The sequence below is a fragment of the Reichenbachiella sp. genome, from assembly GCF_965233835.1.
Lineage (GTDB): Bacteria > Bacteroidota > Bacteroidia > Cytophagales > Cyclobacteriaceae > Reichenbachiella.
Map to the genome: position 1 here is coordinate 834,558 of NZ_OZ247585.1, position 230,686 is coordinate 1,065,243.

The 230,686-nt window shown below is 39.8% G+C and carries 200 protein-coding genes and 2 tRNA genes (1 of these 202 running past the window's edge); 87 read left to right on the top strand and 115 right to left on the bottom strand.

What is annotated here, in order from left to right; genetic code table 11:
- From ACO6S2_RS03520 to ACO6S2_RS03545, 6 genes are all read right to left on the bottom strand, one after another.
- On the bottom strand, positions 1 to 448 hold the start of the coding sequence (locus ACO6S2_RS03520; RefSeq protein ID WP_422361141.1) for an NAD(P)/FAD-dependent oxidoreductase. The gene continues 797 nt to the left of window position 1, outside the view; 448 of the gene's 1,245 nt are visible here — the first part of the coding sequence; the start codon lies at positions 446 to 448; its stop codon lies beyond the left edge, outside the window.
- 18 nt (positions 449 to 466) lie between these two features.
- Positions 467 to 1,468 (bottom strand): 4-hydroxyproline epimerase, encoded by a 1,002-nt coding sequence (locus ACO6S2_RS03525; protein WP_422361142.1) that lies wholly within the window; start codon positions 1,466 to 1,468, stop codon positions 467 to 469.
- 12 nt (positions 1,469 to 1,480) lie between these two features.
- Positions 1,481 to 2,443, bottom strand: coding sequence for an ornithine cyclodeaminase family protein (locus tag ACO6S2_RS03530; protein ID WP_422361143.1), 963 nt, complete (start codon positions 2,441 to 2,443; stop codon positions 1,481 to 1,483).
- The gene (locus ACO6S2_RS03535) at positions 2,443 to 4,185 is read right to left on the bottom strand and encodes a DUF885 domain-containing protein (protein WP_422361144.1); all 1,743 of its coding nucleotides are present in this window, start codon (positions 4,183 to 4,185) and stop codon (positions 2,443 to 2,445) included. The genes ACO6S2_RS03530 and ACO6S2_RS03535 overlap by 1 nt, the downstream gene beginning before the upstream one ends.
- The gene (locus tag ACO6S2_RS03540; RefSeq protein WP_422361145.1) at positions 4,182 to 5,762 is read right to left on the bottom strand and encodes an aldehyde dehydrogenase (NADP(+)); all 1,581 of its coding nucleotides are present in this window, start codon (positions 5,760 to 5,762) and stop codon (positions 4,182 to 4,184) included. The genes ACO6S2_RS03535 and ACO6S2_RS03540 overlap by 4 nt, the downstream gene beginning before the upstream one ends.
- A 124-nt stretch (positions 5,763 to 5,886) precedes the next feature.
- Positions 5,887 to 6,807, bottom strand: coding sequence for a dihydrodipicolinate synthase family protein (locus ACO6S2_RS03545; protein ID WP_422361146.1), 921 nt, complete (start codon positions 6,805 to 6,807; stop codon positions 5,887 to 5,889).
- A gap of 278 nt (positions 6,808 to 7,085) precedes the next feature.
- Here ACO6S2_RS03545 and ACO6S2_RS03550 point away from each other — a divergent pair, with 278 nt between their 5' ends.
- On the top strand, positions 7,086 to 7,964 hold the full coding sequence (locus ACO6S2_RS03550) for an AraC family transcriptional regulator (RefSeq protein ID WP_422361147.1): 879 nt from the start codon (positions 7,086 to 7,088) through the stop codon (positions 7,962 to 7,964).
- A gap of 242 nt (positions 7,965 to 8,206) precedes the next feature.
- Complete coding sequence (locus ACO6S2_RS03555; RefSeq protein WP_422361148.1) at positions 8,207 to 9,484, top strand: S28 family serine protease; 1,278 nt, start codon at positions 8,207 to 8,209, stop codon at positions 9,482 to 9,484.
- On the opposite strand, the gene ACO6S2_RS03560 is transcribed toward ACO6S2_RS03555, so the two are convergent.
- The 5 genes from ACO6S2_RS03560 to ACO6S2_RS03580 all read right to left on the bottom strand — a co-directional run bounded on the left by ACO6S2_RS03560 (position 9,458) and on the right by ACO6S2_RS03580 (position 15,406).
- The gene (locus ACO6S2_RS03560; RefSeq protein ID WP_422361149.1) at positions 9,458 to 10,375 is read right to left on the bottom strand and encodes an MrcB family domain-containing protein; all 918 of its coding nucleotides are present in this window, start codon (positions 10,373 to 10,375) and stop codon (positions 9,458 to 9,460) included. The genes ACO6S2_RS03555 and ACO6S2_RS03560 overlap by 27 nt on opposite strands.
- Positions 10,376 to 10,527: 152 nt before the next feature.
- A complete protein-coding gene (locus ACO6S2_RS03565) occupies positions 10,528 to 13,806 on the bottom strand; it encodes a glycosyl hydrolase (protein ID WP_422361150.1) in 3,279 nt (1,092 codons plus the stop codon).
- A 249-nt stretch (positions 13,807 to 14,055) separates the two neighbouring features.
- A tRNA-Val gene (locus ACO6S2_RS03570) sits at positions 14,056 to 14,130 on the bottom strand.
- Positions 14,131 to 14,375: 245 nt separating this feature from the next.
- Positions 14,376 to 14,600 (bottom strand): hypothetical protein, encoded by a 225-nt coding sequence (locus ACO6S2_RS03575; protein ID WP_422361151.1) that lies wholly within the window; start codon positions 14,598 to 14,600, stop codon positions 14,376 to 14,378.
- A 32-nt stretch (positions 14,601 to 14,632) separates the two neighbouring features.
- Entirely contained in the window at positions 14,633 to 15,406 is a 774-nt protein-coding gene (locus tag ACO6S2_RS03580; protein WP_422361152.1) for a class I SAM-dependent methyltransferase, read from the bottom strand.
- Positions 15,407 to 15,465: 59 nt separating this feature from the next.
- On the opposite strand from ACO6S2_RS03580, the gene ACO6S2_RS03585 reads away from it, so the two are divergent.
- Positions 15,466 to 16,671, top strand: a complete 1,206-nt coding sequence (locus tag ACO6S2_RS03585; RefSeq protein ID WP_422361153.1) for a GWxTD domain-containing protein — start codon at positions 15,466 to 15,468, stop codon at positions 16,669 to 16,671.
- The gene (gene rlmB / locus ACO6S2_RS03590) at positions 16,650 to 17,423 is read left to right on the top strand and encodes a 23S rRNA (guanosine(2251)-2'-O)-methyltransferase RlmB (protein WP_422361154.1); all 774 of its coding nucleotides are present in this window, start codon (positions 16,650 to 16,652) and stop codon (positions 17,421 to 17,423) included. Before ACO6S2_RS03585 ends, rlmB begins: the two co-directional genes overlap by 22 nt.
- Here the strand turns inward: rlmB and ACO6S2_RS03595 are convergent.
- The gene (locus ACO6S2_RS03595; protein ID WP_422361155.1) at positions 17,420 to 18,493 is read right to left on the bottom strand and encodes a mannose-1-phosphate guanylyltransferase; all 1,074 of its coding nucleotides are present in this window, start codon (positions 18,491 to 18,493) and stop codon (positions 17,420 to 17,422) included. The two genes, rlmB and ACO6S2_RS03595, sit on opposite strands and share 4 nt — an antisense overlap.
- A 240-nt stretch (positions 18,494 to 18,733) precedes the next feature.
- Between ACO6S2_RS03595 and recQ the strand changes: the two genes are divergently transcribed.
- The 4 genes from recQ (at position 18,734) to ACO6S2_RS03615 (ending at position 24,061) form a co-directional block, all read left to right on the top strand.
- A complete protein-coding gene (recQ, locus tag ACO6S2_RS03600; RefSeq protein ID WP_422361156.1) occupies positions 18,734 to 20,923 on the top strand; it encodes a DNA helicase RecQ in 2,190 nt (729 codons plus the stop codon).
- Positions 20,924 to 21,034: 111 nt separating this feature from the next.
- A complete protein-coding gene (purD, locus tag ACO6S2_RS03605) occupies positions 21,035 to 22,312 on the top strand; it encodes a phosphoribosylamine--glycine ligase (protein ID WP_422361157.1) in 1,278 nt (425 codons plus the stop codon).
- A 92-nt stretch (positions 22,313 to 22,404) separates the two neighbouring features.
- Positions 22,405 to 23,571, top strand: a complete 1,167-nt coding sequence (locus tag ACO6S2_RS03610) for a PSP1 domain-containing protein (RefSeq protein WP_422361158.1) — start codon at positions 22,405 to 22,407, stop codon at positions 23,569 to 23,571.
- A 4-nt stretch (positions 23,572 to 23,575) separates the two neighbouring features.
- Positions 23,576 to 24,061 (top strand): gliding motility lipoprotein GldH, encoded by a 486-nt coding sequence (locus tag ACO6S2_RS03615; RefSeq protein WP_422361159.1) that lies wholly within the window; start codon positions 23,576 to 23,578, stop codon positions 24,059 to 24,061.
- A gap of 1 nt (position 24,062) precedes the next feature.
- Here the strand turns inward: ACO6S2_RS03615 and ACO6S2_RS03620 are convergent, their stop codons facing one another.
- Both ACO6S2_RS03620 and ACO6S2_RS03625 read right to left on the bottom strand, forming a co-directional pair.
- Positions 24,063 to 28,088, bottom strand: a complete 4,026-nt coding sequence (locus ACO6S2_RS03620) for an AAA domain-containing protein (protein ID WP_422361160.1) — start codon at positions 28,086 to 28,088, stop codon at positions 24,063 to 24,065.
- Positions 28,089 to 28,154: 66 nt separating this feature from the next.
- Positions 28,155 to 29,060 (bottom strand): ComEA family DNA-binding protein, encoded by a 906-nt coding sequence (locus ACO6S2_RS03625; protein WP_422361161.1) that lies wholly within the window; start codon positions 29,058 to 29,060, stop codon positions 28,155 to 28,157.
- Between the two features lie 110 nt (positions 29,061 to 29,170).
- On the opposite strand from ACO6S2_RS03625, the gene ACO6S2_RS03630 reads away from it, so the two are divergent.
- Complete coding sequence (locus ACO6S2_RS03630; RefSeq protein WP_422361162.1) at positions 29,171 to 29,776, top strand: carboxymuconolactone decarboxylase family protein; 606 nt, start codon at positions 29,171 to 29,173, stop codon at positions 29,774 to 29,776.
- On the opposite strand, the gene ACO6S2_RS03635 is transcribed toward ACO6S2_RS03630, so the two are convergent.
- Both ACO6S2_RS03635 and prfA read right to left on the bottom strand, forming a co-directional pair.
- The gene (locus ACO6S2_RS03635; protein WP_422361163.1) at positions 29,773 to 31,152 is read right to left on the bottom strand and encodes a hypothetical protein; all 1,380 of its coding nucleotides are present in this window, start codon (positions 31,150 to 31,152) and stop codon (positions 29,773 to 29,775) included. The two genes, ACO6S2_RS03630 and ACO6S2_RS03635, sit on opposite strands and share 4 nt — an antisense overlap.
- 26 nt (positions 31,153 to 31,178) lie before the next feature.
- A complete protein-coding gene (gene prfA / locus ACO6S2_RS03640) occupies positions 31,179 to 32,249 on the bottom strand; it encodes a peptide chain release factor 1 (RefSeq protein WP_422361164.1) in 1,071 nt (356 codons plus the stop codon).
- Between the two features lie 154 nt (positions 32,250 to 32,403).
- Here prfA and ACO6S2_RS03645 point away from each other — a divergent pair, with 154 nt between their 5' ends.
- Positions 32,404 to 32,949: a hypothetical protein gene (locus ACO6S2_RS03645; RefSeq protein ID WP_422361165.1), complete on the top strand. Its 546-nt coding sequence runs from the start codon at positions 32,404 to 32,406 to the stop codon at positions 32,947 to 32,949.
- Here ACO6S2_RS03645 and ACO6S2_RS03650 read toward each other — a convergent pair whose 3' ends face one another.
- The 5 genes from ACO6S2_RS03650 to ACO6S2_RS03670 form a co-directional block, all read right to left on the bottom strand.
- Positions 32,950 to 33,813 carry a universal stress protein gene (locus tag ACO6S2_RS03650; RefSeq protein WP_422361166.1) on the bottom strand — a complete coding sequence of 288 codons (864 nt, stop codon included), beginning with the start codon at positions 33,811 to 33,813 and terminating at the stop codon, positions 32,950 to 32,952.
- 93 nt (positions 33,814 to 33,906) lie between these two features.
- Positions 33,907 to 35,778, bottom strand: a complete 1,872-nt coding sequence (gene asnB, locus ACO6S2_RS03655; RefSeq protein WP_422361167.1) for an asparagine synthase (glutamine-hydrolyzing) — start codon at positions 35,776 to 35,778, stop codon at positions 33,907 to 33,909.
- A gap of 49 nt (positions 35,779 to 35,827) precedes the next feature.
- The gene (gene pheS / locus ACO6S2_RS03660; RefSeq protein ID WP_422361168.1) at positions 35,828 to 36,853 is read right to left on the bottom strand and encodes a phenylalanine--tRNA ligase subunit alpha; all 1,026 of its coding nucleotides are present in this window, start codon (positions 36,851 to 36,853) and stop codon (positions 35,828 to 35,830) included.
- Between the two features lie 63 nt (positions 36,854 to 36,916).
- A complete protein-coding gene (locus tag ACO6S2_RS03665; RefSeq protein WP_422361169.1) occupies positions 36,917 to 38,296 on the bottom strand; it encodes an undecaprenyl-phosphate glucose phosphotransferase in 1,380 nt (459 codons plus the stop codon).
- A 57-nt stretch (positions 38,297 to 38,353) separates the two neighbouring features.
- On the bottom strand, positions 38,354 to 39,091 hold the full coding sequence (locus tag ACO6S2_RS03670; protein ID WP_422361170.1) for a WecB/TagA/CpsF family glycosyltransferase: 738 nt from the start codon (positions 39,089 to 39,091) through the stop codon (positions 38,354 to 38,356).
- A gap of 306 nt (positions 39,092 to 39,397) precedes the next feature.
- Here ACO6S2_RS03670 and ACO6S2_RS03675 point away from each other — a divergent pair, with 306 nt between their 5' ends.
- The 3 genes from ACO6S2_RS03675 to ACO6S2_RS03685 are packed head-to-tail and all read left to right on the top strand — an operon-like array spanning position 39,398 to position 42,709.
- A complete protein-coding gene (locus tag ACO6S2_RS03675) occupies positions 39,398 to 40,324 on the top strand; it encodes a glycosyltransferase (RefSeq protein ID WP_422361171.1) in 927 nt (308 codons plus the stop codon).
- Positions 40,308 to 41,027 carry a class I SAM-dependent methyltransferase gene (locus ACO6S2_RS03680; RefSeq protein WP_422361172.1) on the top strand — a complete coding sequence of 240 codons (720 nt, stop codon included), beginning with the start codon at positions 40,308 to 40,310 and terminating at the stop codon, positions 41,025 to 41,027. The genes ACO6S2_RS03675 and ACO6S2_RS03680 overlap by 17 nt, the downstream gene beginning before the upstream one ends.
- Entirely contained in the window at positions 41,024 to 42,709 is a 1,686-nt protein-coding gene (locus ACO6S2_RS03685; protein ID WP_422361173.1) for a DUF6044 family protein, read from the top strand. Before ACO6S2_RS03680 ends, ACO6S2_RS03685 begins: the two co-directional genes overlap by 4 nt.
- Before the next feature lie 5 nt (positions 42,710 to 42,714).
- Here ACO6S2_RS03685 and ACO6S2_RS03690 read toward each other — a convergent pair whose 3' ends face one another.
- The 33 genes from ACO6S2_RS03690 to ACO6S2_RS03850 form a co-directional block, all read right to left on the bottom strand.
- Positions 42,715 to 43,413, bottom strand: a complete 699-nt coding sequence (locus tag ACO6S2_RS03690; protein ID WP_422361174.1) for a hypothetical protein — start codon at positions 43,411 to 43,413, stop codon at positions 42,715 to 42,717.
- Between the two features lie 400 nt (positions 43,414 to 43,813).
- Complete coding sequence (locus ACO6S2_RS03695; protein WP_422361175.1) at positions 43,814 to 45,121, bottom strand: O-antigen ligase family protein; 1,308 nt, start codon at positions 45,119 to 45,121, stop codon at positions 43,814 to 43,816.
- A complete protein-coding gene (locus ACO6S2_RS03700) occupies positions 45,118 to 46,200 on the bottom strand; it encodes a polysialyltransferase family glycosyltransferase (RefSeq protein ID WP_422361176.1) in 1,083 nt (360 codons plus the stop codon). Before ACO6S2_RS03700 ends, ACO6S2_RS03695 begins: the two co-directional genes overlap by 4 nt.
- 97 nt (positions 46,201 to 46,297) lie before the next feature.
- The gene (locus ACO6S2_RS03705; RefSeq protein WP_422361177.1) at positions 46,298 to 47,179 is read right to left on the bottom strand and encodes a glycosyltransferase family 2 protein; all 882 of its coding nucleotides are present in this window, start codon (positions 47,177 to 47,179) and stop codon (positions 46,298 to 46,300) included.
- Complete coding sequence (locus tag ACO6S2_RS03710; RefSeq protein ID WP_422361178.1) at positions 47,176 to 48,204, bottom strand: NAD-dependent epimerase/dehydratase family protein; 1,029 nt, start codon at positions 48,202 to 48,204, stop codon at positions 47,176 to 47,178. The genes ACO6S2_RS03705 and ACO6S2_RS03710 overlap by 4 nt, the downstream gene beginning before the upstream one ends.
- 52 nt (positions 48,205 to 48,256) lie before the next feature.
- Entirely contained in the window at positions 48,257 to 49,315 is a 1,059-nt protein-coding gene (locus tag ACO6S2_RS03715; RefSeq protein WP_422361179.1) for a hypothetical protein, read from the bottom strand.
- Positions 49,316 to 49,492: 177 nt separating this feature from the next.
- Entirely contained in the window at positions 49,493 to 50,998 is a 1,506-nt protein-coding gene (locus tag ACO6S2_RS03720) for an oligosaccharide flippase family protein (protein ID WP_422361180.1), read from the bottom strand.
- A gap of 105 nt (positions 50,999 to 51,103) precedes the next feature.
- The gene (locus ACO6S2_RS03725; protein WP_422361181.1) at positions 51,104 to 52,126 is read right to left on the bottom strand and encodes a hypothetical protein; all 1,023 of its coding nucleotides are present in this window, start codon (positions 52,124 to 52,126) and stop codon (positions 51,104 to 51,106) included.
- 14 nt (positions 52,127 to 52,140) lie between these two features.
- Complete coding sequence (pseI, locus tag ACO6S2_RS03730) at positions 52,141 to 53,160, bottom strand: pseudaminic acid synthase (RefSeq protein ID WP_422361182.1); 1,020 nt, start codon at positions 53,158 to 53,160, stop codon at positions 52,141 to 52,143.
- Positions 53,144 to 53,605: a GNAT family N-acetyltransferase gene (locus ACO6S2_RS03735; protein WP_422361183.1), complete on the bottom strand. Its 462-nt coding sequence runs from the start codon at positions 53,603 to 53,605 to the stop codon at positions 53,144 to 53,146. Before ACO6S2_RS03735 ends, pseI begins: the two co-directional genes overlap by 17 nt.
- Positions 53,606 to 53,607: 2 nt before the next feature.
- The gene (gene pseG / locus ACO6S2_RS03740) at positions 53,608 to 54,597 is read right to left on the bottom strand and encodes a UDP-2,4-diacetamido-2,4,6-trideoxy-beta-L-altropyranose hydrolase (protein WP_422361184.1); all 990 of its coding nucleotides are present in this window, start codon (positions 54,595 to 54,597) and stop codon (positions 53,608 to 53,610) included.
- Positions 54,598 to 54,608: 11 nt separating this feature from the next.
- Positions 54,609 to 55,301 (bottom strand): pseudaminic acid cytidylyltransferase, encoded by a 693-nt coding sequence (gene pseF, locus ACO6S2_RS03745; protein WP_422361185.1) that lies wholly within the window; start codon positions 55,299 to 55,301, stop codon positions 54,609 to 54,611.
- Positions 55,298 to 56,512 carry a UDP-4-amino-4,6-dideoxy-N-acetyl-beta-L-altrosamine transaminase gene (gene pseC, locus ACO6S2_RS03750; RefSeq protein WP_422361186.1) on the bottom strand — a complete coding sequence of 405 codons (1,215 nt, stop codon included), beginning with the start codon at positions 56,510 to 56,512 and terminating at the stop codon, positions 55,298 to 55,300. Before pseC ends, pseF begins: the two co-directional genes overlap by 4 nt.
- On the bottom strand, positions 56,490 to 57,506 hold the full coding sequence (gene pseB, locus ACO6S2_RS03755) for a UDP-N-acetylglucosamine 4,6-dehydratase (inverting) (RefSeq protein WP_422361187.1): 1,017 nt from the start codon (positions 57,504 to 57,506) through the stop codon (positions 56,490 to 56,492). Before pseB ends, pseC begins: the two co-directional genes overlap by 23 nt.
- Before the next feature lie 23 nt (positions 57,507 to 57,529).
- Positions 57,530 to 58,264 (bottom strand): SDR family NAD(P)-dependent oxidoreductase, encoded by a 735-nt coding sequence (locus ACO6S2_RS03760; protein ID WP_422361188.1) that lies wholly within the window; start codon positions 58,262 to 58,264, stop codon positions 57,530 to 57,532.
- On the bottom strand, positions 58,261 to 59,208 hold the full coding sequence (locus tag ACO6S2_RS03765) for a phosphoglycerate dehydrogenase (RefSeq protein WP_422361189.1): 948 nt from the start codon (positions 59,206 to 59,208) through the stop codon (positions 58,261 to 58,263). Before ACO6S2_RS03765 ends, ACO6S2_RS03760 begins: the two co-directional genes overlap by 4 nt.
- Positions 59,209 to 59,210: 2 nt before the next feature.
- Positions 59,211 to 59,894: a cytidylyltransferase domain-containing protein gene (locus ACO6S2_RS03770; RefSeq protein WP_422361190.1), complete on the bottom strand. Its 684-nt coding sequence runs from the start codon at positions 59,892 to 59,894 to the stop codon at positions 59,211 to 59,213.
- A gap of 5 nt (positions 59,895 to 59,899) precedes the next feature.
- The gene (locus ACO6S2_RS03775) at positions 59,900 to 60,655 is read right to left on the bottom strand and encodes an MBL fold metallo-hydrolase (protein WP_422361191.1); all 756 of its coding nucleotides are present in this window, start codon (positions 60,653 to 60,655) and stop codon (positions 59,900 to 59,902) included.
- The gene (locus ACO6S2_RS03780; RefSeq protein WP_422361192.1) at positions 60,652 to 61,533 is read right to left on the bottom strand and encodes a glycosyltransferase family 2 protein; all 882 of its coding nucleotides are present in this window, start codon (positions 61,531 to 61,533) and stop codon (positions 60,652 to 60,654) included. Before ACO6S2_RS03780 ends, ACO6S2_RS03775 begins: the two co-directional genes overlap by 4 nt.
- Positions 61,533 to 62,609: a Wzz/FepE/Etk N-terminal domain-containing protein gene (locus ACO6S2_RS03785; protein ID WP_422361193.1), complete on the bottom strand. Its 1,077-nt coding sequence runs from the start codon at positions 62,607 to 62,609 to the stop codon at positions 61,533 to 61,535. The genes ACO6S2_RS03780 and ACO6S2_RS03785 overlap by 1 nt, the downstream gene beginning before the upstream one ends.
- An 11-nt stretch (positions 62,610 to 62,620) precedes the next feature.
- Positions 62,621 to 65,152: an SLBB domain-containing protein gene (locus ACO6S2_RS03790; protein WP_422361194.1), complete on the bottom strand. Its 2,532-nt coding sequence runs from the start codon at positions 65,150 to 65,152 to the stop codon at positions 62,621 to 62,623.
- 34 nt (positions 65,153 to 65,186) lie between these two features.
- On the bottom strand, positions 65,187 to 65,960 hold the full coding sequence (gene cysQ / locus ACO6S2_RS03795; RefSeq protein WP_422361195.1) for a 3'(2'),5'-bisphosphate nucleotidase CysQ: 774 nt from the start codon (positions 65,958 to 65,960) through the stop codon (positions 65,187 to 65,189).
- 216 nt (positions 65,961 to 66,176) lie between these two features.
- The gene (locus ACO6S2_RS03800; protein ID WP_422361196.1) at positions 66,177 to 67,457 is read right to left on the bottom strand and encodes a sulfate adenylyltransferase subunit 1; all 1,281 of its coding nucleotides are present in this window, start codon (positions 67,455 to 67,457) and stop codon (positions 66,177 to 66,179) included.
- 26 nt (positions 67,458 to 67,483) lie between these two features.
- Positions 67,484 to 68,389 (bottom strand): sulfate adenylyltransferase subunit CysD, encoded by a 906-nt coding sequence (gene cysD / locus ACO6S2_RS03805; protein WP_422361197.1) that lies wholly within the window; start codon positions 68,387 to 68,389, stop codon positions 67,484 to 67,486.
- On the bottom strand, positions 68,382 to 68,978 hold the full coding sequence (cysC, locus tag ACO6S2_RS03810) for an adenylyl-sulfate kinase (protein ID WP_422361198.1): 597 nt from the start codon (positions 68,976 to 68,978) through the stop codon (positions 68,382 to 68,384). The genes cysD and cysC overlap by 8 nt, the downstream gene beginning before the upstream one ends.
- Positions 68,975 to 69,412, bottom strand: coding sequence for a DUF2061 domain-containing protein (locus ACO6S2_RS03815; protein ID WP_422361199.1), 438 nt, complete (start codon positions 69,410 to 69,412; stop codon positions 68,975 to 68,977). The genes cysC and ACO6S2_RS03815 overlap by 4 nt, the downstream gene beginning before the upstream one ends.
- A 196-nt stretch (positions 69,413 to 69,608) precedes the next feature.
- A complete protein-coding gene (locus ACO6S2_RS03820) occupies positions 69,609 to 70,859 on the bottom strand; it encodes a nucleotide sugar dehydrogenase (RefSeq protein WP_422361200.1) in 1,251 nt (416 codons plus the stop codon).
- A 5-nt stretch (positions 70,860 to 70,864) separates the two neighbouring features.
- Positions 70,865 to 71,809: a UDP-glucuronic acid decarboxylase family protein gene (locus ACO6S2_RS03825; RefSeq protein WP_422361201.1), complete on the bottom strand. Its 945-nt coding sequence runs from the start codon at positions 71,807 to 71,809 to the stop codon at positions 70,865 to 70,867.
- A gap of 7 nt (positions 71,810 to 71,816) precedes the next feature.
- Complete coding sequence (gene rfbC, locus ACO6S2_RS03830) at positions 71,817 to 72,368, bottom strand: dTDP-4-dehydrorhamnose 3,5-epimerase (RefSeq protein WP_422361202.1); 552 nt, start codon at positions 72,366 to 72,368, stop codon at positions 71,817 to 71,819.
- A complete protein-coding gene (gene rfbA / locus ACO6S2_RS03835; protein WP_422361203.1) occupies positions 72,365 to 73,234 on the bottom strand; it encodes a glucose-1-phosphate thymidylyltransferase RfbA in 870 nt (289 codons plus the stop codon). The genes rfbC and rfbA overlap by 4 nt, the downstream gene beginning before the upstream one ends.
- Before the next feature lie 35 nt (positions 73,235 to 73,269).
- The gene (locus ACO6S2_RS03840; protein ID WP_422361204.1) at positions 73,270 to 73,695 is read right to left on the bottom strand and encodes a lipocalin family protein; all 426 of its coding nucleotides are present in this window, start codon (positions 73,693 to 73,695) and stop codon (positions 73,270 to 73,272) included.
- Between the two features lie 66 nt (positions 73,696 to 73,761).
- Complete coding sequence (locus ACO6S2_RS03845; protein ID WP_422361205.1) at positions 73,762 to 74,238, bottom strand: DUF4920 domain-containing protein; 477 nt, start codon at positions 74,236 to 74,238, stop codon at positions 73,762 to 73,764.
- Complete coding sequence (locus tag ACO6S2_RS03850) at positions 74,235 to 75,341, bottom strand: glycoside hydrolase family 3 protein (protein ID WP_422361206.1); 1,107 nt, start codon at positions 75,339 to 75,341, stop codon at positions 74,235 to 74,237. The genes ACO6S2_RS03845 and ACO6S2_RS03850 overlap by 4 nt, the downstream gene beginning before the upstream one ends.
- A 126-nt stretch (positions 75,342 to 75,467) precedes the next feature.
- Between ACO6S2_RS03850 and dxs the strand changes: the two genes are divergently transcribed.
- The 3 genes from dxs (at position 75,468) to ACO6S2_RS03865 (ending at position 79,509) form a co-directional block, all read left to right on the top strand.
- Positions 75,468 to 77,381 (top strand): 1-deoxy-D-xylulose-5-phosphate synthase, encoded by a 1,914-nt coding sequence (gene dxs / locus ACO6S2_RS03855; protein ID WP_422361207.1) that lies wholly within the window; start codon positions 75,468 to 75,470, stop codon positions 77,379 to 77,381.
- A gap of 180 nt (positions 77,382 to 77,561) precedes the next feature.
- Positions 77,562 to 78,983: a transporter substrate-binding domain-containing protein gene (locus ACO6S2_RS03860; RefSeq protein WP_422361208.1), complete on the top strand. Its 1,422-nt coding sequence runs from the start codon at positions 77,562 to 77,564 to the stop codon at positions 78,981 to 78,983.
- Between the two features lie 79 nt (positions 78,984 to 79,062).
- A complete protein-coding gene (locus ACO6S2_RS03865) occupies positions 79,063 to 79,509 on the top strand; it encodes a hypothetical protein (protein ID WP_422361209.1) in 447 nt (148 codons plus the stop codon).
- Here the strand turns inward: ACO6S2_RS03865 and ACO6S2_RS03870 are convergent.
- Both ACO6S2_RS03870 and ACO6S2_RS03875 read right to left on the bottom strand, forming a co-directional pair.
- Entirely contained in the window at positions 79,500 to 79,727 is a 228-nt protein-coding gene (locus tag ACO6S2_RS03870) for a hypothetical protein (protein WP_422361210.1), read from the bottom strand. The two genes, ACO6S2_RS03865 and ACO6S2_RS03870, sit on opposite strands and share 10 nt — an antisense overlap.
- Positions 79,728 to 79,781: 54 nt before the next feature.
- Entirely contained in the window at positions 79,782 to 80,618 is an 837-nt protein-coding gene (locus tag ACO6S2_RS03875) for an alpha/beta hydrolase (protein ID WP_422361211.1), read from the bottom strand.
- A 98-nt stretch (positions 80,619 to 80,716) separates the two neighbouring features.
- Between ACO6S2_RS03875 and ACO6S2_RS03880 the strand changes: the two genes are divergently transcribed.
- The gene (locus tag ACO6S2_RS03880) at positions 80,717 to 81,139 is read left to right on the top strand and encodes a hypothetical protein (protein WP_422361212.1); all 423 of its coding nucleotides are present in this window, start codon (positions 80,717 to 80,719) and stop codon (positions 81,137 to 81,139) included.
- On the opposite strand, the gene ACO6S2_RS03885 is transcribed toward ACO6S2_RS03880, so the two are convergent.
- The 4 genes from ACO6S2_RS03885 to ACO6S2_RS03900 form a co-directional block, all read right to left on the bottom strand.
- Positions 81,136 to 82,071 carry a LysR substrate-binding domain-containing protein gene (locus ACO6S2_RS03885; protein ID WP_422361213.1) on the bottom strand — a complete coding sequence of 312 codons (936 nt, stop codon included), beginning with the start codon at positions 82,069 to 82,071 and terminating at the stop codon, positions 81,136 to 81,138. The two genes, ACO6S2_RS03880 and ACO6S2_RS03885, sit on opposite strands and share 4 nt — an antisense overlap.
- Positions 82,072 to 82,121: 50 nt before the next feature.
- Positions 82,122 to 84,158, bottom strand: coding sequence for an OmpA family protein (locus ACO6S2_RS03890; RefSeq protein ID WP_422361214.1), 2,037 nt, complete (start codon positions 84,156 to 84,158; stop codon positions 82,122 to 82,124).
- A gap of 45 nt (positions 84,159 to 84,203) precedes the next feature.
- Positions 84,204 to 84,923 carry an OmpA family protein gene (locus tag ACO6S2_RS03895; protein ID WP_422361215.1) on the bottom strand — a complete coding sequence of 240 codons (720 nt, stop codon included), beginning with the start codon at positions 84,921 to 84,923 and terminating at the stop codon, positions 84,204 to 84,206.
- A 62-nt stretch (positions 84,924 to 84,985) separates the two neighbouring features.
- Entirely contained in the window at positions 84,986 to 87,283 is a 2,298-nt protein-coding gene (locus ACO6S2_RS03900; RefSeq protein ID WP_422361216.1) for a patatin-like phospholipase family protein, read from the bottom strand.
- A gap of 123 nt (positions 87,284 to 87,406) precedes the next feature.
- Here ACO6S2_RS03900 and ACO6S2_RS03905 point away from each other — a divergent pair, with 123 nt between their 5' ends.
- The 7 genes from ACO6S2_RS03905 to ACO6S2_RS03935 all read left to right on the top strand — a co-directional run bounded on the left by ACO6S2_RS03905 (position 87,407) and on the right by ACO6S2_RS03935 (position 92,744).
- Positions 87,407 to 88,624 (top strand): sensor histidine kinase, encoded by a 1,218-nt coding sequence (locus tag ACO6S2_RS03905; RefSeq protein WP_422361217.1) that lies wholly within the window; start codon positions 87,407 to 87,409, stop codon positions 88,622 to 88,624.
- Positions 88,625 to 88,729: 105 nt separating this feature from the next.
- Positions 88,730 to 90,235, top strand: a complete 1,506-nt coding sequence (gene atpD, locus ACO6S2_RS03910) for a F0F1 ATP synthase subunit beta (RefSeq protein ID WP_422361218.1) — start codon at positions 88,730 to 88,732, stop codon at positions 90,233 to 90,235.
- Between the two features lie 8 nt (positions 90,236 to 90,243).
- Positions 90,244 to 90,501, top strand: coding sequence for an ATP synthase F1 subunit epsilon (gene atpC / locus ACO6S2_RS03915; protein WP_318173553.1), 258 nt, complete (start codon positions 90,244 to 90,246; stop codon positions 90,499 to 90,501).
- Positions 90,502 to 90,660: 159 nt separating this feature from the next.
- The gene (locus ACO6S2_RS03920) at positions 90,661 to 91,368 is read left to right on the top strand and encodes an NAD-dependent epimerase/dehydratase family protein (RefSeq protein ID WP_422361219.1); all 708 of its coding nucleotides are present in this window, start codon (positions 90,661 to 90,663) and stop codon (positions 91,366 to 91,368) included.
- Positions 91,340 to 91,792, top strand: a complete 453-nt coding sequence (gene dtd / locus ACO6S2_RS03925; RefSeq protein WP_422361220.1) for a D-aminoacyl-tRNA deacylase — start codon at positions 91,340 to 91,342, stop codon at positions 91,790 to 91,792. Before ACO6S2_RS03920 ends, dtd begins: the two co-directional genes overlap by 29 nt.
- Positions 91,792 to 92,136 carry a nucleotide pyrophosphohydrolase gene (locus ACO6S2_RS03930; protein ID WP_422361221.1) on the top strand — a complete coding sequence of 115 codons (345 nt, stop codon included), beginning with the start codon at positions 91,792 to 91,794 and terminating at the stop codon, positions 92,134 to 92,136. Before dtd ends, ACO6S2_RS03930 begins: the two co-directional genes overlap by 1 nt.
- Before the next feature lie 32 nt (positions 92,137 to 92,168).
- On the top strand, positions 92,169 to 92,744 hold the full coding sequence (locus ACO6S2_RS03935; protein ID WP_422361222.1) for a VanZ family protein: 576 nt from the start codon (positions 92,169 to 92,171) through the stop codon (positions 92,742 to 92,744).
- Positions 92,745 to 92,775: 31 nt separating this feature from the next.
- Here ACO6S2_RS03935 and ACO6S2_RS03940 read toward each other — a convergent pair whose 3' ends face one another.
- Genes ACO6S2_RS03940 through dusB form a run of 3 tightly spaced genes read right to left on the bottom strand, consistent with a single transcriptional unit; the run spans position 92,776 to position 95,491 of the window.
- Positions 92,776 to 93,600 (bottom strand): alpha/beta hydrolase, encoded by an 825-nt coding sequence (locus ACO6S2_RS03940; protein WP_422361223.1) that lies wholly within the window; start codon positions 93,598 to 93,600, stop codon positions 92,776 to 92,778.
- A gap of 11 nt (positions 93,601 to 93,611) precedes the next feature.
- Positions 93,612 to 94,496: a DMT family transporter gene (locus ACO6S2_RS03945; protein WP_422361224.1), complete on the bottom strand. Its 885-nt coding sequence runs from the start codon at positions 94,494 to 94,496 to the stop codon at positions 93,612 to 93,614.
- Positions 94,493 to 95,491: a tRNA dihydrouridine synthase DusB gene (gene dusB, locus ACO6S2_RS03950; protein WP_422362432.1), complete on the bottom strand. Its 999-nt coding sequence runs from the start codon at positions 95,489 to 95,491 to the stop codon at positions 94,493 to 94,495. The genes ACO6S2_RS03945 and dusB overlap by 4 nt, the downstream gene beginning before the upstream one ends.
- An 81-nt stretch (positions 95,492 to 95,572) precedes the next feature.
- On the opposite strand from dusB, the gene ACO6S2_RS03955 reads away from it, so the two are divergent.
- The 5 genes from ACO6S2_RS03955 to ACO6S2_RS03975 all read left to right on the top strand — a co-directional run bounded on the left by ACO6S2_RS03955 (position 95,573) and on the right by ACO6S2_RS03975 (position 99,555).
- Entirely contained in the window at positions 95,573 to 96,496 is a 924-nt protein-coding gene (locus tag ACO6S2_RS03955; protein WP_422361225.1) for a CPBP family intramembrane glutamic endopeptidase, read from the top strand.
- Positions 96,489 to 96,695, top strand: coding sequence for a DUF2007 domain-containing protein (locus ACO6S2_RS03960; RefSeq protein WP_318173545.1), 207 nt, complete (start codon positions 96,489 to 96,491; stop codon positions 96,693 to 96,695). The genes ACO6S2_RS03955 and ACO6S2_RS03960 overlap by 8 nt, the downstream gene beginning before the upstream one ends.
- Positions 96,676 to 97,515, top strand: coding sequence for a phosphatidate cytidylyltransferase (locus tag ACO6S2_RS03965; RefSeq protein ID WP_422361226.1), 840 nt, complete (start codon positions 96,676 to 96,678; stop codon positions 97,513 to 97,515). The genes ACO6S2_RS03960 and ACO6S2_RS03965 overlap by 20 nt, the downstream gene beginning before the upstream one ends.
- 83 nt (positions 97,516 to 97,598) lie before the next feature.
- A complete protein-coding gene (locus ACO6S2_RS03970) occupies positions 97,599 to 98,873 on the top strand; it encodes a Glu/Leu/Phe/Val family dehydrogenase (RefSeq protein WP_422361227.1) in 1,275 nt (424 codons plus the stop codon).
- A 22-nt stretch (positions 98,874 to 98,895) separates the two neighbouring features.
- Positions 98,896 to 99,555 (top strand): phosphatidylserine decarboxylase family protein, encoded by a 660-nt coding sequence (locus tag ACO6S2_RS03975; RefSeq protein ID WP_422361228.1) that lies wholly within the window; start codon positions 98,896 to 98,898, stop codon positions 99,553 to 99,555.
- Positions 99,556 to 99,697: 142 nt separating this feature from the next.
- Here ACO6S2_RS03975 and ACO6S2_RS03980 read toward each other — a convergent pair whose 3' ends face one another.
- Genes ACO6S2_RS03980 through ACO6S2_RS03990 form a run of 3 tightly spaced genes read right to left on the bottom strand, consistent with a single transcriptional unit; the run spans position 99,698 to position 101,472 of the window.
- The gene (locus ACO6S2_RS03980) at positions 99,698 to 100,471 is read right to left on the bottom strand and encodes a pseudouridine synthase (RefSeq protein ID WP_422361229.1); all 774 of its coding nucleotides are present in this window, start codon (positions 100,469 to 100,471) and stop codon (positions 99,698 to 99,700) included.
- Between the two features lie 53 nt (positions 100,472 to 100,524).
- On the bottom strand, positions 100,525 to 101,085 hold the full coding sequence (gene scpB / locus ACO6S2_RS03985) for an SMC-Scp complex subunit ScpB (protein ID WP_422361230.1): 561 nt from the start codon (positions 101,083 to 101,085) through the stop codon (positions 100,525 to 100,527).
- On the bottom strand, positions 101,086 to 101,472 hold the full coding sequence (locus ACO6S2_RS03990) for a TraR/DksA family transcriptional regulator (protein ID WP_084372596.1): 387 nt from the start codon (positions 101,470 to 101,472) through the stop codon (positions 101,086 to 101,088).
- 145 nt (positions 101,473 to 101,617) lie between these two features.
- Between ACO6S2_RS03990 and ACO6S2_RS03995 the strand changes: the two genes are divergently transcribed.
- Positions 101,618 to 102,643 (top strand): isoaspartyl peptidase/L-asparaginase family protein, encoded by a 1,026-nt coding sequence (locus ACO6S2_RS03995; RefSeq protein ID WP_422361231.1) that lies wholly within the window; start codon positions 101,618 to 101,620, stop codon positions 102,641 to 102,643.
- Here ACO6S2_RS03995 and ACO6S2_RS04000 read toward each other — a convergent pair.
- The gene (locus tag ACO6S2_RS04000; RefSeq protein WP_422361232.1) at positions 102,640 to 104,178 is read right to left on the bottom strand and encodes a YifB family Mg chelatase-like AAA ATPase; all 1,539 of its coding nucleotides are present in this window, start codon (positions 104,176 to 104,178) and stop codon (positions 102,640 to 102,642) included. The genes ACO6S2_RS03995 and ACO6S2_RS04000 overlap by 4 nt on opposite strands.
- A 34-nt stretch (positions 104,179 to 104,212) precedes the next feature.
- A complete protein-coding gene (locus ACO6S2_RS04005; RefSeq protein ID WP_422361233.1) occupies positions 104,213 to 104,578 on the bottom strand; it encodes a hypothetical protein in 366 nt (121 codons plus the stop codon).
- A 336-nt stretch (positions 104,579 to 104,914) separates the two neighbouring features.
- Here ACO6S2_RS04005 and ACO6S2_RS04010 point away from each other — a divergent pair, with 336 nt between their 5' ends.
- A complete protein-coding gene (locus tag ACO6S2_RS04010) occupies positions 104,915 to 106,420 on the top strand; it encodes a hypothetical protein (protein ID WP_422361234.1) in 1,506 nt (501 codons plus the stop codon).
- Here ACO6S2_RS04010 and nth read toward each other — a convergent pair.
- Genes nth through ACO6S2_RS04025 form a run of 3 tightly spaced genes read right to left on the bottom strand, consistent with a single transcriptional unit; the run spans position 106,410 to position 107,913 of the window.
- Complete coding sequence (nth, locus tag ACO6S2_RS04015) at positions 106,410 to 107,063, bottom strand: endonuclease III (RefSeq protein ID WP_422361235.1); 654 nt, start codon at positions 107,061 to 107,063, stop codon at positions 106,410 to 106,412. The genes ACO6S2_RS04010 and nth overlap by 11 nt on opposite strands.
- Before the next feature lie 45 nt (positions 107,064 to 107,108).
- Complete coding sequence (locus tag ACO6S2_RS04020; RefSeq protein WP_422361236.1) at positions 107,109 to 107,339, bottom strand: hypothetical protein; 231 nt, start codon at positions 107,337 to 107,339, stop codon at positions 107,109 to 107,111.
- Positions 107,314 to 107,913, bottom strand: a complete 600-nt coding sequence (locus tag ACO6S2_RS04025) for an RNA polymerase sigma factor (RefSeq protein ID WP_318173532.1) — start codon at positions 107,911 to 107,913, stop codon at positions 107,314 to 107,316. Before ACO6S2_RS04025 ends, ACO6S2_RS04020 begins: the two co-directional genes overlap by 26 nt.
- Before the next feature lie 259 nt (positions 107,914 to 108,172).
- On the opposite strand from ACO6S2_RS04025, the gene ACO6S2_RS04030 reads away from it, so the two are divergent.
- The 3 genes from ACO6S2_RS04030 to ACO6S2_RS04040 all read left to right on the top strand — a co-directional run bounded on the left by ACO6S2_RS04030 (position 108,173) and on the right by ACO6S2_RS04040 (position 110,131).
- Positions 108,173 to 108,454: a DUF427 domain-containing protein gene (locus ACO6S2_RS04030; RefSeq protein ID WP_422361237.1), complete on the top strand. Its 282-nt coding sequence runs from the start codon at positions 108,173 to 108,175 to the stop codon at positions 108,452 to 108,454.
- A 70-nt stretch (positions 108,455 to 108,524) separates the two neighbouring features.
- Positions 108,525 to 109,637, top strand: coding sequence for a DEAD/DEAH box helicase (locus ACO6S2_RS04035; protein WP_422361238.1), 1,113 nt, complete (start codon positions 108,525 to 108,527; stop codon positions 109,635 to 109,637).
- Positions 109,637 to 110,131, top strand: a complete 495-nt coding sequence (locus tag ACO6S2_RS04040) for a cupin domain-containing protein (RefSeq protein ID WP_422361239.1) — start codon at positions 109,637 to 109,639, stop codon at positions 110,129 to 110,131. Before ACO6S2_RS04035 ends, ACO6S2_RS04040 begins: the two co-directional genes overlap by 1 nt.
- Here ACO6S2_RS04040 and ACO6S2_RS04045 read toward each other — a convergent pair.
- From ACO6S2_RS04045 to ACO6S2_RS04060, 4 genes are all read right to left on the bottom strand, one after another.
- On the bottom strand, positions 110,118 to 110,696 hold the full coding sequence (locus tag ACO6S2_RS04045) for a hypothetical protein (RefSeq protein WP_422361240.1): 579 nt from the start codon (positions 110,694 to 110,696) through the stop codon (positions 110,118 to 110,120). The two genes, ACO6S2_RS04040 and ACO6S2_RS04045, sit on opposite strands and share 14 nt — an antisense overlap.
- 4 nt (positions 110,697 to 110,700) lie before the next feature.
- The gene (locus ACO6S2_RS04050) at positions 110,701 to 111,207 is read right to left on the bottom strand and encodes an RNA polymerase sigma factor (protein WP_422361241.1); all 507 of its coding nucleotides are present in this window, start codon (positions 111,205 to 111,207) and stop codon (positions 110,701 to 110,703) included.
- Positions 111,208 to 111,508: 301 nt separating this feature from the next.
- Complete coding sequence (locus ACO6S2_RS04055; RefSeq protein WP_422361242.1) at positions 111,509 to 112,198, bottom strand: DUF2461 domain-containing protein; 690 nt, start codon at positions 112,196 to 112,198, stop codon at positions 111,509 to 111,511.
- Between the two features lie 76 nt (positions 112,199 to 112,274).
- The gene (locus ACO6S2_RS04060) at positions 112,275 to 112,745 is read right to left on the bottom strand and encodes a YHS domain-containing (seleno)protein (protein WP_422361243.1); all 471 of its coding nucleotides are present in this window, start codon (positions 112,743 to 112,745) and stop codon (positions 112,275 to 112,277) included.
- 259 nt (positions 112,746 to 113,004) lie between these two features.
- Between ACO6S2_RS04060 and ACO6S2_RS04065 the strand changes: the two genes are divergently transcribed.
- The 3 genes from ACO6S2_RS04065 to ACO6S2_RS04075 all read left to right on the top strand — a co-directional run bounded on the left by ACO6S2_RS04065 (position 113,005) and on the right by ACO6S2_RS04075 (position 115,716).
- On the top strand, positions 113,005 to 113,280 hold the full coding sequence (locus ACO6S2_RS04065) for a UBP-type zinc finger domain-containing protein (RefSeq protein ID WP_422361244.1): 276 nt from the start codon (positions 113,005 to 113,007) through the stop codon (positions 113,278 to 113,280).
- Positions 113,281 to 113,443: 163 nt separating this feature from the next.
- A complete protein-coding gene (locus tag ACO6S2_RS04070) occupies positions 113,444 to 113,809 on the top strand; it encodes a hypothetical protein (protein ID WP_422361245.1) in 366 nt (121 codons plus the stop codon).
- On the top strand, positions 113,806 to 115,716 hold the full coding sequence (locus tag ACO6S2_RS04075; RefSeq protein ID WP_422361246.1) for an ATP-binding protein: 1,911 nt from the start codon (positions 113,806 to 113,808) through the stop codon (positions 115,714 to 115,716). The genes ACO6S2_RS04070 and ACO6S2_RS04075 overlap by 4 nt, the downstream gene beginning before the upstream one ends.
- Before the next feature lie 44 nt (positions 115,717 to 115,760).
- Here the strand turns inward: ACO6S2_RS04075 and ACO6S2_RS04080 are convergent.
- The 7 genes from ACO6S2_RS04080 to ACO6S2_RS04110 all read right to left on the bottom strand — a co-directional run bounded on the left by ACO6S2_RS04080 (position 115,761) and on the right by ACO6S2_RS04110 (position 123,716).
- Positions 115,761 to 115,834, bottom strand: a tRNA-Ala gene (locus ACO6S2_RS04080).
- 61 nt (positions 115,835 to 115,895) lie between these two features.
- On the bottom strand, positions 115,896 to 117,416 hold the full coding sequence (gene gpmI, locus ACO6S2_RS04085; protein ID WP_422361247.1) for a 2,3-bisphosphoglycerate-independent phosphoglycerate mutase: 1,521 nt from the start codon (positions 117,414 to 117,416) through the stop codon (positions 115,896 to 115,898).
- Positions 117,417 to 117,567: 151 nt separating this feature from the next.
- Positions 117,568 to 118,776 (bottom strand): murein hydrolase activator EnvC family protein, encoded by a 1,209-nt coding sequence (locus tag ACO6S2_RS04090; protein WP_422361248.1) that lies wholly within the window; start codon positions 118,774 to 118,776, stop codon positions 117,568 to 117,570.
- A complete protein-coding gene (locus ACO6S2_RS04095; protein WP_422361249.1) occupies positions 118,763 to 119,512 on the bottom strand; it encodes a DUF4292 domain-containing protein in 750 nt (249 codons plus the stop codon). The genes ACO6S2_RS04090 and ACO6S2_RS04095 overlap by 14 nt, the downstream gene beginning before the upstream one ends.
- The gene (locus ACO6S2_RS04100) at positions 119,505 to 121,250 is read right to left on the bottom strand and encodes a tetratricopeptide repeat protein (RefSeq protein ID WP_422361250.1); all 1,746 of its coding nucleotides are present in this window, start codon (positions 121,248 to 121,250) and stop codon (positions 119,505 to 119,507) included. Before ACO6S2_RS04100 ends, ACO6S2_RS04095 begins: the two co-directional genes overlap by 8 nt.
- Positions 121,251 to 121,371: 121 nt before the next feature.
- Positions 121,372 to 122,892: a lipopolysaccharide biosynthesis protein gene (locus ACO6S2_RS04105; RefSeq protein ID WP_422361251.1), complete on the bottom strand. Its 1,521-nt coding sequence runs from the start codon at positions 122,890 to 122,892 to the stop codon at positions 121,372 to 121,374.
- Between the two features lie 38 nt (positions 122,893 to 122,930).
- Positions 122,931 to 123,716: an enoyl-CoA hydratase/isomerase family protein gene (locus ACO6S2_RS04110; protein ID WP_422362433.1), complete on the bottom strand. Its 786-nt coding sequence runs from the start codon at positions 123,714 to 123,716 to the stop codon at positions 122,931 to 122,933.
- 166 nt (positions 123,717 to 123,882) lie between these two features.
- On the opposite strand from ACO6S2_RS04110, the gene ACO6S2_RS04115 reads away from it, so the two are divergent.
- Genes ACO6S2_RS04115 through ACO6S2_RS04135 form a run of 5 tightly spaced genes read left to right on the top strand, consistent with a single transcriptional unit; the run spans position 123,883 to position 128,379 of the window.
- Complete coding sequence (locus ACO6S2_RS04115; RefSeq protein ID WP_422361252.1) at positions 123,883 to 124,128, top strand: hypothetical protein; 246 nt, start codon at positions 123,883 to 123,885, stop codon at positions 124,126 to 124,128.
- A 5-nt stretch (positions 124,129 to 124,133) separates the two neighbouring features.
- Positions 124,134 to 125,321, top strand: coding sequence for a glycine C-acetyltransferase (kbl, locus tag ACO6S2_RS04120; RefSeq protein ID WP_422361253.1), 1,188 nt, complete (start codon positions 124,134 to 124,136; stop codon positions 125,319 to 125,321).
- A gap of 6 nt (positions 125,322 to 125,327) precedes the next feature.
- Positions 125,328 to 126,071: a tRNA pseudouridine(38-40) synthase TruA gene (gene truA, locus ACO6S2_RS04125; RefSeq protein ID WP_422361254.1), complete on the top strand. Its 744-nt coding sequence runs from the start codon at positions 125,328 to 125,330 to the stop codon at positions 126,069 to 126,071.
- A gap of 23 nt (positions 126,072 to 126,094) precedes the next feature.
- A complete protein-coding gene (locus ACO6S2_RS04130) occupies positions 126,095 to 127,867 on the top strand; it encodes an ABC transporter ATP-binding protein (protein WP_422361255.1) in 1,773 nt (590 codons plus the stop codon).
- Entirely contained in the window at positions 127,864 to 128,379 is a 516-nt protein-coding gene (locus tag ACO6S2_RS04135) for a shikimate kinase (RefSeq protein ID WP_422361256.1), read from the top strand. Before ACO6S2_RS04130 ends, ACO6S2_RS04135 begins: the two co-directional genes overlap by 4 nt.
- Here the strand turns inward: ACO6S2_RS04135 and ACO6S2_RS04140 are convergent.
- Together ACO6S2_RS04140 and ACO6S2_RS04145 are read right to left on the bottom strand one after the other, a co-directional pair.
- Positions 128,369 to 129,934, bottom strand: a complete 1,566-nt coding sequence (locus ACO6S2_RS04140; protein WP_422361257.1) for a hypothetical protein — start codon at positions 129,932 to 129,934, stop codon at positions 128,369 to 128,371. The two genes, ACO6S2_RS04135 and ACO6S2_RS04140, sit on opposite strands and share 11 nt — an antisense overlap.
- A gap of 26 nt (positions 129,935 to 129,960) precedes the next feature.
- Positions 129,961 to 131,337 carry a hypothetical protein gene (locus tag ACO6S2_RS04145; RefSeq protein ID WP_422361258.1) on the bottom strand — a complete coding sequence of 459 codons (1,377 nt, stop codon included), beginning with the start codon at positions 131,335 to 131,337 and terminating at the stop codon, positions 129,961 to 129,963.
- 89 nt (positions 131,338 to 131,426) lie between these two features.
- On the opposite strand from ACO6S2_RS04145, the gene proS reads away from it, so the two are divergent.
- The 4 genes from proS to ACO6S2_RS04165 all read left to right on the top strand — a co-directional run bounded on the left by proS (position 131,427) and on the right by ACO6S2_RS04165 (position 135,302).
- Positions 131,427 to 132,911: a proline--tRNA ligase gene (gene proS / locus ACO6S2_RS04150; protein WP_422361259.1), complete on the top strand. Its 1,485-nt coding sequence runs from the start codon at positions 131,427 to 131,429 to the stop codon at positions 132,909 to 132,911.
- A 69-nt stretch (positions 132,912 to 132,980) separates the two neighbouring features.
- On the top strand, positions 132,981 to 133,451 hold the full coding sequence (locus ACO6S2_RS04155) for an NfeD family protein (protein WP_422361260.1): 471 nt from the start codon (positions 132,981 to 132,983) through the stop codon (positions 133,449 to 133,451).
- A gap of 17 nt (positions 133,452 to 133,468) precedes the next feature.
- A complete protein-coding gene (floA, locus tag ACO6S2_RS04160) occupies positions 133,469 to 134,449 on the top strand; it encodes a flotillin-like protein FloA (protein WP_420582478.1) in 981 nt (326 codons plus the stop codon).
- A 67-nt stretch (positions 134,450 to 134,516) separates the two neighbouring features.
- Complete coding sequence (locus ACO6S2_RS04165; protein ID WP_422361261.1) at positions 134,517 to 135,302, top strand: carboxypeptidase-like regulatory domain-containing protein; 786 nt, start codon at positions 134,517 to 134,519, stop codon at positions 135,300 to 135,302.
- A 340-nt stretch (positions 135,303 to 135,642) separates the two neighbouring features.
- Here ACO6S2_RS04165 and ACO6S2_RS04170 read toward each other — a convergent pair whose 3' ends face one another.
- Together ACO6S2_RS04170 and ACO6S2_RS04175 are read right to left on the bottom strand one after the other, a co-directional pair.
- Complete coding sequence (locus ACO6S2_RS04170) at positions 135,643 to 140,985, bottom strand: lamin tail domain-containing protein (protein WP_422361262.1); 5,343 nt, start codon at positions 140,983 to 140,985, stop codon at positions 135,643 to 135,645.
- An 81-nt stretch (positions 140,986 to 141,066) separates the two neighbouring features.
- Positions 141,067 to 141,438 (bottom strand): DUF1801 domain-containing protein, encoded by a 372-nt coding sequence (locus ACO6S2_RS04175; RefSeq protein WP_422361263.1) that lies wholly within the window; start codon positions 141,436 to 141,438, stop codon positions 141,067 to 141,069.
- A 72-nt stretch (positions 141,439 to 141,510) separates the two neighbouring features.
- Between ACO6S2_RS04175 and ACO6S2_RS04180 the strand changes: the two genes are divergently transcribed.
- From ACO6S2_RS04180 to ACO6S2_RS04190, 3 genes are all read left to right on the top strand, one after another.
- Positions 141,511 to 143,916 (top strand): ABC transporter permease, encoded by a 2,406-nt coding sequence (locus tag ACO6S2_RS04180; RefSeq protein ID WP_422361264.1) that lies wholly within the window; start codon positions 141,511 to 141,513, stop codon positions 143,914 to 143,916.
- 237 nt (positions 143,917 to 144,153) lie between these two features.
- Positions 144,154 to 145,146 (top strand): aspartate-semialdehyde dehydrogenase, encoded by a 993-nt coding sequence (locus ACO6S2_RS04185; protein ID WP_422361265.1) that lies wholly within the window; start codon positions 144,154 to 144,156, stop codon positions 145,144 to 145,146.
- Positions 145,147 to 145,234: 88 nt separating this feature from the next.
- On the top strand, positions 145,235 to 146,422 hold the full coding sequence (locus ACO6S2_RS04190; RefSeq protein ID WP_422361266.1) for a class I SAM-dependent methyltransferase: 1,188 nt from the start codon (positions 145,235 to 145,237) through the stop codon (positions 146,420 to 146,422).
- A 42-nt stretch (positions 146,423 to 146,464) separates the two neighbouring features.
- Here ACO6S2_RS04190 and ACO6S2_RS04195 read toward each other — a convergent pair whose 3' ends face one another.
- On the bottom strand, positions 146,465 to 146,704 hold the full coding sequence (locus tag ACO6S2_RS04195; RefSeq protein WP_422361267.1) for a hypothetical protein: 240 nt from the start codon (positions 146,702 to 146,704) through the stop codon (positions 146,465 to 146,467).
- 207 nt (positions 146,705 to 146,911) lie between these two features.
- On the opposite strand from ACO6S2_RS04195, the gene ACO6S2_RS04200 reads away from it, so the two are divergent.
- The 6 genes from ACO6S2_RS04200 (at position 146,912) to ACO6S2_RS04225 (ending at position 164,361) form a co-directional block, all read left to right on the top strand.
- A complete protein-coding gene (locus ACO6S2_RS04200) occupies positions 146,912 to 147,211 on the top strand; it encodes a hypothetical protein (RefSeq protein ID WP_422361268.1) in 300 nt (99 codons plus the stop codon).
- Between the two features lie 2 nt (positions 147,212 to 147,213).
- Positions 147,214 to 150,144: a DUF6443 domain-containing protein gene (locus tag ACO6S2_RS04205; RefSeq protein ID WP_422361269.1), complete on the top strand. Its 2,931-nt coding sequence runs from the start codon at positions 147,214 to 147,216 to the stop codon at positions 150,142 to 150,144.
- Between the two features lie 8 nt (positions 150,145 to 150,152).
- A complete protein-coding gene (locus tag ACO6S2_RS04210; RefSeq protein ID WP_422361270.1) occupies positions 150,153 to 156,059 on the top strand; it encodes a hypothetical protein in 5,907 nt (1,968 codons plus the stop codon).
- Between the two features lie 591 nt (positions 156,060 to 156,650).
- Positions 156,651 to 159,965 (top strand): RHS repeat domain-containing protein, encoded by a 3,315-nt coding sequence (locus tag ACO6S2_RS04215; RefSeq protein WP_422361271.1) that lies wholly within the window; start codon positions 156,651 to 156,653, stop codon positions 159,963 to 159,965.
- Between the two features lie 170 nt (positions 159,966 to 160,135).
- On the top strand, positions 160,136 to 160,318 hold the full coding sequence (locus ACO6S2_RS04220; protein ID WP_422361272.1) for a hypothetical protein: 183 nt from the start codon (positions 160,136 to 160,138) through the stop codon (positions 160,316 to 160,318).
- Between the two features lie 320 nt (positions 160,319 to 160,638).
- The gene (locus tag ACO6S2_RS04225; RefSeq protein ID WP_422361273.1) at positions 160,639 to 164,361 is read left to right on the top strand and encodes a M4 family metallopeptidase; all 3,723 of its coding nucleotides are present in this window, start codon (positions 160,639 to 160,641) and stop codon (positions 164,359 to 164,361) included.
- Positions 164,362 to 164,445: 84 nt separating this feature from the next.
- Here the strand turns inward: ACO6S2_RS04225 and ACO6S2_RS04230 are convergent, their stop codons facing one another.
- The 3 genes from ACO6S2_RS04230 to ACO6S2_RS04240 form a co-directional block, all read right to left on the bottom strand.
- Positions 164,446 to 165,216: a hypothetical protein gene (locus ACO6S2_RS04230; protein WP_422361274.1), complete on the bottom strand. Its 771-nt coding sequence runs from the start codon at positions 165,214 to 165,216 to the stop codon at positions 164,446 to 164,448.
- 176 nt (positions 165,217 to 165,392) lie between these two features.
- On the bottom strand, positions 165,393 to 166,166 hold the full coding sequence (locus ACO6S2_RS04235; RefSeq protein WP_422361275.1) for a hypothetical protein: 774 nt from the start codon (positions 166,164 to 166,166) through the stop codon (positions 165,393 to 165,395).
- 60 nt (positions 166,167 to 166,226) lie between these two features.
- A complete protein-coding gene (locus ACO6S2_RS04240) occupies positions 166,227 to 168,449 on the bottom strand; it encodes a DUF5916 domain-containing protein (protein ID WP_422361276.1) in 2,223 nt (740 codons plus the stop codon).
- Between the two features lie 203 nt (positions 168,450 to 168,652).
- Between ACO6S2_RS04240 and ACO6S2_RS04245 the strand changes: the two genes are divergently transcribed.
- Together ACO6S2_RS04245 and ACO6S2_RS04250 are read left to right on the top strand one after the other, a co-directional pair.
- Positions 168,653 to 169,714, top strand: coding sequence for a sensor histidine kinase (locus ACO6S2_RS04245; RefSeq protein WP_422361277.1), 1,062 nt, complete (start codon positions 168,653 to 168,655; stop codon positions 169,712 to 169,714).
- Positions 169,711 to 170,412, top strand: a complete 702-nt coding sequence (locus ACO6S2_RS04250; protein ID WP_422361278.1) for a LytR/AlgR family response regulator transcription factor — start codon at positions 169,711 to 169,713, stop codon at positions 170,410 to 170,412. The genes ACO6S2_RS04245 and ACO6S2_RS04250 overlap by 4 nt, the downstream gene beginning before the upstream one ends.
- Here the strand turns inward: ACO6S2_RS04250 and lipB are convergent.
- Together lipB and ACO6S2_RS04260 are read right to left on the bottom strand one after the other, a co-directional pair.
- A complete protein-coding gene (gene lipB, locus ACO6S2_RS04255) occupies positions 170,409 to 171,131 on the bottom strand; it encodes a lipoyl(octanoyl) transferase LipB (protein ID WP_422361279.1) in 723 nt (240 codons plus the stop codon). The genes ACO6S2_RS04250 and lipB overlap by 4 nt on opposite strands.
- A 43-nt stretch (positions 171,132 to 171,174) precedes the next feature.
- Positions 171,175 to 172,854, bottom strand: coding sequence for an AMP-binding protein (locus ACO6S2_RS04260; RefSeq protein WP_422361280.1), 1,680 nt, complete (start codon positions 172,852 to 172,854; stop codon positions 171,175 to 171,177).
- Between the two features lie 262 nt (positions 172,855 to 173,116).
- Between ACO6S2_RS04260 and ACO6S2_RS04265 the strand changes: the two genes are divergently transcribed.
- Positions 173,117 to 173,443, top strand: a complete 327-nt coding sequence (locus tag ACO6S2_RS04265; protein WP_422361281.1) for a hypothetical protein — start codon at positions 173,117 to 173,119, stop codon at positions 173,441 to 173,443.
- Positions 173,444 to 173,499: 56 nt separating this feature from the next.
- Here the strand turns inward: ACO6S2_RS04265 and ACO6S2_RS04270 are convergent, their stop codons facing one another.
- Positions 173,500 to 174,132 carry a carboxypeptidase-like regulatory domain-containing protein gene (locus ACO6S2_RS04270; protein ID WP_422361282.1) on the bottom strand — a complete coding sequence of 211 codons (633 nt, stop codon included), beginning with the start codon at positions 174,130 to 174,132 and terminating at the stop codon, positions 173,500 to 173,502.
- A 125-nt stretch (positions 174,133 to 174,257) separates the two neighbouring features.
- Here ACO6S2_RS04270 and ACO6S2_RS04275 point away from each other — a divergent pair, with 125 nt between their 5' ends.
- From ACO6S2_RS04275 to ACO6S2_RS04295, 5 genes are all read left to right on the top strand, one after another.
- Complete coding sequence (locus ACO6S2_RS04275; protein ID WP_422361283.1) at positions 174,258 to 174,632, top strand: ArsR/SmtB family transcription factor; 375 nt, start codon at positions 174,258 to 174,260, stop codon at positions 174,630 to 174,632.
- Positions 174,629 to 175,342, top strand: coding sequence for a YjjG family noncanonical pyrimidine nucleotidase (locus ACO6S2_RS04280; RefSeq protein WP_422361284.1), 714 nt, complete (start codon positions 174,629 to 174,631; stop codon positions 175,340 to 175,342). The genes ACO6S2_RS04275 and ACO6S2_RS04280 overlap by 4 nt, the downstream gene beginning before the upstream one ends.
- Positions 175,343 to 175,412: 70 nt before the next feature.
- Complete coding sequence (locus ACO6S2_RS04285) at positions 175,413 to 177,020, top strand: sensor histidine kinase (RefSeq protein ID WP_422361285.1); 1,608 nt, start codon at positions 175,413 to 175,415, stop codon at positions 177,018 to 177,020.
- A 1-nt stretch (position 177,021) separates the two neighbouring features.
- Positions 177,022 to 177,717: a response regulator transcription factor gene (locus ACO6S2_RS04290; protein WP_422361286.1), complete on the top strand. Its 696-nt coding sequence runs from the start codon at positions 177,022 to 177,024 to the stop codon at positions 177,715 to 177,717.
- Between the two features lie 152 nt (positions 177,718 to 177,869).
- On the top strand, positions 177,870 to 178,598 hold the full coding sequence (locus tag ACO6S2_RS04295) for a HisA/HisF-related TIM barrel protein (protein ID WP_422361287.1): 729 nt from the start codon (positions 177,870 to 177,872) through the stop codon (positions 178,596 to 178,598).
- Here the strand turns inward: ACO6S2_RS04295 and ACO6S2_RS04300 are convergent.
- The 7 genes from ACO6S2_RS04300 to ACO6S2_RS04330 form a co-directional block, all read right to left on the bottom strand.
- Positions 178,595 to 180,079: a DUF5723 family protein gene (locus ACO6S2_RS04300; protein WP_422361288.1), complete on the bottom strand. Its 1,485-nt coding sequence runs from the start codon at positions 180,077 to 180,079 to the stop codon at positions 178,595 to 178,597. The genes ACO6S2_RS04295 and ACO6S2_RS04300 overlap by 4 nt on opposite strands.
- Complete coding sequence (locus ACO6S2_RS04305) at positions 180,069 to 181,631, bottom strand: hypothetical protein (protein WP_422361289.1); 1,563 nt, start codon at positions 181,629 to 181,631, stop codon at positions 180,069 to 180,071. The genes ACO6S2_RS04300 and ACO6S2_RS04305 overlap by 11 nt, the downstream gene beginning before the upstream one ends.
- A 214-nt stretch (positions 181,632 to 181,845) precedes the next feature.
- Positions 181,846 to 182,328: a 5-(carboxyamino)imidazole ribonucleotide mutase gene (gene purE / locus ACO6S2_RS04310; protein ID WP_422361290.1), complete on the bottom strand. Its 483-nt coding sequence runs from the start codon at positions 182,326 to 182,328 to the stop codon at positions 181,846 to 181,848.
- Entirely contained in the window at positions 182,329 to 183,465 is a 1,137-nt protein-coding gene (locus tag ACO6S2_RS04315) for a 5-(carboxyamino)imidazole ribonucleotide synthase (RefSeq protein ID WP_422361291.1), read from the bottom strand. It lies immediately after the preceding gene.
- 60 nt (positions 183,466 to 183,525) lie between these two features.
- The gene (locus ACO6S2_RS04320) at positions 183,526 to 185,334 is read right to left on the bottom strand and encodes a MutS-related protein (RefSeq protein ID WP_422361292.1); all 1,809 of its coding nucleotides are present in this window, start codon (positions 185,332 to 185,334) and stop codon (positions 183,526 to 183,528) included.
- A gap of 3 nt (positions 185,335 to 185,337) precedes the next feature.
- On the bottom strand, positions 185,338 to 187,449 hold the full coding sequence (gene feoB / locus ACO6S2_RS04325; RefSeq protein ID WP_422361293.1) for a ferrous iron transport protein B: 2,112 nt from the start codon (positions 187,447 to 187,449) through the stop codon (positions 185,338 to 185,340).
- Between the two features lie 6 nt (positions 187,450 to 187,455).
- Positions 187,456 to 187,674 carry a FeoA family protein gene (locus ACO6S2_RS04330; RefSeq protein WP_318173476.1) on the bottom strand — a complete coding sequence of 73 codons (219 nt, stop codon included), beginning with the start codon at positions 187,672 to 187,674 and terminating at the stop codon, positions 187,456 to 187,458.
- 153 nt (positions 187,675 to 187,827) lie between these two features.
- On the opposite strand from ACO6S2_RS04330, the gene radA reads away from it, so the two are divergent.
- Positions 187,828 to 189,201: a DNA repair protein RadA gene (gene radA / locus ACO6S2_RS04335; RefSeq protein ID WP_422361294.1), complete on the top strand. Its 1,374-nt coding sequence runs from the start codon at positions 187,828 to 187,830 to the stop codon at positions 189,199 to 189,201.
- A 459-nt stretch (positions 189,202 to 189,660) separates the two neighbouring features.
- Here radA and ACO6S2_RS04340 read toward each other — a convergent pair whose 3' ends face one another.
- The 5 genes from ACO6S2_RS04340 to ACO6S2_RS04360 form a co-directional block, all read right to left on the bottom strand.
- Entirely contained in the window at positions 189,661 to 190,086 is a 426-nt protein-coding gene (locus tag ACO6S2_RS04340; protein ID WP_422361295.1) for a DUF1987 domain-containing protein, read from the bottom strand.
- Positions 190,087 to 190,404: 318 nt separating this feature from the next.
- Positions 190,405 to 192,393, bottom strand: coding sequence for an OmpA family protein (locus ACO6S2_RS04345; protein WP_422361296.1), 1,989 nt, complete (start codon positions 192,391 to 192,393; stop codon positions 190,405 to 190,407).
- A gap of 53 nt (positions 192,394 to 192,446) precedes the next feature.
- Positions 192,447 to 192,932 carry a hypothetical protein gene (locus tag ACO6S2_RS04350; RefSeq protein WP_422361297.1) on the bottom strand — a complete coding sequence of 162 codons (486 nt, stop codon included), beginning with the start codon at positions 192,930 to 192,932 and terminating at the stop codon, positions 192,447 to 192,449.
- Between the two features lie 60 nt (positions 192,933 to 192,992).
- The gene (locus ACO6S2_RS04355; protein WP_422361298.1) at positions 192,993 to 194,009 is read right to left on the bottom strand and encodes a TerC family protein; all 1,017 of its coding nucleotides are present in this window, start codon (positions 194,007 to 194,009) and stop codon (positions 192,993 to 192,995) included.
- Positions 194,010 to 194,118: 109 nt separating this feature from the next.
- Positions 194,119 to 195,906: an ABC transporter ATP-binding protein gene (locus ACO6S2_RS04360; protein WP_422361299.1), complete on the bottom strand. Its 1,788-nt coding sequence runs from the start codon at positions 195,904 to 195,906 to the stop codon at positions 194,119 to 194,121.
- A gap of 119 nt (positions 195,907 to 196,025) precedes the next feature.
- Between ACO6S2_RS04360 and ACO6S2_RS04365 the strand changes: the two genes are divergently transcribed.
- The 14 genes from ACO6S2_RS04365 (at position 196,026) to ACO6S2_RS04430 (ending at position 211,731) form a co-directional block, all read left to right on the top strand.
- Positions 196,026 to 196,607 carry a TIGR00730 family Rossman fold protein gene (locus ACO6S2_RS04365; RefSeq protein ID WP_422361300.1) on the top strand — a complete coding sequence of 194 codons (582 nt, stop codon included), beginning with the start codon at positions 196,026 to 196,028 and terminating at the stop codon, positions 196,605 to 196,607.
- Positions 196,608 to 196,678: 71 nt separating this feature from the next.
- Positions 196,679 to 197,953, top strand: a complete 1,275-nt coding sequence (locus tag ACO6S2_RS04370; protein ID WP_422361301.1) for a DUF2851 family protein — start codon at positions 196,679 to 196,681, stop codon at positions 197,951 to 197,953.
- An 87-nt stretch (positions 197,954 to 198,040) separates the two neighbouring features.
- Positions 198,041 to 199,309, top strand: coding sequence for a hypothetical protein (locus ACO6S2_RS04375; RefSeq protein ID WP_422361302.1), 1,269 nt, complete (start codon positions 198,041 to 198,043; stop codon positions 199,307 to 199,309).
- A complete protein-coding gene (locus ACO6S2_RS04380; RefSeq protein ID WP_422361303.1) occupies positions 199,299 to 200,654 on the top strand; it encodes a N,N-dimethylformamidase beta subunit family domain-containing protein in 1,356 nt (451 codons plus the stop codon). The genes ACO6S2_RS04375 and ACO6S2_RS04380 overlap by 11 nt, the downstream gene beginning before the upstream one ends.
- 38 nt (positions 200,655 to 200,692) lie before the next feature.
- Positions 200,693 to 201,331 carry an acetyltransferase gene (locus ACO6S2_RS04385; RefSeq protein WP_422361304.1) on the top strand — a complete coding sequence of 213 codons (639 nt, stop codon included), beginning with the start codon at positions 200,693 to 200,695 and terminating at the stop codon, positions 201,329 to 201,331.
- A 69-nt stretch (positions 201,332 to 201,400) separates the two neighbouring features.
- Complete coding sequence (locus tag ACO6S2_RS04390; RefSeq protein WP_422361305.1) at positions 201,401 to 202,258, top strand: nucleoside phosphorylase; 858 nt, start codon at positions 201,401 to 201,403, stop codon at positions 202,256 to 202,258.
- Complete coding sequence (locus ACO6S2_RS04395; protein ID WP_422361306.1) at positions 202,255 to 202,599, top strand: tRNA-binding protein; 345 nt, start codon at positions 202,255 to 202,257, stop codon at positions 202,597 to 202,599. Before ACO6S2_RS04390 ends, ACO6S2_RS04395 begins: the two co-directional genes overlap by 4 nt.
- Complete coding sequence (locus ACO6S2_RS04400) at positions 202,599 to 203,465, top strand: GNAT family N-acetyltransferase (protein ID WP_422361307.1); 867 nt, start codon at positions 202,599 to 202,601, stop codon at positions 203,463 to 203,465. The genes ACO6S2_RS04395 and ACO6S2_RS04400 overlap by 1 nt, the downstream gene beginning before the upstream one ends.
- Positions 203,466 to 203,545: 80 nt before the next feature.
- Positions 203,546 to 205,891: an arylsulfatase gene (locus tag ACO6S2_RS04405; protein WP_422361308.1), complete on the top strand. Its 2,346-nt coding sequence runs from the start codon at positions 203,546 to 203,548 to the stop codon at positions 205,889 to 205,891.
- A gap of 64 nt (positions 205,892 to 205,955) precedes the next feature.
- Positions 205,956 to 206,726: an EcsC family protein gene (locus tag ACO6S2_RS04410; protein WP_422361309.1), complete on the top strand. Its 771-nt coding sequence runs from the start codon at positions 205,956 to 205,958 to the stop codon at positions 206,724 to 206,726.
- A 29-nt stretch (positions 206,727 to 206,755) separates the two neighbouring features.
- Entirely contained in the window at positions 206,756 to 208,525 is a 1,770-nt protein-coding gene (locus ACO6S2_RS04415) for an AMP-dependent synthetase/ligase (protein ID WP_422361310.1), read from the top strand.
- Between the two features lie 466 nt (positions 208,526 to 208,991).
- The gene (locus ACO6S2_RS04420; protein WP_422361311.1) at positions 208,992 to 209,129 is read left to right on the top strand and encodes a hypothetical protein; all 138 of its coding nucleotides are present in this window, start codon (positions 208,992 to 208,994) and stop codon (positions 209,127 to 209,129) included.
- Between the two features lie 340 nt (positions 209,130 to 209,469).
- Positions 209,470 to 210,561 carry a hypothetical protein gene (locus ACO6S2_RS04425; protein ID WP_422361312.1) on the top strand — a complete coding sequence of 364 codons (1,092 nt, stop codon included), beginning with the start codon at positions 209,470 to 209,472 and terminating at the stop codon, positions 210,559 to 210,561.
- A 45-nt stretch (positions 210,562 to 210,606) separates the two neighbouring features.
- Positions 210,607 to 211,731 carry a BamA/TamA family outer membrane protein gene (locus ACO6S2_RS04430; protein WP_422361313.1) on the top strand — a complete coding sequence of 375 codons (1,125 nt, stop codon included), beginning with the start codon at positions 210,607 to 210,609 and terminating at the stop codon, positions 211,729 to 211,731.
- 12 nt (positions 211,732 to 211,743) lie between these two features.
- Here ACO6S2_RS04430 and ACO6S2_RS04435 read toward each other — a convergent pair whose 3' ends face one another.
- Both ACO6S2_RS04435 and ACO6S2_RS04440 read right to left on the bottom strand, forming a co-directional pair.
- Entirely contained in the window at positions 211,744 to 212,202 is a 459-nt protein-coding gene (locus tag ACO6S2_RS04435; RefSeq protein WP_422361314.1) for a DUF3291 domain-containing protein, read from the bottom strand.
- 96 nt (positions 212,203 to 212,298) lie between these two features.
- Positions 212,299 to 212,652 (bottom strand): YraN family protein, encoded by a 354-nt coding sequence (locus tag ACO6S2_RS04440; protein WP_422361315.1) that lies wholly within the window; start codon positions 212,650 to 212,652, stop codon positions 212,299 to 212,301.
- A gap of 489 nt (positions 212,653 to 213,141) precedes the next feature.
- Here ACO6S2_RS04440 and ACO6S2_RS04445 point away from each other — a divergent pair, with 489 nt between their 5' ends.
- The 3 genes from ACO6S2_RS04445 to ACO6S2_RS04455 all read left to right on the top strand — a co-directional run bounded on the left by ACO6S2_RS04445 (position 213,142) and on the right by ACO6S2_RS04455 (position 216,785).
- The gene (locus ACO6S2_RS04445; RefSeq protein WP_422361316.1) at positions 213,142 to 214,461 is read left to right on the top strand and encodes an ammonium transporter; all 1,320 of its coding nucleotides are present in this window, start codon (positions 213,142 to 213,144) and stop codon (positions 214,459 to 214,461) included.
- 101 nt (positions 214,462 to 214,562) lie between these two features.
- The gene (locus ACO6S2_RS04450; RefSeq protein ID WP_422361317.1) at positions 214,563 to 215,612 is read left to right on the top strand and encodes an outer membrane beta-barrel protein; all 1,050 of its coding nucleotides are present in this window, start codon (positions 214,563 to 214,565) and stop codon (positions 215,610 to 215,612) included.
- Positions 215,613 to 215,756: 144 nt separating this feature from the next.
- On the top strand, positions 215,757 to 216,785 hold the full coding sequence (locus ACO6S2_RS04455; protein WP_422361318.1) for a glutamine synthetase beta-grasp domain-containing protein: 1,029 nt from the start codon (positions 215,757 to 215,759) through the stop codon (positions 216,783 to 216,785).
- A gap of 220 nt (positions 216,786 to 217,005) precedes the next feature.
- Here ACO6S2_RS04455 and ACO6S2_RS04460 read toward each other — a convergent pair whose 3' ends face one another.
- The 3 genes from ACO6S2_RS04460 to panD form a co-directional block, all read right to left on the bottom strand.
- Positions 217,006 to 219,567 (bottom strand): ABC transporter permease, encoded by a 2,562-nt coding sequence (locus ACO6S2_RS04460; RefSeq protein ID WP_422361319.1) that lies wholly within the window; start codon positions 219,565 to 219,567, stop codon positions 217,006 to 217,008.
- Position 219,568: 1 nt separating this feature from the next.
- On the bottom strand, positions 219,569 to 220,264 hold the full coding sequence (locus ACO6S2_RS04465) for an ABC transporter ATP-binding protein (protein ID WP_422361320.1): 696 nt from the start codon (positions 220,262 to 220,264) through the stop codon (positions 219,569 to 219,571).
- 96 nt (positions 220,265 to 220,360) lie between these two features.
- Entirely contained in the window at positions 220,361 to 220,729 is a 369-nt protein-coding gene (gene panD, locus ACO6S2_RS04470) for an aspartate 1-decarboxylase (protein ID WP_422361321.1), read from the bottom strand.
- Positions 220,730 to 220,924: 195 nt separating this feature from the next.
- Here panD and ACO6S2_RS04475 point away from each other — a divergent pair, with 195 nt between their 5' ends.
- From ACO6S2_RS04475 to ACO6S2_RS04485, 3 genes are read left to right on the top strand one after another with little or no spacing between them, the layout of a single operon-like run.
- Positions 220,925 to 221,332, top strand: coding sequence for a YciI family protein (locus tag ACO6S2_RS04475; RefSeq protein WP_422361322.1), 408 nt, complete (start codon positions 220,925 to 220,927; stop codon positions 221,330 to 221,332).
- A 38-nt stretch (positions 221,333 to 221,370) separates the two neighbouring features.
- A complete protein-coding gene (locus tag ACO6S2_RS04480) occupies positions 221,371 to 222,042 on the top strand; it encodes an arylesterase (protein ID WP_422361323.1) in 672 nt (223 codons plus the stop codon).
- Between the two features lie 15 nt (positions 222,043 to 222,057).
- Entirely contained in the window at positions 222,058 to 223,425 is a 1,368-nt protein-coding gene (locus ACO6S2_RS04485) for an alanine/glycine:cation symporter family protein (RefSeq protein ID WP_422361324.1), read from the top strand.
- On the opposite strand, the gene ACO6S2_RS04490 is transcribed toward ACO6S2_RS04485, so the two are convergent.
- From ACO6S2_RS04490 to ACO6S2_RS04505, 4 genes are all read right to left on the bottom strand, one after another.
- On the bottom strand, positions 223,412 to 224,536 hold the full coding sequence (locus ACO6S2_RS04490) for a DUF3179 domain-containing (seleno)protein (protein WP_422361325.1): 1,125 nt from the start codon (positions 224,534 to 224,536) through the stop codon (positions 223,412 to 223,414). The two genes, ACO6S2_RS04485 and ACO6S2_RS04490, sit on opposite strands and share 14 nt — an antisense overlap.
- The gene (locus tag ACO6S2_RS04495) at positions 224,533 to 225,363 is read right to left on the bottom strand and encodes a hypothetical protein (protein WP_422361326.1); all 831 of its coding nucleotides are present in this window, start codon (positions 225,361 to 225,363) and stop codon (positions 224,533 to 224,535) included. Before ACO6S2_RS04495 ends, ACO6S2_RS04490 begins: the two co-directional genes overlap by 4 nt.
- A gap of 499 nt (positions 225,364 to 225,862) precedes the next feature.
- The gene (locus ACO6S2_RS04500) at positions 225,863 to 226,828 is read right to left on the bottom strand and encodes a YpdA family putative bacillithiol disulfide reductase (protein ID WP_422361327.1); all 966 of its coding nucleotides are present in this window, start codon (positions 226,826 to 226,828) and stop codon (positions 225,863 to 225,865) included.
- A 9-nt stretch (positions 226,829 to 226,837) separates the two neighbouring features.
- Positions 226,838 to 227,431: a 5-formyltetrahydrofolate cyclo-ligase gene (locus tag ACO6S2_RS04505; protein WP_422361328.1), complete on the bottom strand. Its 594-nt coding sequence runs from the start codon at positions 227,429 to 227,431 to the stop codon at positions 226,838 to 226,840.
- A gap of 111 nt (positions 227,432 to 227,542) precedes the next feature.
- Here ACO6S2_RS04505 and ACO6S2_RS04510 point away from each other — a divergent pair, with 111 nt between their 5' ends.
- The 3 genes from ACO6S2_RS04510 (at position 227,543) to ACO6S2_RS04520 (ending at position 229,120) form a co-directional block, all read left to right on the top strand.
- Positions 227,543 to 228,115, top strand: a complete 573-nt coding sequence (locus ACO6S2_RS04510; RefSeq protein WP_422361329.1) for an RNA polymerase sigma factor — start codon at positions 227,543 to 227,545, stop codon at positions 228,113 to 228,115.
- Positions 228,108 to 228,365, top strand: a complete 258-nt coding sequence (locus ACO6S2_RS04515; protein ID WP_422361330.1) for a hypothetical protein — start codon at positions 228,108 to 228,110, stop codon at positions 228,363 to 228,365. Before ACO6S2_RS04510 ends, ACO6S2_RS04515 begins: the two co-directional genes overlap by 8 nt.
- Before the next feature lie 86 nt (positions 228,366 to 228,451).
- Complete coding sequence (locus ACO6S2_RS04520) at positions 228,452 to 229,120, top strand: energy transducer TonB (RefSeq protein WP_422361331.1); 669 nt, start codon at positions 228,452 to 228,454, stop codon at positions 229,118 to 229,120.
- 55 nt (positions 229,121 to 229,175) lie between these two features.
- Here ACO6S2_RS04520 and ACO6S2_RS04525 read toward each other — a convergent pair whose 3' ends face one another.
- Positions 229,176 to 230,369, bottom strand: a complete 1,194-nt coding sequence (locus ACO6S2_RS04525) for a sodium:calcium antiporter (RefSeq protein WP_422361332.1) — start codon at positions 230,367 to 230,369, stop codon at positions 229,176 to 229,178.
- Between the last annotated feature and the right edge of the window lie 317 nt (positions 230,370 to 230,686).

Genomic DNA, 230,686 nt, shown 5'->3' on the forward strand with positions numbered 1-230,686 from the left:
TTTCTTCGTCTAGTACGTGTTGAGACTTACAATACATGAGTAATCCCTTGTTATCAAATCCAGAATCAATTTTTGTGTCTGCAAGAATTTCTTCAATCAAACTTCTACTTTCCATGAGCATCTGATTAAGAATGGGAACTGCTTGATCCACTCTCTTCTTAGTAGAAGCCTGAAAAAACTGCCAACTCCATTTGGCCAAATTCACGTCTAAGCTGGGTTTGATGTAAAACGGACTTTCAGGGTTGGTCATCCATTTCAATCCCTGAGCAATGATTCCTGGAGAGGCCAATGGTACCATATGGCTAGGGCTGAAAAATCCGGCATTACCGAAAGAGCAATTGTCGGATCCATCACCTTCATCAATGACTGTGACTTCGTACCCTCGTTTGTCCAAATAATAGGCCGAGCAAAGCCCGATCATTCCATTGCCAACTACTGCTATTTTCATTTACTGCTTGTATTTTGATCAAATGACTTGGAATCCATGCGCATATGGGTCATCGTCATCAATAATGATATTGTTGTACCCTGTCACTTGCGCCCAGCCTTGTATGCTTGGTACTATCGCCGGTTTATCTCCAAGTGTGCTTTCCTCTACAACTCTTCCTATAAATTTAGATCCTATGTAGCTTTCATGCACAAATTCTTCCCCAATTTTTAGTTTGCCTTTGGCATACCACTGAGCTAGACGAGCGGAGGTACCGGTACCGCAGGGTGATCTGTCTATGGCTTTGTCTCCGTAGAAAACCGCATTGCGAGCGGTGGAGGTTGAGTCTATTGGCTCACCTGTCCAAAGCATATGCGAGAGCCCTCGGATGGTGTCGTTTTCAGGATGCACAAAATCGTATTTATCATTGATTTTGTTTCGGAGCTCTTGACTCCATCGAATCAAATCACCGGCTGTGTTTTTGTGCACTCCTTCGAAATTCTTCTGCGGATCGACAATGACATAGAAATTACCACCATAGGCCACATCGAAGGTCAACTCACCCAAATCTTTACTTTCTATAGTTAGATTTTCAGCTGCCAAATAGGATTTGACATTCGTCAATTTCACCCATTTCACTTTTTTGCCTTCTTGCAGATAGTCAACAAGCACTAAGCCCGCTGGTGTTTCTAGTCTTAATTTTCCTTCTTCTTTTGGTGTGATCAGTCCTTCTTCAATAGCAATGGTGACGGTACCGATCGTACCATGCCCGCACATCGGCAAGCAACCGCTAGTCTCGATAAATAGTACGCCTACGTCATTTTTTGGATCAGAAGGAGGGAATAGTATGCTACCCGACATCATATCATGCCCGCGAGGTTCGAACATTAAACCCGTACGAATCCATTCGTATTCTTTGAGGAAATGCTGGCGCTTCTCGCTCATGTTGGCACCTTGTAGGTTGGGGCCTCCACCTGCTACTACGCGCACGGGGTTACCACAGGTATGGGCGTCTACACAAAAAAACGTTTTTCTAGCCACAGGATTAACTATTTAAGGTGTTAATGAATTAATGGTTTCTAATTTTTCAAAAGCCAGGGTAGCAGCAGCCAGGTCTTCCAGTGCATGCCCAACGGACTTGAAACAGGTAATAGTTTCTGCGCTCCTTTCTACATTTTTTTTACCTTGAGCCAATTCAAATAAATCAGCTTTGATGTCTTCAATCTTAAAGGTTCCGTTCGCGATTGGAATAGCCAGGTCGCCTGTTTCTTTGGTTGCTCCTTCTATGTTATCTACATAAACATCTGACTTTGCTAACACCTCATCGTCCATCTCACGCATATCAGGTTTGTAAGCGCCAATCATGTCCAGATGCTGGCCTGGATGCAAATCTTTGCCGAAAACCAATGCTGTCGGACTGAGTGTAGCACAGCTGATGATGTCAGATTGTTTTATTCCTTCTTCAATTGACTGGACAGTGCTTATGGATACTCCTTCTAATGAAACCTCGTTCACTATGTGCTGGGATTTTTCTATAGATCTGCCCCAAACCAAAACTTTGCTAATTGGCCGCACAGCACAATGTGCCTGGATTAATTCTGCAGAAAGAGCTCCGGTGCCAATGACCAATAAAGTGCTGCTATCTTCTCTGGACAAATACTGCGAAGCCAGGGCAGAAGCTGCTGCCGTTCTTTTTGTTGTCAATTTTTTAGCATCCATCAGGGCTTTGGGTGTTCCTGTGTGTAGATCAAAATAGATATACAGCCCCTGGATGGAAGGCAGGTTGTACTTAGAGTTATTCGGAGAAACATTTACGATTTTTACACCCAAATTTTCGCCATTGTCCCAGGCGGGCATAAGAAGCAATGTGGATTCTATGCCTTCCTTCGGATTTGGGTATTGGTGATGGTGGCGCATGGGAATGTCATAATCCTGTGCGAAGGCTTCATTGATTTTGGGAATCAATTCTTCGTAGGATAATAGCTTCTCTAATTGGTCTGCTTCTATGTATTTCATTAGATCATTTTTTCATTAATGAACTGTGCTACCATCTCTTCCATGATCTCCAAAGTCACCGTTCCTTGGGACAGTATTAAATCATGAAATTCTCGAATGTCAAATTGATCTCCTAACGCTTCTTCGGCTCTTTGGCGCAAAGCTTTGATTTTCAACTCTCCAATTTTGTAGGACAAAGCTTGAGCAGGCCAGGAGATGTATCGATCCGTTTCGGTTTTGATTTCGTGCAAGGATAAGGCCGTATTGGCCGCCATGTATTGCATCACTTGATCTCTTGACCAACCCTTGGCGTGAATGCCCGTGTCTACGACTAGCCGACAAGCCCGCCACATTTCGTAAGTGAGCCTACCGAAGTTGCTGTAAGGATCTCTGTAGAAACCAGCTTCCAACCCTAAAAACTCTGAGTATAAGCCCCAGCCTTCGCCAAAAACTGATAGGTACAAAGATTGACGAAACTCAGGAAGATGAGTCAATTCTCTAGACAGCGCCTCCTGCAAATGATGTCCCGGTACGGCCTCATGAAAAGACAAGGCTTCCAAAACATAAAGTGGTCGACTTTCTAAAGCGTAGGTATTCACCCAATATTCACCCGATTGATACGCATCAAGCGAGCCTGGCGAATATCGTCCACCAGTGTATTTGGGTGCCAAATGATCGGGCACTGGTTTGACGGTGTAGGGTTGTCTGGGCAGCTTCCCAAATAGTTTAGGCATCTTGCCGTCCATAGACTTTGAAATCCATGCGGCTTCTTTAAGTAACTCTTCGGGAGTCTTGGCATAGAATTGTGGATCAGTTCTGAGGAAATTCAGGAATTCAGCAAAGCTTCCTTCAAACTCCACTTCTTCGATGATTTCTTCCATTTCACTCTTGATTCGAGCCACTTCCTGAAGTCCTAATTGATGAATGGAATCTGGACTCAATTCCAGCGTGGTGAAGTATTTGATTCGTTGACGATAGAACTCATCTCCATTGGGCAGTTCGCTGGCACCAATGGAGGTTCTCGTTTTTGGAACAAACTCATTGGTCATGAAATCTGAAAATTGCCGATAGCCAGCAATAGCGCCGTTTTTTACGGCTTGTTTCCCTTTTTCCAAAAGGTTTGACTTTTCGTCATCGGATAGCTGGTTTGGCAGATCTAAGAATGGCTGGTAAAACAGGCTTTCTTCTAGGTCATCGACGAGGTGATTGTCATAAGTAACTTCATAGCCGTCCAGAATAATTAGGGGCTGTACCATACCGATTTCCAAACCACTCCTCATCAGAGAGATATGCTGATCGACATATTGAGGAAATGACTCTAGTACCCCAATGTAGTTTAGATAGTCTTGTTTGCTGGTGAAGGAAAAATACTCAGGAGTGAATGCAAATGATATGTGAAAACCATCGTCTGCGAGAATCGGATTTAAATAACCTTTCAGATCATATTGAGCCACTTTATCCTCCTGAACGAATTGAAATAATGAGCAAGTGATTTGGTCTTCAAAGCTCAGTTGATTTTTATCAATAGCCTCCAGCTGCGAAATAATGTCGCGTGTAAAGTCGGCTCTTTTTTTGAGTGCTGATTCACTCATGTCCGGCAAACGGTTGTAGTTGTCTGTCAGGCTGGAAAACTCTTGCTTTTCGAAAGCTTCATTCGAAGCAATAATGTCGAAAAGTTTGTCTTTTTCTGAAACAGAAGGGCCTGTGCAACTTATCACCAGCAGCACAAGCCCTATCCAATAACCATTCACTAAGTCTTTCATATGGCGTTGTTTGTCCAAGTGCCATCCACACTACGCCAGATGCCATTTGGGTTTTTATTTTTCAATTCATCAGGTAATAAAAATTCAGGTGCATTTTGATAGGCGACCGGCCTTGCAAACCTTTTAATCGCATCCGAACCTACCGAAGTGAATCTACTGTCCGTAGAAGCTGGGAATGGTCCGCCGTGCTGCATCGAAGCACATACTTCTACACCTGTAGGTACACCATTGTAAATCAAGCGACCTGTCTTTTTCTCGGCAGATTGAATCTGATTTTCGAATGACTTGAAATCATTTTCACTTCCCATGAAGGTCACTGTTAGTTGACCGGTGAGCTTCGCAATAACTTGATCCAATTGCGCTTGATTCTGGCAAGTCACCACCAAGGAGTAAGGTCCGAAGACTTCGTGCTGTAAGTTAGGATTGCTCAAAAAGTCAGAAGCAGATACCCTCGCGACGGCAGCGTTAGCACCATTGCGAGGGGTTTCCACATTATTCGAACTAATTAACTTTACTCCGTTTTGGGTTAATGAAGTTTCTTTGTTTTTAGAATAGCTTTTCGCAATGCCTTCGTTGAGCATAGTGGCCGCTGCGCTGCTAGATATTTCGTTGGCTAATGTCTCGCAGAATTGATCCAATTCAGGGCTTTCCAATCCTATTAGTAATCCAGGGTTGGTGCAAAATTGACCTACACCCAGCGTGATGGAACCCGCATAGGTTTTGGCTAGTTGTTCGGTTTCTGCTTTTAATTTTTCTGGTAAGAAAATTACCGGGTTGATGCTACCCATCTCGGCGAAGACTGGTATAGGCTCATCTCTTTCAATAGCCATTTTGTATAGTGCCATGCCGCCTCCTAAGGAACCAGTGAAGGCGACTGCTTTTGTTTTTGGGTGTTTCACTAAAGTAGTTCCCAATTGGAACCCTTCGCCTGCCAAAGAAGAGTAAACGCCATCTGGCATACCTGTTTTCTCTGCAGCCTTAGCTATGGCATCTGAAACCAATTCGTTGGTTTGTAAATGAGAGTTGTGTGCCTTGACAACCACAGGGCAGCCTGCAGCCAATGCGGAAGCAGTGTCTCCTCCCGCGGTAGAAAATGCCAGAGGAAAATTACTTGCTGTAAACACAACCACCGGTCCAATGGGGCGGAGCATTTTGCGTATGTCAGGTTTTGGTAGTGGCTCACGATTGGGTTGAGCCGTATCAATCGTGGCTTCCACCCAGGTACCATCTCTCAACAAGGAAGCAAATAACTTCAATTGCCCCATGGTGCGCCCACGTTCACCTACGATTCGGCCTTCTGGTAAAGCAGATTCCTCCATCGCTGCACGAACGAGTTCATCTCCAAGATTCAGGATTTCATCAGCAATGGCGTCCAGAAATTGCGCTCTTTGTTCGGGCGAAGTTTGACTATAAGTATCAAAGGCAACTTCTGCCTTTGCCATAGCTGTTTCGATGTCACCACTTGTCGCTCCTCTGAATTGACCTGGCCGGGTTTCGGCCTTGGCTGGATTAAAAGATTGTAGTGTGGTTGTTCCTTTGTCTGATAATTCGAATCCTATCCTGTTGTTTCCGTGCATGGGGTAATGTTTTTAATATTTACAACGTCATTGCGAGGAGGAACGACGAAGCAATCTTGTTCTCTACTATGGTGATGAGATTGCTTCGCCTTCGCTCGCAATTACGGTTATTGTTTCAGTTATATTATACTGCCAAAGCTTTGTAATCCGGCAACTGCGGTCTTGACTTGATACCTGCATCAATGATTGCCAATACCTCTTCTCTCTCTTTGCCAATGATAGGCAAACGCGGTGCTCTTACGTGCTCGGTTCCGATTCCTTCAGCCACTTCAGCCAATTTAATATACTGAACTAATTTTGGATGCAAATCCAATTCGCAAAGAGGAATAAACCAACGATTGATGGCAGCTGCTTCCATGATTCTACCTGCTTTGAACAATTCGTAGATCGCGACTGTCTCTGCAGGGAAGGCACAAACTAATCCACCAACCCAGCCATCAGCACCATTGATCAAAGTTTCCATGGCCAAGGTATCTACGCCACAAAGAACGGCGTATCTGTCACCGAATTTAGATTTCAGTCTGGTTACATTAGTGACGTCTCTGGTCGATTCTTTGATCGCTTGAATATTGCTATATGGAAGCAGCTCTTCGAACATGTCGAGGGTGACTTCAATCTTATAATCCACAGGATTGTTATAAATCATAATAGGAAGGGAAGTAGACGTTGCTACTGCTTTGAAGTATTCTACCGTTTCCCTATCATCTGCTTTGTATCTCATAGGAGGCAAAAGCATCAAACCATTCGCACCGTGGCTTTCGGCTCTTTTGGCTGCAGCTATAGCTCCTTTTGTACTTTGCTCTGCAATGTTGATTACCACAGGAATGTCTCCTTTGGTCACTTCGATAGTTGATTTGATCAACACCTCTTTTTCTTCCTCGGTGAGGGTACTGGCTTCGCCCAATGTACCACCTAAAATGACACCGTGTATGCCTGATTCAAGCTGTACTTCAAGATTCTTTTTGAAGGCATCCAAATCAAGATTGTCATTCGCATCAAACTTGGTGGTAATTGCGGGGTATACGCCTTGCCAATTAATTTTCATGTCTTTACTATTTAATTATTTCTTAGGTCAATTGGAGTCAGTCAAATGGATATGATATCCCAACAGTTGTTTTATTCCAATTTAAAATTTTTGTAAAAGTAGAGCAAGCTAAAATGCGCGGCTTATCAATATTTGATTGATAGTAGTACTATATTGACATCATATAAGGGTTTATTTTGATTTTGATGTATAAATAATATCTTTTGTAGTGGATAGTGGTACTATTCAACGCATTTGATCGATGAAGCAGCTAATAGAAAATGAAAATTTGACAAGCTATGAAGGTTTTACCATTTAAGATTCCAAAGACAGACGATTCCTCATTTAGGGTACAGGTGGATATCATGCCTCAGTTCTATGATATTCTTCATCAACACCCCGAATCCCAAATTACGTTGATTGTAAAAGGGCATGGCACAGTGATTCAAGGGGACTATATCGGCAACTTCTCAGAAGGCGATGTGTTTATTTTTGGCGCCAATGTGCCGCATGTATTAAAAAGTGACCCCTCCTATTATGAAGAGGGGAGCACAGATATGTGTCATGCCATCTGTGTCTTTTTCGACTCTGAAAGTTTTGGTAAGGACTTTTTTGAACTGCCGGAGATGCGTAGTGTGAATGACTTCATGCGTAAGAGTGTAAGAGGTCTAAAACTAAATGGAGATGCAAAGCGCAGAGTTTCTAAAATCATCACAGAGATAGAAGCACAGGATGGCATTACCAAAATCATTTCTTTGCTGAACATTTTCAATTTACTGAGCCAAACGGACGAACATCAATGGCTGTCTAAAGAACCACACAATCTAAATGTGGATGAATCGGAGGGCAAACGTTTGAACGATATTTTCCAATTTACCATGAAAGAATACCATCGTCCGATCACGCTCGATGAGGTGGCCGAGGTGGCGAATATGACCCCGTCTGCATTTTGCAGGTATTTCAAACAAAGAACCAGAAAGACCTATGTGAGTTTCTTGAATGAGCTTCGTGTGGCGCATGCTTGTAAGCTATTGCTCAACAAGGAGATCAACGTAACAGAAGTTTGCTATCGCTCTGGCTTTGTGAATCTTTCTAATTTCAATAGGAAGTTTAAGTCGCTCACCAACCATACTCCATCGCAGTATCAAAAGGTGCATTATCAGGAGCAGTTGCTCTAGACTTCAGGCATTCGCGGATTTATTCCGCGATCTGTTGGCTAAAGACAGTAGAGTATCCGAAACGGGTGCCGGAATAAATCCGGCAGGTTTGTGTTGCAAGGAGCAGTTGTTCTTTTATAATTTTTTGTCATTTCGATCCTGATATGTATCGGGAGAGAATCTAAGTGTACCTACCACCTGCCGATGAGATTTCTCTCTGTTGTTCGAAATGACAACTAATATTAATTCTTTTATTAACCCATATGAAAACAAAAATATTAACACTCGCGCTGATCAGTTTAATCTTGGTGCAGTGTCATTCTACTCAGCAAGTTCAAGCGGATTTGAAGAATCGAATCATCGAATTGTTTCCAGGTGCAACGGTGGAAGCCATTGCTTTTGAAGAACCTTATACGGAAGCCTATCAAGTGATAATACCACAATATCTGGATCACAATAATCCGGAATTAGAGACTTTCGGTCAATACATCTATCTCTATCATGTAGATTATGAGGCACCGATTCATTTGGAGACTGGAGGGTATGACGCCTATTTGGCAGAGCGCGAGATTAGTAAAAATCTGGGTTTGAATTTGATTCTGGTGGAGTATCGATTTTATGGTGACTCTCGACCAGAGGAAATCCCTTGGGAGTATTTGACCAATGACCAGGCGATAGAAGATTATCACCGACTCAATCAGACCTTCAGAAAGGTTTATAAGGCCGGCAAGTGGCTGACTTCTGGCATTAGTAAAGGAGGAGAGACGGCCATGATCTACAAATCGAAATACCCCAAAGATGCAGATGTGGTCGTGCCTTATGTCGCTCCGATCATATTAGATACGGCAGATATGCGTCCGTGGGAACACGTGAATCGAGTGGGACCTCCCGAGTGCAGGCAAAAGATAAAAAACCTGCAAAAGCGATTGTTGCAAAACAAGGAAGAGGTGCTTGGTCAGATGATGAAAAAGACCAATGAAGATTCACTGACCTTTGAGATGGGGCATGAGGTGGCGCTGGAATATGCCATACTAGAATACCCGTTTTCGTTTTGGCAGTGGGATGGTGACTGTAGGCAGATACCAAATGAGGACGTTTCTTTGGATTCAGCTTTCAATTACCTGAATGGCGTGTCTGGTGTGAGCAATTTTTCTGATCAATCTTACGAAGGTGGTTTGCCCTCTTACTATCAGCATATGAGGGAACTGGGTTATTATGTGATGGATACAGTTGGATTGAGCTCGTGGCTGAGTCAAGGCAGATACAGTCATCGGATACTAGCGCCAAAGGGTGTAGACCTCACATACAATGGCCAATACATGTCGGCAGTGAAAGACTATGCAGAAAATCAGAGCGAACAAATGATCTGGATTTATGGAGGACTCGATCCTTGGGGTGCTTGTGCCGTAAACCCGAAGGGTAAAAGTACCATGAAGTTTGTGAAGCCTGACGGTACGCATCGTACCAGAATCAAGGACTTGGACTCACTTCAGCAACAGCAGATTTATGATTCGCTAAAAGTTTGGTTGGGACTTTATTAATTCTCTAAGTTTGGTCAAGTCACTTGGATCTTCCAATTTGTGAATCATGCTATGACAATTGCTACATAGAACCGCAAAATCTGTTTCAATATTGAGTGGAATATTACCGAGATCTAATTCTGAGATTGGTGTTAAATGGTGAGCCTCAATAAAATCTTTACCTATTTCCCCATAAATGGACATAAAATTTAAACCACAGGCTTCGCAATTATATCCTTTTGATTTTTTAACCTTTTTTGCAAGAGTTGAACTCCGTTCAACTCGCCAATGAAGTCTGAGTTTCTTAATTTCAAATCCAATATTAGAAATATCATCAGTTAATCCTGGGTCTAGGTAGGCAAGTTCATTGTAAAGGTCAAGAAATAGCCTCAGGTCAGTTCTAAGGGTTTCGTCATTTGGAATATTTTCAATTGGATAATATTTTGAAAGGATGTTTCCGTGCTCATATAGTTTTGCATTACTTGACTTTGAATTTAGTTGGATGTTATGTGTCAATTCATTTTCATTATACTCTAGCTTAGCTCTGTAATCCTCTGCTCTTAGTTTAAGTACTTTCTGGGCGTCTCTTTTATAATCTTCTTTCACTTGAGTAACGCCCTGATTTAGTGAGAGATAGACTCCCTTCATATCAGACCTAAATAGATATACCGGATAATATCCGGACTGTGGTGTTTTAGTAATTATTCCATCTAAAATGGCGATCCAAGGACAGTCAGCCCAATTTCCTTGTCCAGAAGAACCTACGATTTTATAACGCTCTTTATCATCTAATAATGATTGAATTAAATCGGGGTAATGATGTCGAAATTTATGTGCTAGCTTATTGTTTCTAAATTCTTTTCTTCTTTCTGATTTATAATTTTCAAGAGGTTCCTTGAGGATATTTTTCATGATAAGATTAGGAAATACAAATGAATAACAAAGAAAATGTATCACACAATTATACCCATTTCCAAGACAAAAAAGGTGACATCTATTGACATCACCTTTTTATAATAATTCTTTTGTCACCCTGAGCTTGTCGAAGGGTAGACAATGGACATTTAATCCAAATGTTTCAAATTACCAGGCGTATAAGGCGCACCAGCAGCTTTCAGCTTCTTTTTGAAGTTAACCATTTTAACTTCAAGGATTTCTTTGGTAGCCTTGTACACCGGTTCCAGCTCCTCGACAGTGATTTTGTACACGTCCCTATGTGTCTTTGTCGGTGCTGCGGTAGAGGCTGCTTGCTCCCAGGCCAGCGAACCAGATCGGCTACTTAGAGATGGCACTTGCCCGATATCGAGTTTCGATTTGATCGGATCGCCATTCACGATGATACTTAGCTCACTTACCTCTTTTTTGATGGCGTTGTACTCGGCCAGCAATTCGTTTTGAGCGACCGGGGTAGCTAGAATCGCCGCATTCATTTGTTTCAGTTCTCCATCGATTTCTGATAACGCTTGCGCTACACTTTTCACCTTGCCTCTGAGCGCTCCGACCTTAGCCATAAACTCAGCCAATTCTTTTCTGTCGGCTGCCGGAAGGGTGGCGTTGTTAATCGGCATCAAGTTGAAAGATTGTGTGCCTATCTCAGTTTCTTTGCCATCCACGATAGAGGACATGGTCACGCTGTATTGACCAGGTGCTACCATGGTACCTTCGTTGGTTTCTGCCCATGGGTTGTAGAAGCCTGGCTTACTCAAGTTCACCGGATTTTTCGGGTTGTTGCGCAAGTCCCACTTTAGTCTGCTGATCCCTTTCGATGGGTTGGCTGTCAATTTCCTTACGATCGTACCTTCGGCGTCTTTGATGGTGAAGAGCAACGAGGGTGCTGCCTCTTCTTTCTCTGCTTTCAGTGCTTCGTAGCTCGGGAAGTAGTTGTCTGCCTTCTTCTTCGAGTTTTCTGCTTCCTGTTCTTTGCGCTGATCAGCCCTAGATTTTATTCCATCTTTGAGGTAGTAAGTAAAGATCACCTCAGAGCCTAAGTTTTCCCCCATGAAATAATTGTCACCCTGAGTGGCCGCACCTTTCAATCCCAATGGATAAGAATACTCAAATAGCAATCCGTCTCGTACGGAGTATAGCTCGGCGTTTTTGCTCAACGTGCTGCTCACATTTCTCAAAGAGGAATAGTCATCCAGCAAGTAAAACCCTCTACCGAATGTACCCAACACCAAATCGTTCTCCTCTTTTTGAATGGCAATGTCTCGTACGGCAATGGTAGGCAAGCCGCCTTTCAGTTGCTTCCATTCTGCACCGCCATTGTCAGAAAACAATACACCAAACTCAGTACCGACAAACAGTAAGTTGCTATCCACATGATCTTCTTCAATGCTGTACGTAGAACCTCGACTTGGCAGATTCGAAGCGATGCTAGACCAGGTTGTTCCCTGATCAGATGACTTCAATACATAAGGTTTGAAGTTGCCTCTCTTGTGATCGTTGAAGATCGCATAGATCACATTTTTGTCATGCTTCGACGTGAAGACCATATTCACATAGGTATTTGCTGGAATGCCAGGGAAACTTGATGATCTATTCCATGTGGCACCTCTATCCTTAGAAATTTGAATCAACCCATCATCGGTTCCAACTACCAATAGGTTTTCATCTAACAGAGATTCTGAGAAGGCTACAATCGTTCCGTAAGGAGAAGTAGAGCCATTTTTCATCACTGCGTCCACACTCCAGATTCTATCCATCACCTCTAGTTTGTTTCTATCGATTTGCGCAGTCAGGTCATCACCCAGCACTTCCCAGCTGTCCCCGCGATCTTCACTACGGAATAGTTTGTTGGCTGCGAAATATAGGCGCTCAGGTTTATGATTACTTACTTGCAATGGCGCATCCCAGTTCCAACGATATTCATTTTCACCTTTTCTTTCTTTGGGTTGAATGCCTTTGAGCTCGCCACTTTTTTTGTCGAATCTGGCCAATCCACCGTATTGATATTGGGTATAAACAATGTCTGTATTTTCAGTGTCGATCTGAGTTTCGAAACCATCACCACCCTGGGTGATATACCAGTCTTCGTTGACAATACTGCTAGCGCTTACCGTTCTAGATGGTCCGCCCAAACTGTTGTTGTCCTGCGTACCACCGTAGATGTGGTAGAATGGTTTGGCATTGTCCACAGACACTTTATAGAACTGAGTGATCGACAAATTGGCTTTGTAAGACCAGTGCTTGCCGCTGTTCCAGGTTTCGTAGATTCCACCGTCACATCCAGCCAATAAATGGTTGGTGTTGTCCGGATTGATCCAAAGACAGTGGTTGTCGACATGCTTATTGTCTTCCCCTACATTTTTGAAAGTGCGACCGCCATCTACAGATACTTTCATCCAGGTATTCATACCATAAATTTTGTCAGGATCTATGGGGTCGGCTACGATTTCTTGGTAGTAATTTCCACTGGATACATAGCTGCTTCTTTTTTCCCAGGATTCGCCTCTGGTGGTTGAGACATAAAAGCCACCTTCACCTCTGGCTGCTTCCACAATCGCATAGATGTATTCCGGATTAGCAGGCGAGATAGCCAAACCAATTCGACCCAAGTCAACGCCTGGCAAGCCGCTATTAATTTCTTTCCACGTTTTGCCTCCGTCAGTTGATTTATGAATGCCGGAACCTGGACCTCCGCTAATGTAGGTGAACACGTGACGTCTTCGCTGGTGGGAGGTAGCATATAGCACCTCTGAGTTTCTTGGGTCCATGTGCACTTCGTTGATTCCGGTGTGCTTGTCGATGTGCAAGACACGATGCCAGCTTTCGCCGCCGTTGGTTGTTTTGTAAAGACCTCTATCTCCACCTTCACTCCAGAGTGGCCCGATGGCTGCCACATAAACCACATCTGAATTGTTAGGATCAATCACGATCGAACCTATGTGTTCAGATTTTTTCAAACCCATATGTTTCCAGGTTTTTCCTCCATCCAGCGATTTGTATACGCCATCCCCGTAGGCTACACTACGTTGGTTGTTGTTTTCACCAGTACCTACCCAAATCACATTTGAGTTATTCGGATCCATGGTCACCACCCCTATGGAATAGCTGCCTTGGCTATCGAAGATTGGCTCATAGGTATTGCCATTATTCACAGTTTTCCAAACTCCACCAGAGGCTACAGCCACATAATATTCGGAGGGATTGGTAGGGTTTACAGCAAAATCAGCAATACGACCAGACATGAGCGCCGGACCGACATGGCGGAACTTTAGTCCGCCAACGGAAGTCTGACTTAGGGCAGATTCCGGGGCTTTTTGTAAGGATATTTTTTTTCTTCGTTGGGCGGGAGCAACCAGTGTCCCGACAACTAAGAGGAGGGTTAATAGATGTTTCATTTTTAATGGTTTGATTCAATAGAATAAGAAAGGTACACTAAACCCATCCAATATGGCAAATCAAAAAATTGAGGGAGGTGATATAGTGGTTTGAGTGGAGGAGGAAAATTAAAGAGGTTGATCCAAGTAACCTCTTTAATCGATGTGGGTCGTACTGGATTCGAATCGGAGCGCCGAACCGCAGCGGCCTCCGCCCTGTCCAGGCTTTAAACAGAAAAAGAACGGTAGTGTTCCGTTCTTTCTTTTATGTGGGTCGTACTGGATTCGAACCAGCGACCTCCGCCCTGTCAAGGCGGCGCTCTAAACCAGCTGAGCTAACGACCCATACGTAGGCTGCAAATATATTTAATGTTACTAATAATTATCAAACATCTAGTCACTAGACGTATGTTTTAATCAGCCAATAAAGAACCACAAAAAACAGAACCATGAAGGAAAGTAAAATAAAACCTCCTTTGAAGTAATTTTTAAGTTCTCTTGTACTTTGATATGGACTTTTGAATCTGGAATACCATGATGACCTGGCGATCTTCCTAAGTGGTATAGAGTCTTTGTTTTCGATGTGATTTTTATTTTCCAAATACAACGGCTAATGATACCAAGAAAAGAATTCCGACTAATATAAGGCCAATCAGAACCAAGCCACCTTTTAATGTGCTATTAGCTTCCTTTTTACTTCTGTATTGACTTGTAAGGTTGAAAGCATCAAATTCGTATGTGCGCTCTTCTTCCCGAGAATAGCGATTTGATTTTTTTGCTGTGCTTCCCTGCCAAGGTTTTTTGCCCCAAGCCATGCATGACTAGATTAGTTATACTCTAATCTACACTATTTAGTAGCAATACAGAAGAGGTCTAAATTTTCTTCATTCTGTTCTCTCAAAAAATAATCTTTACGATCAATTTCTGTCACCAGTCCTTCGTCTTGCTTTTGCAGGTTATTTCTGTTGAGCCTATTGAGCAAATCATAAGGAATTCGTAGCAATGCATTTGGCAGTCGATATTGCAAATTGAAAATATCGAATCGAGTAATTCTAGCAACCGAGGCTCTGTTTTGCTCGTGGTACTCCATCACTTTTTCGTTGCCAGCGATCCCTTTCATTTCTACTTGCGAAAAAATGCTGCCGGCCAGGTCCTTCAGCTCCTGATTGGTGTACTCACGTTCATGCCAAGGATTTCTAGATAGTGACATTTTGATATTAGGAGTAGTAATGATCGCTTGTCCACCAGGCTTAAGTACACGGTGAATTTCTTCCAGAAATAGCTTGTCATTTTTGATATGCTCAATTACTTGAAAAGTAATTACCGTATCGATAGAATTGTCTTCTATATTGTCAAAAGGTGGAAAGACGGCTGCGCGAAACTCGACGTCAGAGTATTGAGGTTTTAGATTTTCTACGACTTCTTCTATTTTGTCAAGTGCTAAATATCTTTCTGCCAATGGAGAAAGTACAGCAATCCCTCGGCCTTCTCCACATCCTGGTTCAAGCACATTGCCTTTGATATATGGTTTAGCCTCATGGTAGGCCTGAAGCAATCTTTGGTGTATTGGGTTGTCGGATACTATTTTGTCCGATGCTATTTCTGTAGTGTATGTTGCCATAGGGCGCAAAAATAAGCCAATTTTATACGTTAATCTTCAAATTGATTTATATTAGTTTCATGTGCATTTCCAAAAAACTTCAAGTAACTTTTGTTCTATTGTTTATGTTGGCCTTGAGCCAAAATATCCATGCCCATGATCTGACCAAAGAGAACTTCAGTTATCTCTACAATCATGATCCAGTAAAGATTAATCATCAGATAGCAAAGCAGGATTCCATTTACAAACTGATCTTAACTTTTCACTTGGTAAAAGTGCTTCCTACCGATAGTTTGGTTGGCTTTGAACTTTATCAGCAGAGAAAATTTAATTCGGGACAGGAAAGTTTGATTGAGCCCATAGCCATCAATATAGATTCTGGATTTATTAAAAATGTCATTGAACTCGATTTCTATGCTCAGTCCGAGAATAACTATTTGGTAGTGAAGTTTTCTTTTCTTGAGCGATCTTATTTATATGGTATTCCAATCAATGAGGCGCTCGCCTTTCCATTATCGAATATTATTTATGGGGGAGATAATGAAGCCATGTTTTATGATGGCTATAAAAAAGGGGATTCTGTATGGTTTGAAGAAATCGATGAAGAAAGAGGCGATGATGTGCAGTACTTTGCTTATTTATATAAAGAGAATTTCCCTGCGGCAATCCCGCCTATGGTGGTGGAAAATGGAGCTGCTGGAGAAATGTTAAAAATTGACCGGGTAGTTGGCTTTAAGAGAGGTATGATGCTTAACAAGGCAGACTATCTTTATTTTGTTCAGAATGATACGGCTTCAGGTAAAGGAGTATCTATTTTGAGTCACAAAGAATATTATCCTCGAACAAAAAAGGTAGAAGAACTCATTGAAACCTTGAAATATATATGCACGGGGGATGAATTTGAGGAACTCAATGATGCGGAGGATAAAAAACTAGCATTCAACAACTTTTGGTTGAGCCATATAGACGATAAAGAAGCAGCCTCCGCAACGATTAAAAAGTACTTTAGATCGGTCAAGTTTGCCAATGCCCTTTTTACAGATTATAAAAATGGATGGAAAACGGACCGAGGTATGATTTACATTGTTTTTGGGCCGCCAGAAGTGGTTACAAAAAAAGAAGATATAGAAATATGGGAGTACAAGACATTTGATGGGGATTTAAAGTTTACTTTTGCCAAAACACGCAACTTATTTGTTCAACACCACTATTCCCTCATTCGCGAGAAGTCGCTCAATAAGGCGTGGTTTACGGCAGTACAACAATGGAGAACCGGAGATTTGTAAAGAGACCCCCAAGAAAAGAAGAGCCTGATAATATGATTTTCGGCACGCGCGCCGTAATCGAAACGATCAAATCAGGTAAAACCATTGAAAGAATATTCCTACAGAAAGACCTTAAAAATGATTTGACTAAAGAATTGGTCGAACTACTGAGAGGCTCTATGGTGACGGTATCAAAGGTTCCAGTGGAGAAACTAAATCGCCTAACCAGAAAAAATCACCAAGGTGTGGTAGCTTTTGTTTCCCCAGTGGATTTCGTGACGTTGCATAATATAGTGGCAAACAGTTATGAAAATGGGTTGGCTCCTTTGGTACTTATATTAGACCGGGTAACTGACGTTCGAAACTTTGGAGCTATCTGTCGTTCAGCCGAATGTGCCGGTGTAAATGGAGTAGTGATCCCTACCAAAGGTGGGGCGATGATCAATTCGGATGCGGTAAAAACTTCAGCGGGAGCATTGAGCTATCTCCCTATCTGCAAAGAAGACAGTTTGATGCATTCGGTAAAATATTTGAAGGACAGTGGTTTTCAAATCGTGGCCTGCACGGAGAAGACGGATAAATTGGTATTTGATGCCGATCTTTCTATTCCCACGGCTATTATTATGGGGTCTGAGGAAGACGGTATATCAGAAGAATTATTGGCGGCAGCAGATGAGAAACTAAAAATTCCAATTGTAGGGCAAATAGATTCTTTGAATGTTTCTGTAGCTGCTGGGGTTATCCTTTTCGAAAGTATGAGACAAAGAGGTTAGAGGTATTTATCTCCTTTTAACTTTTTGGCTTTAGCCACATATTCTCTGAATTGAGCATCTTGATCTTTCTTGCAAACAATTAGTACGTCATCAAAATCTCCAACCAGATACCCTTCGAGATTATCTAGAACAAGGAGCCTTTTTGTTTCAGATTTTACAATATTATCCTTGCAATCACCTAGGATGACCTGACCATCAACAACATTGTCATTTTCATCTTTTTCTCGAATTTCATGCAGGGAATTCCAAGACCCAAGATCAGACCAGTCGAAAGTGCCTTGAACAACAAAGACTTCTTTAGATTTTTCTAAGATGCCATAATCGATGGAGATGTTTTCACATTGCGGATATATTTTATCAATAAATGCCTTTTCATCGGTCTCATAGTATTTATCTTTTCCCGCTTCAAATGCTTCTGCTATATCTGGAAGTGAAGCTTCAAAAGATTTAACAATAGCAGAAATGGACCAAACAAAAATTCCGGCATTCCATACAAAGTCTCCACTTTCTAAAAATTTTTTTGCCAAGGAAAGCTCTGGCTTTTCCGTAAAGGTTTTTACCTTTTTCACTTCTGCAGTATCCTCTAAATATTGGATGTAGCCATAACCTGTCTCGGGACGATTGGGTGTGATTCCTACGGTCAGTAGTTTATCAGAGCCTGTTGCAGCATTAGTAGCCGTCTTAATGATATTGGTAAAGTTCTCTTCTTGAAAAATGGTATGATCTGCCGGTGTAACCACCATTACGGCATCAGGGTTTTTTTTCCTGATTTTATAAGCGGCATAGGCTATGCATGGCGCCGTATTTCTACGTGTTGGTTCCGTAAGGATGTGTTCCGGGTTGATGTCAGGTAATTGTTCTTGGACGAGGTCAGCGTATATATCGTTTGTTACGACCAATATGTTATCTTTGTTAGCCGTTGGTAAGAAACGTTGGTAGGTCATTTGTAGTAGTGATTTGCCGTTGCCCAAAACATCTATAAATTGTTTGGGGCGAGAGTTTCGGCTGTACGGCCAAAATCTACTTCCGACACCCCCAGCCATAATTACTACAAATACTTCTGATTTCATCCTTTTTAATCTTGAACGGATGGCAAATATAGAAGGAGAATAATAGTACACGTAACTAATTGATTAAAGAATTAGTAATAGGATTATGTTAGGATCATCTAGTTTCGATTGATTTTATCATGGTATTTGTATAATTTAAATAATAATTAACCAGCAACCGGAAACGAAATTTTGCAAGGCTAACTGAGGTTAGCTCATTTTTTGTTAAATTATGTATCCGGTATATAAATTGAGAAGAAGATGATTGCATGCCAGGAGGACGAACTGAGGGGAAAACTGAAAGAAATATTTGGCTTTAGTAATTTCCGAGGTAACCAAGAACAAATCATTACCAACCTACTTTCAGGCCGAAATACATTCGTATTGATGCCAACTGGAGCAGGAAAATCTCTATGCTACCAATTACCAGCCATTATTAGCGAAGGCACTGCCATTGTAATATCTCCGTTGATTGCCCTGATGAAAAATCAAGTGGATCAGCTCAATGCCTTTGGAGTTAATGCTCGTTTCATGAATTCAACGCTGAACAAAACAGAAATGAAGCGAGTGAAAGAGGACACCTTGTCTGGAAAAGTGAAACTTCTGTATGTAGCGCCTGAATCACTTACTAAAGAAGAAAACATTGAATTTTTAGGACAAGCAAAAATTTCTTTCGCCGCAATTGATGAAGCACACTGTATCTCAGAGTGGGGTCATGACTTCCGTCCGGAATATCGAAAAATCAAATCTATCATTGGTCAATTTGGAGATATTCCAATCATAGCACTTACAGCCACGGCCACGCCCAAAGTGCAGTTGGATATTCAAAAAAACCTTCAAATGGAGGAGGCTGATGTTTTTAAATCTTCTTTTAACAGAAAAAATCTGTATTACGAAATAAGACCTAAAGTTGATGTAAAAAAGCAGTTGATTCGATTCGTAAAAGAGCAAAAAGGTACTTCAGGCATCATTTATTGTTTGAGTAGAAAAAAGGTAGAAGAGATTGCCGAACTGCTGAAAGTCAACGATGTGAATGCCGCGCCCTATCATGCTGGGCTAGAGAGCGGTATAAGAATGAAACATCAGGATGGCTTTCTCAATGAAGATATAGATGTGATCGTAGCGACTATAGCCTTTGGGATGGGAATCGATAAGCCAGACGTAAGATTTGTAGTTCACTATGATGCACCCAAATCTCTAGAAGGTTATTATCAGGAGACAGGTCGAGCAGGACGCGATGGGTTGGAGGGCAAGTGTATCTTATTTTATACACTGGATGATATCATTAAGCTTGAGAAATTCAATAAAGACAAGCCTGTTACTGAAAGGGAAAATGCAAAGCTTCTTTTAGAAGAAGTGTCTTCTTATGCGGAATCCTCTGTATGTCGCCGTAAACAACTTCTTCATTATTTTGGCGAAGAATACATGGACCCGGATTGCTCCGATCAGGGGCTTTGCGACAACTGTGCTCACCCCAAAGAGCTTTTTGAAGGGCAGGAGTTTATAATCAAGGTGATAAATGCTGCTATTCAAACTGAGGAGCGTTTTGGGATCAGACATCTGGTGAACGTGCTGCGGGGAATTGAGAGCCAATATGTAAAAAGCTATGACCATAGTAAGTTAGATGTATATGGTATTGGAAAAGATGAGACTGAGGTCTTCTGGCGGTCAGTAGTTCGCCAAACCCTACTTAATGAATTTTTAGCTAAAGACATTGAAAATATTGGCGTCCTAAAAGTAACGGATAAAGGGCATGATTTCCTGAAGAAGCCGTTTTCTGTTGAGTTGTCCAGAGATCATGATTATACTGTGGAAAACCTTGACCATGACAATGGTGTAGATGCCAACAGCAAAGCGCATGATGAAGATCTTTATGACATTCTTAAAGGCATTCGGAAAAAAGTGGCGAAACAAAAAAATCTGCCACCCTATGTAATCTTCCAGGACCCTTCTTTAGAAGAGATGGCGACCACCTACCCAACTACCAAAGAGGACTTGGCTCAAGTCAATGGTGTGGGCATGGGTAAGGTGATGAAGTTTGGAAAACCCTTCATTGATGCGATCGCCAATTATGTAAAAGAAAACGACTTGGAAACGGCTTCAGATGTTGTGATAAAATCTGCAGTAAACAAGTCCAAAATAAAAATCTTCTTGATTCAACAAATTGATAGAAAGGTGGATTTAGAAGAAGTGGCGGAGATCAAAAATATTTCTTTTGATGAGGTATTGACCGAGATCGAAAACATCTGTTTTTCAGGGACCAAACTCAATTTGGACTATTATATTGACCAATTCATTGATGATGATCGTCAGGATGATTTGCTTGACTATTTTATGACGTCTGATACAGACAATTTGGATGTAGCCATGGATGAACTCGAACAAGACGGGTACTCGGAGGACGAAGTTCGACTGATGCGAATTAAGTTTATGTCTGAGCACGCAAATTAGAATTCAGATATTTCCACTTTCTTTTAGCCGATTCATGAATTGGTTTAATTTTGCTGCCTGACTTTAATGTCTGCAGTTTTAATCCCACTTGTTGGGCAAATCAAAGAATTCATGAACGTACTTGTGATAGGCGCTGGAGGGCGAGAACACGCTCTAGCCTGGAAAATCAAACAAAGCTCAAAATGTGACAATCTATTTGTGGCGCCCGGTAATGCTGGAACTTCTGCTGTAGCGGAAAACTTGGCGATTGGCGTAAACGACTTTGAAGAACTAGGTAAGGCTGTACTTGAGCATGAAGTACAATTGGTAGTGGTCGGTCCTGAAGAGCCTTTGGTGAAAGGCATTCGGAATTATTTTGCTTCCAATGAAAGCTTGAAAGATGTCTTGATGGTTGGCCCTGATGAAGTGGGAGCTCAGCTAGAAGGAAGTAAAGATTTCTCAAAAGCCTTTATGGTCAGAAACAATATCCCGACAGCAGGTTCATTGACGGTTACTGCTGATAGTTTGGCCGAGGGGATAAAGTTTTTGTCAAAAGTGGAAGCACCCTATGTGCTGAAAGCTGATGGCTTGGCTGCAGGCAAAGGAGTAATTATCACAGAAGATATCAAGGAAGCTGAAGACTCGCTCAAGGTAATGCTAGACGGGCAGTTTGGTGCTGCCAGCAGCAAAGTACTAATCGAAGAGTACCTGCACGGTATTGAGCTTTCAGTTTTTGTGTTGACTGATGGGAAATCATATATGACGCTTCCAGAAGCAAAAGATTATAAGAGGATTGGTGAGGGAGACACTGGACCGAACACTGGTGGCATGGGCGCGGTATCTCCAGTTTCATTCGCAGATGAGGCGTTCATGAAAAAAGTGGAGGACAAAGTAATCAAGCCAACAGTAGATGGCCTGCAATCGGATGGCATAGATTTCATCGGATTCTTATTCATAGGTTTGATGAATGTAAAAGGGGAGCCTTATGTGATCGAATACAACGTAAGAATGGGAGATCCAGAAACCGAGGTTGTAATGCCAAGGATTGAATCTGATTTCCTTTCTCATTTAGAAGCTGCAGCAAAAAAAGAACTTCATAATGAGCAATTGACCATAAAGACTGAAACTGCGACAACGGTAGTGGCCGTAGCACAGGGATACCCTGGGTCGTATGAAAAAGGCAGAGTGATGTCTGGTTTGGATGCGGACTTCAAGGGAATCGTTTTTCATGCGGGAACTACCCAAAAAGGAGAAGAAATCGTGACCAACGGTGGTCGTGTAATCGCCTCTACTGGATTAGGCTCTGATATCCAATCCGCCTTAGATCAATCCTACGGCAATCTTCAGTCCATCTCATGGGATGGCATGAATTTCCGAAAGGATATTGGTCAGGATTTGCTGGCGCTCTGACAAAGATCAGCATAGGAAAATATACCGTCATTTGATAAGAATGAGGATAACAAATCTTCATTATATTTAAGGCTAATAAAAGCAAAGACAAGATGTCGGGATGCAGTACTTGCAGCACATTGACGGCTGCAGACGGAAGTATAAAAGGATGTAAGAGCAATGGGGGTTGTAGCAGTGGCGGCTGCAACAAGATGAATACTTTTGACTGGCTCTCCAATATGGAGACTCCTGCCAAATATCAATTCGACATTTTCGAAGTGAGGTTCAAAAATGGGAGAAAGGATTTTTTCCGTAACGCTAATGACCTGGAAGTTTACCCGGGTGACCCTGTAGTTGTAGATGTACCTAATGGACATCATGTGGGCTATGTTTCCTTACAGGGAGAACTCGTTCGCCTTCAGATGAAAAAGAAGAAGGTCAAAGATGACGACGAAATTAGAAGTATATATCGCGTAGCCTCACAAAAGGATCTAGAGAAATTTGAATCCGTAAAGAATCGAGAGAACCCAACCATGTATCGGTCTCGCGAGATCATTAATGAGTTGAAGCTCGAAATGAAGTTGACCGATGTTGAGTATCAAGCGGACAATTCTAAAGCTACCTTTTATTACTCAGCTGATGAAAGAGTAGATTTTAGGGAGTTGATAAAAAGGCTGGCAGGAGAATTTAAGATCCGTGTAGAAATGAGACAGATCAGTCTACGCCAGGAGGCTGGCAGGCTTGGAGGAATTGGGTCATGTGGCCGTGAACTTTGTTGTTCCACCTGGTTATCTGACTTCAAAAATGTTTCCACATCGGCAGCACGTTATCAAAACCTATCCTTGAATCCGAGCAAGTTGTCTGGCCAATGCGGTCGATTGAAGTGTTGTCTTAATTATGAATTGGAGACGTACATGGATGCGTTGAAAGATATTCCAAAAGTAGAGACGGGTCTGCTTACAGACAAAGGTGAGGCTCGCTTGCAAAAAACAGATATCTTTAGAAAGATTATGTGGTTTGGCTATAAGAATGATAATGCCTGGATTGCACTAGGGACTGATCGAGTAAAGGAAGTCCAAAAATTAAATGCTGACGGAAAGAAGCCGGAAACTTTATTAGAAGATAAGGTAGGTGGTGAAAATCGCGAGTCGCAATCATTAAATAGTGATTTGGAGCGAATGGACAAGAAGTTTCGCAAAGGCGGCAAACCAAAGAACAAAAAACGTCGCAACAAGAAGCGCGGAGGAAAAAATAAATTCAATAAGAAAAAACCTGAATAATCTTATGCTAAAATCAATCTTTCATTTCTTGGTGGCTGTCAGCTTCTCACTTTTTGTAGTAGCCTGTGGTAGCAATACTGTCATTGATGAGCAGTCCGACATAAAGGAAGGGCTCTGGCATTTAGATTCGCTAGTGGCATTTCAATTTGAGATAGAAGATACCACTTCTACTTATCAGATTCAGTACAATGTGAGATATGCAGTTGATTACCCATATTACAATCTCTTTTTGAAATATTATCTGGAAGATTCGGCGGGTGAGATGTTGTCTTCAGAACTACAAGAGTTGATTCTGTTTGATAAGAAAACAGGTGAACCTTTGGGAGAAGGACTTGGTGATTTATTCGATCGAGGCGTTCCTGTATTTGAAGATCAAAAATTTCCTTACGCCGGAGTTTACACTTTCAAAGTAAAGCAGTTCATGAGAATGGAAGAGCTTCCAGGTATTCTTTCCTTTGGATTGAAAGTTCAAAAGCCTGAGACTGAGTAGTCTATTTCTCGATTGACCGCGCAATCATTCGATTGATTCGCTCCTTGATGTGCTCTGCATCCATCCAATATTGGCGGCTGGAAATCATGTTGAATGTCCAATTCTTTTGTTTAAGTGTAAATGGCCGATATACATGTGAGGCCTTGATAGAAATATCTTGATGGTATAGGTCGTCATCTGTAATGATTGCGGCTAAGTATTGATCTTGATACTTCAGAGCTAGATCTACAAATGGAAGTGTATGGTCAATTTGCAATGAATTGAAATGCTCAAAGCCTAGTGCTTCAATTTTGTTTTTGAGAAACCAGGAAGTCGAATGATCAGCCATAGACTTTTCAGCTGGAGCTAAAGTTTTTTCCGAAATGGCATGAGCATATTCAAGATACTTCTTCAAAAGTTTAGGCCCTTCGTTTTTTGCTTCATCTACACGAAGCTGCTGAGGCATTATACTAGTGACCAAATAGATTTTTTCCCTGGCTCTGGTTACGGCTACGTTCAATCTGTTTTCACCTCCGGCTGCATTCAAACTACCAAAGTTCATATTCATTTTTCCTTCTAGATCTGGTGCATACACCGTTGAAAAAATGATTACATCTTTCTCATCTCCTTGAATGTTTTCAATGTTTTTAACAATCAATGAACCAGGAATGGCAAAGTTCTGCTCTAGCGAGAATTCCTCAAGAAAATCCAAGATATACATCTGCTGAGCAGCATTGAAGGTTACTACTCCAATTTCGAGTTCAGGTCTTTTCTTCAATAAACTCTGAATGATTTGCGCTACTTTTTCTGCCTCTTCATGATTGGTGTTGTTTTGCCAAAAGCCCTCCACTTTCACATAGTCAATGGCTGCTTGTTTTAGATTCAAATCATTGAAATCAGGAAGCATCTTAAGGCGGTCGTTATAAAAGTGCTCATTGGAGAAACGAATAAGATCAAGGTTTTTACTTCTATAGTGACCATTAAGCTGTACCTGCATCAGGTACTGACTACCCAGATCAAGCAAAGAGTCAAAATCTAACTCGGCAATATCTTGCTCATTGTCATCCTCCCAGCGGATTTTGTACAGGTCATTAGGACGTAGCTGTTTGTCGTCTCCGGCTATCACCACCTGCTTACCTCTAAACATGGCCGGTATGCCTTTTTCAACAAAGCACTGAGAAGCTTCGTCAAAGATCACTAAGTCAAATACCTTTTCCATGGGGAAAATGGCCGAGGCAGATTCTGGTGAAGCTAGCCAGCAAGGAATCAGGTCAAAGACTTCTCGAGGATAATTGGCAATCAATTTTCTTACAGGCCAAATTCTTCTTTTTTTGGTGACCTGATGATAGACATCGCGATAGGTGATTCTGTTGTTCAACCTATTGTATTCTACATTTTTGTAAACTCTTTCTCTCGATTTTAAAAGGAGAGTTTCAACGCTCATGCGAAGCTTTGCTTTTACACAGTCTTGTAGCTCCGTTTGCAAGTCCTCGAATTTCTGTGAGGATACCGAGCGAAGAATGGGGTATTTGAGCTCGATGTGTTCGATCCATGCTAAGCGTAAACTGTTGTCGAATAGTCGCCACCAAATTTCCGCATTCACGCGTGGTTCATTTTCCAAAAGTCGGTTCACAATGCTAAGCTCATCTTCCGTGAACTCTGACTGTAGTTTGTCAAACTCACACAAGGAATCAAAGTCTTGTTTGAGCGAAGAGAGCAGCTGTTCGATATCTAACTGACCTGCAAAAATGAGGCGAAGTTGTGGAATGGAGAAGTAGATTTCCCATTCGGCCAGCTTCTTTCCTATGGGCTCTAGAGCAGTTAGGAGGCCTGCCAACTGGCTCGTATATTCGGATTGGTCTAGCGAAAGCGGAGATATGTACTCGTTCATATGACGTATACCATCTAAAGTCATTTGTGCTTCGGCCGCCTGCTTTTGATAGAAGAACCAGTTTTTAATCTCGATTTTGGAATAGACCTTTGGAAAGGGGCCTACCGCAGGTTCGTCTTTGAGTAGACTCAGATTGTGTTCCAGATTCAGTCTGTTGTCTACTTTTTGCACTAAGGTTTCAAACCCAGCACGATCACTTTTTAGTCCATTGTTGACAAGGACTCGGGTAATAAATATTTTATCCTTAGAGAATAATTTCCATCTGAGCCATTTGAAGATACTTTTTCGTGCGTCCAAACTTCTGTCCAACGCTTCTTGAAATCTTCCGAGCTCATCTGATTTGAGTGAAAGTTCGGCTCCTTGCCCTTCGTAACATTGCATGACCAGCTTTTCAGTCTCTACTAGCCTTTCTTTACTAACTGTCCGTTGTACGTTTCTGAGTACTAAATTCAATGCATTAAAAACCAATGGATCCTTTAAAACCGATACTAGGTGTTCTATTTCCTCATACTTTTTGATGATCTCCACTGCGTCTTCGAATGAGACCTTTTTACCTATAGCTTTTTCCGTGACGGTTTCTAAAACACTTATGTATGGTTTGATTTCATCCAAATGCTTTGAAATCGAACTGAGCTCTGTGACTTTATATGTTGCGAATGATTTTCTGTTGTACCAAGGGTGGTGTTCGTTTAGAAATTTTTCTCCATACTTGCTATAGGTCTCAAGCTTTCGCTTGAATTTATCAAGATTGTCAAATCTAAAATTCCGGTATTCCAGATTCAGCGGAATGACGGATTCATGTGGACTTGAAGTCAGGTAGAGTTCCTTTACGGATAGGCCACATTCCGATTCATCAAAAAGGCTCTTTTTGAATTCTGAAAGCTCTTCATCCAGCTGATCAATTCTTCTACTAGTTTTTAGAAAATTCCTTTCCAGTTGAATAGCGTCCAGCGAGTTGTTTACTGATTGATAGTCCTCTAACCGATCAATTTGACCTTCTAGTTGTTCGTAGATGGATTTTCTATCATTTTTGAAATCGTGAAGAAGGCCGATAAAGTCATTAAGTTCTTTCTCTTTTAGCCTTTCAAACACTACATCCAAAGCAGCACGTTTCTGACTGACGACCAGTACATTTTTACCTCGTGCAATGTAGTCGGCAACGAGATTACAGATAAGCTGAGACTTTCCTGTGCCAGGTGGTCCTTGTACGACAGCAGAGTTTCCCTTTTTTATGGCCTTTATTACGTTTTCCTGATAAGCATCCATTTTAAAAGGAGTGAAGGTTTGGTCTTCTTTTACTCGCTTTAGGAAACGATAATAGGAGGTGTCTTCAGTTTTGTCTTCATCGAGATTCCTTTCGGTAAAAAATTCTTCTAGTGTTGATAATTTTGGATGCTCAAGCAACGTGAGGTAATCAGGTACCAGATAAGACCCAGCTTGCGGAAAAATACCAAGAACTGATTCAGGAAAAAGTTTAAGTTCACCATCTTTTTCTGATTGCTCAAGATCTGCTTTTTTGTATGCCTTAAAAGAGGTGAGTTGGTCGGAAAAATTGTCTTGATTAAAGTTTACTTCAAGCTTTTCTTCCTTCAACAATTCATAGAGGTCTGTTCGAAATCCTTTGCTTTCCTTATCAAAATCATCGAATACTCTTTCGAGCAAGTTTTCATTGGCAGGCAGTTGATTGAAATAGGCATAGGCTAACAAAAAGGACTTGTTCATGGTGACGTTCACATCCTTTCGACTGACCAAATACCAATCTTTCTGATCAGACTCAAGGGCAACAGGGAAAAAAAGAAGTGGACACCTTGCCAAGGTACCGTCAGAAAACTTTCCTTTTACAAAGGGCCAGCCTATGTACAAATCTCTGGCTCCTCGCTCTTCGAAAATCAGATGATCTTCTCGTTTGAGCTGTTTAAGGTTTTTAGAAAGTTGATTGGAGTCTTCGTCTCTGCTATTTTGGATGTCGCAAAGTGGGATTTTTGCTTTTCTGGCCAGTACACCTTCCAGTACCTTAAAGGAAGCCTCATTTCTTGCAAAATCAAATTGATGAAGATCAATAAACTGGCCCGCAGGTAGTTTGGGTAGAAATATCGAACGACTATTTCCTGATAAATTGGTTAACCTTCTTAAGTAGGACTGAAGTATTTCTCTCATGAGACAAGATCAGGACGTAAAATAGAAAAGGATATTGATTTTCCCTAAAGGCCCATATTATTCTGTCTATTCTACCTTCAGATAGGGGGCTATTCTTTGAAACAAAGAGTCCGAGATACTGTGGATGTTTTTCAAATCAGCTACAGATTGATAGTCACCATGCTGTGCGCGATACTTGATTATCGCGCGACTGGTTTTATAATTTAGATAAGGGTGTTTGGCAAGAAATGATATGGAGTCTTGGTTGATGTTTATTTTTTTGGCGGATGGAATGAGAACGTCAAAATGACTCAGCATTCGCTGATAAACTTCTTCTTCGATGCCGTATACTTCACGAAGTTGTGCGGTGTGAGTAAAACCTCCAAGCATCTCTCTGTATTTGACAATTCTAACGGATAGCACGGGTCCTATACCTCTTACTATTTGGAATTGGGAGGTGTCGGCCAAATTCAAATCGAATTTTACATTTTCTTTTTCGATTACCATTTTTTCAATGACCTGTTTGAACTTCGGTGACGTAGACTTGGGTTTAGCTTCTGGCTTAGGAATGATGATGTAATCGTAGTAGGCGGTAACAAGCTTTTGATTGATCCCATATATTTTCAGCAAGTCCTCTTTTTCCTTGAATGACCCTCCCTTACTCCGGTAGTTGATAATTCGATCTGCTATTTTCTTTTTAAACCCAAGTTCTACTAATTTTTCACTGCTGGCTTTATTAGGATTGAAGAAGGTAGGAGTGAACGTGGCTCCCTCGTCGGATTTCAGTTTGCTTTTTGATTCTTCCAGCCAAGCTTGAAGTATACGTTCGTCTTCTAAATCACTTTGTGCGGAGTTGCTGGCGAGTACATGCTTTAGTATTGAGGGAGCCGAAATTATCAGCAATAGCAAAGGCACTAAAAGGATAAGGCCATTGGTTTCTGAGGCTGAAAACCCGAAGAATAGCCTAATACGATTTTTAAGTTTGGTTAGCACAGAATAAAAATAGTATTATAACAATTAAAATCATATTTTATTCTTCTCAATGAATTTTTGTTTCTGACTACAACATCAATATTTTATATTGAGTCAAAAACGTTTAAGATATGGCCTGGATAAAAGAAATTGACTACAATGAGTCGAAAGGAAAACTGAGAAAGATTTATGATCGAATCAAAGGACCTGGAGAGTACATTGACAATATATTGAAAGTACATAGCCTGAGGCCGTATAGTTTAGAGGGCCATATGGCACTATATAAGTATGTGCTCCACAATAGCACTAATGAGACACCAGTTCATTTTCTGGAAGCGTTGGGCGTATATGTTAGTATGCTCAATGGCTGCTCCTATTGTGTGGATCACCACTATCAAGGCATGAGACGGCTATTGAAAGATGATGAAAGGGCGGAAAAGATAAATTCAGCATTGAAAAATGATAGACCTGGAGAAGTGTTTTCTTTGAACGAATCAGCTGTATTCACTTATGCAAAAAAACTGACACTTAGTCCTTCCAAGATGGAAGAGGAAGATGTTGTGAAATTGAGAAATGCAGACTTATCGGATGGGGAAATACTTGAGATCAATCAGGTGGTCAGCTATTTCTGTTATGCGAATCGGACGGTGCTGGGGTTGGGTGTGAGTACTGATGGAGATATCTTGGGCTTATCACCAAATGACCAAACTGATGAGGGGAATTGGTCGCATTCCTAAGGAATAGAATCTTTTCTTTCATAGGCTCCTATATCAGGCATGGCGTCGCGTGGAGTACCTAGAATATCGTGAGTAATCAATGAAGTAAGTGCTGAGTCTCTGGCGTTGGACAAGGAATCAATTTGATAATCATAAAAGTTAGGAGCGTAGAACCCTGGGTAGTTGTCTTCCTGACTTATAAAGTTGTTTAGAATGGCCCAACTCTCATCTGTAGAGCGTATGATGTTTCTCTCTACTTTGACACTGGCAGGAGAAGCGGAATTTAAATCTACAAGAAATTCTTCATCCTCTCTTCCCCAAATGATTGAATTGGTCAGATCGAGAGAAAGACTATTGGCTAATATGGAGCCATCACTGAACTCCAAATAATTGGTAAATCCTACGGAGGCACCTTCGCGCGAGAAGTCATTAGGATCGTTAGAAAAGGTACAATGATTGAGCGTATAGCTCCCACCCCCAAAACCTCCAAATAGTTGATTTTGGCAGTGAAAGATTTCAAGATTATGTGCCTCGATGGTTCCGGCATAAGCCGCAATTCCCGATTCGGACATGTGTTGGATCGAAGTATTGCTGACTTGTAGTTCGGCGCCCTCACCATTATTTAAATTGATGGCCAGGATAATGCCTGTGGTCCCATTTTTTATAATGGCGTGATCAATGATGCTGCCAGTGCTACCAGGAAAGAAAAACAGACTTCCCCATTGGCCAGGAGCTTCATCATACTTTGCGTCTAGTCTAGTGTCAGAAATTTCGACTTTTTCATCAGGGGTTCCTTGAACTTCAATGGAGCCTGCAATAGTAAACAAAGCATGGTTATCGATATAGATTTTAGTGCCTGCCTCAACTGTGAGCTGGCAACCTTGGGCTATCCATGCTGAGTCATAAATCACGTACGGACGCTCTTTCGTCCACGTGGTGTTACAAGTAATGGCTTCATTATTGATGAAAACTGCATCCTGACCCCAAGAGACCAACTTGATGTTCTCTGACCTTGCATTGTATACTACTTCTACAGAATCTTTGACCAAAAATGGAAGGTCTTGGTTGCTGGGGTCTATGAGCACTTCGACTAAAACCAGTAGGCTGTCATTCCCATAAATGACCTCATTCTGGAACGACTTTTCTTTGACTCCGTTTACGGTAAGGGAATAGGAGGACTGATTTCCAGTTCCTAGCGATAACTGATTCAGTTGAATCGCTTGTTCATTTGGGTTGTAGATTTTAAAGCGTTTGGTAATACTGCCTACTGTACTAAACAATGTGTCAAAAGTCACGGTGTCGGTTGAGTAGGTAAGCCTTAAGTCAGGGTCGAAAGAAATGTCCTCAGAAGAAGGTTCGCATCCTATGAAGGCATACATACCGAAAGCGAAATACAATATAAGGTGTCTGATGACTTTCAAGACTAAGCTTCCCCGTCTTTTAGTTTTTCTGCATTTTCAGCAATCCTCAGCTGCTCAATGAATTCTCCAATTTCTCCATCCATTACGGTTGGTAGGTTATGCTGAGAATATCCTATCCTGTGATCGGTTACTCTTCCCTGTGGGTAGTTATAGGTTCTGATCTTATCTGATCGGTCACCACTACCTACCATTGATTTCCTTTGTGCACCTACTTCGTCATTGTGCTTTTTTAGTTCAATGTCATAGATCCTTCCTCTGAGTACTTTGAGGGCTTTTTCCAAGTTTTTGATTTGGCTCTTTTCATCCTGACATGAAACTACCAAGCCAGTAGGAATGTGAGTTAAACGAATCGCTGAATAAGTAGTGTTTACAGACTGACCACCTGGCCCGCTAGAGCAGAAGGTGTCTTTTCTTACATCGTTCATGTCAATTTGAACGTCCACTTCTTCCATTTCAGGCAATACGGCAACTGTAGCCGCCGACGTATGAACTCTTCCCTGGGTTTCTGTGGCAGGTACACGCTGTACCCTATGCACGCCTGATTCAAATTTCATTTTCCCATACACATCTTCTCCAGAAATCATGCTGATGATTTCTTTGTATCCGCCCGAACTACCTTCGGTTAAATCCATCACACCCAATTTCCAACCTTGCTTTTCGCAGTATCTTTGATACATTCTGAAGAGGTCTCCGGCAAAAATGGCGGCCTCATCTCCTCCTGTACCTGCACGAATTTCGAGGATACTGTTCTTGTCGTCATTAGGATCTTTTGGAATCAACATTTGTTTAATTTCCTCCTCCAGGTCCTCCTTTTTAGGTTCCAATTCGTCCAGTTCCATTTTGGCCATTTCTCTGAATTCAGGATCTTTTTCTGTTTCCAGAATTTCTTTTGAATTGGTCAGGTTTTCCAGAACGATTTTATATTCTTCGTATTTATTGACAATCTTTTCGAGGTCCTTATATTCTTTGCTCAATTTCGAATAGTAAGACATGTCGGACATGGCGTCTGGCTGAACTATCAGTTGTCCTACTTCTTCGAATCTATGCTTGATTTCCTCTAACTTTTCTTTCATTTTCAACAAATTTGAAAGCAAATCTAATAAATACTCGGTTGCTTATTTGATGAATTCGGAGATTCCAAAATTGATTCTTTATGCTTTTGGAATCTCAGCGATCTAATTCGCGTAAACACTTTTTAAATCCATAACACCAGACGAAATTTGCCAAATGAATAAAATTTTTGCCCTTTCTTTTTTGACGCTTTTGTTTTCTTGCTTATCTCCGGATGATATTGCCGTTTCGGCTGACCCTGATGTCGAAGCGCTGGATCAGCTATTGAAGTCCCTGACGAACGAGCAAATTGGACATCAATTAAAAAAGAATGTCAGGTTGGATGAAGAGGAGGAGCGGTTAGCACTAGAATTTGATACTTCCGTAATCAAGAAAGATTTAAAAGTGCTTATTGAATCTTCATTTTCAAGAATGATTCGATCTACGAATTACACTAAGGAAGTAAGTGAAAAGGGTGTTTTATTTGAGCGAAAAGCAAAAGAAAAGAAAGGGCCTGTTTCAGTCCGAATAGCCAGGGACACTGATCGCATCAATTCTTGTCAGGTCAACTTTGAAGATGAAAATTACTTATACCAATCTAGCCAGTCATTTCAGTTGTCCTTTGTACAAGGGAAATTGGATAGTTACAAGGTTGAAGGCAGTAGAAAGTTAATTGGTCTTGACCCCTCTAGTTACCTGATTGAAGTAAGGATTGTTGACTAATTAAAGCTTCATTAGCGTTTCGAAGAAGCCCATATTTTCGGCTTTATTTTTCACTACCAAACAGGCAATTTCTCTGTCATAGCTGATCAAATTCACGGCTGTACTGCCTTTGAGCATAGATGCCAATTTGGTTCGACCTCGTGATGCCACGATAATCATATCTGCGTTTCTTTCTTTGGCCATTTCATAGATATTATCAGATGGATTCTGATCTTCATCTAATTCAAAGATAACTTCGTATTTCGATTCGTCGAGTGACTGTTCTCGTTTGAATTGTTCGTACTCGCGACGTTTGTTTTTGTCCATGATCTCGGCCATCTCATCATAACTTTTCCCTGTGTGGGTATACCCTGAAGGGACGAAATAAACGTGATGTAATAGCACTTCAACACCCATTTTTTCTTTGATGTTTAATGCTGCATCAATTGCCGTCAATGAACTTCCCGAGAAGTCCAGAGGAATGATAACTTTTGATAACTTCAATTTGGCGGTTGAAGGAACAAGGAGAACTGAACATTGCGCTTCATTAATTAGTCTTGCGGCGTGCTTTCCTGTAGATTCGGTTTTTGGTTTTATCCCCAAAATGACCAAATCCACAATTTTGAATTCTGACCATTTTAAAATCTGGACTGCGTTTTTTCCTTGATGGATTTGCATTTCAGTTTCACAGCCGGCCTTGAAGTGTTCTTGTATTTTTTCTTGAAAGTATTTTTTTACTTTAAGACTTAGATTTTTTTTCGCAATGTGGACAAAGTAAACTTTCTCACACCCGGCAAGTTCCGCGATCATTGAACTGTATTGAATGATGTGCTCATCGAGCGGAGTAGAATCCAGACAAACTAGGAATTTATTCAAGTTTTGCATGCCAGTTGATTTAGTGGAAGTCGAATGAATTAAAATTAATCTAAATCTTTAATAATTAGCTTGATGTGAGATTGAATTTTGTGTTTATCAGTACTAAAGATATTTGGCATGCCACTTTTGGAAAACATAGAGCCCCCAAACTCGTGCGTGACTATCTTCAGGGTTTCGTGAGAATAATTGTTTCTCCAGTTCTTTTAATTCGTTCCAATTAAAAAGGCCCTGATTTTCGATCAAATCTCGATTAAATAGATGTTCATGTAGTTCATTTCTCAATGAAGACTTAAGCCAATCAAGCAATGGAACTTCAAAGCCTTTTTTAGGTCTATTGTAAAGTTCTGATGGAAGAATATGACGATAGGTATCCTGCAATATTTTCTTCCGCATGGATCCATCAATTTTCATGGACTCGGGCAGACCAAATACAAAGTCGATTAACTCATGATCTAAAAAGGGTACTCGCACTTCCAGACTATTAGCCATAGACATTAGGTCTACTTTTTTTAGCATGTCATTCGGCAAGACAAACTGAGTATCTAATCTCAGGACATCATTGAGGTCCTTGTAGTTGTTCATTGAATCCATCCAAGAATCTCTATGGCTATAATTTAGCCATGGCTCTTTCAGCATTTTGTTAGCTTGAGTTTGCGTGGTGAACGAAGCTAAAAACCAATAGCGATCAGCTGGACTTAGTTTCATAGCTTTGGCAAATCGAACTGCTTGTCTGGCTGCATTGCTTATCCTCCCTGATCTGGACTTAGGCATCATTTGAGCAAATGGATGGATAAGCTTCACTAGGGTCTTAATCTTTTGACTATTCTGCATTTTCCACCAAGCCGCATGTTTGTTGTATCCGGAGAAAATCTCATCAGCACCATCTCCGGAAAGTGCAACGGTGACATGCTCACGGGTTTTTTTACTCAACAGGAAGACAGGAATAGCTGATGAATCTGCAAAGGGCTCATCAATGTGGTCCACTATGTCAGGTAAGTAGCTCGTTATTTCCTCATTGGTAAGTTTGAATGTACTGTGATCTGTTTTGAATTTTTTTGCTACCAATTCGGCATAGTGGGTTTCATCAAAGAACTTATTTCCTTCAAACCCAATAGAAAAAGTTTTAAGTGATGGGGTTTGGCCTGAGGCTACAGCAGTGACAACACTTGAGTCAATACCGCCACTCAAAAAGCAACCTAAAGGCACATCAGCAACCATTCGCCTGGCCACGGATCTTTCCAAAATCTCTTTTAGCTGGGTTTGCGCAGAAGCGTAATCTAATTTCGCCTTTTGCTTATTGTTTGGTACATCATAATATTGCTGAACGTCTACTTCGTTGTTTTGAATAAATATGTGCTGACCGGGTTCAAGTTTATTGACCCCTTTGATCATTGTTAGAGGAGCAGGTGTGTAATTTAGCTGCAGATAGTAATTGAGCGCTTCTTGATTGATTTCCTTGTCAATATCTAGTGCCAGGATTGCACTCATCTCTGAGGCAAATAAAAACTTGAACTCATCTTGAAAATAGAGTAGCGGCTTGATACCTAATCGATCTCTTGCAATAAACATAGATTTCTCAAGCGAATCGTATACGGCAAAAGCGAAGAACCCATTAAGTTTATGTAGACAAGATTTTCCCTCTTGCGCATATAGATGAAGCAGAACCTCTGTGTCTGAGTCAGATTTGAATTGAATGCCTTTTGAAATTAACTCTTTTCTTAATGCTTTGTAGTTGAAAATTTCTCCGTTGAAAACAATTACATATCTACCATCTAATATCTCGAACGGCTGATTGGCATTTTCACTGGTATCTATTACTGAGAGTCTTCGATGTCCCAAACCCACAGAATGATTGACATATGTGCCATGGTGGTCTGGTCCACGATGCGTTAGGGCCAATGTAGCTTTCTCAAGATTCGTTAGATTGAATCTTCCGACTTCGTTAAACGCCAGAATGCCTGTTATTCCACACATAGATGACTAGGAAAATTTATTCTGGAAAGCTAGTAAGAAAGATGCGCAGTTAGAAAGTTCCTTGAAACTGTCTTAAAAATCTGACATCATTTTCTGAGAACAGTCGCAAATCGTTGATTTGATATTTTAGCATGGCGATACGCTCGATACCCATACCGAAAGCGAAACCGGTATATTCCTCAGGATCTATACCGCAATTGGCCAATACATTTGGGTCAACCATTCCTGATCCTGCAATCTCCACCCATTTGGTGTATTTACAAACGTTACAGCCTTTGCCCTGGCAAATAAAACAACTGATGTCAATTTCTGCACTTGGTTCAGTAAAAGGGAAGTAGGAGGGTCTGAATCTCACCTTGGTGTTTTCACCAAACATTTCTTTCACGAAGTGATAAACTGTTTGCTTAAGATCCTTGAATCCAACGTTTTTATCTACATATAATCCTTCCACTTGATGAAAGAAACAGTGTGCTCTGGCAGAAATAGCTTCATTTCGATATACACGTCCCGGCATGATAGATCGGAACGGAGGCTTGCCACCTTCCATCATCCGAATCTGAACGTTGGAGGTATGTGTTCTCAACACTTTGTCTGGGTTTTTTTCAATGAAGAATGTATCCTGCATTTCTCTAGCAGGGTGATTTTCTGGAAAATTAAGTGCAGTGAAGTTGTAAAAATCTTCTTCAATTTCGGGCCCACTAGCTACGTTGAAGCCCATACGTTCAAAGATTTCAATGATCTTGTTTCGTGTAATGGTGAGTGGATGAACACTGCCATTTTCATTAGGCACGTCTGGAAGAGTCAGGTCCATTCCCTGACTTGCACTTTCATTTGAACTATTGTCCAAAGAGTCCGCCAGCGTTTTAAATTTCTCTTGAGCAAAAGTCTTTAGCTCGTTCAAGGCTTGTCCAAAAGCCTTCTTCTGATCGTTAGGAACATTTTTGAAGTCATTAAAAAGCTCGGTGACGACACTTTTTTTACTAATGAACTTCATTCTGAATTGTTCCAAATCATCTGCAGCTTTCACTTCTGCAGCTTTAATCATGGCCTTGTATTCCTCTACCTTGTCAAACATAATAAGCAAATTGAAGCAGCGAAGTTACGATGGGTAAATAAGAAAAGAAAGATAAAGATAAGACTAGTACGCTTTCTCCGTTTTGAACACGATAGAATAAATAGTCATAATGATGATTTTGACATCAAAAAACAGACTCCAATTTTTGACGTAAAAGCGATCAAGTTTAACCCGTCCGTACATTTCACTAAATCTTGAGGTTTCACCACGATAACCTTTGGCTTGTGCAAGTCCAGTTACACCGGGTTTAACTGCATGTCGCTGGATAAACCGGTCGATTTTTGGAGAATACTCTTCGTTCAATTTAATAGGGTGAGGTCTAGGGCCTACAACCGACATGTTTCCTAGGAATACATTAATAAATTGTGGTAATTCATCCAAACTGGTTCTACGCAGGATTGCACCAGTTCGAGTTACTCTGGGGTCATTTTTTGTAGCCTGCTTTGAGTCTGCATCTTTATTAACAACCATCGTTCTGAATTTCCAACATGGAAAATACTTATTACCTCTTCCATGTCTATTCTGAATGAAAAAGATAGGACCTGGGGACTCTAGTTTTATTAATAACCCAATCAGCGGTATCAACCAAGACAGTATAAAAACCATCACAAATGTTGAAAACAGTACATCGAATGTCCGCTTGGCAAACCTGTTAATCATTCGGTCCAGAGGAATTGAGCTAACATTGAGCACGGGTATGTTTCCATATTGCTGCACTTCGAGCTTCTTATTTCCAACCTTACTAAAGTCTGAAAGTAATTTGATGGTAATCAAATTGTTTTCAGCAAAATCAATTAGCGGTTTTACATCTTGTTCAAAGAGTTTTGGTAAGCAACAAAAGATCACGTCAATGCCATTTTCTTTGGCATACTTTGGAACATTTTCTACCGGACCGGTTACCTCGGTTTGCTCCGTCTTATGATCAAAAAAACCTTGGAACTTATAACCAATTTCCGGGTTGTTTTCTAGGTGCCTTTTTAGATTTCTTCCAATTGGCCCATAACCTACAATGACGATGTTTCGAATGTTGTATCCCTTGGTCCTATAAAAACGAAGGATGTTTATAAAGCCAACTCTCCAACCTACAATGAGAACAGAGAAAATAAGGTAGGTATAAAAAAGATGTTCCCTCGAATAGAAATAAGCTCTGGTAGAAGCCCACATCGTGAAGACCACTGCCAAATTGATCGTAAGGCCCAGTAGAATTTGAGATATATAATCAACAACACTTCGTTCGCGATCAACTCTATCCAATTTGGTCACAAAGAAAATGACCACCCAAGTGATGTTTAGGAAAACAAAAAGAAACGGGTAACGATCTCCTTGAAACCAAAACGTATTAAATCGGACATAATTGGCTACAAAGAATCCTATGTTCAAGAACAAAAGGTCTATGAACAGAAATAGGGCAGGAAAATATTTTGAAAATCTCCTTTTCTGCATGTCAAAGATGCTAGGCTTAGTTTTGGTCTGCTAAGATAGGGAAAATACTTCAGACAGTTAAGAATTAATTTTCTCTCTAAATATTCTCCAAAAAAACAGAGGGTTCCCTATGAAGTATCTTTTGAACAATCGTTTTGGATCTTTAATAAATCTGTAAAACCATTCAAGTTTTAATCTATAGAAAATATCAGGTGTCATTTTGGCTGTACCTGCGATATACTCAAAAGTTGCACCGCCAGTTAGCGCAACATTGAAATTTAATTCCCTAATGTTTTTCCTTATCCATTTTTCCTGCAGAGGCATACCCATTCCAAGAATGAGAATGTTAGGGCTCTTTTTTTTAATGTCTATAACTAGATCCTTTTCGGTCTCCTTGTTAGAAAGGTATCCATGGTGGTGGCCAACTATTTTTAGGTCAGGAAATTGTTCTCTCATTACGGCGATTGCTTTTTCCATGACATGTTGCTCAGAACCCACAGTATACCAACTTAATCCATTTTTACTAGAGTACTCCGCCAGTTCCCAAATCCAACGGTTATAAGTTATTTTTTCTATTATATTCTTCCCAAGAATTTTTGCTCCAATTCTGACCCCGTCACCATCACAGAAATTTATGTATGCACCATTCAAAAGATCCTTGAACCATTTCTGTTCATAAGCAATGTTCATTGCATGGACATTAACATTTAGAATTAGCTCTTTTCTATTATCATCACAGCTCATTTTTATATGGTGATTCAATTCGGAAGAAGTTATGTTAGTAATATTGATCTCTTGAACTTTAACTATTTCCATAATATTTTATGTCCAGCGTTTTTGGCAAATTTCACGAATTATAGTTGAAAACATTGCCTTCTATTTGGTGGAATTTTCAAAGTACGCTTTGAATAGACTAATCCAATATTTGGAAGGTGGTTTAATTATAGGTTTTAAAATCGATTGACTTTGAAGATAATCTCAACATGTTGTCAATTAAGATCAATATGAATATACAAAAACATATATTTGCTTAAGTTATTTTGTTCATTTGCTAAGACTTAATTTTGAATATACTGCTATCTAATACGATCAGAGCATATTCATCTCAGCTGCCTAGATAGTATGCCGAAAGAATATATTATAGTTTGTCCTTGTTATAACGAAGAAATGGTGATAGCTCATTTTCTAGATGAACTGGAGGATAAACTCTATGCAATAGATTCAAATTTTGTTGTTGTTGTTGTTGATGATGCATCTAGCGATGGCAGTTTGGACGTTCTTAAAAATTATAACTTTCGGTCGGATAAGTTCATCTTGAGATTGATTAGGATGAATTTTAATATGGGCCACCAGGAATCTATCAGACAGGGCTTAATATATGCGCACAGGATCAGCAACTCAGCGAATGGTATTATTGTTATGGACAGTGATGGAGAGGATGACCCTAAGGCGATTATCGAATTGTCGAAAATTGATTCTTTTGATATTGTACAGGTGACCCGTGGGAAAAGACAAGAAACTATCAAATTTAAGTTAGGATATTTTCTGTATAAGCTACTGTTTCGAGTTCTTACGGGAAATAAAATTTCATTTGGCAACTATTCTTTAATTAGTTTTGATGTTTTGAATAGCGTTATTAAACAAAAATTTTTTCACTATTCAGCATTCCTGTCAAAGCAGAAATTCACTATTACTAGCATTAGATATGATCGTCAGAAGAGACTTGACGGAAATTCTAAAATGAACTACCAAAGATTAATATTTCATGGCCTTTACTCATTGATAGAATATTCGGAGGAAGTACTTTATTTTATGATGAAGGCGTTTTTAATTCTCTTATTTTTCTTGGTTGGCATTATTGGGTATGTTTTATATTCGAAATTCATATCTCAAGAGGCAATTCAAGGTTGGGCGAGTTCTGTTGGATCAAGTTTGGTAATCACTTGTCTTATTATTGTTAGTACCATTATAGTAGGTCTTCTTCTTCTTTCAATAAAGAAGCTGATAGTTCTAAATCAAACAGCCGAATCTTATGAGCAAATCCGATAGCCATTTATCTTATATAGGCGATGAACTACATGTTTTTAAAAATGCGGTTAATTGGAAGAACTATTTCTCATATAAGCTAAAATCATTTATTAAAGGGAAAGTACTTGAAGTTGGCGCCGGCATTGGTTCTAACACTAACTATTTTTTAAACCATAACAAGGAGGTAACCTCTTGGTCTATGGTTGAACCTGATGTAAACCTTGCTTCTCAGATAAAAGAAAATCAATCAAAGTTTAATCATTATGATATTAACGTCATAAATGGTACTATTGAAAATGTTCAAAACGAAACATTTGACACTATTCTTTACATAGATGTACTCGAACATATTGAAGATGCCAAATCTGAAATTCAGCTTGCAAGAAAGGTGCTTAATCCAGGAGGAAGGCTGATTATATTAGTTCCAGCGTATGATTTTTTGTTTAGTGATTTTGACAAGGCTATTGGTCATTACCGAAGATACAATAAGCAAATGCTTTTAAGTCAGATAAATGGAACGCTCGATAAGGAGAAACTTTTTTATCTTGACTCTACTGGCTTTTTCGCCTCGCTAGCAAATAAGCTCATTTTGCAAAAGAGCATTCCTTCACAGAAGGAAGTATGTTTTTGGGACCGGTTCCTAGTAAGACTTTCATATGTTAGTGATATTGTTTTTTTTAATGCATTTGGGAAATCACTAATTGGGGTTTTTAAGAGGCTATGATTCGAAAAAACGCTTTGTATTTAGGTTTAGTGTTTTTGTTAATACCATACCCTATTTGGTTTATTGTATTAGGTGACAATTCTTATGTGACAATTCATGACAATCTAGATTCAGAATTTGCTTTTATTCGTTTGTTATTGAATTCTGATGACCCCATTGGATTTGACATCGATTATGTGATTGAATCACTGATGAATGGAATACCAAGATACTCTTTCAGAACTGGTCTGAATATTACGTTTTTATTTTTTGCATTCCTTCCGGCTATTTATGCTTATATCGTAAACCATTTAGTTGTGCATGTGATCGGATATTTAGGAATGTACTTTTTACTTAAAAGGTATTTTATTAAAAACAGCACATTGATAATACTCATTGTGTCTCTTTGCTTCGGTTACTTGTCGTATTATCATCTTCAATATGGCATATCTCTTGCCGGACAGCCGGCTTTGTTGTACGCTTTTTTGAATGTTTTAAATAGAAGGCAGAATTGGTGTGATTGGCTAATAATATTTGCGTTCCCATTCTTTTCATTCCTGATAGTGACCTTACCTTTTTTTGTTCCAATTCTAAGCTTGATTGGAATTTTTTCCTTTTGGAAGACAAGAATCTTTAATTGGAGATATTTTTTGTGCCTGTTTTTAATTTGTTTGATAAATGTTATAGTAGAGTTTCCTTTACTTTATTCTGTGCTGTTAGCCAATGACTATGTTTCACACAGAACGGTATGGAATCAATTTGAGTTATATGGGAATCCGTCATTGTCACAATTTTTTACTAACATTTATATTTCATTGAAGCAGACCCAATACCACGCTGGTAAACTTTATCCACTTCCCATAATATTAGCTTTTATTGCAGGCTTGCTGTTTAAGAATAAGTTTGGTTTTACATCGAAGGTGGTTTCTATTGTAATTGGAGCTATAATCATCTGGGTTGCGCTAAACAAATCTTTGATTTTTTATCTAGGAGAAAGCGTTAATATATTGAGGAGTTTTAATTCAGAGCGCTTTTATTTCATTTTGCCGTTTCTATGGTTGATGTTATTTGGAATGATACTTGATCAATTTAATTGGCAGGACAAAAGACAAAAGGTATTGGCGATCTTATTAGTAATTCTTCTAGTAAGTGGCATTGTTGCAAATAACAAAGAGTTGGTAATGAATACAAAGTTATTGGTAGGGGCAACAATTGATGAGCCCACTTTCAATCAATTTTACGATAGAAGATTGTTTAGGGAAATTAAAGAAATCATGGGTTCTGATTTTACCGAGGGAAAGAAAGTTATTTCCATCGGAATGTTTCCGAATATTGCACAATACAACGGTTTAAAAACATTGGATGGTTATCAAAACAACTACGATTTAGAGTATAAGTTGGAATTTCGTAAAATCATTAGGGGGGAACTTGTCAAGGACAAAAGGCTCAGCTCTTACTTTGATAAATGGGGAAGCAGATGCTATGCTTTTTCGGCAGAAATTGGCAAAAACTATTTAATAGGGAAAAATGCAGCCATCAGTATTGAATCTATTAATCTTGATATCGATCAAATCCGTAAAATGAAGGGAAAGTATATTTTATCCGCACTACCAATAGATGAGTTTAATGACTCATCGGTGAGTTTGATTAAATCAGTAAGCTCAGTAGATTCATTTTGGAAGATCTATATTTATCAACTCTGACATCTCTAAATAATTTTGTCCAGCGGTACTGAGTCAGATAAGGCCTCATTGGCTATGATAAAATTCAGTAATTCTGTAGAGCTAGAGTTGAAATTTACAAAGTAATTCAACACTTTTTTATCTATACTGGTTTGAATGGATGTCGGTTTTTGGAATAATTCTTCAAGCTTATCTAGACTAACACTTTCTACGAGCTTCAGGAAGGACTGAAAGTTTGTCATTTGATTGTATGTAATACTATCAGATTGGATGAAAATTGTCTTAATACCCATGGAGGCCGCTTCGAAAAGAACTGTAGAAGGATATCCATAGTTTAGCAAATAGTCTGATTCTAATAAATTGTCGTTTAACGAGCTGCTAGATGGTTCGATGGGCTCTATATGTTGCAATTCATAAGTGTTTTTATCTCTTGGGTGTAGTCTGACATTTATTTTGAATTTGTTAGCTGCCCGAGCCTGTATTTTATCTAGAATGGTTAGAATTTTTTTCTGCTGTTCATCTAATTTATTATGTCCATGCCAGCTGTACGCTTCACCAATGAATAAGAATGTGGGAATAATACTTTGCTTGTAAGAACTAACTTTATTTCTAGCATATTTCTCAAATCGTGGGATGCCAATGGAATGTATGATTTTTGGATCTACTCCATCTTTTATCAATGTTTCTTTGGTTGCCTCCCCTGAACAAATTATTTTATCGCACAAATCAAGCCTGTTTTGCTTGTAAAAAAATAGGCGTATTTTTTTTTTCAGAGAATATTTTTCACTCCAGAGTAATATTGCATCCTGGATAAAAACTACTCTCCCCTTAAAAAAAAGCTTGAGTAGTTGATATTCAACGATACCTAGGTCACCTAAAATGATAAGGTCAAAGTGCATTTTGTCAAAATTTATCCTTTTCAACTTCTGCAGGAACAAGATTTTTTTTAATGCATGGAGCTGATAAAAAGGCTTTTTGGTCGAAATAGGAAGTTGAATTTTTTGATGTGAGAATTCCGGAGCCTCGAATTTCTGATGAAATATTGATTCAAGATTGAGCCAATAGAACATTGATTGTTCTTTTATTACTTCACAGGATTGCTTTACGTTTTCGAAGCTTTGATTATTAGCTGAGTAAAACAGTATTTTTTGATATTTCTGATTCGTATTCGACAAAGTCTCTTCTATTTAAGTAAAAGGCCACACCGTAAATCATCCAAACAATCGATTCCTGAGTGAAGAAATAATAATTGTTTTGCAGGAAGCATAGCACATCTATTCCAATATACAATAAGAAAGCTGAACGGGTTATAGCATTTGGCTTTCTTCGGACCAGTTTTAAAAAAATGTAAAACGTCACAATCTGATAAATGAGAAAAATAATTAAGCCTATTATGCCAGATTCAATTAGGAATAATAAATAATTGTTATGTGCAGCAACATGATCTCTTCCTGTTGTGTTTAAGTAAAAATTATTAAATCCTCCAATTCCAATTCCAAAAGGCCAATATTCTCTTTCAAAGGCTCCAATAGAATTCGTAATAATGAGAATTCTCGTCATAGTGGATGGGTCATATATTGTCTCTCCACTTGTGAACATATATTTAAGACGGGGAGATATATTAGTAGTTGCCACAATTGCGACAAACATACTAGCAATCAATATTCCAGTTAAAATCGTTTTAAAGATATATCGAAAAGATTTTGCGTTGAATATATGTAAAGCAAAGTAGGACAAGAAAAAAATGATAATAAGCGCTCTTGACCCAGTTCTTAGAAGTAAATAAAAAGAAAGTAGAAATAGAATGTAATTAAACACTTTTCTAATATTGTTTTTTTCCATTCTTAAATTGAACTCAACATGAAGCACAAGATTCACAAATAGAAACATTGCGAATGCCAATTGGTGTTTTTTGAAAGGGCCAGCAACGCGAAAATCTCCATTGATATATTCTACTTGTCCGGTGAGTATTTCATGAAATCCAAACAATATGGAAATTGTTAGAAATAGCTGTGCTAACCTTTTGAAAAAGAGGTTGATCTTTTTACTTCCAATTGTTGAAGACAACATAAAAAACACATTGGCGGTCAGAATATAAAGAACGTATCTGGTTAAGCTAGGTAAGTATTCTCTAGGTTCATTGAGTAGGATTGTTGTTATAGAACCAACAAAAAGAAGACAAACAAAAGAAGCTATTGAGGCGTTCCATAACATTTTTTTTTTGTAAAAAAGAAATGAAATTCCTACACCAAAGAATAATATAAGAATAAGAAATCTTATTAATTTGACTTCATTAGTGAGTCCGACAAAAAACGTTAAGGAATAAATTGTTGAACTTGCGATCATTAGTATAACAAATGATACAAGCAACAGAGTTGATAATTTAATCTTTGTTAGAGATTCGTATTTTGTTTTATTCTTGATTAAACTCATTCGAAGTCTCTTAAATATAAATTGAAATTATCATTTCTAATTTTGCTGAATGTGTTTTCCCAGAAAATGGTTCTTATTGTGTTTCTATTTAGATGTTTTTTGAAAAACGGGTAAAGTGCATAAACCTTCGAAGATGGAGAAAAAATTGTTGCATAAATCAATAAAGACGTGCCAGTACCAAAAACATTAAGTCCGTGATTATTAATAAATAACACTTCCATTATTATCTCATCAGGAATGATCTCCACCTTAACCGAATTTTTTTCAAATACGGAAACAATGTGCTTTCTTGTGTTTTGTGATTGATGCGGATGAAAGTTCAATTTTACCTCATTAATATTGAACTTTTCAACATACCATTTTAGTAATGCTTCAACTTCATTGGGTTTAGCTACATGCTGTTCCACTAAGGCTGTTAAGACAAACACATTTGTTCCCGGCTTAAGTTTATAATCTTGGATTTTCTGAAGGTTCTGTGTATCTAGACTTTTATACTCGTAACTCGGGTCAATGAATTTTTGAAACGAGAGGTCTGTTAGTCCATAGATTTTTGGTGTCTCAGTACTTTTGTTATGGAAAGGCTGATTGGGTTGGTGTATTCTTCTATATATTCCCAAGAGGTGGCCCAGTACAAAATTGATAATTTTGTGTCGCAACCAAACTTTAACAGGATATTTTCTATCAAACTCCTTTCTGTCAAGATACATATCAAGCCCATCTTCTATGAACCTGACCTCTTTACATAAATGATGAGTAATGATTATCCGATATAAATAATTTCTGGAATTATGGACATAATAAATAAACTCTTGATCAATTTCATTTTCTATCATTGAATCTATTTCACGAATCCTATCCTTGGAATGCAAAAACTTGAAATTGTGGAGTTGATTGTTTCGTAAAAATGGGAAATAATAGAGGTCGTCATCAATTCGGAAACACTTTATTTCCTTGTGCAAAATCGGCAGGTTTCGGCAAAGTATGAATATTACGTCTTCATTAGGAATAGAATGTTCGTGAATGACACCGAATGCACTGATGTAACATGTGTTGCTATGTATATGAAAAACGTGTAACATGATTTTGGCAAAACTTCTGATCAATTCATAACCTTATATAAAGTTAATAGGTACTCCAACTTTTTTGTGAGAATTGACCTTAATGAATAAAGTCATTTTAGCATCTACTTTTTTTGTAGGGAAATAAAATCCCAACAATACTACCTTTTAGATTAGCATAAAGAATGAATGCGGCCTTGAAAATCAAGCCTTTTTTTAATGCAGCAAAGAAAAAGCTGAGATGATATTTCCACCCCAAGCCAAATATTGATCGAAATTTGAGTGACATCGAATAATCTCGTCCGTGCTTTTTGAAGAACCAAAATATATTTCGCATTCGGAGAAAATGAAAGTCATAATTGGTTCTAATAATGGTGCCTGATCCCATATGTACATAACTAACACTATCAACATATTGGGTTCTAAAGCCTTCGTCTCGAAGCCTTTTTAAATAATCTAAATCTTCGAAATATACGCCTAGTGTTTCATCTAGATACCCCACTTTTTCCAGAGAATTTTTACTAATGGCATATCCACACGTAGGAGTATCCATATCTATCCCAAATTTAGCCCTATTTTCTCCTCCCCAGTCAATGTGGCCTTCTGGTGACATTACTCTGGTTCCTACTAAAGCAATTGAAACATCTGATTCGAACGCCTTTACAATTTCATCAAGATAATTTGAAGAGTAGTCATAACTATCGTTGTGAGTTAAATGAACATATTTTGCTCCAAGGCTAAGTGCTTTTTTAAAACCTAAATTATAGGCTTCACAATAACTAATACGATGATTAGATTCCTCATAAACAATCCAATCTCCGTATTTTTTTTTTAGTTTTTCTAAAGAGTTGTCCTCAGAGCCATTGTCGACTAAAATGACAACCATGTTGTCATAAACGATTTTTTTTATGGCATCTAGGGCTAAGCATGTAAGGTCATACCGATTGTATTGTAGCATCACCATGCCTACGCAGGGTGTACTTTGACTTTTCGATATCATGCAGTAGTAATTTTTTCGCTATTTGTTTTCCAAAAGTCGTATATGCCTTTTTCCAGTTCGTAACTAGGCCAAACAAAGCGATCTCTCATCTCTTGTTTTTGAGCCCATTCCCACATATTTCTTAACCCTTGATCTAAATCGGTTTTATGATCAAAACCTAGAATATCAACAGATTTCTGCCATGTCGGGATTGAATGTTTGACTTCGTGTCTCGCTTCATGAAATTCAATTTCAGCGGAGCCAATCACTTCTTTAAGAATATCAGATGCCTCAAGAATTGACCTTTCTTTTATTCCTCCTAAGTTAATTATTTCCTTCGAAGCCTGTGGTAAGACCGCTGCATTCCATAAAGGTTCTAAACAGTCATCTATATAACTAAAAGCACGTGTTTGTAATCCATCACCAAAAATTGATAATGGCATGTTATTGAGGTGCTGGTACATCCAAATTCCTAAAACATTCCTGTATTTATCCCAGATGTTTTGTTTAATTCCATATACATTATGAGGACGAATAATGCACCAATCAAGCCCGTGTTGCTCACCGGCAATTTGAATGTCCATTTCACACGCAAATTTTGCAACCCCATAAGGGTCGATAGGTGCTGGAATCTGATTTTCATTGAATACTCCGCCATCACCGTGCCCATAAACAGCGAGTGTTGAGGTAAATACTAAACGCTTTACATCATGTTTAATACATTCATTAACTAGTCCTGCAGTCGACCTTAAATTATTATCATAATTATAAGTTCGGATAAAAGGGGAGAGACCTTCCGCGGCGTAGGCAGCAAAATGATAAACAAAATCAATTGAATGTGCTTCAAATATTTCTAACAGTTTTTGATTGTCAGTTGCTAAGTCAATATCATAAAAATCAACCTCTTTTGGTACATTTGACATGTAACCTCCAGATAGATTGTCAATACCAATTATTTTAACACTCGTTTGATTTTCAATTATCCAGTCAGCCATTCTACTTCCAAGTAATCCAGCAACTCCTGTAATTAATACTGTGGTATTCATTTGATTTATTGTTTTATGTCAATGATATATTTTAAAAAGAATAGATGTCCAATTATCCGCCACTCATCGGTCTATTATTTGGGCGTAGCATCTTCCTTAAGAAAGAATAGAGACCTATTGTTTTTATTACCTTAATTATTATCGGCCGTATGATTTTTCGTAATTCTCTATATCTTGAAACTCGTATAATTCTTCGTAACAGCGACCATTTCATCTGAATTCTATTCTGCTTCTTTTTTGAAGGCAACCCATAGTCCGTGTCTTCAGTTTTTACTGAACTTTTCTGAGTCTTTTTTCTCAATGTGAATAAACAAACTGAAATTACTGTTTCTCGTTGAGGCCCATGGCAGAAAAAGTGATAATCCGGAAGTTCTTTACAACAAGTACATCCCAATCTTGTTTGTTCCAAATACCCAGGAACTGAATTGTCGTTAGCCCTTATATGTAAATTATTTTTGTCCAAATAAAATGGTTCTAATTCCCAATCTGGCTCACTGACGTATTCAAGACCGGAGCTAGAAAAACATTCTCCTAGGTGTTGTGGATAAATCATATCCAAATTTTCTTGATAATCAGGATGAACAACATCACTTGAACTAATGAAATGGCCTCCAGGTTTTAGAACTCTTTCAATTTCCTTCATACCCAAAGTCACACCATCATTATGAGAAAATGACTTTTCCGGATTAAAGTGAATAAAAGAACAACCATCTAAAACAAAATCGATAGTATTATCTGGAATTTCCTTGATGTATTTCAGAAAGTCAGTATCCAAATAATGAATGTTGTTCATATCACACTCAATGCCATCGGATTTCACATAAAACCCTTTTGAATTAACTGGATACCATGTATGAGCAAAACCTGCTAAATCTACATTGATAGCTGTGCCATACTTACTGAGAATAAAATGTATGGGTGATAGACCGCCTCCAATATCAATGTAGGTAAACGGTTTGTCTAATAATTTCAAGCTTTTAACAGCGTGTAGAATACTGGCCCATTTCCATCGTGCTCCCCAATTCAGGTCATAATTGATGTCTGACAAATAATCAAATTCTTCCTTTAATTGGACTAAATGATCCTTTTTTACTATTGTATTTAAATTCATATATATATTGAACTACAAGTGTTGGAAAACATTTGCACAAGTGCCAGAAAACATTTGTTATGATTAGTACAGCTCATTTTTTTAACAAACTGCAAAGATAGGTATTCTGAATTAATAATCATCAAGTAATAGAATTGTAGACTTTCAGTTTAAAAATTAATCCTCTATAAAATTAACTCAGGCATTTATTTTTAGAAGAGAAGTAATAGTTTTCTTGTCCTCAGAATCAAATGCAATAAGATATATAATGACCCATTGGATAGTGCACCATAACATTACCTCTAATCCTAATTGAAAGAGATTTTGAGAAAGACTAAATTTTGAGAGTATGTATGAGTTTATAATTAAAGGAACTATTCCAGAAATAATGATTAAAAAAACATCTAAAATGAACTTTTTGGAGTCAAATCCAATCTTTCGCTTGAAAACGTTGAGAATATAAAAGATTAAAAGAGAAGATAAAAGATAGCTGTAAGGTATTGCTGAAATGTTAAATTCTTTTATTAGGAGATAACATGAAATTATTTTTACGAGCGCAATGCCTATCCTAAATGCAGTTAGTTCAAACATTCCACGATTTAATCCTATAAGGATATTTCCTCCAAACAAGAATGTTGTTGCTAAGTTCCACATGATCATAAGTAATAGGGAATGGTAAAGGTTCAAAAATTCAGGACCTACCCACAAAAGAATAAATTCATTTGAGAAGAATAGACTTGCGCATATAATGGGACATACAAAAGCAAAATAAAACCTAAAACCTCTATGATAAAGCCCCTTAATAAGGTTTTCTTCAGTCTTCTGATCTAGACTGCTAGTAATAGGTATTATTGCACTGACGGCTAGACCAAAAAATTTATTGATCATCATGGGTATTTTAGTAAGCACATCGTATGCTCCCATAACGGCCGGGCTTAGAAAAACCCCAATTAAAAAACGATCTGTATTATTATACAATAAACTTGAAAATTTCCCTATGAATTGGAAAGACGAAAACTTTCTAATTTTTTTAATCGAAAGAATGGAAAATGAGCGGAAATTATATTCGGGAAATATTTTTACAATGGCAACAAGGTAAATAGTGGTTAAAATAAAAGGGGCTATGATGTTTGAATAGACAACAACTTCGAAACCATAATTATTAGTAACTAAATAATATACAACCCCAAACCTTAGGGTCTCTACAAGAATTAAGGCCCATTGTAATATATCAAAACGTAAAAACCCTTGTAATATGCCTTTTAGAATGAGTAGAGGAAACTGAAATATATAGGACACTACCAAAACCGTGACCACTTTAACAAAAGAGCGAAAGAATTCAGGAGGAACTGAAAAAAGCTCTTCAATTATGTACTCGAGAAAAGGTACAATCAATATAGCCAATATCACACCTATAATTATGAATAGTAATAGTGAGGTATTTATCAGTTCATTCAGATTGTCTATCTGTTTTTTTGATCTATACTCTGCAATAAATTTTGGAACGGTACTGGCCATTCCAAAATCAAAAAAAGATATATAACCTAAAAGTGAAAAAATATTGGCTATTCCAATGAGCCCATAACCTGTCACACCCAAATTCTCAATAAAAATAGGAATAAGTAAAAAAGTAAGAAGGGCAACATAGACCGTTGACAACCCATTTATCAAAGTACCATTAATAAGAGCTTTTTTTCTAGACACTAGTTTTGTGGAGTAATTGTTAAATTTTTTTTAATCTTAGATTGAAGTGATTTTCAATACCTTTTTGCCTTGCACTATTAAGCTCATGAAGTCTGAAATCTTTATTTAGTTCAAATTGAGTTCTACGAAAAAGACATTTGTAGTACTCTCTAAAGTAGCATAATATGAAACTACTAAATTTTGGTCAATAATATTTAGTCCTGGATATCCTAAGTCTCTTTTGCCAGGTAAATCAATTAGAAGCCGAAATGATTTTGTCTGGAGATCATAATTGGCCAAGGTGAGAAACTGCTCTTGCTTATCATCTGACCACATTCTACCTCCTATGATCATATTGTTATGTTCATAAAAAAGAAAATCAGGACCGCCAATGTTTACCCAAGGAATATAATCAACTAGTTCCCATTTGTTTAAAGGATTATTTGATGTCAATAGAACGGCATCGCCTGATCCAACCCTTCCCAGAGCGTAGTAACTGCCATTGTGAAGTCTTATTGTTACCTCATTGGGCAACTCTTCCAAATCAATATTTAAGTTGGCTTTTGAAAAGTTGAGACCGTCTAGACTAAAATATAGATCAAACAAATTTGATCCATAACCAAAGACATAAGCTGTATCTTGATCCCAGTTTATTCTCCAAGGCCAGCCCTCGTTGTAAGTTTCACTATTGTTTAAACTAACTTTTTCTTTAGGGCCCCAGTTGTTTGTTGATTCGTTCCAAGTATATCTATAATCTAAAAATCCTAGTAGTTCACGGTTCTGATAGACGGAACCATGAATATAGAGATATAAAATCCCTTGTTCGTTGAGTACGAACTTTGGGTCCCTTAAATCCACACCATTCTGCTCGAAGCATGCAATTTGTTTCCAGCTAGCTCCGGAATCTGTGCTTTGATGTACTATAATTTTACCATTTTCCCCAAATACATGTTTATCTGATGCTCTATGACAGACAAAGAGTTTTTCTTTGAAATGTATAATATCTGTAAATGCATTGTGTTCAAATTCGGTCTTGAATTTGTGAGTCTGGATTATTTCTAGAGAAGAAATAGGATTGATAGAATCAACATTTTCATCGCAGGCAGAGACTACTAATACAAAAATTAGGAGGGCAAGGTAATTTCTCATACCATAATATTTTGTTACAACAGAACGTCCCAACTAATTGGAGTGCCTTTTTTTATCTCTTGTGCAGCATTTCTGCCTAAGATGGTTTCAAAATACTTTGGTGCCAATCCATATCCAGGTCGGATTATTCGAAGGTTTTCACTAGTAAACTTATCTCCCTTTTTGATATTTTCTGAGGCAAAGATTGATCTTTTAAAATCTAAACTTTTAACCTCCTTTTTGTGCACACCATATTGGACTTTACCGAGGGCCAAATATGCCCTTTCAGATTCAACGACAAGAGCCTTCAGCTCATCGGGCTCAATGCTAAAAGCACTGTCCACACCACCATCTGCTCTATTGAGGGTAAAATGTTTCTCAATTACTTTTGCCCCTAAGGCTATAGACGCAACAGCGACACCAATGCCCATGGTATGGTCAGAAAGACCCACCTTACAGTCAAATAGCTCTTTAAGATGAGGAATGGTAAGAATGTTCGTGTTTTCCGGGCTAGCAGGATAGGTGCTTGTGCACTTTAATAAGGTAAGGTCTGTACAGCCATTATTTCTTAGTACCTGGACGGCTTCATCAATTTGGGCTATTGTTGATGCTCCGGTCGACATAATGACAGGCTTATTTGTTTGTGCCACCTTTTTTAGTAAAGGTAAATCTGTATTTTCAAAAGAAGCTATTTTGTATAGTTCTACATCCAACTCTTCTAGAAAATCAACAGCGGTTTCGTCAAACGGGGAGCTGAAAGGGACAATGCCCTTTTTTCTGGCATGCTCGAATATTGGTTGATGCCACTCCCAAGGGGTATATGCTTCTTCGTACAAATCATACAATTCTCTATCTTTCCAAAGAGAATTCTTATCTTCAATTTTGTACACGCCTTTCATAGTCATGGTCTCAGCTGTATAGGTTTGAAGTTTTATGGCGTGTGCGCCACAAGCTGCTGCTGCATCTACAATTTCAAGTGCACGATCCAATGACTGATTGTGATTGCCAGACATTTCTGCGATTATGAATGGTGATTCTTTATGTTCGAAATTCATATTCTTTTAAGAGAATGTTATGAGTAGAAACTTCCCCTTTGTATTGAAAAGAAGTTGCTTCAAATACTTTAATTGATGCAATATTACTTTTTTTCACTTGGGCTATTATAGTAATATGAATATTCTTTTTGTTCAAATATTGTATTCCAAGATCAATTATTTTTTTGCCATATCCTTTGCCTCGGTATTTGGAATCAATAGAGTAACCTAAATAATAGCAACCATCAGATTTTAAGTCAAATTTGATCTGACCAATTGGACATTCATCTAGCATTAAAACCAGAAGTATAGATTTTGATTGAAGCTTAGAATAAAACCAATTCTTATGAGATTCCCAGACAATGGGAGCAGAACTTATTGCTGTATCTCTAACTACTGGGTCAATCGCCCAGTCATAGTACAACTTGATATCTTCTGATTTAGCATTTCGCAGCGATAATATCATGGTTATAGTGATTTAAATTCTTCAATGTAACGTTGCTGCGACTTCCCATCTATCTGGTCTAAGATATCAAGTGGATATTCATGAAAGTGAGTAAACATATGTTGTAATTTATCCACATTGATTTCATTTAAGTTACCTAACACAATCCTTGAGTCAAGACTTGCAAAATGAGATGATATTTCTTTTTGATTTTCCACATAAAAACCTGTTACAAAGGGCTTCTTCAAGGCGATTACCTCGAAAAGAATGCTGCTGGATGGTATGATGGCCAGATCTGATTTGTTGATCTGATCTACCATTTGACTTTGATTTAGGCCTTGATGTATGGACAATCTTTTTTCGTCTATTTTTAAATTAAGTTCGTCAATGACCACAGCATTGCCAAGAACAGCAATCACATGATAGCTGGTTCTTTCTAACAGATAATTCATATATTTTAAAGTCAACCCATATAAATCTGAGCCGCCAAAACATAGAAACACAGTACTAATTTGCATGTGTCTGTTCGCTGTTCGCTGGTGTTCATTTAAAAAAGGTTTGCGCAAAAGAACGTAATCCAACCCTAATAAAAGCCTGGTTTCCTGGCCTACAGAATAGTGTTGTTTTTTTGCAGCAGGGTTGTGATTTATGACCAGGTCAGCGAGAAAATGTATCTCGTGAAGATCATCAATACAGACGAGGGCACATCCCTTACTTTTAATTTTTTTCTGAAAGGCTGTACCAAAAAAATAATTGTCAAGGACGACAATTTCATCACCTGATAAGGAACTGAGGAAATTAGTGTGAGACCCTTCTTTTTCCTTTAAATATACTAGGTCTATTGAAGCGGCTTGGCATTCCGTAGCTATAAAAGAACTTGGGAAACGAGTGTATAGTGTGCAACTGAATTCATCTTTTAGCATGGTTGCCAAGGCAATTGATCTAATTACGTGGCCCATGCCTATTTCGGCATTTGCATCAGCTCTGAAATAGATTTTTTTTTTGTGAGACATTGACCGAATATTTAATGATGAACCGAAAGCTGATATTTAAGCTCCGCTAGCTGCCAATCCTCAATAGTATCAATATCTTGAACTTCCAATTCGTTTAAAACGATAGCACCGCAGTTTTCTGGATAGAGATGATTTTTAAACTTTTCTCTAGAAATCCAATAGAATTGGCCAGCGTCATGGTAAGTCGTTTCAAGGTCTTGAGATCTTTGGAATTGATTTTCAGGCCAAAGCATTCCAATTTGATTTCGCTGGGTGTCTTTCATTTTTAGAGACCTCTGGATAGGATAGCTAAAGGGAACCACAGGAAAAACAACCTCATAGTTGTGCTTGTTAAGCAGCTTATGACCTTCTATCAATCGGTTTGGAGTAATAAGCGGGGCAGTTGGATATATACAACAGATTTGATCAAAAAAAATATTTTGTTTTTCGTAACTTTTTATCACTTCCTGGATGACTTGCGCAGTGGTTGCAAAATCATCTGCATTCTCGTCACTGCGATAAAATGGAACTGATGCTCCATTCTCTAGAGCTACTTGTCCAATCTCCATGTCTTCAGTGGACACCATTATTTCGTCGAACAGCTTGGAACGTTTGGCAGCAGTAATGGAATATTGAAGAATTGGTTTACCTAAAAAGGATTTTACATTTTTTCTTTTAATTCTTTTACTTCCTCCTCTTGCTGGAATGATGGCCAATTTTTTCATCTCATAAACTCTTCAATTTTTTCAATTACAAATTTTTGTTCCTCTAATGATAAAGTAGGGTACATAGGAAGACTTAGGCAACCGGAATAGTAATTTTCAGCCTCTGGAAGATCTCCTTTCTTCCAACCAAATCTCTGATAATAAGGCATTAAATGTGTTGGTATATAATGTATCTGCGCAAAAATATTGTTATCTCTGAGGTGGTTATAAAGGCCTATTCTATTTTCAACTTCAATCACATAAAGGTGGTAGGCATGGCCCTCTATAATACCAGATGTATTGATTACGCCATCTAGGTCACTGAGCTTATCTTCATATAGCTCAGCGATCTGCCTTCTTCTCTTGAGGCCAGCATCTGCTTTTTTCAATTGACTCAGTCCTAATGCTGCTTGAATATCAGTGAGTCGATAGTTGTATCCAAGTTCTTGCATTTCCATGTACCAATTAGGCCATTCGCTATCGTTCGATAAAGTTTGACCAACAGCGATTTCTTGTGTGTTTTTGTAATCTGCTTCGTTCTTAGTTATTCCATGACTTCTTAATTTCAATAACTCTAAGTATAGACTTTTGTCATTGGTGGTAATCATTCCTCCCTCACCAGAAGCAATATGTTTTACGGGGTGAAATGAAAATATTGATAAGTCAGCAAATTTACCATTACCACACTTTTGGTTATTTCCCTGACTATCGATAAAATAACCGCCTGGTGCATGGCAAGCATCTTCAATAATCCATAAGTTAAACTCTTTGGCGAGTGAATTAAGTTGTTCAAGGTTTACGGCTCTTCCTGTAAAATCAACAGGTATTATTCCAACAACTCCATGGTTAGGAGTACTCTCAAGGTAATTACGAATTTTTTCTATGTCAATTAAGTATGTAGTTGGATCAATGTCTGAAAAAATTACTTCACCACCGCAATACCTCACACTGTTAGCGGAAGCAGCAAATGTGATAGGCGTGGTAATTACCTTTTGTCCAGGGGTTACACCCAAAGCCATTGTGGACAAATGCAATGCGGCAGTCCCATTAGCAACAGCTACTGCATATTTAGAACTTACATATTGTGCAAAGGCTTCCTCAAAAGCTTGTATATATGGACCCTGAGTTAAGAAGTCCGATTGCAGCACTTCTATTACAGCATCAATGTCATCTTGAGTTATGCTCTGCCGTCCATATGGTATGACTCTTTTATTCATATGAAAAGTCAGCATCTACATGCTTTCTGATTTTGTCACGCAAGGAGTCAATAGTGTCCCAATCAGTATTGGTTCCTGAATTATATTTAAAACCAAAAGGAACTTCCTTAGCATTATGATGCTTAATAAAATCTTCCTTGGTGTGTGCAAATGAAACGGAAGGAAGTATTGCATAGTAATCGTCAAATTCGATTGTATTTAGAGAGTCCGTCTCAGTGATCATTTCTTCATGCAACTTTTCTCCAGGACGGATGCCTACATCATTAATTTCACAATTTGGCGCAATGGCATTGGCGACATCTAAAATTTTGTAAGAAGGTATTTTAGGAATAAATATTTCCCCCCCCAATGCTCTTTGGATAGCAAAAAATACAAGCCTGACACCTTCCTCTAGTGAGATGTTAAATCTTGTCATTTCTTTGTGCGTGATTGGAAGAACTCCTTCTTTTCTTTTATTCATAAAGAATGGAATAACTGAGCCTCTTGATCCCATTACATTTCCGTACCTGACCACGGAAAATCGGATATCTTTAGATCCTTTAATGTTATTGGCAGCTGTGAAGAGCTTATCAGAAGTTAGTTTTGTAGCTCCATATAGATTAATTGGAGCGCAGGCTTTATCAGTACTCAATGCTACAATATTTTTCACATTACATTTTAAAGCAGCTTGAATCACATTTTCTGCTCCATCGACATTGGTTCTAATACATTCTGTCGGGTTGTATTCAGCTGTATCCACTTGCTTTATTGCCGCCGCATGAATAATGACATCAATCCCTTCACAGGCCATAATGAGTCTTTCCTGGTCGCGTACATCCCCAATAAAAAACCTCAATTGAGGAAATTTGTCCTGTGGGTAGTTTTGTTTTATTTCTGATTGCTTCAGCTCATCTCTTGAATAGATGACGATTCTTCTCACCTCCGGGTATTCCGCAAGGATCATTTTAGTAAACATTTTCCCGAATGATCCGGTACCTCCTGTAATGAGAACTGCTTTATTATTTAGCATAATTTTTTTTTAATTAAAGTATTTTATAGATCATGAAGAACAGAACTTATCCCTCCGTCCAATTGCAAATTGGCGCCGTTAATAAATTTGGCTTCATCACTAGCGAGAAATAAAGCTAGTTTAGCCACTTCATAGGGGTAGCCTATTCTCTGCACCGGATGCAATTTTTTGAGAACATCTAATGCGGATTCATCATTGTTAAACCCAGCTCGCAGCATGTCAGTTTCAATGGCGGCTGGACTTATTGAATTTACCCTTATTTCACCATTTAAATCTACCGCCATAGCCTTTGTCAACCCAACTAATGCACTTTTACTAGTGGCATAAGCCGTAAATTTAGGTTTAGTCAATGTCTGGTGGATACTTGAAATATTTATAATACTGCCGTCATTTTTTGATATATAGGGTAAAGCCCATTGGCTTAGCAGCATTGGTGCTGTCAAGTTTACATCAAGTGTTTCGTTCCACTCAGTAATTTTGATGTCTTTTAGATTATTCAAAATTTGAACGGCGGCATTGTTGATCAGGACGTGTAGATCGTCACCAAATTTGTTTAATATATTCAGCTTGTCAGATCTGTAGTCTTCATTTTTCGATAGTCTCGAAAGGTCGAAGTCAAACGAGTAATCGCAAAATGGAATGTTGCCTATGGCCTTTACATCTATGCCCAGAACCTGATAACCATCTTCTTTGAATGTCTTGCATATCGCTTGACCTATTCCTCCAAGGGCTCCAGTTATGACTACCGTTTTTTTCATAATCTACCTTCTAGATTCAAAGAATCCATTAAGTTGTTAATGGTATTAATATGTACTTTTTCCCATGCAAATTTACTGCTATTTGTGTTATGAGGTGCCAAAAGTACATTAGGCATTTGTAATAAGGGACTATCTAATGGAAGTGGTTCAAGCTCAAAAACATCTAGCGCTGCTCCTCCGATTTTATTATTTTCTAATGCTCGTACAAGAGCAATTTCATCAACAATTGGCCCCCTAGCAGAGTTAATAAGTATTGCAGTTTCTTTCATCAGATCAAAGGCACTATCTGACATTAAATGATGACTGGTCTCGTTAAGGTCACAATTCACACTAACATAATCACTATTTGTTAGTAGGGTATCCAGCGACACTTGCTCAATATTAAGTTCTATTAGCAGGTCGGTTGGGATTGGTTTTAGGTCGCACGCAATCAGATTCATCCCAAATGCCTGTGCCTTCCTTAATACGCTTTCACCAATGTTTCCAACACCTATTACGCCAAGAGTAGCTTCGTGTAACGCGTGGCCATTAATCTTTTTCCATTCTCCACTTTTCATCGCTCGGTCCATGAAAGATATGTTTCTTGCGAAATTTAGGATATAGGCCAATACAGAATCAGAAACAGGAACTGTAAATGCATTGGGCGTATTTCTTACAGCAATGCCTCGTTCTTCACATGCTGGCTTATTGATTGAGTCTATTCCCGTACCCCACTTGGAGATGACCTTTAACTTTTTTGCCTTGTCTAGCACCAGAGGAGTAAATTTGTCATCTCCACAAATAATGCCATCTAGATCTTCGATATACTTCAAAAGATCTTCTTCTTCTAATCGCTCTTTTACATTCGGAACAATAATTTCTATATTGTTTTTATGAAAAAAGGGCCGGAATCTTTCAATAAATGGCTGTAGGTAAGGTGCTGAAATTAAAACTTTATAATCCATAATTATTTGTTTATGCTCTTCTTGATCAGGTCAGCAAGCTTCCACGATTCGTAATCGTCTATGTCAATTGATTCGTATTTAGGTGTAGAATAAATACTTGGCTTTTCCCCAATTCTAGCATTTGTACAATCGAAACTCTTGCCGCTAAATAAATATAGACAAGAATTTTCTTCGTAAATGGGTTCTAAATCTTGTGTCCGTATCAACTCAGCAGGGTTATGATTTATAGGGCTTACGTCTTTATAATAAAATCTGGATTGAAATTGATTTACCGTAAATAGACTGTCAAATCCCGATTCTATGGATTTGAAATATTCACTAATCGCATTGTTAATAGTGTCATGCGAAATAAGTGGATTAGTCGTATGTGTCATTAAATAGTGGTCCGATTCAATGTGGCTAATGTCGTCATGTATTACCTTGTTCATGGAAACAAGGTCTCCCCTTATTTCCTCAGGTCTGTTTCTCAATATTATTTTCTCATTCTGGATAATATCATACTTTTCAAGTACATCTACGGCATCGGTGTTTATTACCACCTTTTCAATTTTTTCAACCGATAAGAGCGAGTTTAAAATCCAAGTAAAAAGTGGTTGTCCACTAAATTCCTTAAAATTTTTCCCTGGCACCCGTTCGCTATGAAGTTTCATAGGAAGAAGAGCAACTAATCCATAATGCTTGTCCATTTGATCTAAATGCTAATCGTTTCACCTGCATTAATCCAAGTGTAATTAGACTTGTTTATCCTTTTGGCGACTATATCAAGCTCCTCCTGATAAGTACCATTATTTGAAAAAGTATCCCAGTGCGTCGGAATCCAATGTTTAATTTTCAACTGCTCAACCCACTCAAGTGCTTCTCTGCAAGTCATATTTCCAATTATTCCCGCTGAATCCTTAAAAAAATTCCTTTCATTGATAGGTAGGAAAGCTAAATCTATTCCTTTTGGCAAATAATTATTTGCAGTCAAAAATGGGATGGTATCACCTGCATGGTACATAACAAAGTTGTTAATGCTAATCAAAAAGCCCATAAACCTTGAATACCCATTATTAATTTCTAATTCAGGGTGTGCCGCAGGAACAACTTCAATATTGATATCTAGTATTTGTTTTTTTTCTTGAATTTTTAGATTGAGAATTTCTTTAAAAGGGATTTCCTTTATGATCTCGTTGCATTCTCTAGGGCAAATGATTTTCACATCTTGATTTACTTCAAATATTTTACCCAATGTGAATGGGTCGCAGTGATCCTCATGCTCATGTGAAATAAGAATATAATCTACGTTTTTTATACTTTCGGGCAGAATTGGACTCTTTATTAAACTCTTGAATTGCTTCCCATATTTGTCTTCCACATAATTTGAAAGGTAAGGGTCAATTACTAACCGTACATTATTGATATCAACAATGTAACCAACTTGTCCAAGTGAAGTCAACTTGATCATGGGTAAAAGTAATTTTCTTTTTTGCTATTAGATAGTTTTCTGTGAGAATGATTTCCTTTGTAGGATCCATAGAACTGACAAAACCTGAACAGGACTATTTCAAACAACTTATTCGGGATTTTGTCTTTGGAAATATTGACTTTAATGTCATTTAGAATTCCTTTGTAAACGGATTTAAGAAAATCAAAGAAATTAAAATGAATTTCCGGCATGATTTCTCGTAAAGCTATCGCCTCTCGTTCGTACCTAATCTTAATTCTTCTCCAGGTCTCCTCATGAATGTGGTATACAACTGCAACAGGAACATATTGAATACTGTATTTTTTTTGCCAAAAAAATTTTGCCCAGTCCATATCTTCAAGGCCAGTCAATTCTTCGTTAAAATTTCTCTTGTCCCAAAGAGATTTTAGAATCGCGGAATTAGCATTATTGCTGAAATAACCTCCCTGAGCATCCTCTAAGTTTTTCGGGTAATACTTTTTAAAAACTTGATGTTCACTGAATTTGTTTTGTTGTTTCCCAATTTGTCTGCCATAGGTCATAGCAACTTTTGGATCTGAAAATGGAGCAACAAGGTTTTCCAACCAATCATTATTTTGAGGAATGCAATGTGCAGAAATAAAGACAAGATATTCGCCATTCGCTTCTCGACAACCGTAGTTCAATGACCTTCCAAAGGAAAAGTCTTCCTTCTTAATGTGTACTACCTTATGTTCAAATTTCTTCAATATTTCAAGTGTCTGATCTGTTGAGCCAGAGTCGACTACTACAACTTCGATATCAAAGGAGCATATTTGAGAATTAATACTTGAAAGTAATTCAGGTAAATATTTTTGTTCGTTTAAGGTTCTGATAATAATTGAAACAATCTTCTTCATTATGCCAAAAGAATAGTTCTGATCAAATGATATAAGGTTGCAAAAATTGACCCGACGATACAGAAAAGAATTACAATTAAGGTTCGCCTTGGTTTACTCTTACTATCAGGAATTCGTACAGGCTCTAGTACTGTAAACACTGGCGTTTCTTCTTTTAACTGAATTTTTGCCTGTTCCACTTGAGATGATAATCCTTTGAATACATCAAAAGCGATGTCGTATTCATGCTCAATTTTTTTGAGTTCGATTTGTGCAGTGGCTGAGGTTACATTTTTGTTTCTGTCTGTTGCCCTGGCTAGTTTTAATTGAATATTCTCAAAATTTCTTTTGGCCTCATCATAAGTTTCAAGTATGAAGTTGAGATTTTTATCTGCTTTATCCGTTTTGTAGCTTATTACGGCGTCCGTTATCATAATCTCGATTTTTTTTGCAATTTGAGCTGCTGCAAAAGGATCAGGCATTTCAACTTCAACCAATATTATTCCAGTTTCAGGATCATTTTCGATTGTTATCCTTTCTTTGAATGCTTCGATAATAGACCAATCTTCTCGAGATATTCTATAAAAAGGGGAATTATTGGCCGTTGTCAATTCTTCATTATTGAAGGCACCCCTAATTAGGCCTGGGATGCCTAAAGTGTATTTTTTAACATAACCTAACGCTGAGGGTCTTTGGATTTCTTTAAAATAATGAAAGGGTGTAGTGTGTAAATTTTTTTTCTCTAAATAAATGGTATCGTTAATTACTTCAAGTATAAAAGGTAGACTACGAACTATTTCTGGATATAACTGCGGAGTTAGTACTCCTGCGGCTGAAGAATTCATAGCACTTAAATCAACTCCTGCTAGCCCTGCTAGTCCTGCTAATCCACCAAGATTTGGAATTTGAGTTTCTTGACTCTCCGGCAATAACTTACAAGATGATTCATATTCAACTGGGCTTAGAATTGCTATAATTACTCCGATTATAGCAAAATACCCAGTTATTTTTGCTATAAAAACTCTCCCATTCCACAAAGTATTTACTATTTCTAGTAAGTCTATTTCATCATCATGATTTTTAGTAGTATTCTGCATTTTGGTCATGATTAATTTGCCATTATTTGGCTAACTATAAGAGCGATAGTTGCAACACTTGAGGCCATAGCTACCCAAGCTTGAGCACTCATTGGTTGCTTTTCTGGTTTTTTAGGTACCACAATTTCCATTCCCGGCTCTACTTTAGGATAATTCCTTATCCAAAGGAAACTGCGAGTCTGGGCGGCAGACCCATTGGCATAGATAGCGTAGGATTTTGATTTTTTTGCGCGTTGATCGAATCCTCCCGCGCTAGAAATGTAGTGTTTGAATTTTGATCCTTTGTTGTGCTGAATATTGCTGGGGTACAGCACCTCCCCGCGTACCCGTACAGTCTGATATTCTCTAGGAATACTAAGTATATCGCCTTTCCTTAAAATTAAGTCATATTTAGAACCTGGCTGTTCAAGGATTTTTTCGAGATTAATTCCAATTGATTCTTGTTGACGGAACACCTCTAGGCTATCACTTAAAGAAAAACCTTCCTTTCGGAAGCGGTAGGTAAGATCCTGCCTCCTGATTTCGGCAGCATCATCGTCTACTTGTACATCGGCGATGATATTACCATCAGCATCTATGGCATCACTCTTTTGAGGTACTTTGTAGTATTCAGTTCTTCTGATCAGGGTAGCTCCTTTGGCATAGGCGTATCGAGATATACCTCCAGCCCTTTCAAGCAATGAAGAAATTCTTTCATCTTTAGTCTTAAGTGAGTATTTCCCAGGAAACTTGGCTTCTCCTTCCACTTCTACAATCTCTTGGTCTTGGAAAAATGGGCTTTTACGAACAACCACCAAGTCGTATGGTGCAAGTTTGAAGCTTGAAGCCTCACTCGAAAGACTTAAATTCTTACTTATAGGAAAATTATAAATTCTGGCACTTTGATTGATGTCTTTGGTGCTATCTGGATGTACTCGTCTGGCAACTTCCACAAAGGATCTAGCGGCGGATTCTTTAAAACCTCCTGACAAATAGATAAGGTCCTCTACTGTCATATCGTCAAGGTAGTGAATTGTTCCTGGCTTAAGCACCTCTCCTTCAATGGTTAATTGATAAGATTCTCGTAAATCATAAATGGATTGTATGTTTACGATGTCATTGTTTTGTAATGGAATATCTGATTCACCACTTAAAATTTTCTTTGGGTCGAAAGACAAGTTGGAAAGCGAAAAATCCTTATTCCTTCTAATGATGATTCCTCGTTCCATAAATGCATCACCTCTGAGACCATCTGCCTTTTTAATGAGTTGACTCAAAGTCAATCCATCAGTCAATTCGTATTCACCTGGATTCAGTACGGGTCCTTCAATCGACACTCTGCTTAAAAATTCCTCAGAAATTGAGGCAACATAAATCTCATCTCCATTTTTCATAATGAAAGAATCTCTTTCCTCAGGTGAAATGGATTTGACCGTTCTAAAATTTCCATCAATACGAATCACATTGACCGTCCCATTGTAAGCATTTTTGGAGAAACCCCCGGCAAAAAAGAGGAGGTCTTCAAATGTTTCGTCTTCTGCCAGTTCGTATGCTGCAGGTCTTTTTATTTCTCCTTGAAATCTAACCCTATTGATGTAGGGTTTAACGATAATTACGTCTTGATCTTTTAATGTAATGTTTTCTCCTTTTCCTTTGATGAAGAAGTTGTAGGCATCTAGTGTTGAGATAAGTTCTTTGTCTCTATAGATTTCAATTTGTCTTAATGAACCGTTAATGGTAGGGCCACCGGCATGATATAGCGCATTAAACGCCGTTCCAAAGGAAGTTAAAGTATAAGTTCCTGGTTTATCAACCTGTCCAATCACATGAACTGCAATTGTCCTGATTTGACCTAGTGATACATCCGCATAAGAACTTCGACCTATGGTGCTGTAAATCTTTTTTAGTCTTGCAATAATTTTCTTTTTGGCCTCTTCCATATGAAGACCGTTCACATAGACCGGACCTATACTCGGTATGCGAATAGAGCCTTCTGGTGAAATTGTGACTTGATAGTTCTGTTCAGAGGCCCCCCATATATCAATGTAAAGTTCGTCCCCTGGGGCCAACGTGTAGTTAGCTGGAGTAGGCACATTCAAATTAGGCTCGAAGGTAAGCTCAGACTCCCTAAAGAATTTTAACCCAAAAACCTCGAGTCCTTCGTCATAAATCTTGAGTGAATCTTCCTTTTCCTTTTGTGCCATTTGCTCAAAAGGCAGCATCAACTCATCTACAACAGCCTCATCAATTGGGCTCACTCTCATTCTAGAGCCCGCCATGGCAGGGTTAAGTGTTTGATTCGCTTGAGCTTCTAATATCTTCCCACGAAGTTTAGCTATATCAGCCTCAGACATGCCGCGCATTTGTGCCATTTGGACCAATTGCTCTTCGCTCATCCCACTGGCTTCAAGTCGTTGAACTAAATGCCCCATTTGTTCAGGGGTCAAATCATCTATGTTTAGGTTTTGCAAGTTTTGCAAATCCGATATATTTTGACCTTGAACGTATGAAAGTTGCCCTAGGCAAAGGGCTAAAAACAAGATACTTAGGAGTATTCGCCGCATGTTGTAATTTAATTTCGCCGCAAGTTAGGGAATATTAATCTTCTAAATTGCATGTCACTAAAAAATGTGGGTTTAAGAGGTCTTCTTTGTTATATTGAACTGGGTTTTTCTCATCTCTTACCCAAACTTGTCCTCCAGCTTCGCGAACTACCGCATCCGCAGCTGCGGTATCCCATTCCATCGTGGGAGCAAATCTTGGATAGAGATCGGCGTTGCCTTCAGCTACTGCAACTAACTTAAGCGAGCTCCCCATACTCACTATTTCAGGGTTTACTAAGTTATTTAAAAAATCTTGAGTGTCCTGGTTCAAGTGAGACCGTGAGGCCACGATTTTAAGTTTTTCGTTATTTGTGTTTTGAGAATTTACTTTAAGTTGGAATGTTTCTTTGTCTGTTTCTAAAAATGCTCCTTCATTTTGCGTTGCATAGTATAACTTGTTTTGAACTGGAACCTGGACCACACCGAGAATTGGTTGGCCACTGTGAATGAGCGCAATGTTGACAGTAAACTCTCCATTTTGTTTGATGAACTCCTTGGTACCGTCTAATGGATCTATCATCCAAAAATATTTCCAATCTTTTCTTTCCTCATAGGGAACGTTCCTGCCTTCTTCGCTTAAGATCGGAAGGTTGGTTTTTTCTAACTCAGCCACAATGGCTAAATGAGAGGCCTTATCAGCCAATGTCAATGGAGAATCATCTGCCTTAGCTTCGATGGAGAAATCACCAGATTCGTAAATTTTCAGAATCTCAATTGCAGCGTTTCTAGCGGCTATTTTTGCTGTTTCCAGTAGAGGTTGTAAGTACATTAAGTATTTGAGTTAATAGTGTGATTCTACTTTTCAAAGTAATCTATCATTTCAATGAAGGTGAAATCTCATTAGGTTTTGTTGTAGGAATGAGGTTTTTCCCTTTTGGTCAAAATGACAAGAGGATTGTTTGTCTATAATTACCCAATCAAACTTGATTACTCCATCAACTACTAAAGTTAACGGATCATAGTTAAGGTAGGAGTCAATGCCGTATCAAACAATCATACCCGCTGCTACAGTTTCATTAGTAGCTTCATCCACCAATATTAAACTACCAGTCACGCGATTTTTTTTATAAGAATCCGCCAACAGTGGCTTGGTAGTTCTAAGTTTCATCTTGCAGATATCATTTGCTTTGATGTCCTTATCTTGCTCATTTCTATGCAAGGTGCTGATATCCAGCTTGTAGCTGATTTCTTTGATCATCGTTTTGGCTTCTGCCGTAGTATGGCGCAGAATATATTTTGCTCGTGGCTTTGGTCCTTGAGGGTTTAGCCAGCAAACCATTGCTTCAATATCTTGAATGGGCTCTGGTTTATTGTTTGTACGTACTATCATATCGCCTCTTCCTACGTCAATGTCGTCTTCCAATTGAATGGATACGGACATGGGTGCGAATGCTTCTTCTACTTCTCCAGAGAAAGTGTCTATGGATTTTATTTTAGAGCTAAAACCTGATGGAACTACAGTTACCTCGTCCCCAGGTTTGAAAACACCACTTGCTATTCGTCCAGCGTATCCTCGATAATCGTGATATTTGTCATTTTTTGGCCGAATGACAGTTTGAACAGGAAATCGGCAATCGATGTGATTGTGATCACTGCCAATGTGAATATTTTCTAAAGTATATAGAAGGGTTGACCCTTCAAACCAAGGCATGTTTTCACTTCTATTCACTACGTTGTCTCCATTTAGGGCAGAGATAGGGATGAAGCGCACATCTTTTACTTCCAACTTAGAAGCGAACGCTTCATAGTCTTCCTTTATTTTTTCGAATACTTCTTGGCTGTAATCGACCAAATCCATTTTGTTCACACAAACCACTACGTGGGGAATTTGTAGGAGTGAGGCAATGATTGAATGTCTTTGTGTTTGCTCAATTACTCCTTTTCTTGCATCGACGAGAAGTAGGGCACAGTTGGCGGTAGAGGCTCCAGTTACCATGTTTCTGGTATACTGTATATGACCTGGAGTATCTGCTATGATGAATTTCCTCTTTGGCGTAGCAAAGTACCTGTAGGCAACATCAATGGTAATTCCTTGTTCACGCTCGTCTTTCAAACCATCGGTAAGCAAGGCAAGGTCAGTATGTTCAAGCCCCTTTCTTTCGCTGGACTTAGCCACTTGGTCCATTTGGTCCTCGAAGATTGACTTAGAATCGTAAAGCAATCGGCCAATTAATGTACTCTTACCATCGTCTACACTACCTGCTGTAGTGAAGCGAAGCAATTCCATATCTAAGTAAGAGTTGTTATCGTGTTTTGTATTTTCCATGGTCATTTTATTGACTGTGCTTATTTCTAAAAGTATCCTTGTTTTTTACGATCTTCCATTGAGGTTTCTGATCGTTTGTCATCTTCTCGGTTGCCACGCTCAGTTTGTCTGGCAGAAGCAACTTCATCAACAATCTTTTCTAATGTATCTGCATCAGATTCGTCCCCACCAGTAATCGTAATATCACCCAGTGTTCTGAATCTGATCTTCTTTGTTACAATTTCTTCATCATCTCCAATCTGGATGTAGTCAGAAACTGGTAACCACGTATTATTTCTTCTAATCACTTGTCTCTCGTGAGCAAAATAGAGACTAGGGAGTGCGATGTTTTCTAACAAGATGTACTGCCAAACATCCATCTCAGTCCAGTTACTTAGAGGGAATACTCTAAAGTGCTCACCTTGGTGACACCTTCCGTTGAATATATTCCATAGTTCCGGTCTTTGATTCTTTGGATCCCATTGGCCAAATTCATCACGATGAGAGAAGAACCTTTCTTTTGCTCGTGCCTTTTCTTCATCACGACGCGCTCCACCTATACAGGCGTCAAAACCGTGCTCTTCGATAGTATCTAACAATGTGACTGTTTGAATAGCATTTCGATTCGCGTTTTTTCCTTTTTCTTCAGCAGCAGCTCCATCATCTATGGACTTTTGCACGGAACCAACAATAAGTTTCACGCCAAGTTCTTCGACATATTTGTTTCGAAAGTCCATGGTCTCTGGGAAGTTATGCCCTGTGTCCACATGAACAAATGGGAAAGGGATTTTTGATGGAAAAAATGCTTTTCTAGCCAAATGAGCTACGCAAATAGAGTCCTTTCCACCTGAAAAAAGAATTGCAGGATTTTCGAATTGGGCGAATACTTCTCGAAGTATGTATATAGCTTCCGCCTCAAGTTCCTTGATATGCGTTAGATTATAGTTACTCATTATCTCTTATTTTTTTAATAACAATGTCATATATACGTTGAACACCTTCTTGGATGGAAAGCTGGTGAGAAGGTATTTCTATGTCGGCATTTTTAGGCTCTTCGAACGGTGAATCAATACCAGTAAAGTTTTTTATTTTCCCCTCTCGAGCCTTTTGGTAGAGACCTTTCACGTCTCTTTTTTCACATTCTTCAAGTGGACAATTGACAAATACTTCTACGTACTTATTACCCATCATTTCTTTCACCCTTTTTCGCTCTTGCTCGAAAGGTGTAATAAAAGCAGTTAAGACCACTGTGCCTGCATCGACAAACAGATTTGAAACTTCTGTTATTCTTCGTAAATTTTCTTTTCTGCTCTCGTTTGAAAAATCAAGGTCTTTATTTAATCCACTTCTAATATTATCACCGTCTAATATATAGGTGTTGATTCCTTCATTGAACAGTTTGGTTTCCAAACCACTAGCTAATGTTGATTTACCCGACCCTGAGAGTCCAACAAACCAAATGAGGATCGGCTGATAGCCTAATTTCTTAACCCTATCTGCCTGTTTGATGGTGTGATTATGTGGTACGATGTTTTCTGTCATGCCGCAGATTTTTTTTCTCTTCGATTATCTAGTCCCAGATTTATTCGATACCAGATTTCCTCGTGGCCATAATAAAACGCCATTTTAAGTATAGTTTCTACAATTGCGATCCAACCCGCTTTTTCTAAGGTACCTTGGCTTTCATTGAAAATCCATACGACCAAGATAAATGTGGTAACGCCCGCTATACCTCGCCAGGTGAATGCTTTAAATACATGCCGTACCCGAGGGCTGATATTCGTATTGATGTTGAACCAGAAGCGTTCATGAAGATAATAGAGCAATAGCTTGATCACCACATCCAAAACTGCGAGTAATCCAAGCTGAGCACTGCTAATGCCTCCTTGAATATAGGCTGCGACGCTCAGTGTCGTTCCGGTGGCAATTGCTCTCCAGGTTATTGATTTAGTAATATGTCTGACCCTACTGTCCATGTTTGTTGAAATATTAGATAAGAAAAAATGAAAACGAATCCTGACCATGCATCAGGCAATAAACAAAACATCAACAGCAGGTGGTTGATTGGTGTGTTCTGTATGTAAATGAAGTTTTCAAATTCCTATCTGTAGGGTTAAATGAGGCGCAAACTTAGCAACAAAAGTTAAATCCAAAAGCATCTTAGCTTAAAAACTATAGACAACCATCAGAAATTGATTTAGGAAGTATACCTTTTACGTCATAGACTACCGCTTCTTGTTTTAACTTATTCCAATTTATTGACTTGAATTCGTCGTGAGCAACTGCTAAAATATAGGATGAATATCCTGAAGCAATATCACTGTTTAGCATGTAATCATATTCGTGTTTAACTTCTTCAGCATTAGCCCGCGGATCATGTAGATCAACTTGAATATTGTACTTTTCTAGCTCCTTAACAATATCAATGACTTTGGTATTTCGTATGTCAGGACAATTTTCCTTAAAAGTCAACCCAAGAATCAGTACTTTCGAATTCACAATTTCCAGGCCTTTTCCTGCCATAAGTTGTACCACTTCCTGAGCGACATGTTTGCCCATATTGTCATTGATGCGGCGACCGGCCAATATAACTTCCGGCAGATAGCCAACGCTTTCTGCCTTGTGAGTTAGGTAATAGGGGTCTACACCAATACAATGCCCGCCCACTAGACCTGGTTTAAAGGGAAGAAAGTTCCATTTTGTTGCGGCAGCAGCGAGTACTTCGTGCGTATCAATACCAATTCTATTAAAAATTAAAGCCAACTCATTCACAAATGCGATATTGATATCACGTTGAGCGTTTTCAATTACCTTGGCCGCCTCGGCGACTTTGATCGAAGAGGCTCTGTGGGTCCCTGCGGTAATGATAGAGGCGTAGAAGTTGTCGATTATTTTGGCAATTCCCTTTGTGCTGCCGCTGGTGACCTTGAGTATATCTTTTACTCCACGCTCTTTGTCTCCCGGATTGATCCTCTCGGGAGAATAACCGCAAAAGAAGTCGACATTGAACTTGAGATCAGAAGCTTTTTCTAATATCGGCACACACTCCTCTTCTGTACATCCAGGAAATACGGTTGACTCGTAAACGACAATGTCCCCTTTTTTTAGAAACCTGCCAACTAGTTTAGAAGCCAACTTGAGCAAAGTCAAGTCTGGATTGTTGTTACCGTCTATCGGGGTAGGCACAGTTATAATATAGAAATTGGCTCCACTTAGTTCCTCCTCATTGGCCGTGAATTCGAGCTTGTTATTTGGGTTGACTTGCTTAAAATCAATTTCTCCTGTGCGATCATATTTATTATTAAGCTCATTAATTCGGCTTTTATTGATGTCGAACCCCAGAGTTGGATACTTTTCAGAGGTGGCTACTGCCAATGGCAGACCAACATACCCTAGTCCAATAACGGCCACGCTGATATCCATGTTAGTTACCCCTTTACCTTTTTCATAAAATATTCAAGTGTTGGCTTTAAACCTTCACTTCTTGAAAATTTTGGCTCCCACCCTAGAACTTCCTTGGCTTTAGAAATGTTTGGCTGACGTTGTTTAGGGTCATCTTTCGGGAGTGGTTTATAGGCTATTTTTGATTTACTCCCTGTTAACTTCAAAATTTCTTCAGCGAATTGGTTAATCGTGATTTCACTTGGGTTTCCAATATTGACTGGGTCTGGGCAATCACTCAGAAGCAATCTGTAAATGCCTTCTACCAGATCATCAACATAGCAAAACGAGCGTGTTTGTGACCCGTCTCCAAAAGCGGTAAGATCTTCCCCTCTAAGCGCCTGTCCGATGAATGCTGGTAATACACGACCGTCGTCCAGCCTCATTCTTGGGCCATAGGTGTTAAAAATTCTTACTATTCTACTTTCTACTCCATGGTAAGTGTGATAGGCCATGGTCATCGCTTCCTGAAATCTTTTGGATTCGTCATAGACTCCTCTCGGCCCTACTGGATTTACATTACCCCAGTAATCTTCAGTTTGTGGATGTACCAATGGATCTCCATAAACTTCCGAAGTGGATGCAATAAGCATTCTGGCTTTTTTGGCCTTCGCTAATCCTAATAAATTATGAGTACCCAATGAACCTACTTTCAAAGTCTGTATGGGCATTTTAAGATAATCTATTGGGCTCGCTGGGGAAGCGAAATGCATGATATAGTCAAGATCTCCGGATACATGAACAAACTTAGATACATCATGATTGTAGAATTCAAAATCTTCTCTATGAAAAAGGTGTTCAATATTATCAAGCGATCCAGTGATCAGATTATCCATGGCAATGACATGACAACCTTCCTTTAAAAACCTATCGCATAAATGAGAACCCAAAAAGCCCGCTCCTCCTGTAATTAAAACTCTTTTCTTCGTCATAGTATTTTTAAATTTTCATGGCTGAACCTTCCAATCCGCCATATGTTTTGTCCCTTTCAGACAGAATAATTTCATTTTCATCGATTTCCCATTTGATTTTTAGGAGGGGGTCATTATAACAAAGCCCATCTTCAAAACTTGGGGCATAAAAATCATCTATGGCATAAAAAATTTCAGCTTGTTCGGAGAGTACAAGAAAACCGTGAGCAAACCCCTTTGGAACAAACAATTGATTTTTCTTCCTTTCTGAAAGCACAACTGAAAAATGTTGGCCAAAAGTAGGTGAATCTTTTCTTAAGTCTATTACTACATCTTGAATTTCACCCTTTGTGACTGTCACCAGTTTTGATTGCGCATGTGGCTGTTTCTGAAAGTGCATTCCACGCAGAACTCCATAAGTTGACCGTGAACAGTTAAATTGTTTAGGCTGAAAGTTAATGCCGGTTTGGGCTTTGAATACTTTTTGGTTAAACCACTCAAAGAAATACCCCCTATGATCTTTGAGAATATTGGGTTCTAGATGAAAGGCACCCTTAAGAGGAAGTTCTTCTATTTTCATTTCGATTTGGGCAGCAAGTTTAGCAAGTATTCACCATATCCACTCTTAATGAGAGGTTTAGCTATTTGTTCTAGCTCTTCTGCATTTATAAAATTCATTTTATATGCAACTTCCTCAATACAGCCAATTTTTAACCCTTGTCGTTCTTCAATTATTTTAACAAAAGAACCAGCTTCATTGAGTGAGGCAAATGTGCCAGTGTCCAACCAAGCTGTGCCTCTGTCCAAGATTTGAACACTCAATTTTTTTTGCTTGAGGTATTGGTTATTTACCTCAGTTATTTCTAACTCGCCTCTTGCACTTGGCTGGATCGATTCACTAATTTCCAGAACTTGATTGTCATAAAAATACAATCCAGGGACTGCATAGTTGGATTTAGGTTTTAGTGGTTTTTCCTCAATTGATAAAACTTTGTTCGTTTGATCAAATTCAACCACCCCATATCTTTCAGGATCTTGCACATGGTAGGCAAAAACAATTCCTCCATCGGGATTGGTGCACTGTTGAAGTTTTTTTGATATTCCTGAAGCGTAAAAGATATTGTCTCCTAAAATAAGTGCTACCTTATCTGATCCAACAAACTCCTTTCCAATGATGAACGCTTGAGCTAATCCTTCAGGTTTTTCTTGAACGGCATACTCAAAATTACATCCAAGCTTACTTCCGTCTCCCAGAAGCTCCTCAAAAACTGGCAAGTCTCTTGGTGTAGAAATAATTAAAATTTCTCTAATTCCAGCGAGCATTAGTGTAGAAAGGGGGTAATAAATCATGGGTTTGTCAAATACCGGTAGTATCTGCTTGCTAACGGCCACAGTCAATGGGTGAAGTCTGGTTCCAGAGCCGCCTGCTAAAATGATTCCTTTCATAAGTTTCTTGATTCAATAAATTATTTGAACCTCTATTAGCAATCTGAGTTTTCTAAAGTGATTATAGCTGTGCAGCCATTTGTTAATGGCAAATCTATCACCATGTTGGTCTCGGTGACATTTGAAATAGGTAAGTCATAAGGATCTCCGTCTGATGGGTCAAGGGTAATGACGTTACTCTTGGTTTCATAGTCTCCAGCCTCAGAATTAGGACTTGCATCAAAATTTGCAGTTAAAGTGTATGTACCATCTCTTCCAAGAACAAGTTCCATACAAGATATGCACCTTTCCAAGTTGTAAATACAGTTCAATCCTCCATTATTAAGCGGGTCGTCACAATCTTCTCTCTCGATATGAGTAGCTAACCAAGTGCCTAAAATGACACTCTCTGTACTATCTTCACCACAGCTACTCAATAAGAATTGACTTGAAATAATCAAGCCCAATAAACAACGTTTCATATTTTTCTTCAAGGAAGGTTAATTAAAGAGAAGCCAAAATTAGTTATTTGAAGATTAAAAGGGAATTTAATCTTCAATGATTACACCGCTTGCTACAAAATTGTATTCCATTTTTGGTTCTGTGATCAGTGTGATGGCTTCGTCCGACTCACCAGCGTCTTTTGCATAATGCTGTAACTCTTCTACTGATGTCTCTTGTTTTACACAATAACCTTTGATTACCGCTGTGTTTCCTTCCACTCCATTCTTAGGCACAAAAAAGGCATAATCTTTAAATGTTACTCTAAGGTTTTGATCGCTACCTGTTTTTAGTTGCATCCAGCACCCTTTGACTGCGCAGGTCTTCTCAATTGTTCCGCTAAGAATTACTGCAATGGAATCGGAAGACTCCATTAGAGAGGAAATCTGGGAAATATCCTGAACTTCAGATCTATCGAAAGAGGTTCCATAGGTCTTGAAACCAACCTGTTTTTTTGATTCACTTTTTTTTGCACATGCGCAAATTGAAAGTACTAGGATAGAAAGTAAAATGATGTTTCTCATTTGAGTTTGGATTTAAGGTACATGATTCGATTGTAGGATTCTCTTATTCGACCTTCGGATATTTCACCTTGATCTACATAGTTGCTGATTATTGCATGAATTTGAGATGGAGTACGTCTTTCGTTGCCGGGTACATTGTTGCAAAATAGCATGACATCCACTCCGGCATTGATAGCCATTTTTATTGATTCTTCAAACCCATAGTTCTTGGATATTGCATGCATTTGCATATCGTCTGTAAAGACTACTCCCTGATAATTTAAAACACCCCTTAAAATATTGTTTATCATGTAAGGTGAAAGGGTAGCGGGTAACTTTTCTGGATCCAAATGCTCATTCACGATATGAGCGGTCATGATAGCATCAACACTGCCTGAATCAAGTAGGTATTTGTATGGCATAAGCTCTGCAAATTGCCATGTAGCGCTGACATCAGCTACACCCAAATGTGAATCATTTCTGGAGCTGCCGTGGCCAGGAAAATGTTTAAGTACTGTCAATACATTATTGTCTCTATGTACTTCAATCACTTTTTGTGCATGTAGAGCTACGGTTTTTGGGTCATCCGAATAGCTTCTTCCAAGCTTAGCAATGACTGGATTGTCTGGGTTGATGGCAACATCCACATCTGGTGCATAATTCACATTAATGCCATATTCTTTCAATGTGCTTGCCGTGTTATTGGCATAAAAGGCAGTTGTATCTAAATTGTTAATGGAACCTAGTTCACCTGCTTGCTTGGTTACAGGAAATCCATATTTAGGTTTCAATCGATTCACACGACCTCCCTCTTCATCTATACTAATGAACAGTGGTATAGAAGCTGCGGCTTTCAAAGAATCGATGGTTCTCCTGAGTTGCACTTTTGGCCGTTCTGCGTTTATATTTTTTTCAAAAAGGATGACTCCACCCACTTTTCCTGCTTTGACCTCATTAATGATTTCCGCATCGTCTGGCAAATAAGAAAAATCACCAATTCCGGTCAATATCAGTTGACCTATCATTACATCAAGACTCACACTGTCTTCTGTATTTGTGACTTGTTGCGCTTGAATGTTGGTAATGGATAAAGCTAAAAAGGCAAAAAGAAAAAATCTGTTCATATGATTACTGAAAAATTTCGATGCAATATAAGTAAGTAATTCTGTTTAGTTTTGCAGGCACTTTGTCTAAAGACACATATAATGCCACCTTTTGGTGCTTTGAAATTATAACAGTACATTTAGTTTATGCAAATCGAGCCCGGTAAGTTACTCGCCCAAATCAACTCTCCCGCGGACATGAAGGATTTAGATGCTGTCCAATTGGTCAAGCTATCTGAAGAGCTTCGTCAGTACATCGTAGACGTAGTGTCTGTTTATGGTGGCCATTTTGGTGCCAGCTTAGGTGTAGTTGAGTTAACAGTTGCTCTTCATCATGTTTTCAATACGCCAGAAGACCAATTGGTGTGGGATGTGGGACATCAGGCCTATGGGCATAAAATATTAACTGGGCGAAGAGATCAGTTTCATACCAATAGATTTTACAAAGGTCTTTCGGGTTTTCCAAAAAGAAAAGAAAGTGAGTATGACGCCTTTGGGGTAGGGCATTCTTCTACGTCCATCTCTGCTGCCTTGGGTATGGCAGAAGCTTCTCGTCATAAAAACGAGAAAGATCGACAGCACATTGCAGTCATAGGAGATGGCGCTATGACCGGAGGGATGGCATTCGAGGCCATGAATCATGCCGGAGTTTCTAACTCTAACTTGCTGATTATACTTAATGACAATTGTATGTCTATAGACCCCAACGTGGGAGCGCTGAGGGATTATTTGACCGATATCACAACGTCGAAAACGTACAACAAAATGCGTGACGAGGTTTGGAATATTTTGGGTAAAATCAGTAAGTTCGGGCCAAATGCCCAAGAAATTGGATCTAAGGTAGAAAGTAGTGTAAAGTCTTTTCTACTTAAGCAGAGCAATCTATTCGAGTCTCTTAATCTGAGATACTTTGGACCTATCGATGGTCATGATGTCAACCACCTGACGAGCGTATTAAAAGACTTAAAAGACATTCCTGGCCCAAAAATTCTTCACTGCTTGACTAAAAAAGGGAAGGGTTATTCTCTAGCAGAAAAGGATCAAACCAAATGGCATGCACCAGGTACTTTTGACAAATTCACTGGAGAGATTTATAAAAAAGTTTACGAGACACCTCAGCCACCAAAGTATCAAGAGGTTTTTGGTCATACGATTGTAGAACTGGCCGAAAAGAATGATAAGATCATGGGGATTACCCCAGCCATGCCTTCTGGCTCTTCCATGAATATTATGATGAAGACCATGCCAGACCGAGCGTATGATGTGGGCATTGCCGAGCAGCATGCGGTGACTTTTTCTGCTGGTTTGGCCACTCAAGGTTTGGTGCCTTTCTGCAATATCTATTCTACTTTTATGCAACGTGCCTATGACCAAGTCATTCATGATGTGGCCATACAAAACTTGAATGTAGTATTTTGCTTGGATCGTGCAGGGTTTGCTGGAGCTGATGGGCCTACCCATCATGGCAATTATGATATTTCTTACTTTCGATGCATTCCGAACATGGTGATATCCGCTCCTATGAATGAGGAGGAGCTAAGAAACCTGATGTACACCGCACAACTTCCGGATCAAGGACCATTTTCAATCAGATACCCACGCGGTAATGGAGTAATGCCCGATTGGAAAACTCCATTTGAAGAAATAGAAGTAGGTAAGGGTAGAAAACTAAGGGATGGTAATGAATTGGCTTATCTGACTCTCGGCCACATAGGTAATTATGCCGCCGAAGCATGTGAGAAGCTAGAGAAGGAAGGCCTGTCGGTTGCGCATTATGACATGCGATTTGTAAAGCCACTAGACGAAGAGATGTTGCATGAGGTTTTCAAAAATCACAAATACGTCATCACAGTTGAAGATGGCTGCTTGCAAGGAGGATTTGGAAGTGCAATACTCGAGTTTATGGCCGATCATGGTTATCAGAGTAAAGTTGTCCGGCTTGGAATTCCGGATGCAGTGATTGAGCACGGCACACAAATGGAGTTGCACAAAGAGTGTGGATTTGACCCTGAAGGTCTTTATCAATCAGCCAAAAAATTATTGTCTCTCGAGGCTGTATAAATCTGGGGTTTTTGTTGGTAATTTTCATTATCACATAAATTCTAATCTGGGAGTGTTTCAAAATACGTATATTGTATTTCAGCGTTCCACGCTTTTATGATAGTGATAAATAGATACATAGTAGTTTGCTTACTCGGATTAGTTTTTAGTCTCCTTTCTTGCAAACGATCCAATTTGGAAATGACAGCTTTAGAGGGAGTTCCTCAAGCAGAAGACTCTACCTACGGGTATGACCCAGAACAAATGATCAAAATGGATTTTGATCAGATAAAGGAAAGAGGCTACTTCACGGCAATAGTCGATAATAGCTCCACAGGCATGTTTCTTTATCGAGGTGAGCCTATGGGATATGAATATGAATTGTTATCTCTTTTTGCTCAAAGCATTGGTATTGAGATTCGATTTGACATTACACCTAGTCTTGAAGAAGGATTCAGAAAACTAAATAGTGGACAAGGCGATATTTTGGCCTACAATCTATCTGTGACCAAGGAGCGTCAAAAATTTATGGACTTCACCACTCCACACAATTTCGTGCGACAAGTATTGGTCCAACGAAAGCCTGACAACTGGAGAGATATGAAACTGCACGAGATAGAAAAGACATTTCTTCGGAATCCAATTGAGTTAATAGGAAAGGAAGTATATGTGAGGAAGGGTTCGGCTTATACCACTAGATTGAAGCATTTGGCTGAGGAAATTGGAGGTGACATTTTAATCGTTGAAGAGTTTGATGAATTAGAAACTGAGGCTCTTATTGAAATGGTATCGCAGGGAAAAATTGACTATACGGTGGCAGATGAGGACGTAGCTCTAGTCAATGCCAGATATTTTTCAAATCTTGATGTAAAAACGGCAATCAGCTTTCCTCAGCAGATCGCATGGGGAGTAAGAAAAAATGCACCTCAATTGTTGGATACATTAAACGGCTGGATTGGGGATATGAAACGTACCAATGATTATTATGCCTTGTACGACAAGTATTTTAAAAGCACAAGAAATAGCAAAAAGATGATGCAAAGTGATTTTTTCTCAAAGAACGCTGAGAGAATTTCTCCTTACGACAGCTTAATAAAGTTGGGCGCAGGAAAATTGGATTGGGACTGGCGTCTGCTGGCTGCTCAAATTTCTAAAGAGTCACGATTTGATCCTCATGCTGAATCTTGGGTGGGTGCAAGAGGGTTGATGCAGGTAATGCCAAAAACTGGTAAGTCCTATGGTGTTACTAATTTGTTTAGCCCTTCTCAAAATATTAAAGCGGGAGTAAAACATATATTGTGGTTAGAAGAGGTTTGGAAGGAGATAACAGATAGGGAAGAACAGGCCAAGTTTGTTTTGGCTTCCTATAACGTTGGTCAAGGTCATGTACAGGATGCCACCCGTTTGGCCGAAAAGAATGGGGGTGATCCACAAAACTGGGAAGACGTGGCCAACTATCTGAGATTAAAATCAAAAAAGAAATATTATACGGATCCTGTGGTGAAATTTGGATATTGTAGAGGGGATGAGCCTGTCGATTACGTAGAAGATATTCTGTATCGATATAGTCGCTATCTGCAATTAGACCAAAGTGAGTCAGCCCCAGTAGAACAAACCGAATAATTGGAATACTTCTAATAGATACCCAAAATGTTCAATTTAGGTATTATCTTTAGAATTCATAATCCGTCAACATATTCCTATGACCCCACAACTGCACCAACTCTACATTGAGTACATCAAGGCTAGAAAAATAAAAATCCCTGAAGATCAATTCAATTATTTAGCGAAGTTGTATCCTGCCTTGTTGGTGTGCATGAGTGATGGTAAGCTGGATCAGGAAGAGTGGGATGGTATTGTGATGGCTACTAGAGGCTTGTCCGCAGAATTTGTAAAATCACCTAACGACAATAGGGATCTGATAGCCATGTCTTTCAGAACTGAAATCCGGTACCTTCTTGATAATGTGGATAAGTGGAACAAGAAATTTTTGAACGCACTTCATGCTTCTATTAAAGGGAATAAAATTGACCAAGAGTTCATCATGGAGACAATGTACCTTTTCGCTAACATCACGGATGGAATATCTGATGAAGAGGAAGAAGCTATTCGAAAACTAGCACATCGGCTAGAAATTGATCACTCCTGAGGTTTGGGGAGTTTAACCTGATCCAGGTAGAAAAATAGTCTATTGGACTTATAGTTGAGTGGAGATATTTTCGTGATTTCCACAGATTTGTGATTAATGAAAACCTCGAAATAATTTCCTTCTAATAAGAACAAATTAACCTTGTATTCATAATAGCGAATGTCGGTTACGAATGTTCCGTTTTTGTAAATATGTTGAACCTGCTCCCCTAGGGACATGTTCAGAAATTGCACCTGGGTCATTTTATCATAATGTTGTTGATATGAATATAACTAAAAATCTAGGAAATCTTTTAGCGATTTATCGAATATTAAATCGTGTTTGTCTTGTAGGATTTCATCCAAGTGGTTGTGATATTCATCGAAAGATGTAAGGTTGTTGTGTTTTCCTCCGTGGATGGGTATCAAACGAGTGGTCAACGGAGCCTCTTTGCGTAATCTCACGCTAGAACGGTATGGAATCAACCCATCTTTTGTGCCATGAATAATGTAAACTGGGCACCTCACATACTTGATCCAGATGTCTGTTCGGATATGATATTTGAGTAAAATGGATAATGGAAGAAAAAATAGCCATCTGGATGTTAGATGAGAGAGACTATAATATGGAGCGTCGAGAATAAGCATCTTGGGGCGGTTTTTGGAAGCTAACTTGGCTGCAAAACCAGACCCCATTGACCTTCCATAAATAATAATTTTTTCCTCTGGATACCATGATCTAACACGATTGTAGACATACTGGCTGTCCTTATAAATGGCTTTCTCTGCTCGCTTCCCTGTGCTCTTGCCGAAACCACGATAATCTATGAGAAGAACCTCATAATCACTTCTGGTGAAGTCTCTGGCATATTTGCTCCAACCTTTAATGCTTCGGGTATTTCCATGAAAGTAGATGACAATACCTTTGGGGTCTTTTACTGTAAAATGTAAACCATTGATTCTGACCCCTTCCTCCACATCAAAAAAGTGCTCGTCAAAGGGTTCTTCGTACTTGTATTCAAAATCTTCTGGTAGCTTCTCTGGGTGGAACATGAAGTATTCCTGTACGAGATAAACCAGTACGGAAAGGAAACAGTACAAGCCAAGACCGATCCAGATATACTTTTCCATGTCTTAAAATACAGGAAATATGGAGTTGCTACAAATTAGTTCTTTGATCTTTAGGTGTTTGTAACACTTTATGAGTCTTATAAGAAAACCTAATTACTATGAAAAAGCTGATCCTACTTGCAGTCTTTGCGATGCTCTACTCTTCGGAAGTCATTGGGCAATACAGACCTTATCACAAAGAAGATTTGAAAAAGTACAAGTCGAAGCCAGTTAAATCATTTCAGATACACGTAACTCCTTACTCTTATGGTTCAAGGGGAAAGTACAGACCACAAAGATTTCAAGGTCTTCAGGTAATATCTATGAATAGACCTGGTGGTACCCATGACGATGTTTACTTTATTGATAAAAGTGGCAATACCCAATATCACACCCTGCGACCCACTGCTCCCTTAAATATGCATAAAAATCACCAAGGCGTATATGACAGCTCAAACCCTTCCGGTTATCGTTACCAGTCGGTTGGAGAGGCTGTTTTGGATGGTGTGGCTACTATGCTTTCTGGAATGTTTTTAAACTAGATTTTTATAACGTTAGTATTCTTTCTACTCACCATAATAGGAGGGAGATTTTCTAGAATTTCCTTATGCATGGCTTCAAGCAATTTCTTTTTGGCATAACTTTTCTTTACTACTAAGCCAACCTCTCGTGTAGGTACGGGATCTGAAAATTTGCGCAGCTTAGACTGCTCGTCTTTGCTCAAGTCGAGTGTAAATAATTCAGGAAGAAGGGTATATCCTCCGCGCCGGTCAACGAGTTTTTTAAGTGCTTCAAGAGAACCGCTCTCATAAAGCACGCGATTGTTAAATCGGTCTGCCTTTTTTGCGTTACAAATATTCAACATTTGACTTCGATAGCAGTGGCCCTCATCCAAAATCCATAGACCTTCATTGTTTAGCTCAGAGGACGCAACTAGCTTTTGATCAAAAAGCGGATGTCTATGTGAGACGTAGGCAAAAAATTCTTCATAAAACAGGGGGCTTTCTTTCATGCTTTCCTCATTCAAAGGAGTGACCATGATCCCAATATCAATTTGATCTTTTTTCAGAAGGTCAAGCATATCACTCGTCATGTGCTCGCTTACTTGTAGGTTAATCAGTGGATACTTTTCTACAAAGGATGAGATAAATAGAGGAACCAGGTAAGGTGCTAACGTGGGGATTACACCAATTTTGACGTCCCCTTTGATCTCATGTTTTTCATTGTCTATGATTTCACTGACCTTCTTGGATTCAGCGATGATCTTCCTAGCCTGTTCAAGTATTTGAACCCCTATTTCAGTGGGCTCTATCGGGTGTTTTGATCTGTCAAAAAGTATGACCCCAAGTGTATCCTCAAGTTTTTGGATTTGCATACTGAGGGTGGGCTGGGTAACAAAGCATTTTTCTGCAGCTATGGCAAAGTGTCTGTAGTTATCCAGTGCAATAATATATTCTAGTTGTACGAGTGTCAATGGAAATAAAAGTAAGAGTGAAAAAAGGCTCGAAAATCGAGCCTTTACAATTAGTCAATAATTTTAAATTCTACGCGCCTGTTTTTCTGCCTATTGTCGGCTGTGTCATTTGGAGCAATAGGTAATGTTTCACCGTACCCCACAGATTGTAATTTTGAAGCACTTATGCCATTAGCTATGAAATAACTATATACCGACCAAGCTCGTCTTTTGGATAGTTCAAGATTGTAGTCATCGTCTCCTACAGAATCGGTATGTCCAGAAATTTCTATACTAGATATCTTATTGCTCTCTAGTAATTTCAAAATACGATCCAATTCGGCATATGAGGAAGTTCTTAAGTCAGAGCGATCAAATTCGAAAAATATATTGTTAAGCGAAATAGCTACTCCTTTTTCAATTGGAGTTAGATATAAATCTTGTTGAATGTCAGTTGTTTCTGTGATCTCATTCAAGTCTATATGTTCATCTTGCGAGAGAAAGTCTTCTTTTGCTGCGTAGATGCCATAATTGGCACCGGGTCTGACTTTGAAAACATAGTCACCATATTCATTCGTTTCAGAACTCCCCACGGTTATACCATCGGGTAATCTTTCCACTAACACACTACTCTTGATAGGTTCGTTAGTTTTTGAATTAAAAACCTTTCCATGAACAGTGACGAAAATTTCAGTCGGTTCTAGCAATATTTCATCGGTAGGTTCAATGTATAGTTCATCAATTCTAAATCTGTACACATCAGTATTTTCATCTGCTTTTCCTCTTGTGAAGTAAGCATGGCTGCCATAGGCTGGCATATTGAAATAAGTATCATCGTCTGGGCCATTTACTCCCTTACCTAAGTTTTCAGGAGAAGACCATTTGGTCCAAGTATCATCAAGCCTCTTGGACACATATATATCTGCTCCACCATATCCTCTAAATCCCCGTGAAGAGAAATATAGCGTCTCGTTGTCATGATGTAAAAAAGGAGCCATTTCCTCGTCTGCAGAGTTAATGACGTTACCGAGATTTTTGGGTTCAGACCAGACGCCATCTAACCCCACAAAAGAAGCATAAATATCACGGTCGCCAAAAGTATCATCTCGCTGAAGAGCCATCAAAATCACCTTGGTATTTTGGCTCATGTAAAAATCTGCCTTCTCAGAATAATTATAATTATTTGTGACATTTAGATTAGTGGGTTTTTCCCACTTGCCAGGCCCCTTACTTCGACTCATCGATATACCTGTTCCCATCCTGCCTCTCTTTTCATAAGTATTTCCTAACAAAAGAATGGTTTCACCGTCCACTTGAGTAATGGAGCAAATATAGTTTGGACCAATCGTGTTTAGAGGAGGGCCCAAATTTTTAGCCGGTTGCCATTCTTGTGTTTCTTCATCCAATTCAGAGTACCAGATGTCTGAATTATCGTCCACACCACCTACATTGTCGGGATGTGCCCGTCTACTATAATACAGTGTTTTCCCATCTGGAGATAAAATGGGTCCAATTTCTAGATACTGGCTGTTTACATTTTGACTGAGTGCTTCTACGCTTAAGTTTTCATTAACATTAGATGCAAGATCAATTAATACGCTAATAGGGATATTTGATGCAGACAATCCAATGGCATCAATACTGTTGAATCCTGGGACGTTTCCACCCTTTATATCCACTCTGATATAGGCAATTCGATATGGAGTTTTTTCGAAGAATAGGTTAAGAAGTCTGCTCTCTAGAGGTATGGGTCTTGGATTTAGATCGAATATTAGATATTCATTATCCAAAGAATCATAGGCATAGACCTTGGATACGGCTCCAGGGTTTTCAGTCTCGGCTATTGCAATTTGCTGCGCTCTTATAGGTGCATCAAATTTAACTACGATGTATTCGTCGTTGTCGGGTCTTGATGGTCTCCAAGAATTTGGACTTTCACCACCTTTGGGATATACATTTGGGGAATGAAGCGCTTGACTGGCTGCATATTGAAGAGCGGTGGTCTCAGAAGTGACATGCATGACTTCAGATGCCCATTTAACGGTTTCTTGGGCAAAGAGCCCTGAAGAGATGAGGCTGGCAACGAATAATGCGATTAGTTTTCTCATTGAGGAAGATAATTTATTCTAGGTGGTAATAAATATATTCAATTTTTATTGCTTCAGGATTCTAACCTCTACACGTCTGTTTGCGGTACGGGCTTCGTCTGTCCGTTCTCTACTTAGTGGTTGTGTCCCTCCAAAAGCCTTGGTCCGAATTCTTGTTTTTTTCACACCTCTTTTGGTAAGGTATTCTTTCACAGCATCTACCCGATCTTGAGACAGTTGAAGGTTGGCCTGAGCATTGCCCTGGAAATCGGTATGCCCCTCTAATTGAATATTGATATTGGGGCGTGCTTCCAACCACTCGACAAAGTCATTAAGTTCAGCATAAGATGACTCATCAATTACTGCTCTTCCTCGGGCGAAGATCAAATTGTGTAAATCAAATTTCTCATGAGCGGCATCTGGTAACATGACAAAATTCTTTTCTATCAATTGCGTACCGTTATCTATGACTTCCATTTCTTCACTTATTGTCTTGTATCCATCAGCTTTTACATTGATGATGTATTTTATGTTTTCAAGCATATATAATTCATATACACCATTTTGCTGATTGGTAGCTGAAATCCCCATATCATCGTAATAGGGGAGTTTCTCATAAAATACATTCGCAATTAGTGGAGACTTAGATTCCTCATCAAGCACCGTACCTGTAACCCTGATAAGGGTACCTTCTTCATGAGCCTGAGCTACTAAATTGTCAATAGGTAAGATGAGTAAAATGGAAGTACACAAACTAAAAGAAAATAGAATTCGTGTTATTTTCATGGTTCAAGTAGATCTGGTGATCAAAGGTTTGATAGCTCGTAATTTAGCTATAATTTGAAAATTTACTCCAATGAATGGTCATTGAATAACAGATACCCCACATGTAGGAGTACACCCCATTCGTGCTGACTATCATCATAGTAGTTGACATGCAGTCCAATTGGACCAATAAATGAATGGTAAACAATTCCAGAAGTGGCGGCAAATGAAGGGTTAATCCATTCCCGTTCAAACGAGGGAAATTCTCCACTTTGCCCTGTTATTTCTTCGAATGGGTTATAAACATATCCTTCTAACCTAAAGTGTAAATTTTTTATAGGGGACCAAATATTTTTAACTCCCAGAGCTGCATACTGACGTGCCCTAAAGTTTTCAAGCAAAATTGTTTTGCTATCCTGAAGCGGGTAAAAACCTGTAGAGTTTATGATTGTACTTTTTGTGGTGCCGAAGGCAGGCTGATCAGAATACTGTGCTTCCAAACTGGTTCCAAAACTAAACTTCTGACCCAATTGATAATACTTTTCAGTGCTTAGCTTAGCGGTAAACCAAGACTCATTATTTTTTTCAACAAGCGTGTTAATCATTGAAGTGTTGCCAGGGTTGTACTTACTGTCTACAATAAAGTGATTGAGCACGAATTCAAATTTTGACCCTTTGGAGGCAAATTGTGGATAGTTAAAACTATTGTGATAGACTCTGCCTTCTAAGCGAAGTCCTTCTAGTTTTAGCTCATCGAAATTTTCGTTTGTATTGATTTGCTGTTCGTTGCTAAACTTGTCTTTGTTGATGATGTAGGAAGCTTCCATGGTCAGCCCGAATTTTCTATTCAAAGGAACGCCGAAGAACATACCCATTTTTCTATCAACCCTGTCTAAGATAGTTAAGTCGGGTTCGCCCAAAAGATAATCTGCAAGATTTAGAAAATCTCTGTGATTGATTGTGATCGTAGGGCCAAAAGAAAAAGGCTTTTTACCTGGAAAAGTGATTCTATTCTTGAAAAAAACGGATTCATAAAAAGGGCCTGCGAAAAGTTTTAATTCATATTCTTCTAAGATTCGAGTGAGTCGTTTGAAATCCATTCCTAAATACATGTAGGAAATATTTCTGGAGGTTAGGCTGCCGCCAATTTTGGCTTTAAGTCGCGGATTCGGATTCCCTTTCAGTTGAAACGCATAACGGTTTCCTCTGGAATAACTTGGAAATACATTGATAAAATAGTCGTTGTCTATGAGGCGGTAATAAGCGCGTTTTGCTTGATCAAATTCGAAAGAATTATCTTTGTCAAAAACGTTCGAAATGTATTGTGAAGTCTTAGCGTTAAACCCCTCGATCTCAACGGTATCAAAGTAATGTCGCATAGGCCGGTTTAGAAATTGGGCTCGCTGGAGTCTTAATTGGTCAGGATTCGCGCGTCTTTGTATTTTGCTTTGTATTTCATCTAATTGAGATAGTCCGGTTTGATAGCCTATTTCATAAATCTCCTTCGCTTTGTCAAAACTCATGGTGCTATAATCCGCAAGCTTTACATCAATGAAGATGTCGGTGCTATCTAATTTTGACGGGTCTCCTTTGTTTAGCATAAAAAAGAGAATCGATTCAGCTAATAATTTCTCGTCGTCATTTTTTGGGTATTCGTCCAGCACCTTACTTCCAACATTCACACCAATAATAACATCTGGATCGAACTCCTCTTTCGCTGGAGAGATTGGGAAGTTATTATAGATGCCACCATCAAACAATAATTCCCCTTTTACCCTCACAGGACGATAAAGTAAGGGGATGGCCATTGATGAGCGTATAGATTCGTAAAGGACCCCACTGTCTAGAACTACTTGCTCTTCCATGAAAATGTTTGACGCTATAGCTCTAAATGGAACGAAAAGACTGTCGTAATTGCCATTGCAGGCATACGAGGCGTGTTGGAGTCTTTCGGCCAAATTGATGTTGAGAACATGGTCTCTGTCAAACGAGGGATCCAAACTTGAATCAAACGCAGAATCAAAATCAAGCTTAACCGTAAGCCAAGAGGGGTCGGGTAATTTTTTATGAAAACTATAGAGATATTTCTCGTCAATTTCTCCATCCACCCAATCTTGAAGATCCTGAGAAAGTGCTAGCGCCTTGATTTGTTCAGGAGTATAACCTGCCGCATAGAATCCTCCTACGATACTCCCCATGGAGGTGCCAACCACATAATCAATCGGGATATTGTTTTCTTCTAGTGCTTTCAGTACACCAGCGTGTGCTATGCCCTTCGCCCCTCCACCGCTAAGGACCAGTGCTACTTTTTGTGCATTTGTCGCGAAAGAGACGGTGAATAGAATAGCTAAAAAAAAGACCTTCACTAAGCGTGAATACATAGTTGATTTAAATTGCCTGGCCTAAAAATATTGGAAACCAATGTAACCAAGGCTTAAAAAATCAAAATAAAATGGGCAATGCTATTTCAAATCCTATATTTGCCCGCAGGCTTATCATATCTTATGGCTTCTAAGTTATACGAGACCACACAGTTAGACTTATATAGAAATCGATCCAAATTCAAATGGGTCGTGTTGGCCATATCCATTGTCATTAGTATCGGTTCTATTTATTATACCAATGTATTGGTAGATCAGATAAAGTCTCGAGAAGAGAAATTGATTGCACTTTACGCAAATACACTGGAGTACTTTGCCAATCAAGAGAACAATTCGGATCTGAATTTCATTTTTGATGAAATCATCCTTTCCAACAAATCGATTCCTGTGGTAATGGCGGATGAATTGGGAAACCCTTTGGAGTATAAAAACATTCCAGCAGCAGATCGAGCAGCTACTAGAAAGGAGCGCAATCGAATCTTGATTAGTGAGATTCGTGAAATGGAGGAGGAGCATGAGCCACTGCTAGTAACCCTTAGAAGAGATGGGAGTATAACAGGATACCAATTCATTTATTACAAAAATTCGTTGCTTCTTACCCAACTTAAATATTATCCGCTTACCCAGTTGTTTGTAATTGGCATCTTTGGAATGATTGCTTTTTTGGTATTTAATTATTCTAAGGTAGCAGAGCAGAATAAGGTATGGGTAGGACTGGCTAAAGAGACAGCCCACCAACTAGGCACACCCCTTTCATCACTCATGGCTTGGGTAGAGTATCTTAAGTCCGATGAAAAACTTAAGGATATGGATATGATCGTTGAGTTGGAGAAAGATGTAGAGCGACTTAACATGATTACCTCCAGGTTTTCTAACATTGGTTCTGAACCCATTCTCGAAAGCACCAACGTCTACAACTTGATTGAGGAAACCCTCAACTATCTCAAAAGAAGAATTTCTACACGAGTGGAATTCACCCTCGTGTGCTTTCCCAATAGAGAGCTTGAGGCCAATATCAATAAGCCTCTTTTTGAATGGGTGATAGAAAACCTTTGTAAAAATGCTGTGGACGCTATGGGAGGCGAGGGAAAAATCCATATCAAAGTATTGAAAGCCAACGAAGGTCATGTCATTATAGATATTGCTGATACGGGCAAAGGCATGACTAAAGCCGGAATTCAAAAAATATTTCAGCCCGGTTATACTACTAAGAAACGCGGTTGGGGGCTTGGACTTACGTTAGTAAAACGAATTATAGAAAATTACCACAAAGGAAAAATCCATGTGAAAAGGTCAGACGTCAATAGAGGAACTACCTTTCGCATTTCACTCAAATCCTAACTACGTAAAAAGAGGTCGGATACTTGGCGAAAAGTCAATTATTCCCTTAACTTCGCACTTTGAAAAAACAGGACACAATTTTTCATTGAAATAAACAATCAAGAAATGGCAAATAGTGGTAAAATCACACAAGTAATTGGCCCGGTAGTGGACGTAAGCTTCGAAGCTGATGGTGCTAAAGTCCCAAATATTTTGGACGCGCTCTACGTAACCAAAGAAAACGGACAAAAAGTAGTGTTGGAATGCCAGCAGCACTTAGGCGAAGACAGAGTTAGAACTATCGCAATGGAAGGTACCGAAGGATTGACCAGAGGTATGGAAGTTGTAGATACTGGTGCGGCAATCACTATGCCTATCGGAGAAGATATCAAAGGTAGATTGTTCAACGTGGTAGGTGAAGCTATCGACGGAATTGATCAGCCTAAAGGAGACAAGTCACTTCCAATTCACAGACCGGCTCCTGCATTTGAAGACCTTTCTACTTCTACGGAAGTACTTTACACAGGCATCAAAGTAATTGACTTGATTGAGCCATATGCAAAAGGTGGTAAAATTGGTTTGTTTGGTGGTGCAGGCGTTGGTAAAACTGTATTGATTCAGGAATTGATCAACAACATTGCCAAGGGACACGGTGGACTTTCAGTATTTGCCGGTGTAGGTGAAAGAACAAGAGAAGGAAACGATTTGCTTCGTGAGATGATTGAGTCAGGTATCGTAAACTACGGTGACGACTTCTTGAAGTCTATGGAAGAAGGCGGATGGGACCTTTCTAAAGTAGATAAAAAAGCATTGGGTGATTCGAAAGCAACATTCGTTTTCGGTCAAATGAATGAGCCTCCTGGGGCAAGAGCTAGAGTAGCGCTTTCTGGGCTTACAGTAGCTGAGTATTTCAGAGATGGTGATGGCGAAGGTCAAGGAAAAGATATTCTTTTCTTTGTTGACAACATCTTTAGATTTACACAAGCAGGATCTGAGGTGTCTGCACTTCTTGGACGTATGCCATCAGCGGTAGGATACCAGCCTACATTGGCCACAGAGATGGGAGCCATGCAGGAAAGAATTACTTCTACTAAGAAAGGATCGATTACATCTGTACAGGCCGTTTACGTACCTGCGGATGACTTGACTGACCCTGCTCCTGCAACGACCTTTGCTCACTTGGATGCAACCACAGTACTTTCAAGAAAAATTTCTGAGTTGGGTATTTACCCTGCAGTGGATCCATTGGATTCTACTTCAAGAATTTTGTCTGAAGAGGTTGTAGGCGAAGAGCACTACGGATGTGCACAGAGAGTAATCGAGATTCTTCAGAGATACAAAGAACTTCAGGATATCATTGCCATTCTTGGTATGGACGAATTGTCTGACGAAGATAAGCAGGTGGTACACAGAGCAAGAAGGGTACAGAGATTCCTTTCTCAGCCTTTCCATGTAGCTGAGCAGTTTACAGGATTGCAAGGTGTATTGGTAGATATCAAAGACACTATCAAAGGATTCAACATGATCATGGACGGTGAATTAGATCACTTGCCAGAAGCAGCTTTCAACCTGGTTGGAGGTATCGAGTCTGCGGTAGAAAAAGGAGAAAAATTATTGGCTGAAGCTAAATAATTCAGACTATGTATTTAGAAATAATCACACCAGACGAAAACGTTTTTGAAGGAGAGGTAGAATCTGCCATGTTTCCTGGAAGCGATGGTTCGTTTCAGGTTCTGAATGATCACGCTCCCTTGGTGAGTTCTGTAGGGAAAGGTGACGTGAAGATCATGAGACTACATGACAAGAAAACCGAGGAGATACACTTCAGTATCGATGGCGGAGTTGTAGAAGTACTTAATAACAAAATTTTAGTATTGGCCGAGTCTATCGGAGAGTAAAGTCAGGTGTAAAAATAAAGAGGAAGCCATGAATTTTTATTCATGGCTTTTTTTGTGCCTATTCTGTTTTGGCAGCCTTTAAAATTGCTGGTAAGTTTATGATTTTTTTGTATCTTGTTGACTAACTACCTAATTTAAACGACTCATAATTAGAAATACATGTCAGGCAAAACAGCATTGATCGTAGGCGCCACGGGTTTGGTGGGTAGAGAGCTCTTAAACGTGCTTTTGGAAAATGATCATTACTCTAAAATTTTAATAGTAGGAAGAAGTTCACCCGGAGTAAAAGACAACCGAATTGAAGAGTTGCTGATCAATTTTGACGACCTGGCAAACTACAAAGATCAGATATCGGCAAACGATTATTACTGCTGTATTGGTACCACAATGGAAATGGCCAAATCAAAAGAGGCCTTCTACAGAGTGGATTTTACCTACACTTTAGAATTGGCTAAGATGTCAAAAGAAGATCCAGCCTGTGATCAGTTTCATGTCGTTTCATCTTATGGAGCAAATGCCCAATCTGGGCTTTTTTATAATGCCGTTAAAGGGCAGGTCGAAGATGCACTCAAGGAGTTAAACCTAAGAGCATTGCACATTTTCCAGCCCTCACTTCTGCTAGGTTATAGAAACAATTTCAGACTTTGGGAGGAATTGGCAAAAATTGCTTCCGGGGTATTGTCCTTCTTTATTATCGGATCTCGATTAAAATTTTGGGCTATTGAAGGAAGTGAAGTGGCAAAATCTATGTTCTACGTGGCACTTAGCGGAGAGTTTGGCACACATGTGCACAAGCCATTGGAAATGAAACGAATAGCACACACCAAAGAATACAAAGGTGATAACAGTGTTACAGCGGACGTCTGAAGCGTCCGTAAAAATCAATCAGGAAATCGTAGGACAAATCGAGGAAGGGTTAATGATCCTACTCGGCGTCGAGGAGGCAGATGATCAGGAGGATATAGATTGGCTATGTCGCAAAATCTGTAATCTCAGAATCTTTGATGATGCATCTGGTGTGATGAACAAAAGCCTGATAGATGTAGATGGTGATATTTTATTGATTAGTCAGTTCACGCTACATGCCAGTACAAAGAAAGGCAATCGCCCGTCATACATCAAAGCGGCGAAACCAGATATAGCTATCCCGTTATATGAGAAGTTTATTTGTCAACTTGAAAGTGAGCTGGGTAAATCAATTCAAACGGGTGAGTTTGGTGCGGATATGAAAGTAAGCTTGACCAATGACGGACCGGTGACGATTATAATAGATTCTAAAAACAAGCAGTAATGACCATAGAACAGGCACAGGCATTGGTGGACGACTGGATCAAGAAGCATGGAGGCTACTTCAGTGAACTGACCAACCTGGCGGTACTTACTGAGGAGGTCGGAGAACTCGCTCGTATCATATCGCGAAAGTATGGCGACCAGTCTTTCAAAAACAAAGAAGCGGAAGCCGATCTAGCAGATGAATTAGCAGATGTCCTTTGGGTGGTGATGTGTTTGGCGAATCAAACAGATATCGATTTAACAAAAGCCTTAGAAAAGAACGTACAAAAGAAAACCAAACGAGACTCCACCCGCCACAAGGAAAACAAAAAGCTCTGGAAGCAAAAACCGCCGGAGAATTAGGGTGATCAAATCTTAGAGTTCGCAGTGCAGCAATGAATTTTTTTACTTCGGAAAGAGAAAAACGTCTATGGTTATTGACGTTAGTGGTTGTAGCCACGATCTATTCAACATTAGGCCTTGCGTCTGCGCTAGTTGGATTAATTCCGGATAGAAGAACAGTTGATGATTTATTTATGTTTGGGGTGCTCACCATTGTGATTGCTGTTGTTACTGCTGGTTTACAAAAAAATTCAGGTAAAATTGAATTAGCAGTTGGCTTAGGAATCATAGCCGTGTATCTTTTGGCATTTTTGAGAATGACGATACCTCAAGAACGTACACATCTAATCGAATATGGGGTGGTCGCCTTGTTGATTCAAGAAGCGCTGAATGAGCGGATAAAACATAAGAGACTTATGTTGAAACCGGCTTGGATGGCAATAATTTTAGTGTCAATTCTTGGTCTAGTAGACGAGTGTATTCAGGGTTATCTCCCTAATCGAGTGTTTGACATGAGAGATATTTTTTTCAATTTCCTGGCTGGGAGTATGGCCGTGTGTGGGTTGACTGCCCTGCATTGGGCAAAAGAAAAATCCAAGGGAATAAAAAACGGAGCGAAAAAGAGCTAATTCATCGTCAACGGGGACTGTGATCAGCATGCTAATGCCCATTGATCCATCCCAATACCATCTCCAAAACCTCATCTTTCTTTACGTCATTGTGAGGTTCGTGCCTGACTTCGTCCCACAGTTGGTAAGTGGCTAGTTCGCCTACCTTTTCTGCGAATATTTTAGAGGTATGAGCGGAGGTGATTTTGTCTTCACTCCCATGAAAAATGAGTAATGGAATCTTGTTTTTATGGGTGTTTTCTAGTGTCCACAGGCCTGCTTCGAAAGCTTCAAGAAACAAACGAGCTGAAATTTTATCATGATTCAGTGGGTCTTCTAAGTACGCCTGATTCACTTCCTTGTTGTGAGTCAGGTGATCCGTATTGAGTCCATTTTTTTGCGTAAGCGAAGGAAGAATTTTTGAAAAAAACTTAGCCAGTTTCACCTGAAAAATAGAAGGCTGAAAGGACAAGGTGAGCCACGGAGATGAGATAATAGCTCCAGCTAATTCGTTTGTATTTTTCTTTAGTACATAGTTGGTCACAATATTACCACCCAGACTATGTCCATAAAGGAATAGCGGTGTGTCATTGTACTCTGCTCTTGCATACATGAGCAATTCCTCTACATCATCGAGCAACATATCGTGTGAAGGAGTATGCCCGCGCTTGCCTTCAGACTGACCATGACCTCGCAAGTCTGTAGCAAAAAAGGATATCTGGTGGCTATTCAGAAATTCAGCTACATGCTCGTATCTACCGATGTGCTCTCCCAAACCATGTACCAGGCAAATGGCTGCCTTTGGCTGATCAACCAGCCACTCTTTGCCATGAAGCGATTTGCCGTCTCTGGCCGTAAGGATAAAATTTTCAGTCATTCAGCGAGTGATTATTTTTTATTGGCAAGATAGACACCGACCAATACAATCCCAATGCCGATGAGCTGATAAATGTTAAGCACTTCGCCATCAACTAATCCCCAGCCGATAGCAACTATGGGAATAACATAAGTAACCGAACTGGCAAAAATGGGAGAGGCTGTTTTCACCAATTTGTTGAAAATGACTAGCGCCATGGCTGTACCTATCAGCGCAAGCGTGGTTACGTAAGCCAGACCTGATAGGAATGCTGGGTTTTCCATTTTGTCAAAAAAATCTGTGGCAAAAAGCAAATAGCCCAAACTGATCGGGCTCACTAGAGTGAAGGATACAGCTGTAATATGCAAAGAGCGAATGTCAGTCAAAAAGTGTTTGATGAGGTTGACGCTGGTACCATACATCACCGTAGCGGCGATCACAAAAAGGGCGTATAAATTAACTCCCGATAGATCAAAGTACGCGCCCCCCAGCATGATAAATGTACAGCCGATAAAACCAATGGCTATGCCAATAATGTTGATGATTTTGATCTTGTGATGAAAAAACACCAGCCCAATTAACAATACAAAAACCGGAGTCATGGCGTTGATTACTCCTGTGATAGCACTTTCTAAGCGTGTTTGAGCAATTGCAAAAAGTATGGCGGGTAAAAGGCTGCCTACTAGCCCCACTACAAATAAAACTGGTAACTTCTTTCGCTCGATTTTACGAATGACAGGAAGAGAAAAGGGTAGAAGTCCTAAAAAAGCAATGAACATACGTAATGTACCTACCTCCCCAGCAGAAAATGTCAATAAACTTTTTTTTATTAAAATAAATGAGCTGCCCCAGACCAAAGCCAAGACAATCAGTAGTACCCAGGAAACGAGACTGGGCGAGCTTTGTTCGTTACTCATTGAGCAACAAGACTTGCGTTCTGAAATACATCTTCCACCTCATCCAAAATACTGGACGTAGCTTCGAAAGTAGGAGATTCTACTAGTCTCGCTCGAAAAGGTTTAAACCCATGAATGCCTCGGAAATAATTCGTGTAATGTCTCCGCATTTCGAAAATACCTTTTTTTTCTCCTTTCCATTCTATGGAAAATTTGAGATGACTTCTTACCGCATCCATTCTTTCAGACAGGGTAGGTGGTGGCAACTCCTCGCCCGTTTTGAAGTAGTGCTTGATCTGATTGAAAATCCAAGGATTGCCTATAGCTCCCCTACCAATCATGATACCATCTACACCGTACTTTTCTCGATATATTTTGGCCTTTTGTGGAGAGTCAATATCTCCATTACCGAAAATAGGGATGTGGATGTCGGGATGGTTTTTGACTTCTGCGATGGGGTTCCAATCTGCTTCCCCTTTGTACATCTGCTGCCGTGTACGACCATGAATGCTTAGTGCCTGAATTCCAACGTCCTGAAGTCGTTGTGCTACTTCAAGTATTTTGATATTGTCATGATCCCATCCCAATCGGGTTTTAACAGTTACGGGCTTATCGACTCTTTTCACGATTTCCTCGGTCATCTTCTGCATCTTAGGAAGATCCAATAAGATGCCTGCTCCGGCACCTTTGCAAGCCACTTTTTTTACTGGGCACCCATAGTTGATATCCACGAGTTCTGGATCGGCTTCTTCTGCTATAGCAGCTGCCTCTCGCATGGATTCTATTTTTTCACCAAAGATTTGAATGCCGATGGGCCGTTCATAGTCATAGATGTCTAGTTTTTGTACGCTCTTAGCTGCATCTCGAATCAAGGCCTCGGATGAAATAAACTCCGTATACATAAGGTCTGCGCCATTTTCTTTGCATACTGCACGAAATGGTGGGTCACTTACATCCTCCATGGGAGCCAAAAGTAGAGGGAATTCCCCTAACTCAATATCACCTATTTTTACCATCTTGCTTTCTTTGGCTGTTCGAATCTTTCGTTTTTTTATTTCCGAATATCCGATCATTTTTGCTGCAAATTTAATCCATTTATGCCCAATTCACTACAAAGTAATCAGAGCCCACTTTCTTTATTGTTGACATTGATTTTGCTCAGCATGGGAACTTATCTGATTGCACCCATGATTTTGATGTCTTTGGGTGTTGAAATTCTGGGTATTTCTTTCGAAGAATTTATGCGCAAAATTGGCGCGAAGGAGCCCGAACCTGCAGGGCAATTGGTTTTAGTAATAGTTCAGGGGGTGTCCTCAATGCTGAGCTTCATAGTAGTGCCAGCACTTTTCATTAAGAAGTATGAGCAACGAAACCTGACATACTATTTTCACTTCCGATCAATTAATATGCATGCGATTGCACTAACGTTAGGACTGACTCTTTCTTTAATGGTGGTTAATAGCTTATTGATTGAATGGAATATGAATGTGGAGTTTCCAGAGAGCCTCGCAGTGCCTTTTGATAGGATGGAGCAGCAGGGGAGGTTGATGACAGAATACCTCACTGATTTTCATTCCTTGACTTATTTTTTGGTGGTTTTGGTTGTTGTAGCTGTGGTGCCGGCCATTGGAGAGGAGCTTTTATTTAGAGGACTGATTCAAAAATATTTGCAAGGAATTTGGGGAAACCCACATGTAGCCATTTGGGTAACAGCTATGTTCTTCAGTGCTTTTCACATGCAGTTTTATGGATTTGTACCGAGAATGGCGTTAGGAGCCTTCTTTGGTTATCTGTTTTATTTTTCAGGAAACCTTTGGTATGCTTCAATCGCCCATTTTATAAATAATGGTTTTACTCTTTTAATGATTTACCTATTTCAAAAAGAAGTGGTGGATTATGATATTGAAAGTGCTGAAACAGTGTCTGCTTGGTCTACCTTGACCTTCGCAATTATTGGTGCTGTTCTGTTTGTTTTGTTCAGAAAACAATTTCATATTACAGATAATTTGAGAAATGAGTAACTGGCAAAAAGTATTTTCAGACAAGAATGAATATCGTGCGGAGATTGTCATCGCCGTACTTCAGGAGTCTGGACTTCAGCCGGTGATGGTCAACAAAAAAGACGCTGCCTACCAGTTTGGCCATTTTGAAGTATTGGTAGCCCCTGATCATGTACTCAGGGCAATAAAGATCATAGAGAATGACATCGAGTTCAAGTAAATTTTCTGATCTGGCTAAAAGGCTGGTCACTGGGGTAATAGGTGCGTTCTTTGTGTTGTTTGCCATTGCCTATCATGAGTATGGTTTTGTGGCTGTATTCCTTATTCTTTGTGTACTTACTCAATGGGAGTTTTATAAACTGATCATAGCCAATGGCATCGTGCCGCTACGCACTTTTGGGACTATCATGGGGGTCATTTTATATATGATGATCTATCTGGTAGAAAAGAGCACGATTCATTTCGATTCCTTTTTTATGATCCTACCTTTTAGTTCCTGCATATTTTTTATCAAGCTTTATAAAAAGGACGAAAAGAAACCATTTACCAATATCGCATTTACATTTCTGGGAATTATCTATGTAGCCTTACCTTTTTCACTTTTAAGTGTGGCAGCCTTTATCCTGGATCAATACAGTTACCAGATTATCATTGGTATATTTTTGATTCTTTGGGCTAGCGATACTGGGGCTTATTTTGCTGGGATACAATTCGGTAGAAGAAAACTGTTTGAAAGGGTGTCTCCCAAAAAATCATGGGAAGGCAGCGTAGGCGGCGCCTTTCTTTCACTGGCTTTCGCCGTAGGTATTTCTTACTATTTTACTGACCTGGCCCTATGGCACTGGATCGTTATTTCTATTATTACCGTAGTTACTGGTACCTATGGAGATTTGGTTGAGTCACTGTTTAAAAGAAGTATGGACATCAAAGACTCAGGGCGTAGATTACCGGGTCACGGTGGGTTTTTAGATAGATTCGACGGATTGTTGTTATCCATTCCATTCATTATCATTTTCTTGAAGTTTTTTGTGCAAGAATGAGTGAATATTGGGGGTAATTCCTGTTTTCATTGGATGAATGTGTAATTTTGCCTACCTAAAAATGACAACACAAAACACTTAAAATGGGATATATAGAACCGGCTCCAATAAAGGATAAAGAGAATCCTTTCGAGTCAATGATGTCGAGATTTCACATCGCGGCACAGGCTTTAGGGCTTGACGATGAAATTTACAATGTACTTAAGTCTCCATATAAGCAGGCCATCGTTTCGTTGCCTGTCACTATGGACGACGGTTCAATCAAAGTTTTCGAGGGTTACCGAGTCATTCACTCCAACATTCTTGGGCCATCTAAGGGTGGAGTAAGATTCGATATGGGCGTCAACTTGGATGAGGTGAAAGCACTAGCTGCCTGGATGACCTGGAAATGTGCCGTAGTAGATATTCCGTACGGTGGTGCTAAAGGCGGTATCAAATGTGATCCCAGATCTATGTCTCTGGGAGAGATCGAAAGATTGACCAGAGCCTACACACAAAACATGCACGAAATCTTTGGGCCAGACAGAGATATCCCTGCTCCGGATATGGGCACCGGGCCAAGAGAAATGGCTTGGATGATGGATGAGTACTCTCGTGCACAGGGTATGACGGTAAACGCGGTAGTAACTGGAAAGCCAATTGTATTGGGAGGTTCATTAGGTAGAACTGAAGCTACCGGACGTGGCGTAATGATCTCTGCTTTGGCAGCGATGGAAAAAATGAAAATCAATCCTTTCAACGCTAAGTGTGCGATTCAAGGGTTTGGTAATGTAGGATCATGGGCAGGTAAATTGCTCGAAGAAAGAGGTGTAAGCATCGTAGCAATCAGCGACGTGTCTGGTGCCTACTACAATGATGGCGGCATTAACATGAATGAGGCTATCGAGTATAGAAATAATAATAATGGCCAATTGGAAGGTTTCCCTGGAGCAGAGAAGATTGAGCCTGATGAATTGTTGTTGCTCGAAGTGGATGTGTTAATTCCCGCGGCTAAGGAAGATGTTATCACTTTTGACAATGCAGCAAAGATCAAAGCGAAATTGATCGTAGAAGGAGCTAATGGTCCAACTTCTGCAAGAGCAGATGCTATCCTTCAGGAAAATGATGTGCTGGCTGTTCCAGATATTTTGGCCAATGCTGGTGGTGTGACCGTGTCATACTTCGAGTGGGTACAAAACAGGCTGGGATATAAGTGGACACGTGAGAGAGTAAATCGTAGATCCGATAGGATCATGAAAACTTCTTTCAACAAGGTCTACGAAATTTCTCAGGAATATAAAGTATCATTGAGGATTGCGGCCTATATCGTGGCCATAGAAAAAGTATCGACAACTTATAAATATAGAGGAGGGTTTTAATCACCCTCCCTTTTTCACCGCTATGACCATTCACAAGGAAGGATACAAAATTTTGTTTGTGCTGTTGTGTGTATTGGCTTTGGCCAACTATGCAGTAAGGTATTATTTGCCCGCAAATGAACTTGTACAACAGTTGGCACTAATCGCCAGTTTGATTATTTATCTTTTGGTGTTACAGTTTTTCAGAAACCCAAGGATAAAAATTGAGGCCAACGAAAACGTAATCCTTGCACCTGCGGACGGCAAAGTAGTAGTGATCGAAAACACTGAAGAAGGGGAGTATTTCAAATCCGAGCGAAAGCAAATTTCGATTTTCATGTCTCCCCTCAATGTGCACGTCTGCCGAACACCTGCTGCGGGTCTCGTGAAGTTTTTCAAATATCATGCAGGGAAATATCTGGTAGCCTGGCATCCTAAATCAAGCACAGAAAATGAGCGTACCACTATGGTAGTGGAGCTAGCCAACGGCGTAGAAATCCTTGTAAGACAGATTGCTGGCGCTGTTGCCCGTAGAATCAGATGGTACGTAGGCGAAAATCAAAAACTCCAACAAGGTCAGGAATATGGCTTCATCAAATTCGGTTCCAGGCTAGATGTATTCCTTCCCGTAGATGCGGACATCAATGTAAAGATTGGTGATGTGACTAAAGGTGGGAGAACTGTGATTGCTACGTTGAAGTAAACTAAACCGGTCATTGCCGTCCCGATATTTATCGGGATCCGGGCAATCTCTCGCGTCACGTAGTATGTTTGGGAGCTTGGTGCTACCCTGACAGATTACCCAGATGTTCCTATTGTCGCACGGGGTAATGACGGTAAAATTGTTACGACATATTCTTCAAATTCATCACCTCCTTAGGTGTCAAATTTCTCCACTTACCTTTAGGCAGTTCCTTCTTGGTGAGCTGACCATACATGGTTCTGTCGAGCTTGACTACTTCATATTCAAAGTGTTCAAATATTCTCCTTACGATACGATTTTTACCCACATGAATTTGTATACCTATTGATTTTTTGTCCGGCGTGAGGATGGCGATATCATCCACTTTAACCTCTCCATCTTCTAGTTTGATGCCTTTGGCTATTTGCTCGAAGTGATAGGCTGTGATGGGCTTGTCCAATTCTACCTGGTAGATCTTTTTGATGTTGTAAGAAGGATGGGTCAGTTTTTGCGAAAGCTCTCCATCGTTAGTAAATAGTAGTAATCCTGTGGTATTTCTATCTAGCCGTCCGACAGGGTAGATTCTGGATTCTGTTGCCCCTTTGATCAGTTGCATCACCGTCTTGCGATTCTCCGGATCGTCCATCGTGGTGATATAGTCCTTAGGTTTATTCAGCAGAATGTAAGCGTAGTTTTGTGGTTTGATGATCTTGCCATTGAACTTGACTTCGTCGCCATGCTCTACCTTGGTGCCGAGTTCGGTTACTATTTTGTCGTTGATTTTGATTTTACCTTCAGCGATCAGAATATCAGCATCACGTCGAGAACAGATACCTGCATTGGAGATGAATTTATTCAGCCGAGCGGGGTAGCTCAAGGCTGCTTTTTGTGGTTCTGGTTTGTTTTGACGGCCTTTGGGATTTGTTCTCTTTCGCATGATGATAATAATTCATGCAAAAGTATGGAAAAGGAAGGAATAGGTAAGTCTACTTATTCTTTCTCTTCGCCGATCTCGTTTTCTTTCTGTTCGAAGTCTTTGAGTGTAGGCAGTTCGCTTAGGTCATTGATGCCAAAGTAGTCGATGAAATTCTGACTGGTACCATAAATAATAGGTCGACCAACGGCATCTGACTTTCCTTTAATTTCTATCAACTCTTTTTCCAGAAGCTTCTGAACGGAATAGTCGCAATTGACTCCACGAATCTGCTCCATCTCCCCTTTGGTGATGGGTTGTCGGTAGGCAATGATCGATAAAGTTTCTAATGCCGAATTGGATAAACGTTTCTTGGATTGTTGTTTCAGGAGAATTCCAATACTGGCTTGATAGGCAGGTTTGGTCAGAAATTGAAAACCGCCTCCGCTCTGTACAGGTTCGAAGGCGTATTCTTCACTTTTATATTTTTCTTGCAGCTTGGCTATCGCATCATGGATGTCCTTTAAAGGCACTTCGGCTTCAAACATTTCTGTTAGACAGTCCTTCACTTCTTTGTCCGTAATGGGTTTTTGCGAACAAAAAATAAGTGCTTCGATATGATTAGCCAAGAAGTCCAATTAGCTGCTTTGCTTTAGTTTAGAATCGATCGACAGTGTAGTGTGAGGCACTGCACGTAGTCTTTCTTTGCTGATCAACTTGCCACTTTCTTTGCAAATGCCATAAGTGCCGTTTTTGATACGGATCAAAGCATTTTCTAAGTTGGTGATGAACTTTTGCTGTCTGGCAGCGAGCTGATTCAAACTCTCTTTTTCAGCGGTATCCGCTCCGTCTTCCAACGTTTTCACATTCCCAAAAGTACTGTCTGTACCAGAGTCACCGCTTCTTGTCAAAGACTCCTTGATATACTTCAATTCGCTCTTCGCTTTATCAAGTTTACCAACGATCAATTCTTCAAATTCAGCAAGCTCCTCTTGGGAATATCTTGTTTTCTCTCCATTGCTCATATTTATAGCATTTTAATCCAAGGGTATTTTGCGCAATCTACTTCAACGTAATTAAAAACAAAAGGAAAAAATGTAGTGACTCAAAATATTTAAATTCTAAGTCATTTTGTTAGTTTAGCTAATGACAATTAAACGCAACCCTACTATGAAAAAGTGTATTCTATTTTTCGTATTTATTTCCTTAATATTTTTTGACCATGCATTCTTGTGTGCGCAAAATATCAAATCTGCAGGTGGCCCCACACTGGTTATTCATGGCGGTGCCGGAACTATCCTCAGGGAGAATATGACCCCAGAGGACGAAAAAGCCTATCATGAAAAATTGAAAGAGGCGCTCAATGCTGGTTATAAAATTTTGAATAGTGGAGGAGCGGCTGAAGAAGCAGTAGTTGCTGCTATTATGATCATGGAAGATTCTCCTTTGTTTAATGCTGGTAAGGGAGCCGTTTTCACGAATGAGGGGACTAATGAGATGGATGCTTCTATAATGAATGGAGGCGATGGGTCTGCAGGTGCCGTGGCTGGAGTGAAGACTATCAAAAACCCAATACTTGCGGCGCAAGCTGTCAAAAGCAATTCAGAGCACGTGATGATGGCTGGAAAAGGAGCAGAACAGTTCGCCGCAGATCGAAACATTGAGCGCGTGGATGCTTCCTATTTTTATACGGAGAGAAGAAAGAAGCAATTGGATAAACTGAAGGAAGCAGAGAAGGCAAATGAAGAGGGTAATATCAAGCCGTGGAAGGACTATAAGTATGGTACAGTAGGCGCGGTAGCATTAGACAAAAATGGTAATATCTGTGCAGCAACTTCTACCGGTGGAATGACCAACAAAAAATACGGTCGCATTGGTGATTCACCGGTGATAGGTGCTGGCACTTTTGCCAACAAAACCTGTGGAGTTTCTGCCACTGGGCATGGAGAGTATTTTATTAGAAATGTGGTGGCCTATGACATTGCGGCCATGATGGAGTATAAAAAAATCTCGCTAGGAGCGGCCACCGAAAAAATAGTGATGGAAAAATTATTGCAAATAGGAGGAAGCGGTGGAATAGTTGCGCTGGACGCCAACGGAAATATTTCAATGACTTTCAACACGCCAGGGATGTACCGTGGATATATTCAAAAGGAAGGTAGACCACGCACGTTTATTTACAAAATAGAGGGTTAGGCAGCCCACCCTTCCCTGTCGAGGCTGCGGTATTGTATGGCTTCCGCCAAATGCTCAATTTGAATTTCTTCTTTGCCTGCAAGGTCGGCGATGGTGCGTGCTACTTTTAGGATTCGGTCATAGGCTCTTGCAGAAAGACCAAGTTTTTCCATGGCTGTTTTGAGCAGATTTTTCCCTGCTGCATTGATCTGACAAATGGATTTTACCATTTGAGAATTCATCATGGCATTATTGAAAATTTCAGGATGATCTTTAAATCGCTCTTGTTGAATCATTCGAGCTTCTATCACTCGCTCTCGAATGATTTCGCTACTTTCAGTTTTTCTGTCTTCAGTCAGTTGATCAAAAGAAACAGGAGTTACTTCTACGTGCAGGTCAATTCGATCCAGTAGCGGCCCGCTCACCTTGTTCAGGTATTTCTGAACTACTCCTGGTGCGCAAACGCACTCCTTTTCCGGGTGATTATAATAACCACACGGACAAGGGTTCATGCTAGCTATCAACATGAAATTGGCCGGAAATTCTATCGAAATTTTAGCTCGTGATATCGTGACTTTTCTTTCCTCAAGGGGCTGACGCATAACTTCAAGTACGGTCCTTTTAAACTCAGGCAATTCATCAAGAAAAAGGACGCCATTATTAGCAAGAGAAATTTCACCAGGTTGGGGAATACCTCCTCCACCGACTAAAGCTACATCTGAAATAGTGTGATGTGGAGATTGAAAGGGCCGTGTTGAAATCAGTGAGGAGTTTTCTTTGAGCTGGCCAGCCACCGAATGAATCTTAGTGGTTTCCAAAGATTCTTGTAATGACAATGGAGGTAAAATAGAAGGCAGCCGTTTGGCTAGCATAGTTTTCCCTGCCCCAGGAGGGCCAATCATGATTACATTATGACCTCCGGCAGCAGCTATTTCGAGCGAACGTTTGATGTTCTCTTGTCCTTGCACATTGGCAAAATCAGCTGCATATTCATTGATATGAGTTTGAAACATATCTCGAGTATCGTATTCCAACGGCTGGATGCGCTGAGTACCCGAGAGATGATCGATAGCCTCTTGCAATGAATCGACAGGTATAACTTCAAGGTTGTCAACAATGGCGGCCTCAGAGGCATTTTCTTTTGGGAGAATGAAAGACTTAAACCCTTTTTTTCTGGCTTCGATGGCAATGGGTAGTGCTCCTTTGATTGGGCGAATGGAGCTGTCGAGAGAAAGCTCTCCCATGATAAGGTATTGATCCAAATCAGGCAACTCTGTTTGACCTGATGCATTTAGAATACCAAGGGCAATGGGAAGGTCATAAGAAGAGCCTTCTTTTTTTATGTCTGCCGGAGCCAAGTTTACGATCACTTTTTGCCTAGGCATCAAATACCCATTTTGCTTCAGGGCAGATTCCACTCGGTGTTCGCTCTCTTTGACAGCCGAGTCTGGCAAGCCTACCATGAAGAACTTGGTGCCAGCGATAACATTGGCCTCAATGGTAATGATGTGAGCATCTACTCCATATACTGCACTCCCGAAAGTTTTGGCTAACATTTAGATTGGTGGTCCGATTGGTTAATGGTATTGTTTATTCACTCGCCGGAGGCTGAGCCCCTTCTTCTTTTTTCTCTACAACAGGTTCTGGTTTCAGTTCAGGTTCTGAAGCATTTGATTTATCATACAACTTAGCTTTCAGGTCAGTCACTTCATTCTCCAGCGATTTAATTTTACTTCTTTTAGCTGCAAGGTGAATATTTTCTACAATGATTTCTGTTAAAAATAGAATGACTCCCACACCGCCCATTTGCAGAACCAATCTAATTAGTCCTGTCCAGGTGCTGATCCAGTCCCAATCCCAGTGCAGCACAATGTTTTCATAGTTAAACGCAATGAACGAAGAGAAGAAAAAATAAAGGATGTAAATGCCGTAGAAAAAGGTCTTGAATTTTTTCATGCGTTTTTGTGTTGAATGAATAATAGCTGATTAATATTCATTGCAAAATAACCTTAACTATTATAGGGTTTTGCAATGATGAGACTAATTTAAATATTAAATTAATTTTTATCTATCAAAGCCTCTTATTCCTTTTCAGTTTTGAATTATTCTCTGATTGAATGGTAATCTGATTATCTGAAGAGGCATTTAAGTTGAATTAGGAGGAAAACAGCACTCAATATTTTATATTGCATATTGAGAAAAATAATATCCTTTTTGGTAAGAACAATTTCATGAAAGGTGTCAGCAGCCAATTATGAAATTGAGTAGCCAAAAACTAAACTTAATGGCAGCATGAAAGAGATTAACAAGTTAGTTGACCTGGTAACCCATGGTCTTAAAAGTAACTATGATGTAATCAACCTAACCGGCGACGTTGAAAACCCTGGCAAAGAACAGCAACTTTACAATGGGGTTCTCGACGGATTGTACCCTACAGACGAAAGTGCAGCAGAGGGGATGTATCAGTCGGATATTTATGATCAGCGATTTCGGATGTTGAAATCACGCCTGAGACATAAACTTTACGACCTGCTTTATCACATCGATTTTGACGAGCCTGGCTTTACTCATTCTACAAAAGTGGATCTTGAGTGCAAAGAGTACCAGCATAAGGCTCACATCTTATTCAGACTGGGGGAAAACGCCATGGCGGACAAGCAGTTGAACAAATGCATTACGCTGGCCGAAGAAAACCAAATGACTCAGGCGTTGGTGGAGGCTTGTGAATTAAAAACTGACATTCTTTCGCACGATTGCAAACCGACAGACTTTGATCTTACAATAAAAAGACTTGGAGAACTCAGAACGTTACTTCAAGTTGAAAAAGAAAATCAGGATTTGTTCTTGAAAATGAGAATGTTAATGTCAAAATCCATTCACTCGAGAAATACCTGTCAAAATCACTTAAAAGACTCAATCGAACAAACCGAAAAGTCATATAAGTCCACAAAGTCAATAAATATTTATCTTAATTATTATCAGCTAAAGGTATGGCTTCTTTTGCTTGAGGAAGATTTTGCAGGTCTGTATAAGTTTACTCAAGAGTCAGTAAAGACTGTTGGAAAGTCTAAGGTAGATCCTGAGAGATTTGATCATGGATATAATAGCTACTTGTCAAGTCGTGCCTTGCTTGCATCAGAAAAGTACAAGGATGGATACGTTGAAGCAAAGGCTGGTTTTAAGTTTATGGATAAATCAACTGAGCGTTGGTTTGACCATTCGGAGACGTATTTCTTATTGGCCATGCACAACCAAGATTTCAAATTGGCAAAAAATATCCTTGAAGAAGTTATAAAAACCCCAAACTATTCAAGGGCCTCAGAGGCAACAATTAGCCGTTGGAAAGTATTCAGAATCTATTTGAATTTTGCTACACCAGGAAAAGACATGTTGAAGCGTGTTAGGTTCACCGATGTTTATGAAGCGGCGGATTACTACTATATGGAGTCTAAGGGTTACTATATGAGTTTACCTCTTCTGGAGTTTGTGCATCATATAAATAAGGATAGACTTGATTTGGCGATGAATAAGCTAGATGAGGTTGAGCATTATTTCTTCAAGCATCTCAACGAGCCAGGGAAGAACCCAAGAGAAAAGCAGTTTTACAAAATGCTTAAGGTTTTAAAAGCGTCAGATTTTAATGTGGAGAAGACAAGGCCAAAGACTGAAAAATATTTGGCTAAGATGGCTGAGAAAAGATCTTACCCACCTTTTTCTGACTTTGAGATATTACCCTACGAACATTTATGGGAAGTGGTGCTTAAGACAGTAAGTAAGCTAAAGTTGGCTAATTCTTAGGAAGTAAATTTTTTTCGTAATAACGACACATCAGAGAAATTTTACATTGATCACACTGTGGCTTTCTTGCCAGGCAGATATATCTGCCATGCAGGATAAGCCAGTGATGTGCTTTAGGAATATGCTCTTCTGGTATGTATTTCACAAGTTGTTTCTCTACTTCTAGCGGTGTCTTGGCATTTTGTGTAACCAGTCCCAGTCGCTTCGATACCCGAAAAACATGAGTGTCAACCGCCATAGTAGGCTGGTTGAAAATAACCGATGCAATCACATTAGCTGTTTTTCTTCCTACGCCTGGGAGTTTTTGTAATTCCTTAAGATCAGAGGGTATTTCAGAGTTAAAATCTTCTACCAACATCTTGGCCATGCCGAGCAAATGTTTTGTTTTATTGTTAGGGTAGGAGATGGATCTAATATATGGAAACAGTTCGTCAAAGTTTGAAGCGGCTAGTGCTTCTGGAGTAGGGAAGCTTTCGAAAATGGCTGGTGTAACCATGTTTACCCGCTTGTCTGTGCATTGAGCACTGAGTGCCACGGCAACAATGAGTTGATAGGGATTTTCGTAATGTAACTCCGTTTCTGCCTTTGGCTGATGTTGACTGAAATAGTCAATAAAAAATTGATACCGCTCTTTTTTGTTCATGGTTCGAATGTACAAAAAAGAATGGCAAAACTTAATTTATGCTAGCTACGAACCTGATTGATAATTAGAAGAGAAATTAAAAATCTTGTCTAGACTAAAATCTGTAGGGTCAAAGAACAGCCCATCTAGCAACGAGCTATCTAGCTTTAAATCAAAAAATTTGGCTTCGAGTTCAGAGTCGCAAACTAATGCGTTTTCAATGTCGGTTTTTTCATTTTCAGTTGACTCTCCATATAAATAACGGAGCAGGTCATTTTCTGTAAAAGTGGTGATCATAAGCGATGTTCAATTTTTGCATTTTCTTACGCAAATTGATCAAGGCATATCTCATCCGACCTAAAGCTGTATTGATACTGACGTTAGTGGACTCTGCAATGTCTTGAAAACTCATTTGCATATAGTGTCTCATTATTAAAACTTCCTTTTGTACTTCGGGTAATTCCTGTACAAGTTTTTTTAATAACGCATTAGTATCTTGTTTGATCTGGACGGACTCAATAGAGTCTTCCGCGAAGTCCAGCGTATTGAATACACCACTTCCATCTTCCATTACAATAGTTGGGTAACGTTTGTCTTTTCTGAAAAAGTCAATGGCCAGATTGTGCGCAATGCGCAGCACCCATGGCAGAAACTTGCCTTCTTCGTTGTATTTACCTGATTTTACAGTTTTTACAACTTTGATAAATGTTTCCTGAAGAAGATCTTCAGCCACATATTTATCTTTTACAATCAAGTAAATAGTAGTGAAAACACGAGACTTATGTCGAGCCACCAACTCTTCAAACGCCTCTTCGCTACCGTTTTTGTAATGTGATACTAATAAGCTATCACTAACACCAAAATTATTCATCTGTATAACACTTTTGTTCTAACGTACTTGTCTAGACCATATTGTAGTGTTTGGTTAAAGAATGAGTTTTTTTAGAAAGGCAGCAGTTCATCCGAACTCTAACCGAATACTTGCAAAAATTAAATCTTTTGAAAGTTCTATTTTATACAGGTATACTGCTATAAATTTCGATCAAAGTAGGAGTACTTTCGATTAATAAGACAATAGAGGAACTACCTTACCCCTAAGTGGGTTATGACTTAAATAAAATTAGAAAAACATGAAAGCCATTTGGAACGGACAAGTTTTAGCAGAAAGTGAGGATACATTAGTCGTGGAAAACAATCATTATTTCCCTCCTCAATCCATCAATAGGGACTTTTTCAAGTCAAGTGATACGCACAGCAATTGTCCATGGAAAGGTGTGGCAAGCTATTATAATGTTGAAGTAAACGGTGAAACTAACAAGGACGCTGCATGGTATTATCCTTCAGCTTCAGACTTAGCCAAGAATATCGAAGGATATGTTGCTTTTTGGAAAGGTGTTGAGGTAGTGAAGTAAGTAACTAATTATATAGAGAGGTGTGGATGCGGCTACCTATCTTTGTGGCTTCATTTAAATTCAGCACATCGTGTCTTCATTTTCAGCATTAGGTATTTCAAAGTCATTAATTAAGGGATTGAATGAGTTGGGCATTAAAGAGCCCTCTGAAATTCAAGAACGAGCCATTCCTATTCTTGTTCAAGATCAGACAGATTTTGTAGGGCAAGCGCAGACTGGGACCGGTAAGACTGCAGCTTTTGGTTTGCCCTTGTTGGAACTAGTAGACCCAAAGGTTCAGCACATTCAAGCTTTGGTGCTAGCACCAACTCGAGAGCTGTGCCAGCAGATTGCAAAACAGCTGTTCAAATTCACGAAGTATTCGGAAAAAATATTCACTGAAGCGGTGTTTGGTGGGGCTAAAATCGATGAACAAATCAGTCGATTACAGAGGCCAACACAAATTTTAGTGGCTACACCGGGTAGACTTGTAGACTTGCTACAGCGAAAAGCTGTTTCGTTGGATCATGTGCAAACTGTTGTATTGGACGAGGCGGATGAAATGCTCAGCATGGGATTCAAGCAAGATTTGAATAAAATCCTCGATGAGACCGCCACAAGGAGTAATAAATGGTTGTTTTCAGCCACCATGCCCGAAGGCGTGAAAAAAATGATCCGAACCTATTTGTCGCAAAATGCACAGCGCGTTGAGCTAAAGAAAAAGGGAGCTAATGAAAATATCGAATATCACTATGTAGTTTGTGACTCAAAGGATAAAGTGAAAGTGCTATTGTCATTTCTTCGATCACAAAAGGAAAACAGAGGGTTGATTTTTTGTAATACAAAAGCCGCTGCTAAAACCTTAAGCAAACAATTGCAATCAAAAAATATAGCCACAGAAGCGCTCGAAGGCGATATGAAGCAAAAGGAGCGAGACAAGGTCATGCGTGCTTTCAAGAACGAAAGTTTGCAAATTCTGGTGTCTACAGATGTAGCCGCAAGAGGGATCGATGTGAAAGGCCTTTCCTATGTGGTGCACTATCAAGTGCCGGAACATTTGGAATACTTCACTCATCGCAGTGGCAGAACTGGCCGGGCTGGTTTAAATGGACTGTCTCTTTGTTTGGTATCTGAAGCGGAGGTGAAGCGGATTCGTTTCTACGAACAAAACCTTAAAATCAAAATGAAGCGAATAAAGGATTGATGAGAAAGCCTGCTAAATATTGGGTTGATGGGCTAGAGTTAGAGCCACACCCTGAAGGAGGATATTTCAAAGAAACTTATCGTTCTACAGTATCAGCGGAATTCATGGATTTTCCGTCAGAGAGAAATGTATCTACTGGTATTTACTTTTTACTGACTGAAGGAAATTTTTCAGCTTTCCATCGAATTAAGTCTGACGAGATGTGGCATTTCTACGCGGGAGATGCTTTGAGTATATATGTCATTGATCAAAATGGTAAAGCCAATGAAATCAATCTTGGTCTCGATCTAGAGAAAGGACAAGTACCACAAGCTGTGGTGCCAGCTAATTGCTGGTTTGCCTCTAAGGTGCAAGATGGTGAAGAATATGCATTAGTTGGTTGTACGGTCGCGCCTGGTTTTGATTTCGAAGATTTTGAAATGGCAAAAAGAGTGGAATTAATCCGCTCTTTTCCAGATCATTATGCGTTGATTGAATTGCTCACTCGTGAATAGAGTCACTATCTTTTTGCAAGAGATTCTTTAGTGACTTTAGTGATTTTATTCTTGGGAGGTGAACTCGCCTTACTTCCCATTTTGTCATCCAGAACGCCAAAGGATATGCCAGTATTACAAATACCCAAATCCATATTTTATTGCGATCAAAGTTGTACAACATCGAGACCAATGTAGTCATCGCAAAAGGAGCTAAGTACCACCAGATAAAATTCTTTGCTTTATTCATGTGGTAAGTGAGGTTGGATATGGCATTATCCAAACTAGACAACATGGTTCCATCGTATCTAATTTCCCTTTTCTTTCTCATAGTTCGACTTATTAGCATGTACAACGCTATAACAAGTGATACCCCAGCCGTCATAAGTGTTAGATTTTTGCCAGATTCGATCCCACGATAGGTCAATACTGTAGCCACTATTGTGTTCAATACAATAATGCCATATTCCATCACATCAACTGATTTATTGGCTTTGTTGATCTTTACTTTCATTTGTTTTTTTAAGCTATCCTCATCTATGGCAAACAGTGTCTGCCCATTCTGTTTATCCCATATTTTTTGCATATCCTCAAAGTTCATCGTTGACAATTTTTTTAGATTTTTCAATTAATTTTTTCTTGATGCGATTGATTTTCACACCGACATTATTACTAGAAATCCCTAGCATAGACGACATCTCTTTATAGTTGAATCCATCTAGCATCAAAAGGCAAAGTGCTCGATCTACCTTATTGAGTTGAGCAATTTGTTCATAAAGCCACTCCAAACGATCGTCGTCACTTTGGTAAGCGGTTACGATAGGCTCATAACCATCTATTGGCTTCGAGTTAGCGTGTTTCTTCCCCTTTCTGACCCATGAGAGTGCTGTGTTCATGGTCACTCTATAAAGCCAGGTGGATACGGCTGAGTCATTTCTAAAATTTGGAATTGATTTCCATACTTGAAGACATATTTCCTGAAACAAATCGTCTTGATCTGCCTTAGTGAATGCATAGGCTCTGACAAATTTGAAAAACAGCGCTTTATACCCTTTTAGCCATTCTTGAAATACTTCTTCCTGCTTTGTTGAATCCATTGATAATTATCTGATTTCAATGACACTAGTATCTACGGGATAACGATTACTTACAAGACAATAATAAATTTTATTAAAAGGCGTAGGTATAATACCCATTTTGACGCTTCTGTACCTGTTTTGGCACAGGAGTTGAATATTGTTTTTACGAGTTTAGATTTTGATTAATCGCCACTTTGAGTGGTACTGTTAAATCAGCAGCCCTGCTGATAGACAGTTTTCGGTAGAAGGCCGAATGTAGATTAGTTGATTGGTTATGTTTTGAGTTTATCCCAGGGGTGGTTCCCTGGGATTTTTTTGTTTAGAGAATAGATTCTCCATTCAAATCTGTAGTCAAAATCTCACTCATATAATCGAAAAAGGGCCGCATGTTTTGAAACTGCTCTACTATGCTTAAGTGAAAATTAGGTTTCATTACCTTCTTCATGTCGAATTCATGCCGCACCCAATACTGCTTGTATCTGAGTAAATCTATAGCCGGATCGTCTACCTCAAATCCTTTAGGTGCACGTTTGAGCTGTTCTCCTTTGAGTGATCCAAAATTCTGTTTGAAGTCCTTGCTTTGAATAATATCTCTCAGCATGTCAGGCTCCTGCTGTAAGTGCTTTCTAATGTGCATCATGTCCTGGGAATTAGGCCCCCAGAAGCCACCACCAACATAAGTATTGCCGGGTTCTAGATGGAAATAATAACCACCTCTTCTTTCGGCTGAAGCTCTTCTGAACCCTCCCCCAAAATAGATACTATAAGGTGTTTTATCTTTTGAAAATCTAACGTCTCTATAAATTCGGTAGAGGCTTTTTTTTCCAGTTGGTGTTTCGATTACATCTGTCTTGCTTAGTTCCATTAGTAGCAACTCTGCGAATTCGATAACTTGTTGATGGGCTTCCAGATATTGATCTTTGTTTTTGTTGAACCACTCTCGGTTATTATTGCTGTTGAGCTTATTCAAAAATTCGAAAGGTCGGGAGAGTAATGATGGAGCAGGCATAAGTGTGTTTCATGAATAAAAAAACACCCATCCTTACGAGTGTAAAGATGGGTGAGTTCAAGTTAATTAGATTTTCTTACTTTTTATTCCAGTTATTGTTGGCAGCATCAAAAAACGTGGCACCGCCTGCTTGTGCTTCGGCTTTGACTTCAGCACCGTTAAACAAGTACAGTTTTTCATCCTGAATGATGTAAGACGTAGGGTCGGCTCCAGCAGTGAATCCCGCATTTACGGCAAATCCACAATAACCACCATATTGTGGAGCATACATTTCGGGATTTGCGATAAAGGCATTTTTATTTTCTTCAGAAGCAAAATACCACTTGGCGTTTTTCCATTCGGTTTGATAATCCTCGGATCCTACTTGTGCCTGGTCTGAAACGAAATAGCTTACAGGGTCATAACCTTGGATGGCTACACCAGAGTAGGTGTCAAATTCATTGGATGGCACCATGCTTAATGGCGCCACATGATTTGTTTTGGCAAACACAAAAATCCCTACTACCAATACCGCTACAACAATTCCTACAATTTTTAATGCTTTCATAATTTCTTAGTTTAGTTATTTGTTGGTTAGACGAATGAATTATATAAGATAGGACAATTAATGAGGAATTTTTCTAAAAGGCATAAAAATAAGCCTGACGTCGACTAGAAGCGCTTCTAGCTTTCATCAGGCTTTAGGAAATAAGATCTTGTGCTGAGTAATCAATAGACCAATTTTTCTAGATGGGGTTGCATGAATCTGGTTTGCAGATATTGAAAATTATTCACTAACTTAAGATTGACACCTGCAAATACGACCTATGAACCATAAATCTTGTAGTCACCTGGAAGCAATTGATCACATCAAATCTGGTGCAGGGGTTTGTGAAGAGTGTGTGAAGACCGGTGAGGAATGGGTGCACCTTCGAACGTGCCAAACCTGTGGAGTGACCCTTTGCTGTGACTCATCTATAAATAGACATGCACGTGCACATCATGAAGAAAGTGCTCATCCAGTAATTGCCTCAGCCGAGCCCAATGAGTACTGGGCGTTTTGTTACAATGATAACCTATATAAAAAATTCAAACCCCAATAAATCCTGTCTCATAGGCTAATATTCATATTTTAACTAACTATTAATACATTTCATTCTTTCTTGTACATATGCATCTCTGTGGGCCTTCCATAATCCATTGGCTTTTATTAATATTAAAGTTCCACCTGTAGATTTAAATATTTTATAATCTAAACATTGAATAATGAGCGCTAAAGAAAATGCCGTTGTAACGGTTTCTTTTAAGAATGGAGAACTCTCACTTTGTGATAATGAAGGGAGTCAATTCAACCCGAAGGACCCTGAGTCTTTTACAACTAAAGTAAAACCCAATGGAAAAGTAGGGTGGGTGCCTGGTGAAGGAGTATCAGAAATCAAATACATCAGAGTCGACTCAGGCTACGAAGTTTTTAAGAGAATGCCTAGGGAGAAAGATGGAGTTTGGTTCGCACGAATAGATAAACGAAAGTCTGGTGATTCCAAGTACACTATCGTCTATAAATTGGAGGGAGAGGATAAGTTGATGTCGTTAGATCCAAAATTGAAACTTGATCCACCAACTGGACCATGAGATTTAAATATCAGATCAAATTTATTTTAGCCTGTATTTTTATGGGCTTTTTTTTCTTTTATTCATATTCTCAGGATCAGGGAAAAAAGGATAGTATTTTATTCCAATTGAATCAAAGTAAGGATTTAAGTGAAGAAAAACTGTACAAAGCGTATGAAAGATTAGCCTACTATTCGAGTAAGGCTGACTCTAATATTTTCTATGGAAAAATTGCTTTAAACCTTGGTGAAAAGTTGGGCAATAATAAGTACATGGCAGCTTGCTATAAGCATATAGGAGATGGCTTAAGACTAAAAGGCTTGTTTCCGGAGGCGATCAAAAATTACCTTGAAAGTATAAAGTACTATCGATTGGCAGGTGACATGACAGGGGTGGCGGTCGCTTCTTTTTCATTGGGTGATGTTTTCTCCTTGAATGAAGATCACTCTAACTGTCTAAGGTATTATATGCAGGCCTTGGAAATCTTTAAAGAAAATAAAGACTCAACTCATCTTGCAACTGCTTTGTTGAATATCGGTGATGAATTCTTTAATAATGATCAATCAGATTCGGCCATAATATACTTTCAGAGATCTAAGGCCATATTCAATCAAATTGATTACCCTATCGGAACGGCTTACAATCTTGGAAATATAGGCTTGGTCCTAGCGAAAAAAGGTCAACATGCTCAAGCAGAAGAAAATATTAACCGTGCTATATCTATTCTAGATGATCTGGGGGATCGTTACCCTATTGCGGTTTACCAAACCTCATTAGCAGACATATATGCTGAACGTGGTGAGTATAATCGTGCTTTGAAATATGCAAAAAGCAGTTTAAATATAGGTCTTGAAGAAGGCCTAAAAGAACAAATTAGAGACGCTAGTTTGAAACTCTCTGAGCTATACAAGTCAGCAGGTAATTCTGATGAAGCGTACACCTATCTCAAGCAATACATTACCTACAGAGACAGTATTAATAATGAAGAAACCATTCGTAAAATGGCTGACCTTCGAACAGAGTATGAGGTAGCTAAGAAGCAATCGGAGGTGGACCTACTGAGCGAACAGGCCAAACTCAACAGAATGGTGGCTTGGAGCGCCGTATTTATTATTGCTTTGTTATTGGTACTGACCATTGCGCTTTTAAAAATCTATCGGATTAAAGATCGAGCGGTCCGCATAGTCCGGCAAAGAAGACGTGTAATAGCTGCTCAACGGAATAAACTGGACGAGGTAAATAAAACCAAGGATCGATTTTTTTCTATTGTATCACATGACATCCGCGGACCGATAAGTAATTTTCAAGGTATATCAGGGTTGATTAATGTATTGGCTGACAGCAAGGATGTAGATGGTTTGAAGCAGTTAGGTAGCATGATGGAGGCTTCCGCAAAAGAGGTGTCAGAATTGCTAGATAATTTGCTCGAGTGGGCTTTGAGCCAGGAAGGAAGAATTCCTTATGATCCGCAAATTATCTCCTTGCGCGAAATCAGCCAGTCCAACTTGAACATCATGTTGAACATGGCCATTGCTAAAAACATTGATCTGGTGGGGCAATTGCCAGAGGATGTAACCATTAAAGCGGATAAAAACAGTGTGTCTACCATCATCCGAAACTTGTTGAGTAATGCCATAAAATTCACTCCAGAAGGTGGAAACGTGACTTTGGAAATTGGAGAAGAAGCTGATTTTGGCGTTATTCAGGTAAAAGATACTGGTATAGGCATTCCGAAGGAAAAAATCGAAAACCTATTTTCATTAAAGGGAACCAGGAGCCAATGGGGTACCAAAGGTGAAAAGGGTATTGGTCTAGGACTGCTTCTAGTGCATGAATTTGTAGAACTGAATAATGGCCGCATTGAGGTAGAAAGCGAAGAAGAAAAGGGCACAGCATTCAAGGTGTTTATGCCTTTGAACATATCATAATTCCATGAGGCATAAAAAAAGGAAGCCTTATTGACTTCCTTTTGTGGAGCATATCGGATTCGAACCGATGACCCCTACGCTGCCAGCGTAGTGCTCTAGCCAGCTGAGCTAATGCCCCGTAAGTGGGTTGGCAAATATATTAAAATAGCCGAGTGTTCGTATGCTCGGCTATCATATTTTTAAACCAGGATGTTTCCGGTCATTTCTTCAGGTACATCTACGCCCATCAAAGTAAGAATAGTAGGCGCTAGGTCTCCTAATTTTCCATCTTTAACTGGTTCTTTGATATCCTCATCTGCGAAGATGCAGGGAACCAAGTTCGTAGTGTGTGCTGTGTTTGGAGAGCCATCAGGGTTCATCATAATGTCCGAATTACCGTGGTCTGCGATAATGATAGGTGTATAACCATTCGCTCTAGCGGCTTCTACTACTGACTGTGCACAGCTGTCTACCGTCTCACAAGCTTTTACAGCAGCTTCAAATACGCCAGTATGTCCTACCATATCTGGATTGGCAAAATTCAAACAGACGAAATCTACCTCACCTTTCTCTAATTCTGGAATGATCGCATCACGAATATCGCCTGCACTCATCTCTGGTTGCAAATCGTAGGTCGCTACTTTTGGAGAAGGACAAAGTAACCTTTTCTCTCCTTTGAACTCTTCTTCTCTTCCACCAGAAAAGAAAAACGTAACGTGAGGATATTTTTCTGTTTCAGCAATTCTAATTTGGTTTTTGCCGGCTGACTCAAGCACTTCACCTAAGGTGTTGCTGAGATTGTCTTTATCATACATGACGGATACATCTTTAAAAGTACCATCATAGTTGGTCATGGTGAGATATTTTAAAGACAATTTTTTCATGCCCTGCTCAGGGAAATTCACTTGTGTCAAGGCTTCTGTGATTTGTCTTCCTCGGTCCGTTCTGAAGTTGAAGCATACCACTACGTCATCTTCCTTAATAGTTCCAAGTGGTTGACCTGCCTCATCGGTTTGCACGATAGGCATAATGAATTCGTCTGTTACGTTTTCAGCGTACGACTTTTCGACAGCACTTAAGACATTCGTTGTTTTAGACCCTTCCCCATGTACCATAGCATCATAGGCGAGCTTTACTCGTTCCCATCTTTTATCTCTATCCATCGCGTAGTAGCGCCCAGTGATAGAAGCTATTTTACCAGTAGTGTTGTCCAGGTGTTTTTGTAAGTCAGTGAGGTAATTGATTCCACTTTTTGGGTCAGTATCTCTTCCATCGGTGAAAGCATGAACCAACACATCTTCTAATCCATTAGCCGCTGCTCCATCGCAAAGTGCTTTTAAGTGGTTGATATGCGAATGGATTCCTCCGTCAGAAACAAGCCCAATGAAATGAACGGTTTTGTCATTGGCTTTGGCATAATCAAAAGCTTTGAGGAGCGTTTCGTTTTTGGCTAACGAACCATCTTCCGCAGCAAGGTTCAGCTTGACAAGGTCTTGATAAACGACCCGACCGGCGCCGATATTCATGTGCCCCACTTCAGAGTTACCCATCTGTCCTTCGGGCAAGCCTACTGCCAAACCAGAGGCTTCTAATTTGCTGTGTGCGTATTTTGTGTAGCAAGAATCTACGAAGGGAGTTTTTGCTGCTTTGATAGCAGATACTTCCGGATTGGTGCCGATTCCCCACCCATCCAAAATCATTAGTATTACCTTTTTATCCATGGCGCAAATATAGTTTTACTATACAGCCCGTTGAAATTTATTCATAAAAAAGGACTCTATTTTCAATTGATTGGTCAAAACATTAAATTTCATTTAATGAAACGGCCATTTATTGAAAAAATTCGAATTTGAAAACGGTCGCGGTAAACCCTTATTTATTTGCTAGCCATTTTTCAGGGTCCATTTTCACATTGTTTTTCCAGACTTGGAACTGCAATTCGGAAATGCCATCAGAATCGGTGTATACCTCACCGACACTTTCGTTTGCTTGAAGAATTTGGCCTTTTTTGACATTCACACTTTTCAACTTGGCATATAGGGTGTAGTAGTCTCCATGTTGCACAATCACCACTCTGTTCATGCCGGGGACAAAAGCGGTGGTAGCTACCTTTCCTTGAAAAACAGTTTTGACTTGTGCATTCTTCTGAGTCTGAATATCTACGCCTTGATTTTCTACCCAAATATTCTTTAACACCGGGTGCGGGTGTTTGCCAAATTTTTCTGATACAAACCCTGATTGAACGGGCCATGGCAATCTATTTCTCTTGCCTTCGAAAGCAGTAGAAATTTTAGCCATTTCTACGGTGAGGTTAATGGTATTGGCGTTTTTATCTGCATTAGATTTTTCAATTTCCGCTTTAATTATTTTGGCTAATAAATTGTCCAATCGCTTGACGGCCTTCTTAGTCTCAGCCACTTCAGCCTTTAGCTCTTTTTCTCTTTTGCTCAGTTCCTGAACTACCTTGTTTTGTTTGGATTTAAGAGCGAGAAGATTTTTGTTCTCTCTTATTTTAGATTTTAGTAGCGCATCTTGCTCTTCTTTTTTGACTACCAGCACTCCCATTTGTTGGTTAAGGGCATCTCGAACCTTCTCAATTTGCTCAACCTGTACTTCACGGGCTTTAGTGTATTGTTCCAGATACTTTAATCTTAAAAACAGTTGGTTGAAGGTTTGTGCGGAAAACAAAAAGGTAAGTTTGCTGTATCCCTGATTGGCTTTGTAAGCGTCATAGATCATTTGACCATATTCTTCTTTGAGGTGCTCTAAGTCGGATTGCAGCGCGTTAACCACTATGGATAAATCTGTAATCTCCCCGCTAATTAACTCAATTTCCTGAGTGAGTGAAGTAATCAAAGATCGTCTGGCTTCTATTTGCTTGTTGAGTGCCTGTAATTGACCAATAGAAGCTTTTTTTTCAGTTTCGGTTTCCTTTAATATTTTCTGTACCTCGGAAATTTTGGCCAGACTTTCTTTCTTCTCTTTTTCAATTTGAGATTTACTTTTTTGAGCAAAACCCTCAGGAAGAATTAGAAAGGTTGCAATTAAAAACAACCATGTAAAAACTCTACATTGGGTCATACTTGTCAGGAATGCTAAATGAGAAATTCAGATCTTCTTTGTTGATGTTGATCCTTGAATGTCTGATTTGAACCTTTGATACTTTTTTCGCTTTATTTCTTTTCGAGCGATAATTGATTTGCATATTGATTTCAGATGGAAGGATTTTACCTTCCTCTTTCAGAAACTCTGTGTAGTGGATACTGAGTGCATTTCTACTGGTATCACTTACAGCTTGTAGTTTTTCTAATTTCATGGAGTTGGCCCCGATGTAATTCATTACCGATAGATCGCCTTCAGACTTTTGTACCTTGAAATAACCGTCCTCTTTTTTAATTTCATCTTCGTCGGTAATTGGCCAAATAAGGTTGCCTATGATGATGGACTCAAGCAGTTTCAGGTCAAAATCGAAATGATACTTTTCCGATAAGTCTGAAACTTTCAAAACTTGATACTCCTTGTGTATTTTGTCTAGAATAATAATAGAATCCTTCGTGACCACTCCTCTGGCGGCTTCAATACCTAATCCTGGAGTAAGCGAAAACCAAATGATACTATCTCTTTTGACGCGGATGTTGGCAGTGGCTTTGAGGTCACGATTTTCATCTTTGTATTTGATCTTAGATTTTAATGAAAGGTTATCATATTCCAAATTATTCAGATTGAGCTGAGATGATTTAGAAGAGAAGATTGCGAGTTTTTTGCTACAGGCTGAGAATATCAACAAACCTGCAAGGCATAGGATAAATCTATTCATAGAGTTGTTTATCAGCTATTTTTTTGTCTAAAGTGGTGGTGTCTTCCGCCATGTCTCTGGCAGTTTTCCATTGTATGATGGCTTCGTCGATTTTTCCCAATTGGAATAGGGCGTCTCCATAGTGTTCGATGATGGTCGCACTAGGTTCGTACAACAAGGCCTGCTTTAAATTTTTCTCTGCCCCTTGAAAGTCGCCCATCATATAGAGTACCCAAGCATGAGTATCTAGGTATGTTGAGTTTTCAGGGTAGTCTCTGACTAATTTGGAAGACATTTCAAATGCCTTGTCCAGGTCTTTTTTCCGAAGGGAAAGAAAGTAGCTATAGTTGTTTAAAACATGATCATTATCCGGCTTCGCATCCAGCGCAATTTCATAGGCCTCATCTGATTTGTTGTGGTCACCGATGCTATTGTAGGCATCGCCCAACTGGCCGTGAAAAAGACTCTTCATGTTGGCGTCTCTAGCCGCATAGGCCTTCCCTGCATTAAAGGTTTTGAGGGCGTTCTCATAGTCCTTTTTGATTAAATAGGCTGTCCCTCCAAAATAGTATAAAGTTGCCTGATTTGGGAAATTCTCGATCGCCTTTTCGGAATGCTCGATTACAGCATCGTAATCTTCCATTTCAAGATCGAGAGATAAAATATTTTGCCAAATGTTGTAGTTGGAGCCGTCTATTTCAACGGCCTTCAAATAGTATTCACGTCCCTTTGGCCGATTATTGATGTTGTAATACAAGTCACCAGTCATCGCTAACGCCTGATATGAATTTGGGTGAGTTTCTACCAATTTTTCAGACAGTCTGAGTAGAGGTTCATTGAGTTCTTCATTAGGAAGCATAGCTAAGTATCCCGCCATGGTTCTAATTTTTCTAGTTAAATCAAGAGTAGTGCTGGCAAAAGGAACTTCTAAAACCTCAATTGCTTTTGCGTACTTTTTTTGCTTTCCATAAGCTTCTGAAAGAAAGATGTAAAGCCTTTCATTGTTTTGGTAATGATCGACTTTTGAAAGAATAAATTGTTCAGCTTCCTCATACTTATCATTAGAAAGCATCATTTGAGCCAATGACAATGCGTGAGAAGGCTCATTGGGATAGAGGTCTACTAATTGCTTGCCCTCGTGAATAGCCAAATCCAAACGATTCGTTTTTAAATAAATCTGTTGCTTTTGGATAGTTATTTCTTCCATCGGGCCGAAGTGATCTTCTGCACTTTGATAACTCGCAAGTGCTGCGTCATACTTTTTTTGATACAATTGAACCGCCGCTAATTCGAACAAGTAATTTTCGGTTCCAGATACATTGGCTAGCATCTCTGCATATGTTTTTTCAGCTGCATTTAAGTCCCCAAGGCTAGTTTGCACATGGGTTACCAAGAGGTAATAATATTTGTTTTTGGGATTATAGTTTTTGGCAAATATGGCATGTGGCAAAGCCTTGTTCATGTCATTGTTTTCGCTATAAATCTGACCAATTTTATAATGTGCGGCAGCATTTTTAGGGTCTAGATCCAACACCTTCTGAAAGGCTGTCATCGCCTTTGAAAAGTCTTGAAGTAAGAAGTATTTTTCCCCTTCCAAAAAGTAATGATCTACTTCGACTTTCTCTTCATCAGTAAGAAACTGAACCCTTTCTATGTTTACCTGAGGCTTTTTTTTCTTTTTCTTCTTTTGTGAAAAAGAATTGTAACCACTAGTAAGCACAAGGGTTAGAATGAATATAGTCCGCAATATTGTCATCATAGTATTGATCAAACGATCAGCAACCTCTTATAGTTTGGGATTCACAAATTTAAGGAAAAACCGCTGTACGTTATTGATTTTCAATTCATTCATTTGTTTAAAGACCAAATGACTCAATAATTTAAGGAAATTTAAAGCCGAATACTACTCGGCCTGCAAGATGTTTTCTTTCTGCTAAATAAGTTCCTAGTACAAAGATCAGGACGCCTAGGTTTTTAATGAAAAAGTTAATCATCCAGTTGTCTGAATCATACTGATAGAAACCCCATATCAAAAATGACGCCAGTACAAGATAAATAGCTATTTTGGACACTTGATAGGGGATGGGGTAAAACTTCCGACCAAAAAGATAACTTATTAATGCCATAGAAAAATAAGAAACTAAGGTAACCAACGAACTTCCAAAATAGCCCATGACGGGTATCAGTATATAGTTGAGCAATATGGTAAGCATCGCGCCAAAAATGGTGATCCCTGCTCCGTAAATGGTTCGGTCGGTGACTTTGTACCAAACAGAAAGGTTGTAGTAAATTCCATTAAACAAATAAGCCAATAGTAAAATCGGGACAACATACAGGCCTTCACGGTAGGCTGGATTGGCGAAGAAAATCATCCCAATAACTTCAAGATTGAGTGAAATGGCTACAAAAACCAACGTACAGAATATCACGAAACCAGTCATTACGTTGGCAAAAAGTTTTGGCGAATCCTTACTGTCTGCATTTGAAAAAAAGAAGGGTTCTGCTGCATATCTAAAAGCCTGTATCCCCAGCATCATAAATACTGACAGCTTGTAACAAGCCCCAAAAATTCCAAGTGCAGCCATACTGGTTTGATCAGGGTAGTAGCCTTCTGGCAACCAGATTTTCAGCAAGGCACGGGAAAGCATTTCGTTGGTTACACCTGCAAGTCCCATAAAAAGCAAGGGGGAAGCATAAAGTAAAATGGGTGATACCTTATTCCAATTGAATCTTGGTTTGAATCCATTGAATTCTTTGATTAGGAGTACAATCAACAGCGAATTTGAGATAAGGTTGGATAGAAAAACATATTTGGCTTTGAACTCGAAATCATAATGAGTTAGCATAAAGTCTTGTAGTTCGGTAAACCAAACACCTTCATAAATTTTGAGACAAAAAACTAAAAAGAATAGGTTGAGTACAACTGCGAAGGCAATATTGAAGAATCGAATAAAGGCAAACTTTTTAGCTCGCTTGCGAAAGCGTAAACGTGCAAATGGAACTGAGGTGATCGCATCAACGGCCAACACTGTAGCTAGCCAGTAGAAAACCATCTCCTTGCCGGGGTAGTCCAGCCAGATGGCCAAGTCAGCTCCAAAATAAAATAAAATTCCAACGAAGAAAGTACTGGTTAAGATCATCAAAGTGACTATCAGATTGAAAAGGGCGGGTTCTTCTTCTGGGTTTTTATTGGCAAACCTAAAATAGGCAGTTTCTATGCCGTAGGTAAAAATGGGGTAAAGGAAAGCGGTATAGGCATAAAGCTCCGTAACAATTCCATACTCTCCTGGTAGAAAGACGGAAGTGTATAAAGGCACCAATAGATAAGATATCATGCGGCCGATGATACTGCTGAGCCCATACCACATGGTGTCTCCAGCTAATCCTTTGACTTTGCTCATGTCTTAGCCAGAATATATATACTCATGAAACGCTTTGATTATTCGCCTTTAAAATTAGGCTTTCTTTTTTCAAGAAAAGCCGAGGTGCCTTCTTGAAAATCCTCCGTGCCACAACATCTTGAAAACGAATTGGCTTCGGTTTGATAACCGTTCTCTCCGGATGTATGAACGGCTTTTACACAGTCGATCACCATACCTACGGCCAATGGGGCCTTGGTTTGAATTTTTTTCAAAATTTCTTCAGCCTTGCTAATCATTTCCGTCTTGGTGTCAACTTTGTAATTGACCAAGCCTAATGAAAGTGCATCATCCGCACCAATCATGTCCCCTGTCAGCATGAGTTCGAGGGCTTTGCCCTTACCAATGAGTTGAGTTAGGCGTTGGGTGCCACCATATCCAGGTATTACTCCCAGGTTTACTTCCGGTTGACCAAATTTTGCATTGGCAGTGGCTATTCTCATGTGACAGGCCATAGCCAATTCACATCCACCTCCCAAGGCAAAACCATTGACCGCGGCAATCACAGGTTTAGCAGAACCTTCGATCATCTCGAAAATCTCCTGGCCTTTTTCAGCAAAATTTCTACCATTCACCTCGGTCATTTTGGCTAATTCGGTAATGTCTGCTCCAGCTACGAAAGCCTTTTCTCCCACTCCAGTAAGGATTATACCAGAAATTTCTTTGTTGTCTAACGCTTCTTCGAATGTACTTTTCAGTTCGTTAAAAGTTTGATCATTTAACGCATTGAGTGCAGATTCTCTGATAAAAGTTATGGTAAGAATGCCGTCGGATATTTGTAGAGCTAATGTTTCCAATTGAGCCATAAGGATGAATAATGGTTTTTTCAAATGTATTTAAAGCAGCTAATTAAAACCACAAATGCTTATCTTTTTTGCTTACGGTGGAAAATAATATTTCTATAAAAGAGAGAGTATTTCGACTAATAATTCCACTCTTTCCTTTGCGAACAAACCGTATATTTGCCGTGAGATGGAAAATCAGATCGACTTTAATACCTATTTGAGTACCAAAAAAATTGATGCCTTAAAATTCAAGGCATCAGAACCAGAATTGTATGAAAAACTGGAATTGGTTTTTGTTGAAACGCACCCTGCAAGTTTTACTGCTCAAAAATTATTTTTGATTAATCCGATACGAAGAAAGTATCAGTTGAGTGAACAGGTTGAGGCAGCTCCATCCAAACCTAAAATGAAGTTTAAACCCAAAATGAAATAATTTCGATGTATAAGTCTTTAGAAGCCAAACTAAAAACACAATTAGAAGAGATAAAAGAAGCAGGCCTATTTAAGTCTGAAAGAATAATCACTACCCCTCAAGGCGCTGATATAAAAACGAGTGAAGGACAGGAAGTAATAAATTTTTGTGCTAACAACTACTTGGGGCTTTCTTCACATCCAAAAGTTATTGAAGCGGCTAAGGCAGCTATTGACTCTCACGGATTTGGCATGTCATCCGTCCGGTTTATATGTGGCACACAGGATATCCATAAAGAATTGGAACAGAAAATTTCGACGTTTTTAGGTACAGAAGACACCATCCTGTATGCGGCCGCTTTTGATGCCAATGGTGGGGTATTCGAGCCATTGTTTGGGCCTGAAGATGCCATTATCTCAGATTCATTAAACCATGCTTCGATCATCGACGGAGTGAGACTTTGTAAAGCCCAGCGCTATAGATACAACAACAATGACATGGCCGATTTAGAAGCTAAGTTGATTGAAGCCAAGGATGCAAAATGTAAGATCATCGTAACGGACGGAGCATTCTCAATGGACGGTACTGTGGCTCAAATGGACAAAATTTGTGACCTGGCGGATAAGTATGATGCTTTGGTGATGACTGACGAGTGCCATTCTACAGGGTTTATGGGTAAAACGGGAAGAGGTGTACATGAGCTTTGTGGAGTAATGGACAGAGTGGATATCATTACAGGTACGCTAGGAAAAGCATTGGGTGGTGCATCTGGAGGGTTTACTTCTGGTAAAAAAGAAATCATCGAAATGCTCCGTCAAAAGTCCAGACCTTATTTGTTCTCGAACACATTAGCTCCGTCGATTGTTGGGGCATCCATTGCTGTGATTGATATGCTGAGTGAGACTACGGAGCTCAGAGACAAATTGGAGGCTAATACTAAATATTTCCGCGAAAAAATGACTGAGGCCGGATTTGATATCAAGCCAGGGTTCCATCCGATTGTACCAATCATGTTATACGATGCGGTGCTTTCTCAAAAATTTGCGGCTCGTTTGCTAGAAGAAGGGATTTATGTTATTGGGTTTTATTTCCCAGTTGTGCCGAAGGGGCAAGCTCGAATTCGGGTACAACTCTCAGCAATTCATGAGCAAGTACATTTGGATAAAGCTATTGCCGCCTTCACTAAGGTGGGTAAAGAGCTTGAAGTGATATAAGCTTACATGCGATACTTCATTGATATTTCCTATGATGGTACCAATTATCATGGTTGGCAGATTCAGAACAATGCTAAAACTGTCCAAGGTGTACTCAATGAAGCGCTATCTACGATCCTAAGGGGAGATATATCTACCATAGGGAGTGGACGAACTGATACTGGTGTGCATGCTATGATGCAGATGGTTCATTTTGATTATGAAAATGAGGTAGATGTAAATCAGCTTGTCGCTAAACTGAATAGCTTGTTGCCTCAGGATATTTCTGTTAATTCTATTCAAAAAGTTAAAGAGGATGTAAGTGCAAGATTTGAAGCAACGTCTCGCGCTTACATCTATAAAATTCACCAACACAAGAGTCCTTTCAAGCAAGGATTGTCCTATTATTTCCATCAGCCATTGGATTTGGATGCCATGAATACATGCTGTAAGCTGATCAAAAAATGGAAGGATTTTGAAGCCATGAGCAAAGTAAAGACAGAGGTCAATAATTTTAACTGTGAAATTTTTGCAGCATTCTGGGAAAAGCAAAACGATGAGATCCATTTTCACGTAAGTGCCAATAGATTTTTGAGAGGGATGGTTCGGGCCTTAGTCGGTACTATGCTGGACGTAGGTCAAGGGCGTATGTCTGCAAAGGAATTTCAAGCTGTATTGGAAGGTCGAGATCGAAAAAAAGCAGGTCGATCTGTTCCTGCACATGGCCTATATTTGCGTGATATCATCTACCCCAAAGACATTTATCTTTAGTTTCAAGTCACCGCTTACATAGTTTGGAAAAAGAAAAACCCGACGGTAAAATACTGGATTTCAAAGTTCTGAAAAGAATATTTGTCTTTGTCAAGCCATACATGACGCAGTTTTGGCTATTGGTGTTATTGACCATCGCCTTGGCCATATTGGTACCTATTAGACCTTACTTGATTCAAGTAACAATTGACAATGATGTAGCGAATGGTGATTTTGATGGCTTGATCTTTATGATCGGTTTGTTGATCGTGCTGCTCATAGCTCAGGCTTTTGTACAATACGCCCACACGTATCTCTCCAGTTGGTTAGGTCAGTATATTATTAGAGATATCAGGACCAGTCTTTATGAGCATATTCAAAAACTAAAGCTCAAGTTTTTTGATAAAACTCCGATTGGAAGGTTGGTGACTCGTAACATATCTGATATAGAGACATTAGCCGATGTGTTTAGTCAGGGCATCGCTATGATGATAGGGGATCTACTACAGTTGGTAGTGATTCTGATTTTTATGTTTTACACGGATTGGAAGTTGACACTGGTGAGTTTGTCTACTTTGCCAATATTGATTTTTGCGACTTATATTTTTAAGGAAAAAATTAAAGTCTCATTCAACAGTGTGAGAACTGCGGTATCCAACTTGAATTCGTTTGTTCAAGAGCACATCACTGGGATGAGCATTGTTCAGATTTTTAACAGTGAGGAGCGAGAACTAGAGAAATTCAAAGAGATTAATCGCGAACACAAGAAGGCGAATATTAAATCTGTGATGTATTACTCCGTCTACTTCCCAGTAGCGGAAGTTATACAGGCCATAGGTATTGGGCTGGTGGTCTGGTATGGAGCTGTGAAAATGATTGATGCGCAGTATCAACCTGGAGTTCTCATAGCGTTTATCATGTACATTCAGATGTTTTTCCGTCCGATTCGCATGATTGCAGATAGGTTCAATACGTTACAAATGGGCATCGTGAGTTCGAACCGTTTGATAGATTTGTTAGAGAATAAGGAACACATTCCTAATGAAGGATCAAAAAACCCTGATCACCTGGAAGGGCACGTATCTTTTGACAACGTGTGGTTTGCCTATAATGATGACGACTATGTGCTCAAAAACATCAACTTCGATGTGCAATCAGGTCAAACCATAGCATTGGTAGGAGCTACTGGCGCGGGGAAATCTTCAGTGATCAATTTGCTCAGTCGATTTTATGATATAAACAAAGGCTCTATTGCTGTGGATGGGTTTGATATTCATGAATATGAGTTGAGTGCCTTGCGCAGGAATATTGGTGTTGTACTTCAAGATGTTTTCTTGTTTTCCGATACCATCGAAAAAAATATTACGCTTGGGAATGAAGATATTTCCAGAGCACAGGTAATGAAGGCTGCCGAATTGGTTGGAGCAAGAGAGTTTATCGAACGACTTCCTGGTGGACTGGATTATAACGTGATGGAGCGTGGGGCAACGTTATCAGTGGGGCAAAGACAGTTAATTTCTTTTGTTCGTGCCATGGTGTATGACCCTAAGATCATTGTGCTAGATGAGGCCACCTCTAGTGTGGATACCGAAACAGAAGAATTGATTCAGCAAGCCATCGATCGTATGATGAAAGGTCGAACTTCTATTGTTATAGCCCATCGCTTGTCTACCATCCAGCATGCTGATAAAATACTGGTTTTAGAGCAGGGAGAAATAAAAGAAACAGGTTCTCACGACGAATTACTTGCAAAAGATGGTTATTATGCACAACTTCATAAAATGCAATACAAAGAGGTAACTAATAAAAGCGCTTGAAAACCCCTTCAAAAATATTTTTAGTTGGAATGCCTGGTTCGGGCAAGTCCACCTTAGGAAAGCAGCTAGCCGAGAAGCTGAATAGAAATTTCTTTGATTTAGATGCGGAAATAGAACGCATGGCCGGATGGGTGATCCCAGATATATTCGAGCAAATTGGTGAAGATTATTTTCGTGAATTGGAGAATAGCGTGCTTACTATGCTCATCAAGCTGAACGAACCTGCTGTAATTGCTACTGGGGGTGGGGCACCATGTTTTTTCGATAACATGGACCAAATGAACGGAGCTGGTGCTACTATTTTTATAAACACACCTATGGATACCATCATAGAGCGAGTGAAAAAAGAGAAAAGCACCAGGCCATTAGTCAACCGGATGGAAGATGATTCCCTCGCTCAGGATATGGAAGCACTTTATAAAAAGAGACTTCCTCATTACGAGAAAGCCTCATTCACTACCAATTCGAACCTTCAAGATGTCGTTCAGTTTTTGGAATCGGCTAAAAGTTAACTCCAAAGGTCACTGATACATTTAAATTACGGTTGTCAATAAAAGCGGTTGGGCTAATGTCTTCATTAGGGTCACTGAATGAATAGATCGTATATGGGCTTTCAGTAGATGACCATTTGCTGTGCACTGCTGAAACATCTAAGAAGAACTCTCGATTTCTATAACCAACACCTCCAGATATTTTTCTAATACTATTATCATTAGAGCTATTCATATAAGGATCTCCCTCATAGCTGTATCCGCCTCTTATTCTAAAACTACTGACTCGAAATTCTCCTCCCATCCTCCAATTAATGGCTTTTTGGTAGAGTGAGCTAATAGCAAGATTGTCTTCTGTTACATCAAAATCTGAGGATTTGATTTTAGACTTAGAGTAATCAATAAAGTCCACATCTGCAGAAATGAACCCTGTTTTGCCTAAGAAGAAGGCCATACCCGTGGTTAACTTCATGGGTGTTTTAATTTCGTATTTTGACTCTGTAAAATATTCATCATAGAAGTCTTCTAAGCGGGTGACTTCTGAAGTAACGGGGTCGTGATAATCCCAGCTGTTATAGGAAGTGAGGAGGTCCTCAGAGGTTTCTTCAGACAACCAATAGTGGGTGGGAGTTGTAAGCGAAACACCAAGCCTGATTAAATCCGTTGGTCGTGCAATCAAACCAAAGGTTCCGCTAATCCCAGTTCCGCGTACATCAACCGTCGACCTGGTACTGATTTCATTGATAATGTCATCTGGTTGGCCATTGTACAGAAATTCAGTTTCGCCATATAGCCTTTCGTCAGAATACTTAATAGAGTTTAAACCAAGGCTTGCACCAAAATATAGCACATCGTTGTAGTTGCCTCCTGCAGCGAAATCCCATTGGTACTGACTGCCTTTGTTTTTGATGGTCTCAATCTGACGAGGAAAATCGCCGAGCTCCCTTATTGTGCTATCAGGTAAATAACCCATGTATTTGTCATATCCCGGTTGATCTGGATCTCCATAGTCGCTAATTAGATAATGATTGTACGCGTCGTAAGGGTATCCCAAATTGATGAGTCGATTCGTAGGTGTCCCCCAGGCTTGATCAATCCAGGAGTCTACAATCGAAGACTTGCCTTGTTGCTGCTCATTGTATCCATCATATAAAATGTCTTGATGGAAATTATTTTCTCGAGTCATAGTGATGGCAAATGAGCCTCCTTTGAATTTGCTGTCTTCATAGTCGCTCTTGGCGAAATTGAAAATCACGCCAAGGTTGGCAATATTGAAATTAGCTTTGGCATCATCAGCCAGTTGTCCAAAGTACTCAGATTCGCTATTGTAAAAATTGATAGAAGGCGTAAAAGTGACCACTGAACTTCTATTAAAACCTAAGCCGGCAGGATTAGCATAGGCGGAATTGATGTCCCCTCCAAGAGCTGCCTGAGCACCACCAATGGCCTGAGTTCTTGCTGTTCCAATGGAGTTTGTTCGGCTATAGTTTAAAGCATCGCTATAATATCCAATCTGAGCTCGAGACTCGTAGGTACACAACAAGAGTGTAAAAACTAAAATGAGTAGTTTATTCATTTAAAAATATTTTGAATGCTGAAGACTTATCTTCTTCCCCTTGAACTTGACCTACTTGAAGATCCCGAAGACCTGCCGGATGATGAACTTCTGCTTCCGCTACTAGATCGAGAAGGCGATGAATAAGATCTGTTGGGAGAAGATGATCGCGTTCCTGAATATGAACTTCTGGAAGGGCTTGAATAAGACGAACGTTGTGTGTTATATCTTCTAACATTTCCAGATGAGCTACGAGAGCTATTGGCGCTTCGAGTTGATCTTGTAGAAACAGCCGGAGTCTTAGTTAGGTTATTGCTTTGTTTATTAAGGTTGGAAGAAACTCTTGGATTGCTGCCGGTGTAAGTCGTTCTGCTACTCACTGCAGACCGCGAATTTGTTCTATTGGACAGCTCAGTCAGTCGCGAACGTGATGTGCTTACATTAGCCTTTCTCAAATATTCATTTTGCGATTGAACCTGATTGTTGGATTGAGTGGCCACTCTTCCGCTACTGTTAGCTGTGCTGGCTACCCTTGTAGTACCACTTGACCTTCCACTGGCTGCCGAAACTCTTCTTGAACTTCTGGCTGGTGTGGCAGATGACAAACTCTTGATACTGGAGTTGCTGACAGCGGACTGTCCCCGGCTGCCTCTAGCCCCTCGGGCCACTTGTCGCTGGTAACCATTGTCTATTCCATTAGCCGTATAGTATCCGTAGTTGTACCCATTATAAAAACCTCGATTGTATCCATTGTTGTACCACCTATAACTATTGTAGCTATAAACAGGGCAATAATATGGCTGGTAGAAGTACGGGTCATAAAAGAATGGATCATAATAGCCATCACCCCAGCCGATGCCATAGCTCATTCCATAGGACCAGCCGCCCCAATTGTTGTAACTCATCATCATGGATGGCCCCCATGAGTTGAAACCACCATAATATGGGTTGCGATATCTATTGCCATAATAATTGTTGACAACGGTTTGCTCGTTTTGTCTGTTGTATTTAGGGTCATTGTAGAAAGAAGGGTTGTCGTAGTCTTCGACTTCTCCTTCTACAAAGTAATCCGTACTGCTATAAGTAGGATTGGTATTCCCTTCAGCCGCGGCGACCTCACTTGCTACGGATGCTCTAGCCTGCTGCTTATATTTCTCTATATATTCTGGATTTACTTCTTTAGCAGAGTAGGAAGGGTTGTCATAAGTATTGTTCGAGTAAGACTCGTAGGTAATATTCGCATCACTTGTTTCCTGAGCATGTTTAATTTTCTTTCTGTCTTTAGAAGAAAAATACATGTCATCGTATTCATCTTGACCAAATCCCGTTTGTACCAACCCCATACAAAGGGTCAAAGCTAATAGTGCAGGTGACTTTAAGTTTTTTAGAATCATAACTACCTCCGGGTTTAATTGGTAAGACATTGATTTTAATTATTGGACAACCTATTATATTTGTGTCCAATTTTTCTACGATAGAAAAGCAATATCCATACCAAATTTAAGAAATCAAGATGAGTAAAGGATTACCAAAGCGGAGCGAAGATTATTCTTTGTGGTATAATGAACTAGTAAAAAGAGCAGATTTAGCTGAAAACTCTGACGTGAGGGGTTGTATGGTGATCAAACCATACGGCTTTGCCATATGGGAAAAAATGCAGGCTACATTGGATGAAATGTTCAAAGACACGGGACATTCCAATGCTTATTTTCCATTGTTCATTCCAAAGTCATACTTGAGTAAGGAAGCTGATCACGTAGAAGGGTTTGCTAAAGAATGTGCAGTAGTAACGCACTATCGTCTAAAAAACGATGAAGGTGGGCAAGGTGTGGTGGTAGATCCAGACGCCAAACTCGAAGAGGAGTTGATTGTAAGACCTACGTCGGAGACCATTATCTGGAATTCTTATAAAAAATGGATCCAGTCTTATAGAGACCTTCCAATTCTTGTGAATCAGTGGGCCAACGTGGTACGCTGGGAAATGAGAACACGCCTGTTTTTGAGAACGGCGGAGTTCTTATGGCAAGAAGGACATACGGCTCATGCGACTAAGCAAGAAGCGATCGATGAGACCGTCCAAATGATGAATGTGTATGCTGATTTTGCTGAAAATTTCTTGGCCGTGCCAGTGTTGAGAGGGGTGAAATCTGAAAGTGAAAGATTCGCTGGAGCAGAAGACACTTATTGCATCGAAGCATTGATGCAGGATGGCAAAGCACTTCAGGCTGGTACTTCTCACTTCTTAGGTCAGAATTTTGCGAAAGCATTTGATGTGAAATTCGCGAATGCAGAAGGCGGAGCCATGGAATATGTATGGGGAACATCTTGGGGTGTCAGCACAAGATTGATGGGTGCTTTGATTATGGCGCATTCAGATGATCAGGGGTTGGTGTTGCCTCCAAAATTGGCACCATTCCAGGTGGTGATTGTTCCAATATTCAAGAGCGATGAGCAGTTGGCTGAAATTTCTGAAGTGGCTTTGAAGATAAAAGCAGACTTGAAGAAATTGGGCATCACGGTGAAATTCGACAATAGAAAAACACATAAGCCAGGCTGGAAATTTGCCGAATACGAATTGAAAGGTACACCAGTGAGAATCGCTATCGGACCAAAAGATTTGGAAAACAATACGGTAGAGGTAGCGAGAAGGGATCTGTTGGAGAAAAATGTAATGCCTTTGGGCGACGATTTTGCGCAGAACATTTCTGACTTGTTGGATAATATTCAAGAAACGATTTATAAAAAGGCTTTGGATTACCGTACGTCTCATTCTTTTGAAGTGGATACCTACGATGAGTTCAAAAAGATTATTGAAAGTGAAGAAGGTGGATTTGTATACGCCCACTGGGATGGTACAGCCGAAACTGAGGAGAAGATCAAGAACGAAACTAAAGCCACGATCAGATGTATTCCTATCGATCAAAAGAAAGAGGAAGGAAAGTGTGTGTATTCTGGCAAGCCATCGCAAGGCAGAGTAGTCTTTGCAAAAGCGTATTAAAATAACCTGGGGTTGAGCGGAAACTCGACCCTATATTGTATATTCGAATGCTAATTTAAACCACCGCCATTGCTTGATTATTTTCTCATAGCGTTTTTGATTCTGGCGGGAATATCTTTGATCATCGTTGAGATCATTTTTGTTCCCGGTACAACCATCGTGGGCATTTTGGGATTTTTGGTTGGGGTCTATGGCGTATATAGAAGTTACGAGCTTTATGGCGTCGATACAGGGCACATCGTGCTTACGGTATCCATGGCTGTCGGCTTGGCAGCGGTTATTTTGAGTTTTAAATCAGGAGCTTGGAATAAATTTTCCAATAAAAGCGTCATGAAAACTCCAGTGAATGAAGGATTGACTTCGGCTTTGGAAGTAGGTCAAGAGGGCAAATGTATTTCTTCTCTGAAGCCAGTGGGAAAAGCCGAATTTGATAATAAAGAATATGAAGTGTCTTCGCTTGGTCCGTTTGTGTTGGAAAACACAGTCGTTAAAATCATCAAGTTGGAGCGAAATAAAATAATTGTAGAACCAATAAACTAATACTTACCATGAGTAGTATGATGATGATAATTTCGCTCTTCGGGGCCATTATCTTGTTTTTCACTTTCCTGTATTTTGTTCCAGTCAATCTTTGGATCACTGCAGTATTTTCTAATGTTCGAGTAGGATTGGCAGAGCTTGTATTCATGCGAATCAGAAAAGTGCCACCTTCCTTGGTGGTGAACTCTTTGATCACGGCGACCAAAGCAGGTCTTACGGTAACTTCCAATGAACTGGAAACACACTATCTGGCAGGCGGTAATGTACCAAACGTAATCAAAGCTTTGATTTCTGCAGATAAGGCCAATATTGCACTTGAGTTCAATCAAGCAGCTGCTATTGATTTGGCCGGTAGAGATGTATTCGAAGCAGTGCAGATTTCTGTAAACCCTAAAGTAATCACAACACCGAGAGTGGCTGCTGTAGCTTCTGATGGTATTCAGTTGATTGCTGTGGCTAGAGTAACTGTAAGAGCAAACTTGGCCCAGCTAGTTGGTGGTGCTGGAGAAGACACTATTTTGGCAAGAGTAGGTGAAGGTATTGTGACTTCTATTGGTTCGGCTATCACGCACAAAGAAGTATTAGAGAACCCAGATAAAATTTCTAAACTGGTATTGACTAGAGGATTGGATGCAGGAACGGCATTTGAAATTCTTTCTATCGATATCGCTGATGTGGATGTAGGGAAGAATATTGGTGCTGATCTGCAAACTGATCAGGCAGCGGCTGACCTGAAAGTGGCCGAAGCCAAAGCTGAGGAAAGAAGAGCTATGGCGGTTGCTGTAGAGCAAGAAATGAAAGCTAAAGCACAGGAGGCAAGAGCTAAAGTAATAGAAGCGGAAGCGGAAGTACCTAAGGCTATGGCGCAAGCTTTTATTGATGGAAACTTAGGAATCATGGATTATTATAAAATGGACAACATCAAAGCGGATACAGAGATGAGAGAGTCTATTTCTAAACCAAAAAGCTCAGGCTCAAGTAAGAAGCCGAAGAAATAAGTACTGAATTTTATTGCTAACGGGCATCCTCGGAAACTTATCAGGCATTAGTTGTGTAATGCAATCAATGATCTGGATTTCTAGGATGCCCGTTTTTTTTATGCCCAGGATGTTGGGTGTGGCTATATTGTTCCTTTTGTTTGCTCAAAATGCTGCTGCTCAAAAAGTCACCATTCATGGGCAAGTTTTAGACGGCATGAGCCTGGAGGAATTAGCTAATGTTCACGTTTACCTGGAAGAGCATTTAGGCACCACTACTACACACGAAGGGCGATTTGAGTTTCAAGTCAATCATCTTGATACTTTACACTTTCGCCTGGTAGGCTATGATTCTTTGTCATTGGTGATTACAAGCGTAGATCAAGTTCAAAAAGTAATCCTCGCAATGCACAGGAGTACTATTATACTCGATGATGTAGAAATCTCTTCAAATTTTCAGGCCAATACAATTATCAGACAACCAGAACGTGAAGTGTATTACGTTCCTGGAGTGAAGTATTCGGACAAACCAGTAGAGAAGGATTATCATATGGGTTTAGGAGCAGTGGCGAGTCCTATGACAGCACTTTATCGGGCATTTAGCAAAAGCTATAAAGAGGAGAAAAAGAACTATTTGTACCTTAAGCAAAAACAAAAGGAAGATCTGGTTTATGAAGAAGCTCGGTCAAATCTGGATAATGCTTTTGATCAAATCAATGAGTACTTTGATGATTATTATTATCGGGATTTTATGAAATACTCGGGGCTTACTGAGCAATATGTGGCTGACTGCTCAGAGTATGAATTGATAAAGCTATTGCCAGAAGCTCTAAAAAATTACTACCAACATCTAAAGGAAGGCGATGGACAATAAAAAAGCACGAGACTCGCGACTCGTGCTTTTATTAAGCGAACACCCTCAATTTACCTCGTCTAGTGCTTAAGTGAACTTAAGAACTCTCTACATTCCTGTTCGCTCCCAAGATATTTTTTTCGCTCCCCTATGACGGCATACCAAACATTCTCTTCATTGCTGAAGAGCAACCTAATTCCCTTTGATACTAAAGATTGCGAAATACTCATAGCTGGTGAGTTTTTAAACTGATCTTGTGAATAGCAAATTTGGGGAATAAAGGTTAGAGCTGAAATAGAGTAAAACCGTAAATTTCAACTAGGGGATTCTCCTAAAAATGAAATTCTATACCGCAAAAGTCCTAAAATCGAGTCCCTAGTACGACGGTCTCTTTTTGAAGCGATTTGTTGCCTTGTCCATCGAATATTTCAAATACAACTACATAGTAACCAACCGATGCAAGACTGCCGTTGTCTGTGATTCCATCCCAGGTGAAAAAACCGTTTGTAGAAAGCAGTTCACCTTCTGCCAGGGTCTTAATCAAAACCCCATTTGTTGAATAGATATGTACATTGGCAAAATTGCCAGTTTGACTAAGTTGATAACTTATGGTTGTGAAGTCATTCATGCCAGTGTTATCTGGTACAAAAACTCTGGGTTCAATGGCCACGGTGGCGGTTGATTGATTTGCTGTTTGCAATTGAGAATTGATCACTCCTGGGGTGGCAAACCCTACTGTACTAGCCGCTGATCTCCAACTATCGGGATTCGTACTTTCGGCCTCGAAAGAAACCCGCTCTAAGGAAACACCCTCGTCATCATCTAGCAAGTTGAAATGATAGTCGTCCTTGTATTCCATTTGGTCTATCAAAACACCCTGGTCGTTCATGAGGATCACAGAGTCCTCGGCATCTGACAAACCTGGGAAGCTGTTCATGGTTCGCATTCGCGAATAGTCACCATTTGGGTAGGCTAGACTCAAGATGTCAGGGTCTGGAGTAAGTGCTAGATATTCGGAAGGGTAAATCACAAAGTGTTCGGAAGAAACAATTTTTTGATCACTGATTTTGTCAGCTAGCCTCCAGTCTTTCAAATCTATGGCTTTTTCTGAGTTGTTATAAATCTCCACAAAGTCCACTTCGTTGGACCTTGGATTAAAGAGCACTTCATTGATCACGATATCTTGTGCTTCAGCTTCTTCGGGGAGTTGAAACCGAACGGTTTGATGTTCTGAGCTGATTAAGTTTTGTTTGCAGTCAGCGACTTGCGTCAATGTGACTTCGTAAGACTGGCCAGCACTAGCGGATTCCCCTAAGGATATTGCTACTCTATTTAACACAGGATGAAACAAATGCTGAGAGGTAATTGGCAATGATGGTTCAAGCTCAATATTTGCTTGCTCAAAGCTATCAGGGTGTAACTTTTCATTTAGGGTCAGATGTAAACTGTCTGGTGTGATGGCTAAAGCCTGAATGAGCTCAGGACCAAAGTTGTCTGGATTGGAGGTTTGAATGGAATTGGCACGACCTGGGGTACCACCAGTAGGGTCCGTTGATGCACTCCAATTTGCTTTTTCTCCACAAGGGTTGTCTGTGTCTATCATTTCAAGAGACCAGCCGCCTTCGGACTTCTCACTGTCTTTGTACCAGCTGGAAGAATACGAGGTGTTGAATATCTGAGTGGCGCCGTAGTAGAGGGAAACGGGTTCTCCAGAATTATTCAATGACGGAAAACTGGAGATACCTAGCACATTTGTGCCTTCCAGTTGAGCTGCACCTGAGCTGGAGGTCAGTACTAAATATTCATTTCCCGCTATGCTGCCTTCTGTTAATATGATAAAACTGCTGGCATCTACCACTATAAGACCAAATAGTGAAATCTCCTCTGAAGTGTTATTGAAAATTTCCAAATACTCTACTTCAGGAAGGCCTACAGATGGGGATGGATCAGCCATGATTTCTGTGATAATTAGGTCACCAAAATTCGGAATATCAGGCGTTTCGTAGGTAAATTCTATATCATGATCGAACAAGGCGTTGTCTGATAGGTCTTCGATGTTGTCGATGTTCAGTGTGTAGTTGGTAGCTTCTAAAAATGACAAGGAAAATTCGAGCAGTACAGTAGAATCCGAAGCAGTATATTTTACTTCCACAGGATGCCCTATGCTCGGAGTAATTTCATAGTTAAGTGAGAATTCTGCGGATACTTCATTAAGTGGCTCGCTGTATTTTATCCAAATTGTGTTTTCATTCAGAACAAGATGTTCGACAACAGATGGAGCAGTTTGATCATTCATCACTGTGGTAAAATAATCCGGCAGTCGGTGTTCAAATTCATTGAATAAGTTTTGCCACGAAATATCATAAACCACATCAGCAGCAAGTGCATGCTCGAATGTAAGCCTCAGTTTTTCTGTGTCTTCAGGGTCGATAATGGCTGCCACACAATTACCCAAAGTAGGTGAGGCGGTAAAATCAGAAAGAGACAAAACCTGCCCTTCATCCAATCCTATTTCGAATATTATCTCGGCAGTTCGGTTTCCCACCAGGCTACCACTCGCAACTCGACTATCAAATTCAAACACGTAGTCGTTCAAAGCAATGGAATTGGAGCTTTGGGATACATTATCAATGCTTAGTGTATTGCTAGAGTTGTCTTCCATGGCCTGGTCGAAGGTAATGGTCGCTATTCGATCTGTTGTAAAATTGACGGAGGAGGCCGAGTTACCATTCATGGTGTAGTTTGAAAGTGCCGCTCTAGTTCCCACTGATGGTGCTTTATTAAATTCAATTTCAATCTGATTTTGACTAAACGTGTTTATTTGACCAACGTAAAAAACATTGTAGTCGAAAGAGCTTGTTATCGCTTTTGAGATTGCATTATCTCGCTGATCTGTCATGCTGGAGATGTCTAGAGCAATATCAGCAGTCTGAGGAAGATCGCTCGACAATTCTAAAGTAACCAAATGCTGAAACTCAGAATTTTGAGTAGCAGAGGTAGGCTGACCTACACTCTCACCAATCGTGTAATGCGTGGTGGTTTCTGCAGAAGTTTGATCTACATTTTCATTGAACCAAAGAATCAATTCTCTTGGGGATTTTACAATAATGCTATCTAGTGTTGGACTAAAAATGTCGTAAACAAATTCTTGTTTGAGTCTCGTCTTGATTTCATTGCCATACAAGTCTTTGACTTCATCTATCAATAATTCGAATACAACTTCTTTTTCAAATTCCTCTGCAAAATCCAATATCACTGTTTGCTGATCTGCTTCTAAGGAAACCTCAGATGGGAAAATATCTTCATATTCATAGTTTTCTTTGGATTCGGCCGATTGCTCATTCACTTTTTCTGTAAATACGACCATCAAAGAAGTGGATGACAGAACCTCAACAGTATCTAGTTTTGGTGGAGAGGTATCATATACGAAAGTAATATCTGGAGTAGTAAGCAAATCTGTGTCAGCATTCAATACATCACTCACTGATAGCGTCAGCGCTTGATTGTCATCAAAATTATTGGCGAAAGCCAAGTGAACCAGACGGTCATTATTGTTATCCACAAAGGCAGTGGAAGGCTCGCCTACTCCATCATCTACGGAGTAGTTGCTTGTAGTGCTGGCGCTTGTTACATCCAGGTCTTGCTCGAAATAGATGTCCAATAGGTTAATGCCTATTACTTGTACCGTATCAATTTGCTGACTCAATGTAAAAGTAGGGGTTAATGCAGCAGCCAAAGCATTGCCTGGTATGTCTTGCAAATTCTCAATAGTGAGTGTGTTTTCTACACCAAATTCAAAGTCATCATCAAAAACAAGGTTGACCACAGCGGCATTTTCATCATCCAGTTCGGCTGAGGCAGGATTCGTTGCGCCAGCATGATCAGAGGTGTAGTTACTTTCTGTTTCGGCAATGGTTTTGTTCAAATCTTCATTAAAAACCACTTCAATTTGGTTCGCAGCTTTTACTACAATATGGTCGAGTGTTGGCGGGTTGGTGTCGTAGGTATAGGACAGACTATTGGTTTGGATGTCGTTTTGAGCACAGTCTTTAACGCCTGTAACAGTAACGGTATAATCTACGTCACTAGTTAGGGAAGGAGTGACTGCCACATCTGCTGTATAAGTGAACGTAGACACGCCATTTTCAGAGATGCCATTATCAAAAGTATAAGTACCACTGCTAAGTGAAGTTTCATCCATCGGTTCATCAAAGGTTAGGCGAAAGGTGTTGGCATTTGTGGCGATGAAGTCGATGAGATTTGGGCCTATGATATCCGGGTTATTGTCGTATACACTGTTTTGTGTGCCGGGCGTGCCTCCGTCTACATGATTCGAGGCGGTCCAGTTGTTTTCTGTACTACATAGTAGCTCCGGATTGATTTGTTCGAGGGAGTAGCCATCTCCATCGTCGATAGGATCATATAAATCAGGGTCATAATTAAGACTATCTACTAGGTTTCCTAGGTTATCTCTAAGTTCAAGAAGTTCGCCATTATTGGATAGAGCCCATGAGGATGATAATGCAATTACATCGCCATACCCCGAATAGTTAGGAACATCACCAGTTTCCGTTAGAATCACATAACTATTCGCTTCTAGAACAAAGTTTGGAAGCGTCTTACTATCAATCTCAAAGTTTTCAAGATTAATGGCATTTGTAGAAGGGTTGTATAACTCTAAGAATTCACTATCTGGCAGGCCATTAACAGGATTCGGATTAGCAAAAAGTTCATTAATTACTATGTTCCGAAAAGGTGTTTGCAATTCGACTTCGAAAATTTGGTCAACATTGTCAATAGATTCATCTTGAGCTTCATTTTCCACCTGATCGATAGTCAAGGTGTAATCATTATTGACAAAATCGTCCGAAAAGGTTAGCACAACTTCGTCCAGGTTGGTTAGATCCTGGACAGCTGAGACGGGATTGCTAAAACCATAGTTTAGAGAGTAGTTCGTTGTAGACTCAGCTGTAGTTTTATCCACGTTTTGATTGAAAGTGATTCTGATGGAATTGGAACTTTCTTGACTCAATGATGAAACACTGAAGCTGGCGACTACTGGCGTAGTAGAAATGGAAATGTCGTCAAAGTAAAAGTCTGTAGAATTAGACGAAGTGTAATCACACCAGAACCCAAAGTAAGCAGCACTCAAAGGGGTATTGTCGAAAAAAGAAGCACCTTCGCTTGTATAAGGAGCAATGCCATCTGCACTGCTATTCACTTGCCAGTTGCCGCTGGCATCTCTGGTAACCTGGACCCAAAGTTCAAAACTAGAGGACAAGTTGGTGGAACCTGAAAAAAGCAGAGAATTTGAACCGCCATCTCTATTATAAAATCGAAGGACATCACCGCTTCCTCCTTCTCCAGCCAAAATAAAATACCCATCCGGATAACTGCTTAGATCGGCGCTTTCGCTTACCAGATAAATTCTCGTTCGGTTTCCATCAGAAGGTGAAAAAGCGAGTCTAAAATAAAACTCCCAAGTAGTTTCACCTAATTCTGTTTGGGGTGTAGAAAGATATGATTCTCCTGCGGCCGCTGGAGAAACGTTTAACCGAAGTTGCTCTGAGCTGATTGTAAAGTCGGTTTCATCCCCACTCCAAGTAGGATTACTCGTAAAATCTCCATCTGAAAAGTCATCATTAACTTGAGAGAAGGATACCTGAATAAAGAACAGGGCAAGAAGAGTAAGTAAGTACTTCATGTAGCTAGATTACAACGACTAAAATACGGATAATTGCTGATCTCATAGAGCGAAATTATCCTTAGAAGGATTACGTCAATATTATTTCTTTCGTTTGGACGCATACTTTACGGTTTCATCCAGAATGAGCGCTTCTTGTATGATGGGGTTCAGCACAGTTTCATCTATATCTTCTAATGCGAAGTAAGAGATACCAGCCACCTGTTTCCGATCTTTAAAATCTAATGCACCGCTTTCATTGGACAGCTCGTTGGCACGTACAAAACACAGCTCCACGCCTTTTTTTTTGATCGGGTTCAAGTAGCAAATCCAGCTTTTGTTGTAGTAAAAAGGAACCCGAAACCTGATCTTAGGTTGTAGATCAAATTGTGTTAATATTAACTCGTGCAATACACGCAAGAGTTGTTTTTGAGGACCTTCAAAGGTGGTTATGTATGCGTCAACATCTGTCATTCGTTCTTAGCAAGTGGTTATTGTCAACCAAATGTAATAATTTAATAAAGGCATTTTTCTAAAATTACTGCTATGATAAAATTCTTCCTTCGAAACGCCCGTCGTAATAAACTGTACTATTCAATCAACTTAATAGGCCTGGTTTTAGGTACTACTTCTACAATTTTCATCTTTCTGTATTTGCAAAGTGAACTGACTTATGACGATCACTATACGGATTCGGATCGCATATACAGGGTGGCACTCAATCGTGTTTATCCAAATAATGAAGTAGGTTGGGCCTCTATTCCTGCACCTGTGGGATTGGCGCTACAAGACAATTTTCCCGAAATAGAAAAGGCCAGCCGAATGTCAACCGGGGACATTGACATTAAAATCGACAATCAGCTTTTTACTGAAAAAAACGGACTGTATGCGGATCCTGAGTTTTTCGAAGTTTTTGACTTGGAGGCTTTGGAAGGCAGCTTAAACACTGCCCTTCAAAAGCCACGGCAAGTCGTGTTGACGGAAAAGTTAGCTTTGAAGTATTTTAATACCACAGAGGCTGTTGGGAAGCAGTTGATTGTTCGTGATAGTCTCAATTATCAAGTCAGTGCGGTAGTTCAAAATTTTCCCGATAATTCTCATTTCGAGGCAGATTTGATTCTGCCTATGGTGGATTCGAGGGAGTCGAGATATCGAACCCAGTGGGGCACAGCCTTCTTTTATTTCACCTATATCAAGCTCAACGCTGAGGTAGACGCAAAGCAATTTGAAGGTAAGATGCGCCAGTTTCTTTTGAAGCAAATGGCATTGAATACCAGTGGGATGGATTTCGATAAATGGCTGGAAGAAGGCAACAGTTATGACTATTTTTTGCAGCCGTTGACAGATATTCATTTGACTTCAAATCTGAGATGGGAATTTATGCCCAATGGCAACAAAAGCAATGTGCAATTGTTCATGGCGGTGGGCATTTTCATTTTGATTATTTCGTGCATTAATTATATCAATCTCTCTACAGCTAAAGCAGGCAAGCGGATGAAAGAGTTAGGGTTGAAGAAAATCATGGGTGCTTCGCGCAATCAATTGACCAGACAGCTGCTAGGAGAGTCGCTCATCATTACACTGGTCTCTGCGAGTGTAGCCTTATTGTTGTCGTTTCAGGTTCTTCCAACTTTCAATAGTTTGTCAGGTAAAATGTGGACTGCAGATGTATTACTCAACCCTTCCTTCTTGGGTTTGTTTTTGGCATTTGCAATAGTGCTCGGTGTGGTGGCCGGTGTATATCCAGCTTTGAAATTGTCAAGCGTCTACCCCACGGAAGTCATCAGTTCCAATGCTAAGAGCAGTACAGAATCAGCGCAGGAGCGCTGGGTAAGAAATATTCTTGTCGGTCTGCAGTTCGGGGTCTCCTTGGTAGTCATCGTTTCCACGTTGATAGTATATCAGCAAAATCAGTTTTTGAAAACAGTAGACTTGGGCTATGACAAAGAAAACTTGATGATCATTGACAACGCCTATGAGCTAAATGCAAAGGTCGACGTATTTAAAAATGAATTGGTTAAGTCTCCCAACGTGATTCAGGGGTCAGGCGTATCTTCAGTGCCAGGTTTTGTGAATGGAGCGACGACCTATACTACTACTGAAAGTGAAGGAAATCCAGTCAATGTCTCCTTTTATTCTACGGGAGATGAGCATGGAGCGGGTATTTTTGGTTTGTCTCTTCTTGCTGGGAGAAATTATAGAAAAAGTGACTTCACAGATACCATAAGTTATGTACTCATCAACCAAGAAGCCATGCGGCAATTTGGTTGGTCTACGCCAGATCAAGCCGTAAATTCTTCGATAAAAAACACGATGGGGGCTCGACAACTTAAGGTCATTGGAGTAGTAGAGGATTTTCATATTCACTCTTTACATGAAAGTATCCGCCCATTGGTAATTTTTAGTGGTATGAGAAGGGCCAATAGGTTAGTGTTTAAGGTGAAAGAAAGTGCAACACAGGATGCAATACAAGAGATGTTGACACAATGGACCGAGTTCTCACCTGGTAAGCCAATTGAATACTCCTTTTTGGATGACAGATTGGAAGAGCTATATGTGAATGAGGCACATACGCAGGAGCTGTTTTCGATATTTACCTTGCTAGCCATATTCCTTGCAGGTTTTGGTATGTATGGACTTTCGGCTTATCTCACCGGATTGAAAAGAAAAGAAGTCGCCATTCGTAAAACATTGGGAGCCTCTGAACTTTGGATATTAAAGTACTTCACTTTTAAACAACTATCGGTAATTGGTCTGGCTATTTTCATTGGTTTGCCAATTGCATATTACTTGGGGAATCAATGGCTGGATAACTTTGCTTATCGCATAGAGATTAGTTTTAGTCTTTTGCTATTTTCAGTGGGTTCTATTATTCTGGTTGGATTATTGTCTATTGGCTGGTACTCTGTTCGAGCGGCTTTGGAGAATCCAGTAAATATGTTGAGGGAATAAACAGCTGAATTATGTTAGATATTGACGTTGAGTACTTTTATCAGTTAATAATTTAACAATTAGCAGTATTCATTAACACAATTCAAAAATTTCAGTATTTCACTGTTCTCGTTCTCAAGAGAATTGTACTAATTTTGAATTCTCAATTCATGGAACCCAGAGATAGTTAATCAAAATGTATCATTATGAGAGTTCAAATACCTCTCTCGAATTGATCAAAAACAAAAATTACAAGAAGTGAAATTAGCAGTAGTTGGAGCCACAGGATTAGTAGGATCGGAAATTCTAGAAGTCCTAAAAGAAAGAAATTTTGAATACGACGAGTTGATGTTGGTCGCCTCTGCACGTTCAGTAGGTAAAGTGATTGAGTATAGAGGCGAAGCACATACCGTGATCGGTTTGGAGGACGCTGTAGCTGCCAAACCTGATATAGCCATATTCTCCGCCGGAGGAGGAACTTCATTGGAGTGGGCACCTAAGTTTGCTGAAGTAGGTACGATTGTCATAGACAACTCCTCAGCCTGGAGAATGGATCCATCCAAAAAATTGATCGTTCCAGAAATAAATGGATCAGCCATTATGATTGATGATCGAATCATCGCCAATCCTAACTGTTCAACTATTCAAATGGTACTTGTGCTGGGACCATTGCATGAAAGATATGGTATCAATCGAGTGATTGTATCTACCTACCAGTCAGTAACTGGTTCAGGAAAAGGGGCAGTAGATCAAATGATGTCGGAGAGAAATGGAGAAACTCCAGAAATGATTTATCCGCATAAGATCGACATGAATGTATTGCCTCACATTGATGTATTTCAGGAAAATGGATACACCAAGGAGGAAATGAAAATGACGAATGAAACCGTAAAAATTCTCGGTGATGAGAATGTAAAAGTTTCGGCTACTTGTGTAAGAATCCCAACCATGGGAGGCCATTCAGAGTCTGTGAATATCGAATTTGACAATCCTTATGACTTGGCTGAAGTAAAGGAAATTCTTTGTAAAGTTCCCGGATTGGTGATTCAAGATGATGTAGCCAACAATGTGTATCCAATGCCATTGACTGCTCACAAAAAAGACGAGGTATTCGTCGGTAGAATCAGAAAAGATGAGACCAAAGAAAATGCATTGAACTTGTGGATTGTAGCAGATAACCTTAGAAAGGGAGCCGCTACGAATGCCGTTCAAATTGCACAGTATGTAGCCGAGCATAACCTGGTGCTTTAAGAAACCTATTTTAGTTATTCGTGTGAATAAGCCATTCGCACAAAGAAAAAGGCTGGTTCTAATGTTTTACATTTGAGCCAGTTTTTTTATGTCCAATTCAATTATAGATATTCTTTCTCCCAAAGGCGTTAGGGAATTTATTCATTCTCATCTGAATGATGACCCTTTGACTTTGGTGTTGCAGTCAAAGAAATACCCAGACCTGCCCATTAGAGAAATAGCGGCTCAGATTCAATCTAGAAAAAAGGCGCAGGTAAAATTGCCCGAGTGGTATGAGCAGGAAGGTATTATCTTCCCCCATGGTGTCTCCATGGAGCAATGCTCGTCTGAAGAAACAGCGAAATACAAGGCATCACTGGTTCAAGGGAAATCGGTAGTCGATTTGACCGGTGGGTTTGGCATAGACCTTTACTATTTGTCGAGGCAGTTTAAAAAGGCTGTTTATGTCGAGCAAAATAAGGAATTAGTACACTTGGCCGATTACAATTTTGGAGTACTAAAAGCTGAAAGTATTGATCGACTATATACTACAGCTGAAGAATATCTGTCTACAGAAAATACACCTGCTGATATATATTATATAGATCCCGCACGAAGAGATGAGGCCAATCAAAAGGTATTCCAAATTGAAGACTGTACACCAGATTTGAATCTTATCCTACCACAATTGTTGGATCGGCGAGCAGAGGTCTTGATAAAACTTTCTCCCTTATTGGACATTAATCTAGCACTCAAGGTTTTGCCAAATGTGAAAGAGGTGCATGTAGTCTCTGTCAAGAATGAATGTAAGGAATTGCTATTTAGAATTGTGCCGAATTATGAAGATGAGACCAAACGAATCGCTGTGAATTTAGTCAGCGGTGATCAATCGTTGTTCGAGTTTTTAGATGACGATATTTCACCTGCTTTCAGTCAGCCATTAGAATTCCTATACGAACCAAATGCTTCCATTATGAAAGCGGGCGGGTTCAACGCTGTTGCTAATTCCTTTTATGTAAGCAAACTACACCGAAATTCGCATCTCTACACCTCCAAAAAGCATATAGAAAACTTTCCTGGCCGTTCATTCAAAATCCTAGCCCAAACTGTGGTAAATAAGAAAAAATTGAAACCGTTCTTGCCTCAGGGAAAAGCCAACATCACGGTCCGAAACTATCCTTTGACTGTAAAGGAAATTAGAAAAAAAACTGGGATTAAAGAAGGGGGAGAGGTGTATTTGTTTGCAACAACACTGATGGATGGCAGTTTGGCTATGCTTGTGTGCACGCGGGTATGAAAAGCATTGTTCTTATTTGATCTGAATAATTGACAATCAACTTCAAATAAATTCCTTGAATTCCCGTACTTCGAATGGGTTGGTCTGACGTAAAAAGGCTGACCATGACTTCATGGTATGTTCTCTGTCTGTTCTTACTGGATCACAACAACCAGCGTCCATTGTTAGAACATTTGTGCTGGCAGAATTGATTTTCAAATAACCTACTTTGAAATTAATTTTAAACCGTACAACTGACCAATGACAACCTTGGCTCTTTGAGTTCTCAAAGAGCTTATTCAATTGTTTTTGTTCGACTGGCTTTCGTCATTTCTTATTTTGGAATTGGTATGTCTTTGAGTCAGTCTCAGCATTTTTTGGGTATACCGAATCCATTAATTAGATAATTGTGTGGATGTCTGTTATGCAGTTTTGAAAAAGAGTTTCATCTGAGATGTTTACCTTTTTTGGATTTTTCTATACCCTTCAACAAGATGTAATAACCAACTTATGAAAACGAAATTTGTATTCGTCCTAGCCGCCTTGTTGCCACTAGTCTTGCTGGCCAACACAATAGAACCTACTTCAGTCTTGGAATTTCAGCAAACTACCAACACTGGCATGGTGGTCGAGGATAGCTATTTACGTTTTTTTACTGGAGGTACAAAAAGAATGATAATTGATCAGGATGGGAATGCAAGGGATGAGTTATCCAAAAAAATCAAGCTTTTTTCTAAAGTTATAATAGATAAAAAAATAGAGAGAATTGAGATTTTAATGCTCTATCAAATAACATCGAGATTCATGTGAATATGAAAAAAAACTTACTTATTTCAAATAAAATAATAGCGCTAATTTTTTTAGTCGTATGCTTTTGCTGTTCGTTTCAAGTAGTGCAAGCACAGTGTACAACTAAGCCAACCAGGATTGATGGTGGAGGTGTACTTTGCAACGGAACGAAAACACTTGAAGTTATTCCTGCTACTACAGGTGGAATGTTTCAAGTTAAAACCAAATGGTACAAGAACAATACATACCTTGGTGAGGTAACTGGATTTACAAAAACAGTTAACTCATCAGGAACTTACAGTGCGGAATTATCTATTAACGGCCAATGTTATAGCCCGAAAGTTTATACAACTATAACGACTCCAACAGTTACAGGTGGAACGATCAAAAAAAATGGAGATATTTGCACGGGTGCAGACGTGTTTATACCTACCTTATCATTTACGACTGCTTCAAGTGGTGGTACCGTATACTGGCAACGTAAGGCTAGCGGTGGCTCTAGTTATACTGATATTGGTACCGGCCCTACCTATACGCTGTCTATCAACGATATGACTTCCAATGCCTATTACCGTGCAGATACAAGAGGTACCTGTCAGTCTGCAGTTTCCAATGAAATTTATATCACCCGAACACACCTGAATCAGATAAGTTTTAGTGGAATGGGTGACTTAAGTAAATGTCCTGGAGAAGCGATTAGCTTAGCAGGTGCAACACCTAGCGGTGGAAGTTGGTCAGGTACTGGCGTGTCTGGAAATAGTTTTCAAAGTGCTTTCCCAGGTACTTATAGTGTGACTTATACCTATTCTCAAAATAATTGTTCCACGTCTAAAAGTGTCAATGTGGTAGTCCATGAAAAAACGCCAGTTCCAGACGGTATTAGTGACGAAAGGTGTGGTCAGGGTGATGTTACACTTACTATGGATGTAAACGAAGATGTGCCTGATTTACAACAAGGAAAGCAATACTATTGGTATAATAATTCAGGTAGTTTGGTTGCAACATCAGAGCATATGCAGGTGAGCTTGAATGAAGGTCAGGTTAAAAATTTTCAGGCAGCTATGTCATTGGATAATTATCAGAATTGTGTGAGTGATAAAGTACCAGTGGTAGCTCAGTCTCTTCAGGCTTTAAACGGAGGTATTATTGAGAAAGATAAAAATATTTGTACAGGTGGGGTACTTGAATATCCAATTCTTTCCTCAGTTGAAGATCCATCGGGTAGCGATGGAAACTTTGCTATTAGCTGGTTAAGGTCTTTGACAAATTCTAATAATGAATCGAATTGGTCAGTAGTAGGAAGTGGATTGAGCTATACATTACAAGGACTAGACGGTGCTGAATCAGCTTATTATAAAAGAAAGGTTTATTCGTCTGCTTGCGATCAATATACTTATTCCAATACCGTTTTTGTACAAGTTGGGAATTATCCAGTTTTAGACTTAAGTGGAGTAGAAACTTCGGTTTGTCAAGGTGCGGATCTCTCTTTGTCAGGAGCGAGTCCAAGTGGAGGTATTTGGTCGGGTAATGGTGTATCTGGAAATACATTTAATAATTACACTCCTGGAACTTATGATTTGACCTATACAGTGACTACTGCAATAGGATGTCAGGCATCCGAAGTGATTAGTGCGGTTGTGAATGAAATTGTTGGAGCTCCGGCAATTGAAATCAAAATGCATGGTCCAACCCAAACTTCAAATAGCATATGTCCTGAAAATGAAATGCGATTTGAGGCGGTCAGTAATTCGAAATATGACATAGAACAATATAAATGGACCTTGAACGGTGTATTACTTAGTGCTAACCTAAGTCATAGTGTGGTTTCATTTAATGCCTCTGATTTGATTGGAAGTAGCATTAAGTTTCAAATTGAAGTTGACCCAGGTACGGACTGTATAGCAACGGAAAGTGAAGAATTGACCTTGACCGAAGGGGTAAATTTCACTGTTGTCAATCCACAAATCCATGAAAATCGATTTGACTTGCAAGCAGTCAAAAATGTATCTAATCCGAGTGTATATCAAATCAAATATGCGAATGCACAAAGTGGTTTTAAGTATTACCTGTATAAAAATGAAAATGAAATCCAGAATGCGATAGGAACTGGTGAAGAATTGTCTTTTACAGTAACCAGTTTTGGAACTTATTGGATGTTAGTGGAACCGTTGGATAACATTTGTAATGTAAGTTATACTTCCAATGGCGTTAGACTTTGTGAGAATTTAGCCAATTGTGATAATTCAATAGAAACTGCCGAATACAAGCAGGTGTATCAAGTAGCGCCGATTACTAGAAATGCCTATTCTGTAAGAGAGTCAACTTCTTATTTTGATGGCATAGGTCGTGGCAAATTAATTGTTCAGCACGAGCAAACTGCTTCGGAAAATGAAATTATACAAGTAAAAGTGTTTGATGATTTCGGTAGAGAAACCAAATCCTATTTGACTCATTCTTCCTCTGAGCTGAACAGTTTGATTTTGGACGAGCATTTAGTAAACCAAAACGCATTCTACGATAATCATTTTGGGACAAATGATGGTGATCATGCCTATTCCGAGACGGAATTCGAACCGTCCCCGCTGAATCGTCCATTAAAAACTTTTGCACCAGGTCAAGCCTGGGGCAAAGCGGGTGGTAACAAACCGATGACCTTTGATTATCAGACGAACTTGGCAGATGAAGTTATCCGCTGGGAATTGGAAGGTGAAGAATTAAAGAAGTTGAACACTTATGATCCTGGTACACTTTACAAAACAGTCACCACGGATGAAAATGGTAATCAAGTACAGGAGTTCACAGACCTTCGGGGTCGGGTGGTTCTGAAAAAAGTACAGGAGTCGGCGTCTGCACCCACCTCAGATGAGAACTGGCTCCAGACCTATTACATCTATGATGATTTTGGAAATTTACGTTTTGTTTTACCACCTGCAGCCATTCGGCTATCTAAATAACCAGCCCTATGAATTCAAAGATTTTGTTAATTATTCGTACGATCGCTTTTATTGCATTTGTTTTGGTATCCATGGGTAGTTCCTATGGTCAGGAATTGAAAAAGTCATCGGCTAGTTCATCCCAGCTGGTAGCTCCAATGATAGCTCCACCACCGCCGGACCCTGATCCGGGAGGCGGTGGCGGTGGCGGCGGTGGTTCCACGAATCCACCAGCCACACCATCCAGCTCATTTACCACTACCTACAATTGCGGTTCAACCAGAGTGAAACGAAATTCGAATCCACCGGCAGGAGTGGTTTGGTACTGGCAAACCTCTTCAAGTGGAACGAGCAAGAGCTATCAGAGCAATACCTATACTTTTTCAAGTTCTAGAAATGTCTACCTTCGATCGTATAATCCCCTCAATAGGAAATGGGGAGGATCAATAAGCGCAGGTTATAAATCTGTGAATCCCAATACATTGAATGCAGGGAATACAAGTGGAGCGAAGACTATTTGTTATGGCGCTTCTGCCGGAACTTTAGGGAATTCTTCCAGTGCTAGTGGTGGTTTATCTTCCTATAGTTATCAATGGCAGGTGTCCAGTAATAACTCGAACTGGTCAAATATTAGCGGAGCTACAGGTAAAACATATTCTCCCGGTAACTTGACATCTACCAGGTATTACAGAAGAAGAGTGACCTCCTGCGGGAAAACCAAGTATGCCGCCAGCGAAAAAATCACCGTAAGAGGTAATTTGAAAGCTGGAAGTATCGGAAATGCCCAAACGGTTTGCTACAATGGTAACCCTAGTACATTGACCAATACATCTTCTGCTTCTGGTGGTGCTACACGTACCTATCAATGGCGAAAGTCTACGACGAGCTCATCTAGTGGGTTTTCAAACATCAGCGGAGCTACAGGTAGCACTTATAACCCTCCCAGTATTACAAAAACTACATGGTATAGAAGAAGGGTTACCTCGAGTTCTAATTGTGGATATAAGGATTCTAATGCAATTAAAGTCACCATGAGATCGAATTTGAATGCAGGAAGCATAGGAAATGCTCAGACGTTATGTTACAATGACGATGCAAATACTTTAACTAATACAACGTCAGCTTCTGGTGGAGCCACTCGGACTTATCAATGGCAACATTCAACTACCAACTCTTCGAGTGGATTTGCAAATATTAGTGGGGCTACCGGAAGTACCTATAATCCTCCAGCCTTGAGCCAAACCACCTGGTATAGAAGGAAAGTAACTTCAAGTTCGGGATGTGGTACAAAGTACAGCAACGTGATTCAGGTAACAATTCATCAAGACCTGACTGCAGGGAGTATAAGCAATGCCCAAACGCTTTGTTATGGAGGTGATCCGGCCCCAATTAGCAGTACATCAGTGGCCGCTGGAGGGACAAATCTCAGCTATATCTGGCAAAGGTCTACAACCAACTCCGCTAGTGGATATTCAGATATTAGTGGTACTAATAGTAGTGCATTTGATCCATCGGCATTGACTCAAACGACCTGGTTTAGGAGAAAAGTGACATCAGGATCCGGCTGTGGCACCCAATACACCAACGCCATTGAAGTTACGATTCATGAAGAGCTTGATGCTGGTGAAATAGGCTCTGAGCAGTCGATATGCCAAAATGGTGATCCAGAGATATTTACCAATATAAGCGCTGCGAGTGGCGGAACCTCCCTTACCTATCAGTGGCAACAATCCACTGAGAGTGAAACTGGTGGATTTACAGACATCTCCGGCGCCAATGCAAGTATCTACGATGCACCTGAAATATCAGAAAGCACCTGGTACCGACGTGCAGCTACCTCAGCTTCTTTCTGTGGTACGGTATATACGCAGGCCGTACGTGTCAATGTACATGAGGTTTTGCAAGCCGGAGCAATTACCCCCACGGATCAACAAGTATGTAGGGGTGAAGCACCTGCAGATTTAGAGGGCACTCTGCCGGTAGGTGGAGATGAAAATTACACTTATCAGTGGGAGTCTTCTACAGATGGACTTGTATGGAACCTGCAATTGGGAGCAACCGGAGTAAATTATTCTTTTGGTACAGTAAATCAAACCATCAGCTTGAGGAGGACGGTGACCAGTGCTTGTGGTAGTGCCGTATCGAACGTGGTAGACATCACTGTAAAGGAGCTACCAGAGCCAGGTACCATTGGAGACGATATACAAATATGTGTAGAGGATCCATCAGAAATGCTTACCGGGACAGAATTTGTTGATCCTGAATTGGCTTTTCAATGGCAGTCTTCCGACGATGAGTTGGTTTGGATTGATATACCTGGGGAGACCCAACCAGCCTATACCCCACCTGTCGAAACTAAATTTTATCGCAGGGGAGTCATAAAAAATGGGTGTATCAATTATTCAGGAGGGAAAAAAGTTGAAGCTATTATCTGTTCACCAGATGCAGGTACAGATCAAATCGCACTAAACAATGATGCGCCGGTAAGCTTAGTAGGATCCCCCTCAGGAGGCATCTGGACAGGCCGAGGAGTAGAGAGCAATGTATTCCACCCCGAAGTGGCAGGAATCGGAGAGCATGAGTTGACCTATACCTATACCTCAGGGCCGGGTGGCGAAAGAATGGACAAGATGATTGCTAAAGTAGAGTTTAATGCTGTGACGCCTACTTTCTTAAGTAATTATGCATTTGAATACCGCTACGACGAGCGTCAGCGCATGATCATGAAGCAAGTACCAAGTGCAGGAACGGTATATATGGTCTATGATAATAGAGATCGTCTGGTACTGACCCAGGATGGTAACCAACGACCTGAGAAAGAATGGACTTTTACCAAATATGATCAATTGAACCGCCCGGTGCTTACAGGTATTTATACGCACAGTAGTGAAATCGACCAAGCGACTATGCAGGGCATAGTAGACCAGTTTTACACCGATGCCGAAGCCAATACTATGCCGGGAGAAAGAGTAGATGAGTGGTATGAAGAAAGAGGCTCAGCCGTACATGGCTATACGAATACCTCCTTTCCATTAGTTTCTTCGGTGGATAAATACCTTACCGTCACCTACTACGATGACTATGGTTTTTCTACAGACAGTTATTGGAGCCTCGGAGATTACACTTCCGAAAATCGGGCCAAAACCTATATAACAGGAGCAAAGGTAAGAGTAGACCTCCCAGATGGGACTTATGACTGGAATGAATCCGTGACTTTGTATGACAGCCGCTACCGTGTAGCCAGTACGATCTCACAAGACTATCAAGGCAACAAAGATACTTTTGTGAATGAATACTATAGCTTGGTTCATCCACTGGTGGTAAAGACGATTCATACTCATGAAAGTGCAATCACCTTAGAGACTACGGAGATAACCAAGGAGTTCGATCACGATCATGCTGACCGATTGATGAAAGTTACCCAAACTCTGGACGTGACCAGTGATCCTTCTTTTACGGCAATCACCAAAGTGATATTAGAAAACGAATACAACGAACTGGGTGAACTGATCAAAAAGAAGCTTAACGACGAAGGAGACAAATTCAGTCAGGAAGTAGACTATCAGTACAACATCCGTGGCTGGTTGACTAAAATCAATGATCCCGTCGCTCCAGACCCCAAGGATTATTTTGCCATGCAGCTCAAGTATGACGAAGCTGGCCAGTACAACGGCAACATAGGAGCAACAGCATGGAAGAACCCTTTTGAGACAGTGCAAAATCAGTACGACTATACTTATGATCCGGTGAACCGACTGAAGTCAGCTACCTACAACAGTGGCGCTTTCTCAGTACCCAACATCGACTACGATGCTAATGGAAATATCATGGCCCTTCAAAGAAAAGGGCTCGATGATACTGGAAGTACCACAGATTGGGATATTCTTGACTACAAGTATGTAGGTAATCAATTGACCAAGGTGGATGACACTGGGTCAACAGATTTAGGTTTCAAAGACGGCGCCAGTGCAAGTACAGAATATGAGTATGATGCCAACGGCAACATGATCAGTGACGCCAACAAAGGCATCGAAAAGATCGAATACAATCACCTGAACCTTCCTGTTAAGGTAACCATGTTCCCCCTTGAGGGGGAAACACAAGGGGGTGTAATAGAGTACATCTACGATGCTGCCGGTACCAAGCTTGCACAGATGGTCTATGAAGGTGGTACCCAAACCAAGCGTACAGACTATCAAGGAGCCTTTATCTACGAATCCAAAAATACAGACCCAAGCCAATTGCAGTTCATACAGCATGAGGAAGGAAGGATCGTGTATGAAACAGATGTGAATGGGGATTTCGTCGAGTACGAATACCAATACCATCTCAAAGATCATTTGGGCAATGTGAGAGCAACATTCAAGGAAGAAGGAGATCAGGAGCAATCATTGGCCAGCTTTGAGCCAGCAGTACAAACCAATGAATCAAACTATTTCACAGGCTACGACGGCATGGTAAAGATCACAGCAGAATTGTTCAACCATACCGCTGGAGGCAATACCTCAATTCGCTTGAATGGCTCAACCAACGAAAGAGAAGGCATGGGCAAGTCGCTTAAAGTAAAACCCGGGGATGTGATCGACATGGAAGTATATGCCAAGTACTTTTTGCAGTCCGAGTCGGGAGGCTGGACAAATGCAATGAATACCATGGTATCGAACATCGCATCCAATGTAGGAGGCATAGTAGTTGATGGAGGTGGCATAGGAGCAGATGCCAATCCTTTCGTAGACTGGAGTGGTAAGACCAACCCTACGGCGGCACCTGAGGCTTACCTCAACTATATGGTTTTTGACGAGTACTACAATCCGATCAGCGAACAGACCGGTCATCAGCAGATCAGCGAACTTGCCAAGGAAACAGGAATCAATGTAACAGAAGAAAATCCAACTGGTGAGGATCACGAAAAACTGGAACACAGTATAACCATCACCCAATCGGGATATGTCTATATTTACCTATCGAATGAGGAAGACACTCCCATAGATGTATTCTTTGACGATTTTACAGTCACCCAGCATCACACACCCATTGTCAGCAAGGATGATTATTATCCTTTTGGGTTGACGTTCGCTAGTTATAATAGACCTGCTTCAATAGATCAAAAATGGAAGTTCCAAGGACAAGAGCATATCGATGACTTGGGTGTGAATTGGGACTCCTTCAAATGGAGAAATCATCAGCCTGATCTGGGTAGGTTCTTTAATGTTGATCCTATGGCTGATGCATTTTATTATAATTCCCCATATGCTTTCAGTGAGAATAAAGTGACTACTCATATTGAGTTAGAAGGATTGGAAGCATTTTTCATTCACGGCACTTCAGCAAGTTCGAGCATGTGGACTGATGATTTGGTAAGATTTGTTAGAACTGTCTTGACGAGTAATACTAATTCTGATGTTAAGTTTTCGTGGGATAATTCATACAGAGGAATAAGAAATAGAAACTGGTTATTTAATGATTCCGAAGATCGTGCTGTAGCTGGTCGTCATCTTGCAGCACATGTAATGAAAAATAGAATAGATGGAGAAGGAGTAACTTTGATTGGACATAGTCATGGTGGCAATGTAGCAATTCAAGCAGCAAAATTACTCTGGGAAAATCATGGAGTTAAGGTGGATATCGTCAATTTTAATACTCCTGCGTACAATGATAAAGGACCTGAAGATCCTGAATTTGCAAACTTCTATATAAAAAACCTGATGCATTTTTATACTAAACAAGATGGTGTAGCCGGTGGTTTAGCTGGAGATGATAAGTATAAATATTCTGGAAGTTATATCCAGCAAATACAATTGGTTAGTCCAGCACGGTTAGGATGGATGCAATCCCATTACATGAATAATGTAAATAGAGATGAAGTAAGTAAGAAGGCGCCGAAGAAAAAGAAGAAAAAGAAAAAGAAAACAAAATTTAATCCATTTAGAGCTTAATTGATATGACGAAAAGTATCTTCATGTGGAATTTTATACTGGGAATAGGGATTAGTTTCCTATTCTATTATTCAGCTTATTTACAGTCATTTAAGGTGGATTATTTCCTTTGGGGTACAAATAATGACGGGTTATTTTTATTAGTTATTCCACTAATAATTTTACCTATTTTAGTTTTGTTATCAATAATGAAATGGTTTCTAATAAAAAGATCTAACATTTCAGCTATTATAAAAAATGGACATTGGGTCTATATAGCATTAGGCATTTTTATAGTTCTTTTTACAATCATCGAGATTTATTTTTTGGCTATGACCTTTTCTACACTAGCAGGATTAACTGGTACTTTAGAACAATTTTATTTAGTAATAAATAAAGATGAATTTGGGAATTGAAGTCATGTATCCAACCATCAGTCCAGCTATCAACCCCGATCGGGCGCGTCGGCGATGCGTTCGTGAAATAGAACCCACTAGCGCGCTTTTGTAAAGCGTGCTGATTTAGCTACAAGCTTGTAGCTTATACCTAGAAAGAAGAAAGTTTAATTGCACCCATTTGTAATGGGTGCTGCAATTGAAACTAAAAATATAAATGAAAATGGTCCCTAACAATCAAAAAAGAATTCTTGCAAGAATAAAACAGGAAAAAAGATGGATTCGAATTATTTGGATCTGTTTCATCCTTTTGAGCAGTAGTGTCATATCGCAGGCACAGGATTACTTACCTAATATTTTGCCCCCTTCACCAGAGGCGAGCAGTATTACACAGTATGTTGACTTTAAGATCTCAGAGTATACGGGAGCTGTTTCACACAATATCCCTATTCATACCTATCAAGAAGGTGATGTGAAAGTACCGATATCGCTGAGTTATCATGGGGCTGGTTTTCCGGTTAGTACAGTGGCTTCACGAGCGGGTCTGGGTTGGACGCTTTTGGCTGGAGGAGCAGTATCTCGAGCTATGGTTGGTCAGCCAGATGATATCAATGGTTTCCTGAGCTTGGCAGGATCTTCTTGGGGAAGTGAAACCGTAGATCATAATTATTTGATGGCCGGACCCAATGATCAATCGAGGTTGGGGCTTTTGAGAGAAATCGGAGAGGGGTGCAAGGATTCGCAACCCGACATTTTCAATTTCAATTTTAATGGTATATCTGGTCGATTCTATTTCGACTGGGATAAAAATATTGTGGTTTCTTCTACTAGTAAGGTAAGCGTTACGCCACTTTGGGAAGGTGTGGCCATGGATTCAGAGTTAGCCGGATGGGTCATTACTGCTGGAAATGGTTTTACTTATCGCTTCGAAGCAGTAGAGCGCACATCAATCATTTCTACGAGTATTCAGCGATGTGGGATATCACCTATTCAAGCTTACAATTCTTCTTGGTATCTGACACAGATTTCGAATGCGGCAGATACTAGACATATTTATTTTGACTATGAAAGTTATACTCAAGAAGACCACAACATTTTTCATTCTATCTCTAGGTCACATAACCTTAGCCCAAACTCTGTCTGTGGAGGGACTACCACAGGCACAGATTCTCAGAATCAATCGAATGTAACGATTTATGGGCAGCACCTTTCAAAGGTGAGGGGGAGTCATAATCAAATGGTCATTGATTTGGCTCCTGGAGTAGCTAGGACCGATTTGTCTGGTTCGAACATGAATGTGCTTGGTGCCATTGAGATAAAAAATGGAAGCGATTTGATCAGAAAATTTTCTCTTTCGCATGGTTATAGTACCGGACGATTGACGTTGGTCAGCTTGCAAGAATCCAATGGAGTAAGTGAGTTACCACCTTATCGGTTTTATTACCACGGAGCACTACCAGGTAGAGGAAGCAATGCCTACGATCATTGGGGATTTGCCAATGACAATCAGAGTGATGAAGCTTTCCCGTCTTATGTAGTCAATCATTTGTCAGGAATTGACGAATTGTACGGTGGGGCTGACCGCTCACCATCACTAGCTGGATCCAAAAAAGGTATGTTATATAAAATAGTATATCCGACAGGAGGATTTGATACTTATACTTTTGAATTGAATGAGTACAGATTTGTCAATGACGTAGAACTTGATGAATACATAACAGTGAAAAAGTCAAAAGAAGTAGAAAGCTTAGGGACGACGAATCAGTGTTCAGGTGGGACACCCTTGACTACCACAATGAATGAAGAATATTTTATAATATCACCAAAGCCCGGAGGTATATCCTATCAGGCTCAAGTGAATGTTAGACTGGATATAGCTTATTTTCAAGACAAATACTTGGGTGCAAATATGCCCCCGGCAGTAACTATTTTGGATGCTGATGGTACGGAGATAGCAAGTTACAGTGAGGGTTTTCAACATGACGGAGAACCGTTTGTTCTATTTCTATCACCGGGTACTTATACGATGCAAACAGAAGCGTCATTTAAATGTGATGAATTTGTAGATAAAGCATTTATTAAAGTGTCATATGAAGATTATACAGGATATAAGATGGACTCAAAGTACACAGGGGGGGTTAGAGTATCCAAAATAGAAAAACATGAAGATTATGGTGCACCCAGTAAGTCAATAGACTATGAATACACGCAGGATAATGGACATTCTAGTGGATTTATATATGATGAACCCAACTATATATATAGTAGTTCAAGTTATGTGGCTTCTGGTAGTCTGTCTGACGTAGAGTGTCCTTTTTTGCTCGTGCTACAATCCAATAGACATAGTGTGGCTACTACCCAGGGAAGTCATATTGGATACAAGCAAGTGAAACTAATTGAAGGTGACGGGACTAATGGGTATCAGGTTTTGAACTTTTCAACCAAGGCGGACCTGATCTATCAAGCTCCTCCATTTCAGCCAGCTGTCAGTTCATCATATGCCACTGGTCTGATTGATCTTACACAAGTAAAAAATGCAAATGGAGATTTAGTAAAAGAGATCGATACGGACTATCGTTCTAAGTCGTACACAACGCAAGTACTGAAAGTAGGGTACAAAGGTTCCAATGGCTCATTGCAAGATCATCATTTCAACTTAGGGTCCTATGTGGTGAAAATTGGACATGTTCAAACATCTGAAGTGATGAGTACGATGTATAATGATGGTACTGATGTTGTATCCACAGTATCCCATACCTATGATTCTAATAATCAGCTGTTGATAGAATCAGAGATGCAAACAAGCACGAAGAGTGAAATCACCAGAAATTATTATGCTGGTGATGTAAACAACCCAAATAGTGAAATTCAAGATATGATTACTGATGGCTTGACAGGATTGCCAATAGAGACTTTGAAGTTGGTAAAGGACCCGGATGGAAACAGGGTGATTGGAGGCAACAGTTTTGAATATTCTTCAGGAAAACTGATTAGTGTAGACGAGTTAACAATTTCCGAAAAAATACCTGAAGCATTGTTAAATCTTAGAATTAACAATAATGGTGTAAAGGATTACAGGTATAATGTTTCCGCAATGAAAATTGCATACGATTTGGTTTCTAATCCGGTACAAGTGGATGATAATAGTGAAGTACCGACTGCTTACATCTGGGGGTATCACGATACTTACCCAATAGCAAAAGTGGAAGGTGCAAATTATTCTTATATAAGTTCTTACGTGAGCAACCTTCAGAACCTGTCAGATGCTGATAATGATCGTTGTTTGGATAGTGAAAGTTGTAATGAGAAAAGTTTGCGTAGTGCTTTGAATCATTTCAGAAAAGACCCTCTTTTGAAAGATGTTAGGATCACTACTTATACCCATGATCTGGGGGTTGGCATGACTAGCCAAACGGATCCTAATGGTAATACAACGTATTATAATTATGATGAATTAGGTCGATTGCTAAGTGTGAAGGATCAGGATGCAAATATTATCGAAGAGCATAGTTATAAATATCGTACTCAGTAGGTCCATACTAACGTTGAATGTCTGCCAATAGCTCACGTTTGTAAGGCGTGTTGGAATACAGGTGGGAATATGCGAACGCGTTGCAAATGCGCTAGATCACGTTGTAGTATTAGCAAATCTTTTGAATAAAGAATGCTTGGCAAGCGTGCCAGTTCGGGAAGAGAAAGCATATGGAGTTAGTTAATTATTCAAAACTGGGAAAAGAAGCGTTGCTTTCCATCCCAACCAATGAGTATTATCTCCCTATGCTCTATACACTAGCTTTGGGCCAGAATGACGAAAAACTAACCTCATTTAATGAATCTATATTGATGGGGTCAATGGCCATGAAATCTTTTGTGATTGGATCATAGATCAAGGTTAAATACTAACACTCGTTAGTAAAAAAATGCCGTTTACTAACCATAAGCGGCATTTTTTGTTTAATTGATTTTAAAAATCTATATTGTGGGATTATTCTGATTCAGAATAATATTTTTTAACCTAACCTAACCCAAATGCATACGCTATTATATTCGGCATCAGTCGAAATATTATATCGAAAATATTGCTATAGCTTAATTTATAGCTTTTCGACTTCACACACATTTCTTTTGGATCAAACCCAGTCTAACAGCAGCTAGACTGTCCGATCATACTTACTAATTTAATTATTCAACTAAACCCAATTATTATGAAAAGAGTGTTATACACCCTTTTGATAGTGGCATGTGTCTGCTATCAAGGATTTGCTCAAGACAAATCCAAAACCTTTATCCGGCTAGAAGCTAGCCAAGGACAAATGTCCAAAACTGAATTGTTGAGAAATCAACTGCGCATGAGTTCCTCTGAAGAGATGAAACCCCTCAAGACAGAGGACGATCAACTAGGCTATCGCCACGAGAAATTTGAACACTTCTACAAAGGCATAAGAGTAGAAGGGTCCACTTACACCATTCACTCCAAAAATGGCGTGCCCACTCATATGACAGGTAACTACGCAACAATAGCTGAGGTTGATATCAATCCTCAAATAACAGGTTCATCAGCTTTAAGTGCAGCTAAGTCAGCGACTGAGGCCAGTGAGTTTGCCACGCTGTCTCAAGACAAATCCGATGGAGAGTTGGTCATAGTCCAAAATACTTCTAATGGATACAAAGCTCGTCTAGCCTACAAGTTTCACATTTTGGGCAATAAGCCCTTCGTGAATGCCTATGTGTATATCGATGCTAAAACTGGTGAGATAGTGAGATACAACAGTGTAATTAAACATGCAGACGCAGTAGGGTCAGGGGCTACCCGCTATAGCGGAACCCAGACCATCACTACCGATAGCAATAGCGGTAGCTACAGGTTGAGAGACTATTCCAGAGGAAATGGCATTTTGACTTATGATGGTACCACGGCTACAAGTGCCAATCAAACCACAGGTAGACCGAATGGTTCTTCGGATTACACGGACAACAACAACAGTTGGACTGCTGGAGAGTATGATAATGCAGATAAGGACAATGCTGCGCTAGATGCACATTTTGCTGCTGAGGCTACTTACGATTTCTTTATGAGCAATTTCAATAGAGATAGTTATGACGGAAATGGAGCGTCTATCGAGAGTCATGTAAACACGGATATCGAGTCAGTATACGGATATCCAAGTGGGTATAATGACAATGCATTCTGGACTGGCTATGTGATGGTATACGGAAAAGGCAATAGCCTTGACCCATTGACCACTGTAGATATTACAGCCCATGAAATCGGTCATGCATTTTGTACGGGTACTGCAGATTTGGTTTATGAAAAAGAATCAGGTGCTATGAACGAAGGACTAAGCGATATCTGGGGAGCTTGTGTCGAATACTATGTCAATCAAAACTATGGGTTGAATAAAGACCTTTGGAATTTGGGAACAGAGATCGGACAAACGTTTAGATCTATGTCAAACCCTAAGGCTTACGGTGATCCGGATACTTATGGTGGCACCAACTGGGTAAGCCAAAACTGTACACCGAGTAATCAGAACGACTACTGTGGCGTACATACCAATAGTGGTGTAACTAATCACTGGTTTTATGTGTTGGTGGCGGGTGAGACTGATACCAATGATAACAATGATTCCTACAGTGTAACTGGCATTGGTGTTGACGATGCTGCTGCTATCGTTTGGAGAACGGAGTCCGTTTACCTTAATACTAATTCAGATTATGCAGATTTCAGAACTTATTCTATTCAATCGGCAGTGGAGCTATTCGGTTCTGGTTCAGCTCAGGAAATAGCCGTAACCAATTCATGGTATGCTGTGGGTGTTGGGTCAGAATATGTACAGACTTGTTCTTTGGCTGCACCAAGCAATTTTGCTTCATCAAGTATTAATAACAATGGGTTCACCCTTTCTTGGAGTGCTGTTTCAGGAGCAGCGTCATATACCGTTACGGTTGGAGGTTCTTCGACTAATGTTGCAGGTACCAGCCATGTTGCTACTGGATTGAATTCAGGGACACAATATGCTTGTACGGTAGTAGCTAACTGTGGTACTGGTGGCAGCGGACTTTCGTCCAATCTAAACGTAACTACCACAGGAACACCACCACTCAACTATTGTTCATCCAATGGGAATAATACTTCTGATGAGTACATCGGTAGAGTTCAGCTCAATACTATCGATAATTCAACAGGTGCTTCATCTGGAGGGTACGGTGATTATACTACTCAATCGACCAGCTTAACTAAAGGTGATCAATACACCATAACTATCACGCCAACTTGGGCAGGCACGGTTTATAATGAAGCCTACTCAGTTTGGATTGATTACAATCAAGATGGTGATTTTGCTGATGCGGGAGAACAGGTATTTTCCCAAGCTGCATCGCAAACTTCTCCGGTTAGTGGATCATTCACGGTACCAAGTGCAGCGGCCAATGGCAATACCCGAATGAGAGTGTCCATGAAGTACAATGGCATTCCTACTTCTTGCGAGTCGTTTCAATATGGAGAAGTAGAAGACTACACGGTCAATTTGGTAACTGGTTCTTCAGACACTGAGGCGCCAACGGCACCCACAAGCCTAGCTGCATCAAACATTACACAGACTACGCTTACACTCAATTGGACTGCATCCACAGACAATGTAGGTGTAACAGGCTATGACGTGTATCAGGGCGCCACTAATATTGGAACTGTCACTACTAACTCAGCTGACATCACTGGTTTGACTGCTGGTACCGCTTATTCATTTAGTGTTAGAGCTAAGGATTTGGCTGGTAATGTTTCGGATGCGAGCAATACCGTAAACGTAACCACCCAAAGTGCGGGCATGACTTGTTCATCTACGGAGACCATTCCATATGCAGAGGGATTTGAGTCCGGCTTTGGTGGTTGGACTAATTTAAGTGGAGACGATTTAGACTGGTCAAGGAGAACAGGGTCAACACCTTCAGGTAGTACGGGTCCTAGTAGTGCTTCGGAAGGGAGCTACTACATCTATGTAGAAGCTTCGAGTCCAAACTATCCAAGCAAGACTACTCAAATAGAAAGTCCATGTTATGACCTCTCAACAGAGACAGCGGCTAGTTTCTCCTTTAAATATCATATGTATGGAGCTACTATGGGCTCACTGGTGCTGGAAGCTACTACGGATGATACCAATTGGTCATCGGTATGGTCTGAGTCTGGCAATCAAGGCAATAGCTGGCAGACGGCGAATGTTAATTTGGACTCCTATGCAGGGGGTGTGGTAAAACTTAGGTTTGCTGGAACCACAGGGTCTAGCTATACAGGAGACATTGCTGTTGATGACATTTCCTTCACCACAGGAGGGCCTGGCGGAACAACAGATGTGACGCTTACTTTGACATTTGATAACTACCCTGAGGAGACCAGCTGGCAAATTCTCAGCGGAAGTACCGTGGTTTCTTCTGGTGGTACTTATGGCTCTCAGCCTGATGGATCAACATTGAACGTTAATGTTACTTTGGATGATGGATGTTATGATTTTGTAATTAATGACACCTATGGTGACGGTATTTGCTGTTCTTATGGTAGTGGATCGTACAGCTTGACAGACGGAAGTACTACGTTGGCGTCTGGAGGGTCTTTTGGCTCAAGTGAGACTACGCCATTCTGTGTAGGTGGTGCAGGCTTTAGTGCCTTTGCTTTTGGAGGAACACCGTCCTCTTCTATAGGTACTCCGGTAAGTGTAGATATGTACCCTAATCCAGTAGTAGGCTATTTCTTAAATATTGTTACTACTAGAGATGAAGTGTCTTATAGAATTACCAACCTTATGGGTAAGAGAATCTCCAGTGGCCAACTGGTGAATAGTAAAGTTGATGTAAGCACCTTGAAATCAGGTATATACTTGCTTCAATTGGTTGATGAAGGAGGAAAATCTGTAATCAAAAAGTTCACCAAAGAATAAATAGCTGACTTAGCCGTTAATTTATCGCAACCTTTTATTATTTAATATAAATACGAGCCGGAGAGGGCAACCTCTCCGGCTTTTTTATTTTTCTACTAGTGATAAAAACTTGGCTTTCATTTCTTCGTTTTCACCCAGATGTGATAGCACCGCCTGTTGTAGATAGTTGGGGATGCTTTGGTTGTTTCTCATCCTTTGACTAATATCTTCCAGCATTGTTATAATCTCGCCGTTGTAAAGTTCTTGCGACTTTAAATCTTCAATAAATGGCTGTAATACTTCAGTTGGAGTGATTTCTGAGATAGGTTCAGCTATTGTGTTTTGGCTGTTCGCAGCATCTAGACAGGCATCATATTCAGCAAATATCTTTTCAAGATCTTTCTTTTTTAATTCTCCAGCTTCGATTTTGTTACTTACTGACTCACAATCTTCAAAATATTCGGCAAACTTCTTTTTAGAGGTTAGGTTACTGACTTTGTATTGGTCTCCTTTCCAGTTGACTAGAATTTTTAATGCATAGTTGGAAGATGTACCTAATTCAGGGTCTTTGTACAAGTATCTGCTGAAGTACTTTGCTTTGATGTCAACTTGTGCAAATTGATACCTGCCATCAATTTTTAAAGTTTCAAAGTCCTGATTTTCATCTAAGTGAACAGAACGAACCTGATAAGCTTTATAACCAGTTTTGGTTTTACCATCTTTTACACGTGCCTCATCTACTTTGTACTTATCACCGGTTTCAAGGTAAATCTTACCATAAACGGTGTCCATTTGGGTGGTTACTAGCCATTGCTCCTGGCTATAGGAGGTCAATGAAACAAATGAAAAAAAGGAGAAAAAGACCAGGACGCGCATAACTAAAAATTGATGTGGCACTAAATAAACTATTTTTTTTCGCTTTTTTTAAGAAAAAGATTGTTCATCTATCCAGTAGATATTTGGCGACCAAAATATTTAATGCCTGGCTACTGATTCGCCGTTGTTATTATTTGATTTGAACTCGAGCCGATGGGTGTAACCGCCTCGGTATATTAGTCTTCTATTATCTTTAAAAATTGAGCCTTCAGCTCCTCATTCTCGCCAAGTTCTGATAGAACAACTTGCTGCAAATATTTTGGAATGAATTCTTCCGCTTCTATTTTTTGTTCAATGTCATTGAGCATAGGAACTAATTGACCCTCATAGAGGTTCTTGGATTTTAGATCGGTAACAAATAATTGGAATTTCTCTTGAGGACTTAATTTTTGCATGCGAGTATCTTCAGGTGGCTGATTTCGAGCTTCATCAATGCACATGTTATACCGAAGAATAACTACTTCCATGTCTTTCGACTTCTTTATATCTTTATTTAAAATTTGATCTTTTAAAGACGGGCAATCTTTCAGGTACTCAGCAAATTTTTTTCTGGAAGTCATGCGACCTATTTTGTACTGTTCCCCTTTCCAGTTGACTAAAATTGGTAATGAGAAATTTGCTGTGCCTACGAGCTCAGGATCTTTATAAAGATATCTACTAAGATACTCACCTACTAAATCCACTTTTGCAAATTGATATCGACCGTCGATTTTTAGTGTCTTGTAATCTTTGTGTGAACCCAGGTGGACCGCGAATAGGTTGTAGGATTTATAGACATTTTTCCCATTTTCATTAGTGAGCCTTGCGGCATCGGGTCTCAGAGGGTCACCAGTGTCCATATAAATCTTACCATATATGGTATCCAATTTAGTTGTGACCAGCCATTGATCTTGACCAAAAGAAGCATGTACCAAAGCGAGAAGAAGGGAGGTTGTTAACAGGGATCGCATATTTCAATATTGATTTGTTACTAAGTAAACCAAATTCTTTCAATTGAAACACAAAAGTCTTTAAATACTCAACCAGTAAGTGAGTTTGAAAACCAATCCTCGGTTTTTTGTTTTAAAATCAGTCGTGGCATAATTGTCGGAGTAAACAAGGAAGAAATCTGACATAGGTTTGTATCTCCATTGTAAGCGACTGTTGATGTTGAAGTTCTCATCTTGGGTATTGTACTGAAGAAATGTCGTCCACCACATATTGTTTCTTAGGCTAATTTCTGCCTTTGGCCCAACAAGATGTAGAGTGGTTTCGCCGTAGCCTTCGGCTAATTTTATTTTGTTCATTCTATAGTCTATAGTAAAAACACCCCAAGGTTGAACCCTATAGCTAATCTGTTGACCAAATTCTATCCTGGTTCCGTTAAAAAAACCTCCAAAATTAAATTCGGTACTGGAATACAGTTTTTTTAGCTGGTTGGTGGAGTAACTGGTTCGATAGTAGTTGAAATCATATTGATCGACAGGTAGTGGAACATCTTCGCCAATCAGGTCTGCAGGTACTTGTAGAGTAACTGATCTATTGAGTATTCCCAGCCACATTCTTGAGTTGTTTTGAAAAATAATGCCACCGTTGAGTGAGGTTCTGCGAGCCATTATTTCCCCATCTGTATTATATTCAAAAACTGTCCAGGTGAACAACTCCGCATTTCTGTACCAACTTTCATCACTACCATTCCACACATAGCCTATCCATGGGTTGATGGAGTGATAACCAATTCTGATAGTGGTATCTAACTCCGCATCGTAGTGATTGAGTCTTGGTGTGAATCCCATTTCAGCGATATAATTTTCACCTACTTTATTGTAGCTAAACCCAGCTCGTATGTTCTCTCCTCTATAGTTGCCATTCAGGGCAATAAACTGATTTTCCTCTAGCTTTTCTTCTGTGGTTGACCAATGCGTTTTTAATGAGGCGTTGAGTTGGCCGCTTTCTGAAACGTAGTTGATTTCCGCGCCTCCGGTTCGGTTATACGACCTTTCAGAAAGTTCATTTTCAGGAAAGTCTTCTTTATTGTTAAAAAGCACTTTAACAGAGGATCGCTTCAAAAACCTTTGCTGGACGCTTCCTACGAAATAGTTGGTGGGACTAAGATCCCCTGAAGCCTTGGTATGAACATCCATGATACCAATACGCATGCCATCAGTAATGTTTCCTGATATTCTTGCACCAAAAGCTACCGGTACTGGTTCGTTGTCTTCGTCAATACCAATTCTTCTGGAGAAAAAAGGGCGAACTGCCCAGGTTCCAAAGTCTGAGAACAGGTCGCTATTTTCCAGGAAGAAACCTCTTTTCTCAGGGAAAAACACACTGAATCTCGAGACATTGGTTACTTGCTGGTCAACATCCACATTAGAAAAATCAGGATTCACAGTCAGGTCCAAATTCAGAGAAGAGGTTAGGGCTATTTTGGCGTCTCCTCCAACATCAAAACTACTCTCCCCTGGTTCTCCTTCTTCATAATCTTTTGATCGTGCGGTAGAAATGTAGGGTATCAATGCCATGTTTCCTTTTGTTTTTGCCGGAGGTGTATCCCAATTTAAGGTACCGAAGTACCCAAGCTCGATGCCATCGAATTCAATGGGCACATGGGCCCAGGTTGAATAGACATTTCTTTTCATGTCATTTCTCACCAAATTGATTCCCCAGTTTGTGTTGTGTTGGTTATACCTCAATGTTTTAAAAGGGATGGCCATTTCCACAGTCCAATGGTCCTCTTGCTTGCTTACAGCCGAAAACCACTTGTTATCCCAATTCGAATCCATATTGGTCGAACTTCCTCTTGCCGTCAGTGTGGCCTCCACTTGAGCTCCGCCTGCATTTACACCAAACAAATATCCGTTGGTCTTAGTATTGATTGGGTCTATGAGGATGCTGAACCCATCACTATCCCAAAAGGCGCTTGTGTTATCTCTTTTGAGGGACTGGATCACCAATTCATCCATTTCTTGGTAGCAAACTGCAGATACATATAAAAAATTGGCGTCATAGGCGAGTTTTACAATAGTCTTAGCTTTAGCCAGTCCAGTGTCCTGCGGCCATTTATTGATGAAATCGGATGAGGGTGTCAATTCGGCCCAAAATGGTTCTTCGAGCTGACCATCGAGCTTTACTTCGGCATCAATTCTTTCAATCTGGAGTTGAAAGTTCTGATTATTACCAGTCTTGTTATTGCCACCAAAGCAGAGCGTAGCAAGGCTACACATCAATAGGGCAGTCAGTCGATAGATCATTAGTAGTTCGTTGAGTCTACAAAATTAACGGGATTGAGTACCAAAGTTGACGGTATGTGACTAATGGTCGATATCAAAGGCTAATTGGCCAATATCTACCAATAGATGTACTTTATTGATGAATATCTACCATTCGAACGCTGCAATTGGCCGTATGTAGCCAAATCAGTATAAACACTAATTGAAACCGTATATTTGTTGCAATGGGAAATATTGAAACCAGCATCGGGAAATTGTTTAAAAACAGACTGTTTAGCCATATTATATTTTGGCTCAGCTATGTTGTTTTCCATGCCGTTTTATGGGGAAGCTATAAGGGCGAATGGGAGCTTGCCTTTATAGATCAACTGATTTACCTGCCGGTAAAAGTTATAATAACCTACTATACCATCTATGTGTTGTTGCCCAAATACGTATTGAAGGGTAAGTGGGTATCTTTTGCTTTTTTGCTGATCGCCTCAGCGCTTACTGGAGGTACACTTTATAGGTTGATTACTTACTATGTAGAGTATCCGCTTTACTACCCTAAATATTTGAATGAGCCTGTGCTTTTGATGTTTAAGATTTTCAAGGGTATCGTTCAGATTTATCCAGTAGTTTTTTTAGCAACCACGATCAAAATTTTAAAACATTGGTATGTTAATCAACAAGACAAACAAATCCTTGCCCATGAAAAATTAGAAGCCGAGTTGAAGTTTTTGAAAACTCAAATTCATCCGCATTTTTTGTTCAACACGCTCAACAATCTTTATGCGCTTACGCTAAAAAAATCTGATCATGCACCAGAGATGGTTTTGAAGCTTTCAGAGCTGATCAATTATATGTTGTATGAATGCAATGCTCCAAAGGTGCCATTGGATAATGAACTGAATTTTATCAAAAATTACATTGAAATAGAGCGCATGCGGCATGGTGACAATCTTGATATCAAAGCCATGATCACTGGGGAAACCAGCGGCGTGTACATAGCACCCATGATTATTTTACCTTTTCTGGAAAATAGCTTTAAGCATGGGGTGAATGAAGAACTGGATAAATCCTGGGTGTATCTGGATTTGTCAATTATTGAAAATAGACTCAAATTGAGCATTGAAAATAGTAAAAGTGAAACGCAGCGATTGGATGACCATGAGCATGGTATTGGTCTGAAAAACGTGAAGCGAAGACTGGACTTATTGTACAGACATGACTACCATTTGGACATCATAGATGGAGCCAAGACTTTTACTGTAATGATGGAAATAAACTTTAGGAAAACGGTATGAAATGTATAATCGTAGATGATGAACCGCTGGCTATTGAAGTCATTGAATCGTATGTTGAGCGCATAGATTCTTTGGAGTTGGTAGGTAAGTTTAGAAATGCAATCAAGGCTTTTGATTACATTCAGTCAGGCGAACCTGTAGATCTTATCTTTCTGGATATTCAGATGCCAAAGTTGACAGGTATAGAATTTTTGAAAACGTTGACCAACCCTCCGAAAGTGATTTTCACCACAGCTTATCGAGAGTATGCACTAGAAGGGTTTGAGCTAGAGGTACTGGACTATTTACTCAAGCCTATATCATTCGATAGATTTATGAAGGCGGTGTCTAAAGCACTCAACCAATCGAAAGAAGTGGAGATTTCGACCAGTGCTGAGGGTGATGATTTTATCTTCTTCAAGTGTGATAAAAAAATGATTCGCGTTGGCCTTAGGGACATTCTCTATATTGAAAGCATCAAGGACTACGTGAAAATTAAAACCGCAGAAAAGGAAGTAGTCACTCATCAAAAAATCAGCGTATTAGAGACGAAGCTTCCCGCCAATCATTTCATCAGGGTGCATCGTTCATTTATCATCAACATTCCTAAAATAGAAAGCTATTCTGCCAGCGAGATAGAACTGAATAATGAAAGCATTCCGGTGGGAAGAAACTATAAAGTAGAGGTGATGGACAAGTTGGGTAAGATTGTGCTTTAGCCTTCAATTAATTGAAGTTCAAATAGCCTAGCCAAATGTCCTTTTAGTCTTTCCTGCACCTCATCCATATCCGGCTTCTCACCTAATTCAAATTCCAGCGAAGTCACAGCCTTATCATCAATACCACAAGGGATGATGTTTTGGAAGTAATTCAAATCTGTCATTACATTGAAGGCAAACCCGTGCATGGTCACCCATCGGCTTGATTTTACCCCCATGGCACAGATTTTTCGAGCTTTGGCTGGGTGGTTAATATCTATCCAAACACCCGTCAGTCCATCGATTCTACCTGCTTCAATTCCGTAATCTGCAAGCGTTAGAATGATCGCTTCTTCTAGTAGTCTCAGATACTTATGAATATCTGTAAAGAAATTATCTAAATCGAGAATAGGGTAGCCTACAATCTGCCCTGGTCCGTGATAGGTAATGTCTCCTCCGCGATTGATTTTATAAAAAGTAGCGTGCTTTTCTTTTAGACCTTGGTCATCCAGCAAAAGATTGGCTTGGTCACCGGACTTTCCGAGTGTGTATACATGAGGATGTGAACAAAAAATTAGATAGTTGGGGGTGATGATTTGTTCTGAATCCTCCTTCTTTCGGTTTTCTATTTTGAGTGCTACGGTTTGGTCAAACAGCTCTGTCTGGTAATCCCAGGCCTCTTGATAATCAATTAGACCCAAGTCAATAAATTTTGTTTCCTTGTTCTGCACTACATTCATTACACTCCTATTATTTCCCGCAAAACTACAAAGAACAATGAGATCAAGTAGGTACCTGTTCCCAAATGATAGTCTCAGGATGACTGTACCATTCTTCTAGTTTGTCAGTATAACGGTGCTCAAGTACATTGCGTTTGATTTTCATTGTTGGTGTAAGAATTCCATTTTCGACACTCCAGGGTTCATGTACGATGATTGCTTTTTTAATCTTCTCGTAATTCATCAGGTCTTTTACGATCTCACCAATGGTGGCCGATAAGCTTTCAAAAACTTCTTCTGGAGATTTTTTCAGCCCGATTTCAGACAGCACCACCAAGGCTATGGGCTGAGGTAGGTTTCTACCGAGTACACAAATTTGTTCCACGTCATTATTCAAAGCAAATCCCCATTCTATCGGACTGGGGACGATGAATTTTCCTTTGGCGGTTTTGAATGTGTCCTTGAGCCGGCCTGTAATAAATAGAAACCCTTCGTCATCCAGTGTACCAATGTCTCCAGTATGCAGGTAACCCCCTTCCATTACCTGAGCAGTCAATTCAGGTTCTTTGTAATACCCAGCCATGACCCAATCGGCTTTCATTTGTATTTCACCCGTTTCTTTGTCTACAACAAGGTCGCATTCAGGATAAGCCTTACCTACACTGCCCACTTTCGTTTTTTCTGGTGGCATAATGGTACATACGCCATGGTTTTCGGTCATGCCATATAATTCCAACAAGGGCATATCTATCGAGCCATACCAATCCAGGAGTGCTTTGGGACATGGTGCCGCAGTAGTAATGATGATTTCGGCACGATCCAGCCCTAGCCCTTTCTTGATTTTGTTTTTAATGAATCCATTGAGCCATGGAATTTTGAATAAAAAATTCAATTTTTTTTGCGGTATTTTTTCTAATACACCAAGCTGAAATTTTGACCAGATTCTAGGTACGCCAAAAAAGATAGTTGGTCTAGTTCCTTGTAAATTTTGAACGAACGTATCCAGTGACTCTACAAACGAAATGGTGCCTCCTGAATATATGGCGGTAGTTTCTACAGCTACTCGCTCTCCCACATGACAAAGTGGGAGATAGGAGAACAGTGTATGAGGCTTAGAAATCACTTCGATAACTTTTTCCACTGCCCTCACAGCCAATTGGTAATTGTGATGCGAGAGCATCACCCCCTTGGGAGTGCCAGTTGTACCTGAAGTGTACAATAGTGCTATTAAATCTTCAGGGTTTGGTATTGGATTTTCTTTAAGAGGAGGAGTGTTTTTAATAATATCTTCCCAACTCATATAGGATTCTTCTTGGCTCAAGGGAAGGGCTATCCCATGCATTTCTTCGGGTACACCTTCTTTCATATTTTCCCATTCGTCGAGTTTACCAGTGAAAATGACCTGACTTTCACTATGAATAAGAATTTCATTGATTTGAGTTGCCGTGAGTGTAGGGTAGATGGGGACAACAATATGCCCTGCCATGGTAATGGCCTGATCCGCCAGTACCCAATGTGCACAATTCTTGGACACTAACGCAACCTTACTTAAGGGGGGTAGTTGTAGGCTCAGTAGATAATTAGCCATTCTCCTTATCTGATCCATGGATTCACCCCAAGAATAAGTTGTCCACTGATCTCCTACTGGCTGCCGTAGAAAAACTTCGTCGGGTTTAACCTGTTCCCAGTGGTACAACATTTCTGTAAGGGTGGGCAGGTTGTCGATGTCTAGCTTTTCATTCATGTAGAAGCACTGTTAGTTGCACCCAACAAGATAACGGAAAGCTAAAAGGCATCACAGGCTTAGGAAGAAAAATTGGCTACGTCTCTAATGAAAAAAAGGTTTTATGTACAGGATTGACCTATTTTTTGTACAAAAGTGAACAGTAAGAGTACACATATAAAGCCTGAATAATGTGTAACTATCTATTAATCAGGGATTAACAATAGTTGGCATCAGAATGGTTATTAAGTTGGCAAGGTCAATTACTCAAAATATATTACTAATGAAAACGCACACCTATTTACTCGCACTCTCTCTGGTGGCATTTAGCTTCACTCTCCATGCCAATACAGAGGATAAAAATGAAAATGTAGAACCAAGTGCCAAGACTGAGATCTTGGAAATAGTAGATACCGAGGATTTAACAGTTGGAGAATGTGTGGCTTGTCCCGTTCCGGTTCAAATCTTTGATAAAGACTTCAATCTCATTTTGACTGGTGAAATGACACCGATGCATGATGCCAGTAGTCAAAAATTGAGAGTACTTATCGGGCAAAGCAATTTGATTATGGAATCAATTGCTGCGATTATATATCAGCTCGAAGAATAAAGATAATAGTTTACGGTTGGTTGATGAAAAGGGGCATTTATTGTCCCTTTTCTCTTTTACTTCTTTTTGTTCTTGTTGCGCTTTAGGGATTTAATAAATTCACCCCAGGCAAATGGATTTAGCAAAGGAACTGAAGTAGTCTGGAACCTTGCATTGTAAGTAAGCATCTGCTGATTTACATAGTAGTTATAGTTGTTGCCAGCATTCATAGGAAGATTCCTGTACATTTTGTTGAGCATGGCCTGATCCAGGCTTTGCTGCATATTTTTATACTGATATTGATAAGGCACTTCCATGGCAAGTATAGCTTCCTTAAGGAGTTCTTCTGTTGGAAATGGGTAGATTTCAACCTCCGGCAAATAGGTTGTATCAGGCAGCAATTCTATGATCACAGTATAGTTGTCGCTTCCTCCTTCGGGAATAATCAAGTGCATTTTTTCATACCCCACTGCACTGATGATCAAACTATCATTTTCAAGTACAGGCATAGAAAAGTAACCATAGGGATTGGAAGTTGTTCCACGCCCTCCCTTAGGTACAAAAATGTGAACACCAGGCACACCAGATGTACTATCCTCGCCAACCACAATTCCAGAAAATTGAATAATCTTTTGATCCGTTTGTCCAATGGAAACAAAGGCGTAAGACATGAATATAATACCGAAGAGAGCTGCTAAAATGTGCTTCACTGATTCTTTTTCTTTATTTAATGCTAATTTGCACTTGTTGGTTTTCTGTACTTACAAAACTAAACAATAATTCAGCAATCCTTATTGGGTGGTTTGGTTCCTATAACTCTCTAAACTTCAGATCCATGCAGTTAAAGCATTTTAATCTTCAATTTGGTTCGCAAATTTTTAAGTCATTTTCAGAAGAGGCAAGAGTGAGAATCATGTTTCTTTTATTCAACGAAAGTGAATTGAGTATTTCAGATATCGAGCATGTCTTGGATTTTACACAAACTAAAACCTCCAGACATATTACCTACCTTAAACATGCTGGTCTTCTCAACTCGAGAAAAAAGGATCAATGGGTTTTTTATCAAATCAAGGAGGAAGTAATGGGTATGGTATCACAAATTTTTAAGTTCCTTAATAAAGACCAGCAGCTACAAAAAGATTTAGAGACACTTAAAGTGCTGCACTCAAACAGAGAATTATCCATCAATAAAAAACCATTACAATATTGAAGTCATACAAATACCTCTTCTTTGACCTTGACCACACTTTGTGGGATTGGGATGCGAATGCTTCTGAAACTCTTTTTGAACTTTACCATAGATACGACCTTGGTAAATACGGGGTAGTAGACGAGGTTACTTTTCGCGATGTGTTTTTTCATGAGAATGCGAAGCTTTGGGCAGACCTGGATGTTGGGAAAATTGACAAGTTCTTTCTTAGAAATAATCGTTTTCGCATTGTTTTGGAAGCGGCAGAGGCCAATATGAAAAGTGTAAAAGAGGACTTACTTGTTGATATCAATGCCAACTTTCTGAATGAATGCTCTAAGAAGAAGCGGGTTATTGACGGAGCTTTTGAAGTACTTGATTTTTGCAAGAACCGGTTTAATCTCCATATCATCACCAACGGGTTCGAAGAAGTCCAGTCTGTAAAGATGGCACATTCAGGGTTGGATCAATATTTTGATAAAATAATTACTTCTGAAAAGGCAGGACATAAAAAGCCAAGTGCAGGCATATATAAATATGCATTAAAACATACGGGAGCTATTTTAGAAGACTCTTTGATGATTGGGGACAATCTTATGACTGACATCAAAGGTGCGCGTGATTTTGGCATGGATCAGGTGTTTTATAACCCAGCGAAGCTAGGCCACCAAGATGAAGTGACAAGAGAAATAACCCACTTGACACAGCTCTTAGAATTTCTTGGCAATTAACCAAGTAGTTAAAATTGGTTAAATAGAGATCGATACTTCTCCAAAAACGTAAATTTGAAGCATGAATAAAATGGCTATTCGCGGGTTGATTTTGGCTATGGGCTTGGCGCTTGTTGGTCTTGTAGTTTTCCAAGTTTACTGGATTGAGAGTATTATAAGTGCCAACGAAGAAGCCTTCAAACGCGATGTGCAAGATGCGCTGACCTCTGTAGCCAAAAAATTGGAAAAGAAGGAGGCGTTGATCGTAGCTGTTGATAATTTCCACACGAACTTTGCCTTTAAGAGCCCGTCTGAGAGCGACTCTAATCAGTATGAATTGATTGAGAGTACATTTGAAAAGAAAGTGATACAGGTGCAGGACTATGCTAAGGACACAAGCAGGCGTCCAGAGTGGTTGAGCTTCTATTTTGATTCAGAAAAAAATGATCCAAAGCTCAAGAATGTTTCGATTACCTTAACCGAAACCCCTTCGAACGAGTCTGACGAACAGATTTTCATCAAGGAAGGAGAAGTTGACTCGATCATTACCAACAATATTGAATACCAAAAGAGATTAAAACGCATTGCAAAAAAGAGTGAATACGTACAGCTAGCTATGCACGAGTTGTTTGCAGGTGTTAAGTCATTGGACAGTAGAATTGATGCTCAGGAAGCAGATTCATTGTTGAAAAGCAGCTTGCAGGATCGAGGGATAGAGCTTCAATTTGATTTTGGCATATTTGACCCGTTGGAAGAAAAGTTTACTATCGAACGAATTTTTGATAGTAGAATGGCGTTGCAATCTTCCGACCTAAGAGCCAATCTTTTCCCGAATGACATCATGGGTGCTGCTGGCTATTTAGTTGTGAGATTTCCAGACCAACAGACTTATTTGTTGGGCAAAATCTGGGTGACATTGCTTTCTTCTTTGATTTTTATTGTGATTATTCTCGTCTGTTTTTCTTATGCCATTCATACTATTTTCAGACAAAAGAAACTTTCAGAGATCAAAAGCGATTTCATCAACAATATGACCCATGAGTTCAAAACGCCTATCTCAACCGTATCATTGGCTTGCGAGGCACTTCGTGACGATCAGATTAGAACTACCGAAGGGCTAAGTGATAGATATTTGGGTATCATACATGATGAGAATAAACGTTTGGGGCTTCAGGTGGAAAAAGTCCTACAAATGGCAGTAATTGAGAGGAATGATTTCAAGCTAAAGCTGGAAGAGGTCAATGTGCATGAGATCATCGAAAAGGCCTTAGCCAATATTCAGATTCAAGTAACAAGTAAGGGAGGAAAGATTTCAACGGATTTGCAAGCCATCAATCAGACGATAACGGCCGATCAAATGCACCTGACAAATATCGTTTATAATCTTTTGGATAATGCCAATAAATATTCCGCAGATGAACCCGCCATCAAAATCATGACGATTGATCATGCGAAGGGAATTATGATAAAAATTATAGATAAAGGGATAGGAATGTCGAAGGAGGTTGTAAATAAGATTTTCGAAAAATTTTATAGAATACCTACTGGCAACTTGCATGATGTGAAGGGCTTTGGGCTTGGTTTGGCTTATGTGAAAAACATGGTTGAAGCCCACGGAGGTGATATTGAAGTGAAAAGTGAGTTGAAAAAGGGGAGTGAGTTTACCGTATTTCTTCCTTATCAATTAAATAAAGACTGATATGAGCAAAATCAAAATTCTACTGGTGGAAGATGATCCCAATTTGGGTCAAATACTAAATGAATACCTTCAACTTAAGGGGTATGAAACCGTTTTGTGCCAAGATGGTGAAGCAGGATTTAAGGCCTATCAGGAAGGGAGTTTTGATTTTTGTATTCTGGACGTAATGATGCCCAAAAAGGATGGTTTTTCTCTGGCACGCGATATTAGAGCTATGGATAAGCATACACCCATGATATTTCTGACGGCTAAGTCTATGAAAGAAGATACGATTGAAGGTCTCAAATTGGGTGCTGATGATTATTTGACTAAGCCTTTCAGTATGGAAGAGCTCTTACTACGCATTCAGGCCATACTAAAAAGAACAAACAGCAAAGGAAGTGGAAAGTCGGATGTCACGTCATATAAGCTTGGGTCTTTGTTGTTTCGTTATGACAAAAGTGTACTTGAAAGGCCCTCTGGAGAGGTTAAACTGACCTCAAGGGAGAATGAGTTACTAAAGTTGTTTTGCGATCATATGAATGAGACCCTGGATCGAAGTGTTGCTTTGATGGCCATTTGGAAAGATGACAGTTATTTCAATGCAAGAAGCATGGATGTCTATATTGCTAAGCTCAGAAAGTATCTAAAAGAAGAAGAGTCCGTACATATCCTTACGGTCCATGGACAAGGGTTTAAGCTTGTAAAAATGGACTAATTTTATTATATTGTGTATCCGCCCATTTCCTATTTGCGGCGGTTATCGGAACTTGTTCCCATTGCCTGTAGAATTAACAATATTTTAAAGCTGAAATTTGCTGATGTAGTTCTACATGAGTTTTATTTGTTCACCTGTAACCCAATTAATATATGCTATTAGTACCTTCTATTTCAATAAAGGATGGCAAAGTAACCCGACTGACCAGAGGAGATTATTCTTCTGGAAAGATTTATGATGAAAGTCCGGTAGACCTAGCTCGTCAATTCGAAGATCATGGGATCAATCGGTTACACCTTATTGATTTAGATGGAGCGAAGAAGGGTACTCCAGTTAATTATCATATTCTAGAGATGATGTCTGGGTATTCGAATATCGCTATCAATTTTTCTGGCGGTATCCACACAGATGGTGATGTAACGAAGTCTTTTGAGTACGGTGCTGAGAGTATTACTTCTGCTACAATTGCTGTTTATAATCCTGAATTATTTACCTCCTGGATGATGTCTTACGGACGAGAAAAGATAGCTTTGGGTGCTGATACATTAGACGGTCTTATCCGCGTAGGAGGTTGGCAAAAAGGGACAAAGCTTGATACTCTTGAGCATATCGACTATTTCTATTCTCGCGGACTTAAATATCTTAAAACTACGGATATTTCAAGAGAAGGAGCTATGGAAGGACCGTCATTTGATTTATATCAAAAGGTAATAGCAGAATTTCCAAACCTTTGTCTGTTCGCCAGCGGAGGAATAAGAAATGTAGATGACATCAAGAGACTACATGATATGGGTGTCTATGGAGTAATCTTTGGAAAAGCCTTTTATGAAGGAAAAATTACTCTTGATGACATGGAGCAATTCGCCGTTGGGGTGAATTAATAATCTTTGAAACGTGTCTTTTCGTAGACTGGACGTGGTTTTTGTTTTCTTATGATCCAGTATATTCCGTCACTTTTTTCCACTTTTTCTTTCTTACCATAAGGCGATGGGTGTGTCAGGTCACTATTGTCATCTTTGGGTGACTTTCCTTTTCCATTGAAAACAAGGTTGAAACCAAACCTAAAATCTACAGCATCTATTTTCGTGACGTCCCAGATTCTTAGCAGTTTATCTGAGGCCATATAGATCTGACAAGATCCAAAATTGACAGCAGCTGCAAGTCCTAAGTCTATACCTTGCTGGGGTATTCTGGATACGTTGGCAGATACATCCAATACACGTCCAACCTTTCTTGTATATGCAGCAGAATAAATCATTCTAAAGTTCCCTCTGACTATATAGCTAGCAATTGACCCTGTGAATCTATCGTTTGGAGTAAGTTGATACATTAAACTTGCATAGGAACTTGTATTGAGGCCTGTAGTATAGGCTCTATTCAGTGTGGTATCTTGCAGTCTGTTTTGGAGAGAATCTAAATATGCGTCTTCAAAGTTTCCTACGTCAGCCAAATCAATCCCCTCAAATCTGAAGGTGGTATCTGCCATCAAATAATTCTCAGGGTCTACTTTCCATCTAATGAATCCTAGATCATTGACCGATACGGCAGCAGATAGCTCATTTGTAATTTTCCAATGTGCTCCAAGATCAATTCCAGCACCTAAGTTTCCATTGCTTATCATGTGTGAGGTGAGGTCACTTCCGCCCGCATCAATAATATTTAAACCCGAAGTGTTAATCGTTGCAGAGTTTAGATCAAAATTGGCAATATAACTGTTCTCTTCAAACCCTATACTACCATCAAACTTGTTGTCAGTCACGGCACTCACCATACCATTGAGGAACTTCACTCTTACACCAATATTGATTCCTCTATTCGGAATACTCCTCCAAACCCCAAAACCATACTCCCGGTAGTACCTCACATCAAGGGCTGTGCGGCTTAAATCTATTTCATCGCCTACTAGTGTACTGTTTCCATACCAAGCAGTTTTCACAACATTTTCACCATAAAAGCCTCTGGCACCTATGCGTTCTCTGACAAAGAGAGAAAATGCCTGAGTCTTGGACTTCCTCCAGGCAACATGCAAGGTCGATATTTCGGCCTCCATGCTTATATAATTTCTTTTTTTCGCGTTGTCAACGAAATTATCAATATCCCATTCCCTTTCACCAATTTCGTTGGTGGTGATGGCATCTTCATAATTAACTCGTCCATTATAATCAATCATGATGCCGGATAAAACGGGCAGACCTATAAATGTCTTTCCTTCTGGGAAAAAGGCGGGATTAAAGTTGCTTCCTTGGTAGGTGCTGTTGGTCAAATGGTACAAGGAAATACCAGATTGAGCAAAAGCTGAGTTGAAACCTACAACACAGAAACTTAGGAGCAGTAGAAAACGCGATTTTAGGTTATAACTCATGATTGACGTTAACTTCAGTTCCTACTTGAATAGTTAATTCGTAGTCGGAAAATATTTTTACAAATTCATCTTCACTGGCATTATAGCTAGTGATATACATGACCAAGTTGAGTACACTGGCGTCAAGTAGCTCTTGATAGCCTCCGCCCTCACCTTTATGGATGGCTACAATTTCTGAGTTGATCATTGGCTCTTCTATTTTACCAGATGTAGGCACTTCGGCCGAGGTAAAAAACAATATATCCTTGAATTCATGTAATACCGACGAATCAGCGGCCAGAAACTGCATATCTATTGTGCCATTGAATGGTAATTGATTAATGGTATTAAGAACCAGTTTGATGGTATCTGCATCCTCAAAATCGAACCCTTCTATACCCGTAGGAAAGTCCCTGCTAACGTCAGTGAGTTTCACATTTAGTGGTAAATTGATTTCTGTCACTACTTCCACTTCACTCGTAGCAGTTACAAAGTTTCTGTCACTCCCATCTTCGTTCGTATAATTCGAATTAGCAGTAAGCGCAATGTTGAATTGATTTGGAGAAATAGCAAGCAGGTCTCTCATGTTGGAATTACTTTCATCAATATTGATCACTGAGGTTGTAATGATACCTACCTGACTGGTACTTGGGGCACGTACAAACTGAGGCTCGTCAGTAATGCTTCCAGATAAGTTCACTGTCGTTCCATTTGCGTTTGAGCTTGAAACACCTCCAAAATTCAACCCCATAGGAACCCCAAAAGCATTATTGATGTAGAAATTTAGCTGCGGATTGTTGAAAACAAGTCCATTCTCTGAAATGCCTTCAAAAAAATCAATGTCTATGGTTTGATTGTTGATGTCAATTGTTTTATCACCAAACCAACCATATATCTCGCTGAAATCAGCTCCTGCAATTGTCAAGGTATAGTCGATTATTTCAGTGCCATTTATAAAGTCACCAGTTTTAACTTTCAGGGTACCATCAAATGCTCCAGTGAAAATATTCGTGTTTGAAACTTGTGTGATGATCGTTTTATGATTAGCCAGCTGTTCGCTCACGTTGTCCGTTCCACTGGCTGGTAGTGTGCCTGATAGCACCATTGGGTCGCCGGTATCTAGGTTTACAATATCATTTAAAGTAAGCTCATATTCAATGGCTGAGCCATATCCATTTTGAATGTCCAGAGTAATCGTTCCTGCTGTGTATTTTACTGAGTCAAGTTCTTCGTCATTAGGTGAAGAGTATTCGAAAGAGAGATCTTGAGTAGGTATAACCACATCCTGATCTGATGGAGATCCAAAGATAGGAGTCAGAGAGGCATCAATGCTCCCTGAATTAGTTACATCTTCCAACTCTATAATTGAGAGATAATCGTTGAATATTGTCGTATCTCTGTAGGAGACGGATAATAATTTAGTATTGTCCTCCGAAACTACAATGGTGGAGTCATTGAGTTTTGAGATAAGAGAGTCTATGGTATAAGTAGTTTGGCCGATAGGAGCTACTGCCGTCGGTGTGTATGTTGGAACATTAATGTCATCGAAATCCAACTCTCCCGCGTTGCACATTGAGAACAGTATGGCAATCCCCCCATAAAAAAGGACATTAAAATACCATGTATATTTTGTCAAGACAGATCTGATAAGTTGCACAAATTTTATTTATTCTACACTTTTTGCCACGCTGAATGGCAATATACTAATATTTCTAATTTTAGAAATACTAAAATCTAAACGGTTAAGATCAGCTTTATTGTTTCTTTTTCAAAAATATGAAGAGATTTTATAAGCTTCGGATAGAATCTTCTACTTTTTCGCGCATCTCAACTTTGTATTGTGCTAATTTGTCGGCAACCTTCTCATCATGACTGCCAATTACTTGTGCAGCTAGAATTCCTGCGTTTTTGGCACCGTCAAGGGCCACGGTGGCGACAGGGACACCTCCTGGCATTTGAAGAATGGACAACACAGAGTCCCATCCGTCAATGGAGTTACTTGACTTCACCGGCACTCCGATTACAGGCAGCGTAGTAATAGACGCTACCATGCCTGGTAAATGGGCAGCACCGCCAGCACCGGCAATGATTACCTTGAGGCCTCTTGATCTTGCGTTTTCTGCATATTCGACCATTCTGTGTGGAGTTCGATGAGCGGATACGATGGTCAGTTCATAGTCCACACCCAGTTGTTCTAAAACTTCAGCAGCCTGATTCATGATATTCAGGTCACTTTTGCTACCCATGATTATTCCTACAGATGGTGTCATTTATGCTTTAATTTTGATTGAGTGTTTTACAGATCGTGCAATGGTCTTTAGATTGTTCAGGTCATCCCCTACCAAGGTCACGTGTCCCATTTTCCTAAATGGTTTGGTTAATTTTTTTCCATACAAATGTACATGAAGCCCTTCGATCTGCAAGGCTTCTTCCAGCCCCTCATATTTGGCAACTCCTGTGTGGCCTTCTTCTCCGAGTAAATTGATCATTACGGATGCTCCTGTAATTGAAGTGTCGCCCAAAGGCAAACCCAAAATGGCTCGAATATGCTGTTCAAATTGGGAGGTGACATTACCCTCTATGGTTTGGTGTCCACTATTGTGAGTACGAGGAGCACATTCATTTACAATCACTTCTCCATCTTTAGTCGCGAACATTTCTACGGCTAATAAGCCAACCATGTCGAGAGAAGAGATCACTTTTTTTGCCAATTCTCTGGCCTTGATTTTGATGTCTTCTGACAAACTCGAAGGGGCAAAAAGAAATTCGACCAGATTGGCCTCGGGATGGTATTCCAGCTCTACCACGGGATAGGTAGTCATTTCTCCTTTTTCATTTCTAGCAACAATAACAGAAATTTCCCGATCATAGTCTACAAATTTTTCAATAAGAGAAGGTTTGTCAAAGCCTTTAGAAATATCTGCGTCGGTTTTAATTACCTGGACTCCCCGTCCGTCATAGCCTTCGGTACGCAGCTTGTGTACCCCGGGAAGCAAATGTTTATTTTGATGAATGTCTTCAAAAGAATCTGTCAATACGAAGTCAGAGGTAGGAATATCGTTGTCCACATAAAACTGTTTTTGGATACCCTTATCCTTGATCGTTTTTAGCGCGTGAGGTTGAGGGTAGACTTTCTTTCCTTTTTTCTCCAGTGCTTCAAGTGCCTCGATGTTTACATTTTCAATTTCAACTGTGATGATGTCACATGATTCCCCAAATGCCATGACTTGATCGAAATCACGAATGTCACCATTCACAAACTCTGAGGCAATAGATTTACAAGGGGCGTTAGGATCGGGATCCATTGATTTAATTTCGAGATTAATATCAATGGCTGACTGAATCATCATTCTGCCCAGCTGACCACCGCCAAGAACACCAATTTTTACATTAGGATCGAAACTCATCTAACTTTTTCTTTTGTTGCCGCAAAGCTAAGCAGGGCTGTTCAATCCTTGAAACGATTCTTATTTTTTGATGATACCCATTTTTTCCATCAGTTTGCTTGCATTGAAACTGCCGCAGGGCTCAAGAGATAACTTATAATCAAAAATAATTTCATCATTGACTATCGAGCTGTTAAAGCTCATATTTTGGATGCTCGTATGCTTCTTAGAAAGTGTTGATAGCTGTATGTCGTGGGTGGATATGAGTCCTCTACAATTTTGCTCAATGAGTTGGTCAATCAATGAGAGTGCTCCTTTATGTCGGTCCTCAGAATTGGTGCCTTTTAGGATTTCGTCGAGCATATAAAACACGGCTTCATTTTCTTTTAATAGGTCTAGCAGACTTTTCAAACGTTTAAGTTCTGCATAGAATGAGCTAACATTTTCTTCCAGATTATCCTGTGTTCGCATGCTGGTGAAAATTTGAACTAAGGAGCATTCGAATTTTGAAGCGCATACGGGAGTTCCCATTTGAGCTAGTACAAGATTGACTCCAATGGTTCGGAGAAACGTGCTTTTCCCAGACATGTTGGATCCTGTGACAAGACCCAATCTCCCCATACCTGTAAGATTGAAATCGTTAAGAACCCGTTGTTCAGATTTGATAAGCGGATGACCCATTTCTAGAACATTTAGCAGATGTTCTTCTTTAGAAATGACTGGATAGTTATAGCCCGGGTTGGAGAACGCAAACGAGCCAAGGTCACTTAAAGCATCTATCTGATGAACGGCATCAAACCATTTTTCTACATTGTTGATATTTTTCTTTTTCCATTGGATGGCCATGATTAGCCAATTGATATCAAGCAGAAGTAGCACATTAAACGGCAAGTATAGGATATTGGCACGACTGAGTAAAAACATTAGAACCCTCCGGAGTACCTTAATGGCGTTAGATGCGCTGCCTTGATCTGTTTTTAGTTGAAGATGTAAGCTAAGTAGAAGGTGGGATTTAAATTTCTTTTGTTCAATTTCGGTAATTACATTTTCATACCCTTTCAGAAAGGTGGCAATGTTGCCAAATTCTTTGGTCACTTCCATCAATGGTTTGAAAATGATAGATAACAATGCTAGATTAATGAGTATTGGTAAATATATCCATTGGTAAGGCCAGTCTAGAAAATTAATGCCCGCCAATACCCCAAGAGAAACTGCGGGCATCAAATATCTTGCGATGCTCCAAAAAGGTTTGTCGAGCAAATTTAAATTTTGATCGATCCATTGAACCAGAGAGACTACCACATTGGTATATTGTGAATTGCGTTGATCACCATGATAGCCGTAAGCAGTTAGGTTTTGCCTCCATGTGGTATCCTCAGATAGTTCCTTAATAGCAGCTTGTCTTTCTTCAATTTCTGATTTTGAAGATTTACTTAAGAGCCAATTTTTGATAATCTCTCTGGTACCTGATAGTTTACTTCTAACTAAAAGTTGAAAAAGTGAGTTGGATCCAAAAAGATCCAAATCTGGTGCATACGCATGGTGGGTGTTTAGGTATTCTATACCATCATACAAGTCGGAAAACTTTCCTTTAACTCTTTTAATCTCATTCTCGTTGATCTCAAGCAGAAACTGATGTTGGGCAAAGGCAAACTTTAGCTTATTGTGCTTTCGTACAATCCAGCCAAACACAGGTACGAAAAAAATACAACTCACGAGCATGAGTTGAATTTCTCTGGCGTTAGCCAAGTAGACAATGCCGACGACAAATGCACAAAATGTGATGACCCTAATCCAAGATAAGCGTGTTACTTTTTGTTCAAGGCCATCCGACTTTTGCACTAATTCTTCAAGACGTACCTCATAAAAATTCTTGGGGTTGTCAGGCATAGGCTAGTTCAATAATTGATAAGCGATAAAAGCGAAGACATAAGCAACGGCTGACATATAAATCAATTGGAGCATTGGCCATTTCCAGGATTTGGTTTCTCTGTATACTACTGCTAGTGTACTCATACATTGCATGGCAAACGCATAAAACAGCATAAGGGATACACCCAAGGCAATGGAGTACATCGGTTGGCCTGTATAGGGGTTTATTTCTGCTCGAAGTTTGTCTTTAATGGTAGACTCATCTTCAGCCTCAGACCCTACACTATAGATGGTTGCTATTGTACCTACGAAAACTTCCCTGGCAGCGAATGATGTGATCAATGCAATACCAATTTTCCAATCATAACCTAAAGGACGAATAGCAGGTTCTATGGATTTACCAAGTATGCCAGCATAAGAGTACTCCAGTTTATGTGCACTGAGCAGATCTTCATATTCTGGAGAATTTTCAGTCAAACCTGGGTGCTTTGTCAATATTTTTTCATTGGCTTGATTGAAATTTTCACCGGGGCCATAGGAGGCTAATACCCACAGAATGACGGATATGGCCAAAATGATTTTACCTGCCTCAAAGACAAAGGTTCTACTTTTTGAAAAGATGGTGATCCAAACATTTTTCCATTTTGGCCATCTGTATATGGGCAGCTCCATGATGAAATAGCTTTGCTCTTTGACCTTCAAAATCTTTTTCATCAACAATGCCGAAAAAATGGCACCAAAGAAGCCGATGAGATACAATGCCATCAATGCCAGACCTTGTATACTTAAGAAACCGAACAAATATTCATTGGGTATGACCAGTGCAATTAATATTGCATACACTGGAAGCCGGGCAGAGCAACTCATAAATGGTGTTACGAATATGGTAATAATCCTATCCTTCCAGCTTTCAATGTTTCTTGCAGCCATAATAGCAGGAATGGCACAGGCCACCCCAGAGATCAAAGGCACTACACTTTTTCCATTCAGCCCGAATTTCCTCATGATTTTGTCCATTAGAAAAACAACACGAGCCATGTAGCCAGATTCTTCTAATATGGCTATGAAACAAAATAGTAATGCGATCTGAGGAATGAAAATGACTACACCTCCTAAGCCAGGAATAATACCTTCAGCAATAAGATTGGTCAATACTCCAGGTGGTAAATAGGTTTTGGCCCAGCTACTCAATTTTGCAAAACCGAAATCGATGTAATCCATAAATGGCTCGGCCCATGCAAAAATAGATTGAAACAGAGCAAAGAGAACCACAAAGAATATGAGGTAACCATAGATTTTATGGGTCAGTATTTTATCTATTTTTTGATTGCGGCTGGCCGTAGTTTCGAGGTCCGTTTTTGTTACAACATGCGAAAGTTTCTCGCGAATGATCTTGTAGCGCTCTACGGTTTCAGTGGTCTGAAATTGACGGTCGCAGAAATTGTACTTTACCTTTTCGTCAGCGATAAATTGTTTCTCGTCATTACTTAGAAAAGTTTTGCTATAAGTCTGCTGTGCGAATTGGTAAGCTACATAATCATTGTTGAGGTCAAACTTCTCCTTAATAACTGGTATAATCTCTGGAGACAGCTCATTGATATCATAGAACAAACTTTTCGTAGAAGATACATCTCCAAGAAGAACCTCTTTTAGTTCTTGAATACCTTCTCCAGTTCTGCCATTTAGAGTTAAAACGGTGGTATTGAATTGCTCTTCCAAGGCACGCAGATCAATGTTAAGTCCACTTCTATTGGCCACGTCGAGCATAGATAATACCAATACAGTGGGCAGACCCAAATCCTGAATTTCTGTAAATAGTAAAAGGTTTCTTTCAAGATTCGATGCATCAGCAATCACTACGATTTTATCAGGAAAGTCATGCGCTTTTTTGTCACTTAGTACATCAAACACTACGCGCTCATCCATGGAACGTGGGTAAATACTATAGGTGCCTGGAAGGTCTATCACATTGGCCAACGTTCCGTTTTGTCGGAAGGTACCACTGACCTTGTCCATGGTGACACCTGGGAAATTGCCCACCTTTTGATTCATTCCGGTGAGCAAATTGAAAATTGACGTTTTACCTGCGTTTGGATTGCCGATTAGGGCGACATTTAACGAAGCGTTGCTCATGAGTAATTAAGATAAAGTAATAGTTGCCGCTTCTTCTAACCTCAGTGACAAATCATAGCCAGAAACACGAATACATATTGGATCTCCTAATGGCGCAGAAAATTTCATTTCTACTTCGGTGCCAGGTAGCACACCCATTTCCAATAATTTCAAAGAGATGTATTCATTAGTAAAGTTGTTTACAATTCCTTTCTCCCCAGGTCTTAGCTGTGCCACTGATCGCATGAACTCTCTTATTTAGAATTATTAAAAATAAGAGCAAAAGTATGTGATTTGAGGTAAGGCAGCAAGTCTAATTTTATGAGAAAAGTCATTGACTCAAAAACCGTATTTCTTTTTGAAATTCAATTTAAATTGTCGCTTCAAACTTTAGTACCTATGGCTAAAACTAAAACAGCTTTCTTTTGTCAGAACTGCGGTGCACAATCTCCCAAATGGGTGGGGAAATGCCCTTCTTGTAACGAATGGAATTCTTATGTGGAAGAAGTAGTGACACCCTCTTCAAGCAATACGAAAATTTGGACTGAAGAAGATAAGAATGCGAGACCAAATCAAGCCGTATCCATTCAGGAAATCAAGGCGGAAGATAGTATTAGATTTAAGACTGTTGACGAAGAATTGAATCGCGTTTTAGGCGGAGGTATAGTGCCTGGATCTTTGGTGTTGATAGGAGGAGAGCCAGGTATCGGAAAATCAACATTGTTTCTGCAAGTAGCGCTAGGACTTCCTGATAAGAAAATATTATACGTATCTGGAGAGGAGAGCCCTCAGCAAATAAAGATGCGGGCAGAGCGCATGCAGGCCAAATCAGACAATTGTTTGCTGCTTTCTGAGACCTCTCTGAATAATATCTTTCAGCAGATCAAGCAAGTCAATCCAGAAATTCTGATCATTGATTCTATTCAAACGTTGTTTTCATCCAAGGTGGATAGCTCCGCCGGAAGTGTAAGTCAGGTACGTGAATGTACGGCCGAACTTCTCCAGTTTGCAAAAACTTCAAATGTACCGGTATTTCTCATTGGTCACATCACAAAAGAAGGCACGATTGCAGGGCCAAAGGTGCTAGAGCATATGGTGGATACAGTGTTGCAATTTGAAGGGGATCGTCATCTGAGCTACAGAATTTTGAGAACTATCAAAAATAGATTTGGGTCAACTTCTGAATTGGGAATTTATGAAATGTCTGGGTCAGGTATGCGTCAGGTTTCAAATCCATCAGAGATTTTGATAGCACATAAGGATAGCGAACTCAGTGGAGTGACTATCGGAGCATCAATTGAAGGTAATCGCCCTTTGCTCATAGAAACACAAGCCTTGGTAAGTGCGTCAGCTTATGGTACACCTCAACGAAGTACCACTGGCTACGATGCTAAGCGGCTGAATATGCTTCTGGCAGTATTAGAGAAAAGAGGAGGCCTTCGTTTGGGCAATCAAGATGTATTTCTAAATATAGCCGGAGGGCTCAAAATTGATGACCCTGCATTGGATTTGAGCATCGCTGTATCAATTGTTTCTTCTTATGAAGAAAAGGTAGTAAGCTCAGATATTTGTTTCGCTGGTGAAATTGGTTTAGGTGGAGAAGTGAGAGCTGTCAATAGAATTGAGAGTCGTATTTCTGAAGCTGAGAAATTGGGGTTCAAGAAGATACTTGTTTCTAAGAATAATTCTAAAGCGGTAGAAGCTGTAAATTTTAAGATTGAAGTAGTACTTGTTCAGAATATTGCGGAAGTATTCAAAAAGCTGTCCTCTTAAAAAAATATCCCGCACCAAAAGGCGCGGGACAGCTCAGGAATCGAAGTGACAAAAGCCACTCCGAAGTTCTTACCATAGCGGTAATTTTTTAGTTGACTAGCTGACGATGGTGAGCAAAACCAAGCCAACAAAATAGAGCAACAAATATTTATATTCTCGATCCATAGCTGTTTGATTTATAGGATTAAAAAAATATTTAATTGACTTATATAACTAATTCATTCTAATAATATTACTATTTACCGAATGAACTTAATAAAACAAAGTTTAGTTGTTTTGATCGATTTTCAAGATTTGTTACGGTTTATTAGATGAATGGGAATCATGTTTTAGATGACTAAATGTCCACGTACGATGAACGTAGGTATTTAATAGGTTGAGCAATGGAGCCATTTTAGATGAAAATAAAAAAGGCTTCATATGATCATGAAGCCTTACCGTTCTCTTTTGAAATGAAATTTAGTTCTCCGAGGACTCTTCCCGCATTTCACCCAATATTTTAATCTCTGGTATTTCGACGTAGTTGAATTCGTAATTAAAGAAAGAGCTTAAGTCTTCGCCTGCTTCAAGCATGTCTTCATCACCTTCCTCGTAGTACCAATTGATATGAATTTCTTTGCCCCTTTCAACTTTTAAGTCATTGAGCTTTTTGAACAAAATGTAAATACACTTAGAGGAACTTGTGTTAAAATATTCAAAGGCAGCGTTTAGAGTGATCGCTGCTTTGTCAGTCTTGCCAAAATGATCGATAGAGTCATTCACATATTTGTAGAATACCAATGGGTTTTCTGGACTGGATTTCCCTCGAATATCAAGTAGACCCTTTCCTGGATCGAAGTAGATCGAAGGGGTCACTCTTGTCGCTCTAATAAAAAAACCTTTCATATTTATCTATCGCTCAAATTGGTTAGGCATGCTGGTTTTCTAATTGTTTTTTAGTTTAATGTTCATCCGAACAGATTCATGAATTAGCCTGTTCGTTTACAACTATTACAACTTCAAAGATCAATTGTTTTTAAAAAAAAGTGAATACAGGATTCTCCTAAAAATAAATTTTGTTCCTTAAAAGGTACGATAATGGCCAGAATTGGCAAAAAATTTTGGGTAAAAGGAAAAATATTTATTCGAAATTTTTCATAAGAAGTAGGAGATGCTCATTTTAATTAGATGTTTAGGTAAATCTCCTAAACCTAATATCGGTGTTTACTGTGAGTCCTCTACGTCGTCAAAAAACCTATCGGACTCATCGTAATCTTCAGCATGCTGTCTGGCAAACTTCTTATTGTATCGTGTAACCTTAAACTCGGTCCTCCTGTTTACCTGATGTTCTTCTTCAGTTTTGGCATTTTCGATAATCAATTTGGTTTCGCCATAACCTTTTGCCACCATTCTTCTATTTTCGATCCCTTGAGAAGCAATATAATTCACAGCGCTTTGAGCTCTTCGTTGGGATAGGTTCATATTATATTCATGACTGGACCTTACATCAGTATGAGAACTCAATTCTATATTGATGTTGGGGTTATCTCTCATAAGGGTGACCAATTTATCCAATTCTGCAGCCGCTTCTGGTTTGATATCGGCTTTGTTGAGGTCGTAGTAAATGTTGTTAAGAACGATAGCTTTGTCCACCACAATTTTTTCCAGCGGAAGATCCACCTCAAACTCGATATTTGTAATGGTGTTTTTTAGGGTGGACTTGTCCACTGATTTTCCGATAGTGGAAAAATCAATACGGGTTGTGAAATACTCTTCCTTCTCAGCGACCAAATAATACTTTTCTTCTGTAAATACTCGGAATCGATATTTGCCATCGACTTGGGTGAATTTCTCATCAATAATATTGTCATCTTGATCTCTAAGTACAACTTTGGTATTTGAGAGTGCTACTAATTGGCTATCACTTTCGTGTGTAAGTGTGGTTCCTGAAAGCCAGTAATTAACAATTCGCAATTCGGGATCATCATTGACGAAAGTATAAATATCGTCATCTCCTTTGCCTCCTTTTCTATTGGATGTGAAGAAACCACGTGAAGGGTTGAAAAGGAAAAGCCCAAAATCATCAGCATTAGAATTAATTGGTGTTCCTAGATTTTCTAGTTTCACATGACCACCCTCTCTGGTCACCTCAAAGATATCCAGTCCTCCAAAACCTGGCCATCCGTCCGAGGAGAAATACAATCTTCCTGTGCCACCGGCATAAGGGAATATTTCATTGCCAGGTGTATTAATTCCTTCACCCATATTTCTTACATCTACCCATCTACCCCTTCTATTCAATGAAGCAGTATAAATGTCTAATCCACCAAATCCTCCTTCTCGATTTGATGAAAAAAACAAGGTTTTGCCATCAGGGCTTAGTGCAGGGGTAGAATCCCATGTGTCTTGCCCGTTGATACTTAGCGGACGCGGTTTTTGCCACGCACCATTTCTATATCGTGTAAAATATAGGTTGACTTCGCTGGCTCCGGAAGATTTACCCGAGTTGCCTTTGGCAAAAATCACGGTGTTTCCATTTTTTGACATCGTGATCGAGCCTAGATTTACATTTGGCTCATTGATGATCGGACTCAGTTCTTCTAGGGTGGCCAAATCCACATTTGCACCCCGAGTATTTACTACATAAATATCAGTAAAAGGTGTTCCCGTTCCTTTGTAGATCTTGCCTCCATGTCTGTTGGAAGTGAAGTAGAGCTTGCCCGCATTATAGAATGGTGAATATTCTGCAAACTTTGTATTGATGGCTTCAAGATTTTTTACCCTGAAGTGGTTTACTCTAGTTTCAATCGCTGGCAACTGTCCTAGATTATTAAGTTCCCGTTCGGCTAAAGCTACTATGGCATCGTCCTGGCCTGTTTTTAAATAGTTTTCGAGTACCTGATTGGCTCGTTTTATGTCATCATTTGCTTTCAGGGCCACGGCATAGTAGTAGAAGGCACTCTCGTCTTGAACACCGGCATCAATGGCAGCCATATAATAGGGTTCTGCTTCCTGTATTCGGTTAGACTTTCTATAAGCTTCGGCAAGTAGAAAGTTTGACTCCGGATCGTCTGGTTTTATGGACTTTTCTAATTGATATATGGCATCGCTGTATTCTCCTGCTTCAAGACTCTTATTTGCTTTTTTGGAAGCGCTGCATGAAGTCAAAAGAATAATTAGAAATAAACTGAAAAGTTTGTTGTTGCTGGCCATAAAATCTATTTATAGTTTACCTAAAGATAAAACACATTCCTAATATACGCCCCTTACTGGAAATAGCGTTTGAGCCAACTGTTTTTTGCTTCCACTTTCCAGTCCGTCTGAAAAGCACGAATGTCGGTCACCAAATTATTAAATGTTAATGTGTCTGAGTTGATCGTTCCATTTTCAACTTCAGATTTAATTCCATTCAAAGGTATTTCGACGACATCACCATTAATAAGGAAACAAACTTTTGTTCTATCGAAGAAATTGATTCCGAACTCTTGCTCCAAATTTTTAACTAACCCAACAGATGCGTCGATGGAACATCCACTAGCCTGGTTGAACGATTCATCTACGCTGATCACTAAAAATTTATCATGGATAATTTGGAATGAGCTCTTTAGGGCTTGCCCATGTGCTGCCCATTCTTGCAGAAAGGAGTTACACTTGGATTCAACTTGTGATTGTTCAGCTGCAGTGAATTGTCTATCAGCCTGATAAATCCATACACGCGAGGTGTCAGCCATTTCGTCAAATGGAATGTACATAGTCTACTTTTTTATTAATGCCTAACGAAAATCAGACCCCAAAAGTAACGATAATGTAGATTAATTTTTTGTGCTTTCCACTGGCTTAACGATTTCCTCTTCTTGAGGAAACATAATTGATAGCACTATAGAAAGTGTAAGTGCGGCCATAATAACAATAAAAGACCAGATAATAGGAATGTGGGCATGTTCGATGCCGAAGGCCATCTGAAACCCTTGTTGTACAATGCTCATTTCCATTAGCATTTTGACTCCAATGAATATGAGCACAATAGAAAGTCCCTTTTGTAGGAGATAAAAACGATCTAATATGTTTGCTAATAAAAAGAACATAGCTCGTAGTCCCATTACCGCGAAAATATTTGAGGTATAGATCACAAATTCATTTTGAGTGATGGCAAATGCCGCTGGTATCGAGTCAACTGCAAAAATGAGATCGGTTGATTCGATAAGAAGAATAACAAGGAAAAGAGGAGTAAACCACAATTTACCTTTTTCCATAAATGCAAATCGCCCACCGCGGTCATCGGTTGATATGGGAAGTACCTTCTTAGCCCATCTGGTAAGGATATTCTTTTCAGGCTCAATTTCCATATCATCATCTTCATTAAAGATTTTGATACCTGAATACACCAAGAATACACCAAAGATGTATAGTATCCAGTGAAACTCGCCAATAAGTAGTGCTCCAAGAAAAATGAAAACTGCTCTGAAAACAATGGCACCTAGAATTCCCCAAAACAGAATGTCATGATAGTACTCATCCTTAATTTTGAAGTACCTTAAGATTAGAAGGATAACAAAAATGTTGTCAACAGAAAGTGCTTTTTCGGTTACGTAGGCAGAAAAATACTCTAATGCATCATTAGCACCCCCTCCGAAAAAATAGATTAACCCTCCAAAAATACAGGAAACTACAATCCAGAATATAGTCTGCAGCAGCGCATCCTTTTGCGTGATCTTGGAAGGCCCTTTGTGAACAAGTCCCAAGTCGACCGCAAGAAAAAGGATGATTACAATTCCGAAGATGCCAAACAGCAAGGCTTCGTTAGTGCCCGAAAACAAATTGAGAATCATGGGTGTATATCTTGGTGGTTTTAAGTCTGTTATTCGCTATTTTCGATTAACAAGCCGCAAAGGAAGTGATTATCAGGGAGATAATGAAATAAATAGCAGAATTCTGTACTTAATTAACCAATTGAAGGTTGACTAGGTGGTGATAGGTGCCTTTTACGTTATCAATGAGTTCATTATGGTCACCAGATTCCTCAATTCTGCCATTTTTGATGACATAGATTCTATCTACTTCTTTGATGGTCGCCAGTCGGTGTGCAATGATCAATGTAGTCCTGTCTTTCATCAATTCATTCAACGCTAGCTGGACCTGCTGTTCAGATTCCGCGTCTAGTGAGCTGGTGGCCTCATCCAAGATTAAGATCGACGGGTCTTTTAAGATCGTCCGAGCGATCGCGATACGTTGTCGTTGACCTCCAGACAGTTTTACACCACGCTCTCCTACGATGGTATCAAACCCTTCAGGAAAAGAGGTTATAAATTCTAGCGCATGCGCCTTTTGAGCTGCCGTTTCAATTTCTTCTTGAGTGGCTGAGGGTTTACCATAGGCAATGTTTTCTCTTATGTTGCCACCAAAAAGAATTACTTCCTGTGGTACAATTCCAATATTTTTTCTAAATGGGGTTAGGTCATAAGAAGCAATCTCTTTTCCATCTACTTTTACCGAGCCTTTAAACCCATCATATAATCTCATCAAAAGATGAGCAATGGTAGACTTTCCGGCTCCACTTTTTCCTACTAAAGCCACTTTTTCACCAGCCTGTACCTGCATAGAAAAATCAGTTAGTACTGGCATGTCTTTTCTACTTGGGTATTGAAAACTCACTTGATCAAAAGAAAGATCACCCTTGAATTTCTCTAATTTATTTGATTCGGAGGCTTCGGTTTCAGAAGATTCATCATGAATTTCTAAGATTCTCTCTGAAGCGCCGATTGCTCTTTGTACTTGCCCAAACATATCACCCATACCAGCAATGGACCCACCAATAAATGCAGTATAGAAAGCAAATGAGGTTAAATCTCCCAAAGTCATATCTCCTCTTTGTAGTAAAAGTGCTCCGTACCAAAGAATAGCTACCATGCCGCCAAACAAAGCAAAAATGATAAATGAAATAAAACCGGCGCGAAAGGTGGCTGTTTTTAAAGCAAGGGAGACCACTTCACTAAGGGATTTTTTGTATCTGGCCTTTTCGAATAGTTCGTTGGTGAAGGATTTTACAGCTAGAATGGATTGCAAGGTCTCCTCTACAATGGTTGACGAATTAGCCAGTTCATCTTGGGACTGACGCGACAGTTTTCTGATTTTTTTACCGAAGATCATAGCAGCTATAATAATGACAGGAAGTGTCATGATCATGAATGTGCTGAGTGCTGGTGTAATCACAAAAATAATTACAATACCAGCTATCAAAGTTACTATCTGTCGGATGACTTCCGCCAATGTAGTAGAGAAGGTGGTTTGCAGCAAGGTGACATCAGATGACATTCTGCTCATTAGCTCACCGGTTCGATGACGATCGTAAAATGTAATAGGTAGATAAAGTAATTTTTTATATAGATCAAAACGCACGTCGGCCATAGCGTTTTCACTGACTTGTGCAAAAAGATAGACTCTAAAGAAAGAGAAAATTCCTTGTAAAAAAAGAATAACTACCAAACTCATTGCTATACTGTTGATGTCATTCAGTAACCACGTGCCTTCTCCAGAGGCTACATCAATGAGTTTTCCCGCAATGAGGGGAAAAGCAAGCAAAAGAAAACTTCCCAAAACCAAGAAGACCAATCCGATGACAAACTTGGATTTGTAAGGCATTAGGTATTTGAATATACCATAGAGCTTGCCAAAATTTTCCTTATTGAACGCCCGCTTCTCTTCTGCTTTGATTTTTTCCTTGGCCATAGCAATTCTTAAAATGTGCGCAAATTTATCTTTATCAGCTCACACGTCCAACCTTTTATTCAAAGACGATTTATCAATTGATGTATTTAAAGTTGCTCTTCAGATACTATATTAGTTTTATGAAAAGTATTTGTGTGTATTGCGGGTCTTCGCTAGGCAAAGATGTGCGCTACGTAGATGCGGCTACCGAGCTTGGGACAGCTTTGGCGAAAAGAGAAATCAGATTGGTGTACGGTGGTGCAAGAATAGGCATCATGGGAGCAGTAGCTCAGGCTTGCCTAAGCAATGGTGGATCTGTGACAGGGATTATACCAAAATTTTTGGATCAAGTAGAAATAACTAATACTGACGTTACAGAATTGATTCAAACAGAAAATATGCATGAGCGCAAAACCATTATGGTTGATAAATCAGATGGTTTTATTGCCTTACCTGGAGGATTTGGAACATTAGAAGAATTGGCAGAAATACTGACCTGGGCGCAATTGGGATTGGTCAAAAAGCCTATTGGCATATTAAACATAAACGGGTTCTATGAAAAGCTATTGGCACTCTTTCGGCATATGCATGAGGAAGGATTTGCTAAATTTTCTAATTTGAATTTGTTCGTAACCGATGTGACAGTGGAAGGGTTGTTGCAAAAAATGGAGGATTTTGATGGCGGAGACGCTTCGTTCGAACAGAAATTGGATTTGACCTGATTTTGACTTCAATTGTTCTACAATTAAATTAGAGCATAACAAGTTCAATTTATTACCCAACCCAACCAACCGTGAGAGAATCATTCTTACATTTTATCTGGCAGTTTCAAAAATTTAATAACCTATCACTAACTACTTGTGGTGGTCAGTCTGTTCAGATATATGCTGTTGGTAGTTATAACACAGATGCAGGGCCGGATTTCTTGAATGCCAAGCTGTCGATTGGAGATGTTACTTGGTATGGACATGTGGAATTGCATTTAAAATCATCTGACTGGAATAGGCATCGTCACCAACATGATGAAGCTTATAATAATGTGATCCTTCATGTGGTTTGGGAACATGATGAGGAAGTGCAAATGGCCAATGCCCAAGTACTTCCAGTACTTGAACTCCAGAGTCGGATCAAGCCCGAACTACTCAAAAGGTGTAATCAACTGATAAAAAGTCCTGAAAAAATCCCCTGTGCTACTCAGATAGGTCAGGTCAAGGATATTGATAAATTGTCCATGCTTGAGCAAGTGGGTGTGATGCGCTTGAAACAAAAGTCCGAGCACATTTTGAATCTTCTCGAAAAAAATAATGGTGACTGGGAAGAGGCGGCTTATCAATTGCTAGCCAAAAATTTTGGTTTCAAAACCAATGACGAACCTTTTCTCAAATTGGCCCAGAGTTTAAACCATAAGACAGTGATTAAGCATGCGGAGAAACTAGATCAGGTTGAGGCCTTAATTTTTGGGATGGCGGGATTTCTTCAGGCTGCGAACGAGGGTTATGGGTTGACTCTAAGTAAAGAGTTTGATTACTTATCAAAAAAATACAGCCTTGATGATTTAGGTTTAAAGAAAGTTGAATGGAAATTTTTAAGGCTAAGGCCGGGCAATTTTCCGACGGTGCGCTTGGCACAATTTTCCTCTTTTTTAGCCAAGAATGTGAAGTGCTTCGATCGTTTTATTCATTTCACCAATAATAAAGAGCTTCGAAATATGTTTGACTTTGAGGTGTCTCCCTATTGGCAGAAACATTACGATTTTGGAAAGGAAGGAAGTCGGCTAGCAAAGACTATTGGGAAAGCAAGTATTGATTTAATTTTGATTAATTCGGTAGCACCCTTATTGGCTGCATATGCTCAATACACAGACGAAGGCAGCTACATGGATAAAGCGGTTGATTTGCTCCAAGACTTGGTTCCAGAAAGGAATCATATTACAAACAGTTGGCAAGAATTAGGGCTAAAGGCGAAAAATGCGTTTGATAGTCAGGCCTTGATAGGACTTAGAAATGATTTTTGTTTGAAAAAGAAGTGTCTATCCTGTAAAATTGGAGTCAGCTTGATTAATAGCTAGAAAAACCTTTGTCAGGTTGGACTTGGGTTTTATTAATGATGAAACGAATGAGAAGGGCTGCTCAATAATTTTATTTAACTCCTTAGGATGAAATGGTTCTTGATGTTGATTGGCTTGTTGGGGATTATCTATTTGATAGGCAACGCCTGGCGAAATGAAACAGCCGATCAGCACCTAAAACGATTTTTTTTTCCAGCATTAATTTTCAAGATTTTAGCCGGCTGGGGTGCGGGGCTGGTTTACCACTATTACTACAATGGAAATGGTGATAGTATTCTCTTTTTCAACACTTCTTGGGAGTTGGCTATGGCAGTAATCAATGATCCATTTTCGTTGAAGTCAATCTATTCGTCGAATCAAGAAATTTGGCAAGGTTTGGATATGCTAAATTCAAGAACATTCTTTTTTATAGTTGCCCTTTCCATCCCCACTTTTTTTTCGGCAGGTATTTATTGGGTTGCCTCGCTTTATGTTTCGGTTATCAGTTTTTTCGCGGTTTGGTATTTTGTTAAGAGTATAACATTTTATTACCCTAGATCAGAAGTATTGTATGCCAGCGTAGTGGCATTTTTTTTCCTGCCTTCCGCAGCATTTTGGTCGAGTGGTATATTCAAGGAATGCTTTTCTACCGTAGCTATTTTCCTTTCGCTGGCATCTATAATTCAGATGACCCATTCTTCAGGAAGATTGAAGTACAAATATGCTACTGGGGCATTGGTTAGTATTGGTCTGCTTCTAGCAATTAAATACTATTTGGCCGGGCTCCTGGTACCCCTAATTGTGGTGTATCTACTGAAACTCAAGTTGAACGAGGCTGAAGGTAAACTAATTCAGGGAGCAGTAGTTGTTGTGGTAGTGGCCATTTCGCTCTTTGCATTATCCTTTTTTAGTCCAAACCTTAACCTTAGCATGTTGCCAGAAGTGGTGAATCGAGAATACCTTAGAAAGGTTGTTGAAACTGACCCTGAAGGATATGTGTTGTATCCAAATTTGAACGCCAGTTGGTATGGCCTGATAATTAGCGCTCCAAAGGCATTCTTTGTAGGGTTATTTTCTCCATTGAGTTTTAGTTTAGATAACCCTTTGAAATTTATGGCCAGCATCGAAAATTTGATCATGATTTTTGTGTCTATTATAGCCATTTGGAAAACTTTCATTGGAGGCAAATTTAACCTCTCAAATGAAGTGTTTTTTTTGCTTTCTTATGTAACTATAGCTAGCATCTTGCTAGCACTGACCACACCAAACATTGGGACCTTATCAAGGTACCGGGTGGCCTATGTGCCTATTTTTTTCTTTGTCAATCTTGTAGTTTTGTTTAGTGTAAAACGGAGTAATTCAGCTGATGAAAAATAAATTGAAATGGGTTTTGGTGATTGGTTTGATTACAGTACTTGCCGTTCCTTCTTACAAAGCCATTCAGTATTATTTGGATAACCAATTATATGCTCATTTTGTGCTGAATCAGTGGTATCAGGCAAAAGATAGCCCAATAGAAGATGGATATGTGGATAAGCAGTCTTATGATTGGGGGGATACTTGCCGTGTTTTTATCAATTCTACCGATGTTCGATCTACCTGGATAAAATTATACGACATCAATCAGCAAATCGTCGACTCAGTCTGGGTGCAACTCCAACCGCAAGACGCCAAAGAGAACTCTAGTGAAGAAGGCTTTGGATATGAACAGACGCTTGAATATAAAATCCCAGAGTTGAAAGGTGGACTCTACTTATGGGAAAAGAAAATACCGCTTTTAATAAGGGGCGATGATACTAGAATTGGCGTATTGTACGCATCTAATACTCGCAATGCCTATAATATTTTCGGTGGAAAGAGTCTCTATGGAATGTTTTCTCAAAAAACCAATCGAGTTTCATTTTTGAGACCCACATTCCCATATATATCATTTCAAGCATTTTATGGACTTCGATATTTCTTTAACCACCAATCTTTTAAATTCTCGTATCTCTCAGATTTAGATATGGATCGAATGGAGAGTCTAGAGAATTTGGATGTTTTAATAATTGTTGGCCACAGCGAATACTGGGCTAGACAAGCACGACGGAACTTTGATAGCTTTATAACTAATGGAGGTCAGGCTATTATTTTATCAGGGAATACCATGTGGTGGCAAGTGAGATACTCTGAAAAGAAGGATGCCATGATTTGTTATAAATCGCGAGAAGACCCAATTGAGGATACTTTGTTGCGTACGATAAATTGGTCAGACGCTTTGCTTAATTACCCTATTGGCGAAAGCATAATATCCGACTTTATGCAAGGAGGGTATGGGAGGAAAAATAATATTGGATTTAATGGCTATAAAGTGATCAATAAGCCTCACCCTGTTTTTCAAGATGTTCTGAGTGAAGAATTGGACATGTTGCATATTCCTTCTAAGGAGTACGATGGTGTCTCAATAAGATATGAAGATGGAGCCCCGGTAAGAATTAACAATTCATTTTTCACCGAAACAGAGTTATTGGCATACGATTCACTCGGTGATAGTAGAAATGGTGCTTTCGTAGTTGGTAAGAAAACTGATTCAACTGGCATGGTCTACAATGTTGGGACGATGGATTGGTGCAGCGGTTACGGTATGGGCGGAACGGACTCATCCAAATTGCAGGTGATTACAGATCGCATGATAAAATTATGTTTAGCCGAAAGTGAAAAGGGTACTATTCCTGCCGATTAAACTAGTATTTCAATAAACTCTTTCTCTACCTTTGCGGCATGGAAAATCCCGTAATCATTTTTGGTACAGGTGGCCTAGGTAGAGCTGCTCTAGAAATTTTTGAATCAAATGGAAATGTTGTCTATGGTTTCTTGGATGACGATAAAAAACTACACAATACAGAGATAGACAATATACCTGTGCTGGGTAGAACTAATGATCAGGGTTTCCTCAAGCTTATCGGTCAAAAGTGTGAAGCATTTGTAGCTACTGACGATAGTAAGGAAAAGCAGAGCATTGCAAAAACGTTGATTGAAAAGCGTAAGGTAATGCCGACAAATGCCATTCATGCTTCGGCGCATATTGCCAAATCAGCTGTGCTGGGTCATGGCAATTTCATCAACGCCAATGTGACTTTAGGAGCGGGTTCTGATCTAGCCAACCATTGCATATTACATAGTGGATGCACAGTAGATCATGATGCCAAATTGGGAGATTTTGTTCAGATCGGCGCGGGGGCTACTGTAAGTGCCAACGTGGAATTGGGAGAGAATGCCTTTGTAGGGGCAGGATCGGTTATCGTAAGTGGTGTCAAGATTGGAAAGAACGCCAGAGTAGGGGCAGGATCCGTAGTAATTGCAGATGTTGCTGATGGAGACACAGTATTTGGGAATCCTGCACAAAAAGTGGATGCATAACCCACCTTTAATACCTATCATCTTATAGTTTTTGCTATCTTTTCAGGAATTAAATTTCTTGAAAAGTTCATGACGAAAATTTCTGAAACCGATCTCATATTAAACCCTGATGGAAGTGTCTATCACCTTCAACTGGTGCCTGAGAATATAAGCGATACGATCATTACTGTAGGTGATCCAGAGCGTGTAGAGAAAATTACCAATCGCTTCGATCGAGTAGATTTCAAGAAGAAATGTAGAGAGTTTGTTACCCATAGAGGTGTTTACAAGGGCAAGGAACTGACTGTCATGAGTACTGGCATGGGTACCGACAATATTGAAATTTTCCTCAATGAACTGGATGCTCTGGTCAACGTGGATCTCTCCACTCGAACCGTCAAAGAACAAAAAACCAGTCTCAATATTGTAAGAATTGGCACATCAGGGAGTATGCAGTCTGATATTCCAGTTGGCTCTCTATTAGCTTCTGAGATGGCCGTTGGTTTTGATACTTTGATGTGTTATTACGACCTGGACCAGACAATTGAGGAATCTTCAATATCAAAGAATCTACAGTCGGCTACTGGGCTGCCTTTTGCTCCATACGCTGTTGCTGGCTCTAATCTTTTGAGAGATAAACTGGCCTACGACATGCTTAAAGGAAATACCGCCACCTGTCCAGGTTTTTATGGCCCTCAAGGAAGGACGTTAAGGGCTAAGAACCGAATGTCTGGATTTATGGATACATTGAATGAATTCAGACAAGCTGATTTCAGATTGACGAATTTTGAAATGGAGACAGCCGGATATTATGCGTTGGGCCGATTGTTAGGACACGAAGTGTTGAGTCTGAATGCTATTTTGGCTAATCGCGTAACACAAGAGTTTGCCAAAGACCCAGGCGACATAGTTGATGATTTAATCCAAAAAGTATTAAATAGAATATGAGTCAAGAGTTAATCAGTTGGGATGACTTTGAAAAAGTAGACTTGAGAGTAGGGACTATTCTCACTGCTGAGCCCTATCCAGAAGCTAGAAAGCCTGCCTACAAACTTACGGTTGATTTAGGAAAGGAAATTGGAGTGAAAAAATCCAGTGCACAAATTACCGCATTGTATTCCTTGGAGGACTTGGTAGGCAGGCAAGTGATTTGTGTAGTCAACTTTCCACCAAGGCAGATTGGCAAGTTTATGTCCGAGATACTAGTCACGGGTTTTGCTGACGAACACGGAGATATTGTGCTTTCTTCTGTAGAGAGAAAATTACCTAATGGAGCTCGACTTTGCTGATGGCGCCACCATTGCATTATAGAACGCTTACTAAAGCAGATTTAGGTCAGATGCATCGGTCATTCATTGAAGCTTTTTCCAACTATCAAGTCAATATGAAAATGACCCGTGAGGCATTTGAAGATAGGATGCTTCATAAGCTGAACATTAACTTTGACCTTTCTCCGAGTGTTTTTTCTGGTGACAAATTGGTTGGATTTATTTTTCAAACCATCAATGAATACGAAGGGGTACTGACAGCTTACAATGGAGGAACAGGAGTCATTCCAGGTTATTTGGGTCAAGGGCTGACAGCCAAACTGTATGATTTTATATCGCCCAGATTGATAGGAGAAGGAGTTGAAAAATGCGTGCTTGAGGTGCTAACTGAAAATAAGCAAGCCATTAAGGCATATCGTAATTCAGGGTTCGAAGTGTCGAAAGATTTTCAATGTCTGTTGTTGAGGGATGGAATTCTTGATTTGAAAACTAAAAACGAATTTGAAATAAATGAAGTAAAAGATTTTCAAATCGAAGAATATCAGCTTTTGGGAGACATACTTCCAAGTATGCTAGATCAACTGGAGCAAGTCAAATATCACTTGCCAAGCGAGAGAATTTTGGAGGTTCGTATTGGACACGAATTGCAAGGGTTCATTATTTTTCAACCACACAATGGACGAATTACTCAGTTGGCGGTTAGGAAAAATAGTCGTAGGCAAGGAATTGGGACTGCCTTGATTCATCATGCTCATCTGATGAGTGAGAGTAAGAATTTTTCTGTTTTGAATATTGAAGCAACGCAAGATGGCATCATCTCATTTTTTGAAAAATTAGGTTTTTCAAGAGATCTGAAACAATATGAAATGGCACGTCTACTTCCTTAAATCGGGATAATCGACCATTATTTTCAAGGTATTTTTGTTTGGTTTGGTTAACTTGATTGAATGACCAAAAAATCTAAATAATGAAAATTACTAAGCATGTCGTTGTTGCATTAGCAGTGACCGGTTGTATGGTGGCCTGTCAGCCAGTCGAACAAGAAGAACAAGTCTCTGAGAACTTTGCCAAGTATGGGCAGGAATTTGAAGGGAAAATCGGAAAAACTTATGAAGAATCTGAAGAGTGGTGGCCAAAGAAAAAACGTCCACCGAAAGATGCACCTAATGTAATCATCTTCTTATTGGATGATGTTGGATTCGCTCAAGTGGGTTCATTCGGTGGACTTATAGAAACACCAAATATTGATGCCTTGGCTGAAAATGGATTGCGGTACAACAACTTCCACACCACAGCCTTGTGCTCTCCATCCAGAGCGACCCTGATGGCAGGGAGAAACCCCCATAAAATTGGCTTGGGTAGTCATGCTCTGACAGCTATGGGATTCCCAGGCTACAATGCAGTAGTTCCCCCTTCTGCAAAATCAGTTGCCAATTACCTCCAAGCAGAAGGTTATGTGAATTACTCTTTGGGTAAGTGGGATCACACGCCATTATACGAAGTTTCTCAGGTGGGACCATTCCACAGGTGGCCAAGCGATGAAGGGTTTGATCATGGGTACAATTTTATGGCGGCCGATGTACATCAGTTTATTCCAGTGATGTGGGATGACCATCACCCGGAGCCTTACAGAAAATCTAAGCATTTGGATGCAGACCTTGCTGATCGCGCCATTGAATGGATTACTGGACACAAGTCTTTGGATAAGGAATTGCCATTTATGATGCTTTGGGCATCTGGTTCTATGCACTCTCCCCATCATGCACCCGATGAGTTTATCGCAAAATACAAAGGGAAGTTTGATGAAGGATGGGATGTGGCTAGAGAAAAAATCTTAGCTAGACAGAAGGAATTGGGAGTAGTACCAGAAAACACAAAACTGTCGGGCAGAATCAAAGAAATACCAGCCTGGGATTCTTTATCTGATGAGGAAAGAAAACTATATGCAAAACAAATGGAAGTATTTGCTGCGCAGATGGAGCACGTTGATTTTCAAATTGGCCGTGTGGTAGAAACCTTAAAAAGAATTGGAGAATTGGATAACACTTTGATTATGGTGACTGCAGATAATGGAGCAAGTGGAGAAGGAGGGTTGCAAGGTACGTTTAACGAAACTTATGTTTTAAATGGAATGCAAACGCCGTTTGAATCTAATATGAGAAACTATGACAACTGGGGGCAATGGGATAGTTATCCTCATTACCATGCCGGCTGGGCAATGGCAGGAAATACTCCTTTCCCATATTTCAAACAATCAGAACATAGAGGAGGCCAGCAGGATCATCTAGTTGTACATTGGCCAGAAGGAATCAAAACCAAAGGAGAGGTTCGTAGTCAGTATCATCACATCAGTGATATTGCGCCGACAATAATGGAGGCAGCTGGAATAGAAAGACCTGATGAGTATCATGGTATCCCTCAGCAAGAGTTTACAGGAGTGCCCATGAATTATTCATTTGATAATCCCGATGCACCAAATGCCAAAAAAACACAGTACTATGAGATGTTTGGAAATAGAGCAATCTGGCAAGACGGCTGGAAAGCAGTGACACTGCATGCGAATCGTATGCCATGGGACATCAACAAGCGGGCTGATTTTAATGAAGATGTTTGGGAACTATACAATGTGGAGGAGGATTTTTCTGAGAGTACTAATCTGGCTGATCAGTATCCTGAAAAACTGGAAGAACTAAAAAAAGTATTTGAAAAAGAGGCCTGGGAAAATAATGTTTACCCCATGTACGATGACATGTTGGCGCGTCTTAATGCAGTGAATTATGTACTTTTCGGAGATAAAAAGGAGTTCACTTATTACGCGCCAGGAGCTACTAGAATAGCAGAAAAGGCATCCGCTCCCGTGAAAGGGAGATCACATAAAATAGAGACTACAATTAACCTGAAAGGTGATGAGGAAGGTGTAATAGTGGCATGCGGCGGCATGACAGGTGGCTACTCCATGTATATTCGCGACAACAGGTTGCACTTTGATTACAATTTCTTGGATGGTGTACATCATCACATCGTTTCGAACCCACTACCTACAGGTAAAACAGACTTGATGTTCAATTTTATTTTAGATCGATCAGTAATAGATGGGACATTGAAGCCTTGGGCAGGTACAGGCGAACTTTATGTGAATGGTGAAAAGCAGGCAGAAGATTACTTTGAAACCATGCATATTTCAACCTATTCTTTGGCAGAAACTTTTGATCTAGGAATGGATACAGGTACTCAGGTAGATCCATCTTATGAAGGAAGTACTTTTAATTTTACCGGCGAACTGGATAAAGTGATTGTAACTCTGACAGATTAAAAATAGTAAACATGTTTTTGGAGGCCTTTGTTTAGCAAAGGCCTTTTTGTTTTAACTTAAGTGTATGTCTAACTACGAAGAGAAAATAGCAAGAGAACTGGCTGAATGGCAAGTGACGATGCAACGGACTCCTTCTGTTTCTAATGCAGCCATTCGTAGGGTGCAAACTAAAATCAACAGTCTATTGCCGAATAGGCTACACAAGGTCATTACCAAGGTCATTAAGGAACTTACAAGGGCAGTTTTGTTTGGCGCAGACTTTACCACCAAACCCGCTACAGAAGTTCGGTCGTTGATGGACATAGAAGAACAGGTCAAAGATAAAATCAATAAGTACACCTCTACCGCTACTGCCGAAGGAGCCATTACCGGATTCGGCGGATTTGTGAGTGGGCTGGCCGATTTCCCGCTTTGGCTATCTATCAAAATGAAAATGTTATTCGACATTGCCGCCACATACAGGGTCGATACAAAGGATTACAAAGAACGTCTGTTCATACTATATGTATTTCAGCTTGCATTTTCAAGTCAAAAGAGACGAAATGAGATTTACTTAGTGATTAGCAACTGGGAAGTTCAGAAAGATAGACTGCCGAAGGATATCAATGCATTTGATTGGCAATCTTTTCAACAAGAATATAGAGACCATTTGGATCTTGCCAAGTTGCTTCAGTTGATTCCTGGCGTGGGTGCGGTGGTCGGTGCGTATGTCAACCATAGGCTGACCAATAGACTAGGAAAAACTGCGATGAATGCTTATCGAATGCGGAGGTTGAGTCCCGAAAAAGGAGCGTCAGAAAAATCACAAAAAACCCTTCCAAAACATCGGAAATAATTATCTTGGAAGACTACAACAAAAACAAGATGACATCCACTCGCGTATTTGACTTCCTTTATGCCCAATTAGAAAATGGCCCTTTGTCCAAGTCTCTCAACTATAAAGAATTTGGTCAGTGGAAAGGATATAGTACCGAAGAAGTTGTTCAGATTGTAAATGACTTGAGCCTCGGGCTTTTAGCACTTGGTATGCAGCCAGGAGACAAGGCTGCCATCGTTTCTCCTAACCGTCCTGAGTGGAATTTTGTGGACTTTGCTTGTCAGCAAATTGGCGTGGTGACTGTGCCGATGTATCCCACCATCACAGTCGAGGACTATGAATATATATTTCAGCACGCTGAAGTGAAAATGATTTTTGCAGCTGATTCGGAGTTGATTGGAAAGGTACAGGAGGCAACAACTTCACTCAATATTGAGCATATCTATTCTTTTGACGAAGTTGAAAATACGGAAAACTGGAAGGTCGTCAAGGACAAGAACCCACAGGGTGATATGAGCGAAGTGGAGGCATTGAAAGATAAGGTCAAGCCTGAAGATTTGCTTACGATCATTTATACTTCGGGAACAACTGGTAGGCCTAAAGGTGTAATGCTGAGTCATCACAATATTGTATCTAATACCTTAGGGGTTTCTGCTCGAATTATGGGTACTATGGTGCCTGGTGAAGATAGTACTTTGAGCTTTTTGCCAATGTGCCACATATATGAACGTACAGCGCTGTATGTCTATATATATAATCGATTGTCTGTCTATTATGCAGAGAGCATGGATAAGATCGGAGACAATATCAAAGAGGTGAGTCCCAATATGTTCACCTGTGTGCCTCGTCTATTGGAAAAAGTGTATGACAAGATTGTGTCAAAAGGTTATGAGCTTCCACTCATTAAAAGAAAACTTTTCTTTTGGGCGATAAACTTAGGGTTAGTCTACGATCCCAACGGCGATTTTAGTGGTTGGTACCAATTCAAACTGAAGATTGCTCGGAAACTAATATTCTCTAAATGGAAAGAGGCATTGGGGGGTAAATTGAAATTAATCTCATCCGGCGCAGCAGCTCTGCAACCGCGATTGGCTCGTATTTTCTGGGCGGCGGAAATTCCCGTTTGTGAAGGTTATGGATTAACTGAGACCTCGCCTGTTATTACTGCTACGGCTGCATTTCCTGAATATGTGAGAATAGGTGCCGTGGGTCAACTCATTGATGATGTGGAGGTAAAAATAGCTGAGGACGGAGAGATTCTCTGTAAGGGTCCAAATGTGATGATGGGCTACTACAAAGCTCCAGAACTTACTGCAGAGGTGATTCAGGATGGCTGGTTTCACACAGGAGACATTGGGGTGGTCGAAGAAGGGTTTCTTAGAATCACTGACCGAAAAAAAGAAATGTTTAAGACTTCTGGTGGTAAGTATATCGCACCACAAGTGATGGAAAACAAATTCAAGGAAAGTATTTACATAGAGCAGATCATGGTGGTTGGGGAAGGTAGAAAATTCCCATCTGCCTTAATTGTTCCAAATTTTGAAGTACTTAAAGAATGGCAAAACGGCCAGGGAATTTCCGAATTGGGACAGAAGGACTTAATCGCTCATCCTGAGGTAGTCAAATTGTTCGGAGCCGAAATAGCTCGCTACAACGAAGAGTTTGGTAACTGGGAGCAAGTCAAAAAGTTTGAATTAGTTGAAAAGGTGTGGGGAATAGATAGTGGTGAGCTTACTCCTACCTTGAAACTGAAACGCAGAATCATCAAGGATAAGTTTAAGGATCTGATTGAACGGATCTATATGATGTCAAGCTAAAAAAAGATCAATTCTATTGATTGAGAGGACTATTGCATACTGGATTACAGTAAAGTATTAGAACGTTGATCAGCATTTAAATTTTAATTGGAGGAAAAATATGCTTACAGTTGCTGTGCTTTCACTCTGGTATGTCTGATCAGCTATATTTATACTACCTCAGAATTAAAAAAGAATGTAAAAAAGGTTGTTAAGGATAAACCTCGTGAAAAAGCGATTGTCCATGAGCCAAAGCATTTAAAAATGAGCAGCAGGCATTTCAAAACACTTTGAACAATCAGGCTAAAACTTTTCAGAGATACCATGATGATAAGTTGCTTACCGAAGAAATATTCAAAGAATTTTTGAGGGTATAAAAAATTCTTATGTGACCTACTATGAAAATCAGTTGGAAATAAGGGGCTCAATTCTTAACAATTTGTCAGACTCTGAATGGAACAAAATTGTTTCTAGTTATAAAAAAAGCATGAGGAAATTATTAAAGCCAGAAAGAGAAGACTATTACTGCTTGAAAAAGATCATTAAAGACAAAGACCGCGAGGATCAAGTTTTGAAAGAGGCGAAGCTAGTCAGCGGACAAAGGAGGAAATGGACGCTGAATTAGGTGGTAAATTTATTGAATTTCAAACTCAATATGATCAAGAAAACTTACAAAAGGAGGTGGTTGTGGATTTTTTTGAAGAGGTGGAGCCACAGTGATATTCGATGAGATGCATACCCTGAGTTTAATCAATGCCTTTGGCATCGAAGACAGAAACGATGGTCATGGATGGTATGGTTCATGGATACCGATCATTCAATTGGTAATCAGAGTGAACAAAGACTATTGATATGTACCAGCTAGTTATTTCAATTTTTAATTTTTTCATTCTTTTTCGGTCAATGAAGGAATTTTCCGAAGTTTTGTAAAAGTTATTATCTTGAAAAAGATTGAATCCTATACCATGAAAATTAAACTTACACTCATATTTGTGCTGATCACTTCTTTTGCTTGGGCCCAGAAGATTGATAGTGCTCAAATTGGAAAAGAATACCCTTACAAAATGCCTTTCCTTGGTAAAAAGGCCTATGAAAGAGGATATGAATTACCGCTCCCCCATGGGCTAATGGTGAGTACTTTATTCAACCGACAGGATATTGTTTTGGACAATTTTTCGATGGCCTTTACTCAACCAGGTGAAGAGCCTGATTTTGAACGACTACAACCAGTCAGTGATTTGATTGTGTTTGGACCTTCCTCTGGGCGAATCAATACCTTGAATTTTAGATTTGATACTTGGCTTTTTCCATTCTTCTCAGTTGGAGGATATTACGGACGAGTTTGGGGAGAGCAAGTTATCCGCCTAGAATCTCCTATTGCCATAGAAAGTGTCACAGACATCAGGGGTCAATATTACGGGATTAATTTATTGGGTATTGCTCCATTAGGTCCTGTGGCATTAGCCGCTGATTATAGTTGGTCATGGACTACAAATGAACGATTGGACAAGCCCGTCCTTGTCAAAGTCAGCGGGTTAAGGGTTATCAAAAGAATTCCTACAAAAACAAAAGGTAGATATTGGGCTTTTTGGGGAGGTGCCCAGTTTCAGAAACTCGACAATCAAACCTCTGGTAAGATTGGATTGGGAGAAGCCTTGAATTTAGATGGCTCCGCATTAGACGCTTTGGATGATCGTTTGGATGGTGCGAATGAAGGCATAGCAGAGTTAGAAGCAGCATGGGACGACTATACCTCAAGCCCTGAATGGGATGAGCTGTCTCGAGTGGAGCAGGCCAGGCAAACGGCAACTTACAATACTGTTCATGGCGTGGCAAATACTATTGTAGGCGTGGGAGAAAGTGCAAGTGAATTGCTTCGAGGTCTAAGTGAAACAACTGTACATTATAAGTTTGACAAAAGACTCCAATATGAATGGAATATGCTATTAGGTTTTAATTATCAACACAGCCCTGTTTGGCAATTTCGAACAGAATATGGATTTCTGAAATCAAAACAGCAACTTATGGTTTCTTTAAACTATCGTTTTGGGCTTTGATTATGCCTATTGATAGCAAAAATTCAATATTCTAACTTTCCTGTTGTGAAGCATTTAAAATGTGTTTTAGCATTCATTTTACTTCTAAACTTTCCATCGTTTGCTCAAGAGGAGAAGCAAGGTGTTTTTAGGGATACGCTAGACAATGCCTTAGATATTAGTCGTTGGTTCAGGGACTATAGTGGATTCTTACCCGTCGTCATGCCAATAACAGAGCCAGCCATTGGATTTGGTGCCGTAGGTGCAGGTGTGTTTCTAATGCCCAAAAAAGGGCCAGGTGGAGAAATATTGCCACCCGATATATTGGGGGTTGGAGGAGGACTCACGGAGAATGGCACCTGGGTAGCGGGTGGAATGTACAATGGCTATTGGTTTAATGATAAAGTCAGATTTAAATTTCAGGGTGGATATGGAAATGTAGTATTGAATTATTACTCACAAACTTCTCCTGTAGAATCCATAGAATTTACGCTCGGCAGTCTGGCACTTATGCCTTCCTGGTATTTCAGAATCAAAGAAACGCCTTTTCTTCTTGGCTTTGGTTACCAGTATCTGAATACAGATATTGATGCTGGAGAACTTGAAATAATATTGCCGGAGCGTGATTTGAATTTGGTAGCTAGTGGACTTTCGCTGAATGCAGAATTTGACAAATTGGACAACAAAATATCACCATCATCAGGATTTAAACTCCATACGGAATTCTTACAAAATATGGAGTTAATTGGTTCAGATAGAAATTTTAGCAAACTGACCTTGTATTCTCTTCTTTACATACCTGTATCTGAAAAATGGATTCCGGCCTTGAGATTTGAGACTATAAAAACGTTTGGAGATGTCCCATTTTATAGTGAGCCATATCTCAAGTTGAGAGGTGTTCCAGCGATGAGGTATCAAGGAGAGTTGACTGCATTGGTGGAAATGGAAAATTATTTAGGCTTGACTTCCCGATGGGGTTTGGTCGGGTTTGCAGGTTATGGTCAGACATATATTGAAGATTTGGACACCAGTCAATTAAACAAAGCAACTTCTGCGTGGAATGCCGGTGCCGGTTTTCGCTATTTAATTGCGAGACTATATGGTATGAGATCAGGAATAGACATAGCTAGAGGCCCTGAAGAATGGGCTATTTATGTGACCATAGGAAGTAGCTGGTCTTTTCTGAATTAGAAGAGTAAGAGCTTATTCTGGTTCAAATATCTTTTGCAGACCAAATGCCGATGGAGTAGGTCCATTCTTTTCAAGAGTATCCAATTTACTTTTTGCTTCCGCTAATGTAGGTACATGACTTTGTTCAATCCACCAAAGTACCACCTGATGACCGTCTATTTTTTCTGACCACTTTTTTCTGCTTTTCAGAAAGTAACTATGTACGGTATCGTAAGTGTAGGCTCTCAGTGATTCGTAGTCTGTCCAAACCGACATGTTTATAAATATCATAGAGTCCTCAAAAGGAGTCTCCACATCGATGGCAGCCTCGCCTGTTTCGTCTTTGAATCTCCAAACAAAACCAGGACTTTCCTCTGCCAGTTGATTGACAGGTGCCAGAAAGTCCTTGAACTCTTTCATAATGGGGTCATCCAAGTCAGCTTTCAGCTTGGTGATATTTAATTGGGCCAGGTTGTAGGTTTTTTGCTTCATGTGTTGTGATTGTAAGATTCGAGAAACGAATTGAGAGGATGTCAGTTAGTGTTTATTCATGAGAATTGCTCATGATTTTCATTAAACTGACGAATGCTAATAAAACGCGTCTTCGAAATGGGTAATGTTAAATTGAGCATCAATGGCTATGATGTCGAACCTTATCGGATCTTGCCAGTCTAGTTCGGTTATGTAGTGTTCTGCACCCTGCAAGATCGACCTTTTTTGATTGTCTGAAACGAATTCCTCTGGATGTCCAAATTGGCTGGTGCTTCTATACTTCACTTCAACGAATACTAAGGTTTTCGATTCAACTAAGATCAAGTCAATCTCGGAACGTTTGCATCGATAATTTCTTTCGCGAAGTACAAAGCCTTTATTGAGTAAGTACTGAAGTGCTTTTTCTTCGGCCTTCTGGCCAATGTCTTTTGTTGGTCGGTGGGTACTCAATGGTCAAGTATTGTTTCTGCTAATCTATCAATAATGCGGAATAATCGTGTTTGTCAAGACATATTCAATTGGTAAGGATATAAATAATACTGGGTTTTTATAAAAAACACTCAGATATAGGTTGGATTGTTTAAATCAGATTAAGTAAAAAGTGGTTTTGGGTGAAAATTCTGCAAATGCACGTATCCACGAATGCTGATTTTGCAAATAATTCAATTTCAGGGTAAGATTTTGGCGAGATATGTAATAATTCATGCATTTACTGAAAAAGTAGGTATAAAAATTACGTAGTAATACGTAAAAATACTACTTTAGCATCTCAACAGCATTAAAAACATCCCCAAATAGTTTGAATTAGCAGCTTAACAGCTTTGTCAGGTCAGATTTTAACCCAGTTGACTTGAAAATTGCAAAATTCATTGAGAAAAGCTTGAAAGCCCAAGGTGGGTCTTTCCTGAGGAAAACAATTTAGAACTAAAAATTAATGCTATGATTAATCTGTTGACGAATGTAGTTGAAGAAGCAGCAACAGTGGTTGAAGTTCCTGCAGAAGTTACCAACGCGGTAGCGGAAGCAGCAGCTGCGAGTGCTGGAGCACTTTTCACAGCTAACAACATTTGGATGATGTTGGCAACTGCCTTGGTGTTTATTATGCACTTAGGATTTGCTGGTGTCGAGGCCGGTTTTGGCCAATCAAAAAACACCGTAAATATTTTATTTAAAAACACAATCACTCCTATTCTAGGATTGGTTACCTATATGATCTGTGGGTTCAACTTGATGTATCCTGGTGAGTTTGGTATCATCGATGGTGTCCTAGGATTTGCAGGATTCGGTTTAGACGCTGGCGATGGTGCTTCTATCGATTATGCTGGTGGAGGATATACTTATTGGACTGATTTCTTGTTCCAAGGAATGTTTGCGGCCACAGCTGCTACGATCGTTTCTGGAGCTATAGCCGAGCGTGTTAAGATCTCTACTTACATGCTTTTCACGCTTTTATATGTAGGTATTGTTTACCCAATCTTAGGTAGCTGGAAATGGGGAGCTGGATTCTTAGATGCAGCTGGTTTCTACGATTTCGCAGGATCTACATTGGTTCACTCTGTAGGTGGATGGGGTGCATTGGCCGGTATCATTGTAATCGGACCAAGACTTGGAAAATATGTAGATGGTAAAGTAATCGACAAGCCAGGTACTTCAGTGCCATTGGCAGTGATCGGCGTATTCTTACTATGGTTAGGTTGGTTCGGATTCAATGGTGGATCTGTACTTTCTGCTGACCCTGATACGGTATCATTTGTCTTGGTTACTACCTCTATGGCTGCTTGTACTGGTGGACTATTCGGATTCTTGACTGCTTATGTGGTTTTCAAAAGATTGGATCTTGGAATGGTACTAAATGGTATCCTTGCCGGATTGGTAGGTATCACTGCTGGTGCCGATGTGATCTCAGTAAACAACTCTTTGATTGTAGGCGCAGTAGCTGGTATTCTAGTTGTGCTTTCTGCTATCACACTTGACAAATTCAAATTGGATGATGTAGTAGGTGCTGTATCTGTGCACTTGACTTGTGGTATCTGGGGTACGCTTGCTGTAGGTATCTTTTCTACTAACCCTGAACACTCGTTCATGACTCAGCTTTACGGTGTGGCTATGTACGCTGTGGGAGCATTCCCTATCGCATTCGCCATCTTCTTCCTATTGAAGAAAACAGTGGGAGTGAGAGTATCAGAACAACACGAAACAGAAGGACTCGATACGCATGAACATGGTATCAGAGGATATACAATCGTTTACGACGATTAATAAAAAAAGAGCCTGCCGGGCATGTCTGCCAACATGCCCAAGCAGGACTTAAAATCACAAATCTGTCAAACAAATTTATGAACCAAAACACAAATTTAATCATGAAGAAATTTCTATGCATTGTAATGATGACAATTTTCGCCATATCTAGTACTGCAGTAGCTCAAGAGGAGTCAAGTGCACCTGAACTGTCAATTTCAGGTAGTGTAGATGCTTATTATAGAGCCGTATTGAGCGGTGGATCAAATGACGCTACTGAAGGAACTTCTTTGGCTCCAACTACTTCATTTGCTAACCAAACAGGATTTGCACTTGGTATGGCCAATGTAATCATCGGCATGGACGGTGAGAAAACTGGTTTTGTAGCTGATCTAGCATTCGGCCCTAGAGGTACAGATGCGGTGTTTTTATCAACTACTGCTTCTTCTAGCATTGTAAATCAATTGTACGCATATTGGAATGTGAGTGAAAAGGTGACCTTGACGATTGGTAACTTCAATACCTTCTTGGGTTATGAAGTGATCTCTCCAACAGGAAACTATAACTACTCAACTTCTTATATGTTTTCTTATGGACCATTCTCACACACTGGATTGAAAGCTGATATCGCTTTGGGCGATGCTTCTTTGATGTTGGCGGTATTGAACCCAACTGATGCTACAGATTTCAACCCAACTGGAGACTATGCCTTCGGTGCTCAGTTAGGATTTGGCGGAGCTTATTTGAATACTATTCTTTCAGATGATTTCTACCAAGTGGATTTGACTGCTGGATGGGACCTTACAGACGCACTTTACTTGGGGGTTAATGCTACGAAAGCAAAGGATAACTTCACTGGAGCTGCACTCTACGTTCAGAATTCTTTCTCTGATGATTTCTCAATGGGAATTAGAGGTGAATACTTCAAAGATGAAGGAGTAGGAGCCATTGCTCTAGATGAAAACGTGATTGATTTGACTTTGTCGGCTAACTACTCAGTAGGTAACCTGACATTTATTCCAGAATTCAGAATAGATATGTTGTCGTACGACGGATTCGAAGAAAGTAATGATGGTTGGGACGTAACAGATCCAGACAACCCATTTACTATCAATCCTGTGTATGGAAAAAGCCTGTCATCGTTTACGCTGGCAGCAGTATATGCGTTCTAAGAAAATTTAGGATTTAGCTTTTGCCGGGGTGCTCTTATGGGTGCCTTGGCAAATCCTTTAGAACTAGGGCTTAGTCATCCGATTTTTCGAGACGCAAATTGAAAAGAATTAAAGTAAAACAGTAAAAGCTAAAATTTAAGTAAAATGGCAAAAGCAAAGTTAGAGTACATTTGGTTGGATGGTTATAAGCCAACGCAAAGTCTAAGAAGCAAGACTAAAATCGTAAGCGATTTCGATGGCAAGCTAGAAAGTTGCCCAATGTGGTCGTTCGACGGCAGTTCAACTCAGCAAGCAGAAGGTGGTTCTTCTGACTGTTTGTTGAAGCCTGTAGCGATCTTCGAAGATCCAGATAGAAAAAATGGATACCTAGTAATGACTGAGGTATTGAATGCAGATGGTACTGCACACGAAAGTAACGGTAGAGCGACTATCGATGATGATGACAATGATTTCTGGTTTGGATTCGAGCAAGAGTACTTCTTGATCGACAACAACACTGGCAAGCCACTTGGTTTCCCAGAAGCTGGTTACCCAAGACCGCAAGGGCCATACTACTGTTCTGTAGGAGCAAGCAATGCATACGGAAGAGAAATCGTAGAAGAGCATTTGGACCTTTGCTTAGACGCAGGTTTGAATGTTGAAGGTATTAATGGCGAAGTAGCTGCCGGACAATGGGAATTCCAATGTTTTGCAAAAGGAGCTGCTGAAGCTGGAGATGAGATTTGGATCGGAAGATACTTGTTGGAAAGAACTGCTGAGAAGTACGGTGTTTCTATCGAGTGGAGACCAAAGCCAATCAAAGGTGACTGGAATGGATCTGGTATGCACGCTAATTTCTCAAACTCAGTATTGAGAACGTGTGGATCTAAAGAAACTTACGAAACTATTTGTGAAGCATTCGCCCCATTCGTAAAAGAGCACATCGACGTATACGGTGCAGAGAATGATCAAAGATTGACAGGAGATCACGAGACTCAGTCTATCGACAAATTCTCTTTCGGTGTATCTGATAGAGGAGCTTCTATTCGTATTCCTATCGCTACGGTAGAAAACGGATGGAAAGGATGGTTGGAAGACAGAAGACCTGCTTCTAATGGAGATCCTTACAAAATCGCAGCAAGAATTATCAAAACGGTAAAGACTGCTAAAGTTGCTGATGCAGTGACTGCATAAGAAAGTTTATTTCAAATTGACAAAAGGGAGACTCGTTTCGGGTTTCCCTTTTTTATGTCTTCACTTAAGTAAATGATGTTGAAAGAAAGGCGCGAAAGAACAACTAAATCATTAGGAAAGTGGCAGAACAACTCAGCAGTATGATCATTAAAATCACTACGAAATGTTTCATTACTTCTTGAATTAGTTACATATAAGACAAGCAATAATGACGCCACCCTCAAATTTCTCTTCTCAAAATCTCTAAAGGGCTTTTCTTTAATACTGGTCTGATATTGAATAACCCAATGATTACAGTACCAAATGTGACGGCCAAAAAGATCAATATGGAATGGTAAATACTGAACAAAAAGTCATTTTCAAATATGAATTCAGCAAGCAAATAGCTAAATGTATGGGCTAAAAGCAGGCCTGCTGTAGAGGCGATTGCTCCCAAGGCCAGATACTCCAAAAAGGTAATCCAGAATATTTGGTGAGATCTTGCACCAATAGTTCTTAGTAGTACACTTTCTTGCACACGCTGAGTTTTGCTCAGTACCACTGATCCAGCCAAAACAATGAGCCCAGTGAGTACACTAAATGCTGCCATAAAGTTGATGGCGAATGAGACTTTGTTGAGGACTTCTTCTACTGTTTTAATAATAAGCTCAAGATCGATAATGGATACATTGGGAAAGAGTCGAACGACCGCTTGTTGAAACCTCGCGGAAACATCTGATTGGTCTACCTTGGTAACCAATACATGAAATTGTGGAGCCTGCTCCAGCACGCCCGTAGGGAATACAATCAAGAAGTTAGTTTGCACTCTGCGCCAATCCACTTTTCTGATACTTCCTATGTAAGTCTTAACTAGTGCCCCCTGTACGTTAAATAGCAGCTCATCTCCAATTTCCCATTTGCGCCCTTTAGCAAAACCTTCCGACACTGAGACAAAAATGGTATCTTCTGGAGACTCTATTTTAGATGGTAATTTTCCTTTGGCCAAAGTCTCAGAATTGATCAGGGAGTCTCGGAATGTAACCCTATACTCACGGTTGAAAACCCAACTTTCAATATCTAACGTTGAGTCTTTTTCAACCATTTTTTTATTGATGCCATTGATTTCTTTGAGTCGCATGGTGACAATAGGTACATCCTGAACCACGGGTAGGTCATAGTCTACGACCAAGGTTTTAAGTTCTTCCTTTTGTTTGGTTTGAATATCAAACAACACCATGTTTGGTCTTTCATTGGCGCCTGTCAGAGTGATTTGTTCTACCAATATATATCTTGAAAAAAGGAGAGTAGAGATCAGTACTGCACATATCCCAATGGTAAGTAAGAGAATCGTGCTTTGATTATTTGGACGGTGCAGGTTAGCAATGCCTTGTTTTACTAAAAATGAACGAGTTCGAGATGAAATTCTTCTGGCTAATGTCATCAGCCCTTTGGCGACCAAAGTGAGCAACCCAAAGGTAACGGCCAACCCTCCTACAAACATCAAAGATTGTTTCCATTCTCCGATTTGAAAATAGGCAAATCCAAGTAAGAACAGAACCAGACTGGAAAATACAACAATTGAAGCCTTGCTGATTTTGGATTCTGTTGATTCAAAAGCCGCTCTTATGGATTGTAACGGAGAGATCTTACCCAACTTTATCAAAGGCAATAAAGCAAATAGAAAGGCTATAATTAGCCCAAGAAGAATGCCTTCAAATATAACAATACCGAATATTTTGGGTGTAAATGAAAATGGCAATATTTCACCTAATAGTTTAGGTAAGTAATATTGAAGTCCAAGTCCAAGAGCGGTGCCAATGATTGACCCTATCAATCCCATAAATAGTACCTGATAGAGATAGATATAGAAGGCTTGCTTACTTTTCACACCCAAACAGCGTAAGATGGCCACGGATTGGTTCTTCTCCTTAAGATATATGTGTACTGCACCGGCGACGCCAATGCTCCCCAACAGCAAGGCAATGAAAGCAGCTAGGTTCAGGAAGATAGACATGTTGGCGAACGCTTCACTCGTATCTTGTTTTCTTTCCTCCACCGTTTCACTTCTTAACTCAAGTTCCTTTATACGTTTACCATGTGTCGCAATAATGTCGTCTGCCATGGCTTCAGTGGGGTATTTAAAAAACACAGAGTGAGTGGCACGACTTCCTTTGGTGATTAGTCCGGATTGGAAGGCGTTGTACTGGGTGATATAGACTACTGGTGCGATGGAAGTAGAAATACCACTTTGACCAGGTACATTTTTGAGTTTTCCTCGGATTTCTAATGAAAGTTTTCCAATACGAATTTCGTCTCCGATTTCTACATTAAACTGTAGCATCAGCTTTTCATCAACTAGCGCATAATTTCCATTGGTTAGATCTCCCGCTGCCCAATGAGGCTCGGTTTCTATTTTTCCATAGTAGGGATATTGTCCCTGGATTCCTCGTACTTGAACCAAACGTGTACCATCCGTCCTAGGAAAGTAAACCATAGAACCGAATCTGGTTTGGCTCGACCGTTCTTCTCCTAAGGAATCCAAAAGATCAAATTGCGCCCTAGTGAACGGTTGCTTGCTGTAGATCTCCAGATCAGCGCCTAGTAGCGATTTGGCTTGCAATTGTATTTCCTCATCCAGATTTCTTTTGAAAGAATTGATGGCAACCAATGCGGCTATTCCGATGGCAATGGAAGTAGTGAATAGGAGTAGTTTAGACCTACTTCTTCGACTGTCCCTCCAGGCCATTTTCAACAACCAACTGCGAGAATATTTTTTCTGCGTTACGGAGATTTTGCTATCCATATCAGCTGGCAATAGAAGCTTTCATAGAGGATTCAACCATTTTTCCACCCTTTAGGTGTATGACATGATCAGTTTTTCGAGCGAGTTCGACATCATGTGTCACTAATACCAGTGCGGTGCCCTTTTCTCTATTTAGGGTGAAGAGTAGATCTTCAATCTTTTGCCCTGTTTCCTCGTCCAAGTTGCCGGTTGGTTCATCTGCGAAGAGGACTTTGGGTTCATTAGAAAAAGCTCGGGCTATGGCTACCCTTTGTTGTTCGCCACCTGATAGTTGAGAAGGGTAGTGGTCGGCACGCTCACCTAACCCTACTTGTTCTAGTAAGTTTTTAGCGATAGGCTCTGCTCCGCTATCTCCTCTTAGCTCTAATGGAACCATTATATTTTCTAATGCAGATAATGTAGGGATCAATTGAAAATTCTGGAAAATGAAACCCACATGTTCATTTCTGACTTGTGCTCGATCATCTTCATTAAGGCTATTGAGTTTGATCTGATTGATTTCTACAGAACCCTCGTCAGATTGATCGAGACCTGCAGCCAATCCTAAAAGAGTGGTTTTGCCACTGCCCGAAGGGCCAACGATAGCCAATGATTCGCCGGCTTGAATGGTAAAACTTATATCATGAAGTACCTGAAGTGACTTTGATCCGCTTTGATAAGTTTTTGAAAGTCCTTCGACCTTAAGAATTGTAGACATGTAATCTGATGTTTCCGAATTTTACGGAAAGTAATACCAGAAGTTTATCTGTGCAAGTATGACTTATATTTCCAAGGGCTTTATCGCCGGAAATAATTAGTTGAAATTCATGTCTCGATTGAGCTCATACGATTCTTCGAGCCACTGCACGAATTTATTATTCTCGTCAACAAGGATAGTCTGTGGTTTGATCTCCTGGTCTGTCAATTCATAACCCATGATGATGATCTCCTCTCCTTCGTTAATTAAGTGAGCGGCCGCCCCATTCATGCAAATGGCCCCTGAGCCTCTTGGCCCTTCGATCACGTAAGTTTCTAATCGTGAACCTGATGTATTGCTCACCACCTGTACTTTCTCACCTTTTCTCAACCCAACCAAATCGATTAAGTCTTTATCAATAGTGATACTTCCTACATAATTAAGATTCGCCTCGGTGACCACCGCTTTGTGAATCTTCGATCTCATGATCCATCTCATACGCTTCTTGACTTTAATGTTGCACCGCGAAATTAAATAAATTTCGAGGCAGTTGCATTGAACCCTGCAAAATTAGGCTTTTTACCTAAACTAGAATAATCTCAAAAAAGTTTGCTCTAGGAACAAATCCTATGAAATTCGTCATTTTGATTAACTTGGATATTCAATTAGATTTTATTGACCATGAAAAAACTTACGTTCCTATTCTGCCTATGTCTGATGTCACAATTTAGTTTTGGTCAAACACCTCGTGAATTTGAATATCAAGACGGGGATACGACCTACATCATGAAGCAGTATTTCATGGGATTTCTTATGAGAGTGCCGGATAAGCCAGAACTTGATTCATTGAAAGTAGCTGAGATACAGCAGGCACACCTCGACTATATGAGTGAGAATGCCAAGACAGGTAGTTTGTTGATCGCGGGCCCTTTTGGTGATGATGGAGATATGAGAGGTATCGTCATCTATGATGTAGCTACCAAAGCCGAAGCTGATAGTATCATTAGCAATGACCCAGCAGTGAAAGCTGGAAGGCTCGCCATAGACGTCAAACCCTGGTGGGCAGCTAAAGGCAGTGTGCTGAAGTAGAGTGCGATGGGTTCCATATAAATTCCTATCTTCGACGGATGAATAGGTCAATAGTACTCATTGTATTGTATTTGCTTATGGCTTGTCAGCCTGAAAGTAAAAGGGAGCAAGCAAGTAATCGATCTTCCGAAAAATCAGAAGCGGTAGAGTCAGCACAAAAAAAGAAAACCATCCTTTTTTTTGGTAATAGCATTACAGCAGGTTATCAATTAGATTTATCAGAAGCCTTTCCTGCCCTTATACAAGAGCGTTTGGATTCCCTTGGTTTTAATTATCGTACTGTGAATGCCGGATTGAGCGGAGAGACTACAGCGAGTGGCAACTCAAGAGTAGACTGGGTGCTAAAAAATCCTGTAGATATTTTTGTGCTTGAGTTGGGAGCAAATGATGGGTTAAGAGGAATTAGTGTAGAAGAAGCCAGAAAAAACCTTGAATCCATTATACGAAAGGTGAAAGAGAAATATCCTGAGTGCAAAATATTGCTTGCTGGTATGATGGTACCACCTAACATGGGCCAAGAGTATTCAGATAGTTTCCAAAAAATTTATCCTGACTTGGAAAAAAAATATAAGATTCCGTTGATTCCATTTCTGCTTGATGGTGTTGCTGGTAACCCGGAATTGAACCTTGAAGACGGAATTCACCCAACGCCGGAAGGCCACCAAATTCTCACTGAAAATGTATGGAAACATTTAGCTCCCATGCTCTAATTACAATACTTAAACATGTTTGAAATACTAAAGTCTCTGGAGAATTTTTTCAATGTTGCCGTTGGTTATGTCTGGGGTATGCCATTGCTTATTTTGCTACTTGGAGGAGGTTTGTTTTTTACTTTCTATGCTCGATTTCTTCCTTTTCGATACTTCAAACATGGTATAGACGTACTGAGAGGTAAATATGATAGTGAGGAGGAAAAAGGAGAAATCAGCCACTTTCAAGCTTTATCTGGTCATTTGGCAGCTACTGTTGGAATGGGCAATATCAGTGGAGTAGCCCTAGCTATTGTTGCCGGTGGTCCTGGTGCTATTTTTTGGATGTGGGTAAGTGCTCTACTAGGCATCACAACGAAATTCTTCACTTGCTCACTTGCCGTTATGTATAGGGGAAAGGACAGTCAAGGTGATTTGCAAGGTGGTCCTATGTATGTGATTCGTGAGGGTATGCCGAAGGTTTGGAAGCCACTAGCCGCATTTTTCTGTATAGCGGGATTGTTTGGTGCTACACCTATTTTTCAGGCGAACCAAATTGTGCAGGTTACTAAGGACGTTATCCTCAGGCCCATGGGATGGATGGGTTCAAATGAACTGGTTATCAATGTAGGAATTGGGTTGGTCATTACATTTTTCACAGCACTAGTCATTTTTGGAGGATTAAAGAGAATTGCAGATGTAGCTTCTAAACTAGTACCTGCTATGGTTGTAGTATATGGCTTGAGTGTACTGTTGATTATGCTTCTCAACGCAGAGTCTGTGTTAGAAAATTTCTTCCTGATTTTTGAGGATGCCTTTACGGCCAATGCTGTTCTCGGGGGAGCCGTCGGCGCCGTTATCATAGAAGGAGCCAAAAGAGCAGCATTCTCAAATGAAGCCGGTATAGGAACTGCGCCTATGATGCATGGGGCTGCAAAAACCAATGAACCTATCAGAGAGGGGCTTGTAGCCATGTTAGGGCCAGTGGTTGATACGCTCATTGTTTGTACGATGACTGGACTTTGTATTCTTTCTACTGGCGTCTGGCAAGCTGGTGGAAATGATGGTATTTCATTGACTGCTCAGGCGTTTGAAAATTCTATTCCTGTGGTTGGCCATTACATACTTTTTATTCCAGTGTTGATCTTTGCCTTTACTACTGTTTTTGGTATGGCATATTATGGAAAAAAGTGCTTTTCTTATTTATTTGGTGCAGAGCACGGCCATCTATTTAACTATTGGTATGTGGCTATCATTGTAATAGGTTCCGTATGGTCATTGAATGGCGTGGTAAACCTCATCTTCGTGATGTATGGCCTAATGGCGGTTCCCACTATGGTTTCTGCTATTTACCTATCTCCCAAAGTGTTGAAAGAGGCAGAAAGGTATTTCAGAGATCTTTAAAATCATCAAAAGTATAGATTTTAACCTGCTTACCTTTGATAAGGCCTAACACCCGTTCTTTGGGTCCAAGACTATTATTTTGGTTGGATATGGGAAAAGAAACACGTTCAGAAATCCTGTAATCATCATATATAGATTGATTATATAGATAGTTAAACCCTGTATTCGTACTTAGAAGTTTGACATCGCCTTGGAGTCGTTTAGCTCTGTTAAAGGTGGATTCATAAACTTGAATTGGACTTATTTCTTCTGCCAAACAATCTCCGTTGATGGAAACCTCTAATATCTGAGACCAATAACTCTCAGTAGCGCGATCATATAAAATGAGATTATTGTTGTACAAAAGCCCTGAGACACCAAATTCAGAAAAATCATCTTTTACTTCACTCCTCCAAGCTCTGGAGGTACCAGTTAAAGGACAATAACTTAGGGCAATATTTATATCCTCTATTTTGTCATTTACAATTTCATGGTACTCTAGAATTTTGTGAGGATAGACATGGCTAGAATTCCCCACGGTAAGAACAGTTACCAAATCATGCTGGCCTAATGAACTGTAAAAAGGATCATCCACAAATTCTTTTCCCGAAAGAGGTATAAACGTTGGATTGTCTATAGATGGGATGCCGTCGCGAGAGCTTCCTGTGAAAATGAAGTCACTATTGACTAACCATCCTTCGGACGGCTGGTCTAGCGTATGGGTAAGGACCCGACCATCATAAAGGATTGTACTTTCAAAAAATGCAGGAAAGAAAAACCAATACCCTACCAAGAAATTGACCTTATTGAGGTCAAGGTTATTGCTGCCTTCAGCATCTAGTGATTTACCATTGATGTCATAAGTGTTTCCAAATTGATCCTGAAGAACAGCAGGTGCAATGTCTGGAGACATGCTCAGGATTAGTGGTTCGGTATATTCAGAGTGATCACGGCTAAACGCTACTAGTGTCTGATTTAAACCATCAGCAAAAATGGCTACTGACTCACCCGAAAACTCATCATTGATTACTCCCTGAACAAGGTTTAGTTCAGAAGATCTCAGTGGTTCGTCTTCCTGACAAGAGAATAACAAAGACACCAAAACCAAGAAAGTGTAAAACCTTTTTATCATAGTACCATGTTTATTGAAGCACTCAGTTGTGAAGTTGTGCTTAACTGTAACCCGTTCAAGTTTCTATATAAAGGAGCACTGGCATTTATTGAAAAGAAAAATTCAGGAGTTAAAAACACATTCATGCCAACGCTTGAATTGATCCAGTGTCCGCCAGTATTGGTATTTTCAAACTCTCCATCAAACTCGTCCTGACTTCTATATTGATAGGATGTCCCAAGAAACATATCTGTTACTAAATTGAATAAAAGAATATGATAACCCATGCCGGCATAAATCAAATACTGATTTCCGAATTTATAATTAGGGTGCGCCTTAAAATTTTTACCCTTTGAATTTAAACGCAGTGCAGTTTGATTCTCAAGAGAGAACTTTTTCTTCTTTCCTAAATACCAACTTGATTGAACTATAAACGCGAAATCATAAGAGCCAGTTCCAGTTTGCATACTTATTGGAAAAGCAAGATTGTTTTCTCCTTCTTTATCTGTACTTCCTGTGGGTGTCTTTATGCTTAAGGCTGAATTTAGATTTAATGAATTGAATTTTTTTGAATAGGTCAACCAGACACCAATATCTCCTATTCCTTTATTGACATATTCTGTGTTGTTGACAGAGAGGTCAACGATTTCTTTTTGCCATAAATATGGAATTGAAAGTGAAACGCCAAATTGATCACTGAGCGCATAATCTATTTGAAATAAGAGAGATGAGACTTTTCTCGAGATATGAGAATTCCCTATTGATTCGTCATTAAAAAAAAGGTCATTATTATAGTTGTATCCATAGAATAAGTGTGTGCTCCATTGACCTTGGCTAGTATTAGGCATAGCAAAGGCATCAAGTACTGGTACTCCTCCTGTGCAACAAGTTTGCCCATGCGCAAAACTTGAAAGGAGTAACAACAATAAGAATATGGTACTTCGAATAGCCGTAATTTTTATGGTTTAATATTCAACAGTAATCAATTCTATGAAGTTCAAATATCATAGTATTTATCAATAAAATATACTCGTCAGCGCTTGTTTAAATAACGGACCGCACAGTACCCTATGATTATCAGTATGCCATAACCTACGAGGCCAGGTAGAAAAATGGGGCCAAACATGATATCAAAAGAAAAAGGCCATTGACTCCAAATGTAGGAAGATATCATTTGACCAAGCGGAAAGGTCAAAAAGAGGATGAACAAATAAGAAGCCCAGCGAAATTTATCGACCCTTTTCAACGCTATCGCCAATATTGCTCCCATAAATATCAGCGTAATGCTCCCTAAGACAGCACTCATTATGAATACTTCAATCGTAGGAGTGGGTAACTGCTCAAACATTAGGCGTTCTTTGATATTTTTTTAATGATCACCTCAGCATGAACTCTAGAGTTCTCAATAAACCATTTATTAGTCTGAAGGCCACCGCAAATCACCCCAGCGAGATAAATACCTTCAATATTTGTTTCCATTGTTTCAGGGTTATGGATAGGTGTTTGCATCTCATCCTTGCCAATGGTAATGCCAAGTGATTGTAAGAATGAGAAATTTGGTTGATAGCCAGTCATGGCCAAAACGAAATCATTGGCCAATGTCAAAGGACCTCTTGGGGTTTTAATATCCACTTCGGTTTCTCTTATTTCAGTAATAGAAGAATCAAAATAAGCCTTGATAGAAGATTCTTTTATTCTGTTCTCGATATCAGGTCTGACCCAATATTTCACTCTAGGATTGATCTCTGGTTCGCGCACCACCATGGTGACTTCAGCGCCTTTGCGATAAGTTTCTAGGGCCACATCCACAGCTGAATTGGCTGCACCCACAACGATCACTTTTTGCCCAAAATAAGGATGGGGCTCATCATAGTAGTGTTTTACTTTAGGCAAGCTCTCACCAGGTACGTTGAGCAAAAAAGGAAGGTCATAAAATCCAGTAGCAATAACTAAGTGCTTTGCTTTGTAGGAGGCCTTTTCTGTGATTACCTCAAAAAATTCGTTTCTTTTTACTTCTTTGACTCCTTCATACAAGTTTACATTCAGATCCCAGGAAGTGGTTACCCGCCGGTAGTATTCAAGTGCTTCAGCTCTTGTTGGTTTATTGTTATGGGATATGAAAGGGACTCCTCCGATCTCCAACTTATCGGAGGTAGAGAAGAAGGTCATATTCATAGGGTAGTTGTATAACGAATTGACCAGGCAACCCTTCTCCAAAATTTGGTAGGAAAGATTGTTTTTCTCAGCTTCAATTCCACAAGCCAGACCTATAGGACCGGCACCTATGATTACTACATCTAAGATATTACTCATACTGCGAATTTATGAATTGAATTCATAGACACCCAACGGAGTAATACAATAGTCCATGGGAATATCATGTGATTCAGTAAATAGAATCTCGTCCAGTGGAGGAGCTAGGCTCAGCCCCACTTTAACGCAATCCGGAGCGCATTCAGATAAGAATCGATCATAGTATCCTGCACCATAACCGATACGCTGTCCTTTGCGATCAAATACCAGCAGAGGGATGAGGATTACATCTAAATCTTTTGGCAAAACCTGGGTACCAAATTGTGGTTCTGGAATACCGTATTTGCTTTCTTTGAGTTGTTTGTAGTCTTCAAAAAGGTAATGAGTCAACTCGTTGCTGTTAGTGCTACATTTCGAAACTACGATTTGTTTGTTCTTGTTCTTTAGCCATTCAATCAAGGGCCAGGTATTTACTTCTTTGTTTTTTTCTATAGAAAGAAATGAATGCACGATTAATCCAGGATGCTCTTCGAAGAATTGATGGAAGTGATAAAGGAGTCTTGCATTTTTTTTATCGAAATCTTGAGCACTCAACATTTTTCGCTTGCGAAGATAAACGGTGCGATACTTTTTTTTATCGACAATGGCAGGAGATTGAGTCATAGACCGAAATTAACACATATCTATGTATGGCATTATTTTAAGACGCTTATTTTTGATATATAGCTGTGACTTTTTATGATAGGCCGGATTATACCTACAAAGATTAATTCATTGGATACAGAAAACCGTAAAGATTGGGAAGAAGAGGAAATGATTGCCAAGGCGAAGGAGGACTTGCGATACTTCGAACCAATCTACAAAAAGTATTATGAGGCGATCTTTAGGTATATTCATAGGAAAACAGACGATGAGAATTTGGCTGCAGACCTGACATCAAAAGTATTCATGAATGCTATGCATTCGTTAGATAAATTTGAATTCAGGGGAGTGCCATTTGGGGCTTGGCTATATAGAATAGCTACCAATGAAACCAATAAACATTACAGAGATAACAAAAAACGCCTCTTGAGTTTGGAAGATCATAAGGTGAATTTGGTAATGACGTGTAGCGAACTCGATGATGCAGATATTGAAAAGAAGCAAAGGGTTCTGACTGAGTTGATCGGTGAGTTGGAAGAAGAGGAAATTAGAATATTGGAATTGAAATTTTTTGAAACCAAAAATTTCAAGGAGATAGCCTTCATTTTAGATAAAAAAGAAAGTGCTGTTAAAATGAAAATGTATCGCTCGCTCGATAAATTGAAGAAGCGATATGAAAAAATGAACGAGCTGAAGAATGACTAGATACGACATTAGATTGAGGAGGAAGGCGTTGAGTAAAGGTCAGATTGAAAGACACATGGATTTCAAAGGCCTTTACCCCAAAGAGCCAAAGGAAGGCAAGAAAGGTCGTTGGTTTAGGATATTGGCGATTGTATTAGCGGCCTTGGCCATTGGCGCCATGATGTACTCTGGTATAAAAAGAATTCAGGAAAGGCAGGTACCTGAGTCGCAAGATGAGGTTGATATTTTTGATGAGTTCAAAACAGAATAAATAAAAGAAAAGAGACTCGCCCGGGATAGTCTTAGTTCTGATTCACCAAGGTGGTGAACGTATTACTAACTATAAATTCAATAATCATGGAATTAAGAAAAAATCCAAAGATCGATTTGGAACGGAAGAGAAGCGTCTTTTTCAACATAGGGCTTGCCATTAGTTTGATGCTGGTCGTATCTGCCTTTGAGTGGCGGTTTCAGGAAGATGCTATATGTGTGTTGCCAGAACCAGAATCAGCGTTTGATGATTTGATAGATATTCCGGCTACAGTTATTCCTCCACCGCCCCCTCCAGTAAAACAACCCATTTTAGTGCCTGTGCCCAATGAGGATCAAATTGAAGAGGAAGTGGAGGTGATAATCGATGCTGAATTTGAAGAAACAGAGGTTATTGAGGATCCAATCTTCGAAGAACCATTGCCGACGGAGGAACCGGATGAAATATTCGACATCGTCGAGACTCAGCCTGAGCCTATGGGAGGTTTGTCAGCCTTTTATCAGCATGTCGCGAAGCAGATGAAATATCCAAACCAAGCACGACGCATGGGGATAGAAGGTAAAGTATATGTTCAATTCGTAATTGATAAGAGTGGAAAGCTCACGAATGTCCATGCTATTAAAGGCATTGGTGCAGGGTGCGATGAAGAAGCTGTTCGTGTAATTAAAAACGCTCCAGATTGGTCGCCGGGCAAACAAAGAGGACGACCAGTGAAAGTTCGGATGATTCTACCCATTACATTCAAACTGGGATAACAAAAAAGGCGAATCATTCGATTCGCCTTTAGTTTCTTTAATTCGTTTGTTATCGTCAGCCGATAATTAACCTAACTGTAGATACAAGGAAATCTGCGATTGAGTTGGCGATCGGGTTGTTAGCACTTCTTCCAATGATATAGGCAATGAATACAAAATAAATACCCAAGAGCAAGAAGGCCTTTGTTTTGCCAATATACTGCGAGGATGTGAATATGATTACCGCTAAAATCGTTAATAATAATAGCAAGAATCGAATTTCACTACTGATGGCGATATCAGAAGGCTCCATTTGTATCGGCCCATGCAAAAGACAAAAAATGAACAATGGAAAGCCTAGAGCAAAGCAAACATCGAAAATGTTACTTCCCAGTGCGTTTGATATGGCGTCATCATATTGCCCTCTTTGTGCATCTTTTATAGAAATAATAGTATCTGGGAAACTGGAAGCTGCTGAAGCGAGCACCAATGCCACAAACATCAATGGAATACCCAACCCATTATATGACCCTAAGTAGGGTACTTCATATACTTCAGACCCCATCCATTCACAGGCAATTACTAATAAGTAGCATACAGCTGCAATAGACATGGTTGAAAATATAAGTAGTGGCCAAGCGTTTTTTCCTGTGACTTTATTGTTTCGGATAAAAAGGTCTTCCAGGTTGAATGAGATCAAGCTGATAAAGAATGAAGGTGCTTCTCCACGTTCTTCTTCCTCCTCTTCTTCTTCTTCTTCCACATCATTCGATTCGGCGTTCTTCTGATTGCTTCTCATAGACATAAACATGTAAGTGATGTAAATCACATACACGCCCATCAATACAAGGCCGTGATACCAATCTAATACTGACCCACTGATAAGAACTAGGAAAATGGCTTCTGTGATGATAAGAGAAATACCATCTCTCAGCATCACCTTCTTGGAAACTTTGATTCTTCGAGCTAAGCCGATTCCAATGACTGCAATAACCGAAACGGCGGGAATAACCATACTGTTGAATATGGCGCTACCTGCAGTGGTACCTATTCCACCAGCAAAACCATCGGCATCCATTAAAACAAACAAGAAAAACAATGAAGTAAACACTTCGGGCATAGAACTGGCTATCGCATTAATTGATGCTCCTCGTACTCCCTCTGAAAGATTTCTGCCTATATATTCTGATGCAGTCATGAAGCCATCTCCGGCTCTCCATATTACTACACAGCTTATCGCGATTAAAATCAACGGTATTATGATGCCCATATATTGTATTATTTTAAGTTATGCTAGGTCTACATGTTATAGAGTAAAGAAAGCACAACTCAATATATATAATGTTTTTAATATGCTGATTGGGTTTCTAAATTAAAGCATTTTTTTAAACTAATGGCAAACTGATGTCAAATATGTAAGCATTTCAACTTCAAGGCCTTGTTGATATTTGTTTCCGATTCACTAAATAATGCTGATGGAATTCTTAATTTATCTAATAAAATCGATTGTGAGCTTTTAACAAAACGCGATTGATTATGAAATAAGGGCTTGATTTGATCTAATGATTCATGCCGTTATGGTGATCC

Bases quoted from the DNA above. Each gene is read 5' to 3' on its own strand.
- ACO6S2_RS03530 (WP_422361143.1), bottom strand. From the start codon at position 2,443: ATGAAATACATAGAAGCAGACCAATTAGAGAAGCTATTATCCTACGAA.
- ACO6S2_RS03535 (WP_422361144.1), bottom strand. From the start codon at position 4,185: ATGAAAGACTTAGTGAATGGTTATTGGATAGGGCTTGTGCTGCTGGTG.
- ACO6S2_RS03540 (WP_422361145.1), bottom strand. From the start codon at position 5,762: ATGCACGGAAACAACAGGATAGGATTCGAATTATCAGACAAAGGAACA.
- ACO6S2_RS03545 (WP_422361146.1), bottom strand. From the start codon at position 6,807: ATGAAAATTAATTGGCAAGGCGTATACCCCGCAATTACCACCAAGTTT.
- ACO6S2_RS03550 (WP_422361147.1), top strand. From the start codon at position 7,086: ATGAAGGTTTTACCATTTAAGATTCCAAAGACAGACGATTCCTCATTT.
- ACO6S2_RS03555 (WP_422361148.1), top strand. From the start codon at position 8,207: ATGAAAACAAAAATATTAACACTCGCGCTGATCAGTTTAATCTTGGTG.
- ACO6S2_RS03560 (WP_422361149.1), bottom strand. From the start codon at position 10,375: ATGAAAAATATCCTCAAGGAACCTCTTGAAAATTATAAATCAGAAAGA.
- ACO6S2_RS03565 (WP_422361150.1), bottom strand. From the start codon at position 13,806: ATGAAACATCTATTAACCCTCCTCTTAGTTGTCGGGACACTGGTTGCT.
- ACO6S2_RS03575 (WP_422361151.1), bottom strand. From the start codon at position 14,600: ATGGCTTGGGGCAAAAAACCTTGGCAGGGAAGCACAGCAAAAAAATCA.
- ACO6S2_RS03580 (WP_422361152.1), bottom strand. From the start codon at position 15,406: ATGGCAACATACACTACAGAAATAGCATCGGACAAAATAGTATCCGAC.
- ACO6S2_RS03585 (WP_422361153.1), top strand. From the start codon at position 15,466: ATGTGCATTTCCAAAAAACTTCAAGTAACTTTTGTTCTATTGTTTATG.
- rlmB (WP_422361154.1), top strand. From the start codon at position 16,650: ATGGAGAACCGGAGATTTGTAAAGAGACCCCCAAGAAAAGAAGAGCCT.
- ACO6S2_RS03595 (WP_422361155.1), bottom strand. From the start codon at position 18,493: ATGAAATCAGAAGTATTTGTAGTAATTATGGCTGGGGGTGTCGGAAGT.
- recQ (WP_422361156.1), top strand. From the start codon at position 18,734: ATGATTGCATGCCAGGAGGACGAACTGAGGGGAAAACTGAAAGAAATA.
- purD (WP_422361157.1), top strand. From the start codon at position 21,035: ATGAACGTACTTGTGATAGGCGCTGGAGGGCGAGAACACGCTCTAGCC.
- ACO6S2_RS03610 (WP_422361158.1), top strand. From the start codon at position 22,405: ATGTCGGGATGCAGTACTTGCAGCACATTGACGGCTGCAGACGGAAGT.
- ACO6S2_RS03615 (WP_422361159.1), top strand. From the start codon at position 23,576: ATGCTAAAATCAATCTTTCATTTCTTGGTGGCTGTCAGCTTCTCACTT.
- ACO6S2_RS03620 (WP_422361160.1), bottom strand. From the start codon at position 28,088: ATGAGAGAAATACTTCAGTCCTACTTAAGAAGGTTAACCAATTTATCA.
- ACO6S2_RS03630 (WP_422361162.1), top strand. From the start codon at position 29,171: ATGGCCTGGATAAAAGAAATTGACTACAATGAGTCGAAAGGAAAACTG.
- prfA (WP_422361164.1), bottom strand. From the start codon at position 32,249: ATGAAAGAAAAGTTAGAGGAAATCAAGCATAGATTCGAAGAAGTAGGA.
- ACO6S2_RS03645 (WP_422361165.1), top strand. From the start codon at position 32,404: ATGAATAAAATTTTTGCCCTTTCTTTTTTGACGCTTTTGTTTTCTTGC.
- ACO6S2_RS03650 (WP_422361166.1), bottom strand. From the start codon at position 33,813: ATGCAAAACTTGAATAAATTCCTAGTTTGTCTGGATTCTACTCCGCTC.
- asnB (WP_422361167.1), bottom strand. From the start codon at position 35,778: ATGTGTGGAATAACAGGCATTCTGGCGTTTAACGAAGTCGGAAGATTC.
- pheS (WP_422361168.1), bottom strand. From the start codon at position 36,853: ATGTTTGACAAGGTAGAGGAATACAAGGCCATGATTAAAGCTGCAGAA.
- ACO6S2_RS03665 (WP_422361169.1), bottom strand. From the start codon at position 38,296: ATGCAGAAAAGGAGATTTTCAAAATATTTTCCTGCCCTATTTCTGTTC.
- ACO6S2_RS03670 (WP_422361170.1), bottom strand. From the start codon at position 39,091: ATGGAAATAGTTAAAGTTCAAGAGATCAATATTACTAACATAACTTCT.
- ACO6S2_RS03675 (WP_422361171.1), top strand. From the start codon at position 39,398: ATGCCGAAAGAATATATTATAGTTTGTCCTTGTTATAACGAAGAAATG.
- ACO6S2_RS03680 (WP_422361172.1), top strand. From the start codon at position 40,308: ATGAGCAAATCCGATAGCCATTTATCTTATATAGGCGATGAACTACAT.
- ACO6S2_RS03685 (WP_422361173.1), top strand. From the start codon at position 41,024: ATGATTCGAAAAAACGCTTTGTATTTAGGTTTAGTGTTTTTGTTAATA.
- ACO6S2_RS03695 (WP_422361175.1), bottom strand. From the start codon at position 45,121: ATGAGTTTAATCAAGAATAAAACAAAATACGAATCTCTAACAAAGATT.
- ACO6S2_RS03700 (WP_422361176.1), bottom strand. From the start codon at position 46,200: ATGTTACACGTTTTTCATATACATAGCAACACATGTTACATCAGTGCA.
- ACO6S2_RS03705 (WP_422361177.1), bottom strand. From the start codon at position 47,179: ATGATATCGAAAAGTCAAAGTACACCCTGCGTAGGCATGGTGATGCTA.
- ACO6S2_RS03710 (WP_422361178.1), bottom strand. From the start codon at position 48,204: ATGAATACCACAGTATTAATTACAGGAGTTGCTGGATTACTTGGAAGT.
- ACO6S2_RS03715 (WP_422361179.1), bottom strand. From the start codon at position 49,315: ATGAATTTAAATACAATAGTAAAAAAGGATCATTTAGTCCAATTAAAG.
- ACO6S2_RS03725 (WP_422361181.1), bottom strand. From the start codon at position 52,126: ATGAGAAATTACCTTGCCCTCCTAATTTTTGTATTAGTAGTCTCTGCC.
- pseI (WP_422361182.1), bottom strand. From the start codon at position 53,160: ATGAATTTCGAACATAAAGAATCACCATTCATAATCGCAGAAATGTCT.
- ACO6S2_RS03735 (WP_422361183.1), bottom strand. From the start codon at position 53,605: ATGATATTATCGCTGCGAAATGCTAAATCAGAAGATATCAAGTTGTAC.
- pseG (WP_422361184.1), bottom strand. From the start codon at position 54,597: ATGTCTCACAAAAAAAAAATCTATTTCAGAGCTGATGCAAATGCCGAA.
- pseF (WP_422361185.1), bottom strand. From the start codon at position 55,301: ATGAAAAAATTGGCCATCATTCCAGCAAGAGGAGGAAGTAAAAGAATT.
- pseC (WP_422361186.1), bottom strand. From the start codon at position 56,512: ATGCTGACTTTTCATATGAATAAAAGAGTCATACCATATGGACGGCAG.
- pseB (WP_422361187.1), bottom strand. From the start codon at position 57,506: ATGCTAAATAATAAAGCAGTTCTCATTACAGGAGGTACCGGATCATTC.
- ACO6S2_RS03760 (WP_422361188.1), bottom strand. From the start codon at position 58,264: ATGAAAAAAACGGTAGTCATAACTGGAGCCCTTGGAGGAATAGGTCAA.
- ACO6S2_RS03765 (WP_422361189.1), bottom strand. From the start codon at position 59,208: ATGGATTATAAAGTTTTAATTTCAGCACCTTACCTACAGCCATTTATT.
- ACO6S2_RS03770 (WP_422361190.1), bottom strand. From the start codon at position 59,894: ATGGACAAGCATTATGGATTAGTTGCTCTTCTTCCTATGAAACTTCAT.
- ACO6S2_RS03775 (WP_422361191.1), bottom strand. From the start codon at position 60,655: ATGATCAAGTTGACTTCACTTGGACAAGTTGGTTACATTGTTGATATC.
- ACO6S2_RS03780 (WP_422361192.1), bottom strand. From the start codon at position 61,533: ATGAAGAAGATTGTTTCAATTATTATCAGAACCTTAAACGAACAAAAA.
- ACO6S2_RS03785 (WP_422361193.1), bottom strand. From the start codon at position 62,609: ATGCAGAATACTACTAAAAATCATGATGATGAAATAGACTTACTAGAA.
- ACO6S2_RS03790 (WP_422361194.1), bottom strand. From the start codon at position 65,152: ATGCGGCGAATACTCCTAAGTATCTTGTTTTTAGCCCTTTGCCTAGGG.
- cysQ (WP_422361195.1), bottom strand. From the start codon at position 65,960: ATGTACTTACAACCTCTACTGGAAACAGCAAAAATAGCCGCTAGAAAC.
- ACO6S2_RS03800 (WP_422361196.1), bottom strand. From the start codon at position 67,457: ATGGAAAATACAAAACACGATAACAACTCTTACTTAGATATGGAATTG.
- cysD (WP_422361197.1), bottom strand. From the start codon at position 68,389: ATGAGTAACTATAATCTAACGCATATCAAGGAACTTGAGGCGGAAGCT.
- cysC (WP_422361198.1), bottom strand. From the start codon at position 68,978: ATGACAGAAAACATCGTACCACATAATCACACCATCAAACAGGCAGAT.
- ACO6S2_RS03815 (WP_422361199.1), bottom strand. From the start codon at position 69,412: ATGGACAGTAGGGTCAGACATATTACTAAATCAATAACCTGGAGAGCA.
- ACO6S2_RS03820 (WP_422361200.1), bottom strand. From the start codon at position 70,859: ATGGATATCAGCGTGGCCGTTATTGGACTAGGGTATGTTGGTCTGCCA.
- ACO6S2_RS03825 (WP_422361201.1), bottom strand. From the start codon at position 71,809: ATGACGAAGAAAAGAGTTTTAATTACAGGAGGAGCGGGCTTTTTGGGT.
- rfbC (WP_422361202.1), bottom strand. From the start codon at position 72,368: ATGAAAATAGAAGAACTTCCTCTTAAGGGTGCCTTTCATCTAGAACCC.
- rfbA (WP_422361203.1), bottom strand. From the start codon at position 73,234: ATGAAAGGAATCATTTTAGCAGGCGGCTCTGGAACCAGACTTCACCCA.
- ACO6S2_RS03840 (WP_422361204.1), bottom strand. From the start codon at position 73,695: ATGAAACGTTGTTTATTGGGCTTGATTATTTCAAGTCAATTCTTATTG.
- ACO6S2_RS03845 (WP_422361205.1), bottom strand. From the start codon at position 74,238: ATGAGAAACATCATTTTACTTTCTATCCTAGTACTTTCAATTTGCGCA.
- ACO6S2_RS03850 (WP_422361206.1), bottom strand. From the start codon at position 75,341: ATGAACAGATTTTTTCTTTTTGCCTTTTTAGCTTTATCCATTACCAAC.
- dxs (WP_422361207.1), top strand. From the start codon at position 75,468: ATGCAAATCGAGCCCGGTAAGTTACTCGCCCAAATCAACTCTCCCGCG.
- ACO6S2_RS03860 (WP_422361208.1), top strand. From the start codon at position 77,562: ATGACAGCTTTAGAGGGAGTTCCTCAAGCAGAAGACTCTACCTACGGG.
- ACO6S2_RS03865 (WP_422361209.1), top strand. From the start codon at position 79,063: ATGACCCCACAACTGCACCAACTCTACATTGAGTACATCAAGGCTAGA.
- ACO6S2_RS03870 (WP_422361210.1), bottom strand. From the start codon at position 79,727: ATGTCCCTAGGGGAGCAGGTTCAACATATTTACAAAAACGGAACATTC.
- ACO6S2_RS03875 (WP_422361211.1), bottom strand. From the start codon at position 80,618: ATGGAAAAGTATATCTGGATCGGTCTTGGCTTGTACTGTTTCCTTTCC.
- ACO6S2_RS03880 (WP_422361212.1), top strand. From the start codon at position 80,717: ATGAAAAAGCTGATCCTACTTGCAGTCTTTGCGATGCTCTACTCTTCG.
- ACO6S2_RS03890 (WP_422361214.1), bottom strand. From the start codon at position 84,158: ATGAGAAAACTAATCGCATTATTCGTTGCCAGCCTCATCTCTTCAGGG.
- ACO6S2_RS03895 (WP_422361215.1), bottom strand. From the start codon at position 84,923: ATGAAAATAACACGAATTCTATTTTCTTTTAGTTTGTGTACTTCCATT.
- ACO6S2_RS03900 (WP_422361216.1), bottom strand. From the start codon at position 87,283: ATGTATTCACGCTTAGTGAAGGTCTTTTTTTTAGCTATTCTATTCACC.
- ACO6S2_RS03905 (WP_422361217.1), top strand. From the start codon at position 87,407: ATGGCTTCTAAGTTATACGAGACCACACAGTTAGACTTATATAGAAAT.
- atpD (WP_422361218.1), top strand. From the start codon at position 88,730: ATGGCAAATAGTGGTAAAATCACACAAGTAATTGGCCCGGTAGTGGAC.
- atpC (WP_318173553.1), top strand. From the start codon at position 90,244: ATGTATTTAGAAATAATCACACCAGACGAAAACGTTTTTGAAGGAGAG.
- ACO6S2_RS03920 (WP_422361219.1), top strand. From the start codon at position 90,661: ATGTCAGGCAAAACAGCATTGATCGTAGGCGCCACGGGTTTGGTGGGT.
- ACO6S2_RS03930 (WP_422361221.1), top strand. From the start codon at position 91,792: ATGACCATAGAACAGGCACAGGCATTGGTGGACGACTGGATCAAGAAG.
- ACO6S2_RS03935 (WP_422361222.1), top strand. From the start codon at position 92,169: ATGAATTTTTTTACTTCGGAAAGAGAAAAACGTCTATGGTTATTGACG.
- ACO6S2_RS03940 (WP_422361223.1), bottom strand. From the start codon at position 93,600: ATGACTGAAAATTTTATCCTTACGGCCAGAGACGGCAAATCGCTTCAT.
- ACO6S2_RS03945 (WP_422361224.1), bottom strand. From the start codon at position 94,496: ATGAGTAACGAACAAAGCTCGCCCAGTCTCGTTTCCTGGGTACTACTG.
- dusB (WP_422362432.1), bottom strand. From the start codon at position 95,491: ATGGTAAAAATAGGTGATATTGAGTTAGGGGAATTCCCTCTACTTTTG.
- ACO6S2_RS03955 (WP_422361225.1), top strand. From the start codon at position 95,573: ATGCCCAATTCACTACAAAGTAATCAGAGCCCACTTTCTTTATTGTTG.
- ACO6S2_RS03960 (WP_318173545.1), top strand. From the start codon at position 96,489: ATGAGTAACTGGCAAAAAGTATTTTCAGACAAGAATGAATATCGTGCG.
- ACO6S2_RS03965 (WP_422361226.1), top strand. From the start codon at position 96,676: ATGACATCGAGTTCAAGTAAATTTTCTGATCTGGCTAAAAGGCTGGTC.
- ACO6S2_RS03970 (WP_422361227.1), top strand. From the start codon at position 97,599: ATGGGATATATAGAACCGGCTCCAATAAAGGATAAAGAGAATCCTTTC.
- ACO6S2_RS03975 (WP_422361228.1), top strand. From the start codon at position 98,896: ATGACCATTCACAAGGAAGGATACAAAATTTTGTTTGTGCTGTTGTGT.
- ACO6S2_RS03980 (WP_422361229.1), bottom strand. From the start codon at position 100,471: ATGCGAAAGAGAACAAATCCCAAAGGCCGTCAAAACAAACCAGAACCA.
- ACO6S2_RS03990 (WP_084372596.1), bottom strand. From the start codon at position 101,472: ATGAGCAATGGAGAGAAAACAAGATATTCCCAAGAGGAGCTTGCTGAA.
- ACO6S2_RS03995 (WP_422361231.1), top strand. From the start codon at position 101,618: ATGAAAAAGTGTATTCTATTTTTCGTATTTATTTCCTTAATATTTTTT.
- ACO6S2_RS04000 (WP_422361232.1), bottom strand. From the start codon at position 104,178: ATGTTAGCCAAAACTTTCGGGAGTGCAGTATATGGAGTAGATGCTCAC.
- ACO6S2_RS04005 (WP_422361233.1), bottom strand. From the start codon at position 104,578: ATGAAAAAATTCAAGACCTTTTTCTACGGCATTTACATCCTTTATTTT.
- ACO6S2_RS04010 (WP_422361234.1), top strand. From the start codon at position 104,915: ATGAAAGAGATTAACAAGTTAGTTGACCTGGTAACCCATGGTCTTAAA.
- nth (WP_422361235.1), bottom strand. From the start codon at position 107,063: ATGAACAAAAAAGAGCGGTATCAATTTTTTATTGACTATTTCAGTCAA.
- ACO6S2_RS04020 (WP_422361236.1), bottom strand. From the start codon at position 107,339: ATGATCACCACTTTTACAGAAAATGACCTGCTCCGTTATTTATATGGA.
- ACO6S2_RS04025 (WP_318173532.1), bottom strand. From the start codon at position 107,913: ATGAATAATTTTGGTGTTAGTGATAGCTTATTAGTATCACATTACAAA.
- ACO6S2_RS04030 (WP_422361237.1), top strand. From the start codon at position 108,173: ATGAAAGCCATTTGGAACGGACAAGTTTTAGCAGAAAGTGAGGATACA.
- ACO6S2_RS04040 (WP_422361239.1), top strand. From the start codon at position 109,637: ATGAGAAAGCCTGCTAAATATTGGGTTGATGGGCTAGAGTTAGAGCCA.
- ACO6S2_RS04045 (WP_422361240.1), bottom strand. From the start codon at position 110,696: ATGCAAAAAATATGGGATAAACAGAATGGGCAGACACTGTTTGCCATA.
- ACO6S2_RS04050 (WP_422361241.1), bottom strand. From the start codon at position 111,207: ATGGATTCAACAAAGCAGGAAGAAGTATTTCAAGAATGGCTAAAAGGG.
- ACO6S2_RS04055 (WP_422361242.1), bottom strand. From the start codon at position 112,198: ATGCCTGCTCCATCATTACTCTCCCGACCTTTCGAATTTTTGAATAAG.
- ACO6S2_RS04060 (WP_422361243.1), bottom strand. From the start codon at position 112,745: ATGAAAGCATTAAAAATTGTAGGAATTGTTGTAGCGGTATTGGTAGTA.
- ACO6S2_RS04065 (WP_422361244.1), top strand. From the start codon at position 113,005: ATGAACCATAAATCTTGTAGTCACCTGGAAGCAATTGATCACATCAAA.
- ACO6S2_RS04070 (WP_422361245.1), top strand. From the start codon at position 113,444: ATGAGCGCTAAAGAAAATGCCGTTGTAACGGTTTCTTTTAAGAATGGA.
- ACO6S2_RS04075 (WP_422361246.1), top strand. From the start codon at position 113,806: ATGAGATTTAAATATCAGATCAAATTTATTTTAGCCTGTATTTTTATG.
- gpmI (WP_422361247.1), bottom strand. From the start codon at position 117,416: ATGGATAAAAAGGTAATACTAATGATTTTGGATGGGTGGGGAATCGGC.
- ACO6S2_RS04090 (WP_422361248.1), bottom strand. From the start codon at position 118,776: ATGACCCAATGTAGAGTTTTTACATGGTTGTTTTTAATTGCAACCTTT.
- ACO6S2_RS04095 (WP_422361249.1), bottom strand. From the start codon at position 119,512: ATGAATAGATTTATCCTATGCCTTGCAGGTTTGTTGATATTCTCAGCC.
- ACO6S2_RS04100 (WP_422361250.1), bottom strand. From the start codon at position 121,250: ATGATGACAATATTGCGGACTATATTCATTCTAACCCTTGTGCTTACT.
- ACO6S2_RS04105 (WP_422361251.1), bottom strand. From the start codon at position 122,892: ATGAGCAAAGTCAAAGGATTAGCTGGAGACACCATGTGGTATGGGCTC.
- ACO6S2_RS04110 (WP_422362433.1), bottom strand. From the start codon at position 123,716: ATGGCTCAATTGGAAACATTAGCTCTACAAATATCCGACGGCATTCTT.
- ACO6S2_RS04115 (WP_422361252.1), top strand. From the start codon at position 123,883: ATGGAAAATCAGATCGACTTTAATACCTATTTGAGTACCAAAAAAATT.
- kbl (WP_422361253.1), top strand. From the start codon at position 124,134: ATGTATAAGTCTTTAGAAGCCAAACTAAAAACACAATTAGAAGAGATA.
- truA (WP_422361254.1), top strand. From the start codon at position 125,328: ATGCGATACTTCATTGATATTTCCTATGATGGTACCAATTATCATGGT.
- ACO6S2_RS04140 (WP_422361257.1), bottom strand. From the start codon at position 129,934: ATGAATAAACTACTCATTTTAGTTTTTACACTCTTGTTGTGTACCTAC.
- ACO6S2_RS04145 (WP_422361258.1), bottom strand. From the start codon at position 131,337: ATGTCTTACCAATTAAACCCGGAGGTAGTTATGATTCTAAAAAACTTA.
- proS (WP_422361259.1), top strand. From the start codon at position 131,427: ATGAGTAAAGGATTACCAAAGCGGAGCGAAGATTATTCTTTGTGGTAT.
- floA (WP_420582478.1), top strand. From the start codon at position 133,469: ATGATGATGATAATTTCGCTCTTCGGGGCCATTATCTTGTTTTTCACT.
- ACO6S2_RS04165 (WP_422361261.1), top strand. From the start codon at position 134,517: ATGATCTGGATTTCTAGGATGCCCGTTTTTTTTATGCCCAGGATGTTG.
- ACO6S2_RS04170 (WP_422361262.1), bottom strand. From the start codon at position 140,985: ATGAAGTACTTACTTACTCTTCTTGCCCTGTTCTTTATTCAGGTATCC.
- ACO6S2_RS04175 (WP_422361263.1), bottom strand. From the start codon at position 141,438: ATGACAGATGTTGACGCATACATAACCACCTTTGAAGGTCCTCAAAAA.
- ACO6S2_RS04180 (WP_422361264.1), top strand. From the start codon at position 141,511: ATGATAAAATTCTTCCTTCGAAACGCCCGTCGTAATAAACTGTACTAT.
- ACO6S2_RS04190 (WP_422361266.1), top strand. From the start codon at position 145,235: ATGTCCAATTCAATTATAGATATTCTTTCTCCCAAAGGCGTTAGGGAA.
- ACO6S2_RS04200 (WP_422361268.1), top strand. From the start codon at position 146,912: ATGAAAACGAAATTTGTATTCGTCCTAGCCGCCTTGTTGCCACTAGTC.
- ACO6S2_RS04205 (WP_422361269.1), top strand. From the start codon at position 147,214: ATGAAAAAAAACTTACTTATTTCAAATAAAATAATAGCGCTAATTTTT.
- ACO6S2_RS04210 (WP_422361270.1), top strand. From the start codon at position 150,153: ATGAATTCAAAGATTTTGTTAATTATTCGTACGATCGCTTTTATTGCA.
- ACO6S2_RS04215 (WP_422361271.1), top strand. From the start codon at position 156,651: ATGAAAATGGTCCCTAACAATCAAAAAAGAATTCTTGCAAGAATAAAA.
- ACO6S2_RS04220 (WP_422361272.1), top strand. From the start codon at position 160,136: ATGGAGTTAGTTAATTATTCAAAACTGGGAAAAGAAGCGTTGCTTTCC.
- ACO6S2_RS04225 (WP_422361273.1), top strand. From the start codon at position 160,639: ATGAAAAGAGTGTTATACACCCTTTTGATAGTGGCATGTGTCTGCTAT.
- ACO6S2_RS04230 (WP_422361274.1), bottom strand. From the start codon at position 165,216: ATGCGCGTCCTGGTCTTTTTCTCCTTTTTTTCATTTGTTTCATTGACC.
- ACO6S2_RS04235 (WP_422361275.1), bottom strand. From the start codon at position 166,166: ATGCGATCCCTGTTAACAACCTCCCTTCTTCTCGCTTTGGTACATGCT.
- ACO6S2_RS04240 (WP_422361276.1), bottom strand. From the start codon at position 168,449: ATGATCTATCGACTGACTGCCCTATTGATGTGTAGCCTTGCTACGCTC.
- ACO6S2_RS04245 (WP_422361277.1), top strand. From the start codon at position 168,653: ATGGGAAATATTGAAACCAGCATCGGGAAATTGTTTAAAAACAGACTG.
- ACO6S2_RS04250 (WP_422361278.1), top strand. From the start codon at position 169,711: ATGAAATGTATAATCGTAGATGATGAACCGCTGGCTATTGAAGTCATT.
- lipB (WP_422361279.1), bottom strand. From the start codon at position 171,131: ATGAATGTAGTGCAGAACAAGGAAACAAAATTTATTGACTTGGGTCTA.
- ACO6S2_RS04260 (WP_422361280.1), bottom strand. From the start codon at position 172,854: ATGAATGAAAAGCTAGACATCGACAACCTGCCCACCCTTACAGAAATG.
- ACO6S2_RS04265 (WP_422361281.1), top strand. From the start codon at position 173,117: ATGAAAACGCACACCTATTTACTCGCACTCTCTCTGGTGGCATTTAGC.
- ACO6S2_RS04275 (WP_422361283.1), top strand. From the start codon at position 174,258: ATGCAGTTAAAGCATTTTAATCTTCAATTTGGTTCGCAAATTTTTAAG.
- ACO6S2_RS04285 (WP_422361285.1), top strand. From the start codon at position 175,413: ATGGCTATTCGCGGGTTGATTTTGGCTATGGGCTTGGCGCTTGTTGGT.
- ACO6S2_RS04290 (WP_422361286.1), top strand. From the start codon at position 177,022: ATGAGCAAAATCAAAATTCTACTGGTGGAAGATGATCCCAATTTGGGT.
- ACO6S2_RS04295 (WP_422361287.1), top strand. From the start codon at position 177,870: ATGCTATTAGTACCTTCTATTTCAATAAAGGATGGCAAAGTAACCCGA.
- ACO6S2_RS04300 (WP_422361288.1), bottom strand. From the start codon at position 180,079: ATGAGTTATAACCTAAAATCGCGTTTTCTACTGCTCCTAAGTTTCTGT.
- ACO6S2_RS04305 (WP_422361289.1), bottom strand. From the start codon at position 181,631: ATGTGCAACGCGGGAGAGTTGGATTTCGATGACATTAATGTTCCAACA.
- purE (WP_422361290.1), bottom strand. From the start codon at position 182,328: ATGACACCATCTGTAGGAATAATCATGGGTAGCAAAAGTGACCTGAAT.
- ACO6S2_RS04315 (WP_422361291.1), bottom strand. From the start codon at position 183,465: ATGAGTTTCGATCCTAATGTAAAAATTGGTGTTCTTGGCGGTGGTCAG.
- ACO6S2_RS04320 (WP_422361292.1), bottom strand. From the start codon at position 185,334: ATGCCTGACAACCCCAAGAATTTTTATGAGGTACGTCTTGAAGAATTA.
- feoB (WP_422361293.1), bottom strand. From the start codon at position 187,449: ATGAGCAACGCTTCGTTAAATGTCGCCCTAATCGGCAATCCAAACGCA.
- ACO6S2_RS04330 (WP_318173476.1), bottom strand. From the start codon at position 187,674: ATGCGATCAGTGGCACAGCTAAGACCTGGGGAGAAAGGAATTGTAAAC.
- radA (WP_422361294.1), top strand. From the start codon at position 187,828: ATGGCTAAAACTAAAACAGCTTTCTTTTGTCAGAACTGCGGTGCACAA.
- ACO6S2_RS04340 (WP_422361295.1), bottom strand. From the start codon at position 190,086: ATGAAAGGTTTTTTTATTAGAGCGACAAGAGTGACCCCTTCGATCTAC.
- ACO6S2_RS04345 (WP_422361296.1), bottom strand. From the start codon at position 192,393: ATGGCCAGCAACAACAAACTTTTCAGTTTATTTCTAATTATTCTTTTG.
- ACO6S2_RS04350 (WP_422361297.1), bottom strand. From the start codon at position 192,932: ATGTACATTCCATTTGACGAAATGGCTGACACCTCGCGTGTATGGATT.
- ACO6S2_RS04355 (WP_422361298.1), bottom strand. From the start codon at position 194,009: ATGATTCTCAATTTGTTTTCGGGCACTAACGAAGCCTTGCTGTTTGGC.
- ACO6S2_RS04360 (WP_422361299.1), bottom strand. From the start codon at position 195,906: ATGGCCAAGGAAAAAATCAAAGCAGAAGAGAAGCGGGCGTTCAATAAG.
- ACO6S2_RS04365 (WP_422361300.1), top strand. From the start codon at position 196,026: ATGAAAAGTATTTGTGTGTATTGCGGGTCTTCGCTAGGCAAAGATGTG.
- ACO6S2_RS04375 (WP_422361302.1), top strand. From the start codon at position 198,041: ATGAAATGGTTCTTGATGTTGATTGGCTTGTTGGGGATTATCTATTTG.
- ACO6S2_RS04380 (WP_422361303.1), top strand. From the start codon at position 199,299: ATGAAAAATAAATTGAAATGGGTTTTGGTGATTGGTTTGATTACAGTA.
- ACO6S2_RS04385 (WP_422361304.1), top strand. From the start codon at position 200,693: ATGGAAAATCCCGTAATCATTTTTGGTACAGGTGGCCTAGGTAGAGCT.
- ACO6S2_RS04390 (WP_422361305.1), top strand. From the start codon at position 201,401: ATGACGAAAATTTCTGAAACCGATCTCATATTAAACCCTGATGGAAGT.
- ACO6S2_RS04395 (WP_422361306.1), top strand. From the start codon at position 202,255: ATGAGTCAAGAGTTAATCAGTTGGGATGACTTTGAAAAAGTAGACTTG.
- ACO6S2_RS04400 (WP_422361307.1), top strand. From the start codon at position 202,599: ATGGCGCCACCATTGCATTATAGAACGCTTACTAAAGCAGATTTAGGT.
- ACO6S2_RS04405 (WP_422361308.1), top strand. From the start codon at position 203,546: ATGAAAATTACTAAGCATGTCGTTGTTGCATTAGCAGTGACCGGTTGT.
- ACO6S2_RS04410 (WP_422361309.1), top strand. From the start codon at position 205,956: ATGTCTAACTACGAAGAGAAAATAGCAAGAGAACTGGCTGAATGGCAA.
- ACO6S2_RS04415 (WP_422361310.1), top strand. From the start codon at position 206,756: ATGACATCCACTCGCGTATTTGACTTCCTTTATGCCCAATTAGAAAAT.
- ACO6S2_RS04420 (WP_422361311.1), top strand. From the start codon at position 208,992: ATGAGGAAATTATTAAAGCCAGAAAGAGAAGACTATTACTGCTTGAAA.
- ACO6S2_RS04425 (WP_422361312.1), top strand. From the start codon at position 209,470: ATGAAAATTAAACTTACACTCATATTTGTGCTGATCACTTCTTTTGCT.
- ACO6S2_RS04435 (WP_422361314.1), bottom strand. From the start codon at position 212,202: ATGAAGCAAAAAACCTACAACCTGGCCCAATTAAATATCACCAAGCTG.
- ACO6S2_RS04445 (WP_422361316.1), top strand. From the start codon at position 213,142: ATGATTAATCTGTTGACGAATGTAGTTGAAGAAGCAGCAACAGTGGTT.
- ACO6S2_RS04450 (WP_422361317.1), top strand. From the start codon at position 214,563: ATGAAGAAATTTCTATGCATTGTAATGATGACAATTTTCGCCATATCT.
- ACO6S2_RS04455 (WP_422361318.1), top strand. From the start codon at position 215,757: ATGGCAAAAGCAAAGTTAGAGTACATTTGGTTGGATGGTTATAAGCCA.
- ACO6S2_RS04460 (WP_422361319.1), bottom strand. From the start codon at position 219,567: ATGGATAGCAAAATCTCCGTAACGCAGAAAAAATATTCTCGCAGTTGG.
- ACO6S2_RS04465 (WP_422361320.1), bottom strand. From the start codon at position 220,264: ATGTCTACAATTCTTAAGGTCGAAGGACTTTCAAAAACTTATCAAAGC.
- panD (WP_422361321.1), bottom strand. From the start codon at position 220,729: ATGAGATCGAAGATTCACAAAGCGGTGGTCACCGAGGCGAATCTTAAT.
- ACO6S2_RS04475 (WP_422361322.1), top strand. From the start codon at position 220,925: ATGAAAAAACTTACGTTCCTATTCTGCCTATGTCTGATGTCACAATTT.
- ACO6S2_RS04480 (WP_422361323.1), top strand. From the start codon at position 221,371: ATGAATAGGTCAATAGTACTCATTGTATTGTATTTGCTTATGGCTTGT.
- ACO6S2_RS04485 (WP_422361324.1), top strand. From the start codon at position 222,058: ATGTTTGAAATACTAAAGTCTCTGGAGAATTTTTTCAATGTTGCCGTT.
- ACO6S2_RS04490 (WP_422361325.1), bottom strand. From the start codon at position 224,536: ATGATAAAAAGGTTTTACACTTTCTTGGTTTTGGTGTCTTTGTTATTC.
- ACO6S2_RS04495 (WP_422361326.1), bottom strand. From the start codon at position 225,363: ATGCCTAATACTAGCCAAGGTCAATGGAGCACACACTTATTCTATGGA.
- ACO6S2_RS04500 (WP_422361327.1), bottom strand. From the start codon at position 226,828: ATGAGTAATATCTTAGATGTAGTAATCATAGGTGCCGGTCCTATAGGT.
- ACO6S2_RS04505 (WP_422361328.1), bottom strand. From the start codon at position 227,431: ATGACTCAATCTCCTGCCATTGTCGATAAAAAAAAGTATCGCACCGTT.
- ACO6S2_RS04515 (WP_422361330.1), top strand. From the start codon at position 228,108: ATGACTAGATACGACATTAGATTGAGGAGGAAGGCGTTGAGTAAAGGT.
- ACO6S2_RS04520 (WP_422361331.1), top strand. From the start codon at position 228,452: ATGGAATTAAGAAAAAATCCAAAGATCGATTTGGAACGGAAGAGAAGC.
- ACO6S2_RS04525 (WP_422361332.1), bottom strand. From the start codon at position 230,369: ATGGGCATCATAATACCGTTGATTTTAATCGCGATAAGCTGTGTAGTA.